This is a genomic window from Rhodoferax sp. PAMC 29310 (assembly GCF_017948265.1).
Lineage (GTDB): Bacteria > Pseudomonadota > Gammaproteobacteria > Burkholderiales > Burkholderiaceae_C > Rhodoferax.
Genome location: NZ_CP072852.1, coordinates 1,378,296 through 1,606,785, shown reverse-complemented (window position 1 = coordinate 1,606,785; position 228,490 = coordinate 1,378,296). Strand labels below are relative to the sequence as shown.

Here is a 228,490-nt window from a genome sequence, read left to right as displayed (position 1 = left end):
TGATGACCCACTACGACGCGCTGGAGGTCAGTCCTCGTGCCAGCCCAGAGGTGATCCGGGCGGCCTACAAAAGCCTGATGCAGCGCTTTCATCCCGACCGCAATCCTTCGGATGAGGTGGCGAGCGCCCGTGCAGTGCAGGTTGCGGGTGCCTACGCCGTGCTCTCAGACCCTGCCAAAAAAGCGCTCTACGATAAAAGCTTGCAACCCGCCATGGCACGCCTGGCGCCAGTGCATGCGGCAAACGGCTATGCGGCTGAGGCCACACAGGTGCCTCCCAAACCCGTTCGCCGCACGACCACCCAGCCGGCCCGCGCACGCGATGGTGCCAAAGGCCCCGGCCTTTGGGCGGTGGTCGGAACAGTGGCCTTTCTAGTCGTCGCCGCCATTTTGTCGGTGAAAGGCTTGCGCGGCGCCGACCTCGAGCCTGCCGCTGAGCTGCGGTCAATTCGCGCGTCGATGGCGGCGGACACCACACGGGAGTCGCTGCGCCGGGAGTTGTACAGCCGCAAGCAGGAGATTCTCGACGCCCACCCTGAACTGTTGCCCCGTTTGACCGAAGAGCGCGTCCAAGACATGGCGGCGCGCACGTTTTTTTTGTTGGACCGACCCTTGGTGGTGTGGGTTGCCGGTGGTCAGGCATCGGGCGCCTTGCCTGTGGAGCTGACGATTCCCTCCATCAGCGTCTTTTTTGGCAGCTTTGATGCGCCCAATTTGCTTGCGGAAATGGCCCGGCACCGTGAACGGTTGAGCAAAGATCTGGCGCGTCAGCTGGCCAGTGAAGACCCTCGGCAGCTCAGTAACGCGCAGGTAGAGCAACACCTGGCCCGTGTAGTGACACGTTCTGTATCCGTCAGCCTCGGCGTCGCGGCCACGCGAGGCGACTACCCCTCAACGTACTTTGAATCACCCGGTCGCTACGGCGTGACCCATGTTTTTTTTCCCGACAGCTTCAGGATGGTGCAGCTGCGCCCCTAAAGTGCGGCGCACGGCGTGGTGGCCATGTTGTATGCAAAATCGTCCTCTAGCGCTTGTTCATGCTGCGCAAGTAGCTATCTTTTTGAGTGGCTGGCATGTTTAGAAAGAAAGAATAATGGCCCGTACTTATTTTTTCGCACACCCAAGCTGTGTTATCTCTCACTATGACCTTCAACGATTGGCGCTGCAGGCGTTTTTCCTTTGGGCTGTTGCTCACCGTGGCGTGCACGGTGGCCAACGCTTTTTGCATTTTTAATTGCGAGCCTTCCAAGACAGCCGTCTATTACCCGGTGGCCCAGGCGGAGGTTCTATTCACACGGCCCGCTGACCCGGTGCGAAGCGAAAAATCCGAGTTTTTTATCTTGGACGTGAAGCTTGCTTTTCGTGTTTTTCCGTATTACGCCAATGGGCGCGACCCACGAATTCACCTGCAAATTGGCTTTGACAACTACCAGCGCGGCACCGAAAAGATAGACCTTGACTGTTCAAAAGCCGCGTTGATCCTCAACGGCAAGTCATTCAGCGCCAACGCCCCCAAATCCAAAGAAAACGAGGGTGCGCTTACAGAAGTGTGGACACAAGAGTGCCATACAGCCGTTTCGCTGTGTGACCCGGCGGGGGTCTATATTTACAACGCAGAAATGTGGTTCACCCCGCATCAAGCCTTGGGCGACAGCTTTTCGATTGCTTTGCCACTGGTCAGCAATCACCCCCAGGGTGCCAAGCAAATCATTGTGAAATTTGTCAAAGAAATGCGGCACGTTAAAGGCATTGGTGGCGTGTAAGAGGCGAAAGGGGAGGCTGCTTTCGTCATAGACCCCATTCGCACAAAGGTTCACGGCCAGGTTCGTTCGCTAGGCGGTGTGATGAAAAACTGACATGCCAAATTGGCCTCTGTCGCCCGTCTAATATGCGCAAGCAGCTATTTATTTGGTAGTGTTTTTCAGACACTGAGAAGCCGCCTGCAAGACATCATCCAGCGGCTGGACGTTCCCCGACCCGTACAACCGGCGACACAGCTTTCTGTAATGGGTAGCGGTGCCTTTGTCAGCTCGGCTCGGCTCGGCTCAGCCCCGAAGAAGCCGCTGACGTACCACTGGGTGCGCTGAGGGCCCTGGTGGCTGGTACGTGGGCTGGAAGCTACCTTCAGGCACCTGTGGCTGTGCTCTGCCCGCTGCGGCCTCTTGCCCGTGGGCCTGGTTGTTTTCGTCGGTACAGTAAATTTTGAACATGTTGGTTGCACTCCTGCACGCATTGTGAAGCAGCCGCTGTGTGCCTAGATCGGTGCGTCAGCGCCTGTGCCGCCGGGCCAAGCCGTCAGCGGCCCATATTCACCCGCCGTGACCGCCCTATTCGCGCACCACGCTAAACCGTTCCCGGTGGGCAACGTAGGCGGGTGCAGCTTGCTTGCACAGTCGATTGATGAAATTGGCCTCTAGCGCTCGTACCATATGCGCAAGCAGCTATCTATTTGATCGCGACCTGTCTTTGAAATTTGCAACCCCTTCAAGACCGCTTAATAGGTCAAGATGGATTGGCCTGTCGGAATACTCAGCTCTTTGGCAAAAGCTCCGCGTCAACCCACCCTCGCAAGCTGTTCACAAACGCCAGCGCAGAAACGCGCGGCAAGTCGTCTAGCCGCACCATCGCTTCCACCAGTCGCCCCTCAAACAAGCACTGCGCCCGCCCCACACCGTCCAGCAGACCGCAAGACAGCGGCGGGGTCACCCAAACGCCATCCAATTGCAGCGCAATGTTGCCGCGCGTGCACTCGGTGATCTCGCCACGGGTGTTCCACAGCAAGGTGTCAAACACGCCGCTTTGGCTGGGGGCGTAGGCGTCGTAGTGGGGGCGGTGTGTGGTCTTGAAACGCACAAACTCGCTGTCTGCCTCCTCAAACGCGGTGTCGGCCAACTGCAGTAAAACAGGGCTGAGTGTCGGACCCAAGGCAAACGCCTCGGTCAGCACCTGACCATCCCGCCTGAGTTGAGCGCGTACCCGCCAGGCGCCAGAAGGGTGAGAGGTGGCCAATTGGTTCAGCTGTTTTTTCAACTGAGTCGCGTCCAGCGGGTAGCCAAAGTGCGCAGCGGCGCGCGCCAACCGGGCCAGGTGGGCCGGCGCATGGCGCAGTTGTCCGTTGTCCAGGCACAGGGTTTCCAGCAGGTTGAAGGGTTGGCTGGCGCGCTCCAGAAATCCGCGCTTGAGTCGCCATTCATTCCATTCGGCGTCAGCAGTGGCATCAAAGGTAATGCCGCTGCCAATGCCGCACAGGGCGGCTGGACCTTTCAGGGTCACAGTTCGAATACCCACATTGAAGGTGGCGTGGCCACCGGGACGCACCACACCCATGGCGCCACAGTAGACGCCGCGCGCCTCGGGTTCCAGGTCTTTGATCATTTGCATGGCGCGCACTTTGGGCGCGCCGGTGATCGAGCCGCACGGGAAGAGGGCGGCGAAAACATCGGTCAAGCTGGTGTTCGGGCGGGTGGTGGCGGCAACGTCTGACACCATTTGCAGCACGGTGGGCAGGGTTTCGACTTGGAACAGGCGTGGCGTCTTGACGCTGAAAGGCGTGGCGATGCGAGAAACATCATTGCGCAGCAGATCCACGATCATCACGTTCTCAGCCAATTCCTTGGGGGTGCTGCGCAGTTTGCCCGCCAGCGTTTCGTCGTCCGCTGCACTGGCTCCCCGTGGGGCGGTGCCTTTCATGGGGCGCACCAGAATTTGATCGTCGTGCCAATCAAAAAACAACTCGGGTGAGACGGAGAGGATGTGCTCTGAGCCGGTGTCGAGGTAGGCCGCGTAGCCGTTGGGTTGGGCACGTTGCAGGGCGGCGAACAAGGCGGTTGGCTTGCCCTGAAAGTTGCCGTGCAAGCGGGCCGTGTAGTTGACTTGGTAGAACTCCCCGGCGCCAATGGCGTCGTGAATGCTCGCCATGGCGGCATCGAAGCTGGGGCGGCTTAAGGGGTTGTGCCACTGCACTTCGACGCTGCCAGCAGCGGGTTCAATGGGCCAAGGCAGGGGCTTTTCGTGCACGCCAAACCACGCCAAGGGGCCAATGGGGGCGTGGGTGATCAGGGCTGGGTCGAAGGCGGGTGCGGCTTCATAGGCCACGTAGCCCACGCACCACAGGCCAGAGCGGGCTAGCGCGTCCACCCGGTCTAACAGCGGCAGAACCTCGTCGAGCTGGTGCGCCACCAAGACTTCAAGGGGCGTGCCAAAGGCGCAGCGCAAGGCGGCGGTGGGGTCGGATTGCGGGGCGCAAAAGTCGATTAAAAAACGCATACCGTGGTTCACATCACAGGTTGAAAAGTCCGTTGGCCGCCAGGCGCAGCACCCGGTCGGCCCGCGCTGCGGCTGTGGGCGAGTGGGTGACCAGCACCATGGAGGCATGGTGTTCACGGGTTTGGGAAATCAGGGCGTCCATCACGCGCTTAGCGGTGGAGGGGTCGAGGTTGCCGGTGGGCTCATCGGCCAGCAGCAGGCTGGGGCGGTGCACCAGGGCGCGTGCGATGGCCACGCGCTGGAGTTGCCCGCCGCTCAGTTGCTGAGGCAAGCGCTGGCCCAGCCCGGCCAGGCCGACGGCGATCAGCATGGCCTGTACGCGGGTGTCGTCGTGCTGGTTCAGCAGCATCAAAGGCAGGGCCACGTTTTGGGCCACATCGAGGTGGGGCAGCACATGAAATGCCTGGAACACAAAGCCGATTTTTTCGCGGCGCAGGTGAGACTTCTTCTCGTCATTCAAGCCGCCAATGTCCACGCCATCTAACACCACCGAGCCGGTATCCCAGGTGTCCAGCCCGGCCAAGCAGTTGAGCAAGGTGGACTTGCCCACACCTGACTCGCCCACGATGGCCACAAACTCACCGGGCGCCACGGTGAGCGACGCGCCGCTGAAGACGGCCACGCCGTCGTAGAGCTTGCTCAAATTGTTAACGACCAGGGTCATGCGGGTTGGTCCACAAAGTGTTGCACCAAGCGCATTACTTGGCTCAGGGCAGCGGCATCGTCGCAGGCTACGATGTGGCGCTGGGGCATGGAGCGCAGCCAGGTGATTTGGCGTTTGGCGAGTTGGCGGGTGGCAAAAATGCCTTTGTCACGCAACTCAGCTAACGGCCACAAGCTGTCTAGCGCTTCCCACGCTTGGCGGTAGCCCACGCAGCGCATGGACGGTAAATCTAGGTGCAAATCACCGCGCGCGCGCAGGCCCAGCACTTCTTCCATGAAGCCGCTGGCCAGCATGAGATCGAAGCGCTGGGCAATGCGCTGGTGCAGCCAGGTTCGGTCTTGTGGTTCCAGAGAAATCAAAAGCGGGCTGCTAAGCTCATTTTTTGAGCCATTTTGACCTTTAGACCCCGTCGCATATGAGTAAGGCGCTATGGTTTTTGACTTATGAAAGCTGGACAGGGGTTGGCCTGAGGCGCGGTACACCTCCAGTGCCCGCTGAATGCGCTGGGAGTCGGCTGGGTTCAAACGCGCGGCGGTGATGGGGTCAACCTGCGCCAATTCGGCGTGCAGGGCGGCCCAGCCTTTCTCGGTCGCTTCAAGCTCCAGTTGGGCGCGCAGGGCGGGGTTGGCCTTGGGCATGTCGTCCAGCCCATCGAGCAGGGCTTTGAAATACATCATGGTGCCGCCGACCAGCACTGGCAATTTGCCGCGCGCAGTGATGTCGGCCATCAGGCGGTGCGCATCACTCACAAACTCGGCGGCGCTGTAGGCGTTTAGCGGGTCGCGGATGTTGATGAGGTGGTGGGGCAAGGCGGCCAGTTCCTCGGCGCTGGGTTTGGCAGTGCCAATGTCCATGCCGCGAAACACCAAGGCCGAGTCCATGCTAATGATCTCAATGTCATGCGCGGCGGCGATTGCCAACGCAGCGGCTGTTTTGCCCGAGGCGGTGGGGCCGGCGAGGGCAATGTAGCGGGGTGTTGACCCGGCAGGGGGGCGGAGGTCAGTGTTCATCAAGGTGTCCATATCGTTGTACCAGCGTCCATGCAATCAGCGCGATGAGGGCGCTCCAGAACCAGATGCCCAGCACCAGTGGAAAGACGGTGTCGTTCAGGTGCGTGCCCAGCCAGGTTCCCATGGCGAAGGCCACCAGGGTCATACCAAACCCGTTCAACGCGGAGGCTACGCCTGCGGCCTGTGGGAAGGGGCCGACGGCGCCACTTTGGCTGCAGGGCTGGTGAATGCCATGGGCCAGCATGTAGAGGCATTGCGGCAGCATGATGGCCCACACGGATTGAAAACTCGCCAGCGCCAGCACACCCATGGTGGTGCCGCCGGTCAGTGACAGGACGCCAGCGATAGCAATGGCACGAGGCACACCCACACAGGGCAGCAGGCGCCGGCACAGCAGGGTGCCCAGCACGTACATCAGCGAATTGACGAACATGACAAAACCATATTCGGTCACGCTCAGTCCCAGCACCCGGATGAAGACAAACGACGAGGCCGCTAAAAAAGTGAACAAACCGCCATAAGAGACAGCGGAGAGTGCCGAAAAGGTCAAAAACGTGGGGTGGCGCAAGATGCTGCGCCAGGTCTGCAGCAGCACGGCGGGTTTCAAAGCGTGTCGGTTGGTGTCAGGCCGGGTCTCTGTAAAGCGCAGTGCCACCACGGCAAGGCACACCGCGCTGAAAACTGCCAGCGCCAGCAGAGCGATGCGCCAACTGAACAGGTCGGAAAGCAAACCGCCTAAAGGGGCGCTTGCGCAGGCAATGATGCCCAGTCCGGTGAGGCCTTTGGACATGACACGGGCGCCTTGCAGCGGGGTGTAGAGGTCCCGCACGATGGCGCGTGCGCACATGACCCCCGCGCCCATGGCAGCACCTTGCATGGTGCGCCAAACAATCAGCATCGCCATGGAAGGGGCCATGGCGCTGGCCACAGACGCAATCAAATAAGCGCTCATGCCGATCAGCAGAATGGGACGGCGACCAAACCGATCAGACAACGGTCCCCACACCAATTGCGACAGGCCAAAGGCCAGTAGCAGCGCGGTCAGCGTCAGTTGGGCCTGACCCATGGGCGCCTCAAAACTGGCGGTAAGGGCCGGCAGGGCAGGCAGGTAAAGGTCGGTGGTGATGGGTTGCAGGCCCAGCAATAAAGATAGGATCAGCACCACCCAGGCCGCCGACATGGTGGGGCGGAGCAGGGCAGGGGCGTTGGGGTCGGCGTTCGAGTGGAGCGGCATCAATCTGAGCGTATCAGATCAAATTCGTTCATCCATGGCGATGGTGCCAAGACCCCGTTACAGTTGTCCCTTGGACCCGACGGCATCTGGCGTGGGGAGCGTATAGATTGGTGGAGGAGTAGCTGTGAGTTGGTTAACGGTATTGAAGCTGGTTCCCTGGACCGATGTGATCAAAAACGCGCCTGCGGTCGCCGACGGCGCGAAGAAGCTGTGGAAGTCCGTGGGCAAGAATGAGGCCGCTGAAGCAGGTGAGGCACCGGCGTCGCCGGCCTCTGCGTTGAGTAACTTGCCAGAGTCGCAAGCCATTGCATTGCTGGAGCGTCAGATAGGCTCACTGGAAATCACAGTGGACGAGTTGCATCAGCAGATGCGGGAGTCGTCCGAGCTGATCAAGGCCTTGGCCGATCAAAACACCCAGCTCATCAAGCGCGTTGAGGTCAACCGCCGCCGTATCTGGGTGTTGGCCGGCTTGGTCCTGATACTGGGATTGACCGGGGCACTGGCAATGGCGCGGCCACTGATTGGCTGACACAATACCGACAACATTAAAATTTCCAAGAAAGCAGATCATCATGAAAATCCGCACCCTACTTTTGTTGCTCATTCTGGGCGTTGTTGCCGTCTTCACCTTGCTGAACTGGGCGGCGTTCATGACGCCAACCGCACTCACGCTTGGCGTGGCCGACGTACAGGCCCCACTGGGACTGGTGATGTTGGGCGTGGTGGTTGTTTTGACCGCCGTGTTTCTTTTGTATGTGGTGTACCTGCAAACCACCTTGCTCATGGATGCGCGCCAGAACAACAAAGAGCTTTCACAGCAGCGCAAATTGGCCGACCAGGCTGAGGCCTCGCGCTTCACAGAACTGCGGACCTACCTGGAGCTGGAGCTGCTCAAGCAACTCAATCAGGACAAAGAGTCTCGCGACGCTGTGCTGGACCGGCTCGAGCAGGTCGAGCGTGAGCTTCGTCTGACGGTGGAGCAGTCTGCCAACTCTTTGGCCGCGAGCATTGGCCAAGTTGAAGATCATCTGGACCGTGGTGGCAAAGACATGAGCCACACCTTGTTGGCCTAATACCTAACCGCTTGTCAGTGATGACACTTGTGCGCGACGCGCACAGTGGCTGACTTGTGAAGCTATTTTCCTCGTTCTACCAGCGTGCCATGCAATGGTCACGCCACCGGCGTGCACCCTGGTACTTGTGTGGCCTGAGTTTTGCCGAGTCGTCGTTCTTCCCGGTGCCGCCGGATGTGATGTTGGCGCCCATGAGTTTGGCCAATCCGTCGCGCGCCTGGTATTTTGCGTGGATCACCACGCTGGCTTCGGTGGCCGGAGGCCTATTGGGCTACACGCTGGGTCACTACGGGTTCGAGGCAATCGAGCCCTGGCTGCGCCAATCGGCCTACTGGGCGGGGTACCTCACCACGGTCGAGTGGTTCGAGCGCTGGGGCGTGCTGGCTATTTTTGTTGCCGGCTTCACCCCGGTTCCCTACAAAGTGTTCACAGTGTCCGCCGGCGCAATGTCGATGGCCTTGCTGCCGTTTGCACTGGCGTCTTTTGTGGGGCGGGGCGCCCGTTTTTTTCTGGTGGCTGGCCTGATGGCGTGGGGTGGCGCGCGCATGGAAGCTGCGCTTTACCGCAGCATTGACCGCATCGGCTGGGCGATGGTCGGGCTCGTGGTGGTGGGCATCCTGATTTACCAAATGTTCGGCGCTGCTTAGACCGGCTTACCTGCGGTCCTGGCTGGGCTGGGGCATGTGATCAAGGGCAACATAGCGCAGCAGGGCCGTGAGACCCAGTGCCGCCACTGTTAAACCCACGATCAAGGCAATCCAGAAGCCTTGTGCGGCCATGGCTTGCTCTGGCGCCCAGGGCAACCAGTCAGGGGCAATGCCCAGTGCATAACCCAGAGGCAGAGAAAAAACCCAAAACGCGGTCAGGTGAATCAACATGGGCGAACGTGTCACCTTGTAGCCCCGAATGGCACAACTGGTGGCCACCTGGGTCGCGTCCGACAGCTGAAACAGCGCGGCCAGAAACAGCAACTGTGCCGCGACTTTGGCGACCGCCCCATCGCTGGTGTAGGCCCAGGCAATCTGTGTGTTGAAGAGAGCCATGAAAGAAGCCGATAGCACGGCGAATCCCAAAGCCATGGCTACGCCCACCCAGGACCGAAAGCGTGCGGCCACGGGGTCGTTGGCGCCCAGTGACTGGCCCACGCGGGTCAAAATCGCCACCCCCAAGCTCAGCGGCAACATGAACACCAAGGATGAAAAATTCAGCGCAATCTGATGCGCCGCAATTTGGCTGCTGCCAAAGCGGGCCACCAGCAAGGCAATCAGGCTGAAGGCGCTGGTTTCTGCAAAATAGGTCACGCCAATGGGCAGGCCGAGCTTCAGCATCGTGCGGATCTGTGGCCAGTCAGGGCGCTGGTAGTGCGTAAACGGCCAGGTGCTGCGGTAGGCGGGGGCGCGTCGCATCCACCACAGCAATACCAGCAGGTTGAACCAGACACACAGCAGTGTTGACCACGCGCAGCCCAGACCACCAAGTTTGGGAAAGCCCAGGTTGCCAAAAATCAGCAGCCAGTTCACCACGCCGTTCAGCACCAGTGCACCCAGCGCGGTGATCATCAGCGGTTTGGTCTGGTTCAGGCTGGCGCTGTAGCCATACAACACGCGGTAGCAGGCGAACGCCGGCAGGGCAAAGCTGGTGATGTGCACAAAATTCTTGGCCAGGTCGCGCACCTTGGGCTCCAGACTCAGGTGATCAAACACCAGGGTTGCCACGTTCGCCATGACCATGGCAATGAGGCCCACACCCAAGGCTTTCCACAGGGCTTGACGCACCACCTGCGGCACTTCGCCAAATGCCTTGGCGCCGACATGGTGCGACACGATGGGGCTCACCGACATCATGATGCCCATCAGCGTGATGATGATCATGTTCCAGATCGACACCCCCAGAGAAACGCCGGCCAGATCTTCGGCTGAGGCATGGCCCGCCATGGCCACGTCCAAAACGGACATGCCGACATTGGCCAGTTGACCCACTAAAATTGGCCAGGCCAGTAGCCACAGGGCGTGGGTTTCCCCTTGAATTCGGGTGCGTTGGGCGGGTGATGAAACGTGACGAAGCAACATGGGTGGGGAATACCGGAGATCAAACCAGATTGGAGAAAACGGTTTGATTGATCCAGAGAAATTCAGAAAGCAAAGGGAGTGGTCGATGGTAGCGCTGCCGCTGCCACCTGGCATGACGGGGTGGGTATAGTTTCCAGATGAATTTCTCCATGCCCGCCATCAGCAAGTTTGCGCCGCTGGGCTTTTACCTGTCACTTTTCTTGTCCCGGTTGGCAGATCAGGTGTTGTTATTTCTGGTGCCTCTGGTTGTGTTTCAAACCACCCAGAGTGCGGCGTGGTCAGGCATCGCGTTCTTTGTGGAAACCTTGCCCCGATTCATGGCTTACCCGGTGTGCGGTGCCTTGTGTGATCGTTTGCCCACACTGCGCTTGCTGCGGGTCAGCCAGGTCTATCGGGCGTTGGTATGTGGGCTGGGGGTTGCGGGGTATATGTTGTTTGGCGGCATTGGCTGGTTGGTGGGCTTGTCGGCCGTGTGCGGGGTGCTCACCACGCAGGGCATGATGGCCCGCGAGACCATGTTGCCCCATGTTTTTCGTGAGGGGCGTTTTGTGACGGTGCTGGCCAAGACCCAGATGGCGGACCAACTCGGCATGGTGCTGGGCCCCATGCTGGCTGCGCTGTTGCTGAACTGGTGGCCCTGGCAGGGCGTGGTGTTGGCCACGGCGCTGTTGTTCTGGGTGGCGGATGGCGCACTGGCGGTGTGGAACCGGCATTGCCCTGTGAACTGGCCAGTGCCGCAGGTGCCTGCGGGCGCCTGGTGGCAACCGTATCGTACGGGCCTCAGTCACTGGTGGCACTTGCCGGGCTTGTTTCGACTCACGGTGGTGACCGCCGGTGTGAACCTGGTGCTGGGCGTGACGATGGCTTCATCGGCGGCGATGGTCACCGGTGTATTTCAACAAACAGACCACGTCTACGCCCTGTTGCAGACAGGAGGTGCGGTGGCGACGGTGGTGGTTTTGCTGGCCATTGCCCGCCTGAATTTCAGTTTGAACTTGATGGGACGTTTGTCCTACGGCTGTGTTTTGGTCGGCGGGCTGATCATGGCGTTTGGCGCCGGGCCATGGGTTTATGCCTTGGGCTTTGTGTTGGTGATTGGTTTTGACAAGATGTTCAGCGTCTATGTGCGCAGCCGCCGCCAACTCATCATCCCGCCCGGTGACTACGGCAAAACCACCGGCGTGGTCATCATGCTCAACAATCTGTCCCAGCCGGCTGCCGGCTTGGCTGTCGGTCTGTTTGCTGCCAAGGCCGACCCCAGCGCCGTCATTGCGGCGCTGACCGGTGTAATGGCCTTGCTGGGGGCGGCGGTGTGGGCCACGCGCGAGCGGTCGTCAAGAGCTGCTTCGCCTTAGTGTTCCGTGTCCATAGAGTCGCCCTTGCGGCCAAGACGTCTCTGGATGGCACCGCCCCTTAACGCCGATCGGGGTGTTCATCGTCCGGCTTACCTGTTATAAGAAATTGTCGTGCTAGACGGCGCGCCGTTTGGCAAACACAGCGGGAGCTGTGGACGCAAAGCTTCAGGCCCCATCTCAGATTGACTGAAAGGGCGGCTGGGTTGCTCCGGAAGAATTATTGTTTTTCAGCCGGCCCTGGTTTTGTAGCGCGTCATCTTGTATTCAAGAAATGAGGCAAAAAATTCTATGGGGCTCAACATTCTTTCGTGGCAATCGACCATTGGCGACGCTATTCGCGGGCCCTCCAAGTCGCCACGAAACAGAGCCAATCGACTTGGGCAATGCCCGGCGACAAGGGCGGGCTTGACGGTCATTCTGCGGTTGCTTTTCACCGCCCTCATTTTTGTTCTCTCGGCTGGCTCCTCTATTGCGGAGTCGGCGCTTAGTTTGTCGGCCACTGAACGCGCCTGGCTTGCTGCCCATCCAGTCATTCGAATCGGGGTTGACCCGGACTATGCGCCCTACGCCTTCGTCAATGAACAGGGCCAAGCGGATGGCGCGGCGGCGGAAATCACGGCCTTGGTGGCGAAGCGCCTGGGCCTGCAACTCAAGCTGGTGCCCGGGCGCTCCTGGTCACAAATTATTGACGGCGCTCGTCAAGGCGACATCGATTTGATCATTGCCGTGTCACATGCGCCCCAGCGAGAGGCCTTCCTCAATTTCAGTCAGCCTTATCTGAGTACGCCCTTGGTTGTGCTGACCCGCACAGAGACCCCGCGCCTGGAGGATTTGGCACTGCTTCAGGGCCAGCGGGTCGCGCTGGCCAAGGATCATGCATCGACCGCCCAAGCCGCCCAGCATTATCCGCAATGGCAGGTGGTCAACGTGACCACCCCACTTGAAGGCTTGCGTGCCGTTTCCGAGGGCCGCGCCGAGGCCTTTGTTGGCGAGCTCGGCGTCAACACCATGCTCCTGAGCGACGAAGGCATTACCAATGTCAAGGTCAACACCGGCTTTGACATGTCCAATGGACAGCGCTACGGTGTGCGCAAGGACTGGCCCGAGCTGGTGCCCTTGATGGAGAAAGCGCTCGCCTCCATTCCCTAGGCCGAAATCAGCCGCATTATGGCGCGCTGGGTTCCGGTGCCTGTGTCGGTGGACGAGATCAACCCCGCGACGCGTGCCCGGATTGCCGCCTTGCCTGTGTTGCGCGTGGGAGTGGCTGAAAATTTGAGTCCCTTTGATTCCATCAGCACCAATGGCCGCCATCAGGGGCTAGGCGCCGATACCCTGGCCTTGCTGGTCAAAAACACGGGCTTCAAGACAAAAATCATTCCTGGGCCGAATGTGCAGCAGTTGCTGCAACGGCTCGCTGAGGGAGAGCTTGATCTGGTCCTTGGTGTCAACAGCAGCGCGTCCGGCGCACACCAAGCGATCCTCAGCAAGCCCTATTTCATTTCTACTATGGGCGTTTTTGCGCGAAAGGGACAGGTATTTTTGGGTGAAAAGCGCGACTTGTTTAACCGCAACGTTGCCGTGGCTGCCGAATCCTATGCCGAGGAACTGCTCAGCCACGAGCCGCAGATTCAGTTGCAGCGGCATGCCACTATGCACGAGGCGATGCAGGCGGTACTCGATGAGAATAGCCAATTTTTTGTAGCAGAGGCCACCTCGACACTGCGCAGGATTGACGATGAGGGCATCACCGGCCTGCGCTACGCCGGTGCGTTGCAGGAATACCCCTTTCGCTTGAGCATTGCGGTCAACCCCCGAGTTGAGGGCCTGCTGGCGCTCATCGACGCGAGTCTGGTCACCATCACGCCCGACGAGGCGTCGATCATCCGGCGCCGCTGGGTCGGCGCTGCGTTGGACGGTGGCATCAAATTGGGTCAGTTGGTGCGTTGGACGCTGGGGCTAGGGCAGTTGATTGGACTTGGATTTTTGGGCATTTATCGATGGAATCGCAAGCTCAAACGAGACGTTGATCGTCGAACTCGCCTGTATGTCGCCTTGACTAGATGCAACTCGGCCGTTGCGCGGTGCAAGGATGAGAACGAATTGTTCTCTGAGGTTTGTCGCATTGCTGTGGAGATCGGTGGGATCAAGATGGCCTGTGTTGGGTTGATTGAGCCGACAACGCAACTGTTGCAGCCCATTGCCTGCTTTGGCAAAGACGCTGACCTGTATCTGCAGAACTTCCATATTTCGGTGGATGCCAATAGCACGATGGGTCGCGGTCTGACTGGGACGGCGGTTCAGGAGAACAGGCCTGTGTGGTGTCAAGATCTGGATGCTGATCCGCGCTCCAATCCCTGGCGCCAACACCGCGCCGGATTTGGTTGGCGAGCCGCATGCGTTCTGCCCTTGCATCGCAAGGGTGTGACGGTGGCCGTGCTCATGCTCACGGCCGGAAAGGTTGGCGTGTTCGACTCTGCAGCCCGCGAGCTGATCACGGATATGGCCGCTAATATTGACTTGGGTATCGATAATTTTGTTCGCGCAGCCGTACTGCGCGAGCTGACGCAGCAATTGCAGACCATTGCCGACCACGCGCCCGTGGCGTTGGCGCAAGTAGATCGGGACCTCCGTTATCGGTTCGTGAACGAGAACTTTTCGAAGATGCATGGACTTCGTCCTGCCGATATTGTTGGCAAGCCCGTGGTCGAGTTGCTCGGCGACACGGCCTATGCTCAACTCAGGCATCACATCGAGGCAGTGATGGCGGGGCAGTCGGTCGAATTTGAACGCGATGCGCCGCCATTACCGCTGAAAAACAAGCCCGCCTTACTTCATGTGAGTCTGGTCCCTGAGCGCGATGCCGACGGTCGCGTCATTGGACACCTCACGGCCATCATTGACATCACGGCGCGCAAGGAAGCCGAAGGACAGTTGCGCAAACTATCGCAGGCTGTCGAGCAAGCTTCGGACAGCATCATGATCACCGACACCAACGCGGTGATTGAGTATGTCAACGATGCCTTGCTTGAGAATACCGGCTACCGTCGCGACGAGTTGATTGGCAAGACCCCAAGAATCCTGCAATCCGGTCTCACCTCCAGTGACACTTACACGGCCATGTGGGATGACCTCACGCAGGGCCGTTCTTGGCAGGGCGAACTGCACAATCAGCGCAAGGACGGCAGTCGCTACATTGACCAGACCGTTATTTCCCCGATCCGTCAGGCCGACGGCACGCTGACCCACTATGTGGGTGTGCAAACCGACATCACGGCGCAAAAAGCCGCCGCCGAGAAAATAGAGAAATTTGCATTTTATGACCCGTTGACCGGGCTGCCCAATCGCCGCCTCCTGATGGATCGGCTGCAGCACGCCATGGCCGCAGGTGTGCGCAACCGGCATCAAGGCGCCGTGATGTTTATCGATCTAGATAACTTCAAGAGCGTCAACGACACGCTCGGTCATGCCAAGGGTGACCTGCTGCTGAAACAAGTGGGAGAGCGCTTAAGTGCCTGTGTCCGTGAAGGCGACACGACCGCGCGGCTGGGGGGAGATGAGTTTGTCGTGATATTTAACCAGATTGGGGAAGGCGCAATGGATGCGGCCACCCAAGTTCAGATCATGGGGGAAAAACTACTGGCCACTCTGGCGCATAAGTACTGGTTGACGAGCGGCCCGTGTGACGGCACGGTCAGCATTGGCGTGGCATTTTTTGGTGGCACGGCCGAGACAGATCCCGAGGAGCCCTTGAAGCGAGCCGACCAGGCCATGTACCAGGCCAAGTTGGCCGGGCGAAACGCACTGCGCTTCTTTGACCCCGCGCTGCAGGCCGTGGTGGCAGCGCAATCCGCGCTGGAGGCCGACTTGCGCGAGGCGATTAAGAAGGGCGAGTTGGTCCTGCACTATCAACCCAAGGTGTCCTTGCGCACGGGGAGGGTGGTCGGGGCGGAAGCTCTGATTCGATGGCAACGCGCCGATGGGAAGTTGGTGCCGCCCAATGATTTCATCCCAATGGCGGAGCGAACCAAGCTGATCGTGCCGATGGGGCAGTGGGTCATTGAAGAGGCTTGTCGCCAGATTGTTGAATGGCGTGAGGCCGGATTGCCCGAGATCAAAGTGGCAGTCAATGTGTCGGCGCACCAGCTTCAGGCCGGCGACCTCGACGCTATGCTGTCTCGGGTCTTGAAGGACTACGGTATTTCCCCGCACCTGCTCGAGGTTGAACTGACCGAAAGCGTCTTGATGGAAGACCCCGAAGCGGCCGCCACACTGCTTAGAAAAATCAAAGCCACGGGTGTCAGCCTGGCGCTGGATGATTTTGGTACCGGATACTCCAGTCTTGCCTATCTGGGACGCTTTCCCTTCGATACCTTGAAGATCGACCGCTCGTTCGTGCAGAACATGGTGACCGAGCCCAGTTCAGCCATCATAGCCATGACCATCATTGACCTGGCGCATCGCATGCGCATGAAGGTCGTCGCCGAGGGCGTGGAGACCGACGCGCAACTGGGCTTGCTCAGAAAGAACGGCTGCGATGAAATGCAAGGTTATCTGTTCAGCCGTCCGCTTGCCGAACCCGCCCTGCGAGCGATGTTGAGCCAAGACAGCAGGATGACCCACAGCCTGAGCATCGACTCAGGACAAAAAACTCTCCTTCTGGTCGATGATGAGCCCGGTATCGTGTCGGCCTTGCGCCGGTCCCTTCGTAAAGAGGGCTGCCGAATTCTGAGTGCCAGTAGCGGTGAAGAGGCGTTGGAGCTATTGGCCATCAATGAGGTGCAGGTGTTGTTGTCGGACCAGCGCATGCCCCACATGAGCGGCACTGAATTGATGCACCGGGTTTGCATCATTTCGCCCAGTACGGTTCGACTCATTCTTTCGGGCTATGCGGATTTGGAGACGGTGACCCGAATAGTGGACGAGGGGTATATCTACAAATTCATCGCCAAACCATGGGCTGAAGATGAAATGCGAGCCAACATGGCAGACGCATTCCGGCGTTCGGAGATGCTCGTGAAACAGTTGCTGCCTCATAAACGGGATGCTGAGCGTTCTGCTGATCACGCAATCTGAATGCCCGCCGCGAGCTGAGTGAGGCCGCCGGGCGGTTGATGCGTCCGTCGATTGTCTTTGTGTTTTCGAACCCCGTGGCTGGCAAATGCTAGCGACTCTGGCCGCTGTGGCTCGCCTCCAATCGAGCTTTGAGGAAGCCGCCGGTGCCATAACCCGTCACGCGGCAGTAGAAACGCTCGGCTAAGCGCTTGACCATGGCCGAGTAGTCGTCCACAAGGGCGGGCGCTATGGTGAAGCTGTCGCAATTCACCACCACGGCACACGCTCTGCCGGGCCAGTCACAAAGGACGCCAGCAAGCGCTCCACATGGCGCTCGACGTCGGCTATGTCGGCGGTGGTGTCAATGGCCAGCCCTTCAAAGTTGATGAACAGCAGGTAGTGTTCCCGGTCCAACTCGAAGCGCTGGGCCAGCGGGGTTGCCAGCAGGTGTTCACGCAATCCCATGGCTTGGTCGGCGAACAGAGCCGCGTCCATTTGTGTGGGCCACGCGACGCCGGGCGGGGCTAGGTTTGGCGGGCTGATGTGGAAAACCGCTTCCCTGATCGCCGGCGTCCCCTAAAATGAAATCGACTATGAATCGCCTGTCTTCGCCGGCCCTCAAAGGGGGTTTCCTTGCGCTCTTGGCGGCGGTGCTGTTTGGTCTAAGCACGCCGCTGGTTCAGCATTTTGGGCTCGGATTAGGCGCCTTCACCACCGCGGCACTGCTCTACGCGGGTGCGGCGGCCGTGGCGCTGCTCATGCGGCATCCGCCTGAAAGAGAGGCGGCGTTACGCCGGTCTGATTGGCCTCGGGTGATCGCCATGGCGGGCTTGGGTGCGGTGATTGGCCCGGTGGCGTTAGCGTGGGGCTTGCAACGCACCAGCGGCTCCAGCGCCTCGCTGATGTTGACGCTGGAGGCGGTGTTCACTGTGGTGCTGGCTTGGCGCTTGTATGGTGAAACCATTGACCGGCGTGTTGGGGTCGCCATGTTGTTGATGCTCGCCGGTGGCGTGGCCTTGGTGCTGGAACAAGGCTTGGCAGGCGCCACGCAATTGTTGGGGCTGTTGGCGGTGCTGGTCGCCACCGTGGCCTGGGGCGTGGATAACACCTTGTCCAGAGCGGTGGCAGAGCGCGATCCCGGCCAAGTCGTGCTGACCAAAGCCAGCTTGGGTGCTTGTGCCACGGCGGTCATCGCCTGGCTGCTGGCCGAGCCTGTGCCCGGTGTGTGGGCGGCGGTTGCGTTGGTGGCGATTGGTGCCACTGGCTATGGCTTAAGTTTGCGTTTCTACTTGTTGGCGCAGCGCGCTTTTGGTTCGGGGCGAACCGGTTCTGTTTTTGCTTTTGCCCCCTTCATTGGTGCCGCCGGTGCCTTCGTGTTGGGCAGCCGCACGGTCACGTGGATGCTGGTTGTGGGCGGCGTTTTGATGCTGCTGGGTGTGGTGCTGCACTTGTTGGAGAACCATGCCCACGAGCATGCGCACACGGCGCTTGACCACGAACATGCCCATCGTCATGACGATGGGCACCATCTGCATTTACATGACCCAATGCCTGCAGGAGTACACAGCCACCCGCATCGGCATGAGGCCATGCAGCATGAGCACCCTCATGTGCCCGACGCGCACCATTTGCACTCGCACTGACCGCGCTCTAACGCCCTCGCAGAAACAGGGCGTCTAGGTCTTTCAGGGTGACTTGGCGCCAGGTGGGGCGGCCGTGGTTGCACTGATCGGAGCGCTCGGTGGATTCCATCTGGCGCAGCAGGCCATTCATTTCATCGATCGTTAATTTGCGGTTAGCACGCACTGCGCCGTGGCAGGCCATGGTGGCGAGCAACTCGTTCTGCGCGCGCTGAATCACCGTGCTGGCGTCGTGCTGACTCAGTTCGGCCAGCACACTGCGGGCCAGTTCGACCGGGTCGCCTTGGGCCAGGGTGCTGGGTACGGCGCGAACGGCCAGCGTTTTGGCTGAGAACGGCGTGATTTCCAAACCCAGCGTGCTCAAGGTGTCGGCGTGCGCTTCGGCGGTGGCCACCTCGGTAGGCGTGGCCGCGAAAGTGGCCGGAATCAGCAGGGGTTGGCCGAGCAGACCGGGCAGGGCGTTGCTGTTGAGGTCGCGGGCGGCTAACTGGTTCTTCAGGCGCTCGTACACGATGCGCTCATGGGCAGCATGCATGTCCACAATGATCAGGCCTTGCGCGTTTTCCGACAGGATGTACACCCCTTGCAATTGCGCCATGGCGCGGCCCAGCGGCCAGGCTTGGTCGGGCAATGGCGCATCGGCAGGGCGGGTGTCACCCGCCTCTGGCAGGGGCGGTTGAGGGGCCGGGTGGTTGGACGTGGCGCCGTAGGTGGGTTGCCACAAGGCGCCCAGGTCGCTGACCTTGTGGCCCCCTTGATTTTCAAAAATGATAGCGGGTTGCGCAGAGTACATAGGGGCCAGAGGCCTATTTGATGCATAAGTCTCGCCGCTGACGTCAGTGGATGACCCCGCCGAGCCATCAAGGCCCAAGGAATCGGCAGTTGCAGTTGCCAGTCCGGCGCGTGGCGCGGCCAGCGCGTCTTCCACGGCGTGGCGCACCGCCTGGTGCACTTCGCGGCTGTCGCGAAAACGCACTTCAATTTTGGTGGGATGCACGTTCACATCCACCCGGGTGGGGTCAATCTCGATGTACAGCGCATACACCGGCTGGCGATGCCCGTGCAGCACGTCTTCATAGGCGCTGCGGGCTGCATGGGTGAGCACTTTGTCGCGCACAAAGCGACCGTTCACATAGCAAAACTGCTGGTCGGCGCGTGAGCGGGCGGCGTCTGGGATGCCGGCACGCCCCCAAACCCGAACCTGGGCGGTCGACTCGGGTCGGCTGCGGCTGGTGCGGTAGTCCACCAACACCGACTGGTCAATGAAGTCCTTGCCCAGCACGTCATACAAACGTTGGCCCAGCGGGGCTTTGGCGTGGCCGGACGGCAGCGCCTCGGTCGCCTCGGGGCAGCGGCGCCATTGCTCCACCAACTTGCCTTCGTGCCAGATCGCAAAGCCCACATCCGGGCGAGCCAAGGCGTGGCGGCGCACGGCCTCAATGCAGTGCGACAACTCGGTGGCGTCAGTTTTGAGAAATTTGCGCCGCGCCGGGGTACTGTAAAACAACTCTTTCACTTCCACCGTGGTGCCGGTGCTGCGGGCCACGGGGCGAAGTTCACCCGTGCGTCCTTCCAAAAGGTAAGCACTGTTTTGGCCTACAGCCCTTGAAAGTATTGCGCAGTCAGCTATGGAGTTGATAGCGGCCAAGGCCTCGCCCCGAAACCCCATGGTGCCCACCGACTCCAGGTCCGTGAGGTTGCGGATTTTGCTGGTGGCGTGGCGTTTGAGCGCAATGGGCAGCTCTTCGCGAACGATGCCCGCGCCGTCGTCCTCCACCGAGATCAAGCGCACGCCACCGGCCAGCAGGCGCACGGTGACTTGGGTGGCGCCGGCGTCCAGCGCGTTGTCCACCAACTCGCGCACCACGGAGGCGGGGCGTTCCACCACCTCACCGGCAGCAATTTGGCTGATCAGTTCGTCAGGCAGTTCAAGAATGGGGCGGCGGGGGGAGGGGGAAGGAGCAGCGTTCACCTCGGTATTTTAAGGAGACTCGTGCGCGGAGTTTGTGCCACTAGAATCCCGCCATGCGTTCGTTGCTGGTTTTCCTGATGTGTTTTGCGTTGGCCTTTCAAGGCATGGCGGGAACGCGTCTGTTGGAACCACCATGCGCCATGGAAGAAGTCATGTCAACGGCGGACAACGCGGATGATTGCTGCAATGATGCCGCCGCCCATGCCCAAACCGGCCAGTTGTGCAAAACAGGCCAGGCCTGCCCTTCACCTACGGTGACTGGGGCCAACGATCTTCTCCTGCCTGCCCTAGCCCCTGCGGCGTCGGCGCCGCGTGCGAGCGCTCCGCCGTTCGCTTTGTCGACAGACGCGACTGGCGTCTGGCGGCCTCCGTCTTTCCTCTGAGTTCTTTTTAACCGCTAGTGGTTGGTCGGGTTGTGCCTGTTGGGCATGACGGGCCACCGCTGATCGTTTGTGCTGCGGCTTTGAATGGGCTGCGGCGACCTCATGGGGAGTGGGCTGATGCCTTTTGTATTTCATCTTGCTGGGGCGGCGTTGTTGAGTGCCGGCCTGTTTGGCGGGGCCTTGGCACAAGCGCCTACGCACCTTTCACCTTTGACGCTGGATCTGGCGCTGCGCGAAGCCGAAACCCGCTCGCAAGCGCTGGTCGCGCAAGACGCGGCCAGTCGATCCGCGCAAGATTCGGCGGTGGCCGCCGGGCGTTTGCCTGACCCGACATTGCGTCTATCGCTGGACAACTTGCCCATTGAAGGTAAAAACGCCTTCAGCGTGGCTGCCGAGGCAATGACGATGCGCTCAGTCGGTTTTGCGCAGACCTTTGTCAGCGCGGAAAAGCGCCTGACCCGCAGCGCCCGGTTGGAGCGCGAGAGCGACGCCGCGCTGGCCCTGCGCGTCCTGCGCTTGAGTGAGTTGCGCCAGCAAACGGCACTGGCCTGGTTTGACCAGCACTACCAACAACAAATGTTGGATCTGCTCAATCAGCAACGCGAAGAAACTTCTCTGCAAATAGAGGCCGCAGAAACGGCCTACCGCTCAGGCCGGGGCATGCAAACTGATGTGTGGGCGGCGCAGTCATCGGTGGCCCGTCTGGACGATCGCATTGTTGAGGCCCGCACCCGCGTCGCTAATGCCCGCAGCATCTTGGCGCGCTGGGTGGGCACTTTGGCAGACGCGCCCTTGGGCGACGCCCCTTCGCTGGCGCGCACCCGCTACACCAATGAAGCGCCCGCGCATCAGCTCGAGCGTCACCCTGACCTTGGGGTGCTGAGCAGCCGCCAGGCGCTGGCCCAAGCTGAAGCGGACAACGCGCGACAGGATAAAGGGGCGGACTGGAGCGCCTCCTTGATGTTCAGCCAACGTGGCCCCGCCTACGCCAATATGGTGTCGGTGGGCGTGTCGATCCCCTTGCAATGGGATCAAAAAAACCGGCAAGACCGGGAACTGAGCGCCCGTTTGGCCAAGGTAGAACAGATCAGGGCGGAACGTGACGAAATGGCGCGCGCGCATTTGGCACAAACACAGACTTGGCTGGCCAGTTGGCAAAGCAACTTGACCCGGTTGACGCACTATGACAAGACCCTGATCGTGTTGGCGCGTGAGCGCACGCAAGCGGCGCTGGCTGCTTACCGGGGCGGCAAGCTGCCTCTGACCAGTGTGCTGGAGGCCCGGCGCATGGAGATTGACACGCAGGTGGAGCGATTGCGCATCGAAATGCAAACCGCCGCTTTGTGGACCTCGCTGGAGTTCCTGCTGCCAGACGGCAACTCAGCCGTGATCCCACCCCCCCTTCAGACGACCGCCCAGGAGTACGCGCAATGAACGCCAAAACACTCACTCTCAGTTTGGTCGCCGCCGGCGTGTTGTCTGCCGCTGGCTATGGTTTGTATCGAATGGGCATGCAACAGGGCATGCAACACACGGCGTCGCCGTCCGACGCCATGCCTGCGACCGCACCAAGTGCGGCGCCTGCGGTTGCCATGGTGGACCCGTCCACCTGGGGCATTCCTCAAGGCGAGGCCGCCACCCGACGCCACATGGAGACCGGTATCAAGGCAGGTCAGGTGGACCCTGAGACGGGCCGGGAGGTGTTGTATTACCACGACCCCATGACGCCAGGAAAGAAGTTTGACGCGCCGGGGAAGTCGCCCTTCATGGACATGATGCTGGTGCCTGCCTACGCCGGCTCCGCCGGGGCGGACAGCGGCACCATCAGCGTGAGCCCCCGCATTCAGCAAAACCTAGGCCTGCGCACCGGCGATGTCACGCAAGGCGCTTTGGGTGCCGAGGTGCTGGCCGCAGGCGCCATTGCCTGGAACGAGCGCGACCTGGCTTTGGTGCAGGCTCGTGCCATGGGCTATGTTGAGAAGGTCCATGTGGGCGCCACGCTGGACCGAGTCAGCAAGGGCCAAGCCCTGTTTGAGGTGTATGTGCCGGACTGGGTGGCGGCTCAGGAAGACTATTTGTCCGTGCGCCGCATGCAAGGCCAGGGGCTGGCGCCACTGCTAGACGCGGCCCGCCAGCGCATGCGCCAAAGTGGCATGAGCGAGGCCCAAATCGCTCTGGTGGAGCGCAGCGGCGTGGTGCAGGCCCGCCTGACATTGACCGCGCCCATTGCCGGGGTGCTGACCGAACTCAACGCCCGAGAGGGCAGCACCGTGATGCCGGGCATGCTGCTGGCCCGCATCAACGGGCTTTCCAGCGTGTGGGCCGAAGCGCAGGTGCCTGAAAGCCAGGCGGCCCAGATGCGGGTCGGGGCCAAGGTGGTGGCGCGCAGTGCGGCGTTGCCCGGTACCACCTTTGAAGGAAAGGTGCAGGCCCTGTTGCCGGAGGTGAATGCGAGCACCCGCACCTTCAAGGTTCGTATGGTCTTGCGCAATCCTGGGGGGCAACTGGTGCCCGGTATGTTTGTGCAGATGGCGTTGAGTGGGGCGGGCCAGGCCAACACCCTGTTCGTGCCCAGTGAAGCGGTGATTCGAACCGGCCAGCGCGTGGTGGTGATGGTGGCTGAGGCCGATGGCGCCTTTCGCCCGGTTGAGGTCGAGACGGGGCTGGAAACCGCTGGAAAAACTGAGATTCGGCGTGGCTTGCAGGCCGGGCAAAAGGTGGTGTTGTCAGGCCAGTTTCTGATCGACTCAGAAGCCAGCCTCAAAGGCATTGAGGCCCGAACGGGTCCGAAGGTGGAGGCCGCTAAGCCTTCATTGCATGTGACACGGGCCTTGATTGAAGCCGTGAACGGCTCGGTGCTGACCCTCACTCACCCCGAGATTGACAGCCTTAAGTGGCCTGGCATGACGATGGGGTTTCAGTTGGCCCCCAGCCTGAAGGCCTTGCCAAAATCGGCAATAAAAGTAGGAAGCGAGGTGGACATTGAGTTCAGCATGGGCGATGACGGGCCGCAAATTGAGAGTTTGCGTGCGGCCAGCGGCAAGGCAGGTGCCCCATGATTGCGAAACTGATTCGATGGTCGATTCTGAACCGCTTTTTGGTGCTGTTAGCCACCGTGATGATCACCGCCTGGGGTGTGGTGGCGGTGTCTCGCACGCCGCTGGATGCGCTGCCGGATCTGTCCGACGTGCAGGTCATCATTCGCACCAGCTGGCCGGGCCAAGCGCCGCAACTGGTGGAAAACCAGGTGACTTACCCGCTGACCACCACCATGCTGTCGGTGCCCGGTGCCAAGGTGGTGCGGGGTTACTCTTTTTTTGGCGACAGTTACGTCTACATTCTGTTCAAAGACGGCACCGACCTGTACTGGGCGCGCTCCCGGGTGCTGGAGTACCTGAATCAGGCCCAGTCTCGCCTGCCGCCTGGCGCCTCGTCTGCCATTGGGCCGGATGCCACCGGCGTGGGCTGGATTTATCAGTACGCGCTGGTGGACAAAACTGGCCAGCAAGACCTGTCACAGCTGCGCACGCTGCAAGACTGGTTTCTCAAGTTTGAGTTGAAAACCGTACCTGGCGTGGCCGAGGTGGCCACCATTGGCGGCATGGTGCGCCAGTACCAGGTGGTGCTCGACCCGGAGCAGTTGGCGGCCTACCGCATTCCCCACGGCAAGGTGATTGATGCCATCAAACGGGCCAACCAGGAAACCGGTGGCGGGGTTCTGGAGCTGGGCGAGGCCGAGTACATGGTGCGCGCCTCGGGTTACCTGAAAACGCTGGATGACTTTCGCGCTATTCCCCTGATGACCACAGACGCGGGGGTATCGGTGCTTCTGGGTGATGTGGCCCGGGTGCAAGTGGGCCCGGAGATGCGCCGTGGCATTGGCGAGCTGGACGGCGAGGGCGAGTCGGTGGGCGGTGTCATTGTGATGCGTTCCGGCGAGAACGCACTCACCACCATTCAAGCCGTCAAGGCCAAGCTGGCCAGCCTGCAGGGCAGCTTGCCAGCCGGTGTGGAGATCGTCACCACCTATGACCGAAGCAGCTTGATCGAGAGGGCGATTGCCAACTTGAGCACCAAGTTGCTGGAGGAGTTTGCGGTGGTAGCGGTGGTCTGCGCGCTGTTTTTGTTTCACCTTCGCTCCGCCTTTGTGGCCATCATTTCTTTGCCCCTAGGGATTTTGATGGCGTTCATCGTGATGCAGTGGCAGGGGGTGAATGCCAACATCATGTCGCTGGGCGGCATTGCCATCGCCATTGGTGCCATGGTGGACGCCGCCGTGGTGATGATCGAGAACGCCCACAAACACCTGGAAAAGTGGACGCATGAACACCCCGACGGCACGCTCAAAGGCGAGGCCCGCTGGCGAGTGATTGGCGATGCAGCGGCCGAAGTGGGCCCGGCCTTGTTTTTCTCACTGCTCATCATTACCTTGTCGTTTGTGCCCGTGTTTACGCTGGAAGCGCAGGAAGGGCGCATGTTTTCGCCCCTTGCCTTCACCAAAACCTACGCCATGGCCGCTGCGGCGATTCTGTCTGTCACCTTGATTCCAGTGTTAATGGGCTATTTGATTCGCGGGCACATTCCTGACGAGCAAAAAAACCCGCTCAACCGGGGGTTGATTGCCCTGTACCGGCCGCTGTTGAACGGCGTGCTGCGCTTTCCCAAGAGCACGCTGGTGGTGGCATTGCTTGCGCTGGTGGTCAGCTTCTGGCCGTTGCAGCACATTGGCAGTGAATTCATGCCGCCGCTGGATGAAGGTGACCTCTTGTACATGCCCACCGCGCTGCCTGGCCTGTCGGCTGGCAAAGCCGCCGAGCTGCTGCAGCAAACCGACCGGCTCATCAAGACCGTGCCTGAGGTGAAAAGTGTTTACGGCAAAGCAGGGCGCGCGGTGACGGCCACGGACCCGGCGCCGCTGGTGATGTTTGAGACCACGATTCAGCTCAAACCCCAAGACCAATGGCGTGCAGGAATGACATCTGACAAGCTGATCGAGGAGCTGGACAAAACGGTGCGGGTGCCGGGGCTGACCAACATCTGGATTCCCCCCATTCGCAACCGCTTGGACATGTTGGCCACGGGCATCAAAAGCCCGGTGGGAGTGAAGGTGCTGGGGCCGGACCTGGCCGTCATCAACCGCCTCACAGCCGAGGTGGAGCGCGTGGTCAAACCCATAGCAGGTGTGACCAGTGCCTTTGCCGAGCGCCTGGATGGCGGGCGCTACATTGACGTGGACATTCATCGCGAACAAGCGTCCCGCTACGGACTCAACATTGCCGATGTTCAATCCGTGGTGAGTTCAGCCATTGGGGGCATGAATGTGGGCGAAACCGTGGAGGGTTTGCAGCGTTTCCCCATCAATGTGCGCTACCCGCGCGAAATCAGGGATTCGCTGGACAAGCTGCGCGCCCTGCCCATCGTCACGCCGCGCGGCCAGCGTCTGGTGCTATCGGATGTGGCCACGCTCAAAATCACCGACGGCCCGCCCATGCTGCGCAGTGAAAACGCCCGCCTGGCCGGTTTTGTCTACGTGGATTTGCGCGGGCGAGACCTGGGTTCGGCCGTGCGCGAGATGCAGAGCGCGGTGGCCGAGCAGGTGGTGTTGCCACCGGGCTACTCGGTATCATGGTCAGGCCAATTCGAGTTTCTGGAGCGGGCCACGGCCAAACTCAAGCTGGTAGTGCCGTTCACACTGCTCATCATTTTTGTGCTTTTGTACCTGACCTTCTCCCGCTTTGACGAGGCACTTCTGGTCATGCTGACCCTGCCGTTTGCCCTGATTGGCGGAATTTGGCTGCTGTACGGGCTGGGCTACAACCTGTCGGTGGCGGGTGTGGTCGGCTTCATCGCTTTGGCCGGGGTGACCGCCGAGTTCGGCGTCATCATGCTGCTCTACCTCAAGCAGGCTTGGCAGCAACGCCTGGAGGAGGGCAAAACCACCGAAGCCGATTTGCTGGACGCCATCCGCGAAGGGGCGGTGCTGCGGGTACGGCCCAAGGCCATGACGGTGGCCGTCATTCTGGCGGGCTTGCTGCCCATCATGTGGGGCACAGGAACCGGCTCAGAGGTGATGCAACGCATTGCCGCGCCCATGGTGGGTGGCATGGTGACGGCACCACTGCTGTCGATGTTTGTGGTGCCAGTGGTGTACTACTTGATGCGCAGGCGTCAATTGCGGGGTGTTGGGTCAAAAATTTGAATGAAAATTGGCTTGCCCCCTTGCTGGATCAGCGTGAAAAGCTATTTAATTAATAGCAATTTCATAGTTCACATCGTGCATACCTGCATGGTTTTTGGGCTCGACCTGGGCTAGCATCAAGCCATGCGCTTGTTACTACAGTTTTTAAGCTTGGCCATCTTGCTGGTCAGCACGACTGCTTCGGCCGAGCCAGCACGTGCCTTTATGTCGCAAAATCCCTTGGCGGTGCCGCGTTTCGAGACGGTGGGGGCTGGCGTCATTCCGCGTGATGTGGTTCCCACACTGGCGCAGGACAAGGCCGGATTCTTGTGGGTGGCCACCGGGGACGGCTTGGTGCGCTACGACGGCTACCGTTTTCGACCCCTGGAGCGCGACAGCGTGGTGCCGACCCGGCGCAACCTGGGCTGGATCCGTGCCTTGTTGCCAGCCCGGGACGGCCGACTGTGGATTGGCACCGAGACTGACGGCCTGGCCGTTTATGACCCTGTTCTGGAGCAAGTGACCGACTATCGGCTGGGCGGCGCCAATGGCGTCGCGGTCCCGACAGTGCGTGCCTTGGCCGAGGACCAGGACGGCAGCATTTGGGTGGGCAGCGTCGGCGGGGGGGTGGCCCGCTTAGACCCCGTTCGCGGCACTTTCACCACCTATCGGCACTCCTCACAGCCCGGCAGCTTGCCCGATGACCGTGTGCAAGCCCTGCTGATGGACTCGGAAGGCACGCTTTGGGTGGGCACCTGGGCGGGTTTGAGCCGGCTCAAACGTGGGAGTGAGGTGTTTGAGCCCGTGCTCTCCGCTGGTATAGCCCCGCTGGTCGGGCAGTTGGTTCAGGCCCTCTACCAAAGTGCCGACGGCCGGATTTGGGCGGGCACGCAGCAAGGGCGTGTCATGGTCATTGATCCACTCACCCTGAAAGGTGAGGTGCTGCTGGGGTCAAAGCACTTAGCTGCACCCTCGGTCAACGCCGTGTCCAGTTTTGTGGAGGTCCCAGGGCGAGGCATGTGGGTGGGGCGCTCCGATGGGATTGAGATTTACGACCCGTCGCTGGTGCTGGTCAGCCAACTTAAACATGACATTCGGCAACGATCGGGGCTGGCCGGCAATGAAGTGACCACGTTGGTGCGGGACCAGGCCGGCTGGATCTGGGTCGGTGGTTTTGGTTTGGGGTTGCAGCGCCACAACCCGAATAACCTCAGCATTTGGCTGCGCGGCGCCGACTTGACGCTGGGGAGTCGCCTGGATGGGCCCAGCGTGCGGAGTCTGCTGCAAGTCGACAACGGTGAAATCTGGGCCGCTTCGCACCGGGGTGGGGCGGCGGTCATGGACAGCCGGTTGCGGGTCATTGGGGAGGTGGCTCCCCCGATCAGGGGTTCGCGAGTTCACCGAGCCGGAGTGCCCGCCGCCAGTGCCGACGGGTCGACGGCCATGGTCAACGCAATGGCTCAAACCCGAAATGGCTCAGTGTGGCTGGGCACCGCGACGCAGCTCTTTGAGTACGGGCGCAATCGACAACTGCTCAGCACCTTGCATACCGGGGTCGGCGAGATTCGCCGCATGTTGGCCACCAGCAATGGAATGCTTTGGATCGGAACGGCCGATGGGCTCTATGTCTTTCGACCGGGTATCCGTTCATTGGTTCGGGTGACGCTGAAAGCGGGTGTCGCCCGCCTGGATGGCGGAATTCATGCCCTGGCCGAGGCGCCGGACCAGAGTGTTTGGGTCGGTGGGGAGAAAGGTCTGTTTCGAATTGCACCAGGTGACCGCGCGGCAACACCTGTTGTTGCGCAGGCTGGCGAAGGCTTGGGCAACCCGAGCGTGGCAGGTCTTTTGTTTGACCGCCAGCACACCTTGTGGATCGACACTGGCGTGGCAGGCTTGCACCGCATGAACAGTTGGGACGGTCAGACGGCCCGTTTTGACCGCATCAGTGAACGCCATGGCATTCTCAACCGCCCGTTTGGCGCCAATTTGCTGGAGGACGGGCGAGGGCGCATCTGGACGCAAATGTACGTTTATGACCCCAAGGCAGATCGCATGAGCGAGCTCACGGCTGTGGACGGGGCGGACTTGGGCACGGGCTGGTTCATGTCCTATGACAAAACCTCGGACGGGCGAATGCTCTTTGGCGGGAGCAAGGGAATTTTGGTGGTCAAACCAGAGGCGTTTGACGTGTCTGACTTTGCGCCGCGGCTGGTGGTGTCCGAGTTGTATGCCAATGGCAGGGCGCAAAAGGCGGGGCAGGTCCTCAAGGGCTTGCAAGTCCCGCCTGAACAACGCAGCTTTGGCGTTGAATTTTCGGCGCTTGATTTCAGTGATCCGAATCGAATTCGTTACGCCTATCGCTTGGAGGGGTTTGACCCGTACTGGATCACCCGCGACGCCAGTTCCCGTATCGCCAGTTACAGCAACCTGGATCCAGGTCACTACGTGCTGCAGGTCAAGGCCACGAACCGCAGTGGGGTTTGGAGCTCGAATGAGTTGCGAATTGAGGTTCAGGTGCTTCCCGCCTGGTGGCAGCAATGGTGGTTTCGCCTGTTGGCCACGCTTTTGGGGCTGGGCCTGCTGGGCGGGGTGGTTCATGTTCGCACCCGTCATTTGCGGCGCGTTCAGTTGGAACTGGAGGCCAGGGTGAGGGAACGCACCGCAGAGCTGCAAGACTTGACACTGGCTTTGCAGCGGGAGTCCGCGGCGTTGCACGAGTCCAGCCTCACCGATCCACTGACGGGCCTGAGAAACCGCCGGTTTTTGGCCCAACACATTGACGCCGAGGTCGCTCTGGTGGTTCGCTCCCATGAACACCATTTGCAACATGGTGCTCAGGTTGCGGCTCCAGTGGATTTGATTTTCTTCATGTTCGATATTGACCACTTCAAGGAGGTGAATGACCAATATGGACACGCAGCGGGCGACGCGGTGATCAAGCAAATGCGCAGCCGTCTGCTCAGAGTGTTTCGCGACAGCGATTTTCTGGTGCGCTGGGGAGGGGAAGAGTTCCTTGTCGTGGCCCGGGCGACCGCACGAGCCCATGCCATTGAATTGGCGGAGAGGGCTTGCGCGGCCGTTGGTGAATTGCCTTTTGTGCTGGATGACGGAACACCATTGACCAAAACCTGTTCAGTCGGGTTCTCCTGCTTTCCGCTGAGCCCCGACTATCCCCGCGCTCTGGCGTGGGATGCTGCGGTGAGGTTGGCGGATGCCTGCCTCTACGCGATTAAAAAAGGGGGGCGCAATGGCTGGATCGGCGTATTGAGTGCGGGCGCCTCATCACTGCCTGAACTCCAGGCGACAGCGAATGAGCCATTGGTGACCGGTGTGCGATCAGGTCGGTTGGTGTTGAGTCATTCGGCGGGTTTGGAGGGGTGGGCCCAGGCACAGTCTCAATTTGGTGATCTCGACGACTTCAGCTAATCCCACCGCACCTTGGGGATGCGGGCGCCCCATGGCCATTGGCCGGGTCGTTGGGGCGCGATAATCTGCCCCCATGGAAATCATTACCTTTTTGATCGACTTCATTTTGCATGTGGACAAGCACCTCGAGGTGTTTGTGCAGAGCTACGGCATGTGGGTCTATGCCTTACTGTTCCTGATCGTCTTCGTGGAAACAGGCCTGGTTGTCATGCCGTTTTTGCCCGGTGACTCGCTGTTGTTTGTTGTTGGCGCCTTGTGTGGTGCTGGCATGATGAGTTTTCCGCTGGCCTGTGGCGTGTTGATCGCCGCGGCTATTTTGGGCGACCAATGCAACTACACCATTGGGCGTTATCTGGGGCCGAAGGTGTTCAAGTGGGAAAGCTCCCGGCTGTTCAATAAAGCCGCGTTCAACCGGGCACACGATTTTTACGAGCGCTACGGCGGCATCACCATCATCCTGGCCCGGTTCATGCCTTTTTTGCGAACATTTGCGCCGTTTGTTGCCGGCGTGGCCGCGATGGGGCGGGTCAAGTTCACCTCTTACAACGTGATTGGCGCCTTGATTTGGGTCTTGAGTATTTGCACGGCAGGCTACTTTTTGGGCAGTATTCCCTGGGTCAAAACGAACCTGGACAAAATCATCTGGGCGATGATCTTGGTGCCTGGCCTGATCGTGATGTTTGGCGCCTGGAAGGCCAAGCGCCGCCCGGTCGAGGTTTGAAGTAGCCGTCGGGCCTCAGGCCTCGACCTTCAGGAACAGGTCTTGGTCGGGTGCAAAGTTCCCGTGCAACGGTAATAGCGCGCCGCCTAGGGCTCCCGCGTCCGGGCCTACGCTGCCGGCCACCAGGTTGACTGGCCAGAGTCCTTCCCAGTTGTAGCTTTTGAGCGCTTGCTCGGTCACTGCAAGCAACTGAGTGAGCAAGGCGCGGCAAAACGAGCCGTCAATTACCACCGTTTTGATGTCCAGAAAAGCCGTGCCGCTGACCACGCAATGCGCCAGGGCGAGGGCGGCTTGTTGCAGCCAGGCTTGGGTTTCTGTCGCAAAAGGCTCTGCCATCGCCCGCTCGTCGTAGGCCGCACTGGGGTCCAGTCCGAGGGCCTGAAAACGTTGTTCCAGCTCCCATAAGGAGGTATGACTCACCAGTTGCGGCGGTGGCAACGGACCGTTTGTCATGGCGGTGGGCAGAGAGGCTACGGCCCCTGCGTTGCCGTGGCTGCCTACATGAAGGTGGGAGTTGATCACCAGCCCACCACCTACAAAGGTGTCCACAAAAAGGTAAAGAAAGCTTTTTAAATCGCGCCCGCGTCCTGCCACCAGCTCGGCCATGCAGGCACCCGACGTGTCTCTGACGAAGCTCACAGGCACCTCCGTCATGGCTTGAATCTGGGCGCCAAGGTCAATTTGATCCCATTCACTGGAGTCCGCATCAGACAGGCCGAGCATCTTGTGCCAGCCACCCATTTGAAAAGGTGCGGCGACGCCGATGCCCACCAAGCGGTCGCTCAAAGGCCCCAGCGCCTTGTGCATGGCGTTCAATCGTTCGCCTATGGCGGGCAACAGGGTATGGGCGACGGGAAAATCGTAGTGCAAGGTGTGCCGTTGGCAGACGGCTCCCGTGAAGTCCACCAGCAGCCATTCCGCACTGCGGCGACCAATCTTGATGCCCATGGAAAATGCACCATCCGGGTTCAATGCCAGCGGCACTGAAGGTTGCCCAATACGGCCGCGCACCTTGTCGTGTTTGATCACCAAGTCATCCTCCACCAGCCGGGTGGTGATCAACCCAATGGTTTGGGCCGTCAGCCCGGTCAGACGGGCCAATTCGGCTTTGGCCAGGCTGCCATTGAGCCGGATGGCCTGTAGCACCACGCGCTCATTGAATTGCCGCATACCCACATGGTTAGAGCCACGGGGTCGCAGCAATTGGGGGGACGGCGTATCAGAAAGCGTGGCGGTAGGTGTCATGGGCGCAGATTTTCGCCGATCACTCCCTTGCGCAGAATAAAGTTTGCAAACGGCTGTCGCTCACCGGTCAGAACGATGGCGTAGGCCGCTCGGGCCCGGTCGTAGAAAGCGAATCGTTCTACTGCCTCGGCACTTTGCGTGGGAAGGAGTTGAGGGGTGAGGGTCTCCATCACGTCCCTCTGCACTCCAGATCGGTAGCCCTTGTCGCTACCACTGACTTGCATGTAGGCCACGGGGTGATCTACATCTGCGGCCAGTGGCCGCAGGGCCGTGATCGCTTCGACGACCTGCGCCATTGAACTTCCCGGCAGTCGCAAAACCGGCTTGCCGGCAGCAATGCTCATGGCGGTGAAGTTGGCATCGGCCAGCACCAGAGCGTCGTCATGGCCCATTTCCATGAGTAGTTTGAGCAACTCCGGGGTGAGTAGGGGGTTAATTCCTTTCAGCATGGGTGTGTCAAGCGTGCGCGTCCTCGGGCAGGTCGTCCACCGATTTGGCGCCTGTCATCACTGCCACGGTGTCGCTCATGCTGATGGTTTTGGGGTTCACCACCGCCGCCCGTTTGCCCAGGCGCTGGATGTGAATGCGGTCCGCAATTTCAAACACGTGCGGCATGTTGTGACTGATCAAAATCACAGGCAGGCCTTTGTCGCGCACGCGGCGGATGAGTTCCAGAACCATACTTCCTTCTTTGACCCCCAGCGCGGCGGTGGGCTCGTCCATGATGACCACGTGTTGTGCAAACGCTGCAGCGCGAGCCACGGCCACGCACTGACGCTGTCCGCCTGACAGGGTTTCCACGGGCTGGGTCATGGTGCGGATACCCACTTTCAGTTCCTGCATTCGGGCGACAGCCTGCTTGAGCATTTCTTTCTTGTCGATCAAGCGCAGCAACTGACCCAACGGGCTGGATTTAATGATCTCTCGCCCGAGGAACAGGTTTTCTGCAATGCTCATGGCAGGTGCCACGGCCAGATCTTGGTAAACCGTTTCGATATCGGCGCGGCGCGCATCAATGGGCGACTTGAAGTGCACCGCTTTGCCGTCCAAGAACAGCTCACCTTCATCGGGAATGGTCGCACCTGACAAGGCCTTGATCAGGGATGATTTGCCGGCGCCGTTGTCACCAATGACGGCCAGAATCTCGCCAGCACGCAATTCAAAATCGGTGTCGTCCAGTGCTGTGACCTGTCCATAACGTTTGACAATGCCCTTGGCCTGCATGATGAGAGGGGTTGAAGCATTGGTGTTCATTAACGTGCTCCCTTGCGAGACATTTGGTCAGCGGCGACTGCTAGGATCACCAAAATCCCGGTGATCAGTGTTTGGTAAACCGAGGCCACACCCATCAGGGTCAGACCATTGCGAAAGACACCCACGATGACCGCACCGACGAGCGAGCCGATGATGACGTCGCGCCCGCCAAACAGGCTGGTGCCGCCCAGAACGACAGCGGTGATGGCGTCCAGATTTTCGGTTTGTCCGGCATTGGGGTCATCCACACCGGTTCGTGCCACGGAAAGCAGGGCGGCAATGCCATAGAACAGGCCCGCCAGGGCGTAGACCGAGATCAGCACCCGGTCCACGTTGATGCCGGTCAGGCGTGAGGCTTCCGGGTTGTTGCCAACCGCGTACAGGTGACGACCGGGGGCCGTGTCGCGCAGCACAAACCAGGCTAGGCCATAGAGTGCCACCATGGTGACGGTGCCAAAGCTGACTTCTGTGGAACCCATATTGAAGGTGTTGCCCAAAGCGGTCATTGCCGTGGGCAAATTGGTGATCGTTTGTGAACCAGAGTAAATCTGGGTAATCGCGAAAGCGATATTCAGCGTACCCAACGTCACAATGAACGGGGGTAGCCTGATGCGGGTGACCAACAAGCCATTGATCAGGCGGAAAGCCGTGGTGGCTGCCAAACCACACAAAATAGCCAGGTAGGTGTTCATGCCGTAATTGGCGGCAAAAGAAGTCATGATCACGCCGCCCAGCGCCATCACCATGCCGCACGACAAATCAATGCCGGCAGTCAGAATAATCAGGGTTTGGCCGATGGCCAGCACACCCACCACCATCACTTGTTGCATGACAAGTGACAGGTTTTGGCCGCTTAAAAATCGGTCGGATTGGGTGGCAAAAAACGTGCAGGTGGCCGATAGGGCCAACCAGGGGCCCAGGGCGCCCCAGGGTATCGGGCGGGATGGGGTCGCGGACATGGGCGCTCTCCGTGTGAATGATTGAAATAGGGTTCAGCGGCCCGGTGACCAGCTGAACCCCGCGCTAACTCAGATTACTTGGTGCCCCAGCACAGATCCATACCGACTTTGGTGTCTTTGCTGTCCACACCCGCGATGGATTTTGCGGCGATCAGGGTCACGCCGGTGTCCACATAGCCGGATGCTTTTTTATCGGTTTTGGCGTATTCAACACCTGCGGCGACGCCCATTGCGGCCATTTTCAGAGGATATTGCTGTGAGGTAGCCGTGATGATGCCTGCTGCTGTGTCCTTGATGCCCTGGCATCCGCCATCCACAGACACAATGATCACGCCCTTGTCTTTGCCGGCCTTTTTCAGTGCATTGAATGCGCCAGCAGCTGCGGGCTCATTGATGTTGTACAGGACATTGATGCTGGGGTCTTTCTGCAGGCAGTTTTCCATGGCGGTTTAGCCTTTGGCCTGGTTGCCGTCGGTGTCACCTGCGCAGACTGTTTCAGCGGTGCTGGAGAGTTCGTTGGATTTGGCATCAAACGCCTTCAGGCCGAATCCGGTCATGAAGCCGTTGTGACGCTGTGCGCCCACGGGGTGACCAGGAAACAAGTCCAACATGGCGATCTTGGCGGGCTTGTTGCCCAGGGCTGCTTTCGCGTATTGGCCAATCAGCACGCCGGCTTTGTAGTTGTCGGTGGCAAACAGGGCGTCAGCGCCTTCAAATGGGCTGTCCAGGGCAATCACCTGCACGCCTTTGGCCTGCACGTTTTTCACGGTGGGAATGATTGCGTCGCCGCTGGCGGTGATCAGAATCGTTTTGGCGCCCGCCGCCACCATGTTTTCAATAGCCGTGATCTGCCCCATCGTGTCGCCGTCTGCTTTGCCAGCCGCGGTCATGAGTGTGGCGCCCATTTTTTTCGCTTCAGCCTGTGCGCCTTCTTTCATCTTGACGAAGAAGGGGTTGGTTTCTGTTTTGGTGATCAAGCCAATGATGGGCTCGCCCGCAGCGAAGGCCGCAGAACTCATGGCCAGTGCCAAAGTGCTCAGAATCAGAGTGGTGGATTTTTTCAAGCTCGTTCTCCTTTGAAGGCGGACCTTCGTGTTATCGGTGGGTGGGGGTGTGCCCTGGGTAAATACGCTTTACGACAAAGCGTGCTTGAACTATAGTTCGCATTTCCTTATTAAATCAAGTTACTTTAGTTAGTGACTACCCTAATATGATGCAAATAAATACCAAAATCGAAGTCGCCGCGGCAGGCGAAGCCTTGATCGATTTGATCCGCAATGACGCTGGTTTGCTCCAGCCATGCCTTGGCGGCGCGGTTTACAACTTGACGCGCGCCTTGGCACGGCAAGGTGTTGGCACGCTGTATCTCAACCCCTTGTCGCGTGACCGATTTGGACGGCAACTGGCGCAAGGGTTGGCAGATGACGGCGTGCAATTGGCCATACCCGAGCCAGTTCAGCAAGTCACCTCCCTGGCGGTGGTCGGTGTTGATGACCAGGGGCACCCTGACTACTCCTTCTACAGGGAAGGTGTGGCGGACCGGGCGACGACGGCGGCGGCCTTGACGGCAGCTTGCGCGCAGTCCAGCACCTTGTCTCTGGTGTGCACGGGTGCCCTGGCACTGTCGCCCGACGATGCCCAAACCTACCTGCCGTGGTTGGCGAGCCAACGCGAGGCCAGGCGCACCGTGGTTATCGACGCCAATTTGCGACCATCCGTGATGCCGGACCTGCCCGCTTACCGAAAGCATGTGCTGGCGGCTTTGCAGTATGCCGATGTGATCAAGGCCAGCGACGAGGATCTGGCGTGCCTGGATATTCCCGGTTCCACGGCATTGGAGCAGGCCGCTCATTTGCTGCGCAACAGTCAGGCCGCCTGCCTGGCTCTGACCCGCGGGCCTGACGGCGCCACACTTTTGACGCGCTCAGGGCGGGTCTTTCACGCCCGTGAAAGCCAGCCGGTGGTTGTGGTGGACACAGTGGGGGCTGGTGACTGCTTTCTGGCGGGGCTGGTGGCAGCGCTGCTGGACAACGGTTTGGCATCCAACTGGGGTGAGGCGCAAGTTGAGGCTTCATTGGCCCAAGATCTATTGTCAAGGGCGGTGGCCAGCGCCAGTCTGTGCATCATGCAGCGCGGTTGCGTGCCCCCGACACGTGCCGAAGTTCAGGCGCGACGGTCGGCCACGGTCAGTGAGTTCACTCAGGACGCTACTGAATTGGCAGGCGCGTCCCTGTGAATGACGTGGTGGTCTTGCCTGAGACCTGCCGTTCACTGTTGGCACAGTGGGCCTCAGCCAGCGAACGCGTCATTCTGGGTCTGGTTGCGCCGCCGGGGGCGGGCAAGTCGACTTTGGCGCAAGCCGTGCATGCGGCCTTTCCATTGCAAAGCCAAATCGTGCCCATGGATGGTTTTCATCTGGCCAATGTGGAGTTGGCCCGTTTGGGTCGCTCCGGTAGAAAGGGCGCTGCAGATACGTTTGATGCCAGTGGTTTTTTGAGCCTGTTGCATCGCATTCGATCTCAAGCCCCTGGAGAGATGATTTATGCCCCGGATTTTCGGCGTGACCTGGAGGAGGGAGTGGCGGGGGCCATACCCGTATTCGCCGAAACCCCCTTGATCATTGTTGAGGGGAATTACCTGCTGCTGGACGAGGGGCCTTGGGCTGAGGTTCGCGGCGTATTGAACGAGGTTTGGTACCTTGACGTCGAGGAGCCGCTTCGTCGAGACCGCTTGCTGCACCGTCACATGCGCTACGGGCGAACCCGCGAAGAAGCCTTGGCATGGATGACCTCAACCGACGATCCCAACGCCAGCCTGATCGAGGCGAGCCGCCACCGCGCTACCCGCCAAATCACTTGGGGTGGACAAGCTTAGAGGACGGAGAATAGTTTTTTGTTGAAGTTCGGGAAGGCGTCGTGTCCCAATGGCACTGCCAGACATGGTTTCGACCCAGGCCGGATAGACCTCTCGTAAAGCCGCGCTGCTGTCACATTTGAAGATGGCTTCAATCAATGTCAGGCGGGTGTGCTGGCCAAACATGTTGTTCACCGAATTGGTCATGAAGTTGCGAGCCATCTCCAGGTCTTTGGCGGTGCGGGTCTCGTGAGGGGGCAGGCTGGACACGCTGGTGCCATCTGGTTTCTTGGCTTTCGGCGCGACTGCTTCGGGTTCGGCGGCGTGCGGCGCTGGGGCCGTGGCATCAATGCAACCATGGCCCATTAACTCGCTGATGATGGCCGAGATATCGTGGCCCTGTACAAATCCACCGAGTTCGACACCGTTGCGCTTGCCATCAATGAGCACCAGAATCCGGCGAACCAACACAGACAGGCCCAGAGACCGGCTCTGGATCTCCTGCTGTCCAAGAGACGTCTTGGCAAAAATGGCGGCGGTCAAGTCTAGTGTTTGGTCAGTCATCGTTCTTTCTCAAATTGAGACACTTTGTAAAAGTGTAAAAAACGTCGCATTGTCCGCGCTAAACCATTGATCTATATAAGTGGTTCCCCTAGGTTGCTGAAATCAGCAGCTACACAGACCGGTTGCGGGCCAGTGGAGGGTTCTTGGCGAAATAACCTTCAATGCCGCGCATTAACGCCAAAGACAGGCGGTCGAGATACGCGTCGCTGTTGAGGTTGGCTTCCTCTTCCGGGTTGCTGATAAACGCGGCCTCTACCAGCACGCTGGGAATGTCGGGTGCTTTGAGCACGGCAAAACCGGCCTGCTCCACCCGGGGCTTGTGTAGTTTCCCAACCCGTTTCATTTCACCCAACATAGCGCTACCGAGCTTGAGGCTGTCGTTAATTTGAGCGGTTGTGCTCATATCAAACAAAGCACGTCGGACCTGGGAATCCTTGGCGGTGACATTCAAGCCGCCAATTTGATCGGCCTTGTTTTCTTTGGCTGCCATCCAGCGTGCGGCGGTGCTGGATGCACCGCCTTGGCTGAGCGCGAAAACGCTGGCGCCTTGGGGGCGAGGGGTGTAGAACGCGTCGGCGTGAAGGCTCACAAACAAGTCTGCTTGCACACGTTGGGCCTTTTGAACCCGCACCTGAAGTGGCACAAAGAAGTCGGCGTCCCGGGTCAGATAGGCCCGCATGGGATTGCCATTGACGGAGCCCGCGTTAATACGCTCCCGCAGGCGATGGGCCAACCGCAGCACCACATCTTTCTCCCGCGTGCCGCCTGGGCCAATGGCGCCCGGGTCTTCGCCACCATGGCCAGGGTCGAGCGCAATGATGATCAGTCGGTCGGTTTCATCTGCGTTCGATTTTCCGGTCAGGGGGGCGACCGCTACTTTGGAGCTGTTTGGCTTCGTAGCCAACGTCGGTTCTGGGGGAGCAGCTATGGATTCAGGAGCGGACTTGGCTTTGGGTCTATTGACCTGCTTGGCAATCAGATCCGCGAGCGGGTCGTTCAAGTCCGCGACCGGTGGTCCCGAAGGTGTGGTGAAGCGTTCACTGATCAAGGCCTCCAGCGGATCAATGACCTGCGTGGGGTAGAGGTCAAACACCATGCGGTGCTGGTAAGCAGCAATCGGGGTCAGGGTGAAGACTTGGGGGGTGGCCACTTGTTTGAGGTCAAACACCAAGCGAACCACGCCGGGCGCAAATTGACCTACGCGAATGCCGGCAATCGTCGGGTCGTCAGCGCGCACTTTGCCAACCAGCTCTTTGAGCGCGGGATTGAGGTCCAAGCCCTCTATGTCGATGGCCAACCGGGGGGGGCTGCCGACGAAAAATTGTTTGGCTTTTAGCTCAGTGTCAGACTCCAGCGTCACGCGTGAGTAATCGGGTGAGGGCCAAACCCGCACGGCCAGGATGGTGGCACCCCGGGCGATGTGCTGGACGCCCAGCAAGAGCGCCAAGGCACCTGATTGCAGTACGCTGCGCCGCTTCATGCTGCGTCCTCCCGGTCAAGTGGCGCCAGTCGGGTGCTGACGGCTCGCAGAAGTGCGAGTCCAGTGGCGGTTTTCCCCGTCAGCGTGACTTGGCGAGACTCGTCCTCCAGGGCTTCGAGGTGGATGACCAAGTCTGCCCGAGGAATGAAACCGGTTGCCTTTTCAGGCCACTCGGCAAGCTTTAAGCCGGGGCTGGCAAAAATATCCCGAAATCCTGCGTCTTCCCATTCCCTGGGGTCGTTGAACCGATAGAAGTCGAAATGCCAGATATTGAGATCCGGCAGTTCATACGGCTCTACCACCGCATAGGTGGGACTTTTGACTCGGCCCTGAATACCCAAGGCACGCAGAATATGACGCACCAATGTGGTTTTCCCCGCGCCCAGATCACCGTGCAATTCGATGAATGCATGGCGCAGGGCCGGTTGGCTCGCCAGGGCCGATGCAAACAATTGCGTGGCAATCTCGTCCGACCAGAGCAGGCTTTTTACAATCGGGGTGTGACCACTCCCATTCCTCATATCAACAGCAGTCAATTGGTCTCCAAAATTCAGATGTGGGCCCGTGAACTGGGATTCTCCCAAATTGGCGTTGCCGGTGTCGATTTGTCCTCGTCTGAAGCCGGATTATCAGCGTGGTTGGAGCGCGGCTTTCATGGTGACATGGGTTACATGGCGTCGCATGGCCTCAAACGGGCCAGGCCGGCCGAATTGGTTCCAGGCACTGTCAGCGTCATCACTGCCCGAATGGACTACCTTCCGGCGTCCACCCCGGACAACTGGCCGACGGTTGAGTTCGATCGTTTGCAACGTCCCACCGAGGGCATTGTGTCGGTGTACGCCCGTGGCCGAGACTATCACAAGGTCTTGCGTGCGCGATTGCAAAAGCTGAGTGACCGCATCGCCGAATTGCTTGGGCCGTTTGGCCATCGCGTGTTCACTGATTCCGCCCCGGTGCTGGAGGCGGAACTGGCCGCCCGCAGCGGTCAGGGGTGGCGAGGCAAGCACACGTTGCTACTGAGCCGAGACGCCGGCTCGACGTTCTTTTTGGGTGAAATTTACGTGGATCTGGCTTTGCCATTGAGTGAACCGGTGGCCGCGCATTGCGGCAGCTGCACCGCTTGCATTGACATTTGCCCGACCCAGGCCATTGTGGCGCCGCACCGGTTGGATGCGCGGCGCTGCATTTCGTACCTGACGATTGAGCACGCCGGGCCGATTCCCTTGGAGCTGCGTCCTTTGATCGGCAACCGCATCTACGGTTGTGATGATTGCCAGCTGATTTGCCCGTGGAACAAGTTTGCCCAACGCAGCGCCTTGCCGGATTTTGATGAGCGCAAGGGCCTGGCTGGCAGCCAGTTGGCCACCCTGTTTGCCTGGACGGAAGAGGAGTTTTTGCGATTCACTGAGGGCAGCCCGATTCGACGCATCGGTCATGAGCGCTGGTTGCGCAATATCGCCGTCGCTTTAGGCAACGCTCGGCAGAAAGAAAATCCAGTCGAGGATGAGGCGCTGTGCGTCACGCTAAGGTCTCGTGCGGACCACCCCAGCGAGGTGCTTCGAGAGCATATTGCCTGGGCCTTGGGCTTATAGGGCAATAGCCATCTTAGCCATATGGATAAAGCGCATGGCGCAATTTAAAGAATAGCGTTTTGACATCCATGCCGGTCTTACAATCCCGTCAACACGCCAAGCGCAAAGGGCAAGCTGAATACGCCCAAAACCGTGGACAAGGTCACCAGCCCGGCAACAAAGGCGCCGTCATAACCCATGCGGGCGGCCAACACGTAGCAGCTCGATGCCGTGGGCAGGGCTGAAAACGCGAGCAAAACCATGGTTTGCGTTGGATCGAGTTGAAACACACGCGCAAACCCAAGAGCAACCAGTGGCAGTAGAAAGTGACGAATGGCCAGCAAGCTGATGCCCAAAGTTTTGTATAGCCGGAGTGCCCCAAATTGCATACCGGCACCGGCCGACATCAGACCCAGAGCCAGCGAGGCAGCACCAATACGAGTCACCGGGGGTTCAAGAAGGGCTGGAAGGGTAAAGCCCAGAATATTGGCGGTTAAACCGGACGCCGTGGCAATGATGAGTGGGTTTCGCACCAGTTCACGCAGAAACCCTCGTTGGGCATGGCGCGCCATGGGCCAGACCGCTGCCACATTGAACAGCGGCACGCAGACCCCGATCAACACAGCGATCATCAGCACGCCCTGCGGGCCCGCCAACCGGTCCATCAAGGCCAGTCCGATAAATGAATTGAATCGAAAAGCGACTTGTGCGCTAGCAGCATGTTCACGTTTCGGAATCCAACGCTGAAAACCTGGCAAATGGGGCAAAACATAAGCCATTGCGATGCCAGTGAGGCCCATGGACCAACCAGCACCAATCAGGCTGGAGGCGGCACGCAGATCCAGCGGGCTTTTGACGATGGAGTGAAACAGCAGCACAGGAAACAGCACGTAATAAACCACGCCTTCCACATGCTGCCAAACGGGGCGGTTGAGGGCTGTGAACTGACAGATCAGGTATCCAATCAGAATCAGAGAAAAGTCGGGAAATAGGAGTTGGGCGTAATACACCGGGCGAGGATACCAGCGCTAGTGTGGCCAACGAAGCGCAGAGGAGTTCAGGCCAGTCCGATCAAAGGCTACGCTGGCGGTATATTGACGGCACATGACCCGCGATGCAAATTACACAACGACTATTGCGCCGACCGGCACTGATCTTGCCGAGGTGGATGCTTTCATTGATGCCTTGTGGCTGGAAGAGGGGCTTTCCAGGAACACGTTGTTGGCCTATCGACGGGACTTGACGCTTTTTGCCACCTGGCTGACAGGGCGATCAAAGAGTTTGGTTGACGTGCAGGAGATGGAATTGAATGCCTATTTCTCAGCCCAGCACGCCACCAGCAAGGCGACGACCGCCAATCGACGCCTGACTGTGTTTAAGCGCTATTTTCACTGGGCATTGCGCGAGCGCCGTATCTCTGCGGACCCCACCCTCAAGTTACGGGCGGCCCGTCAAGCCTTGCGGGTGCCCAAAACGCTGACTGAAGCGCAGGTTGAGGCCTTGCTGGCGGCACCTGACACCAGTTCGTCATTGGGCGCGCGGGACCGCACGATGCTGGAGTTGATGTATGCCTCCGGCTTGCGCGTGGGCGAATTAGTGGAATTGAGTGTGTTCAATGTCAGTCTTTCGGACAATGTGCTGCGGGTGCTGGGCAAAGGCAACAAGGAGCGTCTGGTTCCTTTTGGCGAGGTGGCCAGTCACTGGCTTGGGCGCTACCTGGCGTCGGATCGGCCGCAACTGCTGGAGGGGAAGCAAACCGAAGATCTCTTTGTGACGATGCGCGGGCTTAAAGCGGGCACCGCCATGAGCCGGGTGATGTTCTGGATGATTGTCAAAAAATATGCACTCCAGGCCGGTATCACCGCGCCGTTGTCGCCGCACACCTTGCGCCATGCGTTTGCCACCCATTTGCTGAACCACGGGGCGGATTTGCGCGCTGTGCAAATGCTCTTGGGGCACGCTGATATCTCGACGACCACGATCTACACCCATGTGGCCCGAGAGCGGCTGAAAGTTTTGCATGCCCAGCACCATCCGCGGGGATAACCCGTAGCGCCATCGAGGCCTTAGTCGACGAGGGTCTCAGTCCAGGAGAGCGCCTGCAGGTGAGCCCAATTCACTTGTTGGCTCGATAGCTTCAAAGTGGCACTGGCTTTGGCAAACATCGCGTCATCGGCATTTTCACAGGCAACGGTCAACTCCAGATAGGGCGCCAGCAGGCCCTGCTTGTGAAGCAGCGCGTCGACAACGGTGTCTGGAAGGGCGATGGCTTCGATGGCTTGTGCCAGCGGCATGCCAAGAAGCGTGTCCAGCATCGAAAAAACGCCTACGACAAAGGCGTTGTCGCATTCCTCCGGCGTGAGTGAATCCGCCGCCAACAACTCCATCAGCCGGCCACGCACGACTGCCAAATTGGCCACAGCGGGGGAGGTTCCAGCGCCCTGCGAGGTGGTCAGCAGCAAAGCCGCCCATCGAAACAACTTTTTGAGGCCCAGCATCATCACCGCATGACGGAAAGATGTGATTTCGTGCTTCAAACCAAAGCCGGCGGAGTTGATAAAGCGCAGCAGATTGAACGACAGAGTCGGATCGCGCTTGAGCACATCTTCGATCTGGGCGGTGCTGGCTTGTTGACGGACCAAATTTATCAACTGGATGATGGCGGCCTGAGCGGGGCGAACCGTTTTACCGCTAAGCAAAATGGGCTTGGCAAACCAATAGCCTTGAAACAATGTGAACCCCAAGTCTTGCGCCATCGCGAACTGCGCTTCGGTCTCGACTTTCTCTGCGATCAGTCGGGCTTTTGGGTTTTGTCGGGCCATTTGCACCCATGCTGAGAGCTCGCTCTCTGAGGCATGTGAAATATCAATTTTGATGAACGATGCCAATGGCCGCCAGCTGAGGTGGGGTTCGGTCAAGACGGATTGGTCAAATGCCAAGCGAAATCCGCGTCGCCGGATGTCGGTCAACGCCATCAAATGAGTCTCTACATCGTCACGCTGGGGGGCGTCGAGAGGGGGGAGTTCCAGGACAACGCGCTCAGGGGGCACCAGCTCAAGGTGTCCACTGGCCAGCGTGTCGTGCGTGCAATTGATAAAGATGATCTTGCGCTGCATCAAGACCTCACACTCGGCGTGGGACAGCACATTGAATAACAGCGCCGCGTCACTGGCGGAGGTGTGTGTCCCCTGCGCCAGGGATCGATCAAATAGCTCAAAGCCAAAGATCGTGCGGTTGAGGTTCAATATGGCTTGCCGGGCAAATGCAGTCGTGTCCGGCGCAACGGCTTCGGGCCAAGGTAATGGATCTGGCAGGTTGGGCATGGTGCTAGGCGTGAGGTAGTGGGCTGATTCTAGAAACGCAGGGAATGCGTTGCTGACAGTATGACAATAAAATCACCCGCCCAGCACGGATAACTCGGTTTCGTCAAACCCCGCTGCGCGTCTGGCGTCTAAGTTAAATGGACCCTTCAGGGGTTTTGCTCCATAGGTGCGAGCCAAAGTTGCGTAGGTGCTGACATGGTCAAGTTGGTTTTGCGCGCACAGATGGCGGTACCAGTGATTGCCAATCGCCACATGCCCAATTTCATCGCGGAGGATGATGTCCAGAATGGCCGCTCCGGCACGGTCACTGACCGAGATCAACTTGGTCCGTATCGTGGGTGTCACATCCAGCCCACGCGCTTCCAGGGTGCGCGGCACCAAGGCAAGTCGGGCGATCAGACTACCTTTGGTTTTTTCTGCCATCTCCCATAGGCCGTCGTGGGCGGGGAAATCGCCGTAGGAGTAGCCCAATGTGCGAAGGTGATCGCGCAGAAGTTGAAAGTGCAGGGCTTCTTCTCGGGCAACCTGGAGCCAGTCCAGGTAGAAGCGCTCGGGCATTCCCTCAAATCGCCAAATCACGTCGAGTGCCAAATTCACGGCATTGGCTTCGATATGAGCCAAAGCATGAATCAAAGTCGCCCGTCCCTCAATCGTTCCGACCGCACGCGGCTTCAGTTGACCTGGATGCACAAGGGCGGGGCGATTTGGCCGGCCGGGAATACCTTGTACACAGTCAATCTTCTCACTGGCGTCGATGCTCAGGTCTTTCGACTCGATTCCACGGACTTCGTCTGCCTTTTGGTCAGGTGATTCAATTCTTATCAACTGCCGTGCCAGCATTCGCATTGAGGGTAGCGGGGTGGTGTTTGGGGTGTTTATGTGGGGAAGCGTCATGGTGCGGGCTCAATCCCTACAATTCTAGGCAAGTTGAATAAGGAACGAGCATGGCAATATATGAGCTAGGAGGGGCCAGCCCCCAGGTGTCGACTTCGGCGTGGGTGGCCGACAGCGCTCAGGTGATGGGGAATGTTGAGTTGGCAGACGATGCCAATGTTTGGTTTGGCGTTGTGATTCGGGGTGATACCGAGACCATCACCGTTGGCAAAGGCTCCAATATTCAGGACATGAGCGTTTTACATGCGGACGTGGGCATGCCCTTGGTGGTGGGTCAGGGGGTGACTGTGGGCCACAAGGTGATGCTTCATGGCTGTACCGTTGGCGATAATTCCCTGATTGGTATTGGTGCGGTGGTCCTCAATGGCGCAAAAATTGGGAAAAACTGCTTGGTGGGGGCGGGCGCATTGGTCACCGAAGGCAAGGAGTTTGCTGACGGGTCCATGATTTTGGGTAGCCCTGCAAGAGTGATACGTCAACTTAGCCCTGAGCAGATCGAAGGCTTGCGACAAAGCGCGTTGCACTACGTCGAAAATGCCAAGCGCTTTCGCATGGGTCTGAGGAAAATTTCCTGAATCTGGTTGCTGGACCGGATGGGTTTGAAAATATATTAAAACGATTGGAATAGTTGAGTGTCAGAGATTCACAAATTTTTATTTGATGGTTTGCCGGTGCGGGGTGTGGTGGTGCGCCTGACCGACGCGTGGACTGAAATTCTTCAACGCCGGGCGTCAGCGGGTGAGTCAAATGCTTACCCAGAGCCTGTGCGGGACATGCTGGGTGAAATGGTGGCTGCGGCCACTTTGATGCAATCCAATATCAAGTTCAATGGGTCTTTGATTCTCCAGATATTCGGCGACGGGCCCGTCAAACTGGCAGTGGCCGAGGTGCAACCAGATTTTGGCTTGCGGGCGACTGCAACCGTCATCGGTGAGGTTCCCGCTGACGCTCGACTTAGCGCCATGGTGAATGTGAGCAATGAAGGGAAATGCGCGATTACGTTGGACCCCAAAACGCGTTTCCCCGGCCAACAACCTTATCAAGGTGTCGTGCCTTTGTTTGGCGACAAAGGCGAAAAGATAGAGAAGTTGAGCAACGTGTTGGAGCACTACATGCTGCAGAGTGAGCAATTGGACACCACGATGGTGTTGGCGGCCGACGACAAAGTGGCGGCCGGATTGTTGATTCAACGCCTACCACTTGAAGGCGTCGGCAACCTGGCAGGCAGCATGGTGAGTGAGGCCAATGAGGACGAGATCGGTGTGAATGAACACTTCAACCGCATCTCCATCCTGGCCTCCAGCCTCAAGCGCGAAGAACTTTTGACTCTGGACGTTGACACCATTCTCCGGCGGCTGTTCTGGGAGGAGAAAATAATTCGCTTTGAGCCTGTTGAAGGCGACGCAGCGCCGCGTTTCTCTTGCTCCTGCAGTCGGGAGCGGGTTGCTCGCATGCTGGAAGGTCTAGGAGAAGACGAAGCCAAGAGCATCCTGCTGGAGCGGGGTAACGTTGAAGTGGGGTGTGAGTTTTGTGGCAAGCACTACCAGTTCGACCCGATCGATATTGAGCAGATTTTTCGGGCCCTGACGGTGCTGCCGCCATCCACGGACGAAGTGCAGTAATTTCAATCACGACCGCCTTGCGCGGTCGTTCTATTTCAAGCGCCGCACTAGCAGGCTAGGGCTTGCCAATGTGAAGTTGTCCTGTGAACATGCGGTGTTCGCATTGGGCATCGCTGCATTTTTCACAGTTCCAGACCCAAGGTTTGGTCTTCTCGGCAGATCTCGGATCATCCGACTTTGTCGTGTGGGCAATGGCTTGCAGGGCACTGTCAGCGCGCGTGCCGCCCGTACCGTAAATCACCGTATAAGGTATGGACTCGCTATCCAGTACCTGACGCAGTCGAGTATTAGCCTGCTGGCGCATGACCGGTCCATCGCGTTGAATGCCGTCGGCTTTCCAGTCGAGGTCCATCCCCATGACAAGCGTCAAATCAAATTGACGAAGGTGCTCGAGCGCCATGGGATAAAGCGAAGAGTCCGAGAAATACAGCTCGCTGTAGATGGCGGTCATTAGCGGATGAGTGTCCGCAATGAGATAGTCACAGCTGGAGGCCGACTCAATCCGATGCATCTGTTCCAATGCCACGTCCACTTGTTCATGTGCCAATGGTGGGCGGCCTTCCTGATTACACCATTCCCGCAAAACTTCGGGCACCCAAATAGCGAGGGTGCCAACATCCGAAAGACGCTTGGCCAGCGCTTGTGACATCACGGATTTGCCGGTGCACTCAGCCCCCAATATCGCGATTTTCCAAGGAGTGCCCAATTGCCTAGGAGTCACTTGGCAATCTGAACGTAAATTTCGTTGGGTTTCACCATGTCGAGCTCCAGTCGGGCCTTCTCCTCCACCATATCGAGACCTTCTTTAAGGTCCCTAACTTCGGCGCTCAACTGTTCGTTGGCGAGTCGGGCTTGCTCGTTCTGTTGTTTTTGAGTCTTGAGTTGCTCGACCAGCAAGGCAACATTGGGCACACTGCCACGGCCAAACCATAGCTGTGCGTGAAGTATCACAAGCAAGGTGATCAAGAGGGCTGGGACAACACGATTTCCCAAGATCAGACCCCTGAAGAAAGACGATTTACAACACTACCCCGCCAAGCGAGGAGGGGCAGGGTTTTGATCTCAAACCCAGGGGCTGGCACGTGTTAACGGAGGTTGTAAAACGCCGCGCGACCTGGGTAGACGGCCACATCACCCAAGTCCTCTTCGATGCGCAACAATTGGTTGTACTTGGCCATACGATCAGAGCGGCTCAGGGAGCCGGTTTTGATTTGACCCGCGTTGGTTCCAACGGCGATGTCGGAAATCGTGGAGTCCTCAGTCTCACCTGAGCGATGGCTGATGACCGCGGTGTAACCCGCCCGCTTGGCCATTTCGATGGCTTCAAACGTCTCTGTCAAAGTGCCAATTTGATTGATCTTGATCAGGATCGAATTGGCAATTCCCTTGTCAATGCCTTCTTTGAGAATCTTGGTGTTGGTGACAAACAAGTCGTCGCCCACAATTTGGACCTTTTTGGCCAAACGATCGGTCAACAGCTTCCAACCGTCCCAGTCGTTTTCGGCCATGCCATCTTCGATGCTGATGATGGGGTATTTGTCGACCCATGTGGCCATCATGTCGATCCACTCAGCGGAGCTCAAAACCAAGCCTTCACCCTCGAGGTGGTACTTGCCGTCTTTATAGAACTCGCTGGCTGCGCAGTCCAGTCCCAGGGCGATTTGTTCGCCAGCGACAAATCCCGCTTTTTCAATGGCCTCAAGAATCAGCAAAATGGCCGCTTCATGGCTGTCAACATTAGGGGCAAAGCCACCCTCGTCGCCAACTGCAACGCTCATGCCTTTGTCATGCAAGATTTTCTTGAGGGCATGAAACACTTCAGCGCCATAGCGAACGGCTTCCCGGAAGCTGGGTGCGCCAACCGGAATGATCATGAGCTCTTGCAGGTCAAGGTTGTTGTTCGCATGCGCGCCACCGTTGACCACGTTCATCATGGGTACGGGCATTTGTACGGCACCCATGCCTCCAAAATAGCGGTACAAGGGCAAGCCCGACTCTTCAGCAGCAGCACGTGCAACGGCCATGGACACAGCCAGCATGGCGTTGGCGCCGAGGCGCGATTTGTTTTCTGTTCCGTCCAGATCAATCAATGTGCGATCCAGGAAGGCTTGCTCTGAGGCGTCCAGGCCCAAAACGGCTTCGGAAATCTCGGTGTTGATGTGCTCAACGGCTTTCAGCACGCCTTTGCCCAAGTAACGTGACTGGTCGCCATCGCGCAGCTCCATGGCTTCGCGGCTGCCTGTGGAGGCGCCGGAGGGCACTGCCGCCCGGCCCATGGTGCCGGATTCGAGAAGAACGTCGCACTCGACAGTGGGATTGCCGCGTGAATCAAGGATTTCGCGACCGACGATGTCAACAATTGCACTCATTGAATTCTTTCTAGAACAAAACAAAAGGGAAACAACTACACACCCTCAACGAGGATCATGCGCATGATGGCGGCGCCCTGTCGGGCGGTGCGCGCCTTGCCGTATTCGGGCGAGGCGTTGAACACTTGGGCCGCTTCCCAGCTCGGGAATTTTAGAATAACCAACCGCTCCGGCATCCAGTCGCCTTCTATCAACTCCACTTTGCCGCCGCGCACGCAAACCTCCGCACTGTAGGCCTGCATGGCGGCGCTTGACCATTTTTTGTACTCTTCGTACTGAGCTGGGTTGGTGACTGTGACGTTGGCGATGATGTAGGCACTGCTCATGGGAATTTAAGCTTTAGGCGTTGAAACTGTTTTCCAGGAAGCCATTTTTCTTTGTCACAGCATCCAGAGCGACCAAGGTTTCGAGAAGCGCTTTCATGTGCTTCAGCGGCACGGCGTTGGGGCCATCACTCATCGCCTTGCTAGGGTCCGGGTGAGTTTCCATGAACAACCCGGCGATGCCTACTGCAACGGCAGCGCGGGCCAGCACCGGAACCATTTCGCGCTGTCCGCCGCTGCTGGTGCCATTGCCACCAGGAAGCTGAACCGAATGGGTGGCGTCAAAGACGACGGGAGCCGCCGTGTCTCGCATGATGGCCAGTGAGCGCATGTCGCTCACCAGGTTGTTGTAGCCAAAGCTGGCGCCGCGTTCGCAGGCCATGAAGTTGTCTTCGTTGAGACCCATCTCGCGGGCTGCGGCACGGGCTTTGTCGATGACGTTTTTCATGTCACCGGGTGCCAAAAACTGGCCTTTTTTGATATTGACGGGTTTTCCTGACTGGGCCACAGCGCGGATGAAGTCAGTTTGGCGACATAGAAACGCTGGGGTTTGCAACACGTCGACCACGGACGCCACTTGCGCAATCTGGTCTTCTGAGTGAATGTCGGTCAGAACGGGCAATTGAAGCTCCCGCTTAACCTTTGCCAAAATTTCGAGACCTTTTTCAATGCCGGGACCGCGAAAGGTGCCGCCGCTGGAGCGATTGGCCTTGTCAAAGCTGCTTTTGAAAATAAAGGGGATGCCGAGGCTTTGGGTGATCTCTTTCAGGGTGCCTGCAGTATCCATCTGCAGTTGCTCTGACTCAATCACGCAAGGGCCGGCGATTAAAAAGAAACGCTTTTCCAAGCCAATGTCAAAACCACATAATTTCATCAGAGTGCCGCTTTCGAAGGTGCTTCATTCGCTTGATTCACCAAGGCTGCCTTGATGAATGCATTGAAGAGTGGGTGGCCGTCCCAGGGTGTTGACTTGAACTCTGGGTGAAATTGGACACCGACATACCAAGGGTGAGCGGCTTTGGGCAGCTCGACAATCTCGGTTAATTGTTCCCGTTGTGTTTGCGCCGAAATCACCAAACCGGCTTTGCGCAAGGCGTCCAGATAGTTGACGTTGGCCTCATAGCGATGGCGGTGACGCTCAGTGACCACGTCACCATAGATGTCATGGGCCAAAGTGTCTTTGACGACATCGGAGCTTTGCGCGCCCAAGCGCATGGTGCCACCCAGGTCAGAGCTTTCATTGCGCTGTTTGATGGTGCCGTCTTCGTCCTTCCACTCGGTAATCAGGGCAATTACCGGATGGGGGCCATTGGGTGCAAACTCGGTGCTGTTGGCGTCTTTCAGGCCTGCAACATGGCGTGCAAATTCAATGGTGGCCACTTGCATACCCAAGCAGATGCCAAGGTAAGGCACCTTGTTTTCACGGGCGTATTGAGCTGCGCAGATCTTGCCTTCCACGCCTCGAACGCCAAAGCCGCCGGGTACCAAAATGGCATCAAACTTAGCCAACTGCTTCACGTTTTCGGGTGTGATGGCCTCGGAATCCAGGTAGTTAATCTTGACTCGAACATGGTTTTTCATGCCGGCGTGACGAAGCGCTTCATTGAGTGACTTGTAGCTGTCGCTCAAGTCGACGTATTTGCCCACCATGGCGACGTTGACTTCGCCTTGGGGATGTGCAGTTTCGTAGACCAAGTCGTCCCAGCGCTTCAGATTGGCTGGCGGTGTGTTCAAGCGCAGCTTGTCGCAAATTAGGCCATCCAGGCCCTGCTCATGCAGCATGCGCGGCACTTTGTAGATGGTGTCAACGTCCCACATGGAAATGACGCCCCAGTCGGCCACGTTTGAAAATAGAGAAATTTTCTGACGCTCTTCGTCTGGAATCGGGCGATCTGCGCGGCAAATGAGGGCGTCAGCCTGGATGCCGATTTCGCGCAGTTGTTTGGCAGTGTGCTGCGTTGGTTTAGTTTTAAGTTCGCCAGCGGCCGCAATCCAGGGCACATAGCTCAGGTGAACAAAAGCGCTGTTGTTGGGGCCGAGTTTGAGGCTCATTTGGCGCACGGCTTCCAGGAATGGCAGCGACTCAATATCGCCCACGGTTCCGCCGATTTCAACAATAGCCACATCAACGGCTTCAGGCGTGCCCATGCGAGCGCCACGTTTGATGAAGTCCTGAATCTCGTTGGTCACATGGGGGATGACCTGTACGGTCTTGCCCAGGTAATCTCCGCGACGCTCTTTTTCGAGGACGCTTTTGTAGATTTGGCCGGTTGTGAAGTTGTTGGCCTTGCGCATCCGTGTTTCCACAAAGCGCTCATAGTGGCCCAGGTCCAGATCGGTTTCGGCGCCGTCGTCGGTAACAAACACCTCGCCATGCTGCATGGGCGACATGGTGCCGGGATCGACGTTGAGGTAGGGGTCAAGCTTGATTAAGGTGACTTTAAGGCCACGCGATTCCAGAATCGCTGCTAAAGAGGCTGAGGCGATTCCCTTGCCAAGGGAGGACACTACGCCGCCGGTGACGAAGACAAATTTGGTCATGTCAGAGAGAGCGCTGCACGCTCGGGTAGCTGGTAAAGAACGATTATAGGGGCCACTGTCTTTGGCAGTCTGTCGGCCAGTTGGACGACGGGCGGGCAATCCACGTCGGTGCGTTCGTAGGGGGAGGCGATTCGTCCTCTGCTACATTGCGGCCCATGAATGATCTTGACGGAAAACACATTGTTCTTGGGCTGACGGGGGGCATTGCCTGTTACAAATCGGCAGAGTTGTGCCGGGCCTTGACCAAGGCCGGCGCGACCGTTCAGGTCGTTATGACCGCCGCGGCTGAACAGTTCATCACGCCCATCACGATGCAGGCTTTGAGTCAGCGTGTGGTCTACGGCTCTCAATGGGATGCGCGAGAACCCAACAATATGCCCCATATCAACCTGAGTCGTGAGGCGGATGCGATTTTGATCGCCCCTTGCAGCGCGGATTTTATGGCGCGATTGGTGCAGGGGCGGGCCGACGAGTTGCTGAGTCTGCTGTGTTTGGCGCGCCCCCTGGAAACCGTGCCGTTGTTGATTGCCCCAGCCATGAACCGTGAAATGTGGGCGCACCCGGCGACCCAGCGCAACCTCAAACAACTTGAGTTGGATGGTGCGACGGTCTTTGGTGTGGGGCAGGGCGATCAGGCTTGCGGCGAAACCGGGGATGGTCGCATGTTGGAGCCACAGGAGCTGTTGCTCGATGTCATCTCATTCTTTCAGCCCAAAGTGTTGAAAGGACATCATGTCTTGGTTACAGCCGGCCCCACCTATGAGGCGATTGACCCGGTTCGGGGCATTACCAACCTGTCTAGCGGAAAAATGGGCTTCGCGATTGCCTGTGCTGCTCGGGAAGCAGGGGCCGATGTGACCTTGGTCGCGGGGCCGGTGGGCTTACCAACGCCGCGCGGGGTGAATCGAGTCGACATCAAGTCAGCCCGGGACATGTTGTCTGCGGTGCAGACTCATGTGGATCGGGCCACCATTTTTGTGGCCACAGCCGCAGTTGCTGATTGGCGCACGGGCAACGCCGCGGATCAAAAAATCAAGAAAGACGGTTCGGGTGCGACGCCTGTTTTGAGTTTTGTTGAAAATCCGGACATATTGGCTGCGGTTGCGCAGTCGCCGCGAGGACAGAGTGGGGCGCTTTTTTGCGTTGGTTTTGCCGCCGAAAGTCATGATTTGCTGGCCAATGCCCAGGCAAAGCGACTACGCAAAGGGGTGCCGCTGCTGGTCGGTAACATTGGGCCGGCCACTTTTGGTCAAGACGACAACGCCCTGTTGCTGGTCGATGCTGATGGGACGCAAGAGATGGCTCGTGCGAGTAAGTTGTCACTTGCTCGTAAATTGATAGCTAGTATCGCAACTCGGACAAGGGCTAGCGCCCAAAACTAATGAAAATTGACGTCAAAATTATCGATGCCCGCATGGCGGAGCAGCTACCTGCCTATGCGACGCCCGGAAGCGCTGGGCTTGACCTTCGCGCCTGTCTGAATGAGCCGCTGACTTTACAGCCCAACGCTTGGCAATTGGTGCCGACCGGCATTGCCATCTACCTGCAAGACCCCAACTTTGCCGCCATTATTCTGCCTCGCTCGGGCTTGGGTCACAAGCATGGCATTGTCTTGGGCAACCTGGTCGGGCTGATCGACAGCGACTACCAGGGGCAACTGATGGTGAGTGCCTGGAATCGCAGTGACACCGCCTTCACGATTGAGCCGATGGAGCGGATTGCCCAACTGGTCATCGTGCCTGTGGTGCAGGCTCAGTTCAACGTGGTCACCGAGTTCCCCGCGAGTGAGCGCGGGGAGGGGGGCTACGGGTCAACAGGCAAATCCTGATTTAGTGCAAGCTGTCGCTGCCCGGGGCGGCAGCGTACATGGGTTGAATTTTGAAGAAGCCGGTGCCTGCGGATCCGCGGCCGACTTCTTCCTCGGTGGCTTCGCGAACACCGTCCACCTTCAGGCTGATTCGCAACGCAATGCCCGCCAATGGGTGGTTGGCGTCGAGCACCACATGGTCCGGGTAAAGCTCGGTGACGGTGTACAAGGCGTCTTTGGGGGCGTGTTCGGAGCAGCCTGCGGGCAGTGAGGCACCTTCAAAGGTCATGCCTTCTTCGATTTCAGCGGGGAAGAGTGAGCGAGCCTCCAAGAAGATGAGCTGGTCGTTGAAGTCGCCAAACCCCTGTTCGGGTTCAACTTGCAATTCAAGCGAGTCACCCACGCTATGGCCTTGCAAGGCCTCTTCAATGACGGCGAATAGATCGTCGCCACCAATCAGAAACTCGACTGGGTCGTCAAGAACGTCCAGTTCCTCGCCCAAAGTGTCTTTCAGGGTCCAGGTCAAGGCGACCACGCATTGTTGATTGATTTCCATAGGAGAATTGTCGCAATCCGAATAGTGAGTGTTTATGTCCCCCAGTGACTGGAGAACCGTATGAATGTAGATTTGCCCTTGCAATTGTTGGGCGGGTTAAGCCCTCAATTATTCATGAAGCGCCATTGGCAGAAAAAGCCCCTATTGGTGCGGCAGGCTATTCCTGGCTTTAAACCGCTTCTGGATCGCTCGGCCTTGTTTGAAATGGCGGCGGACGAAGACGTCCAGTCGCGGATGGTGATTCAAGAGCCTGAGCAAGTGCCGGGCTGGCGATTCAAGCACGGCCCTTTTGAGCGGCGTGCCTTTCCCGCCCTCAAGCGCCCGGGCTGGACCCTGCTGGTTCAGGGCGTTGATCTGCACCACAACGCGGTACATGACTTGATGAATCAGTTCCGGTTTGTGCCCGACGCCCGTCTGGACGATTTGATGATCAGCTATGCCAGTGATGGCGGTGGCGTTGGACCTCATACCGACAGTTACGACGTGTTTCTTCTCCAGGCCCACGGGCGCCGGCGATGGCGAATCGGCCGACAGAAGGACACGTCATTGCAACCCGACGTCCCTCTAAAAATCCTCGCCAACTTTGTTCCCGAGCAGGAGTTTGTGCTTGAGGCTGGCGATATGCTGTATTTGCCGCCTCGCTACGCCCACGACGGCATTGCCGAGGGGGAGTGCATGACCTATTCGATCGGATTCCGAAGTCCCAATCGGGGAGAGCTCGCCCGGGAAGTGCTGCAGCGCCTCGCTGAGGATGCGGAGGACCTCGTCGGAGAGTCGTTGTACCGTGACCCGCAACAGCCGGCCGTGAGTCGCTCCAGTGAAATTCCGCCGCAAATGCTGGAGTTCGCGCATGATGCCTTGCGCGGTGCCCTGCAAGACCCCGATGCGTTGGGGCGGGCGCTGGGCGAATACATGACCGAGCCAAAAGCCAGCGTTTGGTTTGACCCAGGCAACGAATCTGTTGATGGAACCAGCGAATCCATTCGCTTGGATCGCCGCACGAAAATGATGTTCGATGCGCGTCATATCTTCATCAACGGTGAAAGCTTTCGGGCGGGGGGGCGAGATGCCACCCTGATGCGTCAATTGGCGGATGAGCGAGCGCTGTCCCTGAAAGACGTCGGTCGGGCCAGCGCCGAAGCTCGCGCGTTGCTGCAAACATGGTGCGAAGCAGGGTGGTTACATGGCGTCTGATCTCAATCCAATAGTCCCTGGCGGCGATGGACGTCTTTTGCCCAGCGGGCGATTTGCCGGACGCGTCGAGTTTGAGGCTCTAGTTCAGAACGCCCTGCATCGAGCAGCAACAGACGGATGGTCTGAAATTATTCTGAGTGATGCCGATTTTTCGGACTGGCCGTTGAATCAAACGGTCGTGATTGAATCATTAAACGCGTGGGCTGTTGCGGGGCGAAGATTGACCTTGCTGGCTACCGGTTACGACGAGGTTCACCGACATCATCCGCGTTTCGTCGCTTGGCGCCGAACTTGGGGCCATTTAATAGAAGCGCGTGTTTGCGATGAGCCCGCTCGTGGTGATGTACCGAGTGCGATTTGGAGTCCCGCGTGGTTCATGCACAGGACCGACCCGGTTCACCAGTCTGGGCTGTGCGGCACCGATCCCGCCCTGAAGGCCCGTGTGAGGGAGGCGCTGTCAGAGCGCCTGCGCGCCAGCACCACAGGGTTTTCCGCCTCGATTCTGGGCTTGTAAGCGGGTGTTGTTGATTTGATACCGTTTGAGAACCCATGCCGAATTTTTCCGGATTTTGACTACAATTCGACGCTGAGTAAAAAATAACAAAATAAATTTTTACTTAGCCATTGTGGTTTATCCGCATTGACAGGTTTTTAAGATTTTTCGCTAACTCACTAGGTATTTAAAAATGAATAAATCATTCGTTCTGGCTGCTGTCATCGCTGCTGCTGCATTGTCTGCTTGCGGTAAAAAAGAAGAAGCCCCAATGGTAGAGGCGCCTGCCGCTGTAGCTCCTGCTGCAACTGAAGCCGCTGCCGCTGTTGATGCTGCTGCTCAAAAAGGCGCTGTTGCTGTTGACGCAGCCGCTGCTGCTGGTACTGCTGCTGTTGACGCTGCTGCTGCTTCTGGCGCCGCTGCTGTTGATGCTGCTGCTGAGGGAGTCAAGAAAGCCGCTGACGCTGCCGCGGCTGAAGTCAAGAAGTAATACTTCTTCTCTCCATAAAAAAACCACCGGAAGGTGGTTTTTTTATGTCGGTTTCTGCCTGCCACGTTGAGTGGCTTGGCTGAAGCAAGCGGCTTTGCAGCCGCCGACGGGCGACTATTTCAAATCGGTAGCCAGTATTTTGATGATGCGGCTCGCGTTCTCTGACGCCTCCTGTACACCCTCGGTGTTCAGGACAGACACAGTGGTCGAGTTGTCCTGGCTGACCACAGTAATTCGATATTTTTGTGGGGGATTGGATTTTTTCGAGCCGCCAAACAAACCACTGAAAAATCCAGGCTCTGACTTGTCAATTGTTGGATCGACATAGCGTACAAAATAGACACCTTTGCTGCGATCGCGGTCTTCAACAGTGAAGCCAGTGCGGTCCAGCGCCAAGCCCACGCGACGCCATGCCCGGTCGAAGCTGTCGTCAATTTGCAACACGGGCTGGCCATTGACCTGAGTGATGCGAGATGTGGATTTTTGAGGATCTGCGGCGATCAGTGCTTTGGACTGCTCTTCAGTGACTCCTAGCTTCACCATCAAACGGCGCAGAAACTCTGCTTCCAACTCCGGGTCTGCCGGGCGTGGCTGCCATACAGTGCCCTCTTTTTTGTCGCTGCTGTAGACCTCAACCATGCCCCGGTGGCTGATGAAGATGTCGGTGCCGCCTGCCGGATTACGTTCCAGGCGAGTGCGGAACTTATCACGCTCGCTGGTTGAGTAGAGTGAGTCGAAAACCTTGCCGAGGGTATTTCGGATGAAATCTTGAGGCAGTTTGGCGCGATTTTCAGCCCAGTCGGTTTCCATGATGCCCAAGTTAGCCTGATCCATGGTCAGCAAGAAGCCATTCTCCTGCCAAAAATCACGGGTTGGCTCCCACAATTTGTCGGCAGGACGATTGACGACCAACCAACGTTGCGTGCCCGCGCGCTCAATTCGGACATCGCCAATGACGGTGGCAGCCGTGGGAACGGACTGAGTGACTTGTCCGATCTGAAACGACGAAGCGGTCACCGGTGCGCCGGGAATGGCATATCGGTTCTCGCGAGCCAATTGAGTCAAATCCGGTGGTACTTCCAAGGAAGGGCCTTTTCCGGCGCTCTTGTAGTCAAGTTTGTCGCTGCTGAGGACTGAGCATCCGGTCGCCGCCAGCATGGTTACGCTCAGTAGTGCAAGCCTGGAGAAGTTATTCACAAAATGTCCTTTAGGTGCGCAAGTAAAGCCGATTAGGCTCAATCAAATTAGTCCAGAGTCTCGCATTGCCTTTTCAACCACGGCTTCATTGCCTTGGGTGAGTGGGGTCATGGGGAGGCGCAGAGTGGGGCCGCAAAGTTTCATTCTCGCCGCAGCCCATTTCACGGGAATCGGATTGGATTCTAGGAAAAGGTGCTTGTGAAGCGGCATGAGTTTGAATTGGATCTCCATGGCACGTTGAATGTCGCCTGTCATGGCTGCGACACACAATTCGTGCATAAGACGTGGCGCCAAGTTGGCCGTCACGCTGATATTGCCTTGACCGCCGCACAGCATCAGTGCAACGGCGGTTGGGTCGTCGCCCGAGTAGATCGCAAATCCTTTTGGAGCCTCTCGAATCAACCATTGGGCGCGGTCGATATTGCCGGTGGCCTCCTTGATACCCACAATCCCGGGCAGTTGGGCCAGTCGAAGCACGGTTTCATGCGCCATGTCGGCCACCGAGCGGCCAGGCACGTTGTACAGCACCATCGGCAGATCGACGGCCTCAGAGATGGCCTTGAAGTGCAGGTACTGACCTTCCTGGGTTGGCTTGTTGTAGTAGGGAACGACTTGCAGTTGGCAGTCAGCTCCCACCGATTTGGCAAAGCGGGCCAGTTCAATGGCCTCAGACGTAGAGTTGGCACCGCAACCCGCCATGATCGGAGCCCGGCCTGCTGATTGCTCGACCGACACGCGGATGATTTCACAATGCTCTTCCACGCTGACCGTGGGTGACTCCCCCGTGGTGCCCACAGCACCAATGCAGTCAGTACCCTCGGCAATGTGCCAGTCGATCAGTTTTCGCAATGCAGGGTAATCCACATTGCCATCCTCCAACATGGGGGTGACAAGGGCCACGATGCTGCCGGTGATTGGGCGGGTTGAGGATGTCATGTCGGATAGGGAGTTATCTGTAAACGATCATTCTAACTAGAGCGTGTAACGCGCCGGTATCGGTGCTGGCGTCGCCGTCGGCGCTGGCTTGATTGCCGCAATCCGCTGCACGAAACGATCTGGTTGACTCAAAAAACCTTCTTCATAGGCGATGATGTGCATTGATTTGAACGCCGTCAGCAACTCACCTGGCCGAAGCAGGAAATCTGATCGGGACGGTTTGCCAACGGTTTCGTTGCCTTGCGCGAAGGTTTCGTAGAGCAAGACGCCACCAGGCGCGAGGCTTTGTTCGAGTACGTGAAAGAGCGCACGCCACAGGTAGTTTGTCACGACCACAGCGTCAAATTGTCGAACCTGCTGTTGATCCACTAGTGGCCAAGGCTCATTCTCGATGTCGGCTAGCACCGTGTCTCCATGGCCACTTGCGATCTGAAGCGCCTCCTCGGAGCGGTCAACGCCTGTGACGATATAGCCTTGGCCGGCCAGATAGCGCAAGTGTCGTCCGCGGCCGCAGGCAACGTCCAGCGCGCTGCCCGCAGGGCGAATCAGGTGGGACCAGCGTTGCACCCAGGGGGATGGGGTGCCGAGGTCGTGAGATGGGTTGTTCATTGGTTCGGTGCCCGGTTTAGAAACAGGACCAAAGTTGGTCTGCCATGCTCACCAAGAAATCAGGACGAAGGTAGGCCGCGAACACGCCCAGCAGGGCGATCAGCGCCAGCGCATGAAGTCCAACTCTTTTCAGCACGCGTTTCCTGCCAGAGGTCAGCATGGATCTAGGCTGCTTTAAATGTGGGTTGACGCACGATAGATTCTTCCTTGATGGGCAGGTTCAGCAAGGCGGCCAAGACGCCGAGCCCGATGGCGATGTACCAAACTACGTCATAACTGCCGGTGCGGTCATACAAGTAGCCACCCAGCCAAACCCCAAGGAACGAGCCAATTTGATGGCTGAAGAACACAAAACCACTCAGCATGGAGAGGTGAGCGACGCCAAAAATCTGAGCCACGGCGGCATTGGTGGCCGGTACCGTGGACAGCCACAGCAGCCCAATTACCGCCGAGAAAATATAGACGCTCATGGGCGACAAAGGCGCGAGCAGGAAGATGCTGATGACCACGGCGCGTGACAAGTAGATAAAGGCCAGAATATTCTTCTTAGGCAAGCGTTGCCCCAGCACGCCCGACGCATAGGTGCCAAAGACGTTGAAAAGCCCAATCAGCGCCAGGGCGTAGCCCGCCACTTGCGGGGGCAGGCCCTGGTCTTTCAAATAGCTGGGCATGTGAACGCCAATGAAAACCACCTGAAAGCCGCACACAAAATAGCCAGCCATCAGCAATTGAAAGCTGGGGTACTTGAAAGCCTCCTGCAGCGCAGCCCAAGTGGATTGTTCTCGGCGCAAAATACCGCCACTGCTGAACAGAGGTTCACGCAGCCCCCACGCCAGCGGAATCATCAGCAGCGCGGCGGCACTCAGCACCATCAAGGCCGTCTGCCACCCCAATGAGCTGATCAGAAAGCCTTCCGTGGGCACCATCAGGAATTGGCCGAATGACCCGGCCGCTGCCGCGATGCCCATCGCCCAGGAGCGCTTGTCGGCTGAAATATGGCGTCCAATGACGCCATAGACCACGGCATACGTTGTGCCCGCCTGGGCTATGCCGATGAGAACGCCTGCGGTGATGGTAAATACCAACGGGCTGCTGGCGGTGGCCATGCCGAACAATCCCAGCGCGTAAAGCACCGCGCCGGCCAGGATGACCCGAAAGGCCCCAAACCGGTCGGCCAACATGCCCGCAAAGATGCCCGATACGCCCCACGCGAGATTTTGAATCGCAATGGCAAAGGCAAAAGTTTCCCGGCTCCATTCCTGGCTTTGCGTGATGGGTTGCAGCCATAGGCCAAAGCCATGGCGAATGCCCATGGACAGGGTCACGATGGCCCCGCCGCACACTAGGATTTGCAGCATAGACAACGGTTGATTATTTTTTTGCATCGGTGAAATGTAGCCAATCCGGAGTCAACCCGGTGCCATCAATGATACTGATGCCTTTTGTTCGCTGTATCTATATACAGCTTGTGTCATCTTGCAGATTAGAATTGAAAGCTATGGCACTCAAACCCACCAGCGAATATTCAGAAGGTTCCATCCGCGTCCTCAAGGGACTGGAGCCTGTCAAACAGCGTCCCGGCATGTACACCCGCACGGACAATCCGCTTCACGTCATTCAGGAAGTGCTGGACAATGCGGCCGACGAGGCATTGGCCGGTCATGGCAAAAAAATCAAGGTCACGCTGCACGGCGACGGCTCGGTCAGCATTGAAGATGATGGCCGGGGCATTCCTTATGGCATGCACCCTGAGGAAAATGCCCCGGTGATTGAGCTGGTGTTTACCCAGCTGCACGCCGGTGGCAAGTTTGACAAGGGCAAGGGCGGGGCCTACAGCTTCTCCGGCGGCCTGCACGGCGTGGGCGTTAGCGTTACCAACGCGCTGTCCTTGCGACTGGAAGCCACCACCCACCGGGAGGGCATGGTTGCCCGCTTGGTGTTTGAGGCCGGCGACGTCGTCGAGCCCTTGCAAATTCGCAAAAATGGAGAGGGTGACCGTAAATCCGGCACCACCGTGCGCGTATGGCCTGATGGCAAATACTTCGAGTCTCTCGCTTTGCCGATGGCGCCATTGGCTCACCTGCTGCGCAGCAAGGCGGTGCTGATGCCTGGCGTCACTATGACGCTGGTCAATGAAAAAACCAAGGAAACGCAGGTCTGGCTTTACAAAGGCGGCCTGCGCGACTACCTGTTGCAGACGTTGACCGGTGAACTGGTGATTCCCGTGTTCGAGGGCGACGGCTTTGCAGACGCCCAGAGTGACAACTTCGCCGAAGGCGAGGGCGCCGCCTGGTGCGTGGCCTTCACCGAAGACGGTCAACCTGTGCGTGAAAGCTATGTCAATTTGATCCCCACCAGCGCTGGCGGCACCCATGAAAGTGGCTTGCGTGATGGCTTGTTCACGGCGGTGAAGAGCTTTATTGAGCTGCACTCCTTGCTGCCCAAAGGCGTCAAGCTGTTGCCCGAAGATGTGTTCGCACGCGCCAGCTACGTGCTGTCGGCCAAAGTGCTGGACCCCCAGTTTCAAGGCCAGATCAAGGAGCGCCTGAATTCTCGCGATGCGGTGCGCTTGGTGTCCAGCTTTGTGCGTCCCACGCTGGAACTCTGGCTGAACCAGCACGTTGAATACGGTCGCAAGCTGGCTGAACTCACCATCAAGGCGGCGCAAATCCGCCAAAAAGCCGGTCAAAAGGTCGAAAAACGCAAAGGCTCGGGCGTGGCGGTGTTGCCCGGCAAACTCACTGACTGTGAAAGCCGTGACATCAGCCACAACGAAGTGTTTCTGGTGGAGGGTGACTCCGCCGGTGGCAGCGCCAAGATGGGGCGCGACAAAGAAAGCCAAGCGATTCTGCCCTTGCGCGGCAAGGTGTTGAACACCTGGGAGGTTGAGCGCGACCGGCTGTTTGCCAATACCGAGATTCACGACATTTCCGTGGCCATTGGAGTGGATCCCCATGGCCCCAACGACACGCCGGATTTATCGGGTCTGCGTTACGGCAAGGTCTGCATCTTGTCGGACGCGGATGTCGACGGCTCCCACATTCAGGTGTTGTTGCTGACGCTGTTCTTCAAACATTTCCCCAAACTCATCGAAACCGGCCATGTGTTTGTGGCCCGCCCGCCCTTGTTTCGCGTGGATGCACCAGCGCGTGGCAAGAAACCGGCTTCCAAAACCTATGCGCTGGACGAGGGCGAGTTGGTCGCCATTCTGGACAAGCTGCGCAAAGAAGGCGTGCGCGAAGGCGCTTGGAGCATCAGCCGCTTCAAAGGTCTGGGTGAAATGAACGCCGAACAGCTGTGGGACACCACGCTCAACCCTGACACCCGCCGTTTGCTGCCCGTGAAGCTGGGCAATATTGACTTTGCGCAAACTGAAAACCTCATCACCAAATTGATGGGCAAAGGCGAGGCCGCAGCGCGGCGCGAGTTGATGGAGTTGCATGGCGACTCCGTCGAAATCGACGTTTGACGAGATGATCCGGCGCCTGCGATTCATGCCAAAATTTGAGTGCCTTTTAGGTCTCAAGCGCTCTATTTTTATGGGCTTGTTGCTAACTATTTTGATGCTTTCGGCTCGGGCGGATGTGTGGGCCTATGTCGATGCCAAAGGCATGGCACACTTCGCCGCCGAACGGCTGGATGACCGCTATGAGCTTTACGCACAGGGGAACGCGGTGGTGGACACTGCAGCATTGGGTGAGTCGACGGCTCCCTCTGCAGAGTCAACCTCGCCCGCTATGTCCAAAGTGCTGGTGTTCTTCGATATCTTTCCCGCTTACAAAGCCGTCAAACACCATTTGCAAGAAGCGGCTGCAGCGCATGAGATCGACTATGAGTTGCTGCAGGCCATCATCGCCACCGAATCAGGTTTTGACGCCGGCGCCGTGTCGCCCCGTGGGGCCACCGGCTTGATGCAACTCATGCCGGCCACCGCGTCCCGGTTTGGCGTCAAGGACGACAAAAAGCGTTCAGTGGCCCAAAAATTGACCAATCCGGGCGTGAATATCGAGACGGGTAGCCGCTATCTGCACTACCTACTGAACCTGTTTCCGGGCCAAGTCGAGTTGGCGTTAGCCGCCTACAACGCCGGCGAAGGCGCGGTGCAGCGGGCGGGCAACCAAATCCCCAGTTACAAAGAAACCCAGCGTTACGTCAAAACCGTCATGGCGCTTTACGTCGTGCTCAAGCCGCCCTTGATGGCGGCTTTTCAGGCCAACCCACCCAACCGTGTGCAAATGCTGTTGTACGGTGGTGCCACTGGCCGTTCCAACATGACTTCGTCGGCATCAGCCATGCCCGCGAACTCAACCTTCCCAATTGAGACAGACGAGATTCAATGAGCGATCAATCCACCCTGGAATTTCCCCCCGTCCCTCAGCCTGAGGGCGACGACGAGCTGAATCTGGCCAATTACGCGCAGCGCGCCTATCTGGAATACGCCCTCAGCGTGGTCAAGGGCCGCGCCTTGCCTGACGTTTGTGATGGGCAAAAGCCGGTTCAGCGCCGAATTCTGTACTCCATGTCCCGCATGGGGCTGGGCTTTGGGGGTGCCAATGGCAACACCGGGGCTCGCCCTGTCAAGTGCGCTCGCGTCGTGGGCGACGTGCTCGGTCGGTTTCACCCGCACGGTGACCAGGCTGCTTACGACGCCCTGGTGCGCATGGCGCAAGACTTCAGCCAGCGCTATCCGCTGATTGATGGTCAGGGAAATTTCGGTTCTCGGGACGGCGATGGTGCGGCCGCCATGCGTTACACCGAGGCGCGTCTGGCCAAGATCACCAGTCTCTTGCTTAATGAGATTGACGAAGGCACAGTTGATTTCACGCCCAACTACGACGGCTCGACCGAGGAACCGCGTCAGTTGCCGGCGCGCCTTCCGTTCTCTTTGCTGAACGGTGCCAGCGGCATTGCCGTGGGTTTGGCCACCGAGATCCCCAGCCACAACCTGCGCGAAATTGCCGACGCCTGCGTGGCCTTGATCAAGACACCGCAACTGGCGGATGACGCCTTGTTTGCCCTAGTGCCCGGCCCGGACTACCCCGGTGGCGGCCAGATCATCAGTTCTGCGGGTGATATCCATGAGGCGTATCGCACCGGGCGCGGCTCGCTGAAGTGCCGTGCGCGCTGGAAGATTGAAGATCTGGCGCGCGGCCAGTGGCAACTTGTGGTCACTGAGTTGCCGCCCGGTGTCAGCACCCAGCGGGTGTTGGAAGAAATTGAAGAGCTGAGCAACCCCAAGATCAAGACCGGCAAAAAAGCGCTCACGCTGGATCAAACCCAGCTGAAAGCCACCTTGCTCTCGGTACTCGACGTGGTCCGTGACGAGTCCAGCAAAGACGCGGCGGTGCGCTTGGTGTGCGAGCCCAAGACCAGCCGTATCCAGCAGCAGGAGCTGATCACCACCTTGCTGGCCCACACCAGTCTGGAGACGTCTTCGCCCATCAACCTCACCATGATTGGCATTGACGGCAGGCCCACGCAGAAGTCCTTGCGCCAGATGCTGACCGAGTGGATCGAGTTCCGCCAGATCACCATCGAGCGCCGTTCCCGCTACCGTCTGAACAAGGTGCTGGACCGCATCCATATTCTGGAAGGCCGCCAGCTGGTGCTGCTCAATATTGACGAAGTGATTGCCATCATTCGCCAAGCGGACGACCCCAAGGCGGCGCTCATTGCCCGGTTCAACCTGTCTGAACGTCAGGCCGAAGACATTCTTGAAATCCGGCTGCGCCAGTTGGCCCGGCTGGAGGCCATCAAGATTGAGCAAGAGCTGTCTGGCTTGCGCGACGAGCAAAAGAAGCTCGAAGAAATTCTGGGCAACCCCACGGCCTTGCGCCGTCTGATGATCAAAGAGATCGAGACCGACGCCAAGACCTTCGCTGACCCCCGTCGCACGCTGATTCAGGCCGAGAAAAAAGCCGTGCTGGAGATCAAGGTGGTGGACGAACCGGTCACCGTGGTGGTCAGTCAAAAAGGCTGGGTTCGTGCGCAAAAGGGCTGGGCACGCGACAAGGCAGGCAACGCCTCGGCGGCGCCCACCGAGTACACCTTCAAGCCGGGTGACAGCCTGTATGGTACCTTTGAGTGCCGCACGGTGGATACCTTGCTGGTCTTTGGCAACAACGGCCGAATTTACACCGTGGCGGTGGCGCTGCTGCCCGGCGCGCGAGGTGACGGTCAACCCATCACCACCCTCATCGATCTGGAGTCGGGCACCCAGCCTGCTTACTATTTCGCCGGCCCGGCCACCGCCACGCTGCTCTTGAGCAGCTCCGGCGGATATGGCTTCATGGCCTCGGTGGAGAACATGACAGCGCGCAACAAAGCTGGCAAGGCCTATCTGACATGCAACGAAGGCGAGACCCTGTGCGCCCCCTCCGTGGTGGCCAACACGGCCGGCTCTAGCCCGGTGATTCCCGCCACCCATGTGGCGTGTGCATCCACTGGCGGGCGCATCTTGACGTTTGATATTGCCGAGATGAAAACCATGACCAATGGCGGTCGTGGCTTGATGCTGATTGGCCTGGAAGACAAAGACACCTTGGCCGGCGCGGTGGCGTACACCCGCAGTGTGAAGATTGAAGGCATTGGCCGCGGTGGCAAGGAGCGTGAAGAAACGCTGGAGATTCGCAGCCTGAACAACGCCCGTGCCCTGCGTGGGCGCAAGGGCAAGGCCGCCGATCTTGGCTTTAAACCAGCCCGGATCAGCCGGGTGGAGTAAGCGGCAGGCCTGGCGTCCCCAGGGTTCTAACACCTTTTTGCTATGTTTATAGTAGCTACTTTTGCATATTGGATAAGGGCTAGAGGCTAATTTGATGGAGAGGTGGGTTGAAGCATAGCTTGATTCTGTTACCGGGTCTGATGTGTGATCAATCCGTTTGGGCGCCCCAAATTCAGGCGCTCATCGGCATCGCTGATTGCACAGTGCCTGACTATGGTCATTTGAATTCACTGAGCGCCATGGCCGAGCAGGTGCTGGCAACAGCACCCACCGAAACCTTCAACCTCGTGGGGCACTCCATGGGTGGGCGGGTGGCGTTGGAGGTCATGCGTCTGGCCCCGCTGCGGTTGCAGCGACTGGCGTTGCTGGACACTGGCGCACACCCCTTGGCTTCTGGCGCGGCAGGTGCGCGTGAACGCACCGCCCGCTTGACCCTCTTGGCGCAAGCGCAATCCCAGGGCATGCGCGCCATGGGCAGCCAACGGGCCCGCGCCATGGTGCATCCCGACCGACGAAGCACGCCGCTTTTTGAACACATTCTGGACATGTTGGAGCGCAGCAGCCCGGCGCAATTTGAGGCGCAAATCAACGCCTTGCTGACGCGCCCGGACGCAACGCCCCTGTTGCCGGCCATCACCTGCCCAACCCTGGTGTTGTGCGGAGAGCAAGACAGCTGGAGTCCACCCGAGCAGCATCAAGCCATGTGCGATGCCTTGCCCAACGCCCAATTGCGGGTGTTGCCCCACTGCGGCCACATGAGCACGCTGGAGCAAGCCGATGCTGTCAGTGACGCGATAGACGCCTGGCTGGCGCGCCCCACCACCTTGAAATAAAACGAAACAAAGCGATACCGCGCCAAGAAGACGCCGCGTCGCTGGCCCGGCACCATAGCGTTCATGTTCAACAGTTCTCTCAAGGAGGAAAAATCATGAAACGCTGGATCAAAAGAACCCTCGTCGGCTTGTTCGGTGCTGCCGTCGTGGTCGGTGGGCTCACCGCGTGTTCGCGCGGTCATCACGGTAGTTGGAGCGACGAAGGTGTGGCCGAGGTCCGAACCAAGGTCGTGAGCAAGATCACCCGAAAACTGGACCTCAATGCCGCACAGCAGCAAAAGCTCGATGCACTGGCCAATGAAATCGTGGCGCAGCGCACGGCCTTTCGGGGTGAGGGTGGCGACCCGCGCGTCGAGATTCCTGCGCTGATTCAAGGCGACAAGTTTGACCGGGTTCGCGCCCAGGCCATGCTGGACCAAAAAACACAGGCCATACAAGGCAACGGACCCAAGGTGTTGACCGCGCTGGCCGATTTTTATGACAGCCTGAGCGCGGAGCAGCAAAAAGAAGTGCGTGAGTTGCAAGAGCGCCGCCGTGGCTGGTTCCGCGGGCACTAAGCCCCATGGCCGCTCGTCTTTGGCAAGGCTTGGTCGATGAGGTTCGTTGTCACGGCCCGGCATTGCTGGGCGGTCTTGAAGAGCCTCATGCCGAGTTATTGGCTTTGATCTGGGGCCCGCGGTTTGACCGTCAGCAGGCACATAGCCTCTTGACGGTCAAACCCGTTCAACGCGGCACGTTGATGAACGCGGTGACGCAAGCGGCTGATTGTTATGACGCTTTAGACACCGCGCAGCAGCACCGGCTGCGGCGCTTGATCGTGCGTCATCAGCGCAGGTGTCACAATTTCCCATGCCACGAATTCTCCTGATTGACGACGATGCCGAACTCGGTGGGCCGCTCACCGCCTACCTGCATCGCTTTGGTATGAGTCTGGAGTGCGCCATACGGCCCAGCACCGGTCTGGCCCTGCTGCGGGGCGGTGGGTTTGACGCCGCCATTCTGGACGTGATGCTGCCGGAGATGGACGGCTTTGAGCTGTGCCGCACCCTGCGGGCCGAGAGCGATATTCCCATCATCATGCTGACTGCGCGCGGCGAGTTGACCGACCGGGTCGTAGGGTTGGAACTGGGGGCGGACGACTATTTGCCCAAACCCTTTGAGCCACGTGAACTGGTGGCCCGCCTTCAGACGGTCATGCGCCGCCGCTCAGCGGCGCAGTTGGCGCCGTCACCCAGCAGTGCGCCTGCTCCCTTGATGTTTGACGGTTTGGCGCTGGACCCCACCACCCGGCAAGTCCATCGCCAGGGCGACTTGCTGGAGTTGACCAGCACCGAGTTTGATTTGCTGCACCTGCTGGCTGCAGCACCGGGCAAGGTATTCAGCCGAGACGACATCCTGAACCAGCTGCGCGGCCATGACGCCGAGTTGTTCACTCGCGCGGTGGACATTGTGGTGAGCCGCCTGCGTAAAAAGCTGGAGCCGCTGGACTGCATCAAAACCCAACGCAACGTCGGCTACTCCCTGGCGCTGCGCCCGCAACAAACATGACAAACGCCAATACGGCCACGACTTCCGGGTGGCGGCGTGGCTTGCGCGCCGTGCGCCATTCCTTGCGCTGGCGCTTGGTGTTGGTGTTTTTGGTTCTGGCCCTGTTCATGAGTATCACCATGCTGGCCAGCCTGCAAAACGCGTTTACGCTGGGTTGGCGGGAGGCGGCGCGCCCCTTGTTAATGGACTATGTCGATCATCTGGCCCATGACATTGGCTCGCCACCGAACCAGGTTCAGGCCCAAGCGCTGGTCCAGCGCTTGCCCATTACCGTATCCATTCAGGGCCCCGTACTCAACTGGCAGTCGCATCCCAACCACCGACAGGCTGCCTGGCAAGTAGTCAGCCCGCGGCAGCCAGACTGGGAGAAGGAAAAGTGGGGCGGCGACAAAAACTGGGCCAGGTTGCTAACCCGCACCACGGCAGACGGCCACACCATCGTGTTTGGCATTGACGACGGCGCGTTTGAGCGCCGCCCCAAGCTGGTGCTGTTTGCCCTGGGCGCCTTGCTGCTGCTCACCCTACTGGCCTACTTGTACGTTCGTCGGCTGCTTCGTCCACTAGGCGGCATTCGCGCGGGGGCCATGCGCTTTGGCGCCGGCAACTTTGCCCAGCCCATTGCCATCCCCCACGCCCGCCACCCGGACGAGTTGGGTGAACTCGCGGCGACCGTTAACACCATGGGCAGTGACATTCACCACATGCTGGAGGCCAAGCGCACCTTGTTGCTGGCCATCAGTCATGAGCTGCGCAGCCCGCTGACCCGCGCCCGCTTGAACACCGAACTGCTGCCTGACACGATTGAGGTCACCCCCAGCCGAGACGCCTTGCTGCGCGACCTGGCCTTGATGCGCGACTTGATCACCGACCTGCTGGAAAGCGAACGCCTTGCCAGCCCCCATGCCGCGTTGCAGCGCGAGCCCACCGACCTGCTAGCACTGGTGGCCGAAGTGGTGCGAGGCTTGCCAGGCGGGGAGGGCGTTGAGCAGGCGTTGGCGCCTAACTTGCCCGCGTTGGCACTGGATGTCACCCGCGTTCGGCTACTGGTGCGCAATTTGCTGGACAACGCCTTGCGCCACAGCAATCAAGCCAGTCGCCCGCCCTGCATCAGCATTCAAGCGCTGGAAGGGGCGACGGGGCAGGGCGTTGAAATCAACGTGCGAGATTTCGGCCCTGGCGTGCCAGAAGATCAGTTGAGCAAGTTGGCCCAGCCCTTTTACCGCCCCGACTCAGCCCGCCAGCGCAGCACCGGTGGCGTCGGGCTTGGCCTGTACCTTTGCAAGCTGGTGGCCCAGGCCCACGGAGGTACGTTCTCAATCAGCAACGCGCAGCCCGGGTTGAGCGTGACGCTGGTCTTTCCAGCGACGCAATAACACCGGGCACGGGTGAGACAGCGCCGGTGCGAGACTATGGCGCGCAAGCGGGCGTCCACGAATGACCGGCTCCAGGAAGTCCAATTCAAAAATATTCGTTGCGCATATCAGCCCGGCGTTTGCACTTCCTGGTCTGCCGGGTCGATAAATCGACAGATTGTTTTCAAACAATCTCACCCTAGAATTAACGCGGTGGGTCAGCAACCGACACATGGGCGACTTCCCCCAGACACGCCGCAAGTTCATATCGAGATAACGCGGTTTTATGCCGCCGAACATTTTTGTCGCTTTGAGTTGGGTTGGCGAGAGTGGCTCAAGACCGTGGATCAGTTCAGCGGCTTGGGTACACGAATCAACGGTCATTCAATACCTGTACCACTTTGGCAAGCAGGGCGCCTCGCTCGAACGGTTTGACTACAAAGCCCGAAGCGCCGATTCTCATACTCTCTGTCACGACCTGCCTGTCACTCTGGCCGGTGACCATGATCACCGCAATGTCAGCGAGGCGCCGGGTGGCTTTTATTCGTCGCATCACCTCAACACCATCCATCCCTGGCATCCGTACATCCATGAGAATCAAGTCGGGGTGCACCCGACGCAGCTGAGCTAGTGCGTCCAGACCACTGGCCGCAAAATATAACTCGTAGTGTTTTGGGTTAAAAACGCTTGCCAAAATCTTCCACTGGAATTCATCGTCATCCACGATCAGCAGCACTGGGCGAACGCGTTCAGCCAAAGCGCTCAGTGTGCGAACCGAGTCTAGGTGCGGGGCACACGCTTGTGTGAAATCATCGCTTCTCGACGACGGCTGTGAAAGCAAGCTCTCCAACCCCCCTAAGCGTCGCGCCGATGCTGCAAACTGTGTCACCGTAGGTTCGCCGTATTTGATGGCAGCGGGCCCGCTCAGCGCCTGGTGAACCGCCAAATTCAGCCGTAACATGTCGTAGGCCATCGGCCAATAAAGCACGTAGTCGTCGAAATGCCGCTGTTTGCACAATTCGTAGACCGGCTTGACATCATCCTTGTCACAAAGAATGATGGTGCGGTGAGGTCGCTGTTGTATCGAGGGGCACAGGCGATAGAGTCCGAGGTAATAACTCTTGGCCTTCTCCAGTTTGTTGAAGGCCAGCACCAGCACGTCGGGCTGATGGCGCTCGAAGTCGTCGGTGGCCGCCCGCGGATTGGTGGACGTCATGACGTGCTTGAATTCTTCATCCAGATTCTTGCGTACCGTAGCGGCGTCAGAAACGCTATCCGTAGCAATCAAAATGTTGCCGGGGTTTGCAGCGGGCGTGGACATGGTGGTCGAGCTACTCAGACCAGACCGGCTGCGGGATCTCTCAGCCGTTGATTCCAACTTTCAATCCAGGCGGGCAATTCGGCGGCCGGCATGGGCCGGGCGATGAAGTACCCCTGCGCCAAGTCACAGCCGCTACGGCGCAAAAAGTTCCAATCCTCTCGGTCCTCCACCCCTTCAGCGACCACTTCCATTCCAATTTGGTGTGCCATATGGAGGCTGGCGTCGAAGATCGCGCTTAATGTGTCATTTTCCCAAGCGCGATGCACAAAGCTGCGGTCGATCTTCAATTCGTTGAAGGGCAGGTCCCGCAATTGCGAAAGTGAGGAGTGTCCGGTGCCGAAATCGTCAATCGACAGTCGAAACCGCTTCAGGCGCAACCGGGTCAGAAGCTCCAGCGGCGTGCGCAGATCTTCCATCAAGCGACTTTCCGTGACTTCAAGCACGACAACGCTTGGGGGCACGCCGACAACGGCAGCCTGGTCGGCAATGAAATTGGCGAAATCGAGCGTTCTCAGGTTGTCCATCGACAAGTTGACCGCCACCCGCAGGGCCAGAGCAGCGTCGTTCCAGACCTTAGTCTGTGCCAGCGCCTCCATCAGCACAACGCGGGTCAATGCATCAATCTGGCCGTTCGCTTCAGCCACGCCGATGAACTGATCGGGAAATACCAGACCGTCAACGGGATGTCGCCAGCGCACCAGGGTCTCGACACCGACCACGCGCCCGTCGGCGACGGCCACCTTGGGTTGGTAGTAGTTCACCAGTTCACCGTTGGCGATGGCGGCCGCCAGCGTGTCAGCGTCGTACTGCACATTGGCCGAATGGGGTCGCGTCACCTTAGGTGGCTTCCACGGGTCCAACAAGGCTGCCAGCGCCTCGTAGGACGCCGGTTTGTTTAAATGACCGATGAGCCCAATGCCGTGCGCGCGTACCAGTGTGCTGGCGGCCTGCATCAGGCGCTCATCTTCCCCGCTGACGAGGATGAGACTGCCCTCAAAACGCTGCTCACCAAGTTGGCGAACAAATTCGATGCCGTCGATTTCCGGCATATTGAGGTCAAGGAGGATCAGGTCTGGCTCTCCCAATGGCCCTGCCAGCGCTTTGAGCGCCTCATGCCCATTGGTATAGGCCCATGGACTCGAAAAGCCGAGGTTTTCCAACTGGCGACCCAGCAGCTTGAGCATGAAGGGCTCGTCGTCGACCAACATGACCTTGAGGGTAGTCTTTTGACGCATCATCTTATTCTTGAGCCTCCATGTGTGTCATCAGTGACTTTAGCGCAAATTCGACTGCTTCCATCTCGGCTGCAAATCGGACCTGCAATACGTCCAGCGCAGGTCCGTCACCGGCCTTGGCTGCAGATTCGAGTTCGGTGCACAACTCACCCAGCGCCAGCGCGCCCACGGCGCGTGCTGAGGACTTGAGCTTGTGCGCCAAGTCGCCCGCGTGCGAAGTGTTCGCTGCGGCGAAGGCGGCGTGAAGCTCGATTGCGATGGCGCTGGCGCTGGCCTGGAAATCGGCCAGAAACTCATGCAGCAACTCCGGATCGTCACCAATCAATGCCGCCAGTTCGGATACATCCACGGGCCCCTTCTTTGTGGTGGGTGGGGTTGTGCTTTTTCCGAGAGCGATTAACTCGGTGCCAGGGACCCGGTTTGGCAACCATTTCTGCAGCATCATCTCCAGTTCGACCAGCGAAGTCGGCTTGGTCAGAAAGTCGTCCATGCCAGCCTTCGGGCAGAGCTCCAACTCTCCGGCAAGTGCATTCGCGGTCCAGGCGATGATCGGAGTGTGGGCACGCGCGTCATCAGCCTCGAGCTTCCGTATGGCCTTTGCCAGCGTATAGCCATCCATCTTCGGCATATGACAGTCGGTGATGATCAGGCTGAACCGGTTCTCCCTCCACTTCTCGAGCCCGGCCTCGCCGTTCTCTGCGGTTTCGGCACGCAAACCGATCAGTCCGAGTTGAGTCGCCATGAGCCTTCGGTTGACCCGGTGATCATCCACCACGAGAACGAACGGTGCATCGGCTTTTGCTGCAACCGCAGCATAGGAAGAATGACTTGGCGTGATCCTCACGGAGGAGGCCATCGGCAACGGCTCAGGAGCCGTCGCTGTGACAGGCAAGTTGAGCGTGATACCAAAAGTTGAACCTTGGTCCGGCGCACTGACCAAATCGATTTCCCCATCCATCATGACCGCCAGACGACGGCAGATTGATAGCCCCAGTCCGGTCCCCCCGTACATGCGGGCCGTGTCGACACTCCCCTGGCTGTAGTTCTGGAACAGGAGTTGCTGGACCTCTTTTGTAATACCGATGCCTGTGTCCACGACGGAAAAACGCACTCGCTCGCTACCATTTTTTCGCTCGAGAAGTTCGGCCCGCACCTCGATGCGCCCCTTGGGTGTGAACTTGATGGCGTTGCTGACAAAGTTGTTGAGCACCTGCGAGAGTCGCATCGGGTCGACAATATGCGCTGGACTGAGGCGTGCATCAACGTGCTGTTCAAGTACCAGGCTTTTGGCGCTGGCCACACCTGCATAGGTACGCAACACCCCCGACACGACCTGGGCAATCGAGACGGGTTGCGGAGAAAGTTCCAGTTTCCCGGCCTCGATCTTGGACCAGTCAAGTACATCATTCACGATTCGCAACAGACTCTGCCCAGAGTCCATCGCGTATTGCACCGTTTCGCGCTGGTCATCACTGAGCGGCGTGAGCCCCAGAAGTTCCAACATGCCGATCAGCCCGCCAAGCGGCGTGCGAATTTCATGACTCATCGTGGCGAGGAAAGAGTCTTTGGCGAGGTTGGCCATATCCGCAGTATCCCGGGCGGCGATCACTGCCAACTCCACCCGCTTGCGCTCGGTGATGTCCGCGCGGATCGCAATGTATTGGACGATATTGCCGTGGTCATCGAGGAACGGGATGATTGTTACGGCCACCCAGTAGTACGTATCGTCCTTCGCGCGGTTCTTGATCTCGCCGTTCCATACCCCCCCGTTCCGGATGGTCTGCCAAAAATCGTTGAAAAAGGCTTCTGAATGATGTCCAGAGTTGATGATGCGGTGGTTCTGACCGATCAACTCTTCCCGGGTAAATTTCGAAAGCACGCAGAACTTTTCGTTGACGTACGTAATGGTGCCGTTTGCATCGGTCGTGGAGACGATGGCGTGCTGGTCGAGCGCAGCCTTGAAGTCACTCAGTTCTTTCATGCTCTTGGCTATCTGTTCGCCAGCTGTCTTGCTCGCAGTAATATCGCGCACGACGGCGATGTAGTGAGATTCTCCGTCCAGTTGCATCGGGCGAATTGAAAGCTCCATCGGGAACGTACTACCATCCCCGCGCAGACCGATGACCTCCCGTCTGCTGCCGACAACGCGCGCCTCAGCGGTTTCATGTTCACGTCCAAGGGCACCTGCATACTTGCTGTAATAAGGCTCCGGCATGAGCTTCTTCATGTTGTACCCGACGACATCCTTGGCGCTATAGCCGAAAATACGCTCTGCAGCCGGGTTAAAAGTCTCGAAATTGCCACGCGCGTCAACCGTGATGATTCCGTCCGCCGCAGTGTCAAGAATCGACTGTATGCGCACATTCGACTGCTCAAGCGATTGTGATGTCACCTTGACGGCCTGAATCTGTCGTCGAATCAGCAGAAAGGCGAAGAATAGCAACGCCGTTAACACTAGTCCGGAGATGGCAGTTAATGTGGTCAAATTTTTACGCAGACGCTGCTGGAGAAAGGTACGCGTCTCCAGAAACCCGCGTTCCTGTTCTTCCATCTCGGCCAGCAACTGGCGCAAGCGCGTTCGTGTTGCCCTCATCGGACTTGTCACTATGTATGCGTTCGCCGCTTCCAAGCCTTCAGTCTGGACCAGCAGTGACGAACGAAGGGCAATGGCAAGACGTTGGGCTACCACCGCGCGTAATTGTGTCAAACGCTCTTGCTGGCCGGGATTGTCGGTGGTTAGTTCCTGGATCCGGTCCAGCTGCTTTTCCCGTTTTGAGAACGTCGCGTCACGTTCGAGGAGTTCCGCTGCATCGCCCGAAGTCCTGTAGCTTTGCCCGTTTAGCTCAATCTGAATCGTGTCAGACCTTATCTGAATAAGACCTTCAATTACCTCTTGGGTGTACGCCACCCGTATTGCCGAGGTAATCTCGTCTCGTTCTATTTTCCAGATCGCCGTAGTCAGTACCGCGACCATCAGCGCGGCCGCAGCGAAGATGGTCAAAAGCTTGTTTTGAAGGGCTGCTTTAACGGTCATTAATTCTTATCGATACTTGCTTCGGCGCCAGGTTGGCGTGCCATGCAGGACGCATGTTGCACAGTCAATTATCACGTATCGTACGGTATGCCGCGCAAGAGCTGTTTTATGGCTCTTTGCAAAAAATAAGGCGGATGAGATGAACTTCCGCATGAGTCTCATGCGTCTTCGAGGGAGGCCTCCCCCTCACCAATGGTTACTGACATTGGTGAGTATTTGCGAGGGCGGACCTTGCGAAAAAATACTTGAGAAAGTCATGGTCATCCGCCTGTGAAAAAGCGAGTCAAAGAGGTTCGTTGAGAGTGGCAAACGTGTCACCCCAGAACGATGTACGCGTTCTTCTGCGTTCCGATAAAACGGATTGCAGATTGCGTCTGCATGCCGGTTTTTATTTGCCATGCAAAGGACAGTCATGAGCCAAGATAAGTTCCGCCTAGTTACCCGTAGCGATTTCGATAGTTTGGTGTGTGCCATGCTGTTGAATGAACTGGATCTGATCGACGACATCAAGTTTGTTCACCCGAAAGATATGCAGGACGGCAAGGTTGACATCACCAGCCGTGACATCACGATCAACCTGCCTTATGTGGCCGCTGCCCACATTGCCTTTGATCACCATGAGTCCGAGTCGATTCGCAACACCGGTGAGCGCCCCAACCATCTGATTTCAGCCTCGGCCTCTTCGGCGGCGCGCGTGGTTTACGACTATTACGGCGGCGCCAAGGCCTTTCCGGGCATCACCGTGGAAATGATGGATGCGGTGGACAAAGCTGATTCGGCTCAGTTCAGCCACGACGAAGTTTTGAATCCAGCCGACTGGGTGATGTTGAACTACCTGATGGATTCGCGCACCGGCTTGGGGCGCTTCCGTGATTTCCGCATCAGCAACTACCAGCTGATGATGGATTTGATCAAGCACTGTCGCAACCATGGCATCAAGGACATTTTGGCCTTGCCTGACGTGGTTGAGCGCATGGACATTTACAACGCCCACGCTGACAAGGCGCGCGAGCAGTTGCTGCGTTGCAGCACGGTGCATCAAAACTTGGTGGTGTTGGACTTGCGTGACGAAGAAACCATCTGGGCCACCAACCGTTTTATGATTTATGCGCTGTTCCCGCAGTGCAATATTTCGATCCATGTGCTGTGGGGTCTGCAAAAGCAGAACACCGTGTTTGCCACACGCAAGTCCATCCTCGACCGCAGCAGCAAAACCCATGTGGGCGAGTTGATGCTGGCGTACGGCGGCGGTGGCCACAACGCTGCCGGCACCTACCAGGTGGACAACGATCAGGCCAGCGTGGTGCTGCCAGCACTGATTCAGCGCATCAATGCGGATGCGTGAGCATGCCTGAAGCGATTCGTTGAGCACCAAGCTTCTGGCGTTTCACATACGCGCGAAATGTTGAATGGCGGAGGGCGGAAAGCCCTGATCCATACAATTCCAGCAGCGTGCACCGCGGGTCTCAGACCTCGCTGGCGCCCACCGCCGCCAAAGCCGCACGCACCACACTGCTGGCGTCCACACCAAAGAACTCACGCAGCGCGGCCCGGGTGTCACTGCGGCCAAAGCCGTCAGTACCCAACGTGGTGTAACTGCGTCCCGGTGGCAAATAAGCCCGAACGGTCTCCGGCACGGCCCGCACATAGTCGGTGGCGGCAATGATGGGCCCGCGGCTGTTCGCCAGTTGGGTTGCCAAGAACGACGGGGCGCTGGGGTCGGCCGCTTCGCTGGCCATGCCCTGGCGTGCCAACTCACTCCAGCTGGTCACGCTGAACACATCCACCTCAAAGCCCTGATCAGCCAGTTGCTCTGCGGCTTTGATGACCTCGGTCAGAATCGCACCCGAGCCCAGCAAGGTGATATTTTTAAGTGTTTTAGGGCTCTGGCGACCGTCCGGTTTGCGGGAGTAGCTAGTAAAGTGATAGCAACCACGTATCACATCAGCCGCTGCGCCTTCTGGCAGGCTGGGCTGGGCGTAGTTCTCGTTCATCATGGTGATGTAGTAGAAAATGTCTTTTTGATCGACCAGCATGTCACGCATGCCCTGGTCCACGATCACCGCCAGTTCACCTGCAAAAGCCGGGTCATAGGCTTTGCAGTTGGGAATGGTGGCGGCCATCAAATGGCTGGTGCCGTCCTGGTGCTGCAAGCCTTCGCCGCCCAAGGTGGTGCGCCCTGAGGTGGCGCCCAACAAAAAGCCGCGGGCGCGCTGGTCAGCTGCGGCCCAGATCTGGTCGCCCACGCGCTGAAAGCCGAACATGGAGTAGTAGATGTAGAAGGGCAACATGGCCAAACCGTGCACGCTGTAGCTGGTGGCGGCCGCCGTCCAGCTGGCCAGTGCGCCGGCCTCAGAAATGCCTTCTTCCAGAATCTGGCCATCCATGGCTTCGCGGTAGCTGAGCACCGAGCCAATGTCTTCCGGGGCGTAGCGCTGGCCCACACTGGAATAGATGCCCACCTGTTTGAACAAGTTGGCCATGCCAAAGGTGCGCGCCTCGTCGGCCACGATGGGCACAATGCGGGGGCCCAGGGCTTTGTCTTTGAGCAAATTGGCCAGCATGCGCACAAAGGCCATGGTGGTGCTCATCTCTTTGCCTTCGGCCTGCAGGGCAAACTGGGCGTAGCTGGCCATGGGCGGTACCGTCACGGTGTCCACCGCCGTGTAACGCTTGGGCAGGTAGCCACCTAAGGTTTGGCGCTTTTGGTGCATGTACTGCATCTCCACGCTGTCCTCGGCGGGTTTGTAGAACTCCAACCGGGTGACTTGTTCGTCGGTCATGGGCAGGTTGAAGCGGTTGCGAAACGCGATCAGATCGGTCTCGTCAAACTTCTTCTGGCTGTGTGTGGTCATCTTGCCTTGGCCGGCGCTGCCCATGCCGTAGCCTTTTTTGGTCTGCGCCAGAATCACGGTCGGCTGGCCTTTGTGGGCGGCAGCAGCGGCATAAGCGGCGTGAATCTTGACGATGTCGTGGCCGCCCCGCTTGAGGCGGTCGATCTGCTCATCGGTCATGCCTTGCGCCAGGCGTTGCAACTCTTCGTTCTGGCCAAAGAAGGTGTCGCGGTTGAAGCGTCCGTCTTTGGCGGCAAAGGTCTGCATCTGGCCGTCCACCGTGTTGGCAAAGGCGCGCGCCAAAGCGCCGGTGGTGTCACGGGCAAACAGGCCGTCCCAGTCGCTGCCCCACACGAGTTTGATCACGTTCCAGCCGGCACCGGCAAAGAGCTTTTCCAGCTCGTCAATGATGCGGCCATTGCCGCGCACCGGGCCGTCCAGGCGCTGCAGGTTGCAGTTAACCACCCAGACCAGGTTGTCCAGCCCTTCACGGGCGGCCAGCGTCAACGCGCTCATGCTCTCGGGCTCGTCCATCTCGCCGTCACCAAACACGCCCCACACCTTGCGGCCTTCGCAGCTGAGCAACTGGCGGTGGGTGAGGTAGCGCATGAAGCGGGCGTGGTAAATGGAGCTGATGGGACCAATGCCCATCGAGCCCGTGGGGAACTGCCAAAAATCAGGCATCAAATAGGGGTGCGGGTAGCTGCACAAGCCGCGTGCCAAGCCACTTTGCAGTGCGGCTTCGGGGTCCAAGGCGCCCACGGCCTTGGCGGCGGGGGAGGTGAGTTCTTGGCGGTAATGCAACAAGTCGTCGGCACTCAGGCGGCCTTCCAGGAAGGCGCGGGCATAAACGCCTGGGGCGCTGTGGGGTTGGAAGAAGACCAGATCGCCCAGCTGCGAGGTGGCGTCGCTGCGGGCGTGAAAGAAATGGTTGTAGCCCACTTCAAACAAGTCAGCAGCGCTGGCGTAGCTGGCAATGTGGCCACCCAATTCACCATAGGCCTGGTTGGCACGCACCACCATGGCCAGGGCGTTCCAGCGCATGAGCGAGCCCAGTCGCTCTTCAACGGCCAAGTCGCCGGGGAAGACCGGTTGCTGGTCCACACCAATGCTGTTGACGTAGGGCGTGCACAACTCGGGTTGCCAGCCCACGCGCTGAGTGCGAGCTTGGCGTGCCAGTGCGTCAAGCACAAAGCGGGCGCGCTCGGGGCCTTGGGCGGCGACCAGCGCAGAGAAGGCGTCGCGCCATTCGGCGGTCTCCTGAGGGTCAAGGTCTGTCACGGGCGATGAAGTGAAGTGAGAGTTCATGGTGTTCACTGTACAAAAAATCGTGCCAAATAGGCTGCCTATCTCGCACCTTTTTTAGCTGATGAAAGGCATAAAATTCTGATAAATCAACTTTTTAAAGCGTTATGAACCTCGATAGTATTGATCTTCGAATTTTGGACCAGCTTCAAAGAGATGGTTCGATCTCCAATGTGGAGCTGGCCAAGCGTGTCCACTTGAGTCCGTCGCCGTGCTTGGCACGCGTCAAAGCGCTGGAAAAGACGGGCGTCATTGATCGCTACGTGGCCATTGCCAGCGCGTCCAAACTGGGTTTGAGTTTGAATGTGTTCATCTCCATCAGCCTGAAATCGCAGAGCAAAGCATCACTGGCCGACTTTGAGCGCAGCATTGCCGAACACGACGAGGTGATGGAGTGCTACTTGATGACCGGGGATTCGGACTACCTGATTCGCGTGGCGGTGGCCGACATTGCTGCGCTGGAGCGCTTCATTCTGGATCAGCTCAGTCCGATTGCCGGCATTGAAAAAATCCGCTCCAGCTTTGCACTCAAACAAGTTCGCTACAAAACGGCGCTACCGCTGCCATTGCCTTGAGTGGCGCACGGCGGTGACGTCTTGCGCAGAGGGTCATGCCGTTGATGCAGGTCAAGCGTCGTCAAGGATGGCTGTGTCATGCTGATCGCATGATGCCCACTGACTCTACCCTCACAACGCTTGATTTTCTGAATTCACCCACGCGGTTTTTGTTTTTCACCGGCAAGGGCGGGGTAGGCAAGACCTCGCTTGCCACCGCAGCGGCTCTGGCGCTGGCCGATGCCGGAAAGCATGTGTTGCTGGTCAGCACCGATGCGGCGTCCAATTTGGACGAAATGCTGGGTGTGACCCTGTCCAACCAGGCCGTTCCCGTGCCTGGCGCAACCAATTTGAGTGTGCTCAATATTGACCCGGATGCCGCTGCCGAATCCTATCGCCAGCGGGTGCTTGCCCAACTGGAAGCCGATGCCAGTGAAGATGAGCGCAACACGGTGCGCGAGCAGCTTTCTGGAGCTTGCACCACGGAGATTGCCGCGTTTGACGAATTCGCGGCCCTACTTGCCACGCAGGACGCCGCCTACGAACATGTGGTTTTTGACACCGCGCCAACCGGCCACACCTTGCGGCTTCTGAGTTTGCCCAAGGCGTGGGCGGGCTTTCTGGCCGGCAATGATCGTGGCGCCTCCTGCCTAGGGCCGCATTCCGGCTTGAAGATGCAGGAAGCCCGGTTCAACGCGGCCTTGCGGGCGTTGAGCGATCCGAGCCTGACCACGGTGGTGCTGGTCACCCGGCCTGATCCGCGGCCCATGCTGGAGGCTGCGCGTACCTCGGATGAACTTCGCACGCTGGGCTTGGGTAACCAACGACTGGTGATCAACGGGGTGTTCCATGCCAGCATGCCAAACGATCCCGTCGCCAAAGCGGTGGAAACCTTGGGCCAGGAGGCAATGGCCCACATGCCCGACGCGCTGGCCAATTTGCCGCGAGATGAAGTGCCCTTGCGAGCCTTCGATACGGTTGGGCTTGCTGCCCTGCGCGCCTTGTTAGGCGGGAGCCAAGCAAAGGCGCCAGAGAAGCCAGCGACCTCGGCCGACTATCACCCTTTGCCCGCTGAGTCGCTGGCAAAGTTGGCCGATGAACTGGCAGCCACGGGCAGTGGCCTCATCATGGTGATGGGCAAGGGCGGCGTTGGCAAGACGACCATTGCAGCCGCCTTGGCCGTGGGACTGGTGCAGCGCGGTCACAGTGTGCATCTCACGACCACCGATCCGGCCGCCCATGTGGCTCAGGCCTTGGGTGGCAGCCTGCCCGGGCTGCAGGTTGACCGTATCGACCCCAAGGCTGAAACGCAGGCCTACATTTACAAAATCATGTCCTCGCGTGGCAAAGAATTGGACGATCAGGGCCGGGCGTTGTTGTTGGAAGATCTGCAGTCACCCTGCACCGAAGAGGTTGCGGTGTTCCACGCCTTCAGCCGGGTGGTGAATGAGGCGCGTACGGCTTTTGTGGTGTTGGACACGGCGCCCACCGGCCATAGCCTGCTGCTGATGGACGCCACCGGCGCTTACCACCGCCAGATGACGCGCCAGTACGATGGCAGTGCCAACGCCAAACACATCATCACCCCCCTGATGCGCCTGCAGGACGCCACCATGACGCGCGTGTTGATCGTTACCCTGCCGGAAGTGACCCCAGTCAGTCAGGCCGCAGCCCTGCAGGACGACCTGCGCCGCGCGCGTATTGAGCCTTGGGCGTGGGTGATCAACAAAAGCGTGAGCGTCACCGGCACTGCCGATCCTTTGCTAAAGGCTCGGCTGCACGGGGAGCGTCGCCAGTTAGATCGCATCGCCAACGGCTTGGCCAAGCGGACGTTTGTACTGCCCTGGTTGCCAGAGTCGCCGGTTGGCGTTGACGCGCTGGCGGCGCTGACCCGCCCGACCGATCAAAATGATGCATGAGCCAAGACATTCAAACCCTCACCCATGCGCTGCGAGAATTCGCCCTTGCCAGAAATTGGGCACAGTTTCACGCCCCTAAAAACTTGGCAGCCGCGTTAAGTGTGGAAGCGGCCGAGTTGCTTGAGCATTTTCAGTGGCTGACCGAAGCGCAGAGTCATAACCTCGATGCACCAAAGAAAGCAGAGGTCGCGGCTGAGGCTGCGGACGTGTTGCTGTACCTACTTCAGCTCTGCGACAAATTGGACATTGATCTCTTGGATGCAGCGCGTCAGAAAATGGTGGTTAACGCTGTCAAATACCCCGTGGCTGAGGCAAGGCAAGGTGAGGTGAGGTGAGGTGCATTCAAAGCCGCTTTACGAAATAAAGCACCGGCGGTAGGAATCACAACCCCCGCAGACTCGCTCGCCGACGAACTGCTTAACCAGTGGCAAGCAATGAATCAGCGAGGTGTAGTTCTCCGTCGACCCACGCGCCGTTCGATCGAACCTGCGACGGGTGAAACTTCATTTTGTAGCTCATCTTTTGGCACTCCTTGATCCAGTACCCAAGGTAGACGTGAGGCAAGTTCAAGGTCCGCGCTTGCTCAATCTGCCACAAGACGTTGTAGGTCCCGTAATTGCAGCCCGGTTCGGGTTCGTAGTAGGTGTAAACCGCCGACAGGCCATCGTCCAGCAGATCGAGAATGGAAACCATCTTCAAGTCACCGGTAGAGCCATCCGCCAGTACCTCGTGAAATTCAACAAGGCGCGAGTTGACTCGGCTTTGAAGCAGGAACTGAGCGTACTGGTCAACGTTGTCCTCGTCCATGCCTCCACCGGCGTGGCGGCCATTTTGGTAGCGGAGGTAGAGGTCGTAATGTTCTTGAATAAAGCAAAGTTCCAACACCCGGGCCTGAAGCCCGGCGTGTTGAGCCCAAGCTCGGCGCTGGCTTCTGTCGGGTTTGAATTCCTGGGTCAGGACTCTAAGAGGCAGGCAGGCAGAGCAACTATCGCAATAGGGGCGATAAGTAAACATGCCGCTGCGCCGAAAGCCTTGGCTGGCCAACTCAGAATAGGTAGTGCTGTTGATCAGGTGGCTGGGGGTGGCCACTTGGGAGCGCGCTTGCTTCCCGGGCAGGTAGCTGCAAGGATAAGAAGCAGTCGCGTAGAACTGCAGCGTTTGAAGCGGGAGTTCCTTGAGATGGGTCACGTTGCTAAGTCACGCTGGGTATGAGTTGCTGCCAGTATAGAGGGTCAAATTTCCAGTCCGGCGGGATCCGGGTAATGTGGTTCTGGAGCTGACTCAGGAATTCGCTGCGCGGGATTTCCCGAGCGCCGAGCGAGTTCAGGTGTTTGGTGTTTTGCTGGCAGTCAATATGGGCAATCTCATGCCGCCTGCAAAAGGCCACCAACGCGGCGAGTGCAATTTTTGAAGAGTCACTTGACCGGCTGAACATTGATTCACCAAACACGTAGTGACCAATGGACACGCAGTACAGCCCACCCTGGAGTTGGCCGTCAACCCAAGTTTCGACACTGTGCGCGAAACCCGCCTGATGCAAGGCGACATAGGCTTCGATCATTTCATTCACGATCCAGGTGCCAGACTGTCCACCCCGTGGACTTGCTGAGCACGATTGGATGACTTCTCGAAACGAGGAGTCGATGCGAATCTCACAAGCAGTGTTCGCGCGAAATTTCTCAATGGTTTTCTTGAACGAGCGATGCAGCTTGAAGTCAGCAACATCCAACACCATGCGAGGCGTGGGACTCCACCACAGGACGGGCTGGTCGCCGCTGTACCAAGGGAAGATGCCGGATGAATATGCGCGCAACAAGGTTTCAACGTCTAAGCTCCCGCCGGCCGCCAATAGTCCGGGGGCGCCAGTCGCTTCGTCCCAGGTGAGATTAACGTTCGGGAAGGCTTGTCCGTTTTCAAGCCAGGGGATGGGCGGGTGACTCGATTTCATTAGGAGACTATAGGTCCGCGGACCGAGGGATTTTCCCAGATTTGGCGATGATTTAAAAAAATGAAGCCCAATTGCCTTGTTTCTGTCAAACTGGTGGTTTTGACCGGCTACAATACACTCAAGTCGGGGCGTAGCGCAGCCTGGTAGCGCATCTGGTTTGGGACCAGAGGGTCGAAGGTTCGAATCCTTTCGCCCCGACCATCAATTTCTCTCGATCTCTGCCCGTAGCTCAGTTGGATAGAGCAACAGCCTTCTAAGCTGTGGGTCGGGGGTTCGATCCCCTCCGGGCAGACCACCTTGATCTGCTGATAGAGATGGATCAAAAACTAACCCGACAAGTTGAATGCTTCTCGGGTTTTTTTGCGTCCTACTCTGATTCAGCTTCACACCGATGCAATCGCAATGAAGCTGGTTTTGCTATAGCCCGTAGAACGAACTAATCGTATCCCAGGCCAGTTGTGGGTCATCCACATAGGTGATCAGATCCATGTCTTCTGGCGAAATAACGCCTTCTTCCAGCAGAACGTCCGTATTGAGCAAGCGTTTCCAATACTCGGTACCAAACAGAATGATGGGCACTGGCTTGGCTTTGCCGGTTTGGACCAAAGTAATGACTTCAAACAATTCATCGAGTGTGCCGAACCCACCAGGAAACGCGACTAACGCTTTGGCACGCATCATGAAATGCATCTTGCGTAGCGCGAAGTAGTGAAACTTGAAGCTCAGCGTGGGCGTGACATAGGGGTTTGCACTTTGCTCATGGGGGAGTGCAATGTTCAAGCCCACGCTCATGGAGCCGACTTCGTGAGCACCTCGGTTGGCGGCTTCCATGATGCCGGGGCCGCCACCTGTGGCGATGAATAAGCGCTCTTCGGGTCGCCGATGCATGCTGAAGGTGGCCACAATGCGGGCAAACAACCGTGCTTGGTCGTAGTAGTGGGCGTTGCGCATTTGTCGCTCGGCCACTTTGAGTTCGATCGGGTCACCACTTTTCTGGGCTGCAGCGAGCGCTCTCTGCGCATCCTCTGGAGCAGGGAATCGGGCGCTCCCAAAAACCACAATGGTGTTGTCAATTCCCTGTTCTGTTTGGTCAAGGTCGGGTTTCAGCATTTCAAGCTGAAATCGAATGCCGCGTGATTCGCGGCGCAACAAAAACTCAGGGTCGGCAAACGCCAGTCGATAGGCGTCGGGCTCAAGGGGGTTGCCTTGATCGGCATGACTTTGCAATTCTGCCCAAGCATCTGCAAGGCGTCGCTCGGTCAGTTGTTGGGGGGGGACTTTTTTCTTGCTCATGATGCTTATTGTGCGCCATTCCCACAACTGAAAACCTTAGCGATTGAGTAGCTTTTGGGCCTTTTTAAAACTAATCCAACCCCACCACATTCGGCCGCCCCAAGTCAGCACACGACTGGGTTTGAGCACGATGAGAACCGTGACGGCTGCAATAGGCCATTGAGGGTGACCGTAAAGCCACTGCATGCCATCACGAACCTGGTCTGCGAGTGCCAAGGGTCGCTGAATCACATGCGACTGGTTGGCCAGGGATTCGCGCAGTAATTCACTTCGCGCCAACAGGCGCTGCTGGCGTGCCAGCAAGTCAGTGTGGCTCATTGTTAGTTTGCGGCCGCAATGCGGCTTGGTCCTGTTTGAGTTCGCTCAAACTGGCATTAAACATGGTGCTCTGATTGCGAACTTTTTTCCTGGCGCGGAGGGCCAAAACAGCGCCCATGGCAATAAACAACACCGACAACAAGCCAATGGCTGCGAGTCGATAGCCGTCCCAAAGCAGCAAAATGATGAAGCCACATAAGAGTGTTAGGCCAACACCTATGCACAGCAGTGCTATGGCACCCCAAAAAAGGCCATCGAAAAGTCTGCGCTTTTCCCGCTCTACTTCAGTGCCAACGAGTTCAAGACGGACCTGTGCGATCTCCAGCGCCGTACTGAGCAGTTGTTTTATCGAGTTAAAAAACCCGCTTTCGCGGGTGGTGTTTTGCATCTGAGCGGATTTGTTTAGCGGCGGCTGATCAGCATGCCGATCAACAGGCCAACACCCGCGCCAATTCCAACGGCTTTCCAGGGGTTTTCGTGAACAAACTCGTCCGTCGCATGGCCGGCCTCTTTGGCTTTGGCCACAGCTGCAACTTGCAGGTGAATCAGTTCTGCCTTCGCCTGGTTCATGCGCTGCTGTACACGGTTGCGCAAACCGGCTGCGCTCTCACCTGCCTCATCAGCTGTCATTTTGAGCAGTTCTTCGGCGTCCGAGATCACTACTCGCAGGTCAGTCATCAGTTTGTCTTTTTGTGTATCGGACATATCATTCATTGTTAGTTCTCTTTTAAGTAAAGAATCATTCTAGGATATCAATTGGCGCATCAAAGAGGATGACATAAGTCAAGCCGAGACTTGTAGGGCTGTTCTTGTTATACCTGTGCGTATAGATTCAAGTGTTTAACGCAGCTCGTTGAGTTTTTGCGACATGGTGGCAGTCGGTAATTACTTGTCTCACCGCTACGCAGTCGCCAGTGCCGCCAATGTTTGCGAAATAAGGGGGGCGACACTCACGGCGTTGCTACTGTGATAAACGCAGTCCGTGCTCCAGATGTTTTGAATGTCTGCGTCCCGCAGAACCTGCATCGCGTTGCCGGCGAATAGAGCGTGGGTGACCGCAACGTCTACTGACGCAGCACCAGCTGAGAGCAATAGACGCGCTGTTTGAGCGACTGTTTGACCGGTGCTGGCGATGTCGTCCAGAAGGACGACAGGGCGACCTGTGACCGTGATTGGTGGCAGGCTCACTGCCACATTGTGGTCACCATGCCGTACTTTTTTGCAGACGGCGTGCTCAAAGCCATGCCGAGCGGCAGCCAGTGCAATCCACGGGGCAGACTCCTCATCCGGTCCGATAAGCACGGGGTTCGTCCGATGTGTTGCTACAAAGTCCGCCAACAGAGGTGCTGCGCTGAGCACCACAGCCTTGGCCGCCGGAATGGCCTCTTGCAGCGTTTTCACTCGGTGCAAGTGGGGGTCGATTGTGATCACGGTGTCGAAAAGTTCAGCCAGAAATTTTCCGATGATGCGTTGACTGATCGCCTCGCCTGGCTGAAAAGCAATGTCCTGCCGCATGTAGGCGAGGTAGGGAGCAACCAAGGTCAAATGGTGTGCACCCAGCAGCCGGGCGGTTTTGGCGGCCAGAAGCAATTCAATCAACTTGTCATTGGGTTGATTGAGGGAGCGCAAAATGACAACACGACGTGGCATAGCATCTGGCACACGTAGTTTCGTTTCTCCATCCGGAAATTGATGGCGCTCCACTTTGGCAAGATCGAAACCGGACGCCCGTGAAATGCGCTCGCCGAGGTCTGTCTCATCGGAGAAGCACAGCAAAAGATCGCGCGTCATCGTTAAAACTCCACAAAAACGTGAGGTAAGTCGCTAGCCTGGCCGATGGTGAAGCCAGTAGATTTGGCACAGGCCTGCCGGGCAAACTCCAGGTCGCTTTGGTATTCGGCGTGGATCCGGTACAAGACATCTCCGATAGAAACGATGGCCCCAAGTTTGTGAAACAGGTCAACCCCTGCACCGACCACTTTGGGCGCTCCAGCCAACCGCGCGATACGGGCAATTTGCAAATTGTCAATGCCGGTGACGACACCGGCTTTAGTGGCCGTCACCTCAAAACTAAGTGTTCCAAGTTGGGGCGCATTGTGGTCAAACTGATTTTGACCCTGCGCTTTGATGATCATGTTCATTTTCGCCAAAGCGCGCCCGGAGTCCAGGATGTCGCGGGCAATGGCAAAGCCGTCTCCGCCTCGCACATCCGGGTGACACTCAATGAGCCGGCCTGCCAGTCGCAATGACTTTTGGCGCAAATCGTCTGGCGCTCTGGGGTCGTTTTCTAATACACGCATCACGTCGCGTGCTTCCAGCATAGGGCCAATTCCATAGCCAATCGGCTGGCGACCATCAGTGATGATCACGTCCAGCGACAAATGCATGCGATGAGCGACATACTCGAACAAACGGCGCAGCCGTTGCGCATCGGGCATTGAGCGGACTTTGGCGGTCGGTCCAATTGGGATGTCCAGAACCAGATGCGTGGATCCGGCCGCAATTTTTTTGGAAAGAATGGATGCGACCATTTGACCCGCGGAGTCAATGCCCAGTGGACGTTCGACGGAGATCAGGACGTCGTCTGCGGGAGAAAGGTGGGCTGTTCCACCCCAGGCCAGGCAGGCTCGGTGCTGGCGCACGATGTCTTCCAACTGGGCAAAGGGCAGTTCAACGTTAGCCAATACTTCCATGGTGTCGGCCGTTCCGGCTGGGGATGTGATAGCTCTAGAGGATGTTTTGGGGCAGAGCAGGCCATGGGCGGCAACGATGGGGACGATCAGCATTGACGTACGGTTGCCAGGAATACCACCAATGCAGTGCTTGTCGACCACAAGACTTTCATGCCAGTCCAGTCGGCGCCCGCTGGCAACCATGGCATCGGTCAAGAAATAGACTTCCTCTCGGTCAAGTTCATCTCGCTGGGAGGCAACGATAAACGCCGTTAGCTCAATCTTGGAGTACCGCAGCGCCGCTATGTCCCGAATGATGGCGTGAAAGTCATCCAAACCTAGGCGTTCTCCGGCAATTTTCCGACGTAGTGCATCGATGGAAGCAGCTGGTTCCGCTTGGGAGATCGACGCCACGTGGCCGTCTTCGATAGCCAACTGGGAAAAGGCGTCTTCGGACAGGCCTAATTCGTTGCAGCTCACGATGGCTGGATCGTCGACGACATTCAGAGTGGCCAGGATGTGGCCACCATTGGCGCGAATCTCCACCTTTGACAAGGCCTGAAATCCTTCGGCCCGATAAACCTCGCAGTCGCGGTGCAGATAGGCCACGTTTTCACGGTAGGTATCAATGGCGACCCGTCGCAAGGTCAATGTAGATGCGATGTTGGGAGTCGTGGTCATGGGGGTAGCCTACACCGGAATGAAGAACTTGTGCTCAAAGCGCCAACTCCTTTGCTTTGCAAAGACACCCCAATGAAAAAAGGCTTCCGAAGAAGCCTTTTTGACTAAGCACGCAGCTTAGACGCGCTTGCGGTATTCCGCAGTACGGGTGTCGATTTCCACCTTGTCGCCTTGGGCCACAAAAATTGGCACACCAATTTCAAATCCTGTTGAAATCTTGGCAGGCTTGAGCACCTTGCCGGAAGTATCGCCCTTGACCGCGGGTTCTGTCCAAGTGATCTCGCGAACCACGCTGGTAGGCATTTCAACGGAAATTGCCTTGCCGTCGTAGAACACGACTTCAAGTTCCATGCCGTCTTCCAGGTAGTTGAGTGAGTCGCCCATGTTTTCGGCTTCTACTTCATACTGGTTGAACTCGGTGTCCATGCAGACATACATGGGCTCGGCGAAGTAGGAGTAAGTGCATTCTTTTTTATCAAGAATGACTTGGTCCAACTTGTCGTCGGCCTTGAACACGACTTCAGTGCCGAAGTTTGCAATCAGGCTCTTGAGCTTCATGCGAACCGTGGCAGAGTTGCGACCGCCGCGGCTGTATTCGGTTTTGAGGACGACCATCGGGTCTTTGCCGTGCATGATGACGTTGCCGGCGCGAATTTCTTGAGCTGTTTTCATAGCGATTCAGTGAAGGTTGGTCGCAGGAGACGCGACGGACGGCAAACAGCGGAAATATTCCGGTCGAATCCCGCAAAGCTATCTATTTTAGTTGTTTTTCGCGGTGAACTGAATGAGAGCAGTCACAAGATCGCTCTGTGTTTGCTGCATGTCACAAAGTTCAGTCGCTGTTTTTTGCCATTGATCCAAGTTCAGAATAGGCAATTCGGCGCCATTTGACCCGTTCCATACCTCGTGAAAAGTTCTCAAAGAAGGTGGGGCGTTGATCAGGTCAAGGAAGGCAGACAGCTTTGATTCATGTGCGCCATCCAATTGAGGGTAGATGTGCCAAATAAAGGGCTTTCTGGCCCAAATGGCGCGAACCAACGAGTCTTCGCCCCTGACAAAGTTCAGATCGGAGGACCACAGCAAGTGATCGAAGTCTTGCTGCGTCAGTGAAGGAAGGTACGAAAAAGTGAGCACCTCGTCTTTATTCCACAGGGGGTTTTCTGAGTTTTTCTGCTTGATGCAAGCGGTCACAGCTGCGCTGGTTCTACCTGCTGTGACCAGCAGTCGTGTGGGCGTTGAGCCTTGTGCCAATTGGGCCATCAATGCACTCAGCGCCGAAGGTTCGTAGCAAAAAAGTGAAATCAATCTTTCGCTGTTGATCGGAATCGATTGCTGACGCAGCCAATCAGACCGGTTGAAGTTGGCCTGACGCGAGGGCAGACTTGCTTCGCGCAGCAATCCCCCGGTGGCATGCGTGAATCCCGGGTAGAAAAAATGCTTGCTGAGCCCTGCCCCTGGTCCCTGCGTGACCGGTGAACGCAGACCATGACTGCGCTCTGCATAGGTCTCGGCTGTGAGGTACTCCAAGTTGATCCAAGTGCCTTTTGTGTTATCCGACCTTGTACTGTCTGCATAGAATGCTATGAATTCAGGATCAATATCGCAGCCAAAGGACTCAATTAGCACGTCACCCATGGTGAGGCGCTCGGTTGAAAGAGGGGATTCCCACAGATGAACCTCAACACTTTTATGGCCGTGGGGTGCCATCCATTGCAGGGCGCTGGGGTCGTCAACCCACAGTCGAACGCGTTCACCGCGGTTGGCCAAGTCCTGGCTCAGTCGCCAGCACACACCGATGTCACCGAAGTTGTCGATGACTTTGCAAAAGATGTCCCAGAGTTTTCCTGTGTTCACGCCGGAGATTGTCCACAATACGTCCTTATGTCCGATACGCCTGAATCAACACCCTCCGATCCCTTGTCGCAGCAGGAGGAAACTGAGGTCAATGCCCATCCCGCGCAATTGCTGAGCGATGTGGCCAGCCTGCCGGCGTTGCCAGGCGTGTACCGGTACTTTGATGTCGACGGGGCCGTGCTTTACGTGGGCAAGGCGATCAACCTGAAAAAGCGGGTGTCGAGCTACTTTCAGCGTAATCACGGCGGCACTCGCATTGGGCACATGGTGAGCAAGATTGCGCGCATGGAAACCACGGTGGTCAGGTCTGAGGCAGAGGCCTTGCTGCTTGAAAATAACCTGATCAAGACCCTCAATCCCAGATACAACATTCTGTTCAGGGACGATAAAAGTTACCCGTATTTGAAAATGACCGGCTCATACCCGTCTGACAGCGTGGGCTCCAGTTTTCCGCGGGTATCGTACTACCGGGGTGCGGTAGAGAAAAAGCACCACTACTTTGGTCCTTACCCAAGCGCATGGGCGGTCAAAGAGGCAATTTTGCTGATGCAAAAGGTATTTCGGCTGCGCACCTGCGAAGAATCCATGTTCAACAACCGGACACGGCCCTGCTTGCTGTACCAGATTAAACGATGTTCAGCCCCCTGTGTGGGACACATCTCAATTGAGGATTACGCGCAAGATGTGGCTAATGCAGAGCGCTTTTTGCGAGGGGACGCACGCGATGTCATGGCGGCGCTGGAAGTCAGAATGATGGCTCATTCCGATCGCCTGGAATTTGAGCAAGCAGCTGAGCTACGCAATCAGGTGTCAGCGTTGTCCAGCGTTTTGCATCAGCAGTCGGTGGACAACGTGTCGGATCGTGATGTGGACATCTTGGCCGTGAAAGTGCAGGGTGGGCGTGCTTGCGTGAATTTGGCAATGGTGCGAGGAGGGCGTCATCTTGGTGATCGCCCTTATTTCCCTGTGCATGTTGAAGAGGGAACGAGCTTTCATACCGATCATGAGGGTGCCGACGATGCCGCCGCGCGTCCCACCATTGAGGCGCTGGTGCTGGATGCTTTTGTGGCGCAACACTACCTGAATGTGCCGGTACCACCCTCCCTCGTGGTCAGTCAGCCCGTGAGTAAAAGTTTACTCAAAGCACTGTCTGAGCAATCTGGAGTGAAGGTCAGCGCGGTGCATCAACCTCGTGAGCAGCGCCGTCAATGGCTGGAGATGGCGCAGACCAATGCCGGGTTGCAACTGGCGCGATTGCTGTCAGAGGAGGGGTCTCAGCAAGCCCGTACCCGTGCGTTGGTTGATGCCTTGGACCTCGCGCTCGATGAGCTTGAGAATTTGCGAGTGGAGTGTTTTGACATCTCCCACACAGCGGGGGAGGCGACGCAAGCTTCTTGTGTGGTGTTTCATCACCACAAAATGCAAAACGCCGAATACCGTCGATATGGAATTGAGGGCATCACGCCGGGTGACGACTATGCCGCGATGCGCCAGGTCTTGATGCGCCGGTATGGCAAGTTGGCTGAAACATTGCGTGAAGCCGAGAAATCGGGTCAGACGCCCCCAGGAACCGGGCGGTTGCCGGACTTGGTTCTTGTCGATGGCGGAAAAGGCCAAGTGTCCATGGCGCGTGAGGTGTTCGAGCAATTGGGCCTCAATTTGTCCCTCATTGTCGGCGTCGAAAAAGGGGAAGGGCGCCGCGTGGGGCTGGAGGAGTTGGTATTCGCGGATGGTCGCGAGAAAGTCTATCTCGGCAAAGACTCTGCCGCCTTGATGTTGGTGGCGCAAATCCGGGATGAGGCGCACCGGTTTGCCATCACGGGCATGCGCGCCAAGCGTGCCAAAGTCCGAGTTGATGGTGGCAAGCTCGAAGAGATTCCTGGTGTTGGCCCCAAGAGGCGAGCCAAGTTGCTGCAGCGTTTTGGCGGCGTTAGGGGCGTCACTTTAGCCAGTGCCGATGACATTGCGACAGTGGACGGTATTTCGCGGGATCTGGCTGAGGAAATCTACCGAGCGCTTCACTGATAGTCGACGGATTGACGGCTACCGTCGAATCGGTATGTCGTGCCACAATTGCGCCATGTTCTTCACCATCCCAACCATCATGACGTGGACCCGCATTGCGGCGATCCCGTTGATCATTGGGGTGTTTTACCTACCCATTGACCCCGCCACTCGCAATCTCATCGCGACCATCCTGTTCGTGGTCTTCGCGGCCACAGACTGGCTTGATGGTTTTTTGGCCCGTCGACTGAATCAGGTGTCATCCTTTGGTGCCTTCCTGGATCCTGTGGCGGACAAGATTTTGGTGTGCGCCAGCGTTCTGGTGCTGGTTCATTTGGGCCGCGCAGATGTGTTCGTGGCACTGATCATCATCGGGCGCGAAATTGCTATTTCGGCGCTGCGCGAGTGGATGGCTCAAATTGGCGCGTCGAAAAGCGTCGCGGTTCACATGGTTGGAAAGCTTAAAACTGTTGTGCAAATGGTGGCAATTCCATTCCTGCTCTTCGATGGAATGTTGTTTGACGTCGTCGATACTCGAGTCTGGGGTGTCTGGTTGATCTGGATCGCTGCGGTGATGACGATCTGGTCCATGGTGTACTACCTGCAAAAAGCCTTGCCCGAGATTCGAGCGCGGGTGAAATGACTGGTGGGGTCCAAGTCGGCGCGGGTAAATTGGGTACTCGGGCGATGCCGGCTGTTTTTGTGCTGATTTGGAGCACAGGCTTTATCGTCGCGCGCTACGGCATGCCTCATGCGCCGCCAATGACATTTTTGGCGTGGCGCTATGCTTTGTCCATTCTCTGTTTTCTTCCTTGGATCGTGTTGGCAAAGGTCAAATGGCCTTCCAGCCGTTCGCAGTGGATGCACCTGGCCGTTACCGGCGTCTTTATGCATGCCTTCTACTTGGGTGGGGTGTGGGCAGCTGTTAAGGCTGGAATGGGGTCCGGCCTATCCGCCTTGATTGTGGGTCTACAGCCTGTATTGACTGCGGTTTGGCTGGCCTCTACCGGAGGCAAGATTGGTTGGCGGCAGTGGCTTGGGTTGTTGCTTGGTTTTTTGGGATTGGTCTTGGTGGTGTCGCGCAAGTTTGGCCAAGGTGGCGAGGCCGATTGGTTGAATCTGTCCCTGGCGATTGGTGCGTTGTTGAGCATTACAGTGGGCACGCTCTATCAGAAACGATTTGTCCAAACCTGCGACGTCCGCAGTGCCAACACTGTTCAATTGATGGCTGCACTGTTGGTAACGGTGCCGCTGGCATTTCTGGAAACGGAACCGATGGGATGGAATGGCGAGCTGGCCGGAGCGATGGCGTGGTCTGTTTTGGGGTTGACGCTTGGCGGGAGTTCTTTGCTCTACTTGTTGATTCAGCGGGGTGCTGCTGCCTCCGTGACGAGCTTGATGTTTTTGGTTCCGCCCGTGACCGCGTTCATCGCATGGGGTTTGTTTAATGAACCCATTACGTTGATTACATTGGCAGGAACCGCATTGACTGCCGTAGGGGTGGCTCTTGTGGTCCGCAAGCCTAGCTCCGCATAAACGCAGATCGACATTCCCCCGGAAAATTGAGGACTTGATCAGTCGGTGCAGCCTGGGGCAAAAGTGCCGGTTGATCATCAGGTGGTGCATTGCTCGTTCTTTAAAGTCGATCCTCGCTACGCGACGCGTTATGATTGAGCATTAGCAGTACGGCAACGCAAATAATTTGATTCGAAATTTCGTAGTCAAGTGGCCGGCGGAGACAGGAAAACCGTCTAGAATTCTGATCCGCTCTGGTGAGAAAAATGATGAAGTTTTGACTTGGCGTCCATCCGACGCGTCGACTTTATTGCTTGACCGGGTATAAGATTTTTTAGAGACAAGTCGATTTGAATCGACACCAGATCAGAGGTTCTTTTTGTGAATAAAACCGAACTCATTGAGCATATTGCAAAGCATGCTGACATCTCCAAAGCCGCAGCAACTCGCGCCTTGGAGTCCACAATTGGCGCAGTCAAGACGACCCTGAAGAAAGGTGGCACTGTGTCACTGGTTGGGTTTGGTACATTTGCAGTCGGCACGCGCGCTGCTCGTGTTGGTCGCAATCCACGTACCGGTGATGCGATTAAAATCAAGGCTGCCAAAGTTCCAAAATTCCGTCCGGGCAAAGCATTGAAAGATGCCTTGAACTGACAACAAGTTTAGGTGGGGTGATTAGCTCAGTTGGTAGAGCGGCGCCTTTACACGGCGTAGGTCGGCGGTTCGAGCCCGTCATCACCCACCACCCCCCCCTCGACAAAGGCGAACAATTGTTCGCCTTTTTTGTTTATCTTCAGGAGAGTTTTTGCATGTTTGATTTCGTTCGCCAGCATACGAAAATCATGATGTTCGTGCTTTTCTTGCTCGTCATTCCGTCATTTGTACTGTTTGGTATTGATGGCTATAGCAACTCCAACGACAAAGGCGCGGTTGTGGCGCGGGTTGGCGGCGATGAGATCAAGCAGAGTGAGTTGGATGCCGCTCACAAGATCGAGTCAGACCGACTCCGTAATTCGGTTCCCAATATTGATGTCAAATTACTGGACTCCGCAGAGGCTCGCTATGCCACGCTGGAGAATTTGGTTCGCGAGCGTGTTTTACGCAAAGCGGCAACTGAATTTCGATTGACGACCAGCGATGCTCGGCTGGCTCGTGACCTGCAAGAAAATCCGACGATTGCATCTTTGCGCCTGCCGGACGGCAAGCTCGATATGGACCGCTATCGGCAACTTGCGGCAAGCCAAGGTTTGACCCCTGAGGGCTTCGAGGCCCGAGTTCGGCAAGATTTGTCCCTGAGACAAGTTGAAGCCGGCGTCGTGAGTACCGGCTTCTCTGCGAAAAAGATTGCAGACGTATCACTGAACGCTTTTTTTGAGAAGCGGGAGGTCCAAGTGGCCACCTTTGCAACGGTTGACTATGCAAGCAAAGTCAAACCGGCTGAGAGCGATTTGAAGGCTTTCTATGAAGCTAACCCCGCCATGTTTCAGGCCGCTGAACAGGCAAACATTGAGTACATCACTCTTGATCTTGAATCAATCAAGAAGAGCATTTCGCTGAATGAAAGCGATTTGAAAAGCTACTACGAGCAGAACGTTGCTCGGTTCAGCGGGGCAGAAGAGCGTCGGGCCAGCCACATTTTGATCACTGCGGCCAAAGATGCTCCCGTGGCGGAGCGTGAGGCTGCCAAGGCCCGAGCGGGCGAATTGATGGCGCAAGCCAAGAAGTCCCCCGATACCTTCGGCGAATTGGCCAAGAAGAACTCACAGGACACTGGGTCTGCGTCAAATGGCGGTGACCTCGACTTCTTTGCCCGTGGTGCGATGGTGAAACCGTTTGAGGATGCTGCCTTTTTGTTGAAAAAAGGAGAAATCAGCGATGTGGTGGAGTCTGATTTTGGTTTTCACATTATCAAACTGACTGACGTGAAGGCGCCGAAACAACGCTCGTTCGAAGAGATGCGGCCTGCCATGGAGTCGGATTTGAAAAACCAACAGGCTCAATCCAAATTCGCCGAGTTGGCCGAGGCATTTGCCAATGGTGTTTACGAGCAATCTGATAGCTTGAAACCAGTCGCTGACAAGCTCAAGCTTGAAATAAAAATCGCTTCTGGGGTTACCCGAACGCCCGCGAACGGCGCCGTCGGTGTGTTGACCAATGGCAAGTTTTTGGCAGCCCTCTTTGCGTCAGACGCGATTGAGAAGAAACACAATACCGAAGCGGTGGAGACTGCTCCCAATCAGTTGACCGCAGGCCGAGTGACGCAATATTCAGCGGCGCAAACACAACCGTTCTCAGCGGTGCAGTCTTCTGTTCGGGAGCGCCTGATTGCATCGAAAGCAGCAGAGTTGGCTCAGAAAGAGGGCAAAGAAAAACTTGCTGCATGGCAGAATGCACCGAACTCATCGCCCATGCCTGCAGCCAAAGTCATTTCCCGCGATCAAGCCCAGAACGTTGAGCTTCCTGTGCTGGTTGCGGCGCTTCGAGCTACTACCGAAAGTCTGCCGGCATTCGTGGGTGTAGACCTTGGATCGCGGGGTTACGCTGTGGTTCGCGTTAACAAGGTTGTCGCAAATGAAACCAAACCAGAAGCATCGGTGACGCAGGACCGCGCTCAATACGGGCAGTGGTGGTCTGCGGCCGAAGGCCAAGCATATTACGCATTTCTCAAGAACCATTTCAAGACTGAAATTTTGATACCAAAGCCCAATCGCACGGTAAAAGAATCTATCGCGTCGGCAAATACGCAGTAGACAAGGGTATAATTCCTACTACGGTGGCTGTAGCTCAGTTGGTAGAGTCCAGGATTGTGATTCCTGTTGTCGTGGGTTCGAGCCCCATCAGCCACCCCAAGTACAGTAATAAAAGCCTGCTATTAAAAAGATAGCAGGCTTTTATTTTTTGTACTCCGTGTAGCCCCCATGTAGCCGTCAGCAACGTTTTTTGTACCGTGTGGGTTGCCTTTACGTCGGGAGGAGCGCCCCGACTCGTGTAGGTGATGTCAAGCTTCCGTGACAAACTATATGTGGACGAGCTGTAGCTCGGGTACTTTTTCGCTACGCATGTAACGAGGCCAATTAGGCTTTCAGTGGATACCCGAATGGATACCGGCACTTTGGGAAGCACCTTATTCCACTTCCCTCTGGAGGTGATATTGCTACCTAAGTACTGGAACGCTCTCAGAAAAGCAGTTCCTCATCCTTTGGCCGTCTGCGGCTTTCCCTGTAAATCAGGGGGAGCCGCAGCTTAGGTAGGCGCCAGACATGGCGTCGAATTTTCGATGGAAGCATCATCAGCCATGCCTTCATCAGGGGTTTTGCGGTTGTTGCGTCAGTGGACGGGTAGTTGCTCAGTTGTTGACGATTGCCACTCAGTGCCCCCGGCTCACGCCACTTGTGCAGCAGCCTTGCCTGTTGGATGACACGCAGTTGCTTTAGCTTCCGCTTTGAATCGTCATGGTCCTTCAAAATTTGAGAGGGGTTGCTTTGGTGCGTACCGAGAAAGCGTACCGAACTCCGCGTACTGCCGGTTTGGAACTAACTGGCTCACTAACCGGCCCAACGCCAACCTGTCAACCCGCATCCGGCGGCGACTCGCGGGGCCCGCCCTCACCCAGGTTTGGCGCAACTGACGCCCGGATGTGGCCATCCAGAGTAGAGGGAATCGGTGTTGATACGCCCGTGCGGGGGGTTCGGAGGCCCATTCGGGCGACTGCTCAATGTCCGCGCCCGGAACCTGGAGCTGGCGGCTTCTGACCGACCCTGAATACGGCTGCGGTCACGATTGTCTAGGCGGGTCATGAGTGCCAAAATGGCCTCATGGAGACAGCGTTGCGTGCACGCCCGATGCCGGCATCGCCTGCAACGCAGGCGCCGGGTAAGGGCGCAGGAACGAGTGCTTGTGTTCGGGCGACGCGTTGAGCCAGTCGTCATATCGGTCGTCGGGTAGGACCACCACCATGCGTTTTTCATCTGTGGGTTTGTGAAACAGGCCCATTAAGGGGTGGGCATCGGCATTGATGGTCAGCATGGTGAAGCTGTGGACAGTCTCGTCCTTGGGTGACCTCCAGGACGACCACAGTCCGGCAATGCCCATCGGTTCGCCGTCAGCGCGGGCGATGCGGGTGGGCACGGCCCGGCCCGAGCGCCAGTCCGGCTCATAGAAAGCCTCGGCCGGGATGATGCAGTGCTGGGCGTGCTTCCAGGCCTCCCTGAAGCTGGGCTTGCTGGCGACCGTCTCGCTGCGAGCGTTGTAGGTGTGGCGGGTGATCTTGGTGTCCAGTGACCAATGTGGCACCAGACCGAAGAGGCCGGGCAGGGCTTCGCGCTCTGGCACGGCCTCGTCCTCGACATCGGCATGCGGGTGACGCCGGATAAAGGTGCCCAGGTAGCCCGGCCACATGTCGCCCTTGCCCGGCTCCAGGGGCGGCTCCACGCCGAAGTGGCGCCAGTAACGATCTCGTTCCTTCAGGGTTTGGTAGTGGCTGCACATTCGCAGATAGTAACGGTGCTTGGCGTCCCCGAGGCACTAGGGATGTTGAGGCGGGTTACCCCCACGATGTGTGGTCTACCTTGTTTATAATTGGCTGGGTAAGTCCCGCAAGCCGCATGGGTGCTTGGATGGCGGCTGATGCTCAACGATTAGGCATCAAGTCGGCCATGCTCAAGGTAATCTTGGGAGCGTAACCAGTCATAGGATTTAAGACCACGGCTGACTTCCGAAGGCTAACAGCGGTACTAGAAATCTGCGATTTGGTTGCTCCATACCGGCCATTGGTTCTGCAGTGTCAACGGCGCACTGGACCGTTCTGATAGCCCGCATCGACGAGGTGTTCCCGCCGCTATGCCCAATTGAGGGTTGCCAGATGCACATCATCTCGTTCATCACGCACAGTGCCGACCTCAGGCGCATCCTAGATCACATCGGCGTCGACACAGAACCTTTGCACATTTCCCCGGCCCGGCACGCGGGACGACGGGGTGCACATCGAACCATGCTGGGCAACCAACTGGGGTTGGCGGCACCACCGGCACCGGACTATGAGGTCGATGATCAGCGCGCGAACTGGTAAATGAGTGAAAACGGAGACTCTGACACACTGCGGGCTAGGCCCGCGTCCAATGCACCCTTAGCAGCGCTGTTGGCTCTGTCTACGGCGCTTTTTCATGCTGACCCTGCAACGCGGGGCAGGAAATCTCGGATACGCTCGGGGTTCGATGCATGTTGCTGATGTTGTCTATATGCGGCTCGTGCAGTTGCATAGCTTATCTGTGGGTCGTCATACATGAAATCAAGCACTGAACATGTCAATTATCTCGACGGTTGGCGTGGTCTAGCCATAGCACTTGTCTTGGAAGGGCACTTCCTGGGCATGATACCGCTGGAAACAGGCCGCATGGGCGTAGACATCTTTTTTTGTCTGTCAGGGTTCCTGATGAGTGGGGTTTTGTTTATCAAACAACAGCCCCTGGGCGTGTTTTATAGGCGCCGCATCAGCCGCATTCTTCCCGCGTTTCTTCTTTTCGTTGCCGCCATTTATGTGGCCGCGTTTTGGCATGGGACGGCCTTCACACGCAACGAGGTCATTTCAACGGTTCTGTTCCTGCGGACCTACTTCCCCAGCAATTCGGGGATATGGGGCACGGGGATTCCAATAGGGCATCTTTGGTCGTTGAACATCGAAGAGCATTCCTATGTTTTCATGAGCTTTATTGTTTTACTGGGCATATTTCGTGGGTGGCAAGGAGTTGTGCTGCTGCTAACCGGTATTGCCTGCATTGGCATCGGAATGCTTTATGTGAAGTTAGGTGATCGTGCTCCCAGATGGGGTGCATTGGGAAGTGAAGTCGCGGCATCGCATTTGCTTATCTCGGCGGGTTACCGTTTGATCCGTGAGAAGTACCGAGTCCAGGTTCCGCCCTTTGTGCCGCTTATCGCACTGGCGCTTGCGTTTCTTTGCTATTCCAAGCTGCTTCCATGGTGGAGTTCTAGCCTGCTTTCACCGTTCCTCTTGGCATTCACCGTAAACCATTTATCGCAAACTTATCAGACGTTCAAACGTTTGTTGTCGGCCAAAATAATGAGGATGCTGGGCATTTGGTCGTTCTCGATTTACCTGTGGCAGCAGCCCTTTTATTCGTACAAATCATCATTTCCCGGCGGTGCGCCAACTGCATTGGCTGGGGCGATGGCAGTTGCCTTATTTTGTTTCTACGTCTGGGAGCAACCTTGTCGATCTTGGCTGAACAACAATTGGCGATGAGTTTTGGGTCAACTGTCGTTATTCGAACCTCCTGCTGAACGGTTGTATTCACAACTTAAAGGTTCTGAAAGACTTCTGCAAACATGGGTAGCAACAGCGTATTGCCAAACTCACTCAGGTGGTTGTCATCTGTGTACAGCGGCCTACCGTTTTGGCTAACGTAGCATCTGCCGTTTCGACACAAATACGGTGTGGGGTCTAATAACTTGACGCCACACAGGTCCCGAGCAGCATCTTGCGCCGCCCAAACCCAGGCGTTGCGTTTTTGGTAAGCCTCCATCGAGATAGACATGTTATCGTTAGACCCGAAAGCCATGCGCCGCGAGAGCGTCTTGGGAACATGAAAACCCATCTCAGGAATGGGCCGAACCATATAGACGGGGCGCTGCGCTGCAATCTCGCAGGCTGAACGCGTGACATGACTGGCAAACTCAGCAATAAATTCGGGCGTGGACGTCCTGTAGACCTTTGATGAATACATTAACGGCACTTCCACTAAATGCCGATCCTCGTTGCGACCAAAAGCATAGGCCGCGTAACGGTTAATGATCACCACCGGAACGCTTGGAGGCAAGGTCTTTAAAGACGCCTGGGCCCAGTCCATGAACTCGCTGCACTTGGAGCCTTTGTCAGCAACCGCACGCAGCTCCGCAGGGGTTTTTTTCATTCCCGGTACAAACGGGCACCCACTGTAGGTCCACTGAACGACACCAGCATCACCTTTGGATTGGGCTTTTGCAACGCCCGTTACCAGCGCTGCGGCATGGCTGTCACCGAGAACTATAACTTTCCAATCTAAGCCTCCGAAGACGCAGGACGGCATGGCCAAACCCTTGCTGACGGAACACTCCTCATTCCGAGGGTTGCCATTGCTTGCCTCTGCTGCAGCCAACTCAATCGCCGGGGCAAACCGTCCCATCACCCCCTGCTGCTTCCACACAAGCAGCGCGGGAAGCATCACGGTTACCGCTGCCAAGGCCAAACCGCCCACAGAGATCGCTACGCGCCGACGCTCCAGCCAGCGACGCGATGTACTCTCGATCCACACATAGGACCCATGACCCAAAAGCGCGGTCAAAATCACGCCCATAGTGATCGCCAGCGCATTGGCTTGCAAATCCACATAGACGAGCGCCACGACCACCGGCCAGTGCCACAAATAGAGCGAATAGGATCGATTCCCCAACCACTGAGCCACACCGTGACCAGTCCACAGTGAGCGGCGATTCGCCAATAACACCAGCATGGTGGCGCCCACCGGCACCATAGCCCAGCACCCAGGCCATGGTGTATCTTTGTCAAACTGTGCAATGGCCAACGACATCAAGAAAAAACCAGTCGCCTCGATCAAGCGCTGCTGCCTGGCCGACAAGGTCAATTTACCGGCAAGCAAGAAGATCATGCCGCCGCCTAGCATTTCCCAAGCTCGCGTATGTAATAAGTAAAAAGCCGCACTGGGTTGCGTGCTCGTCACCACAATAGACGCCGCCAGTGATGCTGCCAGTGCAATTGCCACTGTCCATGTTTGCGCTGTGCGCCCTGGTTTGATGCGCCAGGCTGCCCACAAAACCAAAGGCAGTATCAAATAAAACTGCCACTCGACCGACAGCGACCACGTGTGCAGGAGCCACTTCTCATGCGAGGCGACATCAAAGTAACCCGCCTCTTGCCAGAATTCAATATTCGACAAAAAGGAGACTGCATAAACCGAATGTGAACCTAATAGTTTGTAGTCTGGTGGCAGCAAGACAAACCAGCCAAGCGCAAGAAGCACAGCACACAAGCCAAGCAGTGCGGGCACAATGCGCCGCGCTCGTGCCGTGTAAAACCTGATGATCGAAAAATCTCCCCGCTCCAGCCCTTTAACGACAATGCCCGTCATCAAAAAGCCCGAGATCACGAAGAAGCTATCAACACCGACGAATCCACCATTGAAACCGGGGACACCGAAGTGATAAAGAATGACAGCGACTACCGCCCAAGCCCGCAATCCGTTGATGTCTGAGCGAAAGTTCGCTCGAGCCGTTGAAGCCGCTGTCATCGGTCAAACCTCCAAAATATTGCGTATTAAGGATGAGCATGTCAGTGTCCGCCAGATCAATTCTGGATCACATCGATGTCTTTGCCCGCGCCCGCTGTGATGACTGCGGACTCGCAACTTCGTTGCCTATTTGTGCAACGGCCGTGGAGTCTACCCCTCGTGCAACACCCGACGCATGGTCCAGACTGCGGCCCGCCTGACGGATCACGTGTTTCCCCACCTGTCCGTGCGCCAGTGGGTGTTCTCCGTCCCAAAGCGACTACGCTACTTCATGCAGCGCGATAGCACGACTCTCAAGATGATGCTGCGCATCTTCCTGCAGGTGATTGCACAAACTCTCCAGACCCACACCCCCGGGGCGGCCAATGAGGACAAGGTTGCCCAGCACATCGGCGCCGCGGCCTTCATTCACCGGTTCGGCTCCAGCCTGTACGAACACGTGCATCTCCACGGCTGTGTGCTCGATAGGGTGACGGGCGACAGCCTACTTCCCTGGAAACGGGTTTTCGCGGGCGACTGCTCCCGCTGCGCACTTGACTTGCGAAATTCCCACGTGACCGGCAGCTATGTGTCTGGAAGAGCCAGTCAACTCTTCTCCTTGCTGACTTTCAAAATTGAACGACAGGAATGGAAAAAAACGTATACCTGCAATGCAGCGTAAACGGGCAGTCACCCAAAATCAGGGGGGACCTTATGTCGGCCAGGAACAGCCGATGGTTCCTAGCAATTGAATGGCAGCTCAGGCTGATTTGCGACGGTCGACAGTGGCCCCCGACTGGTGATCTTTGCGTTAAGCGGTCATTGTGTCCAACGTACCAGCACATGGCGTGAAAAGCCTTCCTTTTGTGGGGGGCGACCAAGCCCCTTCTTTTGCGACTACGGCCTGACAGACAATGTTGCAAAATGCCAGCGTTTCTCACACAGGAGCACCCGTGCCAATTACCAAGACCGAAGTTGTCAGCGTTCGCGCTCCTCCGAGGGTGAAGATCGCCTTGGCTGCAGCGGCCGAAGTGGAACGCCGTAGTCTGGCAACTAGGATTGAGGGAAGAGTGCTCGACTACTCCAAGATGCACGAATCCAGGCGGCACCGGCCCCAGTCAGCAAACCAGGCAGGTCAAAGAGGGCGACGAACTAGCCTTGTATGGACAGGGGTCTGCGTCGATGAACAAAAAACCAGGCTCGACAACAGAATGAATCAGGACCACCAGATCATCCTATTGACCGCAGCAGGCATCTTACGACCGAGCACAACATCATGAAGAGGCCTGTACCTGACCAAGTCCTTAAGGACGCGGCAAAGCATGGTGGACTTGTTGTTTTCGTCGGAGCCGGGGCTTCGATGCTATGCGGCAGTCCAGACTGGCGTGGTTTTGCAGATCATGTCGTTGCAGCATTGGAGCGAGCCAACAAGTTGAGCTTCCTCGAAGCGGAACAGCTGAAGGGGCTCGGAGACCCACGACGGACTCTGTCTATCGCCAGAGCCATGGCAGAAGAGTCTGCGGTGCCGATTGACTTCGACGGCATATTGCATCCAGGGCACCCGAGCGACTATGGGGCAGAACTGTACCGAGTGCTCACGAGGCTCCGCCCCGTGTTTGTGACGACAAACTATGACCGATGGCTTGACGAAGGTGGTCTCCCAGAGCTCTCCGCAGAGCCCCCCATCGGCACAGAGTCGACCGTCTCTAGTCCGTCCGTAGGGCGCCCTAAATACTATCGTAGAGAACAGCTAACCCCTAGCCTGCTTTCAGAGCGAGGCTCAGCAATTCATCTCCACGGTAGCTACCTGGACCCAAGCTCTATGGTCGTCTCGCTGAAGGACTACATTGAGCATTACGCTGACGAACGGGTTCGCGCATTCCTCGCCGAGATGTTTAAAAACTACACAGTTCTGTTTGTCGGATACGGCTTGGCCGAGCTTGAAGTTCTTGACTATGTCGTTCGCTCAAACGAGTCGTTGAAGAGCAAGGTGGTCGAGCCTCGGCACTATCTCCTGTATCCGTGCCGCTCCACCGAGCATGTACAGACTGGTTTCATCGAGCGCTTCTACAAAGACCAGTGCGGGGTTCAGGTGCTGCCTTATTGCATCGACAAAAAGGGGCATGCAGAGCTGCTGGAAGTCTTCAAGTCGTGGGAGCCTGAGCTTGACGTACGTGACCCAACGCGACTGGACCTTGAGTTGAGTATCGACAGGTATGTTGCAGCTGCTGACTCGCCATCCAAGGAATCAGCACTCCGATTGGCAAGAGATCGGCCCGAACTTGCAGCCTACTTCGTAAACTCGTTGAAGGAGATCAGCTGGTTTGAAGACCTGTTGGCAGAAGGCTACTTCGACGCGAAACATAGCCCAGAGGTGAAGGTCATTGCCACCGGGAAGGGTCAGATGTTCCAGGCAGAAGGATGGCCGGCACTTCGGTACCTTGAGCACATTGCTGCCCCGGCTGATAAATCACAGGCTGCAAAGATTATTGAGATTGTTCGAGCGGTGACCCAGGACGCGAGCCAGCGAAGGCTGGACAACTGGCGGACCTTGTGGTCGCTAGCGACCATCATGTCGCAACTGCCGCTCCCCGTAATCACGGAAGCGGACATTCAAATGGTGAAGACTTGGCTTACAAGTAGGTTTGACGCAGACATGGTGGCGAATGAGCTGAGTGAAAAATTGCTTCCCCGCCTTTTGGAAAGTTCAGAGCCTGAACATGGAAAGATGGCCGAAGCGCTCGTCGCCTTGTTGACAATGCCTAAGCCGATGGAGACAAATACATGAGCGCCGATCGACAGGGCGTTGTCGGACCGTACCACTTGGCCGCCGCACTTAGGGCTACGGCAAGAAAGCTCGGTGAGCGTCGCGGCAGGGCAGCTGTCTCGATGCTCTCATCTCGGCTTATGGAAGCAATTGGGGCCGCCAAGGAGGACGGCTATTCCTACATCTGGAGGTCTGCGATAGAGGACCATGAGCAGGATAGTCATGAGCAAAGCCACCGGTCTGTGTTGGTCGATGCGGTACGAGATGCCGCGTTGGGAGCGACGGAGAAAACCTCGGAGGACGCGGTCGCTTGTGTTGAAGCACTGCTTGATTCGAAGGTGCCTGTGCTGGTTCGCATTGGCATCTATGTCTGCGCTGAAAACTACGGAAGCGTAGGACAGGCCTTCTGGAAGTACGTGCGTCCAGAATGGTTTGTCGAAGTCAACTATTGGCATGAAGTCTTTTGGCTCATCAAGAGGGCCTTCAGCAGATTCTCTCTTTTCGAAAGGCAAAAATTCTTGGAGATGGTCGACCAGGCCAAGTTGACGCGAGAACACGAGGAAGACCGCGAGGATTGGGTCCAAGAGCATCAGCGCGACCTGCTGCACCCCGCCGTTGGACTTGGTGACGCAGCCTTGGACGCTCGATATGAGGTGCTCGTTCAGCGCTGGGGCCCCGTAAGAGAGCACCCAGACTTCCATTCGTATTCGACCGGGGGCTGGGTTGGTGAACGGAGTCCAACCACAGCGGAGACTTTGGTCGCAGCATCCAATGAAGAATTGGAAGGGCTACTCAAGAGCTTCAAACCCGAGTCGCGAACCTGGGATGGACCAACATATCTCGGGTTTGCCGCCACCATCTCTGCAGCGGTACGCGCGAGCGAAGACGGCTTCAGTGTGCACCTCCAGCTGTTCGTGGACCAATTGCCTGCCTACCAGCATGGGTTGCTGAGGGGGTTGAAAGAGCGCTGGGCTGATGACAAACGCGACATTGCATGGGAGAAGACGGTTGGGCTTATAGAGTCAATCGTTGGAAATCCCGTGTTCGCTGATGAACTAATAAAGGAGCCGACGGAGGGATGGGAGCCATCCGCACGCTGGGTTGTCAGCGACATCGCTGACTTGCTCAAGTCTGGGGCGAACCGCGAGCGCCTCATGCCGATTGCACTTTTCCGAAGATGTCTTGAGGTATTGATCCAGTTGCTCGCCACATTGCCGTCTCAGCGGCGAGTTGAAGTGAATGATGCTGTGTCGCACGCAATCAATTCCTCGAGAGGGCGCGCACTTGAAGCCTTTATCCATGTGGCGCTGGCAATGCGCAGGCAGGAGGTCAACCACGAATCAAAGGATGAGAGCTGGGCTCGCGTGGTCACCGTGTTGGAGGCCGAGCTCGCTGGTAGTGCCTCTGGAGACAATCCAGACTTCGCCGCCCTGGCAGGGATGTATTGCGTCAACTTCCACTACTTGAACGCCGCGTGGACTGAAGCCAATATTGACAGAATCTTCTCGGTTTCCAGTGAGTCCTCGTGGCGCTGCGCTGTACAAGGGTTCTCGTATCAGTCTTACCTGCATGACTGGCTATATCAACGCTTGATGGCTTCCGGCCATCTCAAGAAGATGATTGTTTCTGCTGGACTCCCGGGGCAAGTCTCGAAACGAGCTGTCGAGATTGTCGGACTTGCATACCTGAAAGGGCTGGAGACGTTTGAGAATGGTGGCCTGCTGTGCTCACTCGTCGAGTCTCTCGACCAAACCGCACTGCCGCATCTCAGTTGGTTCTTCTGGACGCTGAGACCGAGGGGAGAGGAAGACGCCAACACTCACGGTCCTAAGGTTCTAGAGTTTTGGCGTCGGGTTGAAGAGCGCATCCGCTTGGATGGCAAAGAATCCCCGGAGCTCCAGTCGTCCCTAAGCCTGCTAGCGGTCTTCATCAAAGACTTGGACTCCCAGCATGTCGAGGTGTGGGCAGCGGCGGCCCCGCATGCCCAACGCAACCATCAGGGGTATATCCTCTTGCAGGAGATGGCCCGACTCGTGGGCCAATATCCGAAGGAGGTGGCGCGGGTCTTTCAGGCTGCACTTACAGGATTCTTGCCCGACTATCGGCGCGAAGACGCGATACGCTGTGTAGCGGGACTTGCTGCGACAGGTCACGTGGAAGAGGCAGAGAACATCTGCAATGGGTATGCGGAGCGACATTCGGACCTGCTAAAGGAGACGTATCAGGCGATACGAGCCCAACAGAAAGTTGTAGGCAGATAGAAACCGACGGCGTGCGCCCTTAGGTCAGCCAAGGTCGGGCACCATGAATTGCTCGTTGTACGCCTGATCGACTTTAAGGCCGCCATCAGTACCGTGCCACGGGAACTCGTCACTGTCATGCCACACGATGGTACTCGCCGTCGTTAGGTAAGAGTTGGAGCAGGACTTCGAGTATCCCGGCACCCTTGGATTCGAAGGGAATTTCGAATCTTGTCCAGCTGGCCGTTTGCAGATGAAGCTACCGGTCACCCGAGGAATGGACGCCGCCTCGGCGCTGTCGGCCAAAGGCTTCCGAGTACAGAGATGGGCGTTCGAAAATGCTCGGCAAGGCGCAGACCGTTGAGCATGGGCTTCCATCTCCGCAGTCGGAGGGTAAGCGGAACTCTGCGGACTCAAGGCGAAAGACTCCAATGGGTCGGGAACTGACTATGGCTGCGGAAAACCGATCATAAATAAACCGAACCTTCATAAGGTTGACCCGCCAACCGATTGAGCTGCATAATCAACGCAACATTAAGAGTTGGGCGTAAGCCCACACCAACCTGCCTTCCGGGGCAAGGTGGTTGCAAGTGCACATGCGGCTCCTTCGGGAGCAACCAAGCCGGCAGCTCACTGTTAGTGGGTTTTTTTTGGCTCATTGACCAACTCCGAATGTGAACTTTGGCCTGGCCGGCCGACCTTTCGGGGTCAACAGCTTGGGGGCTTTGACTGATTGCCGCCCCAGACATCTCGTCGAATGCGGCTAAACCAGGAGCGCCACATGGCTGCATTCAAGACGACCTCGGTCGTGACTCCCCGGGCCCACCAGCCCAACCTTGTTCAGCGGTTCCTATTGACCTCCGAGCGCTATCTTCTTAATCAGCCATTTCTGCGCTGTACCCAGCCAAGTCCCCAGGCGAGGGCTGCGACATGAAATCATCACGGCGCTCATCATCCAGCTTGACTCCTGCACCTGCAGCCTTGACCTTCTACGAGGTCGCAGAGTACGGCACCATCACCTACCCCGGGGTGACCGAACCCAAGACGCGCGCTGACGTATTCGAGTCGATTTCACCGCGCGCCATCCATTCCACGGAAGACCTAATCTCCCAGGTAGAGGGCTGCAGTCCACTTGCGTGTTATTTCTCTGGGCTGGCTGCAAGCCATTTGGAAGACATTGAAGCTGAGCTAGATGATGATGACTGCGCGCTCGGCCTGATCAAACGGCGGCGCCTGGTTTTTTTGGCCGCCGCGCTGCGTCACGACCCCGACACTGGCTGGTGCGATTGGGTCGAGCACGAAGGTGACCCTGGCCTGGCCAGCTTCAAGGAGCACATCCAGGACTGGCTCGACGAAGACATCGACTGGGGTGAGTCCGATTGGTTCGATGACTGCTGGAGTGGACAGAGCGCCGCCCTGGGGATGTTCTCCAATCTCGACGGCAACATTCTCAAGGCGCTGGGCGTCGTCATCGTTGAAGGTGAGCATCCCGGCAGCAGCTACTACGCAGCCGAGCTCAGGGATGATATTGCGCAGGCGAACCTGAAGGCGCAAGAACTCGGACTCGATTTCAGGTTCCGTGCAGAGGGTGAAGACGCACCTGACGTTCAACTTCTGAATCCTGATGCCAGCCGTCAAGGTGGTGCATCATGACCCGTAGCACCCAAGTCAGCGGTACGTCAGCCCCAGCCGCGAGTAAAGACCTGCGCTGGCTAAGCCGCTACGCGCGCCATGTTCATCTCAGGCCTGATATCAGCCTGCCCAATGCCGACGCCATCAAGAGCTGTTTCTCAGCGGCTGCCTGGCGCCTGCTGTGTCGCAGCGAGCGCAGCAGCTTCATCCCCATTCTGCGCAATCGGAACTTGCGCTATGACAGCCTGATTCACTATACCCAGACCCTGGTCGACCACGGCTTTCAGGTCGCGCCCAGCCCCGAACTCCTCGCCTACTTCATCCAGGCGAGCTACTATTTTTTTGATCGCATGCCCCGTGTTCCCGACAGCGAGGAAGACATGAGCCTGCTTCGTCTGGCCAGTCGCCACGGTGCTGCCTCTCAAGGGGAGCTTCAGCGCATCGATGAATGGCTTCAATCCGACGGCGGCGCCGTCTCGTTGCGTATGACCTGGTCTGCGGTGCTGCGCCGCGCCAATGCCTGGCACCAACGCCAGCAGCTTGAGGTCAGCCGCGCCAGGGCGGAGCAATTGTCGAGCCGACCAAGCGACTGGCACTTTGCCTGTGGGTCCATGCCATGGCGCGGCTACGACATCACGCCCCTGGTCAATGAGGTCGCCTTGTGGAATGAGGGGGAGGCCATGTCGAGTTGCCTGTACAAGCTTCGCTATGACTGCAAAAAGGCCAGTCAACCCAGCCGGTTCTTTTCCGTCAGGAAGAACGGCCGGCGCTACGCCACGCTGGAGTTGGTTCGTGATCTACCGGATGAAGGCATGCGAGGGCCGGACCGGTTATACGGGCGTTGGCGCCTGCAGGACTGCCGCCTGTCGCATAACCGACTGCCTTGCGAAGGCCTGGTCAAGACGCTGATCGACTTCGGTTGGCATTACAACGTGCTGTCGCAGCGGCCAGCGAGGGCACCCGAGGCTGCGCGGGTGGTCGGGGCCAGCCATCCCGGGCTGCCCCGTCCGACGGGAGTGACGCCGGCGGGCATGTTGATCGGGAATAGGCAGAGTCATCAACAGGTGCAGCCATGACGCCCAACACAGCACCGTCCTCTGTCCGTGGTGACCGCGTTGGCAGCGAAAGGGGTGCCACCCAATGAGTCTGCCAGCGACACCGCCATATAGGGTCGAGGACGTCGGCCCCATGTACAGCATCATTTTGGGATCGCCCGCGTCGGGTCAGATTTCCGACGAGTATCGTCAGCGTGCAGTGATGCTATGCGCGGCGGTTTTTGCTTCCTTCACTGTCAGCAGAGCAGAGGGTTATTTTCGGGGCCAGCGGGAGGACAGCCTGGTGTTCCAGATAGCCACGTCGGAACCAGAGAAAGTCATTCGTCTTGCTGCGCAGCTGGCAGTTGAATTTTGCCAGGATGGGGTTGGCCTGCTGCGGCCATCCAGCCCCGATGCAACCTCCATGCTCTACACCCGCGTGATACCAATTGGACAAAGCTTGACCGGCTGACCGCTGCCAAAACTGGCGCAACATGGTTTGTCAATTGCGCAGCAGCTCGCCAATGTTCTTTGCGGGGTATGCAGCTTGGAACGTAGATGCTTCCCGTTCGCTGCATCATATCCACCTCAGAAATCCAATGCCGTGAGGTTGCATTGGGGGTTGCATTCACGGTGGAATAGGCAACAGGGACACGAGGCGGGGAAAGTCGGCTTTTTCTGGCAGCTATTGTTTGCCGCGTGTGCCCACCGAGCCCTTGGAGCGGCCGTTGAAGCTTCGCAGTCATGAGTGCTGTCAGACTCTGCCATAGCGACATCATCATAATCATAATCATCATCAGCTTCAGGTCCTTGCAGGCTCATGGGCTCGCCAGGAATGGGTGACAGAAATACGGCAGATGACGGAGCGAAACCTACACAGGATAGGTTTCGCTCCCCTTCATGGCAGCCAGAGAGACCTATTGGTTTCTCGGGATCGGTTGCCGCGTTGTTGCCACCGGCGGTGCTAGCCCACCGCGGCGCAAAACCTATTGGTTTTCCGGGATAGACATCCATCACAATTCTGCTGAATGGCTCAGCCTTAGGCCCTTTACCTGGGCTGGTAAAGATGTCCGTCATCGTCTTTGCCTTGCGCGCCGACTTGTCTGGTTGGATATCAATGCCAAGCACAGCCAGGTAAGGCGTTGGATCATGCTCAATAGCTCTGCGTGTCGTCAGCCACAGCGCACTCTTCATCACCGCGTCTTGAGTTGACTCGAGTCGCTCCAACACCAGTCGCGCAGCACGTCCGCGCGTCGCGCCAGTCAATCGGCCTACGGGCTTCTTGAGCCCAAACCTGCGCGCAACGTCCCGCTCAAACGACACGCGCAGCTTGGCCAATTCCGGCCTGACTATTAATTTGCTGCCGTGCATCATCCCGTCCACTAGAGGCAACAGCAGCACATGGCAGTGCGGCACCGACTCGTCCCGGTGGATGTCAGCACTCAGTATGTTGGCTGCGCCGAACCGCTCACCCACCCAGTCCACGCATCGCTGAAAGTAGTCTCTGATGTCGACTTCAGTATCCGCGGACAGGCTGAATAAAAACTCGACGGCCTGCGCGTAATCCTTCCGCAGTTTTTCCACGACCACACCAGCGCTGATCATTGAGCTATGCGCCAGCGCTACCACCTCAGCCGGTGTCGCTGGCCCAGCAAGCGTCTCATTCAGGCAGATACGCTCTGGGTCGATGTGGCTGTCGGCTCCGAGCTCAGCCTGAATCGCCCGGCGGTTGTGACGTGCGGCCTGAAGAAGTGTCGAAGGCTTGCGCCCATCTCTCGTGGATCGGCCGATGGTGCCGACGCTAAAGAAGTACAAGTCCTTCGAGTACGAGCCCGCTGTCACTGCAGCCCTCGACGCAGCCTATCTCGGGCGACCCAAACCTTCTGGCAGTACTGGGCCCCGCCATTGGACATCGCGGCTTCGATGCTGGCGGCAGAAAGGGTGTACTCGCTGACCCCGGTGATGCGCCCATCAACAGTATGAATGACTGAAGGTGTAGACAAAACCTCCCATCCATTCTTGTGCTTGAGTACGTGAATTTTTGGGGCAAGCCTGGTGGTGCTGGCGTCAAATACGGTATTCAGGCTGGTCAACTTATCACCTTGAATCAATCGGGCCAATATATCGGCTGTAACGGAGTTGTGTTTAGAGGGGAATACGCCGCACTGCATTACGCCACCCCCAGCAAACGCTTGATTTCAACAGTCGGCCAGGCTAGACGCCCGTTGACTCGCCGGGGCTGGATAGGGTGCCCGGTAAGCGCCCAGAATCGCATTGTCTGAGGGCGGCGGGAAAGCCAGTGAGCAGCTGTCGCCGTGTCAACCGTCGGGCGCTGTTCTGCCAAAAGGTCGGGGAATTGTTGATGAGCAATGGTCGTCATGAGTTACTTTCTATAGCCATATCGGCTTGTGGAAAGAATTCAGTGGACCTTTGGGGTATCTACCCCCGTCCGATGGGGTAACTTCTCAAGTTCCTTTCCATTGGCGAACCAAACCAGGGTCCGGGTATGTTCCGGGTGACTTACGGTAGTTTTTTGCCGTCTTTTACCCTCGTCTCAAGCCCGTTCCACATGCCATTCCGGGTTTCTTCATGTCTTTCCTTATCGGCTTTTTTGATTGCCTTTCCAATAGCTGAACGGTCCGCCTTGGGGTTGAGTAGCAGTTCCCTTTCATAGACTCGCTCCAAGGCACCACGGCCACCGACTGCCTCGAACCATTCGAGCCATCGTGTTCGACGCTCTTTGGCAGTCTCTTTCACTGTGACGGTCGGCTGTCCGGCGCCATCGGTTCTCCCGGTTGCTTTGATATACCTGTCAATCCATGAGTGATGCTTTATTCCTCTGTCTTTTGCAGCTTGCCACCATTGAATCAACGTCCGCGGAGTTGAGTCATGTCTTTGCAGAGTCTGCAGTTGCTGCAGTATTTCTTTGTGATCTTGTGGTGACGACTCAATCGAAGCCCCATCCTCCCGGTAGGTTTCCAAACGGAGGAAGACATCTTCAGTTGCCTCGTTCGGATTGACTTGACACAGCAGCATTGCAGCCTCTAGTGGGTCAATTACAGGCATCGAAAACCAGTGGTCGGCTCGCGTGATTGATTCAATCCATGAAATAGCAAATTCAGCTTCTTCTAGCTGCTGTTCTTTGGTTTTTGCAAATTCGTCTTTGGGTTGCTCCTGAATCCAGTCGATCACCTTTTCATCTGCATATTTTTTCTTCTTTGTATTTTGATTAATTTCTTGATTCATTCAGACTTCCGTTCAACTCTCAAAAAAGGTTGGGCATATTAGCGGGATTGTCCGGAGTTTCGTCCGTCGTTTAAGCGAGCGGTCTTTTCGGACGGCCGCGGACGGGCTTATGCATCATCTGAATCGGTGCCTTTCCAAGGCTCGGGCGTCTTTGAAGCGGTGTGCATCGCAACGAACTCGGCAGCCAGATTGGAGAACAGTAGCTGTACCTGCGGTGGCAGCTTGCTGATGGCGAGGAGGGTCTTTACGCCTGTCTCCTTGAGTGATTGTTCGACGGTGATGCTTTGGGTTGACTCCCCCTCGCTGAAGTCGAGTTTGAAGGTGAGCGCATCTTCGATTAGGTTGCATTTGGCTTTCCCTGGGAAGCTGCGCCCAGACAGCCAGTGGCGAACACTTTGGCCGGACACGCCCAGTCTCTTAGCGAGCTCACTGACAGGCATATTGAGATGGTCCATGCGGATTTTGAGTTGGTCTCTGACTAACATTTTCTATGATTCCACAATGAAAAATTATCAATTTACCACCAAAATGTTTGCGACAAAAAAACGTAAATCTTGTTATTTTGACGTTCTCCAAGTTGCCAAGCTTGTTGGGCCGGTAGCTATCCAAGATAGGCTATGTATCCAAGATAGGCTATGTATCCAAGATAGGCTATGTATCCAAGATAGGCTATGTATCCAAGATAGGCTATGTATCCAAGATAGGCTATGTATCCAAGATAGGTTATGTATCCAAGATAGGTTATGTATCCAAGATAGGTTATGTATCCAAGATAGGCGATGTATCCAAGATAGGCCGTCCGGCGCACCGCCAAGTAATGCGTTTGTCAACCAGGCGCGAAGGAAATCCCTGCCTGTTCCAAAATCCAAGCCTCCATTCGCTCATGGTGAACCCGCAGTAGTTCCAGCGGGCGCACCTTGTAATGCTTTTCAGCCGTGGCGCTCGGCTTGTGGCCTTGTATCTGCGCCACAACCCCGGCAGGCACTTCCAGCCACTCGGTCAGGCTCGAAAATGACCGGCGCAAGCCATGCAGGGTAAGCCCTTTAAGGCCCGCAGACGTGCAGGCGCGGGTGTGTGGGTTGTTGGGCTCGGTCAGGCAACCGCTGGCACTGGTAGGGCTGGAAAACACCCAAGGGTTAGCAACTGGATTGCCTTTTTTGTCTTTCATCGTGCGGCGGGGCAGTGTGGCCAGCAGGTGCAGCATGTACGGCGTTGCCGGTATCTCGCGGTTGCCCTCCACCTTGTCGCGTATCCTGACTCCCTTCCACTGTGTGTTCACGTCCTCCCATCGCAGCGCCAGCACTTCGCCCGGCCGGGCACCAGTCAGCAGCATCATTTGCAGGCAGGCGGAAATCACTGGGTTTTGAAGTTGTTGCACGGCGGCGAACCACACGCCTAGCTGCTCGCGCTGCAGCACGTCCGATTTGGTTCCAGCCTTACCCAATGACTCACGGGCCTTCTTAGTCTTGGCTGGGTTCTTGGCGGGCAGTAAGGAGGCATATTCGGGCTGTTCAAAGCACCACGTCAGAAAGACGGTTAGCAGCCGCCAGGCAAGGCGAGCAGATGATGCGCGGGTTTTCCCTTCACTGGCGGCCCAGCGTTCAATGGTCCCTTGATCGAGGTCTTTCAATGCCATCGGCATCAACGCGGCCAGCGGCCCCGGCGTGGTCAGTTGTTTGCCACCACCACGGCGGCCAGACGGTAAGCCCCCGGCCTTGGCCTTGTCAATATGGTCTCGGTAGTGCAGGTCACCCCAATATGGCTTTCGCTCTATCAGGTAGGCGGTCCAGACTTCGCCCACGGTCAGGGCTGCCACCCTGTCGGCTTCCACCTTGGCAACAGCGGCGGCCTGCTTTTCAACGGCGGCGGCTTGTCGATCGCGCTCTACCTCGCGGGGGTCTGTGCCAGCATCCAATGTCACGCGCAGTCGGCGCGCTTCATTGCGGGCGGCGTCAATGCTCCAGGCGCGAACGTCCCCGATGGTGCGCCGTATGGTCTGCCGGTTCAGCTTGGCCTCAAACACGAACGATTTAGCGCCAGCAGTAGTTACACGCACGCGCAGGCCGGGCGCCTTGGTGTCACGTAGGAAGGCTTGAGTCCTATCGCTAGGGCAGGTCAGGCGCTCGATTAAACCGGCTGTCAGGTCTTGCGCTTCGCTCAGGTCTGGCGCTTGGTCTTTGGGCGGTCGTGCCATCATTTACCTCTTAATGACTTGCTGGTCACTCCATGTAGCCACCATGTAGCCAAATTTACACTATTTTGATGAATATCAATCAACGACTTAGCTGTTTACTTGTACAGTGCAGTGTGTTTAAGATATTGATTTCTATAGATTTTACTACTCGAATCAACAAGGGGAAATATAAAAAAGTCAGGATTGTGATTCCTGTTGTCGTGGGTTCGAGCCCCATCAGCCACCCCAAGTAAAGTAAAGAAAGCCCGCTATTAAATAAATAGCAGGCTTTTTTGTTTTGTGCCACCTGTAGGCAATCTGTAGGCAACTTTCCCGAATGCAGCGCCAGCATACGCTACAGCGATAGCGATACCACCAGTTGCCGCATGCGCGAGACCATTAGCATGCCGCAGGCAAAGTCCAGTGCTGCCTGCAGGATGTGTCGTTCTTACCAGTTGGGCTTCATGTGTTCAGGTGTTGTGGAGCATTGTCGAGAAAATTACTGCGAGCACAGCAGACTGCCTCAGACCCACCCTTGCTTCCACTGAGATGCGTCACGCAGATCTCGCCATGCAAGGCGGATCTGCTGCTTTGAATACACCGCTTCCAATTCAACCCATTCAATCGCAGCCTCGGGCAAATCGGGCTCGATCACCTTCGACACGAGAAAGTGCTTGTTTTTGGCGATGGGCTTGACGGCTGTCCACTTGGAGAGCAGCAGCTTCTTGGGGTGTAGTGCGTTCATTTGTTCGTCTGGTTTACTGGGCATCGCCGTGGGCTAAAAGGTCAATGCCCAAGCCGATGCCGTACTAGCCGAAACGCAATCGAATCGGTTGATGGCACTGGTTAGCTGTTAAACCGAGCAGGTTCACGTCTTGTGAGGGTTTATCAGGTACTTCGTTCCAGTGGAGCGCTGACCGTAAACGGCAATCGCGTCCAATTCCAGGGCTTCGGCCAAAGAAATTTCTTTCGAATAATTGCTGGAAAATGTGGTTTTCAATTCTGCCGCGACGCGCTGTTTAAGCACCTGCACAGCAGGCTCGCCCAGGCGCTGCAAAAATGGAAAGAGTAACCAGCCCCCCATGCTCCATGCGAAGCCAAAGTTGCGCACGAATTCTGTCGGGCCCGTATCCAGCCCGCCATAGATGTAGACCTGCTTGAGCGTGGTTGAGCCGTACCGGCTGTACTCGGCGGCAGTGCTATTGAGCGCTGCCTCCATACAGGTCAGGATTTGGCCTGCCAGCTTGCCGCCACCTGTCGCATCAAAAGCGATGGTAGCCCCTGTATTCACCAGCGCCTGGGTCAGGTCTGACATGAAAGTGGGCGAAGAGGCGTCGCACACGTATGGGGCACCCAGGCCCTTTAACAGGGCCGCCTGCTCAGGCTTGCGCACGATGTTGACCAGGCCAATTTGGTCTTTGATACAGATCTTGTTGAGCATTTGTCCGAGATTCGACGCTGCTGCGGTATGCACCAGTGCCTTATGACCCTCCCGGCGCATGGTCTCGACCATGCCCAGTGCGGTCAATGGATTCACGAAGCAGGATGCTCCATCGGCTGAGGTGGCACCTTCGGGCAGCTCGAGACACTGGTCAAACTTGATGGTGCGGTATTGGGCATACATGGCGCCGCCCAAAATTGCCACCGTCTTGCCCATGAAAGCCTTCGCCGCCGGGGAGTGGCCTGTTGCCACGACAACACCAGCGCCTTCATTGCCCACCGCCATCGATTGCCCCACGCGGGCGACCATGCTGTTCATTGCGCGTTCTGGGATGCGCATGGTGACCATCGGACTACTTTCTGTCCCCGATGCTTTGGCACTGCTCAAGTCTGCCGCTCCAAAGAGCAGACCAATGTCCGACGGATTGATGGGCGTGGCCTCGACGCGCACCACCACTTCGTCGGGGCCGGGCTGGGGAGTCTCAACACTGACGAGAGACAGTTCTAATTCACCGGTGGCTTTGACCAGTGAACGAAGTTGCAGGCCGCTGAGATGGGAAGGTGTTGTCATTGCGCGCTCCGTGAGGTGATTCTTCCAAGCAGCATAACGGCTCTTGGCCGGTAAACACCGTGACCGCTACTGCGTAGGGCTGTCCAATGGAATTCGCTTGGTTAGGCCAGTTTCAGTTTCGAGTCAATCCTCAATCAACAAACAGATGATCGTCTGATCCCGAGGCAAACCTGATTCTGGTCTTCCAGTCACACCCTAAATCCGGGGCTTCTTACCAAGTTACCCCCACGACCTGTGGTCTAAGCTGTGGATAAGTCATTGAACAACTGTTCGATGTGGCGCCAGTGCTAGGCTTGCGGGCTGCGCTTAAAAAGAAGGCAGTGGGTGATGACACGGGGTGGGATACTATGCTGTATAAAACAACAGTCATATGTCGCACGCCATCCTAGACCTCCACACGCCTGTCCCAATTTCCCAGGCCCCACTCTGGGTAAATGCACTGCCATGCCGGATCACGGCTGGCTTTCCCTCGCCTGCCGAGGACCATGTCGTGCAGCGGGTTGACTTGATGGCGCAGTTGATGCGCCACCCTCAGGCCACCTATTTGCTGCGGGTGCGTGGTGAATCCATGATTGAGGCGGGCATCTTTGACAACGATGTGGTGATGGTGGACCGTGCCATCACGCCGCGCTCCGGGCAGGTGGTGGTGGCCGTGGTTGATGGCGACTTTGTGTGCAAGACCCTGTACCAGCGCGGCGGGCGCATCAAACTCAAGGCCGCCAACCCCACCTTTGCCGACATCACTCCCAAAGATGGCCAGACGCTGGAAATCTGGGGGGTGGTGATCGCCGCCATCAAGCAGTTTCGCGTCTGAGTGCTGCCCCATGTACGCCTTGGTGGACGGCAACAACTTTTACGTGAGCTGTGAGCGCGTCTTTCGCCCCAGCCTGCAGGACCGACCAGTGGTGGTGCTGTCCAACAACGACGGCTGTGCTATCGCTCGCAGCAACGAAGCCAAGGCCCTGGGCATTGCCATGGGGGCACCCTGGTTCAAGATCAAGCACCTGGCCGACTCTGACGGGTTGGTCGCACTGTCGGCTAACTTTGCCCTGTATGGTGACTTGAGCGACCGCATGATGAGTCTCGCCGCCGGCCTAGGCCCGCAGCAGGAGATTTACTCGATTGACGAGTCGTTTATCGACATGACGGGCGTGCGGGGCGACCTGACGGTGCGCAGCCACAAGATACGCTCGCGCATCCTGCAGTGGGTCGGCATCCCCTGCGGCATTGGCATTGGCGCCACCAAGACTTTGGCGAAGCTGGGCAACTACGTGGCCAAGACCGCCGAACGCAAGCCCGGCAGCTATCCGGAGCACCTGGCCCAGGTCTGCGACCTGAGCGCCTTGGCGCCGACTGAACTCGATGCCGTGTTGGCCGCCACCGCGATCAACGAAGTCTGGGGCGTGGGCCGCCAGCTCAGCAAACAACTCAATGCTGCAGGCATCACCACGGTGCTGAAACTGGCCGGACTGGACGCAGCCATGGTGCGCAGCCGCTGGGGCGTGGTGGTGGAGCGTACCGTCCGGGAGCTGCAGGGCACGTCGTGTATCGAGCTGGAGCACGCACCCAAGCCTAAGCAGGAGATTGCCTGTACCCGCTCCTTTGGTCATCCAGTGACCGAGTTGGCGGACCTGAATGAAGCCGTGACAGACTTTGCCAGCCGGGCAGCGGTGAAACTTCGCAAGCAAAGAAGCCTGGTCAGTCAGGTGCTGGTATTCATTCGCACCAGTCCATTTCGCCAAGACGCTCAATACAGTCGCTCCACCACCGTACCGCTGCGCCGGCCCAGTGCCGACACCGCCGTGATCGTCACCGCTGCGCTCAACGGGCTGGCGGCCATCTACCGCCCTGGATTCAAGCTGGCCAAGGCTGGCGTCATGCTGCTGGGCTTGCAGCCTGACACGGTGCAGCAGGGTGAACTGGCACTGGAAGAAGATGAGGAAGAAGACCGGGGGCGGTTGATGACAACCCTCGATGGCCTGAATCTGCGATACGGCCGGGGCACCGTCCTGCTGGCCAGTGCCGGACTGGCGAGTGACAACCGGGTTTGGGCCATGAAGCAAGAGCGGCGCACGCCCGGCTACACCACCTGCTGGGCGGATATGCCGGTGGCACGGGCTTAACGGATTTTTTGAACGGGTTGTGGTTTATTGAGGCGGGCTTTGAGCGGTCGGCAATCGGGTGGAAACGGTCATTGACGGTGAGGGCTGCAACTTCGACATTGAGGAAAAGTGGTCGCAACGAAGGGCCAGTAAACCACTGAAAGGACAGGGGCACACTTTGATGTACTGCAGGGCGGTGAGAAGATATGACAATTAAAAAAAACATCTTCGGACTTATGGCATAAACCAGTCCAAAATTTCTGCCGCACCTCTGCATGTCAAGATTCAAACGGCGCCAACAAATCCGAGCCATGCTAGTTTTCCTTGACACCGAATTTACAAAATTCGCCCGACCTGACCTCATCAGCATCGCGCTGGTGAGTGAGGATGGACGCGAGTTTTACGCCGAGCGAACCGACTACTACCCGCAGGATTGCAGCGACTTTGTGAATGACACCGTGCTGCCCTTGCTGGGCCGCGTGCCTGATTCGGCTTGTAGCCGTCCACAACTAACCGACAGGGTGCGGGAATGGTTCAAACAGTTGCCAGAACCCGCCACTGTTATTTATGATTATGAGTGGGATTGGAGGTTGCTGGCTGTCGCCATGCTTGGGCGACCTCACAGTAAGCCGCCTAATGACTTCGCTAAACAGCTGTATCTGGACAGTCATACCATCACGCACCCGGTATTTGAGCAGGCACTAAACCAAACCTACACCAAAGACTGGCCCCCACACCATGCTCTGGCCGATGCGCGGGCGCTGAAGGTTGGCGACCATGCTTGGCGCACCTTCATGGAGCCCATCCAGCGGATTGAGACGTTATCCTGAGTTTGTAAAAACTCAGGATAACTATGGGCAACGAACGCAAAGATTGGGAATCTAAGAGTCAATGCTACGACCGGTCCAACATCATGATGCTCTTTCTGGATCTCGACGGTGTGACCACTCCGAACCAAATGCTCATGAAGCAGTCTTCAAACAACTGCCTTTGATCGAATCCGTCGTGCGGTAGATCGTCAACGTTGAAATTGTCACCAGACCGACTCCTTTGGGCCAGTACAGCTCACTGCCAACAACCGGCCGTTCATGAACTTCGGCATCGTGCCCAAAGCCGAATTTCATTTCGGCGAAATGCCTGCCCGATACCGGTCTTAGAACCCAACATGGAAAACTCACCGGATTAACCGCGGAGTTCCATATAGCCGCCCTTCAATTCACCTCGACTGAATCATATTGCTGACATTGGCGGCGTAAAGAACGTTGACAGGAGTGCAGCGTAACCGGTCAGACAACTAGAAACGGCGAGTACCCGTTTTTGGGCCTATGCGGGTGCGTGTTTGCAGCGAATCTTGCCCAGATTGGTGATCGGACTGGAGTGTCTGGCTGCCTTGCTGGAGAAAGCCTTTGGTTTGCTCGGCGCAAATTCACACAAACGCAGACCCGGTCGAAAATCAGCAAGACCAAATCTACATATCAAACCTCATCCAACCATGGCTTACAAGGGGTGAGGCTTAAGGTCGAGGCATTGCCACGCCCACCCGGGGCGCAGCTACCAGTCACTGCGCGATTTTCCCAGGCTTCCCTCGGGTTACTTCGGCATGTTTTTGCTAGCTATCTGCCGCCGTTGTGGTTCCGAGTCATGGACCCACGGGTGGTTGAGGCCGTCCATCGGGACATTGAGCGCATCAACTTTCTGCCCTCTAAGCGCCAAGCCTTAATTGAGCGCTTCGCCCTACCTCCCGCTTAGAGCAGCGCTCCTGCCTCTCAGTTCAACGCTGATTCCGTTGGGGGGGGGGCCACAATCGAGAACGCGGCGAAAACGTTCTTACCGATTCGCCAAAACCCCAACGCGCGAACGGCTGCATCCAATCAGGGTCACATTCATGTCAGGAAATCCTCTCCATGTCGCCTCCATTCAAACTAGATGATCTCTAGGAAGCAATTCAAGGCATAGCCCACATGCAGCGCAGCCCCTTTGTGCAAAACAGCTTCATCAATATTGAAACTTGGGTGATGGTGCGGAAAGTTCGCGCCACAGCTTTCATTTTGAACGCCAATCAAGGCCATTAAGCCCGGATAAACGTCCAGAAAATCACCAAAATTCTCAGACACCATGAGCGAAGGGTGCGTGATCAAGTGATCTGCCCCAAATAGTTCCGTCACTGTCTTTTCCGCACGTTGGCTGGAGCGCGCCTCGTTAAACAGCATGCCGCCACCGCGCGAGATTTTTATTTCAGCTTGGGCACGGTACGTGTCTGCCGTGTTTTGGACCACCCGGCGCAACGCTAACTGCAAATGCGACTGATCCGCTTTGTCTGTGGTCCTGATGGTTCCGGCCAAAACCGCTTTGTCTGGAATCACGTTCCCCGCGTCTCCGCTATGCAGTTTGCCAAACGTCAGTGCAGTGCCATGGGTGGGGTCGATCTCACGTGAGATCAGATGGGACGTGTTCATGACAATCGATGACGCGACCACAATAGGGTCGATGCCTCTCTGCGGAGTCGCCCCGTGACAACCTAGCCCTTGAATCAGGATTTCGAAAATATCACACGCAGCCATTCGAGGACCTGATTGAACGGAAAATTTCCCACTCTCAATCTCTGACCACAAATGGATAGCAAATGCACTTTTGATGGGGAAGGGTGCCAACAGCTTCAAAATGTCTGCCGTGCCGCCCCCACGTTCCTCTGCTTGTTGAAAACACAGTTTGACTGTGCCATTCATCTGACTCTTGATCTGCTGAAAGACCTTCGCGGCACCCAGCAACATCGCGACATGACCGTCGTGGCCACAGGCATGCATGACGCCTAAATTCTTTGAACAATAGGCCAGGTGCTCGTTGTTTTCCCTGATGGGTAAGGCGTCCATGTCGGCACGCAAAGCCACCATCTGTTGCTTACTATTCCCCTCAATCGTGGCGACTACTCCATAGTCACCAGCCAACTCAAAAGGAATGCCGAGTTTTTTAAGTTCCTCCTGTACCAATTGAGAGGTGGCCTGTTCCTTGAAGGACAACTCGGGGTTAGCGTGCATTTTGCGCCGCATATCCACCATGTAGGTTTGAAAGGTTTCAGAAATTTCCGCGATAGATTCGTTCATGTTGTGTTCCTCATCTTTTCCAAATTAACCCACCGCGTCGACCATCGTCGTTGTAATAGGGGCCACATGCCCACCAATCCCAACACCGGTCCGGGCAGCAATATCCACACGGCCTTCGCTCCTAAAACTTCCACAAAATGAAGAAGCGTTGTGATGCTGACAATGGTGATTAAAAACCCGATGCTGTTTTGTATCGCCAGTGCACTGCCAACCCATTGCGCAGGGCAACTTCTGGCGGCCATGGAGGAGAACTGCGGTGAGTCGGCGACCACAAAAAATCCCCATGCAAGAAGCACAAAAAACCGAAGAAAGCCCCATTCTGGGTTCAGCAAGGGGTAAATCAGACACAGCAGACCAGAGGCAAACAGGGCTGCTGCGGCCACATAGGCGCTGTCGAGTTTGAGACTCATTCGTCCGCCAGACACACACCCCAGGAAGCCCACGGAAATTCCAAAAAAACTGACCGAAGCCACCGTTGCCGGTACACCCCACGGGGATTGCCCCGCCGCACTGATCAGCTCTTTGGCCAACCAAGGCAGCACCGCCCAAAAAGCATAGAGCTCCCACATATGGCCAAAATAACCCAAAGCGACCGCCCGAAAATCCGCGATTTTGAACACGCTAAATGCGCGGCTGAAAGAGCTTCCTTGCTGGCCGGTGCTCCGCTGCAAGTGGGGGCCATCGCCTAGAAAAAATACCAGAGCTGCCCCCACCAATGCCAAAACAGAAGACACCTGAATCACGGCCTGCCAGGGCAAACTGGCGCCCATGGCGCGCACCCCATAAGGCAATGCGGTGCCGAGGGTCAGCATGCCCACCAGCAAACCCAGGGCCGCCCCCGACTTGTTGCCAACCCAGCCGACAATCATTTTCATGCCCAGAGGGTAGATTCCAGCCAAGCAAAAACCAACGGCAAGACGAAGCACCAAGCCGCCTTCGTAGCCAATCCATCCGCCGGAGAAAACGCCATTGATGACAGCCCCCAGCATGCAGGAAATGGCAAACACCCGGCTGGTGGAATACCGGTCGGCCCAGCCAGAATATGCCAGCCAAAGGGTGCCCAGAATGAAGCCCGACTGAGTGGCCGCAATCAACCAGGCGAACTGGGCAGGCCCGATGTGCCAAGCCAGCATCAGCTCATCGGCCGCACTATTCGGGCTAAACCACAGCGAGGTGCCCAGCCATTGGGCTAATACGATTAGCCCAACAGCCCATCTCCGATGGTTCATGCGCAGTGCGTCAGCGCAGAATTCAAGTCGTCAATCAGATCATCCGCGTGTTCAAGCCCAACGGAGACGCGTAACAAACCTTGTGGCGTCTTGCTCTCAGGGCCTTCAATCGAGGCACGGTGCTCAATCAAGCTTTCAACCCCGCCCAAGCTTGTGGCACGGGTAAAAATTTCCACATGGGCGGCCAACGCCATCGCGGCGTCTTTCCCCCCCTTGACCTCGAACGAGAGCATTCCGCCAAAACCAGACATTTGCTTGCTGGCCAGCGCATGGAAAGGGTTGCCTTGGAGGCCGGGGTAGTGAACCACGCTGACCTTGTCGTGCGCATGCAAAAACTCCGCCACCTTTTGCGCATTGGCGCAGTGCGCCTGCATGCGGTAGGGCAACGTAGGCAAGCTGCGCATGACCAGCCAGCAGTCAAAGGGCGAGGGCACCGCACCACCAAAAAGTTGAGCCGTGCGCAACTGGGCAAAGTGATCGTCATTCAGCCGTGACACCACCGCGCCGCCCAGCACATCGCTGCGTCCGCCAAGGTACTTTGTGGTGGCGTGCATCACCATATCGCATCCCAGTTCCAGGGGTTTCTGCAAAATGGGGCTCGCAAATGTGTTGTCAGCAATGGCGCGTGCACCGTGTTGATGCGCAATCTCTGCGATGGCCGTGATGTCAACACATTGCAGCAGCGGGTTGGACGGCGTTTCGATCCAGATCATCTTGGTCTGCGGCGTTAAAGCACTGCGCACCCCGTCCAGATTTGTCATGTCAATGAATGACGCCGTGACTTTCCATTTGGCGAACAGATGTTTCAACACATTGGCAGTACCGTGATAAATATCAGCCGGCGCAATGATGTGATCCCCCGGCATCAGGCCCTGGAAGATGGCAGTCACTGCTGCCAAGCCCGATCCAAATGCCGCGCTTGCCTCTCCGCCTTCAAGTGCTGCCATGGCCGCTTCGAGGGCGTTGCGGTTGGGGTTGTGATTGCGTGAGTACAGAAAGCCGCGCGAGTAACCGCCATCGGCGTCCCGCTCAAAGGTGGTTGAAAGATGGATCGCCTCGGTCACAGCGCCCGTGCCCACATCGACGGAGTGGCCGGCGTGTACCGCCAGCGTTTCAATTTTGTATTGTTTTTCAGGATTCATGATTGACTTGAGTTTCTTTTGTCGTTTAAGTGTGGGAATCGATTAAAACGCGGGGACCAAACTGCCCTTGAAGCGTTCAAGGATGAATTTTTTCGATTCAGGTGAGCGCAAAGCAGCCACCAATTTTTTCATGGCGGGACTGTCCTTATTGTCAGCGCGCGCAGCGAGCAAATTGACGTAACTAGACTGGCCTCCTTCTAGGAAAAGCGCATCTTTGCTGGGATTGAGTTTGGCTTCCAATGCAAAGGTGGTGTTGATAACGGCAAGATCCACTTCACCCAAAACCCGAGGCAGCATAGGTGCTTCGAGTTGTTTAATTTTGATATTTTTCAAGTTTTGTACAATATCTTTCTCAGTTGACATATTGTTTTTAGGATCAGTCAATTTAATAATTTTGGCCTGATCTAAAAGCTGCAATGCACGACCGCTGTTCACGGCGTCATTGGGGATGGCAACCACAGCGCCATCCTTCAAATCTGCAATATTGGTGATGGACTTTGAATAAGCACCAAATGGCGCGATGAGAACATCGGCCACCGCTTGCACCGACGCACCACGGCTCCGGTTGAATTCATCCATATAGGGCTTGTGTTGGAAGAAGTTGGCATCCAGTCGTTTTTCAACGAGTTGGACATTCGGCTGAACGTAATCGGTATAGACCTTGATGTCCAGATCCACACCCTGCTGCAAGAGCATCGGTTTGAGATATTCCAGTATCTCTGCATGCGGTGTGGGACTGGCGCCCACAATCAGTTTGTCAGCAGCGTGAGCCATCATAGAGGCACCTAATACGGCGGCAAGTAATAGCTTTTTCATAAATTTCCTTGATAAGTAAAAAAGTAAATAACAACTCTCAGCGACTAAAGTGTGTAACCAGTTTGTCTCCCGCTGTTTGGAGAATCTGGACCAAGATGAGAAGCAGAATGATAGTGATAAACATCACATTCAATTGAAAACGCTGGTATCCATAGCGAATGGCCAGATCCCCCAATCCGCCGCCGCCCACCACACCCGATAAAGCGGTGTAAGAGACCAGCGCAATGGCCGTCACTGTGGCCGCCGCGATGATGCTTGGCAAGGCTTCTGGCAGCAACGCGCTAAACACGATTTGTCGCACGCTGGCGCCCATGGCCACAGAGGCCTCAATAATGCCGTGGTCCACCTCGCGCAGTGCGGTTTCGACCAGTCGCGCAAAGAAAGGCGTTCCTCCAACCACCAGCGGTGGAATCGCGCCTGCAACGCCGAGTGACGTGCCTGTTAGTAAGACGGTGACCGGTATCATGGCAATAAGCAAAATCACGAAGGGCAACGAGCGCAGGATATTCACACCAAAAGACACAGAAGCATAAATTTTGGGAGAAGACAGTAGTTTTTTGGGGCTTGTTAGAAATAACAAAATACCAAGCGGCAAACCCAGCAGCAATGTGAGTGACAACGCGCCCGCCAGCATCAAAAGCGTGTCAATAGAGGCCCAGCCAATATCTCCCCAGGCGACACCGCTCGACATGAGATTTTGAAAAAATTCCAACATTAAAAATTCTCCTCAACTACGACACCTGAATCAGTGAGTTTTTGTATGGCTGCCCCTACCTTGTCGGCATCTCCAGTGATGGACACCGTCAACTGTCCGCAAGGCGTTGACTTGATCTTTCCAAAACGCCCATTGAGGATTAAGAAATCGACGCCGCACTCTCTGGCAATCTGGGTAATGACAGGCTGATCCATCGATCCACTCATGAAGGTGAGGCGCCTGACGACGCCTTTGGCCGTCTGGTTGGCGCCTTCACTCAATTCGTCGTCGGTTAAGTTTTCGGCTTCCAACACAAAGCTGCGGGTCGTCGGGTGTTGCGGGTGTAGGAATACCTGCGTCACCGGTCCGTTCTCCACAATCTTTCCGCCATCAATCACAGCGACGCGATCACAAATGGTTCTGATAACGTCCATTTCGTGCGTGATGAGAACAATAGTCAAGTTCAACTTTTCATTGATCTCCCGGAGCAATTGCAAGATGGATCGCGTTGTTTGCGGATCGAGTGCGCTGGTTGCCTCGTCACATAAAAGAACACTTGGCTTGTTCGCTAACGCTCGGGCGATGCCAACGCGTTGCTTCTCCCCTCCTGACAGCTGCTTGGGGTACTTGTGCTTGTGACGACTCAAGCCGACCAACTCGAGCATCTCGTCGATGCGGGCATCAATTTTGGCGCTATCCCGCTCTCCTGCGATTCGGATGGGAAAGGAGATGTTTTCTGCGACCGTTTTGGAGCTGAGTAAATTGAAATGCTGGAAAATCATTCCAATATTTCTTCTGAAATTTCTTAACTCGAGCGTGTCATATTTCAGTATTTCTTTCCCATCAACAGTGATGTCACCTTGCGAGGGGCGTTCCAAAAGATTGATGAGACGGATGAGTGTAGACTTTCCAGCACCTGAATGTCCGATGACACCAAATATTTCGCCTTTTTTAACAGAAAGGTCAATTCCGCTTAAGGCGGGAATAATCTTATCCTTAACGGTGTAACTTTTATGTATATTTTTTAATTGAATCACAACGACCTTTTATTTTAAGTATTAATTAAAATACTTATATTAACAATAATAAAAACTAACGACCGACTGATTGGTCCAGCTTGTTGAAAAAGTGATCATCGAATTCAGCTCAACGAACTTGCTTGAAAGCGTCATCTCTCTCAGGCCATTGCATGGTTTCTGAATCGCCATCTCTACTTGAGTCATCATTTCCAAGCGGCCAGTGTGCGCGATTTTGCAAGCTCGCATTGACCCTGACACAAGTCGGATGCTGTGAGCTCATCGTGGAAAGTCTCTCGGTCAATGTGTCAGCACTGGGCATGAAATGTTCCGCAGTCGATGTTTTTACCTATGCAAGAGCTGTGCCAAATACGGGATCATCGTGCGTTGTTTCCTTTTTTTGATCAAGACTGCAGTAAGAATCCAATGATCTACTTGTCGCCATCAGTCATTCATTTCTAGGTCTACTTTCCATCCTTCAAGCAAAGGATGGACAAAGTCTTGGGATCGGAAAAATTAATATTTATCAAGTGTTCAAAACAGACTGATCGGTACAGTAACCGTCCCATCCCTGAAAGTCAAACAGTTGGTTATCAGTGTTTTCCCTAGGCTTGAGTTGCCCTCAATGCTTAAAAATGGAGCTAAAGAACGGTCAGGGATGTACTTTTGTTGGATCGCTTGACGCAACTTGTTGCCTTTTGCTATTTAAACCCGTTCATTCACCTCAATTTCGCCACAACATCAAACGACACCCATGACACAAGAAGACCTGTCACAGCGAAAAAAAATACTGAAAATAGCCGCTAAGTTGTTTGCGTTGAACGGCTATCACGCGGTGGGTATGACCGAGCTCCAAGAGGCTGTTCAACTGGGGCGGGGAGCGCTTTACCACCACATTCACAGCAAAGAAGACCTTTTGTATGACATTGCGCGAGAATACATTGCTGACTTGGTAAGTTTCAGTGTTTGCGCCAGTGCGGAGCCTGACCCTCGGGAGCGCATCCTCAAACTGGGGAGTCATCTGGTGATGAAAATTAGCTCTCATCAAGCGGAACTCACTGTTTGTTTTCGAGAAGTCAATTGCCTGACTGATCCTCGACATTCCGAGGTGATGGGTCTCCACCTTGCCTATGAGAAAGCCTGGCGAGAAGCCATGATTGAGGGCGCAGAAAAGGGCTACTTCAGACCCTACGATCCCATCGTCCTCAAAGGTGTTTTGGGCATGTACTTCTACAGCTATCTATGGATTCGTACAGATGGCCCTTTAGGCCCGGAAATCATTGCGGACCGCTTCAACGATATGGCGCTTCGAATGCTCACACTGGAGCGTAAAACTAACCAGTAGGATCTGTATTGCCGCTTGTAGCTGCACAGTGTCAGTTCAAAGGCTCCACATCATCTATGTTCGTGCGTCACAATATACGTTTGACTGGCAACTTCCTGTCTTGGGCTGTCGCTAGCGTCGGTCAACTATGCTGCAACTCCTGTGCTTGGAGCCGGTAAATTGAAACTCCAGACCTGACCCGCTGCAGCGGTCTACGTTACCCAGTTTGATTGGCCGATGTATGCACTGCGCTAGCCCTGCGTTTTCTGTACATTGATTGATTGACGACGAAGTGGTCGCCTTGGAGCCCAAAAGACAGACCGAAGCCTGCGTGTTGTGAGAGGGATGGAATGCATCCCCTTTTCACGCCGATCAGATTCGAACCGAATATGGATCAATTGTGGATATCGATCCATATTGCCTCCATATTGCCCGCGCAGACTCAAGGTTGTTGCAGCAGGTGGACATGCCTCCCGCTGCGATCGATCATCCGGCTGGTCTGTTTTCTTCGATGCGGCTTGATAAACAGCCTTTCGATGCTTGGTCCGCCGCTCTCCCATGTTAATGAAGGACACAGCAATTGTGGACAACTGGGTGCAGCAGATTGGTCTTGACTCCTCTGCATACGGAACCCATTCCATGATACGCACCAAGGCATCAGTCATCTACCGGCGCACCAAAAACCTACGCGCGGTGCAACTTTTACTTGGTCATGCCAAAATTGAAAGCAGGGTGAGGTATCTGGGAATCGAGGTTGATGACGCCCTGGAAATGGCCGAGGATACAGAGGCTTGAGGCCACTGAAAACTCATGACGGGCTAACAATCTGGCGCTGGCGGCAGCTTGGCAATGTGTCATCGCGCTCAGCCGCTGGGCGTCAGCTTTACGGCAGGCAGTTTGAGGGGTTAATCGCAGCGGGCTATGGGTAAGCAGCCACCCAACACTTTCCACCGCACGTCTCTTTAAGACACGTTGCCGCCATTCACAATAGTCAGCTTGCGGGTTGCACAATTCATCGTATGTCACAAGCCGTTCGTGGCCCACCACAGAAAAACACGTTGAACCTCTGCAGGCTGGAGATTTGGAAGTCGGCAATGGTCTATTGCAGAGTGCGATACTTTGCACAACAATTAATCTTTGGTTTGCATGACAACTAGCTCGCCACACTTTTTCTTTACCGCACCATGGGAACCGGTGTCAGTGCGCCGTGGCGATGCGCTCGGTTTAGGGGCTCTGGCCGATCAATTTGCCAACGCGGTGGCACCCGACTTGAGCAACCGCATCAGCGACGGGCGCTGGGTCACGCTGTTGGCTTGGAGTCTGGTGCAATCACAACAGGCTTTTCAGGCCAGCGGTGGGCGATCGGTTGTGACGCGCCAAGAACAAATCCAGCGTTACGCCTGGCTGCGTCCGCTGGAACTGCTGTGCGTGGCACGAACTATCAACCTGCTCAAAGCAGATACGGAAGACTGGAAACAGCGACCTTTGTCCGGGCGGCGACGTGTCGCGCCTTGGGTTGACGGCAACATGAAAGCAGACCGGTTTGGCATGACCCCTAAGCAATTTCAGGCCTACCGTCAAACCGGCCCTTACGGCGGCTACCGGCGGGCGTTTCGCAAATGGCCAGGGCTGACCACAGGTGACGGCTGGACACCTGGCCCGCAAAGCGAGGCACTGTCACGCTGGCTCGATGACAAACTTAAAGGCGCACGCTTGCAACTTCCCGATGATGTGAGCCGCAGCGCGAAATTGGCACGAAACAAAGAGGGGCGTGACAGCGAAAACAAGTGGTGGATCGCACATTGGAAAAATTTTGGCCAAGCGGCTCAAACTGGCAAAGCGGCTGAGCTCAACACGCTGCCACGCCAGCGTGGCGACTTCTCTGAGTTGCCGGAGGCAGCGTTACTTAAGCCGCTCATTTTTGGAAACGATACAGCGGGGAAAAAGCGGTTGACAATCGTGAAGTCCATAGCCAAGTCCAGCGCTATCGACCATGCGTCGCTGTGCCAATATCTGAGCCAGCACTTCAGCAGCGAACCAACGATTGCCCGCCTGGCCACTTTTCCAAGCCTGGCAGATGCGGGTTTGGATGCCATGAATTACATCAATGACGTGCTCAAGCGTGAGCCCAAGGTGGGGTTGGTTGAAGTTGCTAAGGGCAGTGCGGCCAAGGAAGTATGTAAAGCGCTTCAAGCGGCGGCACAGGCTTGGCTGGAGCTGCAGGCGAAGAACTTATCCGTAAATAGTGAATAATGGCTCCCCATGCGCGATGACCGCGCGTGGAGGAAAGATGGCAAAGGTAAAGGCATGGGAAGTCACTGATGAGTTTTGGAGTCGTGTCGAGCCACTGATCCCTGTGCGTCAACGCATTGCAGATCAAGCCTACACCAGAAAGAGCGGGGGCGGACGTAGGCCCAAAGATGCCCGCTTGGTATTTGAAGGCATCGTGTTTGTTCTACGCACAGGTTGCCAGTGGAAGGCCCTTCCCTCGGAGCGTTTTGGTAGTGCCAGCGCTGTCCATGCCCGTTTTCTGGAATGGGAAAAAGCGGGGGTCTTTGAGTCTCTGTGGAAACAAGGTCTTGCTGAGTACGACGAGTTTGAGGGCATCGCCTGGCGTTGGCAAAGTATCGACGGGGCAATGATGAAAGCGCCAATGGCACAGGAGAGCGTGGGACCTAACCCCACGGATTGGGGGAAAAAATGGGAGCAAACGCCATTTGCTGGTGGACGGTCGTGGCGTCCCGTTGTCGCTCGTCGTGACCGGGGCTAATCGGCATGATGTTTCCCAACTAGAGGAAGTGCTCGATGCCATCATGGTTGAGCGCCCCAGTCCACCCATCAGGCGCCACAAACACTTGTGCGCAAATGCTGGCTATACCGGAGCACCCGCTCTGAAGGTCATAGAAGAGCATGGCTACATCCCCCATGTCAAAGGCCGAGGACAAGAGGCCAATGAACTCAAGCGTACCCCCGAGAAGAAAGCAAGACGCTGGGTTGTCGAAGTGGCACACAGTTGGTTCAACCGATTTCGCAAACTACTGGTGCGATACGAGAAGCTTGATCGCAGCTTTCTGGCCTTGAACCACTTGGCCGCATCCATCATGGCGTTTCGCAAGATCAAGTTGGAGGTAAACATTATTTACGGATAAGCTCTAAGCCAGAAGCGCGAGCAACAACGCTGCGCCATGCCGATGCCGCAGACCGCTTTGCGCAAACCATGGCGGCCAGCGCTGTGCCGCTGGAATGTTTTCGCCAGTTGCTGCGTCACCACGAAACCTACGGCGGTGGCTTGCGGTGGTTCATTTTGCGTGACGCACACATTGAAGCCCGCACCCTGTCAATTGGCGAGGCTTCACGCTACGGATTTCGCTTGTGGGCTTTGTGCCGCTTGGCGGTGCAATGCGGTGTTTTGACCAATATGCCTAAGTCCCTGCATATCAATATTGAACCAGACAACGACGAACATGACGATGCTCAATGACACTGGTTTTGGCTGGCAGACGCTGATCAAATCTGTCGCACCGCAAGGCTGTGCCTTGGCGGCAGCGCTGTTGACGACCTATGACCGGGCCGAGGCGCGTTTGCTAGCCGAAACCTTGCTGCCAGAGTGGCTGGCGCTTAGCCACATGCCGGGTAATGCTGATGCGCTGGACCAGGCCAGTTTTTCACTTGAACTGGATGCCAGGCTGAAAATTTTGCATAACCGCATCGTGGTGGTTTCATCGACTGTGCGTGAAGACTACTTTGATACAGATGTTTCCGCCGCTGCTGTTGATGAGGGGCTGTACCCCTGGATCTGGCGCTCAATCCGGCAGCTCACGGTCGGGGAAACTGGTCAAGCCGTGCAGCACGCCAAACTTTGGCTACTGCATTGGACGCATCCAGAACAAGGTGAATACCTCGAAATCATTGTCTCATCGACCAATCTGACACGCTCCGCGTTCAAAGATCAAATTCAGGCAGCCTGGCGGGTTTGCTTGCCACTGCAGCCCAAGCCGTCAAAAGCCAGGTCAAGTGCTTGGGGCGTTTTGCCCGGCTTCGTGCGCGCCTTGGCCGATTCTTGCGGAGATGCCACACAGCTTGACCGCTTTACTGATCTGCTGGCACGCGCTGACCCTCCAGCTGGTGCCAGTTTTATTGCCAGTGTGCCTGGCAAGCATGCGTCACGCGCGCAGTGGGGTGCAGCCGGTTTGCGCAGTGCTACCCCGCCCGGGAGAGGGGCGGTCAAGGTGTCGATCCTGAGCCCGTTTGTTGGGGCCTGTTGGGCTGATTCCTTGGTGCAATGCTGTGCCCAGTTTGAAGGCACACCGGCACAACTTTCTTTGGCCTGGATCGAAAAGGCCCATCCGTGGGAGGCAAACTGGCACTTGCCCGCAGCATCGTTTACGCAATTGGTGGCGGCTGGCAGCACTCTATTGCAGCTCACATTAGTGCCTGGCAATGACAAACTGTCTGATCATTTTCATGGCGAGCATCACAGCAGCGACGTGCGCTGGAATCATGCCAAGCTGTATGCCTTCCAACGTGGCAACTCAAGGCGGCTGTTGTTGACTTCGGCCAATTTCAGCCAGGCAGCGTGGGGCAAACAGGGCGCCAATCGGGAATTGACCATTGACAACTTTGAACTCGGGGTTTGTATTGCGCAGGCCGCCTGGCCACTGGGTCAATTGGCCACATTTTCCACGCTTGAGAATGTTGCCACTCGTACTGTCAAACTGACTCGGGGTCGTTGTCTGATTACCTGGGCCGAGGCCTCATGGGACGGCAAACACATCCGGCTTGAATGCAAATGTCAGTCGGGGCTGACGGGCGAGGTTTTGAGTCGCAAAGCCCCGCTGAAAATAGCACGGTGGCAGTCTGGCAGCGGTTCGCTGTTGTCAGCACAAATACCCTGGGAAGATGCCAAACACTTGCCGAGGACGGTGGCACTTCACTGCGAGACTGAAACCTTGAATGTGCCGATCTTCGATATGCGGGAACCCCCAGCGCGGGAATTGTCGTTTCCAGAGGAAATCTCGGATGCCGACTTGCAAGAGCTTAGTGACCAACTGCTGCTGGAACGCTACGGTGGCAAAGCGGTGACTGCGGATGAGACTGACGATGCGACCGACTTCAACAACCCTGTCGCCGATGATCACGAAGCCACGGGCAGTGACGGCACGCCTGACCAGAATAATGATACGCCTGGTGATGCCGCGTCAGCCGATAGCTATGCCGTTGCAAGCTTTGTACTGACGCGTCAGATGTTGGACATTGTTGACAACTGGGCCAAATTGGTGACGCAAGCTAGGCAGGGTTCCAGCGCTTTCATATTGGATGGTTTGCTGCGCGATGGCAACCTACTTATGGCTGCATTCACTCGAAAAGCCAGTGCTAAAAGCGGAATAGGTGCGCGGCTTGCAGCCGAAGAATTAATATTACGTCTGAAACATTGGGATCAATGAACCATGATGCCTATCGATAGACTAAGCAACTATTCGGCAACCCAGTGGCGGTTTTTGTCAAACCCGCAAAAGTATGTGAATGCCAGTCAAACTACCGAGCGACCCCTGGCGCTTGAGAGCACGCAGCGCTAATTTTTGACCGTTGAAGATATTCTGGCTCGGCTCGGCGGCTGCTATGGTCAAGAGGTGCGCAAAGGGGTCCTGCTGGCAGACGATGTGGGATTGGGCAAAACCACGGTGGCGGCTTTGGTGGCGTGGGTGTTTGGATTGGCTGGCGAAAAGCGAAAAGCGAAAAGCGAAAAGCGAAAAGCGAAAAGTGCGAATTTTGGCACCCAACGATGTGATGGTGCGGCGGTGGGAGGCAGAGCTCAAATCCCACGTTGAACTGCTCAAAATTTGTGGCACAAATTTTGAAGATATTGACACAAAAAGTATCAAATCCGCTGCCGCCCGACGGCTGACAGCGGGCTCCATTCAGGTCGTGAAACACTCTTACGCAGGCAACAATCTGCAATGTGACCTGTTGATTGTCGATGAAGCGCATAGTGCCAAGGGGGAAGGCACGGCGTTTAGCGATGCTCTCAAATTTCAGAGCAAAAAAGCCAAGTGGGTGCTGATTCTGACTGCGACACCGTTTTCGATCCATCTTTCCGAGTTGAACCGGATGCTGACTTTGGTGGGTTCCGGCCATGCCCACGCTGCTGTTAAAAGTTTCAGCCTGGCACTCGATAAAATTTACCACACCCCGCCCTCTCGCCAAGAGTATGCCACTGCCAAAGACCTGATAAACAGGGCGACGAAGGCGATTGATGCCATTCAGAAACAAGTCGTCCGCCACAGCATTGATGATTTGCCGGATGAGAAAGCTTCGCTGGGCATGTGTGAAGAATGGAAGCTTGCAGACACCCATGCCAGTGCTGACGAACTGGAGTTGCTGCTGCGTATGGATCGCCTGCTGCGCATTGCAAAAGATGCGGGCATGGACACTAGGGGTGCCACCAACGATGCACGCTTTCACGTCTGCTGGCAGCACTATGATGAAACCTTGGCCGGTCTGGTTGAGCCCATTAAAGCGCTTCGCGAACCCAAAAAGTCACTGATGGCGAGCCATCTGCGACACATAAAAAAGCTACGCAAAGTGGTCGGCCCACATTCCAAGATGATTGCAGTGGCCGAAGCGGTGGTAGCCACCGTGAACCAAGGCGAGAAGCTGGTTATTTTTTGTCACCATATTGCCACGGCCCAGGAATTGACCCTGTGCCTGGCGGGCCTTGTGCCAGCCCTGTCGCCCACGACCAAACTAGATGCCACAGTGTGGGAAACAGCCTGGCAACACGTGTTCGTAGACTTGGACGCAGCGAAACAAAACCCCAATCTGCGCGATACGTTCATCGACTGGCTGGGCTCGGACATGATTCGCGCCCAAACGCAAAGCTGGTTCAACAGCACCCCGCGCTCAAGCACGGCATTGTTGAAAGCATTGACCGAGCAGCACGCACGCCACCATCCCGAAGAAACCATTGCGAACGCTGCACTCAGCCTTTTTCAGGAGCTGTTGAAGTCAAAGTCTTGCATAGGGGTGTTGCGCGATGCGGACATCTATCCCGAATTGATGCCAGGCGCCACCGGAAAAAATGCGACAGGTCGGGTGTTGGGTGTTTGTGAACCCAAAGCTAATGCGGACTTATTCATGCGCAATAACAGCCAGACACCGTGATCAGGGTGTTTGGCAGCCCATTTGGCCCGGACGTGCTTGTGGTCATCGACAAGTTGTCCGAAGGCATTGACCTGCATAACTATTGCCGCCATTTGATTCACTATGAACTTGATACCAGCCCGATCCGCACAGTTCAGCGCAATGGGCGCATTCGCCGTGTTGGCGCCAATCGAATACTGGCCACCTGGGGGTGCGGCGTAAAACTTGGACTGGTTTATGCCGTGATTCCGAGGCTCGCCCGATATTCAATGGGACTGAGTGAGCCAAGGGAGATCTTGATGCGCTTTTCGTTATACCAGCGGATGTAGGAGTCAACGACCTGGATGAATTGATCGATTGATATGTCCTGCCAGCTCCGAGGATAAAACAGCTCCGTTTTCAATCCCCCGAAGAAACCCTCGCAGGCTGCGTTGTCTGGCGAACACCCTTTGCGCGACATCGATCGAATCAGTCCTGCATTGTGTACCCGTGAGAGCCATCCAGGCCAGCGATAGTGAGCACCACGATCAGAGTGAATGACAGGCCGGATTTCGCTGTCGGCTACTGTCTCAACAGCAGCATCCAACATCGTGTTCACCAAGTCGGAGTCGGGGCGTGTGCCAATGGTCCAGCTGACTACCAAACCATCGAAGCAGTCGATCACAGGGGAGAGATACACCTTCCCAGCCGGGATATGGAACTCTGTGATGTCAGTCAGCCACTTCTCATTCGGGGTCGCAGCCTGGAAGTCCCGATTGATGAGATTCTCTGGTGCAGGGCTGATTTCTCCCAGGTAAGACCCGTACCGACGCCTTCGATTGGCGGCAACGACCAAGCACTCCTGCTTCATCAAGCGTTGCACGACTTTCTCGGAGATATGCAGATGGCGCCGGCCAAGTGCTGCACGAATTCGCCTGTAACCGTAGCAACGGTGATTGCTCTGGAAGACATCGGCAATGGCAACCCGAGCGTCAGCGTATTTGTCAGGACTCCTTAGCCGGGCGCAGTGATAAAAGTAGGAGCTACGGGCCAGGTCAAGTTCGCCAAGGAGCTCTGCGAGTGCATACGTGTGCTTCAGGGCGTCAACCAGCAGGGTCTTCTCCCGATTGCTCAGGTGCTGCGGGGCGACGCCCAGGCCTTTTTTTAACAGTTCATTGGCCTTCTTCAGTAGGTTATGTTCAAGCTGCAAGCGCCGGATGTCACGTTCAAGCAGTGTGACGTGCTGCTGCAATTCTGTGAGGTCTTTCTGTTTGGGGATTGGCCCAGAATCTTTGTGCCGCTTCATGGATGCTGAGGCCTCTCGACCAAGTAGTTGATTCTTCCAGTTGTACAACGTAGGCCGGCACACTCCCACTGATTGGGCAGCGGCTAAAGCGTTGGTCGTCCTGGTGCACAGCTCAACCACTGCGGCTTTCTTTAGATCCTGAGGGTGCTGAACATTCGGTGCACGCCCCACGATACGCGGTCGAACTTCCGGATGCAATTCGTCAATCCACTCAGTGAGCAACTCCCTGCATGGGTATCCCAGTGCCCTCATGGTGGAGGCCATGCAACGATCGTGGTCCAGGTAATGCTGAACCGCCACTTGGATTTGCTCAGCCGTGTACTTCACCCTGGATCGGGTATACACCACCTGCAAGTCCCGATCCCGTTCGTACTCTCGATACCAACCCTTGAGTGAATTCTTTGTTGGATAGCCCAACTGCCGAATGGTCGGTCCGGTACGTTTACCGAGCTTGACATAGAGCTTGACGGCTCGAATTCGCTCTTCGTATGAATACATGAACTACCTCCAAGTAGTCCAGGTTATTGTCCGCACCCCCAGATGACTAGTTTTCGGCTGGCGGCAACAAGATTGTCACTGACTGTGTGATAGCCTGCGCGGTCTTCAAGGAGGAAAATTACATGAATAAAAACGCCAATGATGCGGCTCAGCAATTCGTTCCGGTTGTCATGTGCGGAGGTAGTGGAACCCGTTTGTGGCCATTGTCGCGTCAAGCGTTGCCCAAACAATTCGTTCCTTTGGTGGATGGCAAGAGCTTGCTCCAACTCACCCTGGAGCGTGCCCGTTTGTTGGGATCAAAGACAACCATTGTGGCCAGCGAAGAACACAGGTTCTTGGTGCAGGAAAGTGTCAATACTGCTCTGACGCAGGCAAGTATTCTGCTGGAACCCGTCGCTCGAAACACGGCTGCCGCCATGGCCGTTGCGGCGCTCAATGCGCAACCTGACGCTTTGTTGGTTTTTTTACCTGCGGATCACCATATTCCTGATGGCAAGGCATTCAACGCCACTATTCGCGGCGGCGTCGCTGCGGCGAGGGCGGGTTCTATTGTCACTTTTGGGGTGCAACCGACCTATCCCAGCACCGCCTACGGGTACATACAGCAGGGAAAGGAAGTGCCGGGGCAGGATGGCGCTTTTGGCGTTCAGTGCTTTATTGAGAAACCCAACGCTGCCCGTGCACAAGAATTGCTCTTGGCGGGCGGTAATTATTGGAATGCGGGAATCTTTCTGTGCGAGGCTCGCACTTTGATCGCGGCCCTGAGTACTTATGCATCCGACATATTGGCGGCCTGCCAAGCTGCGGTGGCCCAGCAAACGGTGGACGGTGAGTTTATCCGTCTGGACGAGCCTTCATTTGCGCAATGCCGATCTGAGAGCATCGATTACGCGGTGATGGAAAAAGCCGCCCAATCGGCTCAAGTGGTGGTAATTCCTTTCGCGTCAGCGTGGAGCGATGTGGGGAGCTGGAATGCTGTTGCTGAACTCTCTGAAGCGGATGGTGCGGGCAATCGGGTGCATGGGCAGGGGTACACCGTCGATGCCAAAGACACTTACATTCATGCGCCGCATCGGCCGGTTGTTGCACTTGGAACGCATAATCTTCTGATTATTGACACTGCAGATGCGCTGCTGGTGGCTGAAGTGGGGCATGCGGAGCAAGTCAAGGCCGTGGTCGCCCAGCTTGATGCCAAAGGTGTTCCGCAGGCGCGTCACCATCGCCGCGTGGCGCGCCCGTGGGGTGCCTATGACAGTGTCGATTCAGGACCACGCTTCCAGGTTAAACGCATTGTGGTGAACCCCGGGGCGACTCTCAGTCTTCAGATGCACCATCACCGCGCTGAGCACTGGATTGTGGTGAGTGGCACCGCTGAGGTAACGAATGGTGAGCAGGTCTTGTTGCTCACTGAAAACCAAAGTACGTATATTCCGTTGGGTCAGGTACATCGGTTGGCCAATCCGGGCAAAGTTCCGCTCGAGATCATTGAGGTTCAGTCAGGCTCGTATTTGGGCGAGGATGACATTGTCCGACTTGAGGACACTTACGGCCGGGTGAAGTAGCGCTCGGGATGACGCGGGGCAGAAGAGCGCTCCGTCAGTCTGGGTCAAGCTGCTCAGGTACCAAGTTTGACACATCATCAAGCACTATTCAGGTGCTTGCCAGCCTTTGGCCTTTTCAAGGGTTCTGCGGTCGCGTTTGGTCGGACGCCCCTGCGCCAGACTCAGCGCAGGTTCTGGTGCCAACCGGCGTTGCTCGGCGGCGGCAATACGCTTGGCCTGCGACTCTGCCGTCTCGTTGAACAACTGCGCCGCAACAGGCGCTGATCCCCGTTTATCGCTTAGGCCGGCGACGATCACGCGACGTGAGACGGCGCCGATTTGAATTTCAATGGCATCGCCAATTTTCAGTTCTTTGGCTGGTTTGACGGTAGTGCCATTGACAGACACTCGCCCCTTGTCAACTTCGTCAGCGGCCAGACTGCGCGTCTTATAGAAACGGCTGACCCAAAGCCATTTGTCGATACGGAGCTTCTCCATGGACGATCTCTTAGAAATGGAACGACATAGAGTGTCGGGGCTGTGCGCTCACGGCAACGGGCGACCGGTTTTCGGACCAGCCACATGAAGGCTGGACAGGTTCATGATGGCTTCCAACACTTCAGGCTTGAATCCAGCGCGGGCTCGAACAAATTCATCGCCAGGGTTGAACAACAACTTTTGAATGAATTCGTCGCACTCGGGGTAGCCCCAGAACAGCTGGATGGAGTCGGCAATTCTGGCGTGGTGTTTTCGCAATATCCCAAATTCGTGATCAATCTTCGCTTGACGGTTTAACTCGTCAAGCGGTAGAGGTTCGGTCTTTTCAAAATCAGGCAAAGAAGGTGAATCAATGTCGGACATAGGCCATAGAGGGTTGTTCTAGTTTCAATGTCAAAAGAGCGAAGCTGGAGAGACTCTTCAGAATCAAGCCAGCCTCATGTTGACACTGAAGTGCCCACTATGCCCAAAACATGCTACGGTGAGCCGTGGGCCTTGATTACAAGATCCCGAAAATCATCAATAAGTGCCGACGTAGTCTTTCTTGCCGACCTCAACGCCGTTGTGCCGCAGGATGGCATAAGCGGTGGTGGTGTGAAAGAAAAAGTGGGGCAGCCCATAGTTGAGCAAGTAGGAGTTTCCCGTGAAGCGCTTCTCTTTCGGCGTACCGGCCTGGGACACGATTTCTCGGGTGGCGGCTGACTCAAACTGAGCCGTGTCAAGGCCTGCAATAAAATTCAGCACCGTGGAGATTCGCGCCTGAAGGTCTGCAAAAGTCTGTTCGTCATCAGCCAATTTTGGGACTTCGACGCCAGCGAGGCGGGCTGCGACGCTTTTCGCAAAGTCGGTGGCCACTTGAACCTGGCGCAGCAAGGGAAACATGTCAGGGTACAGGCGGGCTTGCAACAAGGCGTTGGGATCGATCTTCTTGTCAGCGGCGTGGGCCTCAGCCTTGCTCAGCACCTGCTGCAGTCCCCCCAACATTTGGGTGAAAATGGGAATGGATGAGCTGTAAATGGTGGGGTTCATGGGTTCTTTCATAGGGGGGAGATTCTGGCTTGAATCTATAAGGCCCGCCTCAGGCTGGCCTTTGTCTTACTGTGTCGCCTTGATGACTGCGAGGCGCCAGAGCGAAGTGACCTCTTTGGTCCGCGCCTCATGCAAGGGGTCTGACTCGTCGCCAAGCTTGGCATGCAATGGCTTGGCGTCGATACGGCTCACGACGCGCAATCCGTTCGCCTCGAAGGCGGCCAGCAGTTCATCGCGGATGCGCAGCCCCAGGTGTTCGGCCAAGTTTGACAAAATCAACCAACCTTCGCCCTTGGGGGTCAAGTGATCAGGCAAACCTTTCAGAAAGCCCATCAGCATGCGGCTGCCTTCGTCGTACACCGCATACTCAATCGGTGTGCTGGGACGGGCCGGGAGCCAAGGGGGATTGCACACCACAATGGCGGCGCGGCCCTCTGGGAAAAGGTTGGCTTGGACCAGCTCCACCTTGTGCTCAAGGCCGAGTTGCAAGAGGTTTTCTCGGGCGCAGACCAAAGCGCGGGGCTCCAGGTCGGTAGCAATGACTTTGGTCACACCCCGCTGTGCGAGGACTGCGGCCAACACGCCGGTGCCGGTGCCGATGTCAAACGCCACCAAGGCATCTTGCCCCGCCACGTGCTTGGGCACGTGGGCGCTGGCCACTAGCTTGATGTATTCGCCACGCACGGGAGAAAAGACTCCGTAGTGTGGAAAGATGCGGTTGTTCGGGCCTTCGCCCAGCTCAGGGATCTCGACTCCCACACGTCGCCACTCGGCCGAACTGGTAATCCCCAACAGCTCTCGCAAAGACGCTACCGACGGCGTTGCAGCGTCGCCAGGCGCGCCCCAGACAGCGGTGCAGGCTTGCTTGACGTCAGGCGCTCGGCGCAATGGCACAGTGTAGTCAGCGTCAAATGGCACCAACAGGGTGTTGAGCAGGCGGGCGCGTTGAGATTGGGCCAAGCGGTAACGGTTGAATACGTCGTTGGCGGGCACCACCTGGGCGGCCTTTTTGCGTTTGCGAGCAGGGGTGTTCTCAATCCGGCGGGCCAAGGCCTGCAGCAACTGGCGGGCATTGTGAAAATCCCCGCGCCAAAGCATGTAAGTGCCTTCGCACGCCAGACGATAAGCATTGTCAGCGGTCATGGTGTCGTCGGCTAAAACGACTTTTTTCGGGGGCAGGGAGCCGCGCTCTGAGCGCCAGCGGGCCGAGCAATCCTCGCCCGCTTCAAGCCAGTGGATCACCGGGTGGGGTGGGGTGGCAGCGGGTTCCAGCGTTGCGCCGGCGGGGGAATTAAACATGAGATAGATCGTTCGCAATAAGTAGTGAACCAGCGTTTTAACAGAAGTGACATCACCATTGACAATTGCACGTCGAGCGAGGGTGATGAAATGCCGTTGCCATTGCGGTGCCAGTGGCTATTTGCTGGACTGATTCCTGAGGGACCCAGCGCCTCGACACCAAGTCGCTCAGATGTTCCTGCATTTTCGGTCAACCGTCAATTTCGGTTGTTCCTCAGGTTTGACGGGATGCTATAAATTCAGTAGTGTATTGCGGTTTTTTTACGAGGGCTGGAGCGGTATTTAATCAATATTTTGTGACAGCGCTGGAGAATTTCGGCCCATACATGCCGTGGTCAAACGGGTGATCGCTAGCGAGGGTACAGGTCGGCGGGATCGATCGGGAGGCAGCCCTCCGAGCAGGGCGATTTTCTGCAGGTGGGTCTCTGCCATACTGCCGGTCGGCCAACAGTTCAGTGTTCAGGGGAATGCCAGCGCAAGCAGCGTGGATGTGGCACACATGGATGGAGTGTCGGGGTAAATTGAGGACTTTTGCGTCGATTCAGACTGGATGATCAAACATTCAAAGAAGTGCCCCGATTGGCGTCAATTTCAAAGTGATTTAGAAGGTAAAGATATGAAATTCAAGATGGCAGAAAACTCAATTTTTGCAATTCTTCTGCGCAAGCCTTGGTGGGTGAGCATGTTGGTAGTGGGCGCATTTTTCCTGTTGTCAGGCGCTTTGCTGCCCAAGGAATACGTGCCATTCGGCGTGATGGGATCCTTGCCGTTTTTGGTCATTGCGGTCATGGCAGCGTGGCGGCAGCAGGGCCAGCCCAGTGGTGCCCAGGTGAGCGAGTCCCTGGCGCAAGCGGCGAGTCTGTCGTGGCGAGATTTTTCGGCGCGAGTGGAGCAGGGGTACGCCCGCCAGGGCTATACCGTTGAAAAACTGAATGGCACGGCCGCTGATTTCCAGTTGAGCAAAGCCGGGCAAGTCACGCTGGTGAGTTGCAAGCGGTGGAAAGCGGCTAATCACGGGGTGGACGGGTTGAAGGCCTTGCTTGTGGCCAAAGAGGCGCAGGAGGCGCGGGGCTGCACTTACATTGCGCTTGGTTTGGTCAGCGACAGTGCGCGCCAGTTTGCCAAAGCAGAGGGCATTCACTTGATGCCAGAGACCGAGTTGGCCAAACTTCTTCTCTCTAAATAGGCATCTAGCCCCTGTGGATAAAGCGGATGCAGCTATTTTTTTGATAGTAATTTTTCTGCTGTGCAGGGGGTCATCAAAGTGATACCCCGGTCCGAGGGGAGCCAATGCGACATGGGTTGGCAGCTTGATGCGTGGCACAACTCATAGTCAGCGGTGAACTCGGAGCGAGTCAGCCGCAACTCAGCGCTTGTCGCAATAGACGGCGTGTAATCGTACCAGCCGTTTTTCAACACCGCATCATCCGGCGGCTCCATGCCCGCCGCCGAGCCCCGAACGCGGGCTTTGACGGCTAGCAAAACAGGTACTTGGCGGGAAGCCTGGTTGGTGGCCACCACGTAGTCTTCTTCCCAGCGCACTTTCTCAATCGAGTGAGTCCACGCCAGCGTGACCTGCTCGCCCGGTACAAAGACTGGCGCAGACGGCAGGCCTGCTTGAGCAGACGCCGCAAGCGTCAGGCAAATACCGAGAAGACTGGCCATGTGGCAGGGTCTGGCCTTATCAGGCCGTTGCTGTGGTCGCCAATTGGCGGCTGCGCCAATAGTGCCACGCCACAAAAGCGGCGACGCAAGCCAAGCCCAGTTCGTCAGTGAATGGCAATGCAACGACCAGCAAGCTGGCCGATGCAATGGCCACCACACGCTCGATCCAGTTCAGGCGAGTTATGAGAAAACCAATGGCACCAGCGCCCCACATGGCGATCGCCACCAACGCTTTGAACACGATCCAGGTGGTGTCCATCCAGTCGCCGCTTTGCAGCATCAAGGCCGGACTGTAGACCGCCATGAAGGGCACGATGAAGCCCGCAATGGCGACGCGAATCGCCTGCATGCTGATCTTTAGTCCACTCTCCCGTGCAATCGGGGCGGCGGCGAAGGCGGCTAGGGCCACGGGCGGTGTCAGATCAGCCATGATGCCAAAGTAGAAGACAAACATGTGTGACACGATCAGCGGCACGCCCAATTGAAGCAGCACGGGCGCGGCCAGAGAGCTGGTGATGATGTAGTTGGGAATTGTCGGGATGCCCATACCCAGCACCAGACAGGTCACCATGGTCAGGAAGAGGGCCAGAAACAGGCTTTTCTCACCAATGGCAATGATGTGTCCGCCCAACTCGGCAGCGACGCCGGTCAGGTTGATCATGCCAATGATGACGCCTACCAGCGCACAGGCAATGGCCACGGGCAAGGCATGGCGGGCACCGTCCACCAGCGCGGTGATGGCCAGTTGGCGGGCATCAGCACCCACACGGCGGGCGTAGGTCAGGGCGATCAACAGGGCAACCAGCACAAAGAACGCACCCACACCAAATTGGAAGAAGCCCGAGCAGGCCAAGCCCAACAGCACCCAGAAGAGACCACGCAAGGCCAGGCTCTTCACACCCGTCAATACCGCAGCGCCAAAGATCAATATGGCTGTCAGGCCCAGTCCGACGGTGCCGGAGAACAAGGGCGTGTAACCGGAGAACAGCAACGCCACCAGACCGGCCAGAGGCAGCAGCAAATACCAGCGTTCACGAATCGCCGTCCAGGGGTTGGGGCAGTCCTCTTTGGCCAAACCCAACAGGTTTTTGTGGCCGGCTTCCAGATGCACCATCCAGAAAGCAGTGACGAAATACAGAATAGCGGGAATGACCGCGGCCTTGACAATTTCAATGTAGGGCACGTTGATGGTTTCGGCCATGATGAACGCCACCGCGCCCATCACCGGCGGCATGATTTGCCCGCCCATGCTGGCCGTGGCTTCAACGCCCCCGGCAAAGGCCGAACTGTAGCCAAAACGCTTCATCAGCGGAATGGTGAATTGACCCGTGGTGACCACGTTGGCCACGCCTGAGCCGCTGATGGTGCCCATCAAGCCAGAGGAGATCACCGCCACCTTGGCTGGGCCACCGCGGGTATGACCGACGGTGCCCAGCGCAAAGTCAGTAAAGAGTTTGATCATGCCGGCCTGCTCCAGAAAGGAGCCAAACAGAATGAACAGAAAAATATAGGTAGACGACACATAGGTGGGCGTGCCGTAAATGCCTTCCGTGCCAAAGCCCAGAGTGCTGACAATCTGGTCCATGCCAAAGCCCCGGTGTGCCAAAGCGCCCGGGAGGTGCTCGCCAAACATGCCGTACAGCAAGAACGTGGCGCAAATGACGGGCAGGCCCCAACCCATGGCGCGGCGGGCGGCCTCAAACACCAGGGCGACGGTAACCACGCCCACGACCCAATCGGCCGTGGTGAGTTCACCGGCACGTTGTGTCAGGTCGGCCTCAAATACCCATTGGTAAATGCCGAAGGCAAAACCGGTCAGGCCCATGGCCCAGCCAAGTGCCCGCCAGATGGCAGATCGCCCGCCCATGGGGGGGTGAATCGCAAAAATCATCAGCAGGACAAAGCCCACGTGAATGGAGCGGATTACCAGACTGGACAGCGGGTGAAAGGATGCCATCCACAATTGGTAACTGGAGAAGAAAATGGCGATCCAGAATATCGCGCCGCTGAGCGGCGTGTGCGACGTCTCGTCTGTACTGGTGCTGGGAGCGTTCATGAAGGCCTCTTCAAAAGAAAGGAGTTGGACCGACCCCAACAAGGGGTCGATTCACAGAGCTGATAGTAAACGCGCTTACTTGATCAAGCCCACTTCTTTGTAGTACCGCGCAGCACCGGGGTGCAAAGGAACAGGCATGCCTTTGATGGCATTTTCACGCTTGATGACCTTGGCGGAGTTGTGGGCCGCATACAGTGTGTCCAGATTCTCATACATGGACTTGGTCATCTGATAAGCCAATTCGTCTGACACACCCGAGTGGGTGATCAGGAAGTTGGGGATGGCGGCGGTCGCGACGTCTGTCGTCTGTCCGGGGTAGGTGTTGGCTGGAATGATGGCGGCCTGGTAGGCGGCATCACCCACTTTGGCCACCACATCTGCGGGCACTGGAATCACGATGATTTTCACTGCCGTGGCCAGGTCGCGCAGGGAGGCCACACCCAAGCCAGCGGACTGCAAAGTTGCGTCCAACTGGCGGTTTTTCATCAACTCCACTGACTCACCAAACGCCAGATACTCGACCTTGGCCATGTCTGAGTAGTTGAGTCCAGCGGCTTTAAAGATGGCCCGCGCATTCAATTCCGTGCCGGACTTGGCGGCGCCCACCGAGATGCGCTTGCCCTTCAAATCTGCCAGAGTCTTGATGCCAGAGTCGGCGCCAGCCACGATCTGGATGTAGTTGTTGTACGTGCCGGAGAGGCCGCGCAACTTGTCCAGCTTGGTTTTGAAGCCGGCTTCTTCGTCACCCTTCCAAGCGTCGGAAACGGAGTCGCCCAGCGCCATGGCCAACTCACCCCGACCGGCTTGAAGCAGGTTCAGGTTTTCAGCCGATGCTTTTGTGACCTGCGCGGTGGCGCGCACATTGGGAATGGCCTTGCCATAAATTTGTGAAAGGGCGACACCCATGGGGTAGTACACGCCGCTTTGACCGCCCGTCAACACGTTGACGAACTGCTGTTGTGCCATCGCGTGGCTGGCGCTGGCAACGATCAGGGCGCCGGTGAGCAGGTGTTTCAATTTCATTGTTGTCTCCATCAAGTTATAAGAAAGCCGCTTTGGGTTCGCGGCCAGATCACTATGCAAGTTGCTTGCCAGGCCGTGATGAGCGCCAAGTTATTGATTTGATTGGGTGCCGAGTTGTTGAGTGTGCGGATTTCCAGAATGAACCCGGCATCTTGTCTGGCATCTCGCACAACGCGTTGCGCGCTCTGACCTCATCTGAGCTTGACTAAACATTCAGCGTTGAGTTCTGAGCATTGGTTCACGCCGAGCATGGCCATGTTGCGGTCTACTTCGTCGCGCAGCATTGAGATGGCGTGCAGTACGCCGGCTTCAGAGGCGACAGCGGCGGCGTAGTTGAAAGGGCGGCCCACAAAAACCATGCGCGCCTCCAAGGCCAGTGCCTTGATGACGTCGGATCCGCGACGAAACCCACTGTCAATCAATATCGGCATGTCGCCTACAGCTTGCACAACGGGGGCGAGCAGGCGCAAGGGCGCTATCGCGCCGTCAAGCTGGCGCCCGCCGTGGTTGGACAGGATGATGGCATCGGCACCATGCGCCTGCGCCGTGCGCGCATCGGCCACACTGAGAATGCCCTTGATCACCAGCGGCCCCTGCCACTGCCGGCGAATTTGCGCCAGATGGCTCCAATTCAAATGATCGCGCGCTGAGAAGTCGCGCATGACCTTGCTGGACACAATGGGCGCGCCCCGGGTGGCAAATGAGTTTTCGAAATGCGGTACGCCATGGTTGATCAAGGTTCTCAGCAAGGTACCCACCAGCCAGGAGGGCCGAATCAGCCCGTCCCATGCCAGGCGCAGGTTGGGGCGAAGCGGTGTGGAGAATCCGCTGCGCACATTGTTTTCCCGGTTGGCAGACACGGGCAGGTCTACCGTGACTACCAGCGTTTTGAACCCGGCCCGCGCGACCCGATTCACCAGCGCTTCGATGCGCGCGGGGTCACCCGGCAGGTAGGCCTGAAACCAGGTGTCGGGCGCGGCTTGGGCCACGGTTTCCATCGGAATCAGTGACGACCCGCTCATGATGGACGCAATAACCGTTTGCTGTGCCGCGTTGGCCAGCACCAGATCGCCCCGGTAGGCTGATAGGGCGTGAATGCCCATGGGGGCAATGCCGAAAGGGCTGCTGTAGTGCTGACCAAACAATTCCACGCTCTGGTGACGTTGGGAGACGTCGACCAATGTACGGGTGGTGAAGCCGTAGTCGTCAAACACGCTTCGGTTTTGCCGCAACGAATGGTTGTCTTCGGGGGCGCCGGCAATGTAGCCAAAAATAGGGCGGGGCAGGTGGCGGCGCGCTTTGGCCTCGAAGTCGTCAAGGCACAGCACATCTCGCAACGCACGCGGCGGCAGCGGGCCGCCCGTCAACTGACGGGGCTGGGTGACATCAAGGCGGTGGGGTGTAGTGATGTGGGGCATGAGCGGGTGGGATGCGTGGGGCACTGGCAGCACTTTAAAACCGACTGTTATTTCAAGAAAGCGATATATTGAAAATAAATTAGTTCGATAAAAATCAACAAGAACATGCTGACCCCGACATTCAAACAACTCGAAGCTTTTTACTGCGCAGCCACCTGCACCAGTTTCGCCACGGCCGCCGAGCGCCTGCATTTGTCGGTCTCCTCACTTTCCAAACGTTTGGTCGAGCTGGAGACGGCCCTGGGGCACACCTTGTTTGACCGCAGCGGACATCGCGCCGTTTTGACGGCCGACGGCACGCGATTGCTGGCGCCGGCGATGGCTGTGCTGGACTCGGTGGCAGCCTTGCAGGGCACGTTCAGCACCAAGGCTGGGCTCAGCGGGTGGTGTCGATTTGGGGTGGGGGAGTTGTCGGCACTTACCTTGCTACCTCAATTTGTGGCCCGCATTCGGGAGCAGCATCCCGGTTTGTCGGTAGAGCCCTACGTGGATGTGGGTGCCGTTTTGGAGCACCGAATCGAAAAAGGGGAGTTGGATTTTGCAGTGATTGCCGGGCGCTCGTCGAGCAGCCAGGTCTTATCACAGCCGGTGGGGGTGGCCCAGTTTGCCTAGATGGCATCACCCGAGGTGGCTGGCCCAGAAGGCGTTCTCACACCCGCTCTCTTGCAACGCTGGCCCTTGGTCACACTTCCGGCCAGTGCCGGGACCACCCGAATACTGGATGACTGGATGACTGGTTGCTGGTCAAAGGGTTTGCACCGCCACTGCGCATCGAATGCAACAATTGGATTGCCATTGCCGGCATGTTGCGTGAAGGCGTGGGGATCGGATTTTTGCCAGAACACTGGGCAGGCCCCCGGCATCTGAGTGTGTTGACTTGTGACTTGCCCTTGGCACCGTTGCATTACGCCTTTCAGTGGCAACGCGATGACCGTCGGGAACTGATCCGGGTGATGCGCGACCTGGTTCCCCGCTGTGTCGACTTTTCAAGCCCGGTTTGAGAGGGTCAGGCAGGCGATCGATAGACGCTGGTGTCAATGGCGTAGCGGGCAACCTTGTCGTACAGGGTTTTTCTGGGCAGCTTCAGATGCTCGGCCGCCAGGGTGACGTTGCCGCCATGGGCCGTTAAAGCCTGAACGATCAAGTGCTTTTCAAAAGCCTCTATTTGCAGTGCCATGGCGGGCGAATCGTTTTCGTTGGCGAGGGTTGACGCGGCGTCGCCTTCGAGGCCGAGGCACAAGCGGTCTGCCACATTCTTCAACTCGCGCACATTGCCCGGCCAATCCTGGCCCTGCCAGGTGGCCAATTGAAGTTGGCTCAAACTCGGCGGATTGACGCCATACCGGTCAGCCGCCGCTCGCACGCAATGCGCCATGAGCAAGGGAATGTCCTCGCGCCGCTCTCGCACCGGAGGCAGCGAAATATGGGCCACATTCAAGCGATAAAACAGGTCAGCGCGGAATGTCCCTTGTTCGGAAAGCGTTTTCAGGTCCTCCTTGGTCGCGGCAATGAAGCGGCAATCAATAGCGACCAACTCATTGCCGCCTAGTCGCTCCAGTCGACGCTCCTGCAGCACTCGCAACATCTTGACTTGCTGGGACAGGGGTAAACTTTCAATTTCATCCAGAAACACCGTTCCGCCTCGGGCGTACTCCAATTTGCCAATGCGTTTGCGTGCCGCCCCCGTGAAGGCGCCTGCCTCATGGCCAAACATTTCACTCTCGAAAATCGACTCCGGCAAGGCGCCGCAGTTGATGGCCACAAACGGCCCCCGCCTGCCCGAGGCTTTGTGCAAGGCCCGCGCCACCACTTCTTTTCCTGTGCCGGTTTCCCCCCGAATCAGGATGTCCACCTGCGTGGGACCAAGCGCATTGATTCGGCGTTTGGCCTCCACGATGGCCGGTGCTTGACCAATCAGGTCGCTGACGCTTTGGGCACCAACCAAGGCCTGTAGACGCCGATTTTCCAGCACCAAGTGACGCTTTTCCAACGCGCGACGAACCACCTCCGTGAGGCGGTCGGATGAAAACGGCTTTTCCAAAAAATCGTAGGCGCCGTTGTGCATGGCGTCCACCGCCATGCGAATGTCACCATGACCGGTCATGAGGATGACCGGCACTTCATGGTCCAACTCCCGAACCCGGCGCAGCAACTCGAACCCGTCAGCGCCCGGGAGTCGGATATCGCTAACCACGGCGTCAGGCGTGGATGTCGTCAAGAGTCGAAGCGCGGTTTCCGCATCGCAGGCGGTAATCACCGTCATGCCGGCCAAGCTCAGCGCCTGGTCGGCGCCCAGTAATACCAACGGATCGTCTTCGACAAGCAAAACAGTCATGGTTGAATTATTCATGGTCCGGGGCCCGGCGCAAGGTGAGGTCAAACTGGGCACCCGGGGCGACATTGCAGGCCGTCAGGGTGGCCCCCATCTCCTTCACGATGGCTTGAGACAAAGCCAGGCCCAAGCCCAATCCCTTGCCACTTGGTTTGGTGGTGAAAAAAGGTTCAAATAAATGGGCCTGCGCCTGGGGGCTTAGGCCGGGCCCATGGTCACGAATGGACAGTGTGACCTCGGCTTCTGTAGCAACCAGGTGAATGTCAAGTTGACGCTGGGGTTGATCTTCCATCGCGTCAATGCCATTGCGAATCAGGTTGACCAGCACCTGCTCCAGTCGAATGGAGTCGCCCATGACCCACAGGTTGGTGCTTATCGACTTGATGTGGGCATTGGCCGCATGCCGATGCGGCTCAATCAGCATCAGCGCGCTCGAAATCACGCCCGACAAAGGCACGGCATGCAGGCGGGCGGGCTCCTTGCGGGCAAAGGCCTTTAGTTCTCCAACGATGTTGCCCATGCGTGTGCACAGGTCACCAATGTGCGCCAGGTTTTTCCGCGCTGAGGGTGTGTCATCGCGACTCAGAAACACGCTGGCGTTATCTGCCATGGTGCGCAATGCCGCCAGGGGCTGAGAAATTTCATGACTGATTCCAGCCGCCATTTGACCTAGCAGGGCCAGCTTGCCGGTTTGAACTGCCGTGTCGTTGGCCGCCGTCAATTCAGCCGTGCGGGTGGCAATGCGTTCATCCAAGGCAGCGACGACTTGAGCGAGTTCATGACGAGCGGCCAGTCGGTCTGAACGCCGCCGCCGGTATTGCCACCCAAGCCCTGCGCCGGCCAAAGTCAGAGCCGTGGCCAGACCTGCCAGCGCGGCCACGAGCAAACCTTGGTTGACGGCGCGTTCCGGGTTGGAGAACAGCAGCAAGTGCCAGCCCAGGCTTTCTATGGGACGGCCCAGCACCAGAAAGGTTTGATGATCTGCTCGGAGTGTTTCGCCCTGACGGGCCGGCATGGGGCCGGGCTGGGATCGAAGCGGGTTTTGAGCGATGTCTCCGTATTGCCGGGTGCGCTGAAGTTCTTCAAGCGCGTCCGAGGAGAGGGTGTCGAGGCTGCGGTAGCGCCACTCTGGATGGGCCGACAGAAACAACACACCATATCGGTCCGTTAGCGCCAATGGGGTGCTGCTGCGAACCCAGCTGTCCTCAATCTCAGTCAAGTCGATCTTGACGGCCACCACACCCAACACGCGGTTTCCCGCCCGGATAGGTGCCGCGATGAAGGCGCCCGGTTCGCCAGTGGTGACGCCAATGGCGTAGAAGACGCCAGTTTTGCCAGTCATGGCATCCATAAAGTAGGGGCGAAACCCGTAGTTAAAACCGACAAAACTGTCTGGCTGTTGCCAGTTGCTGGCGGCCCGCGTCTGGCCCTGCGCGTCGATCAGGTAGGCATGACTAACCCCGGATCGGACTTGCGCAAAGCTGAGATAGTTGTTAGCTGCATTGATGTTTGCCGTGTTGTCAGGCGCCTGTAGAAGGGCGAGCAGAGACGCGTCTGCCCCCAGGAGCGCCGGCAGGTTTTTAAAGCGTTCGACGGCACTCAACAACTCCCGTGTGTGGTATTCAATCTGGGCTGTACCTTTGGACTGCATCTCATCCAGCGTGCGCTGGTGGGCGGCCCCATAGGCCAGCCATGCGGCCGCCAGCACCAGGACTACCGCGAGCGCGAAGGTGATAAAAGCGGCGGCAAAACCTGAGCGGGCGCTAGTGGCGGTCATGGGCGATGGTCGGTTGAGCGCGAGAAGGCATTTGACAAGGCGAAAAAAAACGGCCCCGGGAGGGGCCGCCTCAGAATCAGGAGGCGGGGGGCCGCCCTCTCTCAATTCGCGTTGTAGTTACTTGATCAGTCCGACTTCTTTGTAATAGCGCGCAGCGCCCGGATGCAGGGGAATAGGCATGCCTTTGATGGCATTTTCACGCTTGATGGCCTTGGCCGAGTTGTGGGCCGCATACAGCGTGTCCAGATTCTCGTACATGGACTTGGTCATCTGATAGGCCAACTCGTCTGGCACTCCAGAATGTGTGACCAGGAAGTTGGGAATCGCTGCCGTGGCGATATCGGTGGTTTGTCCTGTGTAGGTATTGGCAGGAATGACCGCCGGCTGGTAGGCCGTATCCCCCACTTTAGCCACTACATCAGCGGGCACCGGGATCACGATAATGTTCACCGCGGTCGCCAAATCGCGAATTGACGCAACGCCCAAGCCAGCCGACTGCAGGGTGGCATCCAGTTGGCGGTTCTTCATCAACTCCACGGACTCACCAAAAGCGAGGTATTCCACTTTGGACAGGTCCGCATAGTTGAGGCCGGCTGCCTTGAAAATCGCACGAGCGTTGAGTTCAGTGCCGGACTTGGCCGCACCCACGGAAACACGCTTTCCTTTCAGGTCCGCCAGGGTTTTGATTCCGGAGTCGGCATTGGCGACGATCTGGATGTAGTTGTTGTAGGTGCCCGAGAGGCCACGCAGCTTGTCCAGCTTGGTTTTGAAGCCAGCCTCTTCATCACCTCTCCAGGCGTCCGACACGGCATCGCCCAGGGCCATCGCCAATTCACCGCGACCGGCTTGCAGCAGGTTCAGGTTTTCAGCCGACGCTTTGGTGACCTGTGCCGTTGCGCGCACATTGGGGATCGCTTTGGCGTAAATCTGTGACAGAGCCACGCCAACGGGGTAATACACGCCGCTTTGACCACCGGTCAGGACGTTGACGAACTGTTGTTGAGCCAGAGCGGCACCAGAGAACAGGGCGGCACTGAGGCTGAGCCCCAAACCAAATTTTTGAATCACGCGCATTGGGTTATCTCCTCGTTGGTTATGTCAGGGGAACAGCATAACGCAAGGCTGCTGCGGGAAAACCCTCGGGAAACTAGCCTGGCGTCCGAGTGGCGATGAATTGAGTGGTGTGAAAAATCTCATCCTGGAGGGGGAAGACAATGCATTCGGACGATCACGTCCAAACCCGTGATTTGGCCAAACGCTGTACGGTTTTCCAGGTAGATGCTGCCGTGCAGTGCCTGAACGATTTCATTGCAAATAGCCAAACCCAAACCAGAGCCTGAGTGCGTTTCTCCGGCTGAGAATGGCTGAAACAGACGCTGACGAAGTTCAGGGGTGATGCCTGGGCCGCTGTCGCTGATCATCAGCTGGGCGGCTTGGTTGCTGCCATGAAACTTGATGCTCAACTTGCCGTTGGCCGGCGTATAGCGGATGGCGTTGTGAAGCAGGTTGCGCATGAGTTCACGCAACATCCAGTCGTGTGTATTGATCCAGACCGGCGTGCAGTCCATGTCAAAGTCAATGCCTTTGGCAACGATCAATGGGGATAAGTCCAGCGCGATCTCTCGCAGAATAAGGTCTCCGTTGATCGGGCTACTGGCGACCTGATTCGTCAACTGGGCAACCTTGGCAAGTGAAAGCATTTGGTTTGCCAGCGTGGTGGCCCGGTCGACGGTGTCGCTGATTTCGAGGAGCGCCTGTCGTGCATCAATGTCCCCTCGCAACGCGGACTGAACCTGCACTTTGAGCACCGCCAGCGGCGTGCGCAGTTGATGGGCTGCATCCCTGACAAAGCGCTTCTGGTTGTCAAGCAGGTGCTTCAAACGGCCCATCAGGTGATTGGTCGCATCCACAAGCGGTGTTAGCTCCAGGGGGGCGCCATTGGCCTCGACGGGAACCAGATCGTTCTCCGCCCGGGCCTGGAGGCGATCACTCAACTGGCGAATCGGGCGAGTCGCATGTTGAACAACCACCAGCACCACGAGGACCACCACCATGATCAAGCCCGCTTGCCGCAGTAGCGTGTCAATCAAAATTTGTCTCGCCAAGGCCTGTCGGAGTTCCAGAGTCTCGGCAACCTGAACGACGGCCATGGCGCGTGCTTGCCCCATGGCGACTGGTTGCAGCAAAACGGCCACTCGCACAGCGTCACCAAGATAGGTGTCGTCGTAGAAGTCGACTAGTGCCGCGTAAGGGCCCTTGTCTGGTATTTCACCCTGCCAGACGGCAAGGTCTTTGAAGCCATCGATCAGTTGCCCCTGCGTGCTGGAGATGCGGTACACCATGCGGCTGCGGTTGTCGGCCTCGAAGGGTTCGAGCGCGGCATAGGGCACCGTGGCATATAGCTGAGTGTTTTCTCCAGTGCCTTCCGCCTTGATGTGCTCTCCAATGGATTTGGCGGAGGCCAGCAAGGTTCGGTCGTAAGCGGTGTTGACCGCCGTGAAGGCCTGCTGATAAAGACCAATGGTGTCGATCAGGATAAATAGGCCGACCGGGATCAAAATGCCGAGCAGCAAATGCCTGCGCAGAGATCGCGATGCGGGGCGACTGGTCATGCGTCGACTTTGAGCACATAGCCCAGCCCGCGCAGGGTGACCAGACTCACGCCGGTATCTGCCAGTTTTTTGCGAAGTCGGTAGACCACCACCTCTATGGCCTCGTATTGGACCTCGGATGCGCCGGGAAAAACCAACTCAAACAGACGCTCCTTGCTCACCGCGTGCCCGGGTCGCTCCAGCAAGGGCTTCAACAGCGCAAGTTCACGTGGCGTGAGGTCCAGGATCTGCTTGTTGTGGTAGACGGCACCGCTATCTTTGTCGTAGCGGACTCTGCCGTTCAGATCAGAGCTTGTGGCCAATTCGGTGGATGATTCTTGCCGACGACGATGCAGCGCCCGGACTCTGGCCTCCAACTCATCCAGGTCGAAAGGCTTTGGCAGGTAGTCATCCGCTCCGGCGTTGAGCCCCAACACTTTGTCGCCGACGGTGCCACGCGCGGTCAGGATGAGCACCGGCGTTTTCAAATTCTCAAGACGGGCCTGCTCCAGAATTTGGAGTCCGTCTCGGCCAGGTAAGCTCAGATCGAGCAAAACCACATCGGGCAGGCTGGCTCGCCAGCGGCCCAAGGCCGCTCGGCCATCAGCGCAAACCTCAACCTCCCAGCCCAAACGGGTCATGGCTCGCTTGAGAGAGGTGTGTAGTGCAATGTCGTCTTCGACCAGCAGAAGTCTCATGGCGGTCTCAGTCTTTGCTCGTTGCTTGGCCAAGTTCGGGCAGGGCTGCATGCAGCGTTGGGTTCATTATCTTCTTTGGGCAACAGTTGTCAGGGCATTCCAGACTGAGGAGTCAGCCAAATGAGTCAGCCAAATTTGGAGTTTGCAGGTGCGCGATGTTACGTACATACGGTGTGGGTCGCGTGTCCGGGCTTTCCCTAGTGCCACCGGACAGCAGATTGACAGCCTGGGAACGCATGATGTCGGTACGAACAACCCCAACAGGAGATGAGCAATGCGTCGTGATACTTTCCTCAAATCAATCGCTGCCTTGATGGCTGCGGGTGTCTACCCCATGTCGGCGCAAGCGGCCGCCAACATCAAGATGATGATTCCCGCCAATCCAGGCGGGGGTTGGGACGGCACAGGCCGGGCGCTGGGTAGCGCTTTGCGTGAAGCTGGCGCAGCCTCCGTAACTTATGAGAACAAGGGCGGCGCGGCGGGTGTGATTGGTTTGGCGCAGTTTTACAACTCCACCAAGGGTGATGAAAACGCACTGATGGTTATGGGTGCAGTCATGCTGGGCGGGATCATCACTGGCAAGCCACCGGTTTCTATCGACCAGCTGACGCCCATTGCGCGTTTGACGACCGAGTACAACGTGTTCGTGTTGCCGTCCAACTCGCCCTATAAATCGATGGCCGATGTCGTCGCTCAGCTCAAGAAAGACCCCGGCAGTATCAAGTGGGGCGGTGGCTCGCGAGGCTCGACAGAGCACATTGCCGCGGCGCAGATTGCGCAAGCGGTGGGCGTCCCCGCTGCCAAAATCAATTACGTTCCCTTCCGTGGCGGCGGTGAAGCAACAGCGGCCATTTTGGGCGGCAATGTCACCATTGGTGGCAGTGGTTACAGCGAGTTTCAGCAGTACATTGAGAGCGGGAAGATGAAACCGATCGCAGTCACTTCTGGTCAACGCCTCAAAGGCATCAACGTGCCAACTCTCAAAGAGCAGGGCATTGACGTGGAAATCGGCAACTGGCGTGGTGTGTTCGGCGCCGCCGGTATCACTCAAGCTCAACGTGATGCGTTGACACAAACCGTGATCGCGGCAACGAAAACCAAGGTGTGGGCCGAGGCGCTGGAGAAAAACGGTTGGAATCCCGCTCTGTTGACCGGGAAGGCCTTTGATACGTTTGTCGACCGTGACTTTGCGACGCTGCGAGCCACCATGGTGCGCGCCGGCATGATTTAACGCAGAACTACTGACCCACCGTCTGGCCGTTGCCCCAAAAAGCAACGGCCCTTTCTTTGAATCGTTGTCTTCTTCGTCGGAGCATTGCATGGCCCCCCTCGACTTGTCTGAGTCCAATATCACGCCCCCCTCCACGCACCACCGATCAGGACAGGTGTTGATGGGAGCCGGTGCGCTGCTTGTGGCGGCCGTGCTGGCCTATGGTGCCATGGATATTCCGTCGAGCATTGGCTATTCAGGTGTCGGACCCAACTTTTTACCGTGGTTGGTGGCGGTTGCCATGGCCACCTGTGGAGGCTGGTTGCTCTGGGAGGCTTATTCGGGCGGTTATCGACACATGGAGACGCCATCGGGTGCCGAACAGGGAGACTGGAAGGCGCTGGCCTGGGTATCGGCTGGCATTCTGGCCAATGCGACGCTGATAACCACCATCGGCTTCATTCTGAGCTGCTCGCTGTGCTATGGACTGGCTGTTCGAGGCCTGCGTGGCAGCGAAGGCAAACCACCGGGCGATTTGCGCCAGACCATCAAGGATGGTGTGACCGGCATGCTGATTGCCGCCCCCGTTTTCTGGTTGTTCACCAAAGTGCTGGCAGTCAACTTGCCAGGTATCACCGCGAGTGGTTGGCTGTAAGCCCGGCAATCACGCCAGACTCTTAAAGAATCGATATGGACATCCTGAATCAACTGATGGCCGGGTTTGCCACTGCCGGCACGCCCATCAACCTGCTCTGGGCCTTGGCGGGCTGTGCCTTGGGCACAGGCATTGGCGTTTTGCCTGGTTTGGGGCCCGCCGTCACCATCGCCATGCTTCTGCCCATCACCGGGCAAGTCGAGCCCACTGCGTCGATGATTTTCTTTGCCGGCATTTATTACGGCGCCATGTATGGGGGGTCGACCACCTCCATTTTGCTCAACACGCCGGGGGAGACCGGCACGATGGTCACCGCGCTGGAGGGTTTCAAAATGGCCAAAAACGGGCGCGCAGGTGCTGCTCTGGCTACCTCAGCGATAGGCTCCTTCGTGGCGGGTACCTTTGCCACGGTACTGGTGACTTTGTTTGCGCCGATCTTGGCTGAATATGCGATCAGGCTGGGGCCGCCCGAGTACTTTTGTCTGATGCTGCTGGCCTTCACCACCGTCAGCGCGGTTCTGGGTCAAAGCACAGTGCGTGGCTTGACGGCTTTGTTTTTCGGATTGGCGCTGGGTCTCATCGGAATTGATCAAATTTCCGGCCAGGTGCGCTACACCGGTGGTGTGCTGGAATTCATGGATGGCATGGAGGTGGTGTTGATTGCAGTTGGCCTGTTCGCCACGTCTGAGGTTCTGTACAACGCCATGTTTGAGGGCCGCAACCCGGTCACGATCAACAAGCTCAACAAGGTGCACATGACACGCACCGAGTGGCGCCGGTCGTGGCCCGCCTGGCTGCGTGGCACTGCCATTGGCTTTCCGTTTGGCACCATTCCCGCAGGTGGCTCGGAGATACCTACATTCCTGAGTTACGCGACTGAGCGAAAGCTGGCCAGTCCAGAGCATCGCAAGGAGTTTGGCACCACAGGCGCCATTGAAGGCGTGGCCGGACCTGAGGCGGCCAACAACGCCGCCGTAACCGCCACGCTGGTTCCTTTGCTCACACTGGGCATTCCCACCTCCGTGACTGCTGCCATTTTGCTGTCAGCGCTGCAAAATTACGGCATTCAGGCGGGCCCCCAGTTGTTTCAAACCTCTTCCGCATTGGTGTGGGCCTTGATTGCCTCGCTCTACATCGGCAACGTGATGTTGTTGGTATTGAACCTGCCCATGGTGGGCCTGTGGGTCAAACTACTCAAAATCCCGCGTGCCCAGTTGTACGCTGGCATTTTGATTTTTGCAACGGTCGGTGTCTACGGCATGCGCCAGAGCGCGTTTGACCTCTACCTGATGTTTGCCCTGGGATTGCTGGGGGTCGCCATGCGCCGATTTGACTTTCCCACCGCTCCCGTGATTGTTGGCCTCATCTTGGGCCCTATGGCGGAGGCGCAGATGCGCAACGCCATGGCCATTGGCGAAGGCAACTGGATGGTGTTTGTGGAGCGCCCGATGTCCGCCACCTTGCTTGCGGTGGTGGTGCTCGTGTTGGTGACACCACGGCTGTTGGCGTGGCACCGTCGCTCCTGACGAGTTCTTGAAGGGGCGCCCGGGAGCCTCAAGACAAGCAAGGCCTGACGCCGGTGGCGACGTGCAGGCTTTGTTGGTTAGCGCCGCGCCGGCGCGCCGTTGGCTTGGAAGTAAGGCGCCTGGCTTCGCGCCAAGGGCTTGCGGCCACGAATCAGGTCAGCGATTTTTTCCGCCATCATGATGGTCGGGGCGTTCAAATTGCCGGTGACGATCTCCGGCATGATGGACGCATCCACCACCCGCAGGCCTTGCAGCCCGTGCACCCGGCCCTGGCTGTCCACGACCGCCATGTTGCCCACACCCATGGCATTGGTGCCGCAGGGGTGGAAGGCCGTCTCGGCGTGCTGGCGCACGAAAGCATCCAGCTCCGCATCGGTTTGCGCCAGATCACCGGGGGTGATTTCACGGCCCGCATATGGCGCCAATGCAGGTTGGCGCATGATTTTTCGGGTGATGCGAATGCCGGCCCGGAACTCCGCCCAGTCCTGCTCGGTGGACATGTAGTTGAACAAAATGCTGGGGTGCTGGCGCGGGTCTTTGGAGCACGCGTTCACCCGGCCCCGGCTGGGCGAGCGCATGGAGCCCATGTGCGCCTGAAAGCCGTGCACCTTGATCGGGTTGCTTCCGTTGTAGTTGATAGCGACCGGCAGAAAGTGGTATTGAATGTTGGGCCAATCAAACTGGTCCGAGCTGCGGATGAAGCCGCCAGCCTCAAACTGATTGCTGGCACCGGTGCCGCTGTTTAAAAATAGCCATTCCGCACCAATCGCGGGTTGGTTCCAGAGCTTGAGTGCACCCACCAACGACACCGGTTGCAGGCATTCGTATTGCTGGTACACCTCCAGGTGGTCCTGCAGGTTGGCGCCCACGCCAGGTAACTCGTGCACCAAGGCAATGTCCAATTCGCGCAGCAGCGCACCCGGGCCGACGCCCGAGCGTTGCAGAATCTGCGGGGAGGCAATGGCGCCTGAGCACAACAACACTTCCCGTATTGCATTGGCTGTTTGGGGCTGGTCTTGATGCAGATAGGCCACGCCCACAGCGCGCTTGCCCGAAAACAGAATGCGGTCGGTCAATGCGTGGGTGACGATGGTCAGGTTCGGGCGTTGTTTGGCCTGGTCCAGGTAGCCACGCGCCGTGCTGGAGCGGCGACCTTTCGGGGTCGTGGTCCGGTCCATCGGTCCAAAGCCTTCTTGCTGAAAGCCATTCAAGTCGTCCGTGCGCGGGTAGCCGGCTTGCACGCCCGCCTCGACCATGGCGTGAAACAAGACGTTGTTACCCTTTTTGGGGGTGGTCACGCTCAAGGGGCCGCTGTCGCCGTGGTAGTCGTTGGCGCCAATGTCACGGGTTTCGGCTTTCCTGAAGTAGGGCAGGCAGTCTAGGTAGGACCAGTTTTCCAAGCCGTCGCGCTTTGCCCAGCCGTCATAGTCCATGGCGTTGCCACGGATGTAGCACATGCCATTGATGAGCGATGAGCCGCCCAGGCCTTTTCCGCGCCCGCATTCCATCCGCCGGTTGCCCATGTGGGGCTCGGGTTCGGTCTCGTAGGCCCAGTTGTAACGCTTACCCTGCAGCGGGAAAGCCAGCGCTGCTGGCATTTGGGTGCGAAAGTCCAGCCGGTAGTCAGGGCCACCGGCTTCCAGCAGCAGCACACTCACTTCCGCGTCTTCAGTCAGCCGAGTGGCCAGCACATTGCCGGCGGAGCCCGCACCAATGATGATGTAGTCGTAGTCTTTTTTTGTCGTCATAGGTATTTTTTCTCCAGTCGAACAGGGGCTCAAAACACCGACGTGTAGGCGCCCATCTCCACTTGGATGGATTTGTTGCGGGTGTAGTGCTTGAGGGTGTCCAGTCCGTTTTCACGGCCCACGCCGGATTGTTTGTAGCCGCCCACTGGCATCTCGGCGGCCGATTCACCCCAGGTGTTGATCCAGCAAATGCCGGCTTGCAACTGGTGTATGACGCGGTGAGCGCGGTTCAGGTCAGCCGTCATCAATCCGGCAGCCAAGCCGTAGTGGGTGTCGTTGGCACGGCGAATAACCTCGTCTTCGTCGGTGAACGACAAGATGCTCATGACCGGGCCAAAGATTTCTTCGCGCACGATGCTCATGTCATCGCGGCAGTTGGTGAAAACGGTCGGTTGCACATACGTGCCTTGGGCCAAAGCGCCGCTGGTCTCGCGGGCGCCACCAATCAGCAGGTTGGCGCCTTCGGCTTTGCCAGATTCAATGAAGCACAGCACGTTGCCCATGTGCGCTTCGCTAACGAGCGGGCCGAAATTGGTCTCCATGTCCTGCGGGTCGCCCAGGCGGATGCGGCGCACACGTTGCAGCACCTTGGCCTCGAAGGCGGCTTGGATCGACTGGTGAACAAATACCCGAGTGCCGTTGGTGCAGACTTGGCCCGAGCTGTAAAAATTGGCCATCATGGCCACGTCGGCAGCGCGGTCCAAATCAGCGTCGGCAAACACGATCAGGGGTGATTTGCCACCCAGCTCCATCGTCACGTCTTTGAGGGTGGAGCTTGATGCACTGGCCATGACCTTTTTACCCGTCACGGTGCCGCCGGTAAAGGAGATTTTTTCAATACTAGCGTGCTCGGTGAGCCAGGCGCCCACAGTGGCGCCGGGTCCGTTGAGCACATTGAAAACACCATTCGGAAGACCCGCTTCGGTGTAAATCTCGGCCAGCTTCAAGGTCGTGAGTGGGGTGACTTCGCTGGGCTTGAAGATCATGGCGTTGCCGGCTGCCAGCGCGGGGGCTGACTTCCACAAAGCGATTTGAATGGGGTAGTTCCAGGCGCCAATACCGGCGACCACGCCCAATGGCTCGCGCCGCGTGTACACAAACGAGGTGTCACGCAGCGGCACTTGCATGCCTTCAATGCTCGGGGCCAATCCAGCGTAGTACTCCAGGACATCGGCACCGGTCACGATGTCCACAAAACGCGTTTCGGACACAGGCTTCCCGGTGTCCATGGTTTCCAGGTCGGCCAGTTCATCGTTGCGCTCGCGCAGCAAGTCCACAGCCCGGCGCAGCACTCGGGAGCGCTGCATGGCAGTAAAACCAGCCCACACGCGCTGTCCGGCCTGTGCGCTGGCCACGGCGCGGTCCACGTCCTGCTTGGAGGCGATCTGCACCTGCGCCAGCACTTCGCCGTTGGCGGGGTTGACGGTGGTGAACACCTCACCGCTGGTGGCGTCCACACGGGCGCCGTCAATATAAAGTTGTTGAATCGGAAATGTCGGCATCTCAGGCCTCCTTGGTATGTATTGCAAAGGTCGGTCAGCGAATGCCAACCGGCCCGTGGGGCCATTAGCCCATGGCTTTGCCCAGCAGGGCGTGGTACAGCTCGCGGTCGCCCAGAATGCCAAGCACTTGGCTGCCCTGGCTCAACACCAGTTTCTGACCCGTTTGGTAGCGTATATGCAGCGCATCGCGCATGCCAATGTCGGCGCTGACCATCGTGGGGCGCTGCTCCAAGGCCTCGATGGAGTCGCCAGTCGTCCAGCTTTGCAAGGGCAGGGCGTCTGTCCCGCGTCGGGAACTCGCCAATTGTTGGTCGGCATTCATGGTCAGCCAAATGTCTCCCACGTTATCCAGGCAGGTCTCGCCGTTGGCCGTTTCGCAGCTTGCAATCGGACGCATCAGGCTGATGCCCCGAAGCACGTTCAGCGGGTTGGTGTGCGCCACAAAGGAGCGTATGTAGTCGTCTGCCGGGTTGAGTACAATGTCTTCCGGCTTGCTGTGCTGAACAATGATGCCACCTTTCATGATGGCGATGTTGTTGCCGATCTTCAGGGCCTCGTCCAAGTCGTGACTGACGAACACAATCGTCTTGTTCAGCTTGCGTTGTAGCTCCAGCAACTCGTCTTGCAGACCTTGGCGAATCAACGGATCCAAAGCGGAGAAAGGTTCGTCCATCAGCAAGATGTCGGCGTCCATGGCCAGCGCCCTAGCCAGGCCCACGCGCTGCTGCATGCCGCCAGACAAAGCGTCTGGGCGCTTATCGCGCCATTGCGTCAGGCTGACCAACTCTAGCTTTTCATCGACCAACCTCTTGCGCTCGGCACTGGGGCGGCCCTGCATCTCCAGACCCAGGCTCACGTTTTCCGCCACGGTTAACCAGGGCATGAGCGCAAACTTCTGGAACACCATGGCGATGCGCTGGGTGCGCATGGCCTTCATCGTGGCGGCCGAGCAATTGGCAATGTCGACCTCAGCCCCTTCATGCTCAATCAGCAAACGGCCCCGGCTCACGGTGTTCAAGCCGTTGATGCAACGCAACAGACTGGATTTGCCCGAGCCCGATAAGCCCATCAGCACGCAAATCTCGCCCCGCTCCACGGATAGGTTTGCTTTTTGCACACCCACGATCTGGCCGGTTTTCTTGAAAATCTCGTCCCGGTTCAAACCCTGGTCCAGCAGGTCCAGCGCGGCTTGGGGAGATTTGGAGAACACCACATCGACGTTTTCAATACGAATCAAACTCATGCTGCAGCCCCCCCCCTGGTCGTGCGTTGTTTGCACACGCGGTCCAAAATGATGGCCAGCAGCACAATGGCAAGGCCGGCTTCAAAGCCTACCGCAATGTCAGCGGTATTCAGGGCGCGCACGACGGGCTTGCCCAGGCCGTCAGCACCGACCAAGGCCGCTACCACCACCATGGAGAGCGACAACATGATGCATTGGGTAATTCCCGCTGAAATGCTGGGCATGGCGTAGGGGAGCTCAATGCGGGTCAACAACTGGCGGCGTGAGCAGCCAAAGGCTTTGCCGGCATCCATCAACTCTGCTGGCACATCATGAATGCCCAGATAGGTGAGTCGAATCGGGGCGGCCACGGCAAACACCACGGTGGAGATCAGTCCCGGTACCACGCCCAAGCCAAATAAGGTCAGGGTAGGGATAAGGTACACAAAGGTAGGCACCGTCTGCATCAAGTCCAGCACGGGTTGAAGAAACGTGAAGAATGTTGGCTTGTGCGCGGCGTAAATGCCCAATGGCACGCCAATCATCACGCATACCAGCGTGGCAAACAATACTTGCGCCAGCGTTTCCATGGTTTCCTGCCAGTAACCCAGGTTCAGGATCAGCAAGAAGGACAGCACGACGAAGACCGTAAGACCCCATTTGCGTTGAATGAAGTGGGCCAGCACGCCAAACAGGCTAATGAGTGCCAGTGGGTTGAACCAGAGCAGGCCGTTGGTGACGCCGTGAATGGTCATTTCCAGCGTGTCGGCAAAAGCGTCAAAGTAGTCGGCGCCGTGCAGCGTCAGCCAATCGACGAAATCCGCCGTGACTTCGCCCAGGGGGAGTTTGTAGTTATTCATATTTTTCTGATGAGTCGCCCGGGTAGCGTTGCGCGGTTGGGCGGGGGCGCACTGCGCCAGAGAGGTGCTTCAGGGCGCCGCGCGAGGCGCCCTGAAGTGGTGGCCTTATTTGGCCAGGGATGCTTTGACAGCGTCCAGGCCGGGTTGGCCATCAAAAGTAGTCACGCCAGCCAGCCAAGTGTCCAGCGCTTTGGGGTTGCCCTTCAGCCACGCCTTGGCGGCAACATCAGGCTTCTGGTTGTTGTTCAATACTGCGTCCATGAGCTTGTTCTCGGTGTCCAAGTCGAAGACCAGATTGGTCAACAGCTTGCCCACGTTGGCGCATTCCTGCACATAACCTTTGCGAACATTCGTGTAGATGGTGGCGCCGCCTAAATTGGGGCCAAAGACATCATCACCGCCGTTGAGGTACTTCATTTTGAAGCGGCTGTTCATAGGATGCGGCTCCCAGCCCAGGAACACGACCCACTTGCCACGGCGCTCGGCGCGCTGCACTTGGGACAACATGCCCGCTTCGCTGGACTCAACCAGTGTGAATTTGCCCAAGTTGAATTTATTGTCGTCAATCATTCCCTGGATCAAGCGGTTGCCGTCGTTGCCGGGTTCAATGCCGTAGATCTTGCCATTGAGCTTCTTGGAGAACTTGGCGATGTCGGCAAATGACTTCAGTCCTGCCTTATAAGCGGCGGCCGACACGGCCAGTGTGTACTTGGCCCCTTCAAGGTTGGCACGCACGGTTTCGACACTGCCGTTGTCACGGTAAGGCTTGATGTCGGCTTCCATGGTGGGCATCCAGTTGCCTAAAAAGACGTCGATGTCCTTGTTCTCCATCGACTTGTAGGTCACCGGGACGGAGATCAAGTTGGTCTTGGTCTCGTAGCCCAAGGATTCCAGAATGGTGCTGGTGACGGCGGTGGTCACCGTGATGTCGGTCCAGCCGACATCGGCAAAGCGAACCGCTTTACAAGAAGCGGGTTCGGCGGCTTGGGCAATCAATGGCAGGCTCAACGTGGCGGCCAAAAGCAGGGGGGTGGAAATCTTCAAAATTTGCTCCTTGTTATCTGATCGTGGTCTCTGCCACTGGCGGGCGCAGAGAACGATCTGAGGGGCACTGCCGCTGAAGGCAAGTTGCCCGTGGGATTCGACACCGGGGTCGAATCGAAGAGTGATGATGTGTTGGGAGTTAACGAGCTTGATGCCGTGTCCTGATTTGCAGAGAAACTCGCAAATCTCACCAGGAAAGCCTGCGAGTGTAACATAATATTTGTCACAATGTATTTGTAGAATTGGCGAAGCCGCTTATCCCTGCTCAATTTTGAGCTATGAAATTGATAGCTGAAGGTGGTTTGACTTAGAAGAATGACGCGATAGTGGGGATTGATGGGTTTGAAAAACGCACCAAAATCGTGCCACCGATCAGCTGTTTGAGGCACCGGTTTGAATGCGGTTGACCTCCCTCAAGTCTGCGCATTTTTTGCTTCCCCATAATGAATCTGTCGCTGTCTTTTGACGGGTGAGGCGCAACTTGCTTACGCTTTTCGAATGTTCATTACGGGGGATAGACCATGTTTGCAGGGGATCACGATATTGCGTTGGCCGTGGCCGAGTTGGCTGATGCCTTGCCCGAGCCCTTGCGCCCTCTGGCACAGGTGGCATATGACTACCGGTGGTCGTGGTCACGCGATGGGGCGGCCATGTTCGAGATCATTGACCCTGAGTGCTGGAAGCGTACCGCGCACAATCCCCGACGCTTGCTGTCTGAGGTGCCCCGTGCCACGCTGGAGAGGGCCGTTGCTAGGCCAGGATTTCTGGCGTGGGTGGACAGTATTGCCGCAGAGTTGGCCGCGGACCGGGCGCGGCCTTGCCTAGATGGGCCCGTCAGCGCACAACACCCGGTGGCGTTTTGCTGCTCGGAGTTTGGCGTGCATGGCTCGCTACCTATTTATTCGGGTGGCTTGGGGGTTCTGGCCGGCGATATTCTCAAAGAGGCCTCTGACCTGGCGCTGCCCATGGTCGGCATAGGCTTGATGTACCGCACAGGCTATTTCCATCAACGCATTGATGTCACTGGCGCCCAGCATGAATATTGGCTGGACATCGATCCCGAGCGTTTGCCTTGTGCCAAGGTCACGGGCGGTGATGGTCTTCCCCTGTCGATCTACACTCCAATCAACAACGAGGGCGTCAAGGCCCACATCTGGCGGGTCGACGTGGGCCGGGTGCCCCTGTATTTGCTGGACACGGACTTACCCGAAAACAGCCCGGTGGGGCGCTGGGTAACGTCTCGGCTGTATGAAAGCAACCGCTCGATCCGGTTGGCGCAATATGCGGTCTTGGGCATGGGGGGCGTGCGAGCCTTGCGTGCCTTGGGAATTGAGCCCTCGGTCTACCATTTCAATGAAGGGCATCCGGCGCTAGGTGTTTTTGAGCTGCTGGCCCAGGCGAAACATCAGACGGGTTGTGGGCTGGCGGATGCCTGGGCGAAGGTACGTGAGCAAGTGGTGTTCACGACCCATACCCCGGTACCGGCGGGCAACGAAACCTATCAGCGCAGCGAGGCCTTGACCATGCTGGGACGCATTGCCGACCTGGCCGGCGACCGGAGCGACTTTCTGGCCATGGGATGTCTCGATCCGGCCTCACCGGATCAAGGTTTCAGCATGTCCGCGCTGGCGCTGCGGGCCAGTCGGCACGCGAATGGCGTCAGCCAACGGCACGGGGAGGTGGCCCGTGCCATGTGGCAACCCTTGTTTCCCAATCTACAGGTGAAAGACGTGCCCATCTCCCACGTGACCAACGGCGTGCATTTGCCGACCTGGTTGCATGGGCCGATGCGTCATCTGTTGGACCGTCACTTGGGCGCTGACTGGCTGAGCCGCGCTGACCAGGCACAGACTTGGTGGCCTGTGCGCGATATTCCTGCCTCCGAATTGTGGGGGGCTCGCTGTGCCGCTAGAACCCAACTGGTTGACATGATTTCTCGCCGGGGTACGGGCGACCGATTGCGTCGCGGCGAGGCGCTGGATTACGCGGAGGCCGTAACGACCGGCTTCAGTGCCGATCGACTGACCATCGGGTTTGCCCGTCGATTGGCCGTTTACAAGCGCCTGCATCTGGTGGCCTTGATGCCTGAGCGTGCCCTGGCACTCATTGGTGGAGATCGCCCGGTACAGTTTGTGTTTGCGGGCAAGGCGCATCCCGATGACATGGCTGCCAAAGATGTGGTTCGCCAGGTCTTTGCCCTGAAACGGGCACCGGGTGTGGCTGGCCGTGCTGCATTTTTGGAGGACTACGACATTCCCCTGGCAGGGCATTTGGTGGCCGGTTGTGATGTCTGGATCAATGTGCCCCGCCCACCCAATGAAGCAAGCGGCACCAGCGGCATGAAGTCATGCCTGGGTGGTGGTCTGCAGTTGTCTGTGCTGGATGGATGGTGGGCCGAGGCCTATGACGGCAGCAACGGCTGGGCCATCAATGGAGATATTGACCACGACATTCATGCGCAGGATCAGCATGACGCCCAAGCCATGTTTGATTTGATGGAGCAGGTGATCGTGCCCATGTTTCACCAGCGTGACGAAAGTGGTGTGCCCCAGCAGTGGGTGAACATGATGCGCCGCAGTTTGATGACCAATGGGCCACGTTTCTCCGCTACGCGCATGGTGCGCAACTATGTGGAGCAGGTTTACCGGCGGTCTTGAACAGGTGTGGGTTCGTGTTAGGCCTTGACGTCGAGCAGAGCGCCCTGCATTTTGTTGGCCGTCTTGAACACCGACAGATTGGCCAGAAATTCATTTTTGGCTTGGAGTTGGGCGACCACATCCGCCTCTAAAGCATTGCCGGATTTTTCTGCCCGCGACAGCGTGGTGCTCACGCCGCCGGCGCTTTCGGCGGTCTGCTCTACTTGCTGGCGTTTAAAGTCGTCCGTCTGCAAGTTGGCAATGTTGTGCGCGGACGTGTGAAAGCGGGTCTGGGCGGCGGCCATGCCGGAGACTGAAATGGAGCTGATCGAATTCATGGGGCACTATCCTTTGCAAGAAATAGGGCTTTGGCCCAATTACAGTATGCGGTAGTAGCTACAAATTAAATAGCAAACACACGCCGAGCGAATCCGTAGACCGTTATTGTTTCGCTCCCAGCGACAAGGCTGCGACTCGGGACGCGGCCAAGGCCGCCGCGTCAGGCGCCTCCAGTGTGGGCCAACCGGAAAGATGTTGCAAGGAAATCTCGCACAAGGCGGTGATCCAGACCGCATCGTCGTTCAGGCAGGGAATGTAGTTCAGCTCTTTGCCACCCGCCTTCAGGAAAGCTTCTTTGCCCTCCATGGCAATTTCCTCCAGCGTCTCCAGACAGTCGCTGGTAAAGCCAGGACAAATCACATCCACTCGTTTGGTGCCAGCTTTTGCCATGGCTTTCAGTGTAGGTTCGGTATAGGGCTCCAGCCACTTGGCGCGGCCCAGACGACTTTGAAAGGTGACCCTGTACTGTTGCTTGACCAATCCGAGTTGATCAGCCAGTAGGCGGGCGGTCTTCATGCACTCGCAGTGGTAGGGGTCGCCCAGATGCAGCGTGCGCTCGGGCACGCCATGAAAACTCATCACCAACTGGTCGGCCTGGCCGTGGGCTTTCCAGTAGCGCCGAACGCTGACCTCCAGGGCGGCAATGTAGCGCGGGTCATCGTGGTAGCGATTCACAAAGCGCAGCTCCGGAATGTTGCGCGTTCGCCTCGCCCAAGCGTACACCGAGTCGAATACGCTGGCGGTGGTGGTGGCCGAGTATTGGGGGTAGGCAGAAAGAATCAGGACACGAGTCGCCCCTTCAGCCTTGAGTGCGTCGAGCTGGGAGGCAATGGATGTGCTGCCGTAGCGCATGGCGTAGCGAACCATCACATGGTGACCCCGTTGACCCAGCCAGCCTTGCAATAGTTTGGCTTGTTTCTCTGTCCAAAGCTTCAGCGGTGAGCCCTCTGGCGTCCAGATGCTGGCGTACTTTTCGCCTGACTTTTTGGGGCGTGTGCGCAAAATGATGCCGTGCAGAATCATCAGCCAAAGCAGTCGCGGAATTTCGACCACCCGGGGATCACTCAGGAATTCCGCCAGGAAGCGGCGCACATCGGGTGCTGACGGGCTGTCAGGCGTGCCCAGGTTGCAGAACAGCACCGCTGTTTTTGGGGTTTGTCCATGGTTGAAGGAGGGTTCTTTGGCGAAAGGCGACTTGAATAGGGGCATACGCTATTCTCCCGCACCTATGCTGACTATTTCCAAAATCAAGGCAATAACCCTTGACCTTGACGACACGCTCTGGCCCATCTGGCCGGCCATTGACCGGGCAGAAGTTGCCTTGGCGACTTGGTTGGCCGAGCATGCGCCGGGCGCCGCCCCCACCTTTGCCGATCCAGCGGCCCGGGTGGCCGTACGCCAACATGTGGTTGCCATGCAACCCGAGATTGGGCATGACATGAGTGCCGTGCGCCGGGAAATCATTCGCCATGTGTTGCTCCGCAGCAAGGAAGACGTGGGCTTGGTGGAGCCCGCATTTGAAGTGTTTTTTGCCGCGCGGATGCGGGTCGATTTGTACGACGATGCGCTGCCAGCCTTGGCTTTCCTGTCCGATCGATGGCCGGTGGTGGCCGTGTCCAACGGCAATGCCGATGTGGGCCGAGTAGGCTTGGGCGAGTATTTCAAGGGAAGTTTTAGTGCGTCGTCATTTGGTGTGGGCAAGCCCGACCCCCGCATCTTTCACGCGGCTGCCGCCAGTGTTCAAGTTAACCCGGACGAGGTGCTGCATATCGGGGACGACGCTGCATTGGACGTGCTGGGGGGATTAAATGCTGGCATGCAAACCGTTTGGCTGAATCGCGACACACAAGCATGGTCTCACGCGGCCCAGCCCCACGTCACGGTCAACACCCTGCACGACTTGTGTGACTTGCTTCGAGCCGCATCCAACCCAGGCCCGTGACTGGCCGAAAAACGACTCCTCCGATAGGATGCAATCATGAAAAAATCGAAAAACGGCAAAAGCGAGCGAATGAAGAAAAGTGACTACTACGAGCAGCTTGAGCCGCTGGAGTTGGCGCTGAACGAACTGGCGCGCTGGTTAAAGGTCACCGGCAAGCGGCTCATGGTGGTGGTGGAGGGGCGCGACACCGCTGGCAAGGGTGGGTTGATCTCCGCTATTTCCGACACCTTGAATCCCCGCCAATGCCATACCGTAGCGCTGGCCAAACCCAGTGACCGGGAAATGATGCAATGGTACTTCCAGCGCTATGTGGCGCACCTGCCGGCGGCAGGCGAGATCGCCTTGTTCGACCGCAGCTGGTACAACCGGGCTGGCGTGGAGCGGGTCATGGGGTTTTGTACCGAGGCGCAAACTCAGGCCTTTCTGCAGCAAGCGCCCGTGTTCGAGAAAATGCTGGTCGACGACGGCATTCTGCTGTTTAAGTACTGGTTGACGGTGGATCAGGAAAAGCAGGAAGAACGTTTTGCCGAGCGACTGGCCGACCCGCTTAAGCGCTGGAAGCTCAGCCCCATCGATTTGGACGCGCGGGCCAAGTATGCTGAATATGGCAAGGCACGCGATGTGATGCTGAAAGCGACCCATTCCAAGCATGCGCCCTGGACTCTGGTGGATTTCAATGATCAGCGCCTGGGCCGGTTGACGCTGATTCGCCATTTGTTGGCCCATGTGTCGGATCGCAAAGTGCCTGAGGCGGAAATCAGTTTCCCTCCTTTGGGTCATGAACCGTTGACGGAGCAATTTGGCACCGCTTTGAAGCCTATCAAGCCTGCCAGCACCTGAATCATTTTTATCTGTGCTGACGTTATCGGTGTCCATCGTTAAGTAGTTCACGATAAATCCCATCCATTTTTACCAGCTGAACCTATGATGACCGATTGGTCCTTTTAGGAGTAAGTCATGGGTTTGTTTGATTCTGTGGTGGGTGCTGTGACTGGGCAAGTTCAACAGCAAGGCGGCATGACCAACGTGTTGGGACGCTTGTTGGCCGACAACGGCGAGATGGGGGGCTTGGGCGGTCTGGCGGAGAAGTTCAAGCAAGGCGGCATGGGCGAGCAGATCAACTCATGGATCGGAAATGGCGAAAACCTGCCCATTTCGGCCGAGCAGATTTCTCAAATTCTGGGCAGTGATACGGTGCGCAACATTGCCAGCCAGCTTGGCATCGACCCGGATCAAGCGGCGCAGCAGCTGTCTGCCATGTTGCCCGGCTTGATTGACAAACTCACGCCCAATGGCCAAGCGCCAGCGGGTGGCCTGGGAAATCCGGGTGATTTGAGTCGGATGCTGGGCGGAATTTTGGGGCGTTGAACCCCGTCGGCGCTCAAGCCAGCGCGGCGTTGGCGGCTGCCAAGCCGCTGCGCACAGCCCCTTCCAGCGTGGCCGGGTAGGGGCCTTTTACATAGTCACCGCAGGCCAGCAGGCCGGGTGCCACTTTCATGACTGGCCGTTGCAGGCCCGGGGTGCAGGCAAAGGTGGCGCGTTTATCCACAACAGCTGTCACCGCTTGCAGGCTCAGCCCCAACTGGGTCTTGGCCTGTTGGATCACTTGTGTCTGCAGTGTTTCTCGGTCGCCCTCGCTGGCGCTGACAACAAAAGCCAACAGTCCTTTGGGGCCGCCGAGCTGCCCCCGGTCAAACACAAACTGGGCTGGCGCGGGGTGTTCGGCATCGTGTGAAGGAGGTAGCGAGACCATGGGGTGGCTCAGGCTTGCCTGCGGCGCCCAGGCGTAGACCGTGGCGATGGCTTCAAATTGCAGGGCCGCGGTCACCGCTATCCAGTCTTGAAGCTGTGTGATCAATGGTGCTGGCGCGGCTTGCGCCGTGTTTTCCAACAACCGGGCGGCATGGGCCGACGAGGTGGCCAGGATCACGGCATCAAAGCGTTGATCGTTCACCAACCATTGCGCGCCTGATGGCGTGAGCTGCTCCACCCGTACCCCCAGTTGAACCTGTCCACCGCGCTGGGCCAGCCAGCTGGCGGCGGGACCGGGAAACAGCGCAGTCAAATCTTGCTTTGGTAGCAGCAAGTGTGAACCACCCTGTACGCCAAACAAGGCGTCTTTCATGACCCGCAAGAAAACCTGGGCACTGGCGCGATGGGCCGGTGTGTTGAGTGCCGAGACGCACAAAGGCTCAATCAATTCGGTCATGACACGGGGTGTGAGTCCGGCGCACAGGGCCGCGACAGACAGTGTGGGCGGGCACAAAAATCGGCTGAACTGCCAGGCGGTGGCGACCCGCAGCAACGACCCTTTGTCCGCCCAAGTCCAGCCCTTGGCGGTGACGATGCCGCCCAAAGCGTCCAGCGGGGTCGGCCAGTTGGGAAACCTCAGACCTTTTCCGTCAGGAAACAGCAGAGCCATCGGGGTGCGGCGCAGGGTGTCTTGTTCTCGCACGCCCACTTCGGCCATCAATTTCAAGGTGTCGGCGTACGCGCCAATCAGGATGTGCTGGCCGTTGTCCAGCGTCACCTCAGTGCCGTCGGGTAAAGAGGTGTCTAAGGCTCTAGCCCTTCCCCCTATGGCGCGAGCCGCTTCGAAAACAATAGCAGTGTGACCGCTCTTGGTGACTTGTACCGCAGCGGCCATGCCGGCCCAGCCCGCGCCGATGATGGCGATTTTCATGGACAGGGGTTACAGCCGGCCAAACGCTTGCACCTTCCACGCCAGCCACAGCTTTCGCACGGGGGTCAGGCTGACGCGCTGGTGCAGCACCTGAAAGTTGTCGCGTTCAATCTCGGTCAGCAGAGCGCGGTAAATGCTGGCCATCATCAGTCCGGGCTTTTGGGCGCGGCGGTCGGCGGCGGGTAGCAGCGCCAAGGCTTCGTCATAAAGACCTTGAGCGCGCTTGGCCTGAAACTTCATGAGAGCCGTGAAGCGGTCAGAGTAGCTGCGCTTGAGAATCTCATGCGCCTTCACATCAAACTGCTGCAACTCGTTGACCGGCAGGTAAATGCGGCCGCGCAAAGCGTCTTCGCCCACGTCACGAATGATGTTGGTCAGTTGCAGGGCTTGGCCCAGTTTGTGGGCGTAGGCAATAGTCTGGGGCTGGGTTTGGCCAAAAATATTGGCCGCCACTTCGCCGACTTCACCGGCCACCAGGTGGCAGTAGCGTTGCAGGCCGGGGTAGTCCAGGTAGCGGGTTTGGCTCAAGTCCATCTGGCAGCCTTCAATAACGGCTTGCAGGTGGCGTTGCTCAATGTTGTAGGGCTGGGTCAGCGGCATCAAGGCCTGCATGACCGGGTGCGTGGGCTGGCCGGCAAAGGCCTTGCTCACCTCGGATTGCCACCAGGCCAATTTGGTGGCGGCAACGCCGGGGTCCACCATGTCGTCAACCACATCGTCTACCTCGCGGCAGAAGGCGTAAAACGCAGTGATGGCGGCACGCCGTGGCTTGGGCAGGAATAAAAAAGCGTAATAAAAGCTGCTGCCAGAGGCAGCGGCTTTTTGCTGGACGTAGTCTTGTGGCGTCATGAAGGATCTGGGTTGAGGCGCTTAGTTTAATCAGAGCGTTGTGGGCTTCATGCGCCAGGCCCGCCAGAGCAATAAAGGTCCATCGGTCCAGTGCAGTTTGGGGCGGGTGCGCCAGGTGGCGAAGTGCAGTGATTCGATTTTGTCCAGAATGCGCAGTCCGCCCTGAACGACCAGCCGGAGCTCCCATCCGGCGCGACCCGGTATGCGGCAAGCCAATGAAGCACCTTTTAACATGCTGTCCCTTGCTGCTGCTGCGTAAGCAGCTACCATTCTCGTAGCATTTTCGGATTGAATACTGGGCAACAAGTCGCCGTCTTTTACGCCAAAAGCCTGCATGGACTGCACGCTGGGGTACCAGCGGTCACGTGCCACATCGACGCTGATGTCTTGCCAGAAGTTAATCAGCTGCAGTGCAGTGCAGATTTGGTCGCTCTGCGCCAGTGAGGCTTCGTCGCGAATGCCGTACAGGTTCAGCAGCAGGCGGCCCACTGGGTTGGCCGAACGCGAGCAGTAGTCGTGCAGTTCCTCATCGGTCTGGTACCGCTGGCCGGCGGCGGTGTAACGCACGTCTTGCTCAAACGCATCCAGCAGTTGGGTCAATAAAGGCACGGGTAGGGAAAAACAGTCAAGCACGGGTTGCAACGGGTCAAAAACCTGGGGCCACTGGCCGCTGTGCGATTGGCCGGCGGCAATGTTTAGTAGGTCCTGTCGGAAGCGGCTCAATGCGTCGAGTCGCTCTTGAGGGGGCGCGCTGCCTTCATCGGCAATGTCGTCACCCGTGCGCGCAAACCAATAAATGACCGCAATAGCAGGGCGCAAGTGGGCGGGGCACAACCAACTGGCCACTGGAAAATTCTCGTAGTGATCTACAGTTTGAGTGGCGTTTTTGGTTTTGAGGGTCACGGTATTGGGTCGAAATGAGGCGACTGGATTGACAGCCTGCAAGAACAATCTAAAATTAATAACCAATCGGTCAGTAGTTTGAGTGTCCTTCTTAAAAAGCGAAGCCTGTCATGAATTTTTTGAAATTAATAAAGCCATTGTCCGCTGGCGTGCTGCCGGTTGCTGCGGCCTTGCTGCTGAGCGCCTGTTCCAAGCCGGCACCCCTGGACGCACCGGTACGCTCCGTCAAGGTTTTGACGGTCGGCGTGGGGACGGTGCAGTCCTCGGTCGAGTTTGCCGGTGAGGTGCGGGCACGGGTCGAATCCCGCCTTGGTTTCCGGGTGGCAGGCAAGTTGAGCCAGCGCCCGGTTCAGTTGGGTGAGCACGTTAAGGCCGGTCAATTGCTGGCTCAGTTGGACCCGCAGGACTACCGTTTGGCCGCTGATGCGGCCCGCGCGCAATTGGCGGTGGCCGCCAGCAACCGCTACCAGGCGGCAGCTGATTTCAAACGATTCAAAGAGCTGAGGGACCAAAACTTCATCAGCGGAGCCGAGTTTGAGCGCCGCACAACGGCGCTGAAAGCGGCCCAAGCCCAGTACGACCAGGCGCAGGCGCAGCTGGCCTCGCAAGGCAACCAGGCTGACTACACCCGTCTGAGCGCTGATGTGTCGGGCGTTGTCACGGCCGTAGAAGCTGAGCAGGGACAAGTACTGGCAGCGGGTACACCTGTGGTCCGCATTGCTCAGGACGGGCCACGTGACGTGATCTTTTCCGTGCCCGAGGACCGGGTGGCGGCCGTCAAAACCGGTAGCAAGGTGGCGGTGCGGGTCTGGGCTTCAGACACGGCGTTGCAGGGCGTTGTGCGTGAGGTGGCGGCCAGTGCCGACCCGGTGACGCGTACCTTTTTAGTCAAAGTGGCGTTGAGCGGTGACGCATCGCCTGCATTGGGCACGACCGTGACCGTGGTGCCGCAGTCTCTCAGCCATGCAGGGGCGCCCGCCATCAAGGTGCCAACGAATGCTTTGTTGCAGCAGGGTGGAAAAACCCTGGTCTGGTTGCTTGATCCGGCCAGCATGACCGTCAAGGCGCAGCCGGTGGAGGTGCTCACGGCTGATGGCAATGAGGTGGTGATCGCCAGTGGCTTGACCCCCGGACTGCAGGTGGTGACGAGTGGCGTGCATGTGCTTTCCGCCGGACAAAAAGTCACGCTTTATCAGGAAAAAGTGGTTGTGGCCCCCGTCAATCAAGCGGGAGTAGCTCCTGATTCGATAGTGAATTCAAACGCTTCAGCGGCTAAGTGAGTCGGCCATGACACAAACGAATCCCAAAGAGAGTTTTAACCTCTCGCGCTGGGCGCTGGAGCATGCAGCGCTGACCCGGTATTTGATGGTGGTGTTGATGGTGCTGGGGCTGGCCTCGTACTTTCAATTGGGTCAGGACGAAGACCCGCCGTTTACCTTTCGGGCCATGGTGGTGCGCACTTATTGGCCGGGTGCCACGGCCCAGCAGGTGGCCGAGCAGGTCACGTCCAAGATCGAGCGCACGCTGCAAGAGGCGCCGTTTGCCGACAAGATTCGCAGCTATTCCAAGCCGGGTGAGTCGCAGATTATTTTTCAAATCAAGGACTCCAGCAAAGCCAGCGATGTGGCCAATGTCTGGTACGCCGTGCGCAAAAAAGTGGGCGACATGCGTGGCACCTTGCCGGGCGGCGTGGTCGGCCCATTCTTTAACGACGACTTTGGTGACGTCTATGGCGTGATTTATGCGCTGGAGTCCGACGGCTTCAGTTACGCCGAGGTCAAGTTCTTTGCCGACGACGTGCGCCAGAAACTGCTTCGCGTGCCTGACGTGGCCAAGGTTGAGCTGTTTGGCGCGCAAGACGAGAAGCTGTTTGTGGAGGTCTCTCAAAAACGCCTGTCCCAAATGGGGCTGGACATGAACGAGGTGTTGTCGCAGTTGGGGCAGCAAAACGCGGTCGAGTCGGCCGGGGCCGTGCAAACCCCGCTGGATGTGGTCCAGGTCAGGGTGCAGGGGCAATTTAATGCGGAGGAGGATTTGCAGGCCATGCCCATCCGCGCCGGCGACAAGCAAATTCGCCTCGGCGACATTGCCACGATTCAACGGGGCTACGTGGATCCGCCGAGTGTGAAGGTGCGCCACCAGGGCAAAGAGGTGATTGCTTTAGGCATCTCCATGACCAAGGGGGGAGACATCATTGCCTTGGGCAAAGCCTTGAATGCCAGCGTCGCTGAGATTCAGGCTGGACTGCCGTTAGGTGTCAACCTGGTGTCGGTGCAAGACCAGCCGAAGGCGGTAGCCAAGTCAGTGAACGAGTTTGTCAGCGTGTTGATCGAAGCGGTGGTGATTGTGCTGGCAGTCAGCTTTATTGCCTTGGGGTTTCATCGCCGTCCCGGCAACCACCCGATCTACAAGCGCTGGTACATCGACATGCGTCCCGGGCTGGTGGTGGGCATCACCATTCCCCTGGTACTGGCCGTGACTTTTTTGGCTATGAACTTCTTCGGTATTGGCTTGCACAAAATTTCACTGGGCTCGCTCATCATCGCGCTGGGGCTGTTGGTCGATGACGCCATCATTGCGGTGGAAATGATGGTGCGCAAGATGGAGGAGGGCTACGACAAGGTCCGCGCTGCCACGTTTGCTTATGAAATCACCGCCATGCCCATGCTGACGGGCACGCTGATCACGGCGGCGGGGTTTCTCCCCATCGGCTTGGCCAAATCGTCAACGGGTGAGTACACCTATGCCATTTTTGCAGTAACGGTGATTGCGCTGGTGCTGAGTTGGTTGGTGTCGGTTTACTTCGTGCCCTATTTGGGCACGCTGTTATTGAAGGACAAACCCAAGTCAGAGTCTGGCGAAATTCACCAAGAGCACTTTGACACCGCCTTCTATCGCCTTTTCCGTCGAGCGGTAAATTGGTGTGTGCACCACCGTTGGTTGACCATTGCGGCCACCATTCTGATTCTTGCCTTAGGCATTGTGGGCATGGGCAAGGTGCAGCAGCAGTTCTTTCCGGACTCTAGCCGCCCCGAAATTTTGGTGGACCTGTGGTTCCCAGAAGGCACGTCATTTGCTTCCAATTCACTCACGACCAAGCGGGTGGAAGCGCGTTTGCAGCAGGAGGAGGGCGTGGACTCCGTCAGTACCTGGGTGGGCTCCGGCGTGCCGCGCTTCTATTTACCGATGGAGCAGACCTTTCCCCAATCCAATGTGTCGCAAATGATTGTGGTTCCGAACAGCCTGAAACGCCGTGAGTCATTGCGCCAAAGCTTGCCCGCGCTGTTGGCGACTGAGTTTCCAGAGGTGCGCGGCCGTGTCAAGCTGCTGCCCAACGGCCCGCCCGTTCCCTACCCGGTGCAGTTCCGTGTGGTGGGTCCGGACCCGATTCAGCTGCGAGAGCGCGCTGATGAGGTCAAGGTCGCCATGCGAGCGAGCCCAAACACCCGGGGTGTCAACGACAACTGGAACGAGTCGGTGAAAGTCATTCGCCTGGAAGTGGATCAGGTCAAGGCCCGCGCCTTGGGTGTGTCCAGTCAATCCATCGCGCAGGCAGCCCGCACCATGTTGTCGGGTGCCACGGTGGGTCAGTTCCGTGACGGGGATAAGTTGATCGACATCGTGCTGCGCCAACCCCTGGACGAGCGCGACGCAATCAGCGACTTGGGCAATGCCAACCTCCCCACCGCGTCGGGCCGGTCAATTCCGCTGACTCAAATCGCCAAACCCGTGTTCACTTGGGAGCCTGGCGTGATGTGGCGCGAGAACCGCAACTATGCGATCACGGTGCAAAGTGACATCGTGGAGGGCTTGCAGGGCGCCACCGTCAGCAAAGAGGTACTCCCCGCGCTGAAAGCGATCGAGGCCAAGTGGTCCACCGAGGGTCATGCGGGCTACCGCATCGAGGTGGCTGGCGCTGTGGAGGAGAGCTCCAAAGGCTCTGCCTCCATCGCCGCCGGCATACCCATCATGCTGTTCATCACCTTTACCTTGCTGATGTTGCAGCTGCACAGCTTCAGCCGGGCCATGCTGGTCTTCCTGACGGGCCCCATGGGAATTGCCGGTGTGGCGGGGGCGTTGCTCGTGCTGGATCGCCCCTTTGGCTTTGTGGCGCTGCTGGGTGTGATTGCGCTCATGGGCATGATTCAACGCAACTCCGTCATTTTGATTGACCAGATTGAGACTGATCGCAGCAACGGCGTGCCTGCATGGGATGCCATTGTGGAGTCCACCGTGCGCCGCGCCCGACCGATTGTTTTGACCGCGGCTGCGGCCGTGCTGGCCATGATCCCGCTGTCTCGCTCGGTTTTCTGGGGCCCGATGGCCGTGGCGATCATGGGCGGATTGATCGTGGCGACCATTTTGACCCTGCTAGCGCTACCCGCCATGTACGCGGCTTGGTTCAGGGTCAGGAAAGAGGTCCCCGGAGCAGGTTAAAATAACTGGATTACCGATTTCTTGGGGATGGTTAATTAAACCGTCCCCTTAATTTTTAAGTGCGCGGGTGGCGAAATTGGTAGACGCACCAGGTTTAGGTCCTGACGCTGGAAACAGTGTGGGGGTTCGAGTCCCCCCCCGCGCACCACCTTTGATAACTTGAGGGGCAGAGAGCAGCCGCAGGACGGCCGCCTTTGTTGATCTCATCACAATTAGGAGCATTGCAATGGCTGTTACCGTTGAAACACTGGAAAAGCTGGAACGAAAAATCACGCTGACACTGCCCGTCGGGACGATCCAGTCAGAAGTCGAGACCCGCCTGAAAAAGCTGGCCCGTACGGTCAAGATGGACGGTTTCCGTCCAGGCAAAGTCCCAATGACGGTGGTTTCCCAACGCTATGGGTATTCCGTGCACTACGAAGTCATGAATGACAAAGTCGGCGAAGCTTTTTCCGTGGCTGCCAATGAAGCCAAGTTGCGTGTGGCTGGTCAGCCCCGCATCACCGAAAGCGAAGGCGCTCCAGAAGGTCAAATGGCTTTTGACGCTATTTTCGAAGTCTACCCAGAAGTCAAAATGGGCGACCTGACCACCGCAGAAGTCGAGAAAGTCTCGGCTGAAGTGGACGCAGGCGCCATCGACAAGACCATCGACATTCTGCGCAAGCAACGGCGTACCTTCGCTCAGCGCGCTCAAGATGCTGCCACCGTTGACGGCGACCGCGTGACGGTTGACTTTGAAGGCAAAATCGACGGTGAAGTGTTCGCTGGCGGCAAAGCTGAAGACTTCCAGTTCATCGTTGGCGATGGCCAGATGTTGAAAGAATTTGAAGATGCGACCCGCGGTATGAAAACCGGCGAAAGCAAGACCTTCCAGTTGGCCTTCCCGGCTGACTATCATGGCAAAGACGTCGCTGGTAAAACTGCCGACTTCATGGTTACGTTGAAGAAAATCGAAGCCGCCAATCTGCCAGAAGTGAACGAGGCATTGGCCAAGTCCTTGGGTATTGCTGACGCCACCATCGACGGTTTGCGCGCTGACATCAAGAAAAACCTGGAGCGCGAAGTGAAGTTCCGCTTGCTGGCCCGCAACAAACAAGCTGTTATGGACGCATTGGTGTCCAAGGCCGAGTTGGATCTGCCGAACGCCAGTGTTCAGGCTGAAATTGCCCGTCTGCTGGAAGGCGCCCGCGCTGACCTGAAGCAACGCGGCATCAAGGACGCTGACAAGGCACCTATTCCTGATGACGTGTTCCGTCCACAAGCTGAGCGTCGTGTGCGTTTGGGCTTGGTGGTGGCTGATTTGGTTCGCGCGAATAGCTTGCAAGCCAAGACTGAACAAATCAAGGCTCACATCGAAGAGTTGGCTGCCAGCTACGAGAAGCCCGCTGATGTGATGCGTTGGTACTACAGCGACAACAACCGCTTGGCGGAAGTTGAAGCCATCGTGATTGAAAACAATGTGACTGATTTTGTTTTGGCGCAGGCCAAAATCAACGAGAAGACAGTTACGTTTGATGAGTTGATGGCTCAAAACTAATCGTTTCGCCGCATCAAAGCGGCCAAAATGGGGCTTCTGCCGGACTTGTAGTCTTGTCGGTAAGCCCCATTTTCATTAGGGTGCCAATTTTTCGGTACAGTGTCTGTCTATTTTGGGAGTCAAGATGAACGTGCGAAATGGGTCAATGGAAACACAGGGACTGGGTATGGTTCCTATGGTGATCGAGCAATCGGGCCGGGGTGAGCGTTCGTATGACATTTACTCGCGCCTGCTCAAAGAGCGCGTGATTTTTCTGGTCGGTCCAGTAAACGATCAGACAGCCAATTTGGTTGTCGCTCAATTGTTGTTCCTGGAGAGTGAAAATCCTGACAAGGATATTTCCTTCTATATCAACTCACCAGGCGGGTCCGTGAGCGCTGGCATGGCGATTTTCGACACCATGAATTTCATCAAACCAGCGGTTTCAACCCTGTGTATCGGTTTTGCGGCCAGTATGGGCGCGTTCCTGTTGGCAGCTGGTGAGAAAGGCAAGCGCTTCTCCTTGCCCAACTCCAAGATCATGATTCACCAGCCATCCGGGGGTAGCCAGGGTCAGGCCACCGAAATTGAAATTCAGGCGCGCGAAATTCTGAAAACACGCGAGCAACTGAACAAAATTTTGGCGGAGCGCACTGGTCAGCCATTGGAGCGCATTGCAAAAGATACAGAGCGTGACTATTACATGTCCGCTGATGAGTCCAAAGATTATGGTTTGATCGATCAGGTCATTTCGAAGCGGACTTAATCTCGTAGCGGCGCCGAGGTCCACGACTTGTTTGATGGCCTCCAATGCGCACAGACGGTGTCTTCTGGTTTCAGCGGGCGCCGTTTCTCTTTGGGTATTATTCGGTAATTTTCCGAAAAAGGCGTAGTTCACATGGCCGAAAAAAAAGGCACCTCGGGCGAAAAAACTCTCTATTGTTCTTTTTGCGGCAAAAGCCAGGATGAGGTTAAAAAACTCATTGCTGGCCCCTCTGTTTTTGTCTGCGATGAGTGCATAGATCTGTGCAATGAGATTATTCGCGATGAACTCCCCGCCACAACCGAAGTGAATGGTGCCGGCAGTGAATTGCCAACGCCTGCGGAGATCAAGGGTAATCTTGACAACTACGTGATCGGTCAAGAGCCCGCAAAACGGACCTTGGCCGTTGCCGTTTACAACCACTACAAACGCCTTCGCCACAAAGAGAAGGCCAAAAAGGACGATGTGGAGTTGGCCAAAAGCAATATTTTGCTGATTGGCCCAACTGGATCTGGCAAAACGCTGCTGGCACAGACTATGGCGCGGATGTTGGATGTGCCCTTTGTTATGGCCGACGCCACCACGTTGACCGAAGCGGGCTACGTCGGCGAAGACGTGGAAAACATTGTTCTCAAATTGCTTCAGAGTTGCAACTACGAGGTGGAGCGGGCGCAGCGGGGGATTGTCTATATCGACGAAATTGACAAGATCACTCGAAAGTCGGACAACCCTTCAATCACACGCGATGTCTCCGGCGAAGGCGTGCAACAGGCCTTGCTCAAACTGATTGAGGGCACGATGGCCAGCGTTCCGCCACAAGGTGGGCGAAAACATCCGAATCAAGACTTCGTTCAGGTTGACACGACCAACATCCTGTTCATCTGCGGCGGTGCGTTTTCCGGACTCGAGAAAGTCATTGAAAACCGTACCGCGTCGTCCGGCATAGGGTTTGGGGCGTCCGTCAAGAGCAAGGAGCAACGCAGCTTGACCGAGGTGTTCAAAGACGTTGAGCCCGAGGATTTGATCAAGTTTGGCCTGATTCCCGAGTTGGTGGGTCGGATGCCCGTCGTTGCAACACTGGCTGAATTGACCGAGGACGCCTTGGTTCAAATTCTGACTGAGCCCAAAAATGCGCTTGTGAAGCAATATGCCAAATTGTTGCTGATGGAGGGTGTTGAGCTGGAGATTCGCCCTGCAGGATTGAAAGCAATTGCCAAAAAGGCGTTGGCCCGGAAAACTGGCGCGCGAGGCTTACGCTCTATCCTGGAGCAGTCTTTGATTGACACCATGTATGAGTTGCCCAATGCCAGCAACGTCGAAAAGGTCGTCGTTGACGAAGCGACCATTGAAGAGAACAAGCCACCTCTGTTGGTTTACCGCGAGTTGGCCAAAAAGGCTTGAACAACTCCCTTTTAGGGTTGTTTACTTTTGATTGATACGAAACCCGCGGGCTGACAATGCTCTACGGGTTGAAATTTCTCATTTACCCCCTATTTTTAACAGGTAACTAAAAGGTTCCCAATGTCTGGTCACACCCCACTACCTGCTGTCGCTATAGATTTGCCTCTCTTGCCATTGCGCGACGTTGTCGTCTTTCCGCACATGGTGATTCCGTTGTTCGTCGGTCGCCCAAAAAGCATCAAGGCACTTGAAGCTGCCATGGATGCTGAGCGTCGCATCATGCTGGTCGCGCAAAAAGCTGCAGCCAAAGATGACCCTCTGGTCACTGACATGTTTGACGTCGGTTGCGTCTCAACCATTCTGCAGATGTTGAAGTTGCCGGATGGCACCGTTAAAGTCCTAGTTGAAGGTCAGCAACGCGCTCGGGTGAACAAGATCGACGAGGGTGAGTCACACTTTTCCGCCAATGTCACACCACTTGAAGTTGTGACCGAGCCGGAGGCTAAGCCCCGTGGCAAGGCAAGTGAAGTTGAGGCATTGCGCCGCGCCGTAATGCAGCAGTTTGATCAGTACGTCAAACTGAACAAAAAAATTCCACCGGAAATTTTGACGTCAATTTCCGGGATTGACGACGCTGGTCGACTGGCGGACACGATTGCGGCCCACCTGCCGTTGAAGCTTGACAGCAAGCAAGCCGTTCTCGACTTGGCCAGTGTCAAGGAGCGTCTTGAAAACCTTTACGAGCAAATAGAGCGTGAAGTTGATATTCTGAACGTCGACAAGAAAATTCGCGGCCGCGTCAAACGCCAAATGGAGAAAAATCAACGCGACTTTTATCTGAACGAGCAGGTCAAAGCCATTCAGAAAGAGTTGGGTGAAGGCGAAGATGGCGCTGACATCGACGAGGTTGAGAAAAAGATAAAAGCGGCCAGAATGCCGAAGGAAGCGTTGAAAAAGGCCGAGGCGGAGCTGAAAAAGCTCAAGCTGATGTCGCCAATGTCAGCTGAGGCGACTGTTGTCCGTACCTACATTGACGTGCTCACAGGATTGCCCTGGGCCGGGAAAACAAAAATCAAGCACGATTTAGGTGCCGCCGAGTTGGTTCTCAATGAAGATCACTACGGGCTTGACAAAGTCAAAGACCGTATTCTTGAGTACCTGGCGGTTCAACAACGTGTCGACAAAGTAAAGGCACCGATCCTGTGTTTGGTCGGCCCACCTGGCGTTGGTAAAACCTCTTTGGGAGAGTCAATTGCCAAGGCGACGGGACGTAAGTACGTTCGAATGGCTCTGGGCGGTATGCGGGATGAGGCCGAAATCAGGGGGCATCGCCGCACCTACATTGGTGCGATGCCAGGCAAGGTTCTGCAGAGCTTGTCCAAGGTCGGCACGCGCAATCCACTCTTTTTGCTTGATGAAATTGATAAATTAGGCGCCGATTTCAGGGGTGACCCGTCCAGTGCCTTGCTTGAAGTACTAGACCCTGAGCAAAACCACAAGTTCGGTGATCACTATGTCGAAGTTGATTTCGATTTGAGTGACGTGATGTTCGTTGCAACGTCCAACTCAATGAACATCCCTTCAGCACTCCTCGACCGCATGGAGGTGATTCGTCTATCTGGCTACACAGAGGATGAGAAGGTCAGTATTGCGATCAAGTACTTGCTGCCAAAACAACTCAAGAACAACGGCGTCAAGGTGACGGAGTTACTTGTTGCTGAGGAGGCTGTGCGTGACATCGTGCGTTATTACACTCGCGAAGCTGGTGTGCGTTCGTTGGAGCGGGAACTGTCAAAGATTTGCCGAAAGGTGGTCAAAGGCTTGCAGTTGAAACAACTTAAGCCTCTGGTTACCGTGAATTCGGAAAACTTGAATGACTTCCTCGGGGTCAGGAAATACAACTACGGACGCGCTGAGCAACAGAATCAAGTCGGTCAAGTGGTCGGCCTGGCCTGGACTGAAGTGGGCGGTGATTTGCTGACCATTGAGGCGGCCATGATGCCGGGTAAGGGAGTGATTACCCGCACTGGTTCGTTGGGCGATGTCATGAAGGAATCGGTTGAGGCTGCACGAACAGTTGTGCGGAGTCGCTCACGTCGCTTGGGCATTAAAGATGAATTTTTCGAGAAAAAGGATATTCACATCCACGTGCCGGACGGTGCTACTCCCAAAGACGGCCCCAGTGCAGGTGCGGCGATGACGACCGCATTTGTGTCGGCAATGACTGGGATACCGGTCCGGGGTGATGTGGCTATGACGGGTGAGATCACCTTGCGTGGCGAGGTGACCGCCATTGGCGGCCTGAAGGAAAAATTGCTCGCCGCTTTGAGAGGTGGCATCAAGACGGTCATTATTCCTGAAGAGAATGCAAAAGACTTGCAAGACATCCCGGCGAATGTGAAAGATGGTCTGGAAATCGTGCCAGTGCGATGGATCGATAAAGTGCTTGAAATTGCACTGGAGAAAATGCCAACGCCGTTGCCCGATGAGGAGCTCGCCGTTGCGCCAGCAGTTACTGAGGCATCTCCAGCGACTGGAGGGTTAAGTGCGTCCATTAAGCATTAATGAAATTATTTGATTTTTAACAATCAATCTTTTATCACGCTATAATTTAAAGTCTGGAAACGCGGGAATAGCTCAGTTGGTAGAGCGCAACCTTGCCAAGGTTGAGGTCGAGAGTTCGAGACTCTTTTCCCGCTCCAAGTGTTTTTAACCCTATATTTTTCTGGGTTTATGCGGGAGTAGCTCAGTTGGTAGAGCGCAACCTTGCCAAGGTTGAGGTCGAGAGTTCGAGACTCTTCTCCCGCTCCAGGGTAAAAATGGGAAGCATGGCTTCCTATTTTTTTAGAAATTAAGGCGCGATAGCAAATCGGTTATGCAACGGATTGCAAATCCGTGTAGCCCAGTTCGACTCTGGGTCGCGCCTCCAGAATATTGACAAAAGCTGGACATGTGGCCTCGTTGCTTTATTCAGCGGGGCCGTTTTGTTTCGATTTGGTCATGATGCCCGAGTGGTGAAATAGGTAGACACATCGGACTTAAAATCCGCCGCTTCGTGAATAACGGGCGTACCGGTTCGATTCCGGTCTCGGGCACCAATGCGCTTCACCTTGTCAAGTCTTTTATGACCTGACTCGCTCGGCAAGCTGCCTCGTCGGGTTTTTTGATGTTGGCGTCATTTGTTTCCGAGTTCGCTGTCAGGTCCTCAAGCCAGCAATGATTGGCGGCTGATTCAAAGCAGATCTGTCGGTGATGTCTGCACCCACCCTTGATCGAACATCGCTGTCGTACCCTTTGGATTCAAGGTTAACCTTTGCATCGGCAATGCGGTATAGAACTCAGGATTCAATGGCGGAGTGAGGCGCGGCTGTTGGCACCGACCAGTGGCGGTGCGGGTCAGTCGTATCTTGATTCGGGAGAGTGATGACAGATGTTGTTGACAACATGGCACAATGAATTTACACCTATCGATAGCCCTGTAACTGGGGCGCAGCCTACCAGGCGGCACTGAAGCAGTGTCGAAGAAACTCAAAAGTGAGAGGTTGGAGGTCATACTGCAATTAAATGAAAACGGACCCCGACCTTCACTCCGAACAGATAACACATGTCACGCTTTAATACACCGTTTGAAATCCATGTTCATGGGCAAGTTTCCCTTCGGCCCAATGTCGTTTTTGAACAGCTGCATGATGCTCTAAAACCCTTGTGGCGATACGCTGGAGCCAAGTCGTTAGCGGACGGTTCAGGAAGCTCCTACGAGGACGAGCCGGGCATCAGGTTCGATGCTCAAGAGCACCTTCTGCAAATGTGCTGGACGGTGCCTGGTGACGACGATTTCCGCCAGGTATTAGACGAAATGTGCATGAATCTCAATGATTTGGCGCTCACTGGCGCGTCTGTTGAGGTTACTTTTTATGACGTCGAATTTGACGAAGACGACGAGCGCTCATCTAGCGAGTCTCGTGATGACTTCTTGGTGCTATTTGTAGGGCCAGATCCAGCCGCAATCATGCAGGTGCAGCGTGATTTGCTGGTTCAAGACGTCATTAACTTGATGGAGCGTCATTTCGATGGCGCTGAGCTTGGCGGCGTAGTTGCTGAAGTCGACAAGCTGTTCGCACAACGATTTGATGACTTGGTTAGCTCACTTCAACTCGGACGCCCGCCTAGAGGCTCAGGAGGTGGACACGGAGGCGGGCACGGAGGCGGTAGAAAACCCCGCCATCTGCATTGAGTTCGGCAAGGTAGCAAGTTTTAAACATAAGCTACGGTGGTATTGTGTCTTTGAATTGGCCACTTGTTTGACCGCGATTAGGTTGAACCATATATTTTGAAATTACGAGTACTCCTGTCATGCTGAAGCGAATTGATGTTGATCAACTGACTATTGGGATGCATGTTCACGAGTTTTGTGGCTCTTGGATGGAGCATCCGTTTTGGCGCGGTAAATTGTTGCTGAATGATCCAAAAGACCTCTCGGCTATTCACGGGAGCAGCATCAAGGAGGTGTGGATTGACAGTAGCAAGGGCTTGGATGTCCCGCCGGGAGCCAATGCAGTTCTTACCGCGCAGTCTGACGCGCAAGTAGACAGTGAGTTGCTGCAGGCGGCGACCCCAGTTGCCAACGATCTGCCGAAGACGAGGGAAATTGCGCGAGTACCCGCTACCCAGGAGATGGCCAGAGCGGCCAAAACTTGCGAACGCGCCAAGCATGCGGTGGTGTCAATGTTTGAGGAAGCGCGGATGGGGAAAAGCGTTGACGTAGGGGGCGCTGGCCAACTGGTTGACGAAATCTCGGACTCTGTTGCCCGGAATCCGGGGGCGCTAATTAGTCTTGCTCGACTCAAAACTGTGGATGATTACACCTATCTTCATTCGGTTGCAGTTTGCGCGATGATGGTGGCTTTGGCAAAACAGTTAGGCATGAGTGAGTCAGACATACGACTCGCAGGGCTGGCCGGTTTGATGCATGATTTGGGCAAGGCTGTGATGCCCATGGCTGTGTTGAACAAGCCGGGCAAGCTCACCGATGCAGAGTTCAAGATCATCAAAAGCCATCCGGTGGAGGGCCACAAGTTGTTGTTGACGGGCGATAGCGTCGATGAGATTGTGCTGGATGTCTGTCTGCACCATCACGAAAAAATGGACGGTTCAGGATACCCTCGTGGTCTTTCCGGAGACAAGATCAGCATATTCGCCAAGATGGGGGCGGTGTGCGATGTCTACGATGCCATCACCTCAAATCGTCCCTACAAATCGGGCTGGGACCCGGCTGAGTCTGTGCGGAAAATGGCTGAGTGGGCCAATGGCCATTTTGACCCAGTGGTGTTTCAAGCATTTGTTAAAACGATGGGAATTTATCCAGTGGGGTCGCTGGTGCGCTTGACCTCTGGTCGAATTGGAGTGGTGATTGAGCAAACGGGAAAGTCTCTGACGATGCCCAGTGTGAAGGTTTTCTTTTCAACCAAATCCAATATGAGGATCGCTCCGCATATCGTTGATCTTTCCCACCCTAGCTGCAATGAAAAAATTCAAGGAAGAGAAGACCCGGCTGTGTGGCGATTCCCTGATCTCAATGAATTGTGGTCCGAGATTCCGGGCGCTTAGAGATCCAATCTCTTAACGCCATGCCACGCGGAAAAAATTTAACAGCAACAGACTGAATGTCTTGATACTCAATCGACCCCAGGAGCAGGGGCCGATTAGACTTGTTAACAGCCTCGTGTCACCGGCATCTCCACCGGTTTGGCATTGAGTGTGTATTTTCCCAACTCTTGTTTTGCAATGGCGTTGCGGTGGACCTCGTCCGGACCGTCCGCGAAGCGCAAGGTGCGGGCATTGGCGTAGCTATAGGCCAATGGAAAGTCGTCACACATCCCCGCGCCGCCATGGACTTGCATTGCCCAGTCGATGACTTGGCAGGCCATGCTCGGCGCAACGACCTTGATCATGGCGATCTCGTTTTTGGCGAATTTGTTCCCGGCGACATCCATCATCCAGGCGGCCTTCAGCGTCAACAAGCGGGCCATATCAATTTTGCAGCGTGCTTCCGCAATGCGTTCCTGCGTCACCGTTTGCGCAGCAACGCTTTTACCAAAGGCAATTCTGACTGAGGCTCGTTTGCACATGAGCTCCAATGCTCGTTCAGCCAGACCAATCAGACGCATGCAATGGTGGATGCGACCTGGGCCAAGGCGCCCTTGGGCGATTTCGAATCCTCGACCTTCACCCAGCAGAATATTGTCCACTGGCACTCGCACGTCTTCAAACAGGACCTCCATGTGGCCGTGCGGTGCATCGTCGTAGCCCATGACATTGAGTGGCCGCACAACAGTGATACCAGTGGTGTCTGCGGGCACAAGCACCATGCTTTGCTGGGAGTGGCGTGCTGCTTCTGGATCAGTCTTTCCCATGGTGATGTAGACAGAACAACGGGGGTCGCCAGCGCCGGAAGTCCACCACTTGCGACCATTAATAACGTAGTTGTCACCGTCACGCTCAATCCTGGTTTCGATGTTGGTGGCGTCACTGGAGGCCACATCGGGTTCAGTCATCGCAAACGCTGAGCGAATTTTTCCCTCAAGCAAAGGTTTGAGCCAGCGTGCCTTGTTTTCAGCCGAACCGTAACGTGCAATAGTTTCCATATTGCCGGTATCTGGTGCTGAGCAATTGAATACTTCGCTGGACCACATCACGCGCCCCATGATTTCCGCCAACGGGGCATATTCCTGGTTGGTCAATCCTGCTCCTGCATAGCCGGACGCGGCAGCACTATCCACTGGCAGAAACAGGTTCCAAAGGCCTGCGGCTTGTGACTTTGGCTTGAGATTCTCAATGGTCTGCAGTGGCGTCCAACGCTTTCCGGCAGCGGTATTGGCTGAAATCTCGGATTGGTAAGTGCTCTCGTTTGGATAGATATGTTCATCCATGAACGCCTGCAAACGCGCTTGGAGTTCCTTGGTCTTGGGGGAGTAGTCAAAATCCATGAGTGTGCTTTCGATGAAGGTGGGGTTGAGGGGAGTCGCCCGCCAGATTGGTCAGGCGACTTGAGTCAGGTTCCGGATTGCCGGGCAAATTTCCAGGCCATTTGAGCCAGTGGCCTGGCGCCGGCTGCTGAACTGACGGCTTGTGCGCTGGCGGCCGTTCCCGCTTCAACGCGTTTTGCGATTCCTTGCAAGATGGCGGCTATGCGAAACAAGTTGTATGCCATGTAGAAATTCCAGTCGGCCTTGAGTTGCTCTGGCTTGACCAATCGGGTTCTTTCACAATACAGGCGGATATATTCTTCTTCGGTTGGAATGCCCATGCTGCTGACATCCAGGCCCCCGATGCCCCGAAATGCGCCAGGTGGAATGTGCCAAGCCATGCAGTGGTAGCTGAAATCTGCCAACGGATGGCCCAATGTCGATAGCTCCCAGTCCAGCACCGCGATGATTCTGGGTTCAGAGGGGTGAAACATGAGGTTGTCCAGGCGGTAGTCCCCATGAACGACGCTGATCATTTGCTCTGAGCGCGCCATGGCCGGAATATTTTTGGGGAGCCACTCCATGAGTTGCTCCATTTCCGCAATGGGTTGACTCATCGGGCCAGTGCCATCGGCCGACGCGAGGTATTGCTTGCTCCACCGAGCGATCTGGCGTTCGAAATAGTTGCCTGCTTTGCCATAAGTGGCTAATCCGCGTCCTACATAGTCCACAGAATGAAGTGCGGAGATAACCCGATTCATTTCAAGATAAATTGCGCCGCGCTCTGAGTTGCTCATTCCCGGCAAGGTTTGATCCCACAGAATCCGGCCTTCCATGAACTCCATGATGTAGAAGGCGCGCCCGATGATTGACTCGTCTTCACACAGACACAGCATTTGAGGCACGGGAACCTCCGTGCCCTTGAGTCCACTCATGACCGCAAACTCACGTTCAATCGCATGAGCCGACGGCAGTAGTTTTGCAACTGGGCCGGGTTTGGCTCGCATGACATAGGTTTTGGTCGGCGTCGTCAGCTTGTAGGTTGGGTTGGATTGACCACCTTTGAACGACTCCACGGCAAGGGGGGCCTCAAAGCCTGGCAGATTGGTCTTTAGCCAAGAGGTGAGGGCGTCTATGTCGAACGCTTGTTTTTCGGACACCGCCCGTGTGCCAGTGAAGTGGTCAAAATCGCTCATGGTTCTCCATTAAGGGAAGTGTGGGGTTAGCAGTTGTCGGCTTCGGTGATGCGCAAAAGCGCGTCTCGGTCGCAAATAACGAGGCCGCCCGGCTCAATACGTATCACCTCGTCACGCTCCATGGATTTGAGCTCCTGGTTCACACGCTGGCGAGAGGCGCCGAGCAACTGTGCCAGTTCCTCTTGCGCCAATTGCAGTCCAATCCGAAGTTCGGCCGCATTGCTGAGTGATGGCACGCCATAACTCCGCGCCAGGTGCAATAACTGCTTGGCTAGCCTGGCCCGTAAAGGCAAGGTGTTGAGGTCTTCTACCAAGCCAAATAGTTGACGAATTCGCCGCGCATGCAGGCGCAAAAGTGCTTCGTACAGCTCGACATGGAGAGCCAGAATTTTTTTGAAATCCGCTCTCGCAACGCACAAAATCGTCGTCTCGCCGTGAGCGCAAGCGTCGTGGGTTCGTCGGTCGCCATCGAAGATGGCCACATCGCCAAACCAGATGCCCGGTTCTACATAGGTCAGGGTAATTTGCTTGCCAGTAATCGAGGTTGAACTCACCCTGACTGCACCTCGCGCGCAGGCGATCCACTCCTCGGGGGACTCCCCTCTGGCGGCAATCAATTCGCCGTCTTTGAAGCGTTTTACATAAGCACATCGAAGTATGTCGTGTCGGAGTGAGGGTGATAAAGTTGAAAACCAACGCCCGGCGTTGATTGACTCGCGTTCTTCAATAGTAAGAATTGGATCGTCCATGGCCTGTCTTTTCGGTGACTGATAACCAGACCATTGTCACGCGCGAGACGATCTTGACGTATCAGGGTTGTCACCTGAGTGTCTGCACAGGCACAACAGGGGCGCAACTGGCCCGCTGACGGACAGCCCTCTGTGAGACTGGCGCCAGAGGTATCGCTGGCTGATGCAAGGGAGGTGCCGGCCCTTGAAGTGCGCCTTGAGCCAGTTTTGACTTGCCGCTGGGCCAGCTTGACCCAAGTCAATGTCCGTCGGACGCCCGTCGCTGGGTAGTGGGGGCGTGCTGGACCCTTTCCCGGGTCCCTAGAGGTGGCGGGACTTAGTCTTCTTGATGCAAAAGGCTCAAGCCGATCGCCCCACGGCGACGCAGCCATGGGCTGGGTCGATAGCGCGGATCACCGTAAACGGTTTGCATATTGAACAGAATCTCAAGCATGTTGGTCGGTCCATAGGCATTGCCCAACGCCAGTGGGCCGAGCGGGTAGCCAAGACCGAGTGTGACCGCAGTTTCAAGGTCCGCCGGCGTGCAGATGCCTTGCTGACAAATATCCGACCCAATGTTCACGATGCCGGCCACGACCCGTTGAGACACAAAGCCACCGCTGTCCTTGATCACACTGACCGATTTTCCGTCACGGGCCATGAGGGCATGCGCAGCATGGCGCATGTCTTGCCGTGTGGCAGGGTTGGTTGCGAGCACACGTCGTTTACTGCTCGCGTCGTCAACCATCATGTCGATGCCGATGGTGCGGGCGGGATCAAGGCGCTCGACAACCGCCACTGTTGTGATATCGAAGCCCAATGGGGCGACCAGGGTCAAAGCGAGGGTGGACGGTGACGCGCCTGTTTCAATTTTTGCACCCAAGTCCCTGAGCAATCCCAACAGTTCCACCCGGCGGGCGGCTCGCGGTGACACCCACACGGGAGGTATCTCGTCAACGTGAGGGACTGACGGCTCGGAGCTGAGTTGTGCCACTCCGGCGTCATAGGCATAAAAGCCGGCGCCTGACTTTTTGCCGAGTAAACCTCCAGCGAGCCGCTGTGCCGTGATGGCACTGGGTCGATAGCGTGGTTCTTCGAAATATTGGTGATAGATGGCCTCCATCACCGGATGCGACACGTCCAGGCCGGTCAGGTCCATCAGTTCAAAGGGCCCGAGCTTGAAGCCGATTTGATCTTTCAGGATGCGATCAACGGTGGCGAAATCGGCCACGCCTTCATTCACGATGCGCAAGGCTTCTGTTCCGTAAGCTCGACCAGCATGATTCACGATGAAGCCAGGCGTGTCCATCGCCTTGACGGGTGTGTGCCCCATTTGGCGGGCGTAATCGGCCAAGGCCGCACAAACGCTTGTGGCAGTCTTCAACCCTGCGATAACCTCCACGACCTTCATCAATGGGACGGGGTTGAAAAAATGGAATCCCGCCACCTGCTCTGGTCGTTTGAGTCCGGCGGCGATAGCGGTCACGGACAGGGATGACGTGTTGCTGGCCAGCACGGTGCCGGCTTGAACCAGTGACTCCAGTTCCGACATCAAGTGGGCCTTGACGTCCAACCGCTCCACAACAGCTTCGACAATGAGGTCGCAATGGGCTAAACCACCCAAAGATTCTGCGCACCGCAGTCGGGTCTTGAAGGACGCAAGCTGAATAGCATCCACTTTCCCTCTTTCACACATTCGCTCCCATTGCGCGTGTATGGCGACTTGAGCGGATTCAGCGGCCCCGTTTTGCATGTCAACCATCACAACATGACTGCCGGCCTGAGCGGCAATTTGAGCAATGCCACGGCCCATGGCCCCGGCGCCGACAATGCCGACCTGTTTGAAAACTGGATTCATGGGTGAGGTGTTCTCTGTATGCGTGTCGCTGGCTTGTGTCGACTTTGATTTCGCTCGGGTTCGTTAGAGGGGCCCAAGGCCATTCTTGGTTCGCCGTTAGTGGGCCTATCGGCGCACCTGCAGGGCACCAGGATTGACGATATTGGTCGGCGTACCCTTGATGAAGTTGATGACGTTGTCAAACGCGGCGCCAAAATAACGCTCATAGCTGTCTTGCTCAACGTAGCCGATGTGAGGCGTGCAAATGCAGTTTTCCAGTCTCAGCAAGGCGTGCCCCTGCAGAATTGGCTCGGTCTCAAACACGTCGACGGCCGCCATGCCTGGGCGACCGCGGTTCAGTGAACTGATCAAAGCGTCGGATTCAACCAGTTCGGCCCGTGAGGTGTTGACCAAAAGGGATGTCGGCTTCATGCGGGCCAAGTCGTCGGCACGAACGATGCCCTGGGTTTCTTCATTCAAGCGGAGGTGCAGGGTGATGACATCGCACTGTTCAAAGAACTCTTCGCGGCCAATGGCCGTGTCGTAACCGTCGAGAATGGCACGCTCCCTAGAGGGGGGGCGGCCCCAAATCACCACGCTCATGCCGAAGGCCTTGCCATACTGCGCCACCAGTTGGCCAATTTTTCCATAGCCCCAGATACCAAGTGTCTTTCCGCGCAGGAGAGTTCCCAGACCGAAATTGGCCGGCATTGAGCTCGTTTTCAATCCGGATTGTTGCCACGCCCCATGTTTCAAGTTCCCGATGTACTGGGGTAATCTGCGAGCCGCGGCCATGATGAGTGCCCATGTGAGCTCGGCGGTTGCAAATGGGGAGCCTACGCCGTCGGCGACAGCGATCCCTCGCTCTGTGCAAGCGGCCACATCCACATGTGGCCCGATTCGGCCGGTTTGAACAATGAGTTTCAGCTTGGGGAGCTTATCAATCAGTGACCGAGTCAGTTGCGTGCGGTCTCGATTGAGAATCACAATGTCGGCGTCTTTGAGTCGGACCGACAACTGTCCCAGTCCTTTGACGGTGTTGGTGTAGACCTTGGCTTGGTAGGGCTCAAGTCGGCTGGCGCACTCCAGTTTTCGGACGGCGTCTTGGTAATCGTCAAGAATCACTATATTCATAGCGTGACATTGTGCCTCGGCAATGAACTTGTTCGTCAGTCAGAGCCCAGAATTGGCGCCAGCAGTCAAGTGGCCGGGCCTGCTGACGTCGCTCTCAATGCAAGGTTTGCTCGCGTGCGACCAGGCGATCAAGTTCGGCGCAGACGTCGGCCATGCGACCGGATATCACCATGCGACCGACATTGGCAGGGCCGCTATCGTGGTCGAGGACACGAATAATTCGCAGCGGGCGGACCACAGCCCGAGTTGGGCGCGCCACGCATTGACGAGGTGCCTCGAGTCCTTGGACGGAAAACCCCAATCCAATTTCGTCGACAGTTGCAGCACGTGGAAGCGCTGCAGGCATTAGCCAGCGCCAAAACCCTTGAAGGGGTGCCAGCAAACTGGGGGAGTCGTTGTGTAGTTTTTTCATGGTGAATCTTTCAGCGGGCCGTTTACATCAGCATGGTGTTGCGAATCAAGCCGACCGCCAAGCCCTCAATCTCAAAGGCCTCGCCGGGTTCGACCACGATGGTTTGGTAGTCCGGGTTTTCTGCGTGCAACTCGATCAGATGCTTGTTCCGGCGAAAACGCTTGACGGTGACGTCGTCGCCCAGGCGAGCAACGACAATTTGACCGTTTTTAGCTTCTTTGCTGGCTTGCACCGCCAGCAAGTCGCCGTCCATGATGCCCGCGTCTCGCATGGACATGCCGCGCACTTTGAGCAGGTAGTCCGGCTTGTGCTGAAACAGGCTGTCTTCCAGGTAGTAGGTTTTGTCGACGTGTTCTTGGGCGAGAATGGGGGAACCAGCGGAAACCCGGCCAATCAGTGGCAGCATTAATTGGGCCATGCCCGGCAACGAGAGGGTGAGGTTTTTGCTACGCGACTCATTGAGAGAGCGAAGCGCTTCACTTTTCAAACGAATGCCGCGTGAGGTTCCGCTGAGCAGTTCGATCACGCCTTTGCGTGCCAATGCTTGCAGGTGCTCTTCGGCCGCATTGGCAGACTTGAAGCCAAGTTCATTGGCAATCTCGGCGCGAGTAGGAGGGGCACCAGTGCGCGTGATGGCGCTTTTGATGAGATCCAGGATTTGTTGCTGGCGGGCGGTGAGTTTGGGGCTTTCAAGCATGGCGACTCCTTTGATATGCGGTGGTCTTGCTGTGGGTTTATACACACTGTGTTGATATCCAGTAGCTGTATTTTTAATCAGTTTTCGAAAGTTCGCAAGTGACTATTTCTTCTCATGCTCAAAAAGTTGTGGTTTTAGGCACAGGTGGCACTATTGCCGGTACCGCCAGTTCGGCCGCTGACAACGTTGGCTACACGGCGGCACAGGTCGGTGTTGAGCAGTTGTTGTTGGCCGTGCCAGGGCTGGACCGGGTTCTGGCGGGCCGAAGCCTGGTGGTCGAGCAGGTGGCTCAAATCGACAGCAAGGACATGAGTTTTGAGGTCTGGCGACAGTTGCTGGCGCGTGTAACCCACCATCTGGCTCAACCTGATGTGGTGGGGGTGGTGATCACTCATGGCACGGACACGTTGGAGGAAACAGCCTATTTCCTGCACAGCGCGCTATCTAGTGCCTACCTTCAGGGCAAACCGGTGGTGCTGACCTGCGCGATGCGACCAGCATCCGCCCTGACCCCGGACGGACCCCAGAACGTGATGGATGCTGTAGCGGTGGCATGCACGCCCGGAGCCACGGGGGTGGTGGCGGTTTGCGCCGGTGTGGTGCATGGTGCTCTGGACGTGCAAAAGGTCCACACATATCGGGTCGATGCATTTGACTCAGGAGATTCTGGTCCCGTGGGCTATATCGAGGAGGGTTTGATCCGTTTGGTAAGAAATTGGCCTCTGGCCTCCGTCGAAACTACGCAAGGGGCTATCAAAAACGGAGTTTCCAATCTGATTTGGCCCAGAGTTGAGATTGTGATGAACTATGCCGGAGCCAGCGGAGCTGTAGTGGATGCCCTGGTATCAACCGAGCACTCGGGTCTAGGTGTTCTGCGTGGGTTAGTGGTGGCAGGAACCGGAAATGGCACCTTGCACCAAGATCTGGAGACCGCGTTGGTGCGGGCGCAGCGTGCTGGGGTGTCGGTGGTGCGGGCCAGTCGATGTACGCGGGGCCGGGTGTTGCCGACATCGGCCAGCCAGTTTGAGGACTCCAAAGGCTTGTCGCCTGTGAAAGCCCGGGTGGCGCTGATGCTGGCCTTGATGGGTTGAGCCCGCCCGGGGCTCAACAGGGTTTACTTGGACAGTGCCTCGAAGGCCCGGGCCGTGATCTCATCCACGGTGCCGGTGCCGCTGATGGCGCGGTACTTGGGGGCTTTGGCTGGCTCAGCTTTGGCCCATTGAGAGTAGTAGTCCACCAAGGGACGCGTCTGGGCGCTGTACACATCCAGGCGCTTTTTGACGGTTTCTTCCTTGTCGTCTTCCCGCTGGATCAGAGGCTCACCCGTGATGTCGTCAACGCCTTCCACTTTAGGTGGGTTGAATTTGACGTGGTAGGTGCGACCTGAGGCCGAGTGGGAGCGACGCCCGCTCATGCGCTCGATGATGGCGTCAAACGGCACATCAATTTCCAGCACGAAATCCAGACTTACGCCGGCTGCCTTCATGGCGTCCGCCTGGGGCAGGGTGCGCGGGAATCCGTCAAACAGGAATCCGTCCGCGCAGTCGGCCTGCGCAATACGCTCCTTGACCAGGTTAATTATCAATTCATCGCTGACCAACCCGCCAGTGTCCATGATTTTTTTGGCTTCGATGCCCAGTGGCGCGCCCGCTTTCACCGCCGCACGCAACATGTCACCTGTTGAGATCTGCGGAATGCCGTATTTTTGGCAGATGAAGGTGGCCTGCGTGCCTTTGCCGGCGCCAGGGGCGCCCAATAGGATCAATTTCATGTGTGTCCTCGGGAGATTATTGAAAATTGGGCCGCAAGTGGGGCGTGTTTGGCAGGCCCGCAACGATGCGTCGTTTCCGCGAAGAATAGCATGTGTCAGCTTCTAGCCAGCTTACATGCCCTGTCTTTTATGGTAGGAAAAGCAGACGTACTCGCTCAAGGTCTTCCGGGGTGTCTACGCCGGGGCCTGGCGCCTGACTGGCGGTGTGCACCGCGATGCGGTGGCCATGCCACATGGCGCGCAGTTGCTCCAGTGATTCAGAGACTTCGTGCGGTGCTTGGGGCAATTGGGGAAATTGACGCAAAAAGCCGACGCGGTACCCGTAAATACCAATGTGCCGCAGCGGAGGTGGTTTGGGCAAGGTGTTCGCCCGGTCGCGCTCAAACGGGATCATGGCGCGACTGAAATAGAGCGCGATGCCTTGGGCGTCGAGCACCACTTTGACCACGTTTGGATTGGCGTAATCGGCGTAACTGTCGATGGCGTGGGCCGCCGTGCTCATGCTGGCGCCAGGGGTTTGGGCCAATAATTCGGCCACCGCGAGCACCAGCTCAGGATCGATCAAGGGCTCATCGCCTTGCACGTTCACCACGATATCGTCGTCGTCCAGGCCGAGCAACTGGCAGGCCTCGGCCAGACGGTCACTGCCGGATGGGTGATCCGACCGGGTCAATACAGCAGCTACCCCGTAGTCGCCACAGGCATGGATGATTCCCAGGCTATCGGCCGCCACCACGACGCGAACTGTCTTGGCTTGAATGTTCAAGCCCTGCACACGCTGCGCTACGCGCACCACCATGGGCACACCCGCGATGTCGGCAAGCGGCTTGTTGGGCAGGCGGGTGGAGGCCAGGCGTGCCGGAATCAGAATGACGATGCTCAAAGTCCGAGTTCCTCGTCGCTGAGGGTGCGGGCTTCGTTTTCCAGCAGCACAGGAATCCCGTCGCGCACCGGGTAGGCGAGGCGGGCGCTGCGGGAGATCAACTCCTGCTTTGCGCGGTCAAAAGTGAGTGGCCCTTTGGTAACGGGGCAGACCAGTAGTTCAAGTAGGCGTGTATCCATGGCGCAATGATAGCGGTGGGTTCAGAGGGGCGGAAGAAGACCGGACAGGCGGGCATCGAGCTGGCACAGCAACTCGGGTTGCAGCGTCAGCACCAGTGGAACAGCCAGCGCGTCGGGTTGGTGTTGCCACAGTTTGGTGGCATCTTTTTCGGTGCAAATCACTTGGTAGCCCTCGTAATCATTGCGAATCCAGCTATCAAAAGAATAGTGGTCTGGTAAGGCCAGGGTTTGTGTGAACTGCAAGCCCTGGGCTCTCAGCATGGCAAAGAAGTCATCTGGCTTGGCGATGGCAGCCACCGCCAGCAGGGGCTTTTGACTGACGTTGCCTTGCAAATCAGCCAGTTCGGTGGTGTGGCCGTCCTCACTGATGGCCCGTGCGCTCAAGGTGCGCTGGGCCGTGAAGCCGGCAAATGCGGGTTGGGTGCCTGTGTGAAGAACCCAGTCAACCGGGCGTGGCCAGGATTCACGCAAGGGCCCGGCCGGCAGCAAAAAGCCGTTGCCCACGCCCCGGTCGTCAAACACGCAAATTTCAAGATCCCGGTGCAAGGCCAAGTGCTGCAGGCCGTCGTCACACACTAGTACCTGGGTGTCCGGGTAGCTGGCCAACAGACGCAGAGCCGCTTCTACGCGACGTGCAGCGACAAAGACCGGGGCAAGGGTGGTGCGTTGGATCAATGCGGGTTCATCGCCCACGTCACCGACCGCGCTGTCCGGCGTCACTTCCCGGCAATCTTGGGCGATGCGTCCATGACCGCGTGAAATGACGCCCACCCGGATGCCGCGGGATTGGAGATGACGAACCAGGGCCATCACGACAGGCGTTTTGCCCGATCCGCCCGCAATCACGTTGCCGACCACAATCACTGGCACCGGCATGCGCTCAGTGCGGCTCCAGCCTATTTTGTAGAAATACTGGCGAAGCTGGGTGAGTGCGCCATAGAGCCGTGAAATCGGCCAGAGGCTCCAGGCCAGCGCCCCTTTGTGAAGCCAGGCCTGCGTCAAGACCTGTTGCCATGCCTTGGGCTGGGCGAGCGCCATGGCCTTACTTCGACCCGGCTTGGGTCGACGACTGGGTGGCGAAGGTGATTTGGTTCATGCCGGCACGGCGAGCCGCCTCCATCACAGTGATGACGGCCTGGTGCTTGGCATTGGCGTCCGCATTGATGATCACCACAGAATCCTTGCCCGCTTTGGCGCCGGCGCTCAGCGCGATGGCCAGCGCGTCCGGGCCGCGTCCTTCGACGGGGACCTTGTTAATGGCGTAGCTGCCTTCGCTGGTGACCGTCACGATCACTTCTTTGGGATAATCGCGCTGCGCGTCAGCGTCGGCCACGGGCAGTTTCAGCTGAAGCTCGGTGAATTTGCTGTAGGTGGTGGACAGCATTAAAAAGATGAGGACCACCAACAACACGTCAATAAAGGGAATCAGGTTGATTTCAGGCTCATCGCCCGAACGGGAGCGGGTCCGGAATTGCATTACTTTCTCAGTGTGTTCAGGTGACGAGCCAAGCGCTCGGAGGCCAACTCCAGCGTGAGCAGATAAGCGTCCACCCGACCGCGAAAGTAACGCCAGAAAATCAAGGCAGGAATGGCCACCATCAGGCCAAAGGCCGTGTTGTATAGCGCAATCGAAATGCCATGAGCCAACTGGGCCGGGTTGCCGCCGCCGCCCGTAGGGGCTTGAGAGCCAAAAATTTCGATCATGCCGACCACGGTGCCAAACAATCCCATGAGTGGCGCGGCAGAGGCGATGGTCGCCAGCGTGCTCAGGTATCGCTCCAGGCGGTGCGCCACCAGACGGCCCGCGCTTTCCATGGCGGAGCGCAGCTCTTCTTCACTGCAGCGTGGGTTGTGGTTCAAGGTTCTCAAACCGCTCGCCAGAACTTCACCCATCATTGAGTTTTTTTCTAACTGTGTCACCACATCCGGCGCCGGTACGGCGGTGCGAGAGACGGTCAGCACCTCGTCGAGCAACTGAGGTGGCGCAATTTTGACGGTCTTGAGGCTGACGAAGCGCTCGATAACGAGTGCCAGGCCCAGAATGGAGCAGGCAATCAGCGGCCAGATCGGCCAACCCGCCGCTTGTATGATTGAAAACAAAGTGAATCTCCGCGCAGATGAAAGCCCTGCAATTATGGACTACCAAGTTTTTCGTTTTGACGTCGCTCCGGTTGAACCGTTGGCCAGGCCGGCAGATGCCAGAAGTTGACCGATTCGCCCACAAAAACTGTGGATAACTTTGCGAAGAACCAAGTGGGCAAGTGCCGCCAAGCCGCGTCAATTGGGGCTTGTGACAGATCGATTACAAATTAGGCAGCAGAAAACACAATGAAATCAACAGCATGCTCGATGTCATCGCCCCGTCAAGCCCACCCGCCAATGCCCAACGGCGCGTACCCACTCGCTGGCATGGTGACGGACGTGCGTCACCTGTCTAGATGTCTTCCCAATGTTTGATCGATCATCGCCGGTGCCAGAAACCAGGGTTTGGCCCGTTGGCGCGCTGTGCCGCGCCATTGCCGATGCGCTGGAGGCTCGCTTCAACCCTGTCACGGTGAAGGGGGAAGTTTCCGGGTTTTCAAGAGCGGCTAGCGGCCACTGTTACTTCTCGCTGAAGGATGAAAGTGGCCAACTGCGTTGTGCCATGTTCCGCCGCGCTGCGGTCAGCCTTGACTTTGCGCCGCGTGATGGTGAACTGGTCGAGGTGCGGGGTCGCCTGGGTGTTTACGAGCCCAGGGGCGATTTGCAGTTGATTGTCGAGAGCATGAGTCGGGCCGGCCAGGGCGCCTTGTTCGAGCAGTTCCTCAAACTCAAAGCCAAGCTGGAAGGTGAGGGCTTGTTCGATCCGGCGCGAAAACGCCCGTTGCCCGTGATGCCGCGTGGCATTGGCGTCGTCACGTCTTTGGGAGCGGCTGCCTTGCACGATGTGATGACCGCTTTGCAACGGCGGGTGCCGCACATTCCTGTGGTGGTCGCGCCGGCTTCGGTGCAAGGTTCTCAGGCACCCCGTGAACTTATCTCGGCGCTATCAAATTTATACCGTCTTGCGCAGGATGGACGAGCGCTGGAGCCTGATTTGACGCCAAAGAAATTGCGGGACAAAAGCGCAGAAAAGCCGATCATTGATGTGATTATTTTGGTGCGGGGTGGTGGGTCGATGGAAGATCTGTGGGCTTTCAACGACGAGCAGTTGGCACGCACCGTGGCGCTCAGCCCGGTGCCGCTGGTGTGCGGTGTGGGTCATGAGACCGACTTCACCATCGCCGACTTTGTCGCCGATCTCCGAGCCCCCACGCCAACGGCTGCCGCCGAACTGGTGTCCCAACCACGCGATGTCTGGCTCAACGCGCTGGACCGCGCCGCCCAGCGCCTGGATGACACGGTGCTGCGCCATCTGGACCAGCAAAGCCAGCGACTGGATGTGGCGGCCGCCCGCATCGGCCGCCCGTCGGCCTTGATGGCCCGTCAGCACGGTCGCTTGGCATCTGCTGCCCAGCGCCTGCAGTTGTCGGCCCGTCAAGTTCTGCGCCAGGAACGGCAGACGCTGGACGGGGTGCAGTCGGCCCTGCCCACGGCGCTAAGTCGAGGGCAGCAGCGACAGGATGATCGCTTGCAACGCGCGGCGCTGCGCTTGGGGTTGCTTGACCCCAGTCTGGTGCTGCAACGAGGCTATGCGTGGCTCACTACGGCTCAGGGCGACACCATTAGCAGCGTGTCGCAAACTGCGCCGGGTCAGGCCGTGCGTGCCACCCTTTCCGACGGCGCGGTTGATTTGCGGGTGACCGGACCCAATTAACTAAAGTTTCTACAATCGTTGTTCAACACAACAAACTCAAGAGGACCCCATGGAACATACCCTGCCAGCTCTGCCTTTCGCTATTGACGCTTTGGCGCCTCATTACTCCCAGGAAGCCCTGGAGTTTCACCACGGCAAGCACCACAACGCGTACGTGGTCAACCTGAACAACCTGCAAAAAGGCACCGAGTTCGAGTCGATGTCTCTGGAAGAGATCGTCAAAAAATCCAGCGGCGGCATCTACAACAACTCCGCACAAATCTGGAACCATACCTTTTTCTGGAATTGCATGAAACCAAGCGGCGGCGGCGAGCCTGCCGGCGCGTTGGCCACAGCGATCAACGCCAAGTGGGGTTCTTACGCGGCTTTCAAGGAAGCCTTCGTCAAGTCCGCTGTGGGCAACTTTGGCTCTGGCTGGACCTGGTTGGTCAAGAAGCCCGACGGTTCGGTGGACATCGTCAACACCGGCGCGGCCGGCACACCGTTGACCAGCGCTGACAAAGCCTTGTTGACCGTGGACGTGTGGGAGCATGCCTACTACATCGACTACCGCAACGCCCGCCCCAAGTTTGTTGAGGCTTACCTCGACAAACTCGTGAACTGGGGTTTTGCTGAAGCCAATTTCGCCTGAGCGATCTGCGCCTAAGGCGTGAAAAAAGCCACCGAGCTTCGGTGGCTTTTTTTATGCCGATTGCGGCTCTAGCGCTCGTCGGATGGTCGCTGGCCGCTATGAAAAATGGATTTTCTGAGAAGCTTTATTTGGCACTGAACGGGGTGCCGCCGAGTTTGGATCCGGCTTTGAGCCCCTTCTTGGCGAACCAGCCTTGGTTCATTTCCAAAACAAAGCGAACCGGTTGGGTTGAGCAATGCGAGTCAGTGGTCCTGGGCTTCATGTCGGCCAGGTTCACGATGCGGCCGTCGTCGGCGACAAACGCGGCCGTCAGCGGCAACAGGGTGTTCTTCATCCAGAAGCATTGGGTTGCCGGTTCGTCAAAGACGAACAACATGCCTTCCGTTTGGGGCATGGTGGGCCGGTGCATCAGTCCAATCTGGCGTTGCTCGTTGGTGTGCGCGACCTGCGTGTCGATCAGGTACATGCCCGCTGCGAGCTTGATACGCGGCAAATCCAATTGGGGGGCGTCGGAGGTCTGGCTGAAGGCGCTCAAAGAAGCGCTCAAACCGAGCAGGGCAATGGCGAGGAGTTTCATTCCCCGATTTTGGCGCAAAAGGCCGGTCCAAGTGCTTGCGGGGCAATTTGGCTGAGACTTTGCCGCCCCGAGCCAATTGGGAAAGGTTGTGGCACATCATGCGGTGGGGCCATCTGTGGTGCGGCCTCGCCAAAGTGACAGTCCCGGGTGGTCTTTTGGCTCTAAAATATTTTTTGCGTCAAGTAGCCTGGTCCGACTTACTTATTTCGGTCACCTTCGGCTTTGACAACGCGCAGACTGAATCACATCACGGAGACTTTGCTATATGTACCAACACATCAAGGTGCCCTCAGAAGGCCAAAAAATCACCGTCAACGCCGATATGTCACTCACGGTGCCGGACCAGCCGATCATTCCCTTTATCGAAGGCGATGGCACCGGGATGGACATCACGCCTGTGATGCTCAAGGTGGTGGATGCTGCCGTTGCCAAAGCTTACGCTGGCCAAAAAAAAATCCATTGGATGGAGGTGTTTGCCGGCGAGAAATCCACCAACGTCTACGGTCCTGACGTCTGGTTGCCCGAAGAGACCCTGCAGGCCCTGCGCGAATATGTGGTGTCCATCAAAGGTCCGCTGACGACCCCGGTGGGCGGCGGCATTCGGTCTCTGAACGTGGCGTTGCGTCAGGAGCTTGACCTTTACGTCTGCCTGCGCCCCATCCAGTACTTTGACGGCGTGCCCAGCCCGGTCAAGGAGCCACACAAAACCAATATGGTTATCTTCCGCGAGAACTCGGAAGACATTTATGCAGGCATTGAATTTGAGGCCGAGTCCGACAAGGCCAAGAAGTTGATCAAATTTTTGCAAGACGAAATGGGTGTCACCAAGATTCGTTTCCCCAACACCTCTGGCATTGGCGTCAAGCCGGTGTCGCGTGAAGGCACCGAGCGCCTGGTACGCAAGGCCTTGCGATACACCATTGACAACGACAAGCCCAGCCTGACCATTGTTCACAAGGGCAACATCATGAAGTACACCGAAGGTGGCTTCCGTGATTGGGCTTACGCCCTCGCTCAAAAAGAGTTTGGCGCAGAGTTGATTGACGGCGGACCCTGGTGCAAGTTCAAGAATCCGAAAACCGGCAAGGACATCATCGTGAAGGACAGCATTGCTGACGCCTTCCTTCAGCAAATCTTGTTGCGCCCTGCTGAATACAGCGTCATCGCCACTCTGAACTTGAATGGAGACTACGTCTCCGACGCTTTGGCAGCACAAGTAGGTGGCATCGGTATTGCGCCTGGTGCGAATTTGTCGGATTCGGTGGCCTGTTTTGAGGCAACACACGGCACAGCGCCCAAGTACGCCGGCAAAGACTACGTCAATCCCGGTTCCGAGATTCTCTCGGCAGAAATGATGTTGCGCCACATGGGCTGGACGGAAGCGGCCGATCTCATCATCAGCTCGATGAAGAAATCCATCCAAAGCAAAAAGGTCACCTACGACTTTGCCCGCCTGATGGATGGCGCCACCCAGGTCAGCTGCTCGGGCTTTGGCCAGGTCATGATCGACAATATGTAAGCGTTGTTGAATGAGAGGGGCGCGGAGCTGCCTCGTACGATAAAGGACCGTCCGGGCTCTTCAGCCGCGGGCGGTTTTTTGTTTTTTAGGCTTGAAACGCCTCAAATTGCCACCATTTCACCTCCTTGGGGCGGTGCGATGGCGCGCTCGATAGAATGAAATCATGGCAACCAAAAAACCCACAATACCCAAGACGCCACTGGTCCAACTGCCTGAGCGTGATGAAGGCGAGGCGGTAGTGCTGGAGCGGCGCACGCTGAAAGCCAAGCCGCCCCAGATGTACCAAGTGGTCATGCTCAACGACGATTACACCCCTATGGAGTTTGTGGTCGTTGTCATTCAGGAGTTCTTTGCGAAGGATTTGGAAGCAGCAACACAAATCATGTTGAAAATTCACTTGGATGGCAGAGGGGTTTGCGGCGTCTATTCAAGAGACGTTGCCGCCACCAAGGTGGATCAGGTGCTCGACGCCGCTGCGCAGGCCGGTCATCCCCTGAAATGCATTAGTGAACCAGTCGATTTTTAGGGCTGGGGTTGAATGCAAGGTATTGATGCCCAAATCGGATTACAGTTAGATCGAAACAAAGCTATTAAAGGAAAAACATGATTGCCCAAGAATTGGAAGTCAGCCTTCATATGGCGTTTGTTGAAGCCCGTCAACAGCGCCATGAATTCATCACGGTGGAGCACCTGCTGCTGGCCCTGCTGGACAACCCCAGTGCCGCGGAGGTGCTTCGGGCGTGTTCAGCCAACATTGATGACCTGCGCAAATCGCTGACCAACTTCATCAAGGACAACACGCCCCAAGTGGCGGGGTCTGATGACGTTGACACTCAGCCGACCCTGGGTTTTCAGCGCGTGATTCAACGCGCCATCATGCACGTGCAATCCACGGGCAGTGGCAAAAAAGAGGTGACTGGCGCCAACGTGTTGGTCGCCATCTTCGGTGAAAAAGACTCCCACGCCGTGTATTACCTGCACCAGCAGGGTGTTACCCGCCTGGATGTGGTGAATTTCATTGCACACGGCATCAAGAAGAGCGATCCCCCAGAGCCATCAAAAGCCGGCGAAAGCCAGGTTGAAGGGGAGGAGGGCGGGTCTGAGAAGAACGAGAAGTCCTCGCCGCTGGAGCAGTACACGGTCAATCTCAACCAGTTGGCCAAGGACGGCAAGATCGATCCGCTGATTGGTCGCGAATACGAAGTTGAGCGCGTCATTCAGATTCTTTGCCGCCGCCGCAAAAACAACCCGCTTCTGGTCGGTGAAGCTGGCGTTGGAAAGACCGCTATTGCGGAAGGTTTGGCTTGGCGCATCACGCAAAAGGACGTGCCTGAAATTTTGGCCGAAGCCATTGTTTACTCGCTGGACATGGGTGCTTTGCTGGCTGGAACCAAGTACCGAGGTGATTTCGAGCAGCGTTTAAAAGGCGTTTTGAAATCGCTCAAAGAAAAGCCCCATGCGGTGCTGTTCATTGACGAGATTCATACGCTGATTGGTGCTGGCGCCGCGTCAGGCGGCACCCTGGACGCCTCTAACTTGTTGAAGCCCGGTTTGAGTTCGGGCCAGCTCAAGTGCATTGGCGCGACCACCTTCACCGAGTACCGCGGTATTTTCGAAAAGGATGCGGCTTTGTCCCGTCGGTTCCAAAAAATCGATGTGGTAGAGCCCACCATTGACCAGACGGTTGATATTCTGAAAGGGTTGAAGTCCCGCTTTGAAGAGCACCACAACGTCAAGTACGCCGTGGCTGCCCTGCAGGCTGCTGCGGAGTTGAGTGCCAAATACATTAATGACCGCCATTTGCCAGACAAAGCGATTGACGTGATCGATGAGGCCGGCGCTGCGCAACGAATTTTGGCGCCGTCAAAACGCAAGAAAGTCATTGGCAAGTCTGAGGTTGAGGAAATCGTCGCCAAAATTGCGCGCATTCCGCCAGCCAACGTCTCCAACGATGACCGTGGCAAGCTGAAAACGCTTGAGCGCGATCTGCGCAACGTCGTCTTCGGTCAGGATAAAGCCCTGGACATGCTGAGCTCCGCCGTGAAGATGGCCCGCTCGGGTCTGGGTAAAGGCGACAAACCGATTGGTTCTTTCCTGTTCAGCGGTCCCACCGGTGTCGGTAAAACCGAAGCCGCGAAGCAGCTGGCCTACATCATGGGCATTGACCTCATTCGCTTTGACATGAGTGAGTACATGGAGCAGCATGCTGTGAGCCGCCTGATTGGCGCGCCTCCTGGCTATGTAGGCTTTGACCAAGGTGGTTTGCTGACTGAGGCCGTTACCAAGAAGCCGCACTGTGTGTTGTTGCTCGACGAGATCGAGAAAGCGCACCCTGCGATCTTCAACGTGCTGCTACAGGTCATGGACCACGGCACCCTGACGGACAACAACGGGCGCAAGGCAGATTTCCGCAATGTGATCATCGTCATGACCACCAATGCGGGTGCCGAGACGATGAACAAAGCCACCATTGGCTTCACGAACCCACGGGAGTCGGGTGATGAGATGGCGGACATCAAGCGTCTGTTTACGCCTGAGTTCCGCAATCGCTTGGACGCGGTGGTGAGCTTCAAGGCACTGGATGAAACTGTCATTCTGCGGGTGGTTGACAAGTTCTTGCTGCAACTGGAGGCGCAATTGGCTGACAAAAAGGTGGAGGTCACCTTCACTGACAAGTTGCGCAAACATTTGGCCAAGAAAGGTTTTGACCCCCTGATGGGTGCACGGCCTATGCAACGGCTGATTCAGGATTTGATTCGCCGTGCTTTGGCAGATGAGTTGCTGTTTGGCCGCTTGACGGATGGCGGGCGCTTGACGGTTGACTTGGATGATAAGGATGAAAGCAAGACAGAAGTCTTGCTGGACATTCAGCCGCTGCCCAAGAAAGAGGGCAAGTCCAAGCCCGAAGCCCGCGAGGCGACCGCAGGCTAAGAGGAGAATTGAGCCCGGATAGCTTCAATCCGGGCTCGGTTCACGCCAAAGTCTTTGCGGCCCAATCGGCTCGCAGAGCGTACCTGAATCACCGAATTCTGGCCGTCGAGCCAAAACTCCACATCGTCTGTGAATTTGAGCACCGCCGTGGTGCTCTGCGCATACAGGTAATCGGGTTGAGAGGTGATGAGCTTGGTTCCCTTTTGGCTCTTCAGTATCAGGGCCAATTTGCTCATTGCAGCAGTTCCATCGCCTGAGTAGGTCAAAGGCGAAATGGATGCGTATTCTCTTTGCGGATGCTCTGGATATAGCGCAGCCTGACTGCTGACGCTGTTGGGATTGAGTGAGGGGGGGTGGAGTTTTCCCGCGTTGACGCCGAGGTTTTCAGGGGTTTTTCCACTGAGGATGCCCACTTGGCCGCCAATCACAACACCGGCGCTTAGTGCAATGACAAGCGTCGCGGCAATGCTTAATAGTTTCATCGTTATCCTTATTTGGTCGCTTTTCCCGATCGGAAAAAGCGACCAAGGATAACCGTTGCAAAGAAGCGCCTTACTTGAAGCCCACGCGATCAAGCATTTGCTGAACCTTGACTTGGTTCATCCCAACCACGCTGATTGGGATTGTTTCGCTCTTGAAAGATCCACCTGTCATGGCTTGCAGTGCAGCGTTGTTAATTTTCACGCCATTGGCTACCGGCCACTCGTTGTTGCCATTGGCAAAATGGTCTTGCGCCGGTGCGCTGGCCAAGTACTCAAGGAACTTCACTGCATTGGCTGGGTTCTTTGCATTTTTGGCGACGGCTCCACCCGCAATGTTCACGTGGGTTCCCCCACTGGATTGGTTGGGGAAAACCACGCCAATGCGATCCACGACCGCTTTGTCTTCTGGCTTGTCCGAGCGCATCAAGCGAGCAAGGTAGTAGGAGTTCGTGACTGCAATGCCGCACTCACCAGAGGCCACGCCTTTGATCTGGTCCGTGTCGCCGCCTTTGGGGCTGCGCGCCATGTTGTCGACCATGCCTTTGAGCCAGTTTTCGGCGTTTTGCTCGCCCATGTGCTCAATGACGGAACCAAACAAGGACAGGTTGTAAGGGTGGGAGCCAGACCGGATGCAAAGTTTGCCTTTGTTCTTGGGGTCGCCCAACTCTTCGTAGGTGTCCACATCTTCCTTTTGGACCTTGACCTTGTTGTAAACCACGACACGAGCGCGGGTGGAAAAGCCAAACCAGGGTGTGCCGCCATCGCTGCTCACCTTACCGCGGTATTGGGCGGGAATGGCGGCGTCCAGAACTTTGGATTTGATGGGCTGGAACAGTCCCTCGATCTCGCCGCGCCACAAGCGGGACGCGTCAACCAGCAAGATCACATCAGCGGGTGAGGAAGTGCCTTCCGCTTTCAAACGGGCCAAGATACCTGCGTCATCAGCATCGACGCGGTTGATTTTGACGCCAGTGGCATTGGTGAAATTGGTGTACAGGGCTTCGTCTGTGGGGTAGTGACGGGCCGAGTAAATGTTCAGAGTCTGCTCTTGAGCGAAGCCGCTCACGCAGCTGAACAAAATAGCGCATGCCGCAGGAATGTGTTTGATCATCATGGCTTGAAGGTGCTTTAAGATAAAATATTATGCTAACACAAACGCGAATCATTATCATTAAATGAAATTTCAAAGAGCATTTTGGCGACCCGTATTGGTAGGTCTGTGTGTGGCATCACTTTGGGGCTGCGCAACGGTTCCCGCCCCGACTGCGCCAGCGGCCCCTGCTGCTGCGCCCCTGATCGTCGTTAAAAAAGCGCCTCGAATTGGACTCGCACTGGGCGGCGGTGCCGCGCGTGGGTTTGCCCATGTAGGCGTGATTCAAGTGCTGGAAGAGGCGGGCATTCAACCGTCGCTGGTTGTTGGCACCTCTGCGGGGAGCCTGGTGGCTGCTTTGTATGCGGATGGTAAAAAGGGCGCTGAACTTCAGCAGATCGCAGAAACCATGGAAGAGGCCACCTTTGCGGATTGGACGCTTCCTATTTTCAGCCGGGGCATGTTGCGCGGCGCAGCGCTGGCTCGCTATGTCAGCGCCCAAGTGGATGGGCGACCCATTGAAGCGATGTCTCTGCCATTGGGCATTGTCGCCACCGATTTAAATAGCGGTGTTGGCGTGTTGTTTCGCCGGGGCGACACAGCCACGGCTGTTCGAGCGTCCAGTGCCGTGCCCGCGTTGTTCCAGCCGGTCAAGATTTCAGGGCGTGAATATGTCGATGGCGGACTGGTGTCTCCCGTGCCAGTGAGGTACGCACAACAAATGGGGGCGGAGTTGGTCATCGCCGTGGACATTTCCAGCTCGCCAGAGGGGAATCCCGCGACCGATACCTTGCAGATTTTGATGCAAACCTTTGCCATCATGGGAAAAAGCATCAATGACTTTGAATTGAAGGATGCTGATGTTGTCGTGCGTCCGTCGTTGGTGGGCGTGGGCAGTTCCGACTTTAGTACCCGGCGCCGCTCCATTTTGGCTGGCCGAGCGGCCATGCAGGCTATGCTGCCCCGGCTAAAAGCAGCCATAGAGGCGAAGTCTCGCTAGGCTGGCCGCGCTTTTATCCCGGTCAACGTGTTGTTTTGACTGGATGCGCTGACCGCCTCTCAAGCAGGGGACAATGCGCCATCGGCATTATTGGTGCGGTGGCGCACCATTGCTTGCCACGATAAGGACAAATAATGGCTATTCAATGGTTCCCTGGTCATATGCATTTGACCAAAAAGGCCATCGGCGATCGCATCAAGAATATTGATGTCGTGATCGAACTTCTGGATGCGCGCTTGCCGGGTTCAAGTGCGAACCCGATGCTGGCGGAGTTGACGGCGGGCAAACCCGCGCTCAAGGTGCTGAACAAGCAAGATTTGGCCGACCCGGTGCGCACAGATCAGTGGCTGGCCCACTACAACCAACTGCCCGATACCAAGGCCATTGGCCTGGATGCGAGCATGACGGCGCCTGCCAAAGCGTTGGCAACTGCGTGTTTCGCGCTGGCGCCAAACCGGGGTGGCATGGTCAAACCCATGCGGGTGCTGATTTGCGGGATTCCCAACGTGGGTAAATCCACATTGATCAATACTTTGGCGGGCAAGCGGGCGGCCAAGACAGGCGATGAAGCCGGTATTACCAAGTTGGAGCAGCGGATTTCGATGGCCGACGACTTCTACCTCTATGACACGCCGGGCGTACTTTGGCCGCGCATCATTGTTGCCAAAAGTGGCTACAACCTGGCGGCCAGCGGCGCCATTGGGCGTAATGCCTTCAATGAAGAAGAGGTGGCGCTCGAGCTTTTGAATTACTTGATTGCCCACTACCCGGCCAATGTCGAGGGCCGTTTCAAGCTCGAGGGCGTGGCCCAAATGACCGATGAGGTTTTGCTGGAGGCTATTGGCCGAAAGCGGGGCGCGTTGCAGGGCGGCAAGAAGATAAATCTTCAGAAAGCGGCAGAAATTGCCATCTACGATTTCCGCGCCGCTCTAATGGGACGCATCACGCTGGAAACGCCAGAGGAGTTTGCAGAGTGGTTGGCCGCAGGGCAGAAGATGGATGCTGAGCGTCAGGTGAAGAAAGATGCCATTGAGCTGGACCGAAAAATTCGGTTCAAGAAAGTCCCCAGGCCCGACTCGCGGTCGGCGTCATAGGTCTTCTCGACCCAACGTGAGGTCTGAGCAAGGGTAGGCCACACAAGGCAGGACGTAGCCCTCAGCCTTCTCTTCGGCACTCAGGCCAGGCCATTCCATCTCGTAACGAACCGACCCTTTCGAGAGCTTTCCGATACAGGTTCGGCAGTTGCCGCCCCGGCAAGAGCTGGGCCAATCGATGCCGCCTTGCTCCATGGAGACTAGCAGGGGTTGCTCGGTCCATGCGTCAAATTGTTGCTGGTCGGGTTCGGTGATCGCTGTATAAAAAAGTGGTGCGTCTGGGGCATTCATGCCAGTATTATATTGTGATGAGAAATGGCACTATAGGCATATGGAGTAAGCGAAGGCAGCTATCAAATAAGTAGCTATTTCAGCCCGCGTCACCGTGCTCATGATTGGCTGGGCCAGCCGCCAGTTCGGTGCGGGCCTGGCGCAGCACCTGCCAGCCGCCATGCAAGGCCAGACCGGATATGATCGCAGCCACCACCGCGTCAGGCCATGCTTGCCCGGTGCCAAATACACCCACGGCGGCGGCCATTACCGCTAGGTTGCCAATGGCGTCGTTGCGTGAGCACAGCCAGACGCTGCGCATGTTGGCGTCACCCTCACGAAACGCGTACAGCATCCAGGCAACGGCCACATTGGCTACCAGTGCTACCAAACCGATCGCTCCCATGGTCGGCGCGTCTGGCACGGCGCCGTTCAGGGCGGCCCACGCCGCCCGCGTCAGAATGAACAGTCCAAAGGCGATCATGCTGAGCGCCTTCACCATTGCGGCGCGGGCGCGCCAAACCAAGGCCGCCGACAAGACTGCAAGAGACACGGCGTAGTTGGCAGCGTCGCCGGCGAAGTCAATCGCATCAGCAAATAGCGACAGCGAACCCGAGGTGTAACCCGCCAAGATCTCCACCAAAAACATGAAGGCGTTGATGATCAAGGCAATCCACAGGATTCGCCGGTACCGATCCATGTTTTCGAAGGACGATGCGGTGGGTGTTTCGTGTTCGCAGCAGTGAGCAGACATGGTTCTCCTTAAATTGACTCTATTGGGAACCCTTTAGTCACTCCAGTGTCAAGTGACATTGTTGCTGCGATGGACGACCCAATTTCCAAGGCTTGACAAGGAAGAGGTTGCCGTAACCAACCGTATAGTTTTTGTCAAACCTTGTTGCGAGTGGTGCGTCGTCGCTGAACAATGTTCAAGCCGGTAGATGGGCAATACGCTCTTGAAGCGAGGCATTTCTGAGGTTAGTTCAGCCAATGGTTCTTTTCAACTCATAAAGATACCAATTAGTAATAATTTAAACCATAAAGAAATTATGGATACTTATTGGTTGTATTATTCGGCCACGTCACATCTTTGACGCGTCATACCTGACATTCATTTTTAGGAGAGCTCCATGAAAAAAACCATTCTTGCAACCGCGTTGGCTTTTGGCGTCGCTTTTTCTGTTCAAGCGAAGGACATTGTTGACACCGCTGTTTCTGCTGGGACTTTCAAAACCCTGGCCACGGCGTTGACCGCTGCCGGTTTGATTGACACGTTGAAAGGCCCAGGCCCGTTCACCGTGTTTGCCCCGACTGATGCGGCCTTCGCCAAAATTCCGAAAGCTGATCTTGATGCGCTGTTGAAAGACAAAGCCAAGCTGACTTCGGTATTGACCTACCACGTGGTGCCCGGCAAAGTGATGGCTGCCGATGTCAAAGCCGGCAAAGTCAAAACTGTTCAGGGTTCTGAGATCACTGTCAAAACTATGGGAGGTGTCATGGTGGATGGCGCCAAGGTCACTGCGACAGACATCGTGGCTGACAATGGCGTGATCCACGTGATTGACAGCGTGATCATGCCCAAGTAACTGCGGGCTCAAAGTTGGGCTCCCTGCGAACTACAGACCGCGGGGCGCCCACAAAAAAAGCCGGATGATCCGGCTTTCTTTAATGGGTCTGTGTGATCAATTGCAGGCTTTGGGGTTGACGATGTCTTTCAACATCTCGGCATCCACAATACGAATGTGGCGCTGTTTGACTTCCACAATGCCGTCTTCCACAAACTTCGAAAACGTGCGGCTCACGGTTTCCAGTTTCAAGCCCAGGTAACTTCCAATTTCCTCGCGCGTCATGCGCAGGACCAATTCGGTTTTTGAAAACCCACGGGCGTTTAATCGTTGAACCAGATTCAGCAAAAACGCGGCCAGTCTCTCTTCTGCGCGCATGCTGCCCAGCAGCAACATCACGCCGTGCTCACGCACAATTTCGCGGCTCATGATTTTGTGCACATGGCGCTGTAATGAAATCACTTCCCGCGAGATTTCTTCAACGCGATTAAAAGGCATGACGCATACCTCGGCATCTTCCAAGGCAACAGCGTCACAAGTGTGTTGGTCATTCACGATGCCATCCAGCCCAATGATTTCTCCAGCCATCTGAAACCCGGTCACTTGGTCCTTGCCATCTTCAGAGACGACGCTGGTTTTGAAAAAACCAGTGCGAATGGCGTACAGACTGGTGAACCTCTCACCGGTTCGAAACAGCGTTGTACCTCGCTTGACTTTGCGTCGCGCCGCCACCACTTCGTCGACACGGTCCAATTCGTCCGGCGTCAATCCAAGTGGCATACACAGCTCCTTCAGATTGCAACTGGAGCATGCGACTTTTAAGGTGATGGGGTTCATGCAGACCATTCTGGCACCAATTGACGTCTGACCCCGCACTTCCTGATGTAGGTCAAATCAATTGGCAGGTCCTATTTCATTCGAGGTTGATCTGAGTCAAGGTTTTGATGTGGGGTTGAAGGCATATTTCCAGCCTTGCCAAGGATTGCCTATGAATGCCGATGCGGCCCCCCCTGATTTAAATGACGTGCTCAATCGGTTGAATGCTTCTGGTCCCCGCTACACCTCCTTTCCTACCGCTGATCGATTTGTCGAGGCCTTTGCCGAGCTTGAGTACAAGCAGGCGCTGGCCCAACGCCGCTCTGGGCCGACGGTGGCCGCACGGCCGATGTCCCTTTATGTGCATATTCCGTTTTGTGAAACGCTGTGCTACTTCTGCTCCTGCAACAAAGTCGTTACAAGTGAGCATGGACATGCGGACACGTATTTGAACTACTTGAGTCGCGAGGTAGAGCTTCACACGGCCGAGTTGGGCGCGGGGCAGTCGGTGAGTCAACTGTATGTGGGAGGCGGCACACCTACCTTTTTGACCGATGCCCAGCTGGGCGATTTGATGAGCATGTTGCGGCGAAATTTCAAAATGCTTCCGGCCGGTGAGTACGTCATCGAAATCGATCCGCGCACCCTGGATTCCGATCGACTGGACGCACTGATGCTGCTGGGTTTTAAACGCTTGAGTATTGGCGTTCAGGATATTGACCCGGCAGTTCAAATGGCGATACACCGGATTCAACCTGTTGAGCAAGTGGTCTAACTGTTTCAGGATGCCCGCCAGCGCGGTTTTGATTCGATCAACGTGGACCTGATTTATGGCCTGCCCCAACAAAGTTCGGAATCGTTCGAGCGTACGCTGTCACAAGTCATCGAGTGGCGGCCCGACCGCATCGCACTCTATGCCTACGCCCACCGGCCGGCGCACTTCAAACCGCAGCGCCATATCAGCACCGCTGCGCTTCCTAGCGACGCGGCCAATCTGGTCATGCATTCCAACTCAATTGCGGCGTTGCGAGCTGCTGGTTATGTGTTCATTGGCCTGGCTCATTTCGCCTTGCCCACCGATGTGTTGGCCATTGCCAAACGACAGGGTCGTCTGCATCGCAATTTTCAGGGCTTCAGCACCCAGCCTGACTGCGATTTGATCGAGTTGGGTGTATCTGTCATTGGGCGAGTTGGTCCCAGTTACAGCCAAAACGCGAAAACCATGGAGTCATATTCTGACCGCCTGGATCAGGATCTTTTTCCGGTTGTTAGTGGTGTCGCCCTGAGCCGTGATGACCTGATTCGGCGCGCCATCATCATGTCACTAATGTGTCAGGGGGATGTCTCGTTTGAGTCTGTTGAATTGGCCTATCTCATCGATTTCCGCCATTACTTTGCCTCCGAATTGTAGTCACTGGCGCCTTTCACGGATCAGGGGCTGGCCACAGTAGATGATGCTGGCATCCATGTGTCTGAGCCCGGCCTGCATTTTGTCCGGGCCATGGCCACGGTCTTTGACCGGTATCTACAGACTGACCGCACACGCGCCCAGTTTTCAAAAGTCATCTAGCATTGCGTGATGCAGACTTCTCTCGCGGTAACCGCACTATTAATGGGACTGGCCGGTGGGCCGCACTGCATTGCCATGTGTGGCGCGGCCTGCGCTGGCATTGGTCAAGCAGCCGGCCCTTATAAAAACTCTGCTTTGCTTGGATTTCAATTGGGGCGATTGGTGGGCTATTCCGCACTGGGCGCGCTGGCGGCTGCTTCCATGCAAGGGCTAGGCTGGCTGACGGTTCAGTCGACCGCACTTCGACCCGTATGGACACTGTTTCACGTCGCCACCTTGGTACTAGGTTTGTTGCTGATGTGGAAAGCCCGGCAACCCATCTGGCTGGAGGCAACTGGGCGCAAAATTTGGGCGGGGGCTCGCTCCCTGGCTCAAGGGCGTGGGCGAGGTGCGCCGCTGGTCATTGGTGCTTTGTGGACGTTTCTGCCCTGTGGCCTGTTGTACTCGGCATTGTTGGTTGCTTCGCTTAGTGGTCAAGCCGTGGATGGCGCCATGGTGATGGCCTTGTTTGCGCTTGGGTCCGGTGTGTCCTTGTTGGCGGGGCCTTGGCTTTGGTTGCGATTGGGCGGGGGAAGCACGGGTGATTGGGGGGTCAGAGTTGCTGGATTTGCCTTGGCCGCAAGCGCAGCCTGGGCGCTTTGGATGGCGTATGCGCATGATGCCGCGCCGTGGTGTGTCACCCCGTAAAGTAGGCAAACCGGTATGATGATAAAGAAATAATGCGGAGGATCCACCTATGACGTCACCTGTGTCTCCTGACGAAGCGACAAGGATGAAAGCTTTGGACGTTTACCAGATCATGGACACACCGGCAGAGCAAGCCTATGACGACGTCGTCAAACTGGCCGCTGCGATTTGTGACGTTCCCATTGCGATGGTGTCCTTGCTGGATACAGAGCGTCAGTGGGTCAAGGCCCGGGTGGGGTTGAAAGTGTCACAAATACCGATTCAAGATGCTTTTTGCTCGCATGCAATTGCCAGCGAAATGGAAGTCATGGAGGTAAGGGATATGGCAAACGACCCTCGCTTTGCCAATCACGCCTTTGTAATCGGGGAGCCCGGCATTCGGTTCTATGCCGGTGCACCTTTGGTGACCCCCTCTGGCGTCAAGCTGGGCACAGTGTGTGTCATTGACCGGGTTCCCAGAGCACTGGATTCGCGTTCCAAAGCCGCATTGCTTGCTCTGTCCCGGCAAGTGGTTTCCTTGCTGGAGTTGCGGCACACCGAGGCCAAATTGCGATCTATGGCCGTTACGCAGCAGTTGCGGCAACTCCAGTTGGAGGGATACCAAAAACAATTAGAGTCCGTGAATGAATTGCTTCGCCAGCAGGCAATGCTGGACCCTTTGACTGGTTTGAATAATCGACGTGCTTTTGACGATGCGCTGTGCGAAGAGCTTGCGCGCACCGAACGCACAGGTGCGCCCATGGCGCTGATTTTTGTTGATGTTGATCGCTTCAAGGAATTCAACGATCAATTTGGCCACATTGCGGGCGATCAGGCCCTGCAGCAAGTGGCCTCCGTGCTGTTGGCGCAGGCGCGACCCTACGATCAAGTCGCCCGCTATGGGGGTGAAGAGTTGGTATTGATCTTGCCGGACACGGGGCGGGGCGCGGGAATGGCCGTTGCTGAGCGAATTCGCCTGGCCATTGAAGACTTTGCGTGGCCTCGATTCCCTATTACCGTTAGTGTGGGGGTGGCTGTCGCCACCGACTCCTGGACAGGGGTCGGTCTGCTGGACCGCGCCGATCGTGCTCTCTACCAAGCCAAGCGCACCGGGCGCAATTGCGTCGTCTTTCTGGACGACGAAGAAGATGTTGGGCCTGCTGCCGGTGCTCTGGTTTAGCGTGTCTTGACCCGCTCGCCGTCTTGAAGCTGGCTGTCAGGGTAAACAATCACTTGGGTACCCACGGGGAGCCCAAATTTGATCCAGGCGCTACTGCCGTTGCGCGCTTCGACGTCAACTTCCTGCAATCTCGCACGTCCACCGTCCAGCACCAGCAAGCCATAGCGAGTGCCTAGGGGGAACAAGGCGCTCACGGGAACCAGCACGGCGTCTTCTTCTACTTGGACCAGAATTCGCACGTCCAGCTTGAAACCATCGCCTAAATTCGACCATGTCGCAGCCGGTGACAGGATGTCGATCAGTGCATTGACGCGTTGCTCCTCCACGCCCAGAGCCGATACCTTGGTGAAGGCGCTTGGCTCCACCCGTCGAACCGTGCCGTGAAGGGTGTCTGGCCCCCCCCAATTGCTCAACTGGACGGGCGTGCCAGGACGAATTTGGGCCGCATCTTCTGTCAACACGTCGACCACCACTTCAAGGCGGGTGGCATCACCCACTTCCAATAAAGGTGTGCCCGCCATGACCATGCCTGAGCTGGGCTGCAGGACGTTCAATATTTTGCCGGTCACAGGCGAGCGAACGATAAACGGTGAGCCGGCCCGGCCGTTACTTGATACCGGCTCCAGCGTGGCCTGCGAGCGGGCCAGCGTGAAGCGAGCGGCCACAATGTCCTGGCGGGCGCTGGCTAACTCCTGCTCGCGTAGGCGCAGGTTGAGGCGATCCGCTTCTAGCCTGGCGGGCGCCACGAAACCTTGTTTCTCAAGCGATTGGCTGCGCTGAAGATCGGCCTGCGCCTGTGCCAGTGCGGCGCCAGCCCGCTCCACCATGGTCTGTGATCGGACGAGGGCGGCCTGCAAGGCCGAGTTGGCAGCCAGTTGTTCAGCGCGGCTGCGTGCGTCTAGCAAGGGCGGTATGCTGGGCCACAGGCGAGCCACCTGAGCATCCTGCACGACGTCGTCGCCCTGTTTCAGGGTGATCCGATCGAGGTGGCCACTGAGTGGGGCAGATATTTGGTAGCGTTCCCTCAGACGGGTCTTCCCGTCCTCCTGAACCGCGCGTTCAAACCGACCTTGGGTGACCAACGCGGCTTCCACTTCCCTCGGGGCGGGCATCAACGCCCAAACCAGCAGTGCCAGCATCGCCAGACCGGCCACGACCCAGATCAGTTTTTGTTTCATGTTCTTTTCCGAAGGCTTCATTTTTTATTCCCGGGTTTTAAGGACCGCCACCAAATCCAGCGTATCCACCTTGCGACGCACCACCAAGGCGCTGACCAGTCCGGCAATGACCACCGCAATGACCGCGTAGGCATACGTGGCGGGCAATATCACCATGGGAAAGTCAAACTCCTCGTTTTTGATCAATTGCACGATGCCAGAGGCCAGCAGATAGCCGAGCACCATGCCCAAGGGCGTTGCCAGCACGATCTCAATGGCAAGCTCCCCCAGCAAAAAAGTGGACACCTCGGCCCGGGTGAACCCCAGCACCCGAAGGCTTGCCAGTTCCCACGCGCGCTCAGCCAGAGCAATGCGGGCACTGTTGTAAACCACGCCAATGGCAATCACCGTGGCAAACGCGGTAAGCACCACACTGAACACCAGAATGTTGCGAGCGGTGACCTCTTCAATGTTCTGTTTCATGACTGATTTGCTGACGGCACCCACCACCCGAGGCAAGTCCTTCAGCGTATTCAACAGTTGAACCTCGTGCCCTCGCTGCACCGCCAGCGTGGCCTGGTTGACGACATCGCCCTCACGAAGCAGCCGGTTCAGGGTGCGGCGTTCAATGTAGGCGTTCATGCCCAGAATTTCAGTGAGCACACCGCTCACCCGCAGGGACATCACCTCACGGCGCCCCTCTTGCAATTCCACCCGCACCCAGTCGCCAGGGCCGACTTGAAGGCGATTGGCCAGGCGGTCGGTGATCAACAACCCCGAGGTTGGGGGTGTCAGCACTCTAAAACCACGCCCCACCACACGCATGAGTTCGGGCTGAGCGGGTTTGCCCTGAATGGCGCCGCGCCATTGGTGGTGCGCGTTCACCAGCTTCACAGCCACGGTACGCGTCCCTTCGACGGCCGTGACGTGGGGCAGCCTGCCCAAGTCATGCAACACCCGGGCCGGGCTGACCTCAATCAATGAAAGCGACACGTCACCCCGCCAGACTTGGTGGAATTGGTTGTCAAACAGCTCACCAATGGCGTCTCGCCAAAAGGCACCGGTGATCACAATGGCCATGGCCGCCGCGATGCCAAAAATGGTCAGGCCCGTGCGCAGCGGGCGCCGTTCCATCGTGCGAACCACCATTCGGGCGGCCGGGCTCATCCAGTGTTGCAGGCCCCAGCGCTCCAGCAGCATGGGCTTGAAATTGCCAGGGGCAGGGGGGCGCATGGCCTCTGCCGGAGCCAGTCGAACCGTGTCCCGAATGGCAAACAGGGTGGCCAACACCGCCGCCAGTACCGCCACGCCCACTGCAGCCAACAACAGCACCGGTTTGACCCGGTAAGCCAGCGTAGGAAACCGGAACGCCTCGGCGTACAAGCCCATAAAACCGTGCCCCAGCCAGGCCCCCAGCGCAATGCCAATGCCCACGCCCAGCGCCACGATGAGCAACACCAGGGTCAGGTAATGCTGGCCAATGGCGCGGTTGTGATAGCCCAGTGCCTTCAAGGCCGCAATTTGCTCACGCTGCGTCGCGATCTGGCGACTCAGCACGACGTTGAGCAGGAAACCCGCCACCGCCAGAAATATGCTGGGCAACACCGTGCCCATGGCCTTTTGTTGCTTGATCTCGGAGCTGAGCATGACGTCCGACATTTGTTGGTCACGCCCATGCGCGCTCACGCCGCCATAGGGCGCCAGCAGCCGATCCAATCCGTCAATGATCGGGCCTTCGGTGGCGCCGGGCGCCAGCCGAACGGCGACCTGGTTAAAGGCACCCTCCATGTTGTAGGCGGCTGCCAGAGCTTGGCGGTCGAGCCAGAAAACGCCAAACCCCCGTTGGTCCGGTGAGCCTGCCAAGCCGGCAAAGATGTACTCGGGGGACAAAGCCAGACCAACGATCAGCAGTTCTTCTCGTTTTCCGTTGATGAGGGCGTGAATCCGGTCCCCGGGGTGCAATTGGCGGGCGATGGCAAAGCCTTCTGAGACCAGCACCTCGATAGCGCCACTTTGGTGTGGTGCTGGCAGTTTTCCGCGTCGCAGCGCCACCTTGTTCAGTCGCTGGGGCGTCTGGGCGTCCAGGCCAATCAAACGCCCAATGATGGGGTCGGCCACATTCGGAAGGCTGATGGGAACGTCTTGTTTGAGGGATGTTTTCACATGCGCGGCGCCGGGCAGCGCGGCCAATTGGCGCTCCAGCGCCAACGGCGCACGTTTCAGGGTGGCAAACACATCGGCAAAACGCGCATCGGCGTAATAACGATCGCGTGACCATGACAGAGAGTCGTAGGCGCTGAAGCTGGCAATAAACCCGGCCACGCCGCTGGCCACCACCAGCGCGATGGTGAGCGCCTGGCTCCACATCAGGCGCAGGTCGCGCAGCAGTTTGCGGTTGAGCGCTTTCACCCCATGCCCTTCACCACGCCAACTCGGACGGTTTGACCTTGTGGGCGTTCGGCTCAACCCGCTGAATGTGCCCGCCGCCCAGGTAAAGCACCCGGTCTGCCATGCCGCCAATGGCCGCGTTGTGGGTGATGACGATGGTGGTGGTGCCCAACTCAGCGTTGATCTTTTCAATCACCTCCAGCACCAGTTTGCCGGTGATGTAGTCCAGCGCACCAGTGGGTTCGTCGCAGAGCAGCACCTGGGGGCGTTTCACAATTGCTCGCGCAATGGCGACGCGCTGTTGCTCTCCACCCGATAACTGGGACGGAAAGTGATCCAGCCGGTCCGCCAGGCCTACCATGCCCAGCGCTTCTTCGGCAGGCATGGGGTTCTCACAAATATCTGTCACCAATTGCACGTTTTCCCGCACCGTCAGGCTGGGAATCAGGTTGTAGAACTGAAACACAAAACCGACATGCTCGCGCCGGTATTCTGTCAATTCCGCGTCGGTAGCCGCGGCCAGGTCATGATCATCAAACTGGGCCTGGCCGCTGCTGGGGCGGTCCAGCCCACCCAAAATATTCAAAAGAGTGGACTTGCCACTGCCTGACGGGCCCAGCAACACAATGAATTCACCCCGGTACACACTCAGGTCAACCTCCTTCAAAGCATGAACCTTGACCTCGCCCATTTGGTAAGTCTTGGTCAGCCCCCGCGCAATGAACACCGCAGGCCGCCCAGCGGTATCGGAAGGGTGGCGGGAGGGTTGGATTGGGGTTGATTCAGTAGGCACGGCCGGGCAAGCACTTAGGGCATGTCAGTCTGACTGTGGCATGTTGCCGCTTTTCCAGGCTTGACGCCGGTCAAAAACAAGCGCGGCTGGCGTAGATGCGCAACGCTATCAATTTTCCCCCTGCGCCAACGAACATGCCACTGGACGTGTGTGATGCCGACGAATTGATAGCCTGCGAACAGGTTGCACCTCTCATTCAGAGCGCATCCTGATAGCCACAATTTCAGGTTTGCTCAAGAGCAGCGAAGAGATGACGCACAAAGGCTGAAAAGAGACGTTGGGGATTCGACCGCCAGCGGTGGTTCCCGACGCATGGCGGTCATAGTAACCTTTCAAGGCGAGGCCGGGTAGCTGACATCGACCTGCCATCTGCAGCCTGTCGTTGTGCCGCGAGGGGCAACGTCCAGTCCATTGCCCCTTGCTTGGCAATCACCGCATTCCGACTTGGGTTGTCAAGCCGGCGTCAGCAGTACACGTTCCTCGCTGGCATTTTCGGAGGCGCGGTGACCGGGGCGCCAGCGCCTCCTTCGGGGGCGAAACCGGGAAGCTGGTCGGTTTCCCAGTTCAACGCATGGAAATCGAACCCGGCCTGTAGGCTCGGCTTGACCACCGCGAAATACGGCGACACGTCAAAGTCGCGCGGGGCAAAGAGGCTGTGGTGACGCACTTTGAGAATCTCTTGCACGCAATGGGGGCAGTCGGGGCAGTCGAGACTGGTGCTGTTGATGATGGGGAGTATGGGGTAGTTGATGGACTGGAATGCCTGCGCGATCAGGGTAGAACAGATGGCCCGGGTCGGGTCGCCACTGCCGAGCGACAACATGCGTCGCCGAAAACGCACCGGCACCGGTGGTGTGGGCAGCAGGTAACGTGCTAGGTCCCACACGTTGCGCAGGTCGTACCGGTGACCAAGACGGGCAACCGCATAAGCGATCACCTGCGCGATCTCATCCCCGCTCAACCCGGCGGGCCTGCAGATGCGGGTGCTATAGCCCTCGAACAGGGCCGCCGGCACACTTCGGATGCCCTCGGACACATCGGCCTCGACAAAACAATGCCTAGCCGGCGCTTGGCTGGCCTCCAGAGCCTGGGACCCCACATACAGAGCCGCATGTGACCAGGTCGATTGGGTGAGGTATTTGATGGCGGTGCTGAAGCGGCTGTGGCCTTCCACCAGCAGCACATCGCCCGGTTGCAGCGTCTCTAGCAAGCGCTCGGCCCGGGTCGGCGGGGCGCTGCTGTGGATGTGTGCTTCGTTGGATAAATAACGGGCCAGGTGGGACCCGAACCAACCGGTGAACATGCCCATGATGTGCTCCGTCTGCTTTGTATGTACCCGCCAGTGAGTTGGCTCAGCCGCCGTGGCGGCGTGCGATCCAGGCGTCGATCGACAGCTTGCCTGGACCGTGGGCCATCAGGTAGAGCAGCACGGCGGCCCAGGTGCCGTGGGTGGGGTAAGCGTCGGGGTACACAAAGATCTGGATCACCATCGTCATGCCCAACAGGCCCAACGCCGAAAGCCGGGTGACTAGGCCAAACAAGATGAAGATGGGCAGGATGTGTTCACCGAGCGCGGCCATGGTTGCGCCGATTTCTGGCGACAGGAGTGGCAGCTTGTATTCCTCCTTGAAGAGGAAGATGGCATTGTCCGATAGGCGGGGCATGCCGAGCGTGAAGTTGCCGCTGACGATGTCGATAGCCAAGCCTTCGATCTTGGTCTGGCCCGACTTCCAGAACACCGCAGCGATGGAGAAGCGGGCGATGAAAGCCAGCAGGGTGTTGGGCAGATGGCTCATCATGCGGTGGATGTTTTGCAGCAGCACGCCCAGCCGGTGGATCAAGCCGGAGGTGTCAGCGCCAGCGTTGGGGGTGGTAAAGGTGTTCATGAAGGTCTCCTGGGTTGATTGGGCTAAAAACGGCCGTGCGCTAACTCAGTGGGAGCGTTGCACGTCGATCAGCAGTCCGTGGCGTATCAGGTCGGCCAGGGCTCGTGAGAGGTCGAAATCAGGTTCGCAGGCAAAGGCTTGGTCGATGGCCTCGCCCAACGTGGCCTTGCTCAAAAGGTGGTTCACCAGCTCGGTCATTCCGGGTGATATTTGCAAGACCATGACGTCCCACCCACTGCGAAAAATCAACGCCGATTCGGCCCGCTGTAGATCGATGTCTTCGAGCGCGATGCCGCTGCCTTCCTGGTGTGTCGCCCAGACGGACACGGCCGCGTGCGGCGAGCACAGCAGGTGCAGGCTGGGGGCGAGTTGCCAGCGCACCGAGGGCAAGGCGTCGGTGTCCTGCATCACGGCCGCGATGCGCTGGGCGTCCATGCTCTGTGCGTCGGCAGCATGCAAGGCCTGAAGGCGCAAGAATTCCAGATGCGCGACATCGGCCAGATAGGGCAAGCCAGCGGCGGGAGAAAACTGTGCAATGAAGCTCGGAAGTTCGTGGCCGTAGTGGCAAAGCACGCGGGTGCGCGGCGGGTGGGCGCGTACAAAAACCTGAGCCATGGCGCGGAAAAATTCTTCCCCCACCAGTTCTTCTGTGACGGGAAAAGTGTTGGCCAGCGCGTCCACCAGCGAGACCATCATGTTGTTGCGGTACACGGCGAGACGCCGCGCCGGGTCGCTGTGGTTCCAGGTGACGAGGCCGATGGGTGCGGCATGGGCCGGGTCCAACAGGGCCTGTGACCAGGTGTGTTGCGTGCTCATACAAAAGTCTCCTTCGCCGGTGCGTAGCGGGTGCGTAGCGGGCAGGGCTTCTTGGCTTGGTTGTCGAGTACACCCAACGAGCCCATGTGGCGCTCGGCCAGTTGAGCTTCTCGCAAAAGGATTGCGAATTCGGGCAGGTCGTTGTCGCGTTCGATCAGCGTGGGCTGTTGCCCCGTCAGTGACAGCGCGGTGTCATACAGCGCCCAGACCGCGTCTGCCACGGATGAAGCGTGGGCGTCGATCAACAGGCGGTCGCCGGCACCATCCAAGTCTTCGGCAAAACCTGCCAGATGGATTTCCTGGGTGGCATGACAGGGCATTTTACACAGGCTGCGCGTCGGATCGCGCCCATGATTGATGCTCGACACATAGACGTTGTTCACATCCAGCAGCAGGCCGCAGCCAGTGCGGCGAATCACCTCGCGCAGAAAGTCGCCCTCGCTCCAGGTGGAACTGACGAACTCCACATAGGTGGACGGGTTTTCCAGCAGCATGTCGCGGCCAAGGCAGTTCTGGACTTGATCAATGTGGTCGCACACGCGGCTGAGCGTGAGCAGGTTGTAAGGCAGGGGCAGCAGGTCGTTGAGGAAAACGCCGCCGTGGCTGGACCAGGCCAGGTGTTCGGAAAAGACGGCAGGCTGGTAGCGATCCACTAACTGGGCCACCGAGTTCAGGTGGCTGGCGTCCAGCGGCTCTTCGCTGCCAATGGACAGCCCCACGCCGTGGATGCTTAAGGGGTACTGTTCTCGAATGCGGGTCAGGTGGTGGTGCATGGGCCCACCTGCCACCAGGTAGTTCTCTGCATGTACTTCAAAAAAACCCACATCAGGCTGAAACGCGTGGACATGGGCAAAGTGTTCGGGTTTGAGACCGAGCCCAGCCCGGTGTGGCAGCGGCCAATTCAGGGGAGGGCTGGTCTGGGTAGCGACACTGGGCGTGACAGGCCCAAAAACAGTGGTTTGGCTCATGGTGTTGTCTCCGTTGGTGTCGCACTCCCGGTTGAATTCAGATCTTCTCTTTAAACGCCGCGAGCTGACCAATGCCTGAAGGTGACTTGGGCGATGCGGTCTTCTCACAGCTGCCTTTGGGCACCAGCGACCAAGCGTTGCCCTGGTAGTCCACCTTGGAGGTGCCGGCGCAGGTGGTGCCGGGGCCGGCAGCGCAGTCGTTTTTTCCTTGCAGTGCTACGCCGAAGCATTTTTCTTTGTCGGCACTTTGGGCGGCAACGGGACTGGCGGCCAATGTCAGGGCGGCGCCCATGGCGAAGGCGAGGGCCGCGCCCGAGGCGATGCGGGCGGCGTTGCGGCGGGTGATGGTGTTGTTCATGGTGATCTCCTGAAGGGATTGAGGGTTGAGAGGTGCTTGCCAACAAGGTCGGCTTGCATAGAGGTAGTCGCTACCGTTCAGCGATCCTTACACCAGAGTCCTGAACTTTTGAGCGCCGAGCTGTGAAAATAGAAACAATGGGGGTCAGCGTTGCGCATAGGAAGAGCCCCGTGTAATGAATGACCGCTGGTCGACGACCAAGCGGTTCAGTACACATGGAATTAGCATATGGGTTTGGACATTCTCAGATGGGCGCCGTTGGCCGCAGGTCCCATGCGCCGAGGGTGTAAGAAGTTTTGTGTAAACGGTTATTTGGCAGGAAACTGCTGTCTTGCATGGAGCCGAGATGACCGTAGAGATGAAACCCTTACCCGCCGAGCTGATTGACGCCCTGTTGGCCGACTACAAAAAGCCCGAAGACCTGATTGGCCAGAATGGCCTCTTGACGCAGCTCACCAAAGCCTTGGTCGAGCGAGCTTTGCAAGCCGAATTGACCGGCCACCTGGGTCACGGCAAGAACCAGTTGGTTGCCAATGAAGCGGGCAACACCCGCAACGGGTGCAGCAAGAAAACGCTCAAAGGCGATTTTGGCCAGCTACCCATAGAAATCCCCCGTGACCGCGCCGGCACCTTCGAGCCCCAACTGATTGGCAAACACCAGACCCGCTGGAGCGGCTTTGACGACAAGATACTGTCGCTGTATGCCCGAGGCATGACGGTACGCGAGATTCAAGGCCATCTGCAGGAGATGTACGGCGCCGAAGTGTCTCCTGCCCTGATTTCATCCGTGACCGACGCCGTCATGGACGAGGTCAAAGCCTGGCAGTCGCGCCCCTTGGAGGCGCTGTACCCCATCGTCTACATGGACTGCATTCACGTCAAGGTGCGCGACAACGGTACTGTGCGGGTCAAGGCCCTGTACTTGGCCATTGGCGTCAACCTGGACGGCCTCAAAGAGGTACTGGGCCTGTGGATGGCCCAAACCGAAGGGGCCAAGTTCTGGCTGCAGGTGGTGACTGAACTGAAGAATCGGGGCGTGGCTGACATCTTTATCGCCTGCGTAGATGGGCTCAAAGGTTTCCCTGACGCCATTGAGGCAGTCTTCCCCAAGGCGACGGTGCAGCTTTGCATTGTTCACATGGTGCGTCACAGCCTGAACTTCGTGGGGTGGAAACAGCGCAAGGAAGTCGCCGCGGATTTGCGGCTGATTTACGCTGCGCCCACTGAATCCGAAGCTGAGCGACAACTCACGGCATTCGAGGTCAAATGGGACGATTCCTTCGCTCCGATTGGGCGCTCCTGGCGGCGCAACTGGACACACTTGATACCGTTCTTTGAATACCCGCCAGACATCCGAAAAGTGATTTACACGACCAACGCCATTGAGTCCGTGAACATGAGCCTGCGCAAAATAACCAAGACCCGCGGCTCGTTCCCAACTGAGGACGCAGTGTTCAAGCTGTTCTATCTGGCACTGAACAACATCAGCCAGAAATGGACGATGCCGATTCGGGATTGGAAGGCTGCTCTGAACCGCTTTACCATTCAGTTTGACGAGCGCATGCCGCGCGTCTAACTTAACCGCCGTTTACACAAAATTCGGGACACCCTCTTTTTGCTGCCCTGAAGCGATGCAATGAGGCTGTAGAAGAGCCTTCACTTCCAAAAATCCAACACTGCTATTTGAAATAGCTGCGTTACTTCGCTTCTCTGTCCCTTGGCAAAACGGTACTGTGGTGCTACTTGTTCTGGTACTTCGTGACGGTGTTCGCCTACTTCGATCCGTCGCACGCTATCTGGCTGAACTCTCTCGGCATTAGCGCGGTGATTGGCCTGGCACTTATCCTGAGCGTTGGCGGTATCAGCAGCAAGCACGACAAATGGCAAACATTCCGGCTTTTCCTGATGCCGTTCTGTGTATCGAGCTTTTCCTCACTTATTAAGGGCAAAGGTTATGTCCTGGTGTTTCCACCAGACCAT

The 228,490-nt window shown here is 57.2% G+C and carries 199 protein-coding genes, 9 tRNA genes, 5 pseudogenes and 2 riboswitches (1 of these 215 running past the window's edge); of the genes and pseudogenes, 103 read left to right on the top strand and 110 right to left on the bottom strand.

All coding sequences use genetic code 11. The features are described from left to right. The first annotated feature begins 2 nt into the window (after positions 1-2). Entirely contained in the window at positions 3-977 is a 975-nt protein-coding gene (locus J8G15_RS07325; protein ID WP_210546844.1) for a J domain-containing protein, read from the top strand. Between the two features lie 164 nt (positions 978-1,141). Continuing rightward, complete coding sequence (locus tag J8G15_RS07320; RefSeq protein ID WP_210546843.1) at positions 1,142-1,762, top strand: hypothetical protein; 621 nt, start codon at positions 1,142-1,144, stop codon at positions 1,760-1,762. A gap of 766 nt (positions 1,763-2,528) precedes the next feature. Here J8G15_RS07320 and pabB read toward each other — a convergent pair. Genes pabB through J8G15_RS07300 form a run of 4 tightly spaced genes read right to left on the bottom strand, consistent with a single transcriptional unit; the run spans position 2,529 to position 7,173 of the window. Then, the gene (gene pabB, locus J8G15_RS07315; protein ID WP_210546842.1) at positions 2,529-4,265 is read right to left on the bottom strand and encodes an aminodeoxychorismate synthase component I; all 1,737 of its coding nucleotides are present in this window, start codon (positions 4,263-4,265) and stop codon (positions 2,529-2,531) included. Positions 4,266-4,278: 13 nt separating this feature from the next. Continuing rightward, positions 4,279-4,929: an ABC transporter ATP-binding protein gene (locus tag J8G15_RS07310; RefSeq protein WP_210546841.1), complete on the bottom strand. Its 651-nt coding sequence runs from the start codon at positions 4,927-4,929 to the stop codon at positions 4,279-4,281. Continuing rightward, a complete protein-coding gene (gene miaA / locus J8G15_RS07305) occupies positions 4,926-5,939 on the bottom strand; it encodes a tRNA (adenosine(37)-N6)-dimethylallyltransferase MiaA (RefSeq protein ID WP_210546840.1) in 1,014 nt (337 codons plus the stop codon). Before miaA ends, J8G15_RS07310 begins: the two co-directional genes overlap by 4 nt. Next, positions 5,929-7,173: a multidrug effflux MFS transporter gene (locus tag J8G15_RS07300; protein WP_210546839.1), complete on the bottom strand. Its 1,245-nt coding sequence runs from the start codon at positions 7,171-7,173 to the stop codon at positions 5,929-5,931. The genes miaA and J8G15_RS07300 overlap by 11 nt, the downstream gene beginning before the upstream one ends. A 124-nt stretch (positions 7,174-7,297) precedes the next feature. On the opposite strand from J8G15_RS07300, the gene J8G15_RS07295 reads away from it, so the two are divergent. Genes J8G15_RS07295 through J8G15_RS07285 form a run of 3 tightly spaced genes read left to right on the top strand, consistent with a single transcriptional unit; the run spans position 7,298 to position 8,893 of the window. Then, positions 7,298-7,702 (top strand): hypothetical protein, encoded by a 405-nt coding sequence (locus J8G15_RS07295; RefSeq protein ID WP_210546838.1) that lies wholly within the window; start codon positions 7,298-7,300, stop codon positions 7,700-7,702. A 43-nt stretch (positions 7,703-7,745) separates the two neighbouring features. Then, positions 7,746-8,246 (top strand): LapA family protein, encoded by a 501-nt coding sequence (locus J8G15_RS07290; protein WP_210546837.1) that lies wholly within the window; start codon positions 7,746-7,748, stop codon positions 8,244-8,246. Positions 8,247-8,302: 56 nt separating this feature from the next. After that, entirely contained in the window at positions 8,303-8,893 is a 591-nt protein-coding gene (locus tag J8G15_RS07285) for a YqaA family protein (RefSeq protein ID WP_210546836.1), read from the top strand. A 6-nt stretch (positions 8,894-8,899) separates the two neighbouring features. Here J8G15_RS07285 and J8G15_RS07280 read toward each other — a convergent pair whose 3' ends face one another. Beyond that, positions 8,900-10,315 carry an MATE family efflux transporter gene (locus tag J8G15_RS07280; protein WP_210546835.1) on the bottom strand — a complete coding sequence of 472 codons (1,416 nt, stop codon included), beginning with the start codon at positions 10,313-10,315 and terminating at the stop codon, positions 8,900-8,902. A 149-nt stretch (positions 10,316-10,464) separates the two neighbouring features. Between J8G15_RS07280 and J8G15_RS07275 the strand changes: the two genes are divergently transcribed. The 3 genes from J8G15_RS07275 (at position 10,465) to J8G15_RS07265 (ending at position 16,743) form a co-directional block, all read left to right on the top strand. Beyond that, the gene (locus J8G15_RS07275) at positions 10,465-11,670 is read left to right on the top strand and encodes an MFS transporter (RefSeq protein WP_210546834.1); all 1,206 of its coding nucleotides are present in this window, start codon (positions 10,465-10,467) and stop codon (positions 11,668-11,670) included. A 122-nt stretch (positions 11,671-11,792) separates the two neighbouring features. Continuing rightward, positions 11,793-11,881, top strand: a riboswitch (cyclic di-GMP riboswitch). 194 nt (positions 11,882-12,075) lie between these two features. Next, entirely contained in the window at positions 12,076-12,819 is a 744-nt protein-coding gene (locus J8G15_RS07270; RefSeq protein ID WP_210546833.1) for a transporter substrate-binding domain-containing protein, read from the top strand. 18 nt (positions 12,820-12,837) lie between these two features. After that, the gene (locus J8G15_RS07265) at positions 12,838-16,743 is read left to right on the top strand and encodes an EAL domain-containing protein (RefSeq protein ID WP_210546832.1); all 3,906 of its coding nucleotides are present in this window, start codon (positions 12,838-12,840) and stop codon (positions 16,741-16,743) included. An 88-nt stretch (positions 16,744-16,831) separates the two neighbouring features. On the opposite strand, the gene J8G15_RS07260 is transcribed toward J8G15_RS07265, so the two are convergent. After that, positions 16,832-16,999: a hypothetical protein gene (locus J8G15_RS07260; protein ID WP_210546831.1), complete on the bottom strand. Its 168-nt coding sequence runs from the start codon at positions 16,997-16,999 to the stop codon at positions 16,832-16,834. Beyond that, a complete protein-coding gene (locus J8G15_RS07255) occupies positions 16,990-17,217 on the bottom strand; it encodes a hypothetical protein (protein WP_210546830.1) in 228 nt (75 codons plus the stop codon). Before J8G15_RS07255 ends, J8G15_RS07260 begins: the two co-directional genes overlap by 10 nt. A 98-nt stretch (positions 17,218-17,315) precedes the next feature. Here J8G15_RS07255 and J8G15_RS07250 point away from each other — a divergent pair, with 98 nt between their 5' ends. Next, on the top strand, positions 17,316-18,365 hold the full coding sequence (locus tag J8G15_RS07250) for a DMT family transporter (protein WP_210546829.1): 1,050 nt from the start codon (positions 17,316-17,318) through the stop codon (positions 18,363-18,365). Between the two features lie 7 nt (positions 18,366-18,372). Here J8G15_RS07250 and mutL read toward each other — a convergent pair whose 3' ends face one another. Beyond that, positions 18,373-20,334, bottom strand: coding sequence for a DNA mismatch repair endonuclease MutL (gene mutL, locus J8G15_RS07245; RefSeq protein WP_210546828.1), 1,962 nt, complete (start codon positions 20,332-20,334; stop codon positions 18,373-18,375). Positions 20,335-20,387: 53 nt separating this feature from the next. On the opposite strand from mutL, the gene J8G15_RS07240 reads away from it, so the two are divergent. The 6 genes from J8G15_RS07240 to J8G15_RS07215 all read left to right on the top strand — a co-directional run bounded on the left by J8G15_RS07240 (position 20,388) and on the right by J8G15_RS07215 (position 31,042). Next, the gene (locus tag J8G15_RS07240; RefSeq protein WP_210546827.1) at positions 20,388-20,717 is read left to right on the top strand and encodes a hypothetical protein; all 330 of its coding nucleotides are present in this window, start codon (positions 20,388-20,390) and stop codon (positions 20,715-20,717) included. 117 nt (positions 20,718-20,834) lie between these two features. Next, positions 20,835-22,151, top strand: coding sequence for a TolC family protein (locus J8G15_RS07235; protein WP_210546826.1), 1,317 nt, complete (start codon positions 20,835-20,837; stop codon positions 22,149-22,151). Next, complete coding sequence (locus J8G15_RS07230; protein ID WP_210546825.1) at positions 22,148-23,776, top strand: efflux RND transporter periplasmic adaptor subunit; 1,629 nt, start codon at positions 22,148-22,150, stop codon at positions 23,774-23,776. The genes J8G15_RS07235 and J8G15_RS07230 overlap by 4 nt, the downstream gene beginning before the upstream one ends. After that, on the top strand, positions 23,773-26,916 hold the full coding sequence (locus J8G15_RS07225; protein ID WP_210546824.1) for an efflux RND transporter permease subunit: 3,144 nt from the start codon (positions 23,773-23,775) through the stop codon (positions 26,914-26,916). Before J8G15_RS07230 ends, J8G15_RS07225 begins: the two co-directional genes overlap by 4 nt. Positions 26,917-27,039: 123 nt before the next feature. Next, positions 27,040-30,321 carry a ligand-binding sensor domain-containing diguanylate cyclase gene (locus tag J8G15_RS07220; RefSeq protein ID WP_210546823.1) on the top strand — a complete coding sequence of 1,094 codons (3,282 nt, stop codon included), beginning with the start codon at positions 27,040-27,042 and terminating at the stop codon, positions 30,319-30,321. 73 nt (positions 30,322-30,394) lie between these two features. Next, the gene (locus J8G15_RS07215) at positions 30,395-31,042 is read left to right on the top strand and encodes a DedA family protein (protein WP_210546822.1); all 648 of its coding nucleotides are present in this window, start codon (positions 30,395-30,397) and stop codon (positions 31,040-31,042) included. 15 nt (positions 31,043-31,057) lie between these two features. Here J8G15_RS07215 and J8G15_RS07210 read toward each other — a convergent pair whose 3' ends face one another. The 5 genes and pseudogenes from J8G15_RS07210 to J8G15_RS07190 all read right to left on the bottom strand — a co-directional run bounded on the left by J8G15_RS07210 (position 31,058) and on the right by J8G15_RS07190 (position 35,519). Continuing rightward, positions 31,058-32,287, bottom strand: coding sequence for an ROK family transcriptional regulator (locus tag J8G15_RS07210; protein WP_210546821.1), 1,230 nt, complete (start codon positions 32,285-32,287; stop codon positions 31,058-31,060). Further along, entirely contained in the window at positions 32,284-32,736 is a 453-nt protein-coding gene (locus tag J8G15_RS07205) for an RbsD/FucU family protein (protein WP_210546820.1), read from the bottom strand. Before J8G15_RS07205 ends, J8G15_RS07210 begins: the two co-directional genes overlap by 4 nt. A 7-nt stretch (positions 32,737-32,743) precedes the next feature. Beyond that, positions 32,744-33,541 carry an ATP-binding cassette domain-containing protein gene (locus J8G15_RS07200; protein WP_210546819.1) on the bottom strand — a complete coding sequence of 266 codons (798 nt, stop codon included), beginning with the start codon at positions 33,539-33,541 and terminating at the stop codon, positions 32,744-32,746. Then, positions 33,541-34,500 (bottom strand): ABC transporter permease, encoded by a 960-nt coding sequence (locus tag J8G15_RS07195; RefSeq protein ID WP_210546818.1) that lies wholly within the window; start codon positions 34,498-34,500, stop codon positions 33,541-33,543. The genes J8G15_RS07200 and J8G15_RS07195 overlap by 1 nt, the downstream gene beginning before the upstream one ends. Before the next feature lie 74 nt (positions 34,501-34,574). Beyond that, positions 34,575-35,519: pseudogene (locus J8G15_RS07190) on the bottom strand (substrate-binding domain-containing protein). Positions 35,520-35,713: 194 nt separating this feature from the next. Between J8G15_RS07190 and J8G15_RS07185 the strand changes: the two are divergent. Further along, positions 35,714-36,736 carry a PfkB family carbohydrate kinase gene (locus J8G15_RS07185; protein WP_210546817.1) on the top strand — a complete coding sequence of 341 codons (1,023 nt, stop codon included), beginning with the start codon at positions 35,714-35,716 and terminating at the stop codon, positions 36,734-36,736. Then, positions 36,733-37,374, top strand: coding sequence for a nucleoside/nucleotide kinase family protein (locus J8G15_RS07180; protein ID WP_370627510.1), 642 nt, complete (start codon positions 36,733-36,735; stop codon positions 37,372-37,374). Before J8G15_RS07185 ends, J8G15_RS07180 begins: the two co-directional genes overlap by 4 nt. Here the strand turns inward: J8G15_RS07180 and J8G15_RS07175 are convergent. The 3 genes from J8G15_RS07175 to tsaE form a co-directional block, all read right to left on the bottom strand. Next, positions 37,291-37,917 carry a hypothetical protein gene (locus J8G15_RS07175; RefSeq protein WP_210546816.1) on the bottom strand — a complete coding sequence of 209 codons (627 nt, stop codon included), beginning with the start codon at positions 37,915-37,917 and terminating at the stop codon, positions 37,291-37,293. The two genes, J8G15_RS07180 and J8G15_RS07175, sit on opposite strands and share 84 nt — an antisense overlap. 109 nt (positions 37,918-38,026) lie before the next feature. Continuing rightward, on the bottom strand, positions 38,027-39,397 hold the full coding sequence (locus tag J8G15_RS07170) for an N-acetylmuramoyl-L-alanine amidase (protein ID WP_210546815.1): 1,371 nt from the start codon (positions 39,395-39,397) through the stop codon (positions 38,027-38,029). Then, on the bottom strand, positions 39,394-39,918 hold the full coding sequence (tsaE, locus tag J8G15_RS07165) for a tRNA (adenosine(37)-N6)-threonylcarbamoyltransferase complex ATPase subunit type 1 TsaE (protein ID WP_210547499.1): 525 nt from the start codon (positions 39,916-39,918) through the stop codon (positions 39,394-39,396). Before tsaE ends, J8G15_RS07170 begins: the two co-directional genes overlap by 4 nt. Positions 39,919-39,951: 33 nt before the next feature. Here tsaE and queG point away from each other — a divergent pair, with 33 nt between their 5' ends. After that, positions 39,952-40,989, top strand: coding sequence for a tRNA epoxyqueuosine(34) reductase QueG (gene queG / locus J8G15_RS07160; RefSeq protein ID WP_210547500.1), 1,038 nt, complete (start codon positions 39,952-39,954; stop codon positions 40,987-40,989). Positions 40,990-41,066: 77 nt separating this feature from the next. Here queG and J8G15_RS07155 read toward each other — a convergent pair whose 3' ends face one another. Beyond that, positions 41,067-41,978: an AEC family transporter gene (locus J8G15_RS07155; protein WP_210546814.1), complete on the bottom strand. Its 912-nt coding sequence runs from the start codon at positions 41,976-41,978 to the stop codon at positions 41,067-41,069. A gap of 94 nt (positions 41,979-42,072) precedes the next feature. Here J8G15_RS07155 and xerD point away from each other — a divergent pair, with 94 nt between their 5' ends. Then, positions 42,073-43,014: a site-specific tyrosine recombinase XerD gene (gene xerD / locus J8G15_RS07150; protein ID WP_210546813.1), complete on the top strand. Its 942-nt coding sequence runs from the start codon at positions 42,073-42,075 to the stop codon at positions 43,012-43,014. A 20-nt stretch (positions 43,015-43,034) separates the two neighbouring features. On the opposite strand, the gene J8G15_RS07145 is transcribed toward xerD, so the two are convergent. Then, positions 43,035-44,291 (bottom strand): EAL and HDOD domain-containing protein, encoded by a 1,257-nt coding sequence (locus tag J8G15_RS07145; RefSeq protein ID WP_210546812.1) that lies wholly within the window; start codon positions 44,289-44,291, stop codon positions 43,035-43,037. Between the two features lie 72 nt (positions 44,292-44,363). After that, positions 44,364-45,185: a ferritin-like domain-containing protein gene (locus J8G15_RS07140; protein ID WP_240538477.1), complete on the bottom strand. Its 822-nt coding sequence runs from the start codon at positions 45,183-45,185 to the stop codon at positions 44,364-44,366. 50 nt (positions 45,186-45,235) lie between these two features. Between J8G15_RS07140 and J8G15_RS07135 the strand changes: the two genes are divergently transcribed. Together J8G15_RS07135 and J8G15_RS07130 are read left to right on the top strand one after the other, a co-directional pair. Next, positions 45,236-45,760 (top strand): gamma carbonic anhydrase family protein, encoded by a 525-nt coding sequence (locus tag J8G15_RS07135; protein ID WP_210546811.1) that lies wholly within the window; start codon positions 45,236-45,238, stop codon positions 45,758-45,760. 57 nt (positions 45,761-45,817) lie between these two features. Further along, on the top strand, positions 45,818-46,807 hold the full coding sequence (locus tag J8G15_RS07130; protein ID WP_210546810.1) for an Hsp33 family molecular chaperone HslO: 990 nt from the start codon (positions 45,818-45,820) through the stop codon (positions 46,805-46,807). Positions 46,808-46,862: 55 nt separating this feature from the next. Here J8G15_RS07130 and J8G15_RS07125 read toward each other — a convergent pair whose 3' ends face one another. The 6 genes from J8G15_RS07125 to J8G15_RS07100 form a co-directional block, all read right to left on the bottom strand. Next, complete coding sequence (locus tag J8G15_RS07125) at positions 46,863-47,456, bottom strand: AAA family ATPase (RefSeq protein WP_240538476.1); 594 nt, start codon at positions 47,454-47,456, stop codon at positions 46,863-46,865. A 68-nt stretch (positions 47,457-47,524) separates the two neighbouring features. Further along, the gene (locus J8G15_RS07120; protein WP_210546808.1) at positions 47,525-47,800 is read right to left on the bottom strand and encodes a septum formation initiator family protein; all 276 of its coding nucleotides are present in this window, start codon (positions 47,798-47,800) and stop codon (positions 47,525-47,527) included. Between the two features lie 92 nt (positions 47,801-47,892). Beyond that, entirely contained in the window at positions 47,893-49,176 is a 1,284-nt protein-coding gene (eno, locus tag J8G15_RS07115) for a phosphopyruvate hydratase (RefSeq protein WP_210546807.1), read from the bottom strand. A gap of 35 nt (positions 49,177-49,211) precedes the next feature. Continuing rightward, positions 49,212-49,502 carry a DUF1330 domain-containing protein gene (locus tag J8G15_RS07110; RefSeq protein ID WP_210546806.1) on the bottom strand — a complete coding sequence of 97 codons (291 nt, stop codon included), beginning with the start codon at positions 49,500-49,502 and terminating at the stop codon, positions 49,212-49,214. A 13-nt stretch (positions 49,503-49,515) separates the two neighbouring features. Then, complete coding sequence (kdsA, locus tag J8G15_RS07105; protein WP_210546805.1) at positions 49,516-50,373, bottom strand: 3-deoxy-8-phosphooctulonate synthase; 858 nt, start codon at positions 50,371-50,373, stop codon at positions 49,516-49,518. Beyond that, positions 50,373-52,040: a CTP synthase gene (locus J8G15_RS07100; RefSeq protein WP_210546804.1), complete on the bottom strand. Its 1,668-nt coding sequence runs from the start codon at positions 52,038-52,040 to the stop codon at positions 50,373-50,375. Before J8G15_RS07100 ends, kdsA begins: the two co-directional genes overlap by 1 nt. A 155-nt stretch (positions 52,041-52,195) precedes the next feature. Here J8G15_RS07100 and coaBC point away from each other — a divergent pair, with 155 nt between their 5' ends. Together coaBC and dut are read left to right on the top strand one after the other, a co-directional pair. Beyond that, positions 52,196-53,422: a bifunctional phosphopantothenoylcysteine decarboxylase/phosphopantothenate--cysteine ligase CoaBC gene (coaBC, locus tag J8G15_RS07095; RefSeq protein WP_210546803.1), complete on the top strand. Its 1,227-nt coding sequence runs from the start codon at positions 52,196-52,198 to the stop codon at positions 53,420-53,422. After that, positions 53,422-53,868 (top strand): dUTP diphosphatase, encoded by a 447-nt coding sequence (gene dut, locus J8G15_RS07090; protein ID WP_210546802.1) that lies wholly within the window; start codon positions 53,422-53,424, stop codon positions 53,866-53,868. The genes coaBC and dut overlap by 1 nt, the downstream gene beginning before the upstream one ends. Position 53,869: 1 nt before the next feature. On the opposite strand, the gene J8G15_RS07085 is transcribed toward dut, so the two are convergent. Then, a complete protein-coding gene (locus J8G15_RS07085) occupies positions 53,870-54,403 on the bottom strand; it encodes a peptidylprolyl isomerase (RefSeq protein ID WP_210546801.1) in 534 nt (177 codons plus the stop codon). A 60-nt stretch (positions 54,404-54,463) separates the two neighbouring features. Here J8G15_RS07085 and J8G15_RS07080 point away from each other — a divergent pair, with 60 nt between their 5' ends. The 3 genes from J8G15_RS07080 (at position 54,464) to J8G15_RS22040 (ending at position 56,650) form a co-directional block, all read left to right on the top strand. Further along, positions 54,464-55,597: a cupin domain-containing protein gene (locus tag J8G15_RS07080; RefSeq protein ID WP_210546800.1), complete on the top strand. Its 1,134-nt coding sequence runs from the start codon at positions 54,464-54,466 to the stop codon at positions 55,595-55,597. A gap of 376 nt (positions 55,598-55,973) precedes the next feature. Further along, positions 55,974-56,111, top strand: a complete 138-nt coding sequence (locus tag J8G15_RS22045; protein WP_370627507.1) for a hypothetical protein — start codon at positions 55,974-55,976, stop codon at positions 56,109-56,111. Positions 56,112-56,419: 308 nt separating this feature from the next. Further along, positions 56,420-56,650, top strand: a complete 231-nt coding sequence (locus J8G15_RS22040) for a hypothetical protein (protein WP_210546798.1) — start codon at positions 56,420-56,422, stop codon at positions 56,648-56,650. Between the two features lie 44 nt (positions 56,651-56,694). Here J8G15_RS22040 and bamC read toward each other — a convergent pair whose 3' ends face one another. The 4 genes from bamC to J8G15_RS07050 all read right to left on the bottom strand — a co-directional run bounded on the left by bamC (position 56,695) and on the right by J8G15_RS07050 (position 60,680). After that, positions 56,695-57,777, bottom strand: coding sequence for an outer membrane protein assembly factor BamC (gene bamC / locus J8G15_RS07065; protein WP_240538474.1), 1,083 nt, complete (start codon positions 57,775-57,777; stop codon positions 56,695-56,697). A 42-nt stretch (positions 57,778-57,819) separates the two neighbouring features. Further along, positions 57,820-58,713 carry a 4-hydroxy-tetrahydrodipicolinate synthase gene (dapA, locus tag J8G15_RS07060; protein ID WP_210546797.1) on the bottom strand — a complete coding sequence of 298 codons (894 nt, stop codon included), beginning with the start codon at positions 58,711-58,713 and terminating at the stop codon, positions 57,820-57,822. Between the two features lie 36 nt (positions 58,714-58,749). After that, positions 58,750-59,322: a bifunctional 2-polyprenyl-6-hydroxyphenol methylase/3-demethylubiquinol 3-O-methyltransferase UbiG gene (locus J8G15_RS07055; protein ID WP_210546796.1), complete on the bottom strand. Its 573-nt coding sequence runs from the start codon at positions 59,320-59,322 to the stop codon at positions 58,750-58,752. A gap of 164 nt (positions 59,323-59,486) precedes the next feature. Continuing rightward, entirely contained in the window at positions 59,487-60,680 is a 1,194-nt protein-coding gene (locus J8G15_RS07050) for an MFS transporter (RefSeq protein ID WP_240538473.1), read from the bottom strand. A gap of 140 nt (positions 60,681-60,820) precedes the next feature. Here J8G15_RS07050 and J8G15_RS07045 point away from each other — a divergent pair, with 140 nt between their 5' ends. From J8G15_RS07045 to J8G15_RS07010, 8 genes are all read left to right on the top strand, one after another. Beyond that, complete coding sequence (locus tag J8G15_RS07045) at positions 60,821-62,791, top strand: DNA topoisomerase IV subunit B (protein WP_210546794.1); 1,971 nt, start codon at positions 60,821-60,823, stop codon at positions 62,789-62,791. Continuing rightward, complete coding sequence (locus J8G15_RS07040) at positions 62,763-63,662, top strand: lytic transglycosylase domain-containing protein (RefSeq protein ID WP_240538472.1); 900 nt, start codon at positions 62,763-62,765, stop codon at positions 63,660-63,662. The genes J8G15_RS07045 and J8G15_RS07040 overlap by 29 nt, the downstream gene beginning before the upstream one ends. Beyond that, positions 63,659-66,043 carry a DNA topoisomerase IV subunit A gene (gene parC, locus J8G15_RS07035; RefSeq protein WP_210546793.1) on the top strand — a complete coding sequence of 795 codons (2,385 nt, stop codon included), beginning with the start codon at positions 63,659-63,661 and terminating at the stop codon, positions 66,041-66,043. The genes J8G15_RS07040 and parC overlap by 4 nt, the downstream gene beginning before the upstream one ends. A 140-nt stretch (positions 66,044-66,183) precedes the next feature. Then, positions 66,184-66,876, top strand: a complete 693-nt coding sequence (locus J8G15_RS07030; RefSeq protein WP_240538471.1) for an alpha/beta fold hydrolase — start codon at positions 66,184-66,186, stop codon at positions 66,874-66,876. A 95-nt stretch (positions 66,877-66,971) separates the two neighbouring features. Next, the gene (locus J8G15_RS07025; protein ID WP_210546791.1) at positions 66,972-67,433 is read left to right on the top strand and encodes a Spy/CpxP family protein refolding chaperone; all 462 of its coding nucleotides are present in this window, start codon (positions 66,972-66,974) and stop codon (positions 67,431-67,433) included. 5 nt (positions 67,434-67,438) lie between these two features. Continuing rightward, the gene (locus J8G15_RS07020; protein ID WP_210546790.1) at positions 67,439-67,744 is read left to right on the top strand and encodes a hypothetical protein; all 306 of its coding nucleotides are present in this window, start codon (positions 67,439-67,441) and stop codon (positions 67,742-67,744) included. After that, positions 67,726-68,424 carry a response regulator transcription factor gene (locus J8G15_RS07015; protein ID WP_210546789.1) on the top strand — a complete coding sequence of 233 codons (699 nt, stop codon included), beginning with the start codon at positions 67,726-67,728 and terminating at the stop codon, positions 68,422-68,424. Before J8G15_RS07020 ends, J8G15_RS07015 begins: the two co-directional genes overlap by 19 nt. Next, positions 68,421-69,797 carry a HAMP domain-containing sensor histidine kinase gene (locus tag J8G15_RS07010; protein WP_210546788.1) on the top strand — a complete coding sequence of 459 codons (1,377 nt, stop codon included), beginning with the start codon at positions 68,421-68,423 and terminating at the stop codon, positions 69,795-69,797. Before J8G15_RS07015 ends, J8G15_RS07010 begins: the two co-directional genes overlap by 4 nt. A gap of 352 nt (positions 69,798-70,149) precedes the next feature. On the opposite strand, the gene J8G15_RS07005 is transcribed toward J8G15_RS07010, so the two are convergent. The 3 genes from J8G15_RS07005 to J8G15_RS06995 are packed head-to-tail and all read right to left on the bottom strand — an operon-like array spanning position 70,150 to position 75,366. Next, positions 70,150-71,097, bottom strand: coding sequence for a PleD family two-component system response regulator (locus tag J8G15_RS07005; protein WP_210546787.1), 948 nt, complete (start codon positions 71,095-71,097; stop codon positions 70,150-70,152). A 14-nt stretch (positions 71,098-71,111) separates the two neighbouring features. After that, complete coding sequence (locus J8G15_RS07000) at positions 71,112-72,332, bottom strand: EAL domain-containing protein (protein ID WP_210546786.1); 1,221 nt, start codon at positions 72,330-72,332, stop codon at positions 71,112-71,114. 4 nt (positions 72,333-72,336) lie between these two features. Further along, a complete protein-coding gene (locus J8G15_RS06995; protein ID WP_210546785.1) occupies positions 72,337-75,366 on the bottom strand; it encodes a PAS domain S-box protein in 3,030 nt (1,009 codons plus the stop codon). 412 nt (positions 75,367-75,778) lie between these two features. Here J8G15_RS06995 and J8G15_RS06990 point away from each other — a divergent pair, with 412 nt between their 5' ends. Then, complete coding sequence (locus J8G15_RS06990) at positions 75,779-76,711, top strand: exopolyphosphatase (RefSeq protein ID WP_210546784.1); 933 nt, start codon at positions 75,779-75,781, stop codon at positions 76,709-76,711. Between the two features lie 121 nt (positions 76,712-76,832). Here J8G15_RS06990 and mdeB read toward each other — a convergent pair whose 3' ends face one another. Next, on the bottom strand, positions 76,833-79,508 hold the full coding sequence (mdeB, locus tag J8G15_RS06985) for an alpha-ketoglutarate dehydrogenase (protein ID WP_210546783.1): 2,676 nt from the start codon (positions 79,506-79,508) through the stop codon (positions 76,833-76,835). Positions 79,509-79,612: 104 nt separating this feature from the next. On the opposite strand from mdeB, the gene J8G15_RS06980 reads away from it, so the two are divergent. The 3 genes from J8G15_RS06980 to J8G15_RS06970 all read left to right on the top strand — a co-directional run bounded on the left by J8G15_RS06980 (position 79,613) and on the right by J8G15_RS06970 (position 82,313). Beyond that, complete coding sequence (locus tag J8G15_RS06980; RefSeq protein WP_210546782.1) at positions 79,613-80,080, top strand: Lrp/AsnC family transcriptional regulator; 468 nt, start codon at positions 79,613-79,615, stop codon at positions 80,078-80,080. Positions 80,081-80,169: 89 nt separating this feature from the next. Further along, the gene (arsA, locus tag J8G15_RS06975; protein ID WP_370627506.1) at positions 80,170-81,978 is read left to right on the top strand and encodes an arsenical pump-driving ATPase; all 1,809 of its coding nucleotides are present in this window, start codon (positions 80,170-80,172) and stop codon (positions 81,976-81,978) included. Beyond that, a complete protein-coding gene (locus J8G15_RS06970; RefSeq protein ID WP_210546781.1) occupies positions 81,975-82,313 on the top strand; it encodes a nucleotide pyrophosphohydrolase in 339 nt (112 codons plus the stop codon). Before arsA ends, J8G15_RS06970 begins: the two co-directional genes overlap by 4 nt. An 82-nt stretch (positions 82,314-82,395) precedes the next feature. On the opposite strand, the gene J8G15_RS06965 is transcribed toward J8G15_RS06970, so the two are convergent. Together J8G15_RS06965 and aat are read right to left on the bottom strand one after the other, a co-directional pair. Then, the gene (locus J8G15_RS06965) at positions 82,396-83,166 is read right to left on the bottom strand and encodes an arginyltransferase (protein ID WP_210546780.1); all 771 of its coding nucleotides are present in this window, start codon (positions 83,164-83,166) and stop codon (positions 82,396-82,398) included. Positions 83,167-83,170: 4 nt separating this feature from the next. Beyond that, positions 83,171-83,926 carry a leucyl/phenylalanyl-tRNA--protein transferase gene (aat, locus tag J8G15_RS06960; protein ID WP_210546779.1) on the bottom strand — a complete coding sequence of 252 codons (756 nt, stop codon included), beginning with the start codon at positions 83,924-83,926 and terminating at the stop codon, positions 83,171-83,173. Positions 83,927-84,050: 124 nt separating this feature from the next. Here aat and J8G15_RS06955 point away from each other — a divergent pair. Both J8G15_RS06955 and J8G15_RS06950 read left to right on the top strand, forming a co-directional pair. Further along, a tRNA-Pro gene (locus tag J8G15_RS06955) sits at positions 84,051-84,127 on the top strand. 17 nt (positions 84,128-84,144) lie between these two features. After that, positions 84,145-84,221: transfer RNA gene (locus J8G15_RS06950), tRNA-Arg, on the top strand. A 122-nt stretch (positions 84,222-84,343) separates the two neighbouring features. Here the strand turns inward: J8G15_RS06950 and J8G15_RS06945 are convergent. From J8G15_RS06945 to earP, 8 genes are all read right to left on the bottom strand, one after another. Beyond that, the gene (locus J8G15_RS06945; RefSeq protein ID WP_210546778.1) at positions 84,344-85,219 is read right to left on the bottom strand and encodes a TIGR00730 family Rossman fold protein; all 876 of its coding nucleotides are present in this window, start codon (positions 85,217-85,219) and stop codon (positions 84,344-84,346) included. 36 nt (positions 85,220-85,255) lie between these two features. After that, positions 85,256-85,537 (bottom strand): YqjK-like family protein, encoded by a 282-nt coding sequence (locus tag J8G15_RS06940; protein WP_210546777.1) that lies wholly within the window; start codon positions 85,535-85,537, stop codon positions 85,256-85,258. Next, the gene (locus J8G15_RS06935; protein WP_210546776.1) at positions 85,524-85,925 is read right to left on the bottom strand and encodes a phage holin family protein; all 402 of its coding nucleotides are present in this window, start codon (positions 85,923-85,925) and stop codon (positions 85,524-85,526) included. The genes J8G15_RS06940 and J8G15_RS06935 overlap by 14 nt, the downstream gene beginning before the upstream one ends. A gap of 14 nt (positions 85,926-85,939) precedes the next feature. Beyond that, positions 85,940-86,251, bottom strand: a complete 312-nt coding sequence (locus J8G15_RS06930) for a YqjD family protein (protein ID WP_210546775.1) — start codon at positions 86,249-86,251, stop codon at positions 85,940-85,942. A 186-nt stretch (positions 86,252-86,437) separates the two neighbouring features. Next, positions 86,438-87,328, bottom strand: coding sequence for a ribose-phosphate diphosphokinase (locus J8G15_RS06925; protein ID WP_210546774.1), 891 nt, complete (start codon positions 87,326-87,328; stop codon positions 86,438-86,440). 2 nt (positions 87,329-87,330) lie between these two features. Then, complete coding sequence (locus tag J8G15_RS06920) at positions 87,331-88,890, bottom strand: thymidine phosphorylase family protein (RefSeq protein ID WP_210546773.1); 1,560 nt, start codon at positions 88,888-88,890, stop codon at positions 87,331-87,333. Positions 88,891-89,007: 117 nt separating this feature from the next. Further along, positions 89,008-89,562: an elongation factor P gene (gene efp, locus J8G15_RS06915; protein ID WP_210546772.1), complete on the bottom strand. Its 555-nt coding sequence runs from the start codon at positions 89,560-89,562 to the stop codon at positions 89,008-89,010. Positions 89,563-89,649: 87 nt separating this feature from the next. After that, on the bottom strand, positions 89,650-90,744 hold the full coding sequence (gene earP, locus J8G15_RS06910) for an elongation factor P maturation arginine rhamnosyltransferase EarP (RefSeq protein ID WP_210546771.1): 1,095 nt from the start codon (positions 90,742-90,744) through the stop codon (positions 89,650-89,652). Between the two features lie 27 nt (positions 90,745-90,771). Here earP and uvrC point away from each other — a divergent pair, with 27 nt between their 5' ends. From uvrC to J8G15_RS06875, 7 genes are all read left to right on the top strand, one after another. Next, entirely contained in the window at positions 90,772-92,769 is a 1,998-nt protein-coding gene (gene uvrC, locus J8G15_RS06905) for an excinuclease ABC subunit UvrC (protein ID WP_210546770.1), read from the top strand. A 55-nt stretch (positions 92,770-92,824) separates the two neighbouring features. After that, entirely contained in the window at positions 92,825-93,391 is a 567-nt protein-coding gene (gene pgsA, locus J8G15_RS06900) for a CDP-diacylglycerol--glycerol-3-phosphate 3-phosphatidyltransferase (RefSeq protein WP_210546769.1), read from the top strand. 44 nt (positions 93,392-93,435) lie between these two features. Further along, positions 93,436-94,284, top strand: a complete 849-nt coding sequence (locus J8G15_RS06895) for a DMT family transporter (protein ID WP_240538470.1) — start codon at positions 93,436-93,438, stop codon at positions 94,282-94,284. Positions 94,285-94,644: 360 nt separating this feature from the next. Then, entirely contained in the window at positions 94,645-94,917 is a 273-nt protein-coding gene (locus tag J8G15_RS06890; RefSeq protein ID WP_210546767.1) for an HU family DNA-binding protein, read from the top strand. Between the two features lie 15 nt (positions 94,918-94,932). Then, a tRNA-Val gene (locus J8G15_RS06885) sits at positions 94,933-95,008 on the top strand. A gap of 64 nt (positions 95,009-95,072) precedes the next feature. After that, positions 95,073-97,013, top strand: coding sequence for a SurA N-terminal domain-containing protein (locus J8G15_RS06880; RefSeq protein ID WP_210546766.1), 1,941 nt, complete (start codon positions 95,073-95,075; stop codon positions 97,011-97,013). 23 nt (positions 97,014-97,036) lie between these two features. Then, positions 97,037-97,112 (top strand) — tRNA-His (locus J8G15_RS06875). A 964-nt stretch (positions 97,113-98,076) separates the two neighbouring features. On the opposite strand, the gene J8G15_RS06870 is transcribed toward J8G15_RS06875, so the two are convergent. Then, positions 98,077-98,751 carry an SOS response-associated peptidase gene (locus tag J8G15_RS06870; protein WP_210546765.1) on the bottom strand — a complete coding sequence of 225 codons (675 nt, stop codon included), beginning with the start codon at positions 98,749-98,751 and terminating at the stop codon, positions 98,077-98,079. A gap of 793 nt (positions 98,752-99,544) precedes the next feature. On the opposite strand from J8G15_RS06870, the gene J8G15_RS06865 reads away from it, so the two are divergent. Next, positions 99,545-100,522 carry an acyltransferase gene (locus tag J8G15_RS06865; protein WP_210546764.1) on the top strand — a complete coding sequence of 326 codons (978 nt, stop codon included), beginning with the start codon at positions 99,545-99,547 and terminating at the stop codon, positions 100,520-100,522. 55 nt (positions 100,523-100,577) lie between these two features. Here the strand turns inward: J8G15_RS06865 and J8G15_RS06860 are convergent, their stop codons facing one another. Further along, entirely contained in the window at positions 100,578-102,563 is a 1,986-nt protein-coding gene (locus J8G15_RS06860; protein WP_210546763.1) for an acyltransferase family protein, read from the bottom strand. A gap of 80 nt (positions 102,564-102,643) precedes the next feature. On the opposite strand from J8G15_RS06860, the pseudogene J8G15_RS06855 reads away from it, so the two are divergent. The 6 genes and pseudogenes from J8G15_RS06855 to J8G15_RS06830 all read left to right on the top strand — a co-directional run. Continuing rightward, positions 102,644-103,035, top strand: a pseudogene (locus J8G15_RS06855) (transposase zinc-binding domain-containing protein); the annotation flags it as partial. 783 nt (positions 103,036-103,818) lie between these two features. After that, on the top strand, positions 103,819-105,330 hold the full coding sequence (locus tag J8G15_RS06850; RefSeq protein ID WP_210546762.1) for an SIR2 family protein: 1,512 nt from the start codon (positions 103,819-103,821) through the stop codon (positions 105,328-105,330). Between the two features lie 35 nt (positions 105,331-105,365). Further along, on the top strand, positions 105,366-107,570 hold the full coding sequence (locus J8G15_RS06845; RefSeq protein ID WP_210546761.1) for a hypothetical protein: 2,205 nt from the start codon (positions 105,366-105,368) through the stop codon (positions 107,568-107,570). Between the two features lie 505 nt (positions 107,571-108,075). Further along, positions 108,076-108,180, top strand: a riboswitch (SAM-I-IV-variant riboswitch). Between the two features lie 299 nt (positions 108,181-108,479). After that, positions 108,480-109,202 (top strand): hypothetical protein, encoded by a 723-nt coding sequence (locus tag J8G15_RS06840; RefSeq protein WP_210546760.1) that lies wholly within the window; start codon positions 108,480-108,482, stop codon positions 109,200-109,202. Next, entirely contained in the window at positions 109,199-110,257 is a 1,059-nt protein-coding gene (locus tag J8G15_RS06835; RefSeq protein WP_210546759.1) for a hypothetical protein, read from the top strand. Before J8G15_RS06840 ends, J8G15_RS06835 begins: the two co-directional genes overlap by 4 nt. A 112-nt stretch (positions 110,258-110,369) precedes the next feature. Then, a complete protein-coding gene (locus J8G15_RS06830; protein WP_210546758.1) occupies positions 110,370-110,687 on the top strand; it encodes a hypothetical protein in 318 nt (105 codons plus the stop codon). A 116-nt stretch (positions 110,688-110,803) separates the two neighbouring features. Here J8G15_RS06830 and J8G15_RS06825 read toward each other — a convergent pair whose 3' ends face one another. The 7 genes from J8G15_RS06825 to J8G15_RS06795 all read right to left on the bottom strand — a co-directional run bounded on the left by J8G15_RS06825 (position 110,804) and on the right by J8G15_RS06795 (position 117,645). Next, a complete protein-coding gene (locus J8G15_RS06825) occupies positions 110,804-112,030 on the bottom strand; it encodes a plasmid recombination protein (protein ID WP_210546757.1) in 1,227 nt (408 codons plus the stop codon). 23 nt (positions 112,031-112,053) lie between these two features. Beyond that, on the bottom strand, positions 112,054-112,218 hold the full coding sequence (locus tag J8G15_RS21465; protein ID WP_240538469.1) for a hypothetical protein: 165 nt from the start codon (positions 112,216-112,218) through the stop codon (positions 112,054-112,056). Between the two features lie 517 nt (positions 112,219-112,735). Then, a complete protein-coding gene (locus J8G15_RS06815) occupies positions 112,736-113,461 on the bottom strand; it encodes a hypothetical protein (RefSeq protein WP_210546755.1) in 726 nt (241 codons plus the stop codon). Between the two features lie 107 nt (positions 113,462-113,568). Continuing rightward, positions 113,569-113,916: a helix-turn-helix transcriptional regulator gene (locus J8G15_RS06810; protein WP_210546754.1), complete on the bottom strand. Its 348-nt coding sequence runs from the start codon at positions 113,914-113,916 to the stop codon at positions 113,569-113,571. Between the two features lie 371 nt (positions 113,917-114,287). After that, positions 114,288-115,655: an integrase family protein gene (locus tag J8G15_RS06805; protein WP_210546753.1), complete on the bottom strand. Its 1,368-nt coding sequence runs from the start codon at positions 115,653-115,655 to the stop codon at positions 114,288-114,290. 502 nt (positions 115,656-116,157) lie between these two features. Next, positions 116,158-116,379 carry a TIGR02450 family Trp-rich protein gene (locus J8G15_RS06800; protein WP_210546752.1) on the bottom strand — a complete coding sequence of 74 codons (222 nt, stop codon included), beginning with the start codon at positions 116,377-116,379 and terminating at the stop codon, positions 116,158-116,160. A 123-nt stretch (positions 116,380-116,502) separates the two neighbouring features. Beyond that, positions 116,503-117,645, bottom strand: a complete 1,143-nt coding sequence (locus tag J8G15_RS06795) for a zinc-binding dehydrogenase (protein WP_210546751.1) — start codon at positions 117,643-117,645, stop codon at positions 116,503-116,505. Between the two features lie 370 nt (positions 117,646-118,015). On the opposite strand from J8G15_RS06795, the gene J8G15_RS06790 reads away from it, so the two are divergent. From J8G15_RS06790 to J8G15_RS06780, 3 genes are all read left to right on the top strand, one after another. After that, the gene (locus tag J8G15_RS06790; RefSeq protein WP_210546750.1) at positions 118,016-118,459 is read left to right on the top strand and encodes a LexA family transcriptional regulator; all 444 of its coding nucleotides are present in this window, start codon (positions 118,016-118,018) and stop codon (positions 118,457-118,459) included. 10 nt (positions 118,460-118,469) lie between these two features. Beyond that, a complete protein-coding gene (locus J8G15_RS06785) occupies positions 118,470-119,768 on the top strand; it encodes a Y-family DNA polymerase (protein ID WP_210546749.1) in 1,299 nt (432 codons plus the stop codon). 290 nt (positions 119,769-120,058) lie between these two features. Then, positions 120,059-120,577, top strand: coding sequence for a 3'-5' exoribonuclease (locus J8G15_RS06780; RefSeq protein WP_210546748.1), 519 nt, complete (start codon positions 120,059-120,061; stop codon positions 120,575-120,577). Between the two features lie 1,092 nt (positions 120,578-121,669). On the opposite strand, the gene J8G15_RS06775 is transcribed toward J8G15_RS06780, so the two are convergent. Genes J8G15_RS06775 through J8G15_RS06750 form a run of 6 tightly spaced genes read right to left on the bottom strand, consistent with a single transcriptional unit; the run spans position 121,670 to position 127,766 of the window. Further along, positions 121,670-122,848: an amidohydrolase gene (locus J8G15_RS06775; protein WP_210546747.1), complete on the bottom strand. Its 1,179-nt coding sequence runs from the start codon at positions 122,846-122,848 to the stop codon at positions 121,670-121,672. Continuing rightward, the gene (locus tag J8G15_RS06770; protein WP_210546746.1) at positions 122,845-124,077 is read right to left on the bottom strand and encodes an MFS transporter; all 1,233 of its coding nucleotides are present in this window, start codon (positions 124,075-124,077) and stop codon (positions 122,845-122,847) included. Before J8G15_RS06770 ends, J8G15_RS06775 begins: the two co-directional genes overlap by 4 nt. Continuing rightward, positions 124,074-125,219, bottom strand: a complete 1,146-nt coding sequence (locus J8G15_RS06765; protein WP_210546745.1) for a PLP-dependent aspartate aminotransferase family protein — start codon at positions 125,217-125,219, stop codon at positions 124,074-124,076. Before J8G15_RS06765 ends, J8G15_RS06770 begins: the two co-directional genes overlap by 4 nt. Before the next feature lie 42 nt (positions 125,220-125,261). Continuing rightward, the gene (locus J8G15_RS06760) at positions 125,262-126,035 is read right to left on the bottom strand and encodes a MetQ/NlpA family ABC transporter substrate-binding protein (RefSeq protein WP_210546744.1); all 774 of its coding nucleotides are present in this window, start codon (positions 126,033-126,035) and stop codon (positions 125,262-125,264) included. Between the two features lie 37 nt (positions 126,036-126,072). Next, positions 126,073-126,750 (bottom strand): methionine ABC transporter permease, encoded by a 678-nt coding sequence (locus tag J8G15_RS06755; protein WP_210546743.1) that lies wholly within the window; start codon positions 126,748-126,750, stop codon positions 126,073-126,075. Beyond that, positions 126,750-127,766 carry a methionine ABC transporter ATP-binding protein gene (locus J8G15_RS06750; RefSeq protein ID WP_210546742.1) on the bottom strand — a complete coding sequence of 339 codons (1,017 nt, stop codon included), beginning with the start codon at positions 127,764-127,766 and terminating at the stop codon, positions 126,750-126,752. The genes J8G15_RS06755 and J8G15_RS06750 overlap by 1 nt, the downstream gene beginning before the upstream one ends. Positions 127,767-128,499: 733 nt before the next feature. On the opposite strand from J8G15_RS06750, the gene J8G15_RS06745 reads away from it, so the two are divergent. From J8G15_RS06745 to J8G15_RS22035, 9 genes and pseudogenes are all read left to right on the top strand, one after another. Then, a complete protein-coding gene (locus J8G15_RS06745) occupies positions 128,500-129,090 on the top strand; it encodes a TetR/AcrR family transcriptional regulator (protein WP_210546741.1) in 591 nt (196 codons plus the stop codon). A 558-nt stretch (positions 129,091-129,648) separates the two neighbouring features. Beyond that, a pseudogene (locus J8G15_RS06740) lies at positions 129,649-129,864 on the top strand (integrase); the annotation flags it as partial. A 351-nt stretch (positions 129,865-130,215) separates the two neighbouring features. Next, positions 130,216-131,322: a hypothetical protein gene (locus J8G15_RS06735; protein ID WP_210546740.1), complete on the top strand. Its 1,107-nt coding sequence runs from the start codon at positions 130,216-130,218 to the stop codon at positions 131,320-131,322. Between the two features lie 37 nt (positions 131,323-131,359). Beyond that, positions 131,360-132,218 (top strand): IS5 family transposase gene (locus J8G15_RS06730; protein ID WP_210546739.1). Its coding sequence is split into 2 segments (ribosomal slippage): positions 131,360-131,760 and positions 131,759-132,218, totalling 861 coding nucleotides; the frame shifts between segments, so codons are not numbered across the junction. A gap of 68 nt (positions 132,219-132,286) precedes the next feature. Then, positions 132,287-132,550, top strand: a complete 264-nt coding sequence (locus J8G15_RS06725) for a hypothetical protein (protein WP_210546738.1) — start codon at positions 132,287-132,289, stop codon at positions 132,548-132,550. After that, on the top strand, positions 132,534-134,513 hold the full coding sequence (locus J8G15_RS06720; protein ID WP_210546737.1) for a hypothetical protein: 1,980 nt from the start codon (positions 132,534-132,536) through the stop codon (positions 134,511-134,513). The genes J8G15_RS06725 and J8G15_RS06720 overlap by 17 nt, the downstream gene beginning before the upstream one ends. A gap of 135 nt (positions 134,514-134,648) precedes the next feature. Further along, positions 134,649-134,897 carry a hypothetical protein gene (locus J8G15_RS06715; RefSeq protein ID WP_210547701.1) on the top strand — a complete coding sequence of 83 codons (249 nt, stop codon included), beginning with the start codon at positions 134,649-134,651 and terminating at the stop codon, positions 134,895-134,897. Then, a complete protein-coding gene (locus tag J8G15_RS06710) occupies positions 134,857-136,230 on the top strand; it encodes an SNF2-related protein (protein ID WP_240538545.1) in 1,374 nt (457 codons plus the stop codon). The genes J8G15_RS06715 and J8G15_RS06710 overlap by 41 nt, the downstream gene beginning before the upstream one ends. Further along, positions 136,227-136,538: a helicase-related protein gene (locus J8G15_RS22035; protein ID WP_210546735.1), complete on the top strand. Its 312-nt coding sequence runs from the start codon at positions 136,227-136,229 to the stop codon at positions 136,536-136,538. Before J8G15_RS06710 ends, J8G15_RS22035 begins: the two co-directional genes overlap by 4 nt. Here the strand turns inward: J8G15_RS22035 and J8G15_RS06700 are convergent. Next, positions 136,445-137,992: an IS3 family transposase gene (locus J8G15_RS06700; protein WP_210544764.1), complete on the bottom strand. Its 1,548-nt coding sequence runs from the start codon at positions 137,990-137,992 to the stop codon at positions 136,445-136,447. The two genes, J8G15_RS22035 and J8G15_RS06700, sit on opposite strands and share 94 nt — an antisense overlap. Before the next feature lie 122 nt (positions 137,993-138,114). Between J8G15_RS06700 and J8G15_RS06695 the strand changes: the two genes are divergently transcribed. After that, positions 138,115-139,554 carry a mannose-1-phosphate guanylyltransferase/mannose-6-phosphate isomerase gene (locus J8G15_RS06695; RefSeq protein ID WP_210546734.1) on the top strand — a complete coding sequence of 480 codons (1,440 nt, stop codon included), beginning with the start codon at positions 138,115-138,117 and terminating at the stop codon, positions 139,552-139,554. Positions 139,555-139,638: 84 nt separating this feature from the next. On the opposite strand, the gene J8G15_RS06690 is transcribed toward J8G15_RS06695, so the two are convergent. The 4 genes from J8G15_RS06690 to J8G15_RS06675 form a co-directional block, all read right to left on the bottom strand. After that, on the bottom strand, positions 139,639-140,031 hold the full coding sequence (locus J8G15_RS06690; RefSeq protein ID WP_210546733.1) for an RNA-binding S4 domain-containing protein: 393 nt from the start codon (positions 140,029-140,031) through the stop codon (positions 139,639-139,641). A 48-nt stretch (positions 140,032-140,079) separates the two neighbouring features. After that, the gene (locus tag J8G15_RS06685) at positions 140,080-140,394 is read right to left on the bottom strand and encodes a hypothetical protein (protein WP_210546732.1); all 315 of its coding nucleotides are present in this window, start codon (positions 140,392-140,394) and stop codon (positions 140,080-140,082) included. Positions 140,395-140,550: 156 nt separating this feature from the next. Next, positions 140,551-141,060: a DUF1993 family protein gene (locus J8G15_RS06680; RefSeq protein WP_210547494.1), complete on the bottom strand. Its 510-nt coding sequence runs from the start codon at positions 141,058-141,060 to the stop codon at positions 140,551-140,553. 66 nt (positions 141,061-141,126) lie between these two features. Next, complete coding sequence (locus J8G15_RS06675; protein ID WP_210546731.1) at positions 141,127-142,359, bottom strand: methyltransferase; 1,233 nt, start codon at positions 142,357-142,359, stop codon at positions 141,127-141,129. A 616-nt stretch (positions 142,360-142,975) separates the two neighbouring features. Between J8G15_RS06675 and J8G15_RS06670 the strand changes: the two genes are divergently transcribed. Next, complete coding sequence (locus J8G15_RS06670) at positions 142,976-143,545, top strand: restriction endonuclease (protein ID WP_210546730.1); 570 nt, start codon at positions 142,976-142,978, stop codon at positions 143,543-143,545. A 32-nt stretch (positions 143,546-143,577) separates the two neighbouring features. Here J8G15_RS06670 and J8G15_RS06665 read toward each other — a convergent pair whose 3' ends face one another. The 4 genes from J8G15_RS06665 to J8G15_RS06650 all read right to left on the bottom strand — a co-directional run bounded on the left by J8G15_RS06665 (position 143,578) and on the right by J8G15_RS06650 (position 148,521). Next, entirely contained in the window at positions 143,578-144,024 is a 447-nt protein-coding gene (locus J8G15_RS06665) for a DUF1850 domain-containing protein (protein ID WP_210546729.1), read from the bottom strand. A gap of 19 nt (positions 144,025-144,043) precedes the next feature. Further along, positions 144,044-146,080: a TRAP transporter permease gene (locus tag J8G15_RS06660; protein WP_210546728.1), complete on the bottom strand. Its 2,037-nt coding sequence runs from the start codon at positions 146,078-146,080 to the stop codon at positions 144,044-144,046. A gap of 75 nt (positions 146,081-146,155) precedes the next feature. Beyond that, positions 146,156-147,103, bottom strand: coding sequence for a TAXI family TRAP transporter solute-binding subunit (locus J8G15_RS06655; RefSeq protein WP_240538467.1), 948 nt, complete (start codon positions 147,101-147,103; stop codon positions 146,156-146,158). A gap of 191 nt (positions 147,104-147,294) precedes the next feature. Next, on the bottom strand, positions 147,295-148,521 hold the full coding sequence (locus J8G15_RS06650; protein ID WP_240538466.1) for an alpha-hydroxy acid oxidase: 1,227 nt from the start codon (positions 148,519-148,521) through the stop codon (positions 147,295-147,297). A gap of 105 nt (positions 148,522-148,626) precedes the next feature. Between J8G15_RS06650 and J8G15_RS06645 the strand changes: the two are divergent. Then, a pseudogene (locus tag J8G15_RS06645) lies at positions 148,627-149,522 on the top strand (LysR family transcriptional regulator). A gap of 5 nt (positions 149,523-149,527) precedes the next feature. On the opposite strand, the gene J8G15_RS06640 reads toward J8G15_RS06645, so the two are convergent. From J8G15_RS06640 to J8G15_RS06620, 5 genes are all read right to left on the bottom strand, one after another. Then, the gene (locus tag J8G15_RS06640) at positions 149,528-150,856 is read right to left on the bottom strand and encodes a sigma-54 dependent transcriptional regulator (RefSeq protein WP_240538465.1); all 1,329 of its coding nucleotides are present in this window, start codon (positions 150,854-150,856) and stop codon (positions 149,528-149,530) included. A 7-nt stretch (positions 150,857-150,863) separates the two neighbouring features. Next, positions 150,864-152,630, bottom strand: a complete 1,767-nt coding sequence (locus tag J8G15_RS06635; protein WP_210546724.1) for an ATP-binding protein — start codon at positions 152,628-152,630, stop codon at positions 150,864-150,866. A 117-nt stretch (positions 152,631-152,747) separates the two neighbouring features. Further along, complete coding sequence (locus J8G15_RS06630) at positions 152,748-153,704, bottom strand: TAXI family TRAP transporter solute-binding subunit (protein ID WP_210546723.1); 957 nt, start codon at positions 153,702-153,704, stop codon at positions 152,748-152,750. A 119-nt stretch (positions 153,705-153,823) separates the two neighbouring features. Next, entirely contained in the window at positions 153,824-155,242 is a 1,419-nt protein-coding gene (locus J8G15_RS06625) for a sensor histidine kinase (protein ID WP_210546722.1), read from the bottom strand. Next, positions 155,239-155,919, bottom strand: a complete 681-nt coding sequence (locus J8G15_RS06620) for a response regulator transcription factor (RefSeq protein ID WP_210546721.1) — start codon at positions 155,917-155,919, stop codon at positions 155,239-155,241. The genes J8G15_RS06625 and J8G15_RS06620 overlap by 4 nt, the downstream gene beginning before the upstream one ends. A gap of 274 nt (positions 155,920-156,193) precedes the next feature. Between J8G15_RS06620 and J8G15_RS06615 the strand changes: the two genes are divergently transcribed. The 3 genes from J8G15_RS06615 (at position 156,194) to J8G15_RS06605 (ending at position 159,310) form a co-directional block, all read left to right on the top strand. Further along, on the top strand, positions 156,194-157,150 hold the full coding sequence (locus J8G15_RS06615; protein WP_210546720.1) for a tripartite tricarboxylate transporter substrate binding protein: 957 nt from the start codon (positions 156,194-156,196) through the stop codon (positions 157,148-157,150). A gap of 88 nt (positions 157,151-157,238) precedes the next feature. Next, positions 157,239-157,784, top strand: a complete 546-nt coding sequence (locus J8G15_RS06610) for a tripartite tricarboxylate transporter TctB family protein (RefSeq protein ID WP_210546719.1) — start codon at positions 157,239-157,241, stop codon at positions 157,782-157,784. A gap of 35 nt (positions 157,785-157,819) precedes the next feature. Then, positions 157,820-159,310, top strand: coding sequence for a tripartite tricarboxylate transporter permease (locus J8G15_RS06605; protein ID WP_210546718.1), 1,491 nt, complete (start codon positions 157,820-157,822; stop codon positions 159,308-159,310). Positions 159,311-159,387: 77 nt separating this feature from the next. On the opposite strand, the gene betA is transcribed toward J8G15_RS06605, so the two are convergent. The 5 genes from betA to J8G15_RS06580 all read right to left on the bottom strand — a co-directional run bounded on the left by betA (position 159,388) and on the right by J8G15_RS06580 (position 165,686). Next, positions 159,388-161,058, bottom strand: a complete 1,671-nt coding sequence (gene betA, locus J8G15_RS06600; RefSeq protein WP_210546717.1) for a choline dehydrogenase — start codon at positions 161,056-161,058, stop codon at positions 159,388-159,390. Positions 161,059-161,087: 29 nt separating this feature from the next. Then, positions 161,088-162,560, bottom strand: coding sequence for a betaine-aldehyde dehydrogenase (gene betB / locus J8G15_RS06595; RefSeq protein WP_210546716.1), 1,473 nt, complete (start codon positions 162,558-162,560; stop codon positions 161,088-161,090). Between the two features lie 64 nt (positions 162,561-162,624). After that, positions 162,625-163,803 carry a choline ABC transporter ATP-binding protein gene (gene choV, locus J8G15_RS06590; protein ID WP_210546715.1) on the bottom strand — a complete coding sequence of 393 codons (1,179 nt, stop codon included), beginning with the start codon at positions 163,801-163,803 and terminating at the stop codon, positions 162,625-162,627. Beyond that, a complete protein-coding gene (gene choW, locus J8G15_RS06585; protein WP_210546714.1) occupies positions 163,800-164,642 on the bottom strand; it encodes a choline ABC transporter permease subunit in 843 nt (280 codons plus the stop codon). The genes choV and choW overlap by 4 nt, the downstream gene beginning before the upstream one ends. Positions 164,643-164,747: 105 nt before the next feature. Further along, on the bottom strand, positions 164,748-165,686 hold the full coding sequence (locus J8G15_RS06580) for a choline ABC transporter substrate-binding protein (protein WP_240538464.1): 939 nt from the start codon (positions 165,684-165,686) through the stop codon (positions 164,748-164,750). A 521-nt stretch (positions 165,687-166,207) separates the two neighbouring features. Between J8G15_RS06580 and glgP the strand changes: the two genes are divergently transcribed. After that, positions 166,208-168,343, top strand: a complete 2,136-nt coding sequence (gene glgP, locus J8G15_RS06575; RefSeq protein WP_210546713.1) for an alpha-glucan family phosphorylase — start codon at positions 166,208-166,210, stop codon at positions 168,341-168,343. Between the two features lie 17 nt (positions 168,344-168,360). Here the strand turns inward: glgP and J8G15_RS06570 are convergent, their stop codons facing one another. Then, positions 168,361-168,660 (bottom strand): flagellar basal body rod protein, encoded by a 300-nt coding sequence (locus tag J8G15_RS06570; protein ID WP_210546712.1) that lies wholly within the window; start codon positions 168,658-168,660, stop codon positions 168,361-168,363. A gap of 103 nt (positions 168,661-168,763) precedes the next feature. Beyond that, positions 168,764-169,870: a ferrochelatase gene (gene hemH / locus J8G15_RS06565; protein WP_210546711.1), complete on the bottom strand. Its 1,107-nt coding sequence runs from the start codon at positions 169,868-169,870 to the stop codon at positions 168,764-168,766. A gap of 19 nt (positions 169,871-169,889) precedes the next feature. On the opposite strand from hemH, the gene J8G15_RS06560 reads away from it, so the two are divergent. The 3 genes from J8G15_RS06560 to J8G15_RS06550 all read left to right on the top strand — a co-directional run bounded on the left by J8G15_RS06560 (position 169,890) and on the right by J8G15_RS06550 (position 171,971). Further along, positions 169,890-170,603 carry an HAD family hydrolase gene (locus tag J8G15_RS06560; protein ID WP_210546710.1) on the top strand — a complete coding sequence of 238 codons (714 nt, stop codon included), beginning with the start codon at positions 169,890-169,892 and terminating at the stop codon, positions 170,601-170,603. A 36-nt stretch (positions 170,604-170,639) separates the two neighbouring features. Further along, entirely contained in the window at positions 170,640-171,443 is an 804-nt protein-coding gene (ppk2, locus tag J8G15_RS06555) for a polyphosphate kinase 2 (RefSeq protein WP_210546709.1), read from the top strand. A 117-nt stretch (positions 171,444-171,560) separates the two neighbouring features. Further along, positions 171,561-171,971 (top strand): YidB family protein, encoded by a 411-nt coding sequence (locus tag J8G15_RS06550; RefSeq protein WP_210546708.1) that lies wholly within the window; start codon positions 171,561-171,563, stop codon positions 171,969-171,971. Positions 171,972-171,984: 13 nt separating this feature from the next. Here the strand turns inward: J8G15_RS06550 and hpnE are convergent, their stop codons facing one another. Genes hpnE through hpnC form a run of 3 tightly spaced genes read right to left on the bottom strand, consistent with a single transcriptional unit; the run spans position 171,985 to position 175,038 of the window. Next, complete coding sequence (gene hpnE / locus J8G15_RS06545) at positions 171,985-173,286, bottom strand: hydroxysqualene dehydroxylase HpnE (RefSeq protein ID WP_210546707.1); 1,302 nt, start codon at positions 173,284-173,286, stop codon at positions 171,985-171,987. A gap of 9 nt (positions 173,287-173,295) precedes the next feature. Further along, a complete protein-coding gene (hpnD, locus tag J8G15_RS06540) occupies positions 173,296-174,135 on the bottom strand; it encodes a presqualene diphosphate synthase HpnD (protein ID WP_210546706.1) in 840 nt (279 codons plus the stop codon). A gap of 30 nt (positions 174,136-174,165) precedes the next feature. After that, complete coding sequence (gene hpnC, locus J8G15_RS06535; protein WP_210546705.1) at positions 174,166-175,038, bottom strand: squalene synthase HpnC; 873 nt, start codon at positions 175,036-175,038, stop codon at positions 174,166-174,168. 110 nt (positions 175,039-175,148) lie between these two features. Between hpnC and J8G15_RS06530 the strand changes: the two genes are divergently transcribed. The 13 genes from J8G15_RS06530 to J8G15_RS06470 all read left to right on the top strand — a co-directional run bounded on the left by J8G15_RS06530 (position 175,149) and on the right by J8G15_RS06470 (position 188,762). After that, positions 175,149-176,318: an efflux RND transporter periplasmic adaptor subunit gene (locus J8G15_RS06530; RefSeq protein WP_210546704.1), complete on the top strand. Its 1,170-nt coding sequence runs from the start codon at positions 175,149-175,151 to the stop codon at positions 176,316-176,318. Between the two features lie 7 nt (positions 176,319-176,325). Next, a complete protein-coding gene (locus J8G15_RS06525; RefSeq protein WP_210546703.1) occupies positions 176,326-179,475 on the top strand; it encodes an efflux RND transporter permease subunit in 3,150 nt (1,049 codons plus the stop codon). A gap of 61 nt (positions 179,476-179,536) precedes the next feature. Beyond that, positions 179,537-179,623, top strand: a tRNA-Leu gene (locus tag J8G15_RS06520). 78 nt (positions 179,624-179,701) lie between these two features. Beyond that, a complete protein-coding gene (gene tig, locus J8G15_RS06515; protein ID WP_210546702.1) occupies positions 179,702-181,012 on the top strand; it encodes a trigger factor in 1,311 nt (436 codons plus the stop codon). Positions 181,013-181,136: 124 nt separating this feature from the next. After that, on the top strand, positions 181,137-181,757 hold the full coding sequence (gene clpP / locus J8G15_RS06510) for an ATP-dependent Clp endopeptidase proteolytic subunit ClpP (protein ID WP_210546701.1): 621 nt from the start codon (positions 181,137-181,139) through the stop codon (positions 181,755-181,757). A 132-nt stretch (positions 181,758-181,889) separates the two neighbouring features. Then, positions 181,890-183,155: an ATP-dependent Clp protease ATP-binding subunit ClpX gene (clpX, locus tag J8G15_RS06505; RefSeq protein WP_210546700.1), complete on the top strand. Its 1,266-nt coding sequence runs from the start codon at positions 181,890-181,892 to the stop codon at positions 183,153-183,155. A gap of 120 nt (positions 183,156-183,275) precedes the next feature. Further along, complete coding sequence (lon, locus tag J8G15_RS06500) at positions 183,276-185,720, top strand: endopeptidase La (RefSeq protein WP_210546699.1); 2,445 nt, start codon at positions 183,276-183,278, stop codon at positions 185,718-185,720. 61 nt (positions 185,721-185,781) lie between these two features. After that, positions 185,782-185,857 (top strand) — tRNA-Gly (locus J8G15_RS06495). A gap of 33 nt (positions 185,858-185,890) precedes the next feature. Next, positions 185,891-185,966: transfer RNA gene (locus tag J8G15_RS06490), tRNA-Gly, on the top strand. Between the two features lie 44 nt (positions 185,967-186,010). Further along, positions 186,011-186,084 (top strand) — tRNA-Cys (locus J8G15_RS06485). A 76-nt stretch (positions 186,085-186,160) separates the two neighbouring features. Next, positions 186,161-186,253 (top strand) — tRNA-Leu (locus J8G15_RS06480). Positions 186,254-186,759: 506 nt separating this feature from the next. Continuing rightward, positions 186,760-187,389 (top strand): DUF6806 family protein, encoded by a 630-nt coding sequence (locus J8G15_RS06475; RefSeq protein WP_210546698.1) that lies wholly within the window; start codon positions 186,760-186,762, stop codon positions 187,387-187,389. Between the two features lie 119 nt (positions 187,390-187,508). After that, positions 187,509-188,762 carry an HD-GYP domain-containing protein gene (locus tag J8G15_RS06470; protein WP_210546697.1) on the top strand — a complete coding sequence of 418 codons (1,254 nt, stop codon included), beginning with the start codon at positions 187,509-187,511 and terminating at the stop codon, positions 188,760-188,762. A gap of 104 nt (positions 188,763-188,866) precedes the next feature. Here J8G15_RS06470 and J8G15_RS06465 read toward each other — a convergent pair whose 3' ends face one another. The 7 genes from J8G15_RS06465 to lexA form a co-directional block, all read right to left on the bottom strand. Then, positions 188,867-190,141, bottom strand: a complete 1,275-nt coding sequence (locus J8G15_RS06465; RefSeq protein WP_210546696.1) for an acyl-CoA dehydrogenase family protein — start codon at positions 190,139-190,141, stop codon at positions 188,867-188,869. A 65-nt stretch (positions 190,142-190,206) separates the two neighbouring features. Beyond that, positions 190,207-191,316: a phosphotransferase gene (locus J8G15_RS06460; protein WP_210546695.1), complete on the bottom strand. Its 1,110-nt coding sequence runs from the start codon at positions 191,314-191,316 to the stop codon at positions 190,207-190,209. 26 nt (positions 191,317-191,342) lie between these two features. Continuing rightward, a complete protein-coding gene (locus J8G15_RS06455) occupies positions 191,343-192,065 on the bottom strand; it encodes a Crp/Fnr family transcriptional regulator (RefSeq protein ID WP_210546694.1) in 723 nt (240 codons plus the stop codon). 316 nt (positions 192,066-192,381) lie between these two features. Continuing rightward, positions 192,382-193,902 (bottom strand): 3-hydroxyacyl-CoA dehydrogenase, encoded by a 1,521-nt coding sequence (locus J8G15_RS06450; protein WP_210546693.1) that lies wholly within the window; start codon positions 193,900-193,902, stop codon positions 192,382-192,384. Positions 193,903-194,007: 105 nt separating this feature from the next. Next, positions 194,008-195,015: a D-2-hydroxyacid dehydrogenase family protein gene (locus tag J8G15_RS06445; protein WP_210546692.1), complete on the bottom strand. Its 1,008-nt coding sequence runs from the start codon at positions 195,013-195,015 to the stop codon at positions 194,008-194,010. A gap of 94 nt (positions 195,016-195,109) precedes the next feature. Further along, complete coding sequence (locus tag J8G15_RS06440; RefSeq protein ID WP_210547700.1) at positions 195,110-195,427, bottom strand: hypothetical protein; 318 nt, start codon at positions 195,425-195,427, stop codon at positions 195,110-195,112. Between the two features lie 22 nt (positions 195,428-195,449). After that, positions 195,450-196,124, bottom strand: coding sequence for a transcriptional repressor LexA (gene lexA, locus J8G15_RS06435; RefSeq protein WP_210546691.1), 675 nt, complete (start codon positions 196,122-196,124; stop codon positions 195,450-195,452). 104 nt (positions 196,125-196,228) lie between these two features. Between lexA and J8G15_RS06430 the strand changes: the two genes are divergently transcribed. Continuing rightward, entirely contained in the window at positions 196,229-197,215 is a 987-nt protein-coding gene (locus J8G15_RS06430; protein ID WP_210547492.1) for an asparaginase, read from the top strand. Positions 197,216-197,238: 23 nt separating this feature from the next. Here the strand turns inward: J8G15_RS06430 and adk are convergent, their stop codons facing one another. From adk to J8G15_RS06400, 6 genes are all read right to left on the bottom strand, one after another. Beyond that, a complete protein-coding gene (adk, locus tag J8G15_RS06425) occupies positions 197,239-197,895 on the bottom strand; it encodes an adenylate kinase (protein ID WP_210546690.1) in 657 nt (218 codons plus the stop codon). A 127-nt stretch (positions 197,896-198,022) separates the two neighbouring features. After that, the gene (gene kdsB, locus J8G15_RS06420) at positions 198,023-198,778 is read right to left on the bottom strand and encodes a 3-deoxy-manno-octulosonate cytidylyltransferase (protein ID WP_210546689.1); all 756 of its coding nucleotides are present in this window, start codon (positions 198,776-198,778) and stop codon (positions 198,023-198,025) included. After that, the gene (locus J8G15_RS06415; RefSeq protein WP_210546688.1) at positions 198,775-198,957 is read right to left on the bottom strand and encodes a Trm112 family protein; all 183 of its coding nucleotides are present in this window, start codon (positions 198,955-198,957) and stop codon (positions 198,775-198,777) included. The genes kdsB and J8G15_RS06415 overlap by 4 nt, the downstream gene beginning before the upstream one ends. A gap of 21 nt (positions 198,958-198,978) precedes the next feature. Continuing rightward, positions 198,979-199,995 (bottom strand): tetraacyldisaccharide 4'-kinase, encoded by a 1,017-nt coding sequence (gene lpxK / locus J8G15_RS06410; protein WP_210546687.1) that lies wholly within the window; start codon positions 199,993-199,995, stop codon positions 198,979-198,981. A 4-nt stretch (positions 199,996-199,999) separates the two neighbouring features. Then, positions 200,000-200,434 carry a biopolymer transporter ExbD gene (locus J8G15_RS06405; RefSeq protein ID WP_210546686.1) on the bottom strand — a complete coding sequence of 145 codons (435 nt, stop codon included), beginning with the start codon at positions 200,432-200,434 and terminating at the stop codon, positions 200,000-200,002. Next, positions 200,434-201,057 (bottom strand): MotA/TolQ/ExbB proton channel family protein, encoded by a 624-nt coding sequence (locus J8G15_RS06400; RefSeq protein ID WP_210546685.1) that lies wholly within the window; start codon positions 201,055-201,057, stop codon positions 200,434-200,436. The genes J8G15_RS06405 and J8G15_RS06400 overlap by 1 nt, the downstream gene beginning before the upstream one ends. 349 nt (positions 201,058-201,406) lie before the next feature. On the opposite strand from J8G15_RS06400, the gene xseA reads away from it, so the two are divergent. Both xseA and J8G15_RS06390 read left to right on the top strand, forming a co-directional pair. Continuing rightward, complete coding sequence (gene xseA / locus J8G15_RS06395; protein ID WP_210546684.1) at positions 201,407-202,753, top strand: exodeoxyribonuclease VII large subunit; 1,347 nt, start codon at positions 201,407-201,409, stop codon at positions 202,751-202,753. Positions 202,754-202,802: 49 nt separating this feature from the next. After that, positions 202,803-203,384, top strand: coding sequence for a superoxide dismutase (locus J8G15_RS06390; protein WP_210546683.1), 582 nt, complete (start codon positions 202,803-202,805; stop codon positions 203,382-203,384). Positions 203,385-203,508: 124 nt separating this feature from the next. On the opposite strand, the gene J8G15_RS06385 is transcribed toward J8G15_RS06390, so the two are convergent. Continuing rightward, positions 203,509-203,961 carry a DUF192 domain-containing protein gene (locus J8G15_RS06385; RefSeq protein ID WP_210546682.1) on the bottom strand — a complete coding sequence of 151 codons (453 nt, stop codon included), beginning with the start codon at positions 203,959-203,961 and terminating at the stop codon, positions 203,509-203,511. A 265-nt stretch (positions 203,962-204,226) separates the two neighbouring features. Between J8G15_RS06385 and icd the strand changes: the two genes are divergently transcribed. The 3 genes from icd (at position 204,227) to clpA (ending at position 208,411) form a co-directional block, all read left to right on the top strand. Continuing rightward, complete coding sequence (icd, locus tag J8G15_RS06380; RefSeq protein WP_210546681.1) at positions 204,227-205,480, top strand: NADP-dependent isocitrate dehydrogenase; 1,254 nt, start codon at positions 204,227-204,229, stop codon at positions 205,478-205,480. A gap of 163 nt (positions 205,481-205,643) precedes the next feature. Beyond that, a complete protein-coding gene (gene clpS, locus J8G15_RS06375; RefSeq protein WP_210546680.1) occupies positions 205,644-206,006 on the top strand; it encodes an ATP-dependent Clp protease adapter ClpS in 363 nt (120 codons plus the stop codon). Positions 206,007-206,083: 77 nt separating this feature from the next. Further along, positions 206,084-208,411 (top strand): ATP-dependent Clp protease ATP-binding subunit ClpA, encoded by a 2,328-nt coding sequence (clpA, locus tag J8G15_RS06370; RefSeq protein ID WP_210546679.1) that lies wholly within the window; start codon positions 206,084-206,086, stop codon positions 208,409-208,411. On the opposite strand, the gene J8G15_RS06365 is transcribed toward clpA, so the two are convergent. Further along, positions 208,408-208,893: a DUF1499 domain-containing protein gene (locus tag J8G15_RS06365; protein ID WP_210546678.1), complete on the bottom strand. Its 486-nt coding sequence runs from the start codon at positions 208,891-208,893 to the stop codon at positions 208,408-208,410. The genes clpA and J8G15_RS06365 overlap by 4 nt on opposite strands. 70 nt (positions 208,894-208,963) lie before the next feature. Continuing rightward, on the bottom strand, positions 208,964-210,004 hold the full coding sequence (locus tag J8G15_RS06360; protein WP_370627541.1) for an extracellular solute-binding protein: 1,041 nt from the start codon (positions 210,002-210,004) through the stop codon (positions 208,964-208,966). A 64-nt stretch (positions 210,005-210,068) separates the two neighbouring features. On the opposite strand from J8G15_RS06360, the gene J8G15_RS06355 reads away from it, so the two are divergent. Beyond that, complete coding sequence (locus J8G15_RS06355) at positions 210,069-210,983, top strand: patatin-like phospholipase family protein (RefSeq protein ID WP_210546676.1); 915 nt, start codon at positions 210,069-210,071, stop codon at positions 210,981-210,983. 134 nt (positions 210,984-211,117) lie between these two features. Next, entirely contained in the window at positions 211,118-212,077 is a 960-nt protein-coding gene (gene ylqF / locus J8G15_RS06350; RefSeq protein WP_210546675.1) for a ribosome biogenesis GTPase YlqF, read from the top strand. Here the strand turns inward: ylqF and J8G15_RS06345 are convergent. Next, positions 212,072-212,368, bottom strand: a complete 297-nt coding sequence (locus tag J8G15_RS06345) for a 2Fe-2S iron-sulfur cluster binding domain-containing protein (protein ID WP_210546674.1) — start codon at positions 212,366-212,368, stop codon at positions 212,072-212,074. The genes ylqF and J8G15_RS06345 overlap by 6 nt on opposite strands. A gap of 79 nt (positions 212,369-212,447) precedes the next feature. Continuing rightward, positions 212,448-213,101: a cation diffusion facilitator family transporter gene (locus J8G15_RS06340; protein ID WP_210546673.1), complete on the bottom strand. Its 654-nt coding sequence runs from the start codon at positions 213,099-213,101 to the stop codon at positions 212,448-212,450. 376 nt (positions 213,102-213,477) lie between these two features. Between J8G15_RS06340 and J8G15_RS06335 the strand changes: the two genes are divergently transcribed. Then, a complete protein-coding gene (locus J8G15_RS06335) occupies positions 213,478-213,933 on the top strand; it encodes a fasciclin domain-containing protein (RefSeq protein ID WP_210546672.1) in 456 nt (151 codons plus the stop codon). A gap of 96 nt (positions 213,934-214,029) precedes the next feature. Here the strand turns inward: J8G15_RS06335 and fnr are convergent, their stop codons facing one another. Then, positions 214,030-214,749 (bottom strand): fumarate/nitrate reduction transcriptional regulator Fnr, encoded by a 720-nt coding sequence (fnr, locus tag J8G15_RS06330; protein WP_210546671.1) that lies wholly within the window; start codon positions 214,747-214,749, stop codon positions 214,030-214,032. A gap of 151 nt (positions 214,750-214,900) precedes the next feature. Between fnr and hemN the strand changes: the two are divergent. The 3 genes and pseudogenes from hemN (at position 214,901) to J8G15_RS06315 (ending at position 218,144) form a co-directional block, all read left to right on the top strand. Further along, positions 214,901-216,298: pseudogene (hemN, locus tag J8G15_RS06325) on the top strand (oxygen-independent coproporphyrinogen III oxidase). Positions 216,299-216,307: 9 nt separating this feature from the next. Continuing rightward, positions 216,308-216,985 carry a sulfite exporter TauE/SafE family protein gene (locus J8G15_RS06320; RefSeq protein ID WP_210546670.1) on the top strand — a complete coding sequence of 226 codons (678 nt, stop codon included), beginning with the start codon at positions 216,308-216,310 and terminating at the stop codon, positions 216,983-216,985. A gap of 49 nt (positions 216,986-217,034) precedes the next feature. Next, positions 217,035-218,144 carry a sensor domain-containing diguanylate cyclase gene (locus J8G15_RS06315; RefSeq protein WP_210546669.1) on the top strand — a complete coding sequence of 370 codons (1,110 nt, stop codon included), beginning with the start codon at positions 217,035-217,037 and terminating at the stop codon, positions 218,142-218,144. Here the strand turns inward: J8G15_RS06315 and J8G15_RS06310 are convergent. From J8G15_RS06310 to J8G15_RS06275, 8 genes are all read right to left on the bottom strand, one after another. Further along, positions 218,141-219,322: an efflux RND transporter periplasmic adaptor subunit gene (locus tag J8G15_RS06310; protein WP_210546668.1), complete on the bottom strand. Its 1,182-nt coding sequence runs from the start codon at positions 219,320-219,322 to the stop codon at positions 218,141-218,143. The genes J8G15_RS06315 and J8G15_RS06310 overlap by 4 nt on opposite strands. A gap of 24 nt (positions 219,323-219,346) precedes the next feature. Next, positions 219,347-221,710, bottom strand: coding sequence for an ABC transporter permease (locus J8G15_RS06305; RefSeq protein ID WP_210546667.1), 2,364 nt, complete (start codon positions 221,708-221,710; stop codon positions 219,347-219,349). Between the two features lie 10 nt (positions 221,711-221,720). Further along, positions 221,721-222,380: an ABC transporter ATP-binding protein gene (locus J8G15_RS06300; RefSeq protein WP_210547491.1), complete on the bottom strand. Its 660-nt coding sequence runs from the start codon at positions 222,378-222,380 to the stop codon at positions 221,721-221,723. A 565-nt stretch (positions 222,381-222,945) separates the two neighbouring features. Further along, positions 222,946-223,791: a YiiX/YebB-like N1pC/P60 family cysteine hydrolase gene (locus J8G15_RS06295; RefSeq protein ID WP_240538463.1), complete on the bottom strand. Its 846-nt coding sequence runs from the start codon at positions 223,789-223,791 to the stop codon at positions 222,946-222,948. Between the two features lie 43 nt (positions 223,792-223,834). Further along, positions 223,835-224,281 carry a DoxX family protein gene (locus tag J8G15_RS06290; protein ID WP_240538543.1) on the bottom strand — a complete coding sequence of 149 codons (447 nt, stop codon included), beginning with the start codon at positions 224,279-224,281 and terminating at the stop codon, positions 223,835-223,837. Positions 224,282-224,413: 132 nt separating this feature from the next. Further along, entirely contained in the window at positions 224,414-225,184 is a 771-nt protein-coding gene (locus J8G15_RS06285; RefSeq protein WP_210546665.1) for a DUF2063 domain-containing protein, read from the bottom strand. After that, positions 225,181-226,152, bottom strand: a complete 972-nt coding sequence (locus tag J8G15_RS06280; protein WP_210546664.1) for a DUF692 domain-containing protein — start codon at positions 226,150-226,152, stop codon at positions 225,181-225,183. Before J8G15_RS06280 ends, J8G15_RS06285 begins: the two co-directional genes overlap by 4 nt. Positions 226,153-226,189: 37 nt before the next feature. Further along, positions 226,190-226,444 (bottom strand): DUF2282 domain-containing protein, encoded by a 255-nt coding sequence (locus tag J8G15_RS06275; RefSeq protein ID WP_255555762.1) that lies wholly within the window; start codon positions 226,442-226,444, stop codon positions 226,190-226,192. 412 nt (positions 226,445-226,856) lie between these two features. Here J8G15_RS06275 and J8G15_RS06270 point away from each other — a divergent pair, with 412 nt between their 5' ends. Continuing rightward, positions 226,857-228,086, top strand: coding sequence for an IS256 family transposase (locus tag J8G15_RS06270; RefSeq protein ID WP_210546662.1), 1,230 nt, complete (start codon positions 226,857-226,859; stop codon positions 228,084-228,086). Positions 228,087-228,253: 167 nt separating this feature from the next. Continuing rightward, a protein-coding gene (locus J8G15_RS06265) for a hypothetical protein (protein ID WP_210546661.1) crosses the window boundary here: on the top strand, positions 228,254-228,490 show its 5' portion. It continues 90 nt past the right edge of the window; the window shows 237 of its 327 coding nt (coding positions 1-237); the start codon lies at positions 228,254-228,256; its stop codon lies off the right edge, out of view.

Excerpts from the sequence above, each read along its gene's own strand:
- J8G15_RS07325 (WP_210546844.1), top strand. The coding sequence starts at position 3 with ATGACCCACTACGACGCGCTGGAGGTCAGTCCTCGTGCCAGCCCAGAG.
- J8G15_RS07320 (WP_210546843.1), top strand. The coding sequence starts at position 1,142 with ATGACCTTCAACGATTGGCGCTGCAGGCGTTTTTCCTTTGGGCTGTTG.
- pabB (WP_210546842.1), bottom strand. The coding sequence starts at position 4,265 with ATGCGTTTTTTAATCGACTTTTGCGCCCCGCAATCCGACCCCACCGCC.
- J8G15_RS07310 (WP_210546841.1), bottom strand. The coding sequence starts at position 4,929 with ATGACCCTGGTCGTTAACAATTTGAGCAAGCTCTACGACGGCGTGGCC.
- miaA (WP_210546840.1), bottom strand. The coding sequence starts at position 5,939 with ATGAACACTGACCTCCGCCCCCCTGCCGGGTCAACACCCCGCTACATT.
- J8G15_RS07300 (WP_210546839.1), bottom strand. The coding sequence starts at position 7,173 with ATGCCGCTCCACTCGAACGCCGACCCCAACGCCCCTGCCCTGCTCCGC.
- J8G15_RS07290 (WP_210546837.1), top strand. The coding sequence starts at position 7,746 with ATGAAAATCCGCACCCTACTTTTGTTGCTCATTCTGGGCGTTGTTGCC.
- J8G15_RS07280 (WP_210546835.1), bottom strand. The coding sequence starts at position 10,315 with ATGTTGCTTCGTCACGTTTCATCACCCGCCCAACGCACCCGAATTCAA.
- J8G15_RS07275 (WP_210546834.1), top strand. The coding sequence starts at position 10,465 with ATGCCCGCCATCAGCAAGTTTGCGCCGCTGGGCTTTTACCTGTCACTT.
- J8G15_RS07265 (WP_210546832.1), top strand. The coding sequence starts at position 12,838 with ATGGCGCGCTGGGTTCCGGTGCCTGTGTCGGTGGACGAGATCAACCCC.
- J8G15_RS07255 (WP_210546830.1), bottom strand. The coding sequence starts at position 17,217 with ATGGACGCGGCTCTGTTCGCCGACCAAGCCATGGGATTGCGTGAACAC.
- J8G15_RS07250 (WP_210546829.1), top strand. The coding sequence starts at position 17,316 with ATGAATCGCCTGTCTTCGCCGGCCCTCAAAGGGGGTTTCCTTGCGCTC.
- J8G15_RS07240 (WP_210546827.1), top strand. The coding sequence starts at position 20,388 with ATGCGTTCGTTGCTGGTTTTCCTGATGTGTTTTGCGTTGGCCTTTCAA.
- J8G15_RS07235 (WP_210546826.1), top strand. The coding sequence starts at position 20,835 with ATGCCTTTTGTATTTCATCTTGCTGGGGCGGCGTTGTTGAGTGCCGGC.
- J8G15_RS07230 (WP_210546825.1), top strand. The coding sequence starts at position 22,148 with ATGAACGCCAAAACACTCACTCTCAGTTTGGTCGCCGCCGGCGTGTTG.
- J8G15_RS07225 (WP_210546824.1), top strand. The coding sequence starts at position 23,773 with ATGATTGCGAAACTGATTCGATGGTCGATTCTGAACCGCTTTTTGGTG.
- J8G15_RS07220 (WP_210546823.1), top strand. The coding sequence starts at position 27,040 with ATGCGCTTGTTACTACAGTTTTTAAGCTTGGCCATCTTGCTGGTCAGC.
- J8G15_RS07215 (WP_210546822.1), top strand. The coding sequence starts at position 30,395 with ATGGAAATCATTACCTTTTTGATCGACTTCATTTTGCATGTGGACAAG.
- J8G15_RS07210 (WP_210546821.1), bottom strand. The coding sequence starts at position 32,287 with ATGACACCTACCGCCACGCTTTCTGATACGCCGTCCCCCCAATTGCTG.
- J8G15_RS07205 (WP_210546820.1), bottom strand. The coding sequence starts at position 32,736 with ATGCTGAAAGGAATTAACCCCCTACTCACCCCGGAGTTGCTCAAACTA.
- J8G15_RS07200 (WP_210546819.1), bottom strand. The coding sequence starts at position 33,541 with ATGAACACCAATGCTTCAACCCCTCTCATCATGCAGGCCAAGGGCATT.
- J8G15_RS07195 (WP_210546818.1), bottom strand. The coding sequence starts at position 34,500 with ATGTCCGCGACCCCATCCCGCCCGATACCCTGGGGCGCCCTGGGCCCC.
- J8G15_RS07185 (WP_210546817.1), top strand. The coding sequence starts at position 35,714 with ATGCAAATAAATACCAAAATCGAAGTCGCCGCGGCAGGCGAAGCCTTG.
- J8G15_RS07175 (WP_210546816.1), bottom strand. The coding sequence starts at position 37,917 with ATGACTGACCAAACACTAGACTTGACCGCCGCCATTTTTGCCAAGACG.
- J8G15_RS07170 (WP_210546815.1), bottom strand. The coding sequence starts at position 39,397 with ATGAAGCGGCGCAGCGTACTGCAATCAGGTGCCTTGGCGCTCTTGCTG.
- tsaE (WP_210547499.1), bottom strand. The coding sequence starts at position 39,918 with ATGAGGAATGGGAGTGGTCACACCCCGATTGTAAAAAGCCTGCTCTGG.
- queG (WP_210547500.1), top strand. The coding sequence starts at position 39,952 with ATGTGGGCCCGTGAACTGGGATTCTCCCAAATTGGCGTTGCCGGTGTC.
- xerD (WP_210546813.1), top strand. The coding sequence starts at position 42,073 with ATGACCCGCGATGCAAATTACACAACGACTATTGCGCCGACCGGCACT.
- J8G15_RS07145 (WP_210546812.1), bottom strand. The coding sequence starts at position 44,291 with ATGCCCAACCTGCCAGATCCATTACCTTGGCCCGAAGCCGTTGCGCCG.
- J8G15_RS07140 (WP_240538477.1), bottom strand. The coding sequence starts at position 45,185 with ATGACGCTTCCCCACATAAACACCCCAAACACCACCCCGCTACCCTCA.
- J8G15_RS07135 (WP_210546811.1), top strand. The coding sequence starts at position 45,236 with ATGGCAATATATGAGCTAGGAGGGGCCAGCCCCCAGGTGTCGACTTCG.
- J8G15_RS07125 (WP_240538476.1), bottom strand. The coding sequence starts at position 47,456 with ATGTCACAAGCGCTGGCCAAGCGTCTTTCGGATGTTGGCACCCTCGCT.
- eno (WP_210546807.1), bottom strand. The coding sequence starts at position 49,176 with ATGAGTGCAATTGTTGACATCGTCGGTCGCGAAATCCTTGATTCACGC.
- J8G15_RS07110 (WP_210546806.1), bottom strand. The coding sequence starts at position 49,502 with ATGAGCAGTGCCTACATCATCGCCAACGTCACAGTCACCAACCCAGCT.
- kdsA (WP_210546805.1), bottom strand. The coding sequence starts at position 50,373 with ATGAAATTATGTGGTTTTGACATTGGCTTGGAAAAGCGTTTCTTTTTA.
- J8G15_RS07100 (WP_210546804.1), bottom strand. The coding sequence starts at position 52,040 with ATGACCAAATTTGTCTTCGTCACCGGCGGCGTAGTGTCCTCCCTTGGC.
- coaBC (WP_210546803.1), top strand. The coding sequence starts at position 52,196 with ATGAATGATCTTGACGGAAAACACATTGTTCTTGGGCTGACGGGGGGC.
- dut (WP_210546802.1), top strand. The coding sequence starts at position 53,422 with ATGAAAATTGACGTCAAAATTATCGATGCCCGCATGGCGGAGCAGCTA.
- J8G15_RS07085 (WP_210546801.1), bottom strand. The coding sequence starts at position 54,403 with ATGGAAATCAATCAACAATGCGTGGTCGCCTTGACCTGGACCCTGAAA.
- J8G15_RS07080 (WP_210546800.1), top strand. The coding sequence starts at position 54,464 with ATGAATGTAGATTTGCCCTTGCAATTGTTGGGCGGGTTAAGCCCTCAA.
- J8G15_RS22045 (WP_370627507.1), top strand. The coding sequence starts at position 55,974 with ATGCACAGGACCGACCCGGTTCACCAGTCTGGGCTGTGCGGCACCGAT.
- J8G15_RS22040 (WP_210546798.1), top strand. The coding sequence starts at position 56,420 with ATGCTGCTGCTCAAAAAGGCGCTGTTGCTGTTGACGCAGCCGCTGCTG.
- dapA (WP_210546797.1), bottom strand. The coding sequence starts at position 58,713 with ATGACATCCTCAACCCGCCCAATCACCGGCAGCATCGTGGCCCTTGTC.
- J8G15_RS07055 (WP_210546796.1), bottom strand. The coding sequence starts at position 59,322 with ATGAACAACCCATCTCACGACCTCGGCACCCCATCCCCCTGGGTGCAA.
- J8G15_RS07050 (WP_240538473.1), bottom strand. The coding sequence starts at position 60,680 with ATGCTGCAAATCCTAGTGTGCGGCGGGGCCATCGTGACCCTGTCCATG.
- J8G15_RS07045 (WP_210546794.1), top strand. The coding sequence starts at position 60,821 with ATGGCACTCAAACCCACCAGCGAATATTCAGAAGGTTCCATCCGCGTC.
- J8G15_RS07040 (WP_240538472.1), top strand. The coding sequence starts at position 62,763 with ATGGCGACTCCGTCGAAATCGACGTTTGACGAGATGATCCGGCGCCTG.
- parC (WP_210546793.1), top strand. The coding sequence starts at position 63,659 with ATGAGCGATCAATCCACCCTGGAATTTCCCCCCGTCCCTCAGCCTGAG.
- J8G15_RS07030 (WP_240538471.1), top strand. The coding sequence starts at position 66,184 with ATGTGTGATCAATCCGTTTGGGCGCCCCAAATTCAGGCGCTCATCGGC.
- J8G15_RS07025 (WP_210546791.1), top strand. The coding sequence starts at position 66,972 with ATGAAACGCTGGATCAAAAGAACCCTCGTCGGCTTGTTCGGTGCTGCC.
- J8G15_RS07020 (WP_210546790.1), top strand. The coding sequence starts at position 67,439 with ATGGCCGCTCGTCTTTGGCAAGGCTTGGTCGATGAGGTTCGTTGTCAC.
- J8G15_RS07015 (WP_210546789.1), top strand. The coding sequence starts at position 67,726 with ATGCCACGAATTCTCCTGATTGACGACGATGCCGAACTCGGTGGGCCG.
- J8G15_RS07010 (WP_210546788.1), top strand. The coding sequence starts at position 68,421 with ATGACAAACGCCAATACGGCCACGACTTCCGGGTGGCGGCGTGGCTTG.
- J8G15_RS07005 (WP_210546787.1), bottom strand. The coding sequence starts at position 71,097 with ATGTCCACGCCCGCTGCAAACCCCGGCAACATTTTGATTGCTACGGAT.
- J8G15_RS07000 (WP_210546786.1), bottom strand. The coding sequence starts at position 72,332 with ATGCGTCAAAAGACTACCCTCAAGGTCATGTTGGTCGACGACGAGCCC.
- J8G15_RS06995 (WP_210546785.1), bottom strand. The coding sequence starts at position 75,366 with ATGACCGTTAAAGCAGCCCTTCAAAACAAGCTTTTGACCATCTTCGCT.
- J8G15_RS06990 (WP_210546784.1), top strand. The coding sequence starts at position 75,779 with ATGAGCCAAGATAAGTTCCGCCTAGTTACCCGTAGCGATTTCGATAGT.
- mdeB (WP_210546783.1), bottom strand. The coding sequence starts at position 79,508 with ATGAACTCTCACTTCACTTCATCGCCCGTGACAGACCTTGACCCTCAG.
- J8G15_RS06980 (WP_210546782.1), top strand. The coding sequence starts at position 79,613 with ATGAACCTCGATAGTATTGATCTTCGAATTTTGGACCAGCTTCAAAGA.
- arsA (WP_370627506.1), top strand. The coding sequence starts at position 80,170 with ATGATGCCCACTGACTCTACCCTCACAACGCTTGATTTTCTGAATTCA.
- J8G15_RS06970 (WP_210546781.1), top strand. The coding sequence starts at position 81,975 with ATGAGCCAAGACATTCAAACCCTCACCCATGCGCTGCGAGAATTCGCC.
- aat (WP_210546779.1), bottom strand. The coding sequence starts at position 83,926 with ATGAAATCGAGTCACCCGCCCATCCCCTGGCTTGAAAACGGACAAGCC.
- J8G15_RS06945 (WP_210546778.1), bottom strand. The coding sequence starts at position 85,219 with ATGAGCAAGAAAAAAGTCCCCCCCCAACAACTGACCGAGCGACGCCTT.
- J8G15_RS06940 (WP_210546777.1), bottom strand. The coding sequence starts at position 85,537 with ATGAGCCACACTGACTTGCTGGCACGCCAGCAGCGCCTGTTGGCGCGA.
- J8G15_RS06935 (WP_210546776.1), bottom strand. The coding sequence starts at position 85,925 with ATGCAAAACACCACCCGCGAAAGCGGGTTTTTTAACTCGATAAAACAA.
- J8G15_RS06930 (WP_210546775.1), bottom strand. The coding sequence starts at position 86,251 with ATGAATGATATGTCCGATACACAAAAAGACAAACTGATGACTGACCTG.
- J8G15_RS06925 (WP_210546774.1), bottom strand. The coding sequence starts at position 87,328 with ATGACGCGCGATCTTTTGCTGTGCTTCTCCGATGAGACAGACCTCGGC.
- J8G15_RS06920 (WP_210546773.1), bottom strand. The coding sequence starts at position 88,890 with ATGACCACGACTCCCAACATCGCATCTACATTGACCTTGCGACGGGTC.
- efp (WP_210546772.1), bottom strand. The coding sequence starts at position 89,562 with ATGAAAACAGCTCAAGAAATTCGCGCCGGCAACGTCATCATGCACGGC.
- uvrC (WP_210546770.1), top strand. The coding sequence starts at position 90,772 with ATGTCCGATACGCCTGAATCAACACCCTCCGATCCCTTGTCGCAGCAG.
- pgsA (WP_210546769.1), top strand. The coding sequence starts at position 92,825 with ATGTTCTTCACCATCCCAACCATCATGACGTGGACCCGCATTGCGGCG.
- J8G15_RS06895 (WP_240538470.1), top strand. The coding sequence starts at position 93,436 with ATGCCGGCTGTTTTTGTGCTGATTTGGAGCACAGGCTTTATCGTCGCG.
- J8G15_RS06880 (WP_210546766.1), top strand. The coding sequence starts at position 95,073 with ATGTTTGATTTCGTTCGCCAGCATACGAAAATCATGATGTTCGTGCTT.
- J8G15_RS06870 (WP_210546765.1), bottom strand. The coding sequence starts at position 98,751 with ATGTGCAGCCACTACCAAACCCTGAAGGAACGAGATCGTTACTGGCGC.
- J8G15_RS06865 (WP_210546764.1), top strand. The coding sequence starts at position 99,545 with ATGAAATCAAGCACTGAACATGTCAATTATCTCGACGGTTGGCGTGGT.
- J8G15_RS06860 (WP_210546763.1), bottom strand. The coding sequence starts at position 102,563 with ATGACAGCGGCTTCAACGGCTCGAGCGAACTTTCGCTCAGACATCAAC.
- J8G15_RS06850 (WP_210546762.1), top strand. The coding sequence starts at position 103,819 with ATGAAGAGGCCTGTACCTGACCAAGTCCTTAAGGACGCGGCAAAGCAT.
- J8G15_RS06840 (WP_210546760.1), top strand. The coding sequence starts at position 108,480 with ATGAAATCATCACGGCGCTCATCATCCAGCTTGACTCCTGCACCTGCA.
- J8G15_RS06835 (WP_210546759.1), top strand. The coding sequence starts at position 109,199 with ATGACCCGTAGCACCCAAGTCAGCGGTACGTCAGCCCCAGCCGCGAGT.
- J8G15_RS06830 (WP_210546758.1), top strand. The coding sequence starts at position 110,370 with ATGTACAGCATCATTTTGGGATCGCCCGCGTCGGGTCAGATTTCCGAC.
- J8G15_RS06815 (WP_210546755.1), bottom strand. The coding sequence starts at position 113,461 with ATGAATCAAGAAATTAATCAAAATACAAAGAAGAAAAAATATGCAGAT.
- J8G15_RS06810 (WP_210546754.1), bottom strand. The coding sequence starts at position 113,916 with ATGGACCATCTCAATATGCCTGTCAGTGAGCTCGCTAAGAGACTGGGC.
- J8G15_RS06805 (WP_210546753.1), bottom strand. The coding sequence starts at position 115,655 with ATGGCACGACCGCCCAAAGACCAAGCGCCAGACCTGAGCGAAGCGCAA.
- J8G15_RS06800 (WP_210546752.1), bottom strand. The coding sequence starts at position 116,379 with ATGAACGCACTACACCCCAAGAAGCTGCTGCTCTCCAAGTGGACAGCC.
- J8G15_RS06795 (WP_210546751.1), bottom strand. The coding sequence starts at position 117,645 with ATGACAACACCTTCCCATCTCAGCGGCCTGCAACTTCGTTCACTGGTC.
- J8G15_RS06790 (WP_210546750.1), top strand. The coding sequence starts at position 118,016 with ATGTCGCACGCCATCCTAGACCTCCACACGCCTGTCCCAATTTCCCAG.
- J8G15_RS06785 (WP_210546749.1), top strand. The coding sequence starts at position 118,470 with ATGTACGCCTTGGTGGACGGCAACAACTTTTACGTGAGCTGTGAGCGC.
- J8G15_RS06780 (WP_210546748.1), top strand. The coding sequence starts at position 120,059 with ATGCTAGTTTTCCTTGACACCGAATTTACAAAATTCGCCCGACCTGAC.
- J8G15_RS06775 (WP_210546747.1), bottom strand. The coding sequence starts at position 122,848 with ATGAACGAATCTATCGCGGAAATTTCTGAAACCTTTCAAACCTACATG.
- J8G15_RS06770 (WP_210546746.1), bottom strand. The coding sequence starts at position 124,077 with ATGAACCATCGGAGATGGGCTGTTGGGCTAATCGTATTAGCCCAATGG.
- J8G15_RS06765 (WP_210546745.1), bottom strand. The coding sequence starts at position 125,219 with ATGAATCCTGAAAAACAATACAAAATTGAAACGCTGGCGGTACACGCC.
- J8G15_RS06760 (WP_210546744.1), bottom strand. The coding sequence starts at position 126,035 with ATGAAAAAGCTATTACTTGCCGCCGTATTAGGTGCCTCTATGATGGCT.
- J8G15_RS06755 (WP_210546743.1), bottom strand. The coding sequence starts at position 126,750 with ATGTTGGAATTTTTTCAAAATCTCATGTCGAGCGGTGTCGCCTGGGGA.
- J8G15_RS06745 (WP_210546741.1), top strand. The coding sequence starts at position 128,500 with ATGACACAAGAAGACCTGTCACAGCGAAAAAAAATACTGAAAATAGCC.
- J8G15_RS06735 (WP_210546740.1), top strand. The coding sequence starts at position 130,216 with ATGACAACTAGCTCGCCACACTTTTTCTTTACCGCACCATGGGAACCG.
- J8G15_RS06725 (WP_210546738.1), top strand. The coding sequence starts at position 132,287 with ATGGCGGCCAGCGCTGTGCCGCTGGAATGTTTTCGCCAGTTGCTGCGT.
- J8G15_RS06720 (WP_210546737.1), top strand. The coding sequence starts at position 132,534 with ATGACGATGCTCAATGACACTGGTTTTGGCTGGCAGACGCTGATCAAA.
- J8G15_RS06710 (WP_240538545.1), top strand. The coding sequence starts at position 134,857 with ATGGTGCGGCGGTGGGAGGCAGAGCTCAAATCCCACGTTGAACTGCTC.
- J8G15_RS06700 (WP_210544764.1), bottom strand. The coding sequence starts at position 137,992 with ATGTATTCATACGAAGAGCGAATTCGAGCCGTCAAGCTCTATGTCAAG.
- J8G15_RS06695 (WP_210546734.1), top strand. The coding sequence starts at position 138,115 with ATGAATAAAAACGCCAATGATGCGGCTCAGCAATTCGTTCCGGTTGTC.
- J8G15_RS06690 (WP_210546733.1), bottom strand. The coding sequence starts at position 140,031 with ATGGAGAAGCTCCGTATCGACAAATGGCTTTGGGTCAGCCGTTTCTAT.
- J8G15_RS06685 (WP_210546732.1), bottom strand. The coding sequence starts at position 140,394 with ATGTCCGACATTGATTCACCTTCTTTGCCTGATTTTGAAAAGACCGAA.
- J8G15_RS06680 (WP_210547494.1), bottom strand. The coding sequence starts at position 141,060 with ATGAACCCCACCATTTACAGCTCATCCATTCCCATTTTCACCCAAATG.
- J8G15_RS06675 (WP_210546731.1), bottom strand. The coding sequence starts at position 142,359 with ATGTTTAATTCCCCCGCCGGCGCAACGCTGGAACCCGCTGCCACCCCA.
- J8G15_RS06670 (WP_210546730.1), top strand. The coding sequence starts at position 142,976 with ATGAAATTCAAGATGGCAGAAAACTCAATTTTTGCAATTCTTCTGCGC.
- J8G15_RS06665 (WP_210546729.1), bottom strand. The coding sequence starts at position 144,024 with ATGGCCAGTCTTCTCGGTATTTGCCTGACGCTTGCGGCGTCTGCTCAA.
- J8G15_RS06660 (WP_210546728.1), bottom strand. The coding sequence starts at position 146,080 with ATGAACGCTCCCAGCACCAGTACAGACGAGACGTCGCACACGCCGCTC.
- J8G15_RS06655 (WP_240538467.1), bottom strand. The coding sequence starts at position 147,103 with ATGAAATTGAAACACCTGCTCACCGGCGCCCTGATCGTTGCCAGCGCC.
- J8G15_RS06650 (WP_240538466.1), bottom strand. The coding sequence starts at position 148,521 with ATGCCCCACATCACTACACCCCACCGCCTTGATGTCACCCAGCCCCGT.
- J8G15_RS06640 (WP_240538465.1), bottom strand. The coding sequence starts at position 150,856 with ATGACTGTTTTGCTTGTCGAAGACGATCCGTTGGTATTACTGGGCGCC.
- J8G15_RS06635 (WP_210546724.1), bottom strand. The coding sequence starts at position 152,630 with ATGACCGCCACTAGCGCCCGCTCAGGTTTTGCCGCCGCTTTTATCACC.
- J8G15_RS06630 (WP_210546723.1), bottom strand. The coding sequence starts at position 153,704 with ATGCGCGTGATTCAAAAATTTGGTTTGGGGCTCAGCCTCAGTGCCGCC.
- J8G15_RS06625 (WP_210546722.1), bottom strand. The coding sequence starts at position 155,242 with ATGACCAGTCGCCCCGCATCGCGATCTCTGCGCAGGCATTTGCTGCTC.
- J8G15_RS06620 (WP_210546721.1), bottom strand. The coding sequence starts at position 155,919 with ATGAGACTTCTGCTGGTCGAAGACGACATTGCACTACACACCTCTCTC.
- J8G15_RS06615 (WP_210546720.1), top strand. The coding sequence starts at position 156,194 with ATGCGTCGTGATACTTTCCTCAAATCAATCGCTGCCTTGATGGCTGCG.
- J8G15_RS06610 (WP_210546719.1), top strand. The coding sequence starts at position 157,239 with ATGGCCCCCCTCGACTTGTCTGAGTCCAATATCACGCCCCCCTCCACG.
- J8G15_RS06605 (WP_210546718.1), top strand. The coding sequence starts at position 157,820 with ATGGACATCCTGAATCAACTGATGGCCGGGTTTGCCACTGCCGGCACG.
- betA (WP_210546717.1), bottom strand. The coding sequence starts at position 161,058 with ATGACGACAAAAAAAGACTACGACTACATCATCATTGGTGCGGGCTCC.
- betB (WP_210546716.1), bottom strand. The coding sequence starts at position 162,560 with ATGCCGACATTTCCGATTCAACAACTTTATATTGACGGCGCCCGTGTG.
- choV (WP_210546715.1), bottom strand. The coding sequence starts at position 163,803 with ATGAGTTTGATTCGTATTGAAAACGTCGATGTGGTGTTCTCCAAATCT.
- choW (WP_210546714.1), bottom strand. The coding sequence starts at position 164,642 with ATGAATAACTACAAACTCCCCCTGGGCGAAGTCACGGCGGATTTCGTC.
- glgP (WP_210546713.1), top strand. The coding sequence starts at position 166,208 with ATGTTTGCAGGGGATCACGATATTGCGTTGGCCGTGGCCGAGTTGGCT.
- J8G15_RS06570 (WP_210546712.1), bottom strand. The coding sequence starts at position 168,660 with ATGAATTCGATCAGCTCCATTTCAGTCTCCGGCATGGCCGCCGCCCAG.
- hemH (WP_210546711.1), bottom strand. The coding sequence starts at position 169,870 with ATGCCCCTATTCAAGTCGCCTTTCGCCAAAGAACCCTCCTTCAACCAT.
- J8G15_RS06560 (WP_210546710.1), top strand. The coding sequence starts at position 169,890 with ATGCTGACTATTTCCAAAATCAAGGCAATAACCCTTGACCTTGACGAC.
- ppk2 (WP_210546709.1), top strand. The coding sequence starts at position 170,640 with ATGAAAAAATCGAAAAACGGCAAAAGCGAGCGAATGAAGAAAAGTGAC.
- J8G15_RS06550 (WP_210546708.1), top strand. The coding sequence starts at position 171,561 with ATGGGTTTGTTTGATTCTGTGGTGGGTGCTGTGACTGGGCAAGTTCAA.
- hpnE (WP_210546707.1), bottom strand. The coding sequence starts at position 173,286 with ATGAAAATCGCCATCATCGGCGCGGGCTGGGCCGGCATGGCCGCTGCG.
- hpnD (WP_210546706.1), bottom strand. The coding sequence starts at position 174,135 with ATGACGCCACAAGACTACGTCCAGCAAAAAGCCGCTGCCTCTGGCAGC.
- J8G15_RS06530 (WP_210546704.1), top strand. The coding sequence starts at position 175,149 with ATGAATTTTTTGAAATTAATAAAGCCATTGTCCGCTGGCGTGCTGCCG.
- J8G15_RS06525 (WP_210546703.1), top strand. The coding sequence starts at position 176,326 with ATGACACAAACGAATCCCAAAGAGAGTTTTAACCTCTCGCGCTGGGCG.
- tig (WP_210546702.1), top strand. The coding sequence starts at position 179,702 with ATGGCTGTTACCGTTGAAACACTGGAAAAGCTGGAACGAAAAATCACG.
- clpP (WP_210546701.1), top strand. The coding sequence starts at position 181,137 with ATGAACGTGCGAAATGGGTCAATGGAAACACAGGGACTGGGTATGGTT.
- clpX (WP_210546700.1), top strand. The coding sequence starts at position 181,890 with ATGGCCGAAAAAAAAGGCACCTCGGGCGAAAAAACTCTCTATTGTTCT.
- lon (WP_210546699.1), top strand. The coding sequence starts at position 183,276 with ATGTCTGGTCACACCCCACTACCTGCTGTCGCTATAGATTTGCCTCTC.
- J8G15_RS06475 (WP_210546698.1), top strand. The coding sequence starts at position 186,760 with ATGTCACGCTTTAATACACCGTTTGAAATCCATGTTCATGGGCAAGTT.
- J8G15_RS06470 (WP_210546697.1), top strand. The coding sequence starts at position 187,509 with ATGCTGAAGCGAATTGATGTTGATCAACTGACTATTGGGATGCATGTT.
- J8G15_RS06465 (WP_210546696.1), bottom strand. The coding sequence starts at position 190,141 with ATGGATTTTGACTACTCCCCCAAGACCAAGGAACTCCAAGCGCGTTTG.
- J8G15_RS06460 (WP_210546695.1), bottom strand. The coding sequence starts at position 191,316 with ATGAGCGATTTTGACCACTTCACTGGCACACGGGCGGTGTCCGAAAAA.
- J8G15_RS06455 (WP_210546694.1), bottom strand. The coding sequence starts at position 192,065 with ATGGACGATCCAATTCTTACTATTGAAGAACGCGAGTCAATCAACGCC.
- J8G15_RS06450 (WP_210546693.1), bottom strand. The coding sequence starts at position 193,902 with ATGAATCCAGTTTTCAAACAGGTCGGCATTGTCGGCGCCGGGGCCATG.
- J8G15_RS06445 (WP_210546692.1), bottom strand. The coding sequence starts at position 195,015 with ATGAATATAGTGATTCTTGACGATTACCAAGACGCCGTCCGAAAACTG.
- J8G15_RS06440 (WP_210547700.1), bottom strand. The coding sequence starts at position 195,427 with ATGAAAAAACTACACAACGACTCCCCCAGTTTGCTGGCACCCCTTCAA.
- lexA (WP_210546691.1), bottom strand. The coding sequence starts at position 196,124 with ATGCTTGAAAGCCCCAAACTCACCGCCCGCCAGCAACAAATCCTGGAT.
- adk (WP_210546690.1), bottom strand. The coding sequence starts at position 197,895 with ATGAAATTGATCCTATTGGGCGCCCCTGGCGCCGGCAAAGGCACGCAG.
- J8G15_RS06415 (WP_210546688.1), bottom strand. The coding sequence starts at position 198,957 with ATGGATACACGCCTACTTGAACTACTGGTCTGCCCCGTTACCAAAGGG.
- lpxK (WP_210546687.1), bottom strand. The coding sequence starts at position 199,995 with ATGGCGCTCGCCCAGCCCAAGGCATGGCAACAGGTCTTGACGCAGGCC.
- J8G15_RS06405 (WP_210546686.1), bottom strand. The coding sequence starts at position 200,434 with ATGCAATTCCGGACCCGCTCCCGTTCGGGCGATGAGCCTGAAATCAAC.
- xseA (WP_210546684.1), top strand. The coding sequence starts at position 201,407 with ATGTTTGATCGATCATCGCCGGTGCCAGAAACCAGGGTTTGGCCCGTT.
- J8G15_RS06390 (WP_210546683.1), top strand. The coding sequence starts at position 202,803 with ATGGAACATACCCTGCCAGCTCTGCCTTTCGCTATTGACGCTTTGGCG.
- J8G15_RS06385 (WP_210546682.1), bottom strand. The coding sequence starts at position 203,961 with ATGAAACTCCTCGCCATTGCCCTGCTCGGTTTGAGCGCTTCTTTGAGC.
- icd (WP_210546681.1), top strand. The coding sequence starts at position 204,227 with ATGTACCAACACATCAAGGTGCCCTCAGAAGGCCAAAAAATCACCGTC.
- clpS (WP_210546680.1), top strand. The coding sequence starts at position 205,644 with ATGGCAACCAAAAAACCCACAATACCCAAGACGCCACTGGTCCAACTG.
- clpA (WP_210546679.1), top strand. The coding sequence starts at position 206,084 with ATGATTGCCCAAGAATTGGAAGTCAGCCTTCATATGGCGTTTGTTGAA.
- J8G15_RS06365 (WP_210546678.1), bottom strand. The coding sequence starts at position 208,893 with ATGAAACTATTAAGCATTGCCGCGACGCTTGTCATTGCACTAAGCGCC.
- J8G15_RS06360 (WP_370627541.1), bottom strand. The coding sequence starts at position 210,004 with ATGATCAAACACATTCCTGCGGCATGCGCTATTTTGTTCAGCTGCGTG.
- J8G15_RS06355 (WP_210546676.1), top strand. The coding sequence starts at position 210,069 with ATGAAATTTCAAAGAGCATTTTGGCGACCCGTATTGGTAGGTCTGTGT.
- ylqF (WP_210546675.1), top strand. The coding sequence starts at position 211,118 with ATGGCTATTCAATGGTTCCCTGGTCATATGCATTTGACCAAAAAGGCC.
- J8G15_RS06345 (WP_210546674.1), bottom strand. The coding sequence starts at position 212,368 with ATGAATGCCCCAGACGCACCACTTTTTTATACAGCGATCACCGAACCC.
- J8G15_RS06340 (WP_210546673.1), bottom strand. The coding sequence starts at position 213,101 with ATGTCTGCTCACTGCTGCGAACACGAAACACCCACCGCATCGTCCTTC.
- J8G15_RS06335 (WP_210546672.1), top strand. The coding sequence starts at position 213,478 with ATGAAAAAAACCATTCTTGCAACCGCGTTGGCTTTTGGCGTCGCTTTT.
- fnr (WP_210546671.1), bottom strand. The coding sequence starts at position 214,749 with ATGAACCCCATCACCTTAAAAGTCGCATGCTCCAGTTGCAATCTGAAG.
- J8G15_RS06320 (WP_210546670.1), top strand. The coding sequence starts at position 216,308 with ATGCAGACTTCTCTCGCGGTAACCGCACTATTAATGGGACTGGCCGGT.
- J8G15_RS06315 (WP_210546669.1), top strand. The coding sequence starts at position 217,035 with ATGACGTCACCTGTGTCTCCTGACGAAGCGACAAGGATGAAAGCTTTG.
- J8G15_RS06310 (WP_210546668.1), bottom strand. The coding sequence starts at position 219,322 with ATGAAACAAAAACTGATCTGGGTCGTGGCCGGTCTGGCGATGCTGGCA.
- J8G15_RS06300 (WP_210547491.1), bottom strand. The coding sequence starts at position 222,380 with ATGGGCGAGGTCAAGGTTCATGCTTTGAAGGAGGTTGACCTGAGTGTG.
- J8G15_RS06295 (WP_240538463.1), bottom strand. The coding sequence starts at position 223,791 with ATGGGCATGTTCACCGGTTGGTTCGGGTCCCACCTGGCCCGTTATTTA.
- J8G15_RS06290 (WP_240538543.1), bottom strand. The coding sequence starts at position 224,281 with ATGATGAGCCATCTGCCCAACACCCTGCTGGCTTTCATCGCCCGCTTC.
- J8G15_RS06285 (WP_210546665.1), bottom strand. The coding sequence starts at position 225,184 with ATGAGCACGCAACACACCTGGTCACAGGCCCTGTTGGACCCGGCCCAT.
- J8G15_RS06280 (WP_210546664.1), bottom strand. The coding sequence starts at position 226,152 with ATGAGCCAAACCACTGTTTTTGGGCCTGTCACGCCCAGTGTCGCTACC.
- J8G15_RS06275 (WP_255555762.1), bottom strand. The coding sequence starts at position 226,444 with ATGGGCGCCGCCCTGACATTGGCCGCCAGTCCCGTTGCCGCCCAAAGT.
- J8G15_RS06270 (WP_210546662.1), top strand. The coding sequence starts at position 226,857 with ATGACCGTAGAGATGAAACCCTTACCCGCCGAGCTGATTGACGCCCTG.